The 230686-nt window shown below is 43.6% G+C and carries 209 protein-coding genes, 15 tRNA genes, 7 rRNA genes, 1 pseudogene, 1 riboswitch and 2 other annotated features (2 of these 235 cut by a window edge); of the genes and pseudogenes, 213 read left to right on the top strand and 19 right to left on the bottom strand.

What is annotated here, in order from left to right:
* On the bottom strand, window positions 1–532 hold the 5' portion of the coding sequence (locus tag NST25_RS28480; RefSeq protein WP_339188666.1) for a flagellar motor protein. It extends 251 nt beyond the left edge of the window; the window shows 532 of its 783 coding nt (coding positions 1–532); the start codon lies at window positions 530–532; its stop codon lies beyond the left edge, outside the window.
* 179 nt (window positions 533–711) lie between these two features.
* Between NST25_RS28480 and uvrB the strand changes: the two genes are divergently transcribed.
* The 8 genes from uvrB (at window position 712) to galU (ending at window position 14719) form a co-directional block, all read left to right on the top strand.
* The gene (uvrB, locus tag NST25_RS28475; RefSeq protein WP_036678623.1) at window positions 712–2703 is read left to right on the top strand and encodes an excinuclease ABC subunit UvrB; all 1992 of its coding nucleotides are present in this window, start codon (window positions 712–714) and stop codon (window positions 2701–2703) included.
* A 593-nt stretch (window positions 2704–3296) separates the two neighbouring features.
* Window positions 3297–6170, top strand: a complete 2874-nt coding sequence (gene uvrA, locus NST25_RS28470) for an excinuclease ABC subunit UvrA (protein ID WP_340392960.1) — start codon at window positions 3297–3299, stop codon at window positions 6168–6170.
* Window positions 6171–6915: 745 nt separating this feature from the next.
* Window positions 6916–7125 carry a DUF2759 family protein gene (locus tag NST25_RS28465; RefSeq protein WP_036678627.1) on the top strand — a complete coding sequence of 70 codons (210 nt, stop codon included), beginning with the start codon at window positions 6916–6918 and terminating at the stop codon, window positions 7123–7125.
* Window positions 7126–7277: 152 nt separating this feature from the next.
* Entirely contained in the window at window positions 7278–8351 is a 1074-nt protein-coding gene (locus NST25_RS28460) for a trypsin-like peptidase domain-containing protein (protein WP_340392958.1), read from the top strand.
* Between the two features lie 27 nt (window positions 8352–8378).
* Window positions 8379–10292, top strand: a complete 1914-nt coding sequence (locus NST25_RS28455) for a stalk domain-containing protein (RefSeq protein WP_340392957.1) — start codon at window positions 8379–8381, stop codon at window positions 10290–10292.
* Between the two features lie 102 nt (window positions 10293–10394).
* Entirely contained in the window at window positions 10395–10577 is a 183-nt protein-coding gene (locus tag NST25_RS28450; RefSeq protein WP_076182184.1) for a hypothetical protein, read from the top strand.
* Window positions 10578–10986: 409 nt separating this feature from the next.
* Window positions 10987–13509 (top strand): U32 family peptidase, encoded by a 2523-nt coding sequence (locus NST25_RS28445; RefSeq protein ID WP_076282455.1) that lies wholly within the window; start codon window positions 10987–10989, stop codon window positions 13507–13509.
* Between the two features lie 322 nt (window positions 13510–13831).
* Window positions 13832–14719, top strand: a complete 888-nt coding sequence (gene galU, locus NST25_RS28440) for a UTP--glucose-1-phosphate uridylyltransferase GalU (RefSeq protein WP_076099650.1) — start codon at window positions 13832–13834, stop codon at window positions 14717–14719.
* 73 nt (window positions 14720–14792) lie between these two features.
* Here galU and NST25_RS28435 read toward each other — a convergent pair whose 3' ends face one another.
* A complete protein-coding gene (locus NST25_RS28435) occupies window positions 14793–17546 on the bottom strand; it encodes an O-antigen ligase family protein (protein WP_340392956.1) in 2754 nt (917 codons plus the stop codon).
* A gap of 150 nt (window positions 17547–17696) precedes the next feature.
* On the opposite strand from NST25_RS28435, the gene rfbA reads away from it, so the two are divergent.
* The 23 genes from rfbA (at window position 17697) to NST25_RS28320 (ending at window position 45255) form a co-directional block, all read left to right on the top strand.
* Window positions 17697–18569, top strand: coding sequence for a glucose-1-phosphate thymidylyltransferase RfbA (gene rfbA, locus NST25_RS28430; protein WP_076307500.1), 873 nt, complete (start codon window positions 17697–17699; stop codon window positions 18567–18569).
* Window positions 18570–18613: 44 nt separating this feature from the next.
* Window positions 18614–19165, top strand: a complete 552-nt coding sequence (gene rfbC, locus NST25_RS28425; RefSeq protein WP_076307499.1) for a dTDP-4-dehydrorhamnose 3,5-epimerase — start codon at window positions 18614–18616, stop codon at window positions 19163–19165.
* Between the two features lie 52 nt (window positions 19166–19217).
* The gene (gene rfbB, locus NST25_RS28420; protein ID WP_256715998.1) at window positions 19218–20285 is read left to right on the top strand and encodes a dTDP-glucose 4,6-dehydratase; all 1068 of its coding nucleotides are present in this window, start codon (window positions 19218–19220) and stop codon (window positions 20283–20285) included.
* 56 nt (window positions 20286–20341) lie between these two features.
* Window positions 20342–21196: a dTDP-4-dehydrorhamnose reductase gene (gene rfbD / locus NST25_RS28415; RefSeq protein ID WP_076307498.1), complete on the top strand. Its 855-nt coding sequence runs from the start codon at window positions 20342–20344 to the stop codon at window positions 21194–21196.
* Between the two features lie 35 nt (window positions 21197–21231).
* Window positions 21232–22011 (top strand): ABC transporter permease, encoded by a 780-nt coding sequence (locus NST25_RS28410; protein WP_076307497.1) that lies wholly within the window; start codon window positions 21232–21234, stop codon window positions 22009–22011.
* Between the two features lie 24 nt (window positions 22012–22035).
* Window positions 22036–22764 (top strand): ABC transporter ATP-binding protein, encoded by a 729-nt coding sequence (locus tag NST25_RS28405; protein WP_076307610.1) that lies wholly within the window; start codon window positions 22036–22038, stop codon window positions 22762–22764.
* A gap of 39 nt (window positions 22765–22803) precedes the next feature.
* Window positions 22804–23649 carry an NAD(P)-dependent oxidoreductase gene (locus NST25_RS28400; RefSeq protein WP_076307496.1) on the top strand — a complete coding sequence of 282 codons (846 nt, stop codon included), beginning with the start codon at window positions 22804–22806 and terminating at the stop codon, window positions 23647–23649.
* 38 nt (window positions 23650–23687) lie between these two features.
* On the top strand, window positions 23688–25586 hold the full coding sequence (locus NST25_RS28395; RefSeq protein ID WP_076307495.1) for a rhamnan synthesis F family protein: 1899 nt from the start codon (window positions 23688–23690) through the stop codon (window positions 25584–25586).
* 49 nt (window positions 25587–25635) lie between these two features.
* Window positions 25636–27054 carry an MBOAT family protein gene (locus NST25_RS28390; protein ID WP_076307494.1) on the top strand — a complete coding sequence of 473 codons (1419 nt, stop codon included), beginning with the start codon at window positions 25636–25638 and terminating at the stop codon, window positions 27052–27054.
* Window positions 27055–27067: 13 nt separating this feature from the next.
* On the top strand, window positions 27068–28606 hold the full coding sequence (locus NST25_RS28385; RefSeq protein ID WP_076307493.1) for a hypothetical protein: 1539 nt from the start codon (window positions 27068–27070) through the stop codon (window positions 28604–28606).
* A 220-nt stretch (window positions 28607–28826) separates the two neighbouring features.
* Window positions 28827–29852, top strand: a complete 1026-nt coding sequence (gene rfbB, locus NST25_RS28380; RefSeq protein WP_076307492.1) for a dTDP-glucose 4,6-dehydratase — start codon at window positions 28827–28829, stop codon at window positions 29850–29852.
* Window positions 29853–29857: 5 nt separating this feature from the next.
* Window positions 29858–30721, top strand: coding sequence for a dTDP-4-dehydrorhamnose reductase (gene rfbD / locus NST25_RS28375; RefSeq protein WP_076307609.1), 864 nt, complete (start codon window positions 29858–29860; stop codon window positions 30719–30721).
* A gap of 114 nt (window positions 30722–30835) precedes the next feature.
* On the top strand, window positions 30836–31855 hold the full coding sequence (locus NST25_RS28370) for a glycosyltransferase family 2 protein (protein ID WP_340392951.1): 1020 nt from the start codon (window positions 30836–30838) through the stop codon (window positions 31853–31855).
* Window positions 31856–31963: 108 nt separating this feature from the next.
* Window positions 31964–32917, top strand: a complete 954-nt coding sequence (locus NST25_RS28365) for a glycosyltransferase family 2 protein (RefSeq protein ID WP_339188644.1) — start codon at window positions 31964–31966, stop codon at window positions 32915–32917.
* Window positions 32914–34320, top strand: coding sequence for an undecaprenyl-phosphate glucose phosphotransferase (locus tag NST25_RS28360; protein WP_076307489.1), 1407 nt, complete (start codon window positions 32914–32916; stop codon window positions 34318–34320). The genes NST25_RS28365 and NST25_RS28360 overlap by 4 nt, the downstream gene beginning before the upstream one ends.
* 108 nt (window positions 34321–34428) lie before the next feature.
* Window positions 34429–35295, top strand: a complete 867-nt coding sequence (locus NST25_RS28355; RefSeq protein ID WP_076179707.1) for a phosphatidylinositol-specific phospholipase C/glycerophosphodiester phosphodiesterase family protein — start codon at window positions 34429–34431, stop codon at window positions 35293–35295.
* A 226-nt stretch (window positions 35296–35521) separates the two neighbouring features.
* The gene (locus NST25_RS28350) at window positions 35522–36241 is read left to right on the top strand and encodes a heptaprenylglyceryl phosphate synthase (RefSeq protein ID WP_139330100.1); all 720 of its coding nucleotides are present in this window, start codon (window positions 35522–35524) and stop codon (window positions 36239–36241) included.
* A gap of 61 nt (window positions 36242–36302) precedes the next feature.
* Window positions 36303–38642, top strand: a complete 2340-nt coding sequence (gene pcrA / locus NST25_RS28345; protein WP_340392950.1) for a DNA helicase PcrA — start codon at window positions 36303–36305, stop codon at window positions 38640–38642.
* A gap of 77 nt (window positions 38643–38719) precedes the next feature.
* On the top strand, window positions 38720–40732 hold the full coding sequence (gene ligA, locus NST25_RS28340; RefSeq protein WP_076099629.1) for an NAD-dependent DNA ligase LigA: 2013 nt from the start codon (window positions 38720–38722) through the stop codon (window positions 40730–40732).
* Window positions 40733–40912: 180 nt separating this feature from the next.
* Window positions 40913–41620, top strand: a complete 708-nt coding sequence (locus tag NST25_RS28335; RefSeq protein WP_036678667.1) for a response regulator transcription factor — start codon at window positions 40913–40915, stop codon at window positions 41618–41620.
* Between the two features lie 19 nt (window positions 41621–41639).
* Window positions 41640–42752, top strand: coding sequence for a HAMP domain-containing sensor histidine kinase (locus NST25_RS28330; RefSeq protein WP_340392949.1), 1113 nt, complete (start codon window positions 41640–41642; stop codon window positions 42750–42752).
* Between the two features lie 62 nt (window positions 42753–42814).
* Window positions 42815–43399, top strand: coding sequence for a HAMP domain-containing protein (locus tag NST25_RS28325; RefSeq protein ID WP_076220674.1), 585 nt, complete (start codon window positions 42815–42817; stop codon window positions 43397–43399).
* A gap of 53 nt (window positions 43400–43452) precedes the next feature.
* Window positions 43453–45255, top strand: a complete 1803-nt coding sequence (locus NST25_RS28320) for a PBP1A family penicillin-binding protein (protein ID WP_340392948.1) — start codon at window positions 43453–43455, stop codon at window positions 45253–45255.
* Between the two features lie 4 nt (window positions 45256–45259).
* On the opposite strand, the gene NST25_RS28315 is transcribed toward NST25_RS28320, so the two are convergent.
* Window positions 45260–46516, bottom strand: a complete 1257-nt coding sequence (locus NST25_RS28315; protein WP_340392947.1) for an MFS transporter — start codon at window positions 46514–46516, stop codon at window positions 45260–45262.
* A gap of 404 nt (window positions 46517–46920) precedes the next feature.
* Here NST25_RS28315 and NST25_RS28310 point away from each other — a divergent pair.
* From NST25_RS28310 to NST25_RS27935, 76 genes are all read left to right on the top strand, one after another.
* A 16S ribosomal RNA gene (locus tag NST25_RS28310) occupies window positions 46921–48478 on the top strand.
* Between the two features lie 101 nt (window positions 48479–48579).
* Window positions 48580–48655, top strand: a tRNA-Ala gene (locus NST25_RS28305).
* Window positions 48656–48797: 142 nt separating this feature from the next.
* Window positions 48798–51722: ribosomal RNA gene (locus NST25_RS28300) — 23S ribosomal RNA — on the top strand.
* A gap of 128 nt (window positions 51723–51850) precedes the next feature.
* Window positions 51851–51967: ribosomal RNA gene (rrf, locus tag NST25_RS28295) — 5S ribosomal RNA — on the top strand.
* The 16S, 23S and 5S rRNA genes sit together here with 1 tRNA gene alongside, the layout of an rRNA operon.
* A 421-nt stretch (window positions 51968–52388) precedes the next feature.
* Window positions 52389–53561 carry a GNAT family N-acetyltransferase gene (locus tag NST25_RS28290; protein ID WP_340392946.1) on the top strand — a complete coding sequence of 391 codons (1173 nt, stop codon included), beginning with the start codon at window positions 52389–52391 and terminating at the stop codon, window positions 53559–53561.
* Between the two features lie 294 nt (window positions 53562–53855).
* On the top strand, window positions 53856–54317 hold the full coding sequence (locus tag NST25_RS28285; protein ID WP_036680465.1) for a CtsR family transcriptional regulator: 462 nt from the start codon (window positions 53856–53858) through the stop codon (window positions 54315–54317).
* A 30-nt stretch (window positions 54318–54347) separates the two neighbouring features.
* Window positions 54348–54872, top strand: a complete 525-nt coding sequence (locus NST25_RS28280) for a UvrB/UvrC motif-containing protein (RefSeq protein ID WP_036680467.1) — start codon at window positions 54348–54350, stop codon at window positions 54870–54872.
* A 28-nt stretch (window positions 54873–54900) separates the two neighbouring features.
* Window positions 54901–55965, top strand: coding sequence for a protein arginine kinase (locus NST25_RS28275; protein WP_076218760.1), 1065 nt, complete (start codon window positions 54901–54903; stop codon window positions 55963–55965).
* Between the two features lie 35 nt (window positions 55966–56000).
* Window positions 56001–58469, top strand: coding sequence for an ATP-dependent protease ATP-binding subunit ClpC (gene clpC, locus NST25_RS28270; RefSeq protein WP_036680471.1), 2469 nt, complete (start codon window positions 56001–56003; stop codon window positions 58467–58469).
* Window positions 58470–58655: 186 nt separating this feature from the next.
* Entirely contained in the window at window positions 58656–60023 is a 1368-nt protein-coding gene (gene radA / locus NST25_RS28265) for a DNA repair protein RadA (protein WP_036680472.1), read from the top strand.
* 13 nt (window positions 60024–60036) lie between these two features.
* Window positions 60037–61113: a DNA integrity scanning diadenylate cyclase DisA gene (disA, locus tag NST25_RS28260; protein ID WP_036680475.1), complete on the top strand. Its 1077-nt coding sequence runs from the start codon at window positions 60037–60039 to the stop codon at window positions 61111–61113.
* A 64-nt stretch (window positions 61114–61177) separates the two neighbouring features.
* Window positions 61178–61915, top strand: coding sequence for a CDP-diacylglycerol--serine O-phosphatidyltransferase (gene pssA / locus NST25_RS28255; RefSeq protein ID WP_036680477.1), 738 nt, complete (start codon window positions 61178–61180; stop codon window positions 61913–61915).
* A gap of 177 nt (window positions 61916–62092) precedes the next feature.
* Window positions 62093–63181 carry a PIN/TRAM domain-containing protein gene (locus NST25_RS28250; protein ID WP_036680481.1) on the top strand — a complete coding sequence of 363 codons (1089 nt, stop codon included), beginning with the start codon at window positions 62093–62095 and terminating at the stop codon, window positions 63179–63181.
* A gap of 95 nt (window positions 63182–63276) precedes the next feature.
* Window positions 63277–63975, top strand: a complete 699-nt coding sequence (gene ispD, locus NST25_RS28245) for a 2-C-methyl-D-erythritol 4-phosphate cytidylyltransferase (protein ID WP_339170003.1) — start codon at window positions 63277–63279, stop codon at window positions 63973–63975.
* Window positions 63972–64460, top strand: a complete 489-nt coding sequence (ispF, locus tag NST25_RS28240; RefSeq protein WP_036680486.1) for a 2-C-methyl-D-erythritol 2,4-cyclodiphosphate synthase — start codon at window positions 63972–63974, stop codon at window positions 64458–64460. The genes ispD and ispF overlap by 4 nt, the downstream gene beginning before the upstream one ends.
* A gap of 51 nt (window positions 64461–64511) precedes the next feature.
* The gene (gene gltX / locus NST25_RS28235) at window positions 64512–65975 is read left to right on the top strand and encodes a glutamate--tRNA ligase (protein WP_036680487.1); all 1464 of its coding nucleotides are present in this window, start codon (window positions 64512–64514) and stop codon (window positions 65973–65975) included.
* A 553-nt stretch (window positions 65976–66528) separates the two neighbouring features.
* Window positions 66529–67221 (top strand): serine O-acetyltransferase, encoded by a 693-nt coding sequence (cysE, locus tag NST25_RS28230; protein ID WP_036680489.1) that lies wholly within the window; start codon window positions 66529–66531, stop codon window positions 67219–67221.
* 49 nt (window positions 67222–67270) lie between these two features.
* Window positions 67271–68677: a cysteine--tRNA ligase gene (cysS, locus tag NST25_RS28225; protein WP_076099625.1), complete on the top strand. Its 1407-nt coding sequence runs from the start codon at window positions 67271–67273 to the stop codon at window positions 68675–68677.
* Window positions 68674–69108, top strand: coding sequence for a ribonuclease III domain-containing protein (locus NST25_RS28220; protein WP_076186628.1), 435 nt, complete (start codon window positions 68674–68676; stop codon window positions 69106–69108). Before cysS ends, NST25_RS28220 begins: the two co-directional genes overlap by 4 nt.
* A 36-nt stretch (window positions 69109–69144) precedes the next feature.
* Window positions 69145–69909: a 23S rRNA (guanosine(2251)-2'-O)-methyltransferase RlmB gene (rlmB, locus tag NST25_RS28215; protein WP_076105935.1), complete on the top strand. Its 765-nt coding sequence runs from the start codon at window positions 69145–69147 to the stop codon at window positions 69907–69909.
* 2 nt (window positions 69910–69911) lie between these two features.
* Complete coding sequence (locus tag NST25_RS28210) at window positions 69912–70433, top strand: NYN domain-containing protein (protein ID WP_036680494.1); 522 nt, start codon at window positions 69912–69914, stop codon at window positions 70431–70433.
* A gap of 158 nt (window positions 70434–70591) precedes the next feature.
* Window positions 70592–71236 carry an RNA polymerase sporulation sigma factor SigH gene (gene sigH / locus NST25_RS28205; protein WP_036680496.1) on the top strand — a complete coding sequence of 215 codons (645 nt, stop codon included), beginning with the start codon at window positions 70592–70594 and terminating at the stop codon, window positions 71234–71236.
* 391 nt (window positions 71237–71627) lie between these two features.
* Window positions 71628–71777, top strand: coding sequence for a 50S ribosomal protein L33 (gene rpmG, locus NST25_RS28200; protein ID WP_076099620.1), 150 nt, complete (start codon window positions 71628–71630; stop codon window positions 71775–71777).
* 20 nt (window positions 71778–71797) lie between these two features.
* Complete coding sequence (gene secE / locus NST25_RS28195; protein ID WP_036680497.1) at window positions 71798–71989, top strand: preprotein translocase subunit SecE; 192 nt, start codon at window positions 71798–71800, stop codon at window positions 71987–71989.
* Window positions 71990–72010: 21 nt separating this feature from the next.
* Window positions 72011–72544: a transcription termination/antitermination protein NusG gene (gene nusG / locus NST25_RS28190; RefSeq protein ID WP_036680499.1), complete on the top strand. Its 534-nt coding sequence runs from the start codon at window positions 72011–72013 to the stop codon at window positions 72542–72544.
* 74 nt (window positions 72545–72618) lie between these two features.
* Window positions 72619–73044, top strand: a complete 426-nt coding sequence (gene rplK, locus NST25_RS28185; RefSeq protein WP_036680502.1) for a 50S ribosomal protein L11 — start codon at window positions 72619–72621, stop codon at window positions 73042–73044.
* Window positions 73045–73126: 82 nt separating this feature from the next.
* Window positions 73127–73819 (top strand): 50S ribosomal protein L1, encoded by a 693-nt coding sequence (gene rplA / locus NST25_RS28180; RefSeq protein WP_036680504.1) that lies wholly within the window; start codon window positions 73127–73129, stop codon window positions 73817–73819.
* A gap of 67 nt (window positions 73820–73886) precedes the next feature.
* Window positions 73887–74039, top strand: a sequence feature (ribosomal protein L10 leader region).
* Window positions 74040–74103: 64 nt separating this feature from the next.
* Window positions 74104–74607, top strand: coding sequence for a 50S ribosomal protein L10 (gene rplJ, locus NST25_RS28175; protein WP_076099619.1), 504 nt, complete (start codon window positions 74104–74106; stop codon window positions 74605–74607).
* A gap of 65 nt (window positions 74608–74672) precedes the next feature.
* On the top strand, window positions 74673–75032 hold the full coding sequence (gene rplL, locus NST25_RS28170; protein WP_036680508.1) for a 50S ribosomal protein L7/L12: 360 nt from the start codon (window positions 74673–74675) through the stop codon (window positions 75030–75032).
* Window positions 75033–75143: 111 nt separating this feature from the next.
* Window positions 75144–75743, top strand: a complete 600-nt coding sequence (locus NST25_RS28165) for a class I SAM-dependent methyltransferase (RefSeq protein WP_076186625.1) — start codon at window positions 75144–75146, stop codon at window positions 75741–75743.
* Between the two features lie 422 nt (window positions 75744–76165).
* Window positions 76166–79711 (top strand): DNA-directed RNA polymerase subunit beta, encoded by a 3546-nt coding sequence (rpoB, locus tag NST25_RS28160; protein ID WP_038573461.1) that lies wholly within the window; start codon window positions 76166–76168, stop codon window positions 79709–79711.
* Between the two features lie 116 nt (window positions 79712–79827).
* A complete protein-coding gene (gene rpoC / locus NST25_RS28155) occupies window positions 79828–83439 on the top strand; it encodes a DNA-directed RNA polymerase subunit beta' (RefSeq protein WP_076130019.1) in 3612 nt (1203 codons plus the stop codon).
* A 180-nt stretch (window positions 83440–83619) separates the two neighbouring features.
* Complete coding sequence (locus NST25_RS28150; RefSeq protein ID WP_340392939.1) at window positions 83620–83871, top strand: ribosomal L7Ae/L30e/S12e/Gadd45 family protein; 252 nt, start codon at window positions 83620–83622, stop codon at window positions 83869–83871.
* A gap of 133 nt (window positions 83872–84004) precedes the next feature.
* Window positions 84005–84424 carry a 30S ribosomal protein S12 gene (gene rpsL / locus NST25_RS28145; RefSeq protein WP_036680518.1) on the top strand — a complete coding sequence of 140 codons (420 nt, stop codon included), beginning with the start codon at window positions 84005–84007 and terminating at the stop codon, window positions 84422–84424.
* A gap of 45 nt (window positions 84425–84469) precedes the next feature.
* Complete coding sequence (gene rpsG, locus NST25_RS28140; RefSeq protein ID WP_036680520.1) at window positions 84470–84940, top strand: 30S ribosomal protein S7; 471 nt, start codon at window positions 84470–84472, stop codon at window positions 84938–84940.
* 47 nt (window positions 84941–84987) lie between these two features.
* Window positions 84988–87066, top strand: coding sequence for an elongation factor G (gene fusA, locus NST25_RS28135; protein ID WP_036680521.1), 2079 nt, complete (start codon window positions 84988–84990; stop codon window positions 87064–87066).
* Window positions 87067–87175: 109 nt separating this feature from the next.
* Window positions 87176–88366: an elongation factor Tu gene (gene tuf / locus NST25_RS28130; RefSeq protein WP_036680523.1), complete on the top strand. Its 1191-nt coding sequence runs from the start codon at window positions 87176–87178 to the stop codon at window positions 88364–88366.
* 262 nt (window positions 88367–88628) lie between these two features.
* Window positions 88629–89978 (top strand): globin-coupled sensor protein, encoded by a 1350-nt coding sequence (locus tag NST25_RS28125; protein ID WP_076130018.1) that lies wholly within the window; start codon window positions 88629–88631, stop codon window positions 89976–89978.
* 225 nt (window positions 89979–90203) lie between these two features.
* Window positions 90204–90512, top strand: coding sequence for a 30S ribosomal protein S10 (rpsJ, locus tag NST25_RS28120; RefSeq protein ID WP_017692074.1), 309 nt, complete (start codon window positions 90204–90206; stop codon window positions 90510–90512).
* A gap of 42 nt (window positions 90513–90554) precedes the next feature.
* On the top strand, window positions 90555–91178 hold the full coding sequence (rplC, locus tag NST25_RS28115) for a 50S ribosomal protein L3 (RefSeq protein WP_036680532.1): 624 nt from the start codon (window positions 90555–90557) through the stop codon (window positions 91176–91178).
* Between the two features lie 25 nt (window positions 91179–91203).
* A complete protein-coding gene (rplD, locus tag NST25_RS28110; RefSeq protein WP_036680536.1) occupies window positions 91204–91827 on the top strand; it encodes a 50S ribosomal protein L4 in 624 nt (207 codons plus the stop codon).
* Window positions 91827–92120 carry a 50S ribosomal protein L23 gene (gene rplW, locus NST25_RS28105; protein WP_036680537.1) on the top strand — a complete coding sequence of 98 codons (294 nt, stop codon included), beginning with the start codon at window positions 91827–91829 and terminating at the stop codon, window positions 92118–92120. The genes rplD and rplW overlap by 1 nt, the downstream gene beginning before the upstream one ends.
* Before the next feature lie 29 nt (window positions 92121–92149).
* On the top strand, window positions 92150–92980 hold the full coding sequence (gene rplB, locus NST25_RS28100; RefSeq protein ID WP_036680541.1) for a 50S ribosomal protein L2: 831 nt from the start codon (window positions 92150–92152) through the stop codon (window positions 92978–92980).
* A gap of 76 nt (window positions 92981–93056) precedes the next feature.
* Window positions 93057–93335 carry a 30S ribosomal protein S19 gene (rpsS, locus tag NST25_RS28095; RefSeq protein ID WP_036652940.1) on the top strand — a complete coding sequence of 93 codons (279 nt, stop codon included), beginning with the start codon at window positions 93057–93059 and terminating at the stop codon, window positions 93333–93335.
* Between the two features lie 33 nt (window positions 93336–93368).
* Window positions 93369–93701 (top strand): 50S ribosomal protein L22, encoded by a 333-nt coding sequence (gene rplV / locus NST25_RS28090; protein ID WP_036680546.1) that lies wholly within the window; start codon window positions 93369–93371, stop codon window positions 93699–93701.
* Window positions 93702–93714: 13 nt separating this feature from the next.
* Complete coding sequence (rpsC, locus tag NST25_RS28085; protein WP_038573452.1) at window positions 93715–94380, top strand: 30S ribosomal protein S3; 666 nt, start codon at window positions 93715–93717, stop codon at window positions 94378–94380.
* A 2-nt stretch (window positions 94381–94382) separates the two neighbouring features.
* Window positions 94383–94817: a 50S ribosomal protein L16 gene (gene rplP, locus NST25_RS28080; protein WP_036680552.1), complete on the top strand. Its 435-nt coding sequence runs from the start codon at window positions 94383–94385 to the stop codon at window positions 94815–94817.
* Window positions 94807–95004, top strand: a complete 198-nt coding sequence (gene rpmC / locus NST25_RS28075) for a 50S ribosomal protein L29 (protein WP_019908232.1) — start codon at window positions 94807–94809, stop codon at window positions 95002–95004. The genes rplP and rpmC overlap by 11 nt, the downstream gene beginning before the upstream one ends.
* A 43-nt stretch (window positions 95005–95047) precedes the next feature.
* Window positions 95048–95314 carry a 30S ribosomal protein S17 gene (gene rpsQ / locus NST25_RS28070; RefSeq protein WP_036680554.1) on the top strand — a complete coding sequence of 89 codons (267 nt, stop codon included), beginning with the start codon at window positions 95048–95050 and terminating at the stop codon, window positions 95312–95314.
* Window positions 95315–95352: 38 nt separating this feature from the next.
* Entirely contained in the window at window positions 95353–95721 is a 369-nt protein-coding gene (gene rplN / locus NST25_RS28065; protein WP_036680556.1) for a 50S ribosomal protein L14, read from the top strand.
* A gap of 48 nt (window positions 95722–95769) precedes the next feature.
* Window positions 95770–96123, top strand: coding sequence for a 50S ribosomal protein L24 (rplX, locus tag NST25_RS28060; protein WP_076099615.1), 354 nt, complete (start codon window positions 95770–95772; stop codon window positions 96121–96123).
* Window positions 96124–96154: 31 nt separating this feature from the next.
* The gene (rplE, locus tag NST25_RS28055) at window positions 96155–96697 is read left to right on the top strand and encodes a 50S ribosomal protein L5 (RefSeq protein ID WP_036680558.1); all 543 of its coding nucleotides are present in this window, start codon (window positions 96155–96157) and stop codon (window positions 96695–96697) included.
* Window positions 96698–96746: 49 nt separating this feature from the next.
* The gene (locus NST25_RS28050) at window positions 96747–96932 is read left to right on the top strand and encodes a type Z 30S ribosomal protein S14 (RefSeq protein ID WP_013312154.1); all 186 of its coding nucleotides are present in this window, start codon (window positions 96747–96749) and stop codon (window positions 96930–96932) included.
* Between the two features lie 32 nt (window positions 96933–96964).
* Window positions 96965–97363: a 30S ribosomal protein S8 gene (gene rpsH / locus NST25_RS28045; RefSeq protein ID WP_036680560.1), complete on the top strand. Its 399-nt coding sequence runs from the start codon at window positions 96965–96967 to the stop codon at window positions 97361–97363.
* A gap of 30 nt (window positions 97364–97393) precedes the next feature.
* Window positions 97394–97936 (top strand): 50S ribosomal protein L6, encoded by a 543-nt coding sequence (gene rplF, locus NST25_RS28040; protein ID WP_036680562.1) that lies wholly within the window; start codon window positions 97394–97396, stop codon window positions 97934–97936.
* Window positions 97937–98020: 84 nt separating this feature from the next.
* Entirely contained in the window at window positions 98021–98389 is a 369-nt protein-coding gene (gene rplR, locus NST25_RS28035) for a 50S ribosomal protein L18 (RefSeq protein ID WP_036680564.1), read from the top strand.
* A 27-nt stretch (window positions 98390–98416) separates the two neighbouring features.
* Window positions 98417–98914 carry a 30S ribosomal protein S5 gene (rpsE, locus tag NST25_RS28030; protein ID WP_036652980.1) on the top strand — a complete coding sequence of 166 codons (498 nt, stop codon included), beginning with the start codon at window positions 98417–98419 and terminating at the stop codon, window positions 98912–98914.
* Window positions 98915–98928: 14 nt separating this feature from the next.
* The gene (gene rpmD / locus NST25_RS28025; protein ID WP_036680567.1) at window positions 98929–99114 is read left to right on the top strand and encodes a 50S ribosomal protein L30; all 186 of its coding nucleotides are present in this window, start codon (window positions 98929–98931) and stop codon (window positions 99112–99114) included.
* A gap of 40 nt (window positions 99115–99154) precedes the next feature.
* The gene (rplO, locus tag NST25_RS28020) at window positions 99155–99595 is read left to right on the top strand and encodes a 50S ribosomal protein L15 (protein ID WP_036680569.1); all 441 of its coding nucleotides are present in this window, start codon (window positions 99155–99157) and stop codon (window positions 99593–99595) included.
* Entirely contained in the window at window positions 99595–100893 is a 1299-nt protein-coding gene (gene secY, locus NST25_RS28015) for a preprotein translocase subunit SecY (RefSeq protein WP_076194816.1), read from the top strand. Before rplO ends, secY begins: the two co-directional genes overlap by 1 nt.
* A 96-nt stretch (window positions 100894–100989) precedes the next feature.
* The gene (locus NST25_RS28010) at window positions 100990–101634 is read left to right on the top strand and encodes an adenylate kinase (protein ID WP_038573451.1); all 645 of its coding nucleotides are present in this window, start codon (window positions 100990–100992) and stop codon (window positions 101632–101634) included.
* Window positions 101635–101638: 4 nt separating this feature from the next.
* Window positions 101639–102391, top strand: a complete 753-nt coding sequence (map, locus tag NST25_RS28005) for a type I methionyl aminopeptidase (RefSeq protein ID WP_038573450.1) — start codon at window positions 101639–101641, stop codon at window positions 102389–102391.
* 11 nt (window positions 102392–102402) lie between these two features.
* Complete coding sequence (locus tag NST25_RS28000) at window positions 102403–102711, top strand: KOW domain-containing RNA-binding protein (RefSeq protein WP_036680581.1); 309 nt, start codon at window positions 102403–102405, stop codon at window positions 102709–102711.
* A 2-nt stretch (window positions 102712–102713) separates the two neighbouring features.
* Entirely contained in the window at window positions 102714–102929 is a 216-nt protein-coding gene (infA, locus tag NST25_RS27995) for a translation initiation factor IF-1 (RefSeq protein ID WP_036652996.1), read from the top strand.
* A 53-nt stretch (window positions 102930–102982) separates the two neighbouring features.
* Entirely contained in the window at window positions 102983–103096 is a 114-nt protein-coding gene (gene rpmJ, locus NST25_RS27990) for a 50S ribosomal protein L36 (RefSeq protein WP_003322638.1), read from the top strand.
* A gap of 19 nt (window positions 103097–103115) precedes the next feature.
* Window positions 103116–103484, top strand: coding sequence for a 30S ribosomal protein S13 (rpsM, locus tag NST25_RS27985; protein ID WP_036680583.1), 369 nt, complete (start codon window positions 103116–103118; stop codon window positions 103482–103484).
* 19 nt (window positions 103485–103503) lie between these two features.
* Window positions 103504–103899 carry a 30S ribosomal protein S11 gene (gene rpsK / locus NST25_RS27980; protein ID WP_019908251.1) on the top strand — a complete coding sequence of 132 codons (396 nt, stop codon included), beginning with the start codon at window positions 103504–103506 and terminating at the stop codon, window positions 103897–103899.
* Window positions 103900–104029: 130 nt separating this feature from the next.
* Complete coding sequence (locus NST25_RS27975) at window positions 104030–104974, top strand: DNA-directed RNA polymerase subunit alpha (protein ID WP_036680585.1); 945 nt, start codon at window positions 104030–104032, stop codon at window positions 104972–104974.
* 34 nt (window positions 104975–105008) lie between these two features.
* A complete protein-coding gene (gene rplQ, locus NST25_RS27970; RefSeq protein WP_019908254.1) occupies window positions 105009–105374 on the top strand; it encodes a 50S ribosomal protein L17 in 366 nt (121 codons plus the stop codon).
* Window positions 105375–105691: 317 nt separating this feature from the next.
* Window positions 105692–106474, top strand: a complete 783-nt coding sequence (gene truA, locus NST25_RS27965; RefSeq protein ID WP_036680587.1) for a tRNA pseudouridine(38-40) synthase TruA — start codon at window positions 105692–105694, stop codon at window positions 106472–106474.
* Window positions 106475–106703: 229 nt separating this feature from the next.
* The gene (rplM, locus tag NST25_RS27960) at window positions 106704–107141 is read left to right on the top strand and encodes a 50S ribosomal protein L13 (protein ID WP_036680589.1); all 438 of its coding nucleotides are present in this window, start codon (window positions 106704–106706) and stop codon (window positions 107139–107141) included.
* Window positions 107142–107161: 20 nt separating this feature from the next.
* Entirely contained in the window at window positions 107162–107554 is a 393-nt protein-coding gene (gene rpsI / locus NST25_RS27955; RefSeq protein ID WP_025706574.1) for a 30S ribosomal protein S9, read from the top strand.
* A 227-nt stretch (window positions 107555–107781) separates the two neighbouring features.
* Entirely contained in the window at window positions 107782–108474 is a 693-nt protein-coding gene (locus NST25_RS27950) for a phosphoadenylyl-sulfate reductase (RefSeq protein ID WP_036680616.1), read from the top strand.
* A gap of 37 nt (window positions 108475–108511) precedes the next feature.
* On the top strand, window positions 108512–109681 hold the full coding sequence (sat, locus tag NST25_RS27945) for a sulfate adenylyltransferase (protein ID WP_076186611.1): 1170 nt from the start codon (window positions 108512–108514) through the stop codon (window positions 109679–109681).
* Window positions 109682–109759: 78 nt separating this feature from the next.
* Window positions 109760–110500, top strand: coding sequence for an N-acetylmuramoyl-L-alanine amidase CwlD (cwlD, locus tag NST25_RS27940; protein ID WP_076186609.1), 741 nt, complete (start codon window positions 109760–109762; stop codon window positions 110498–110500).
* Window positions 110501–110590: 90 nt separating this feature from the next.
* Window positions 110591–111700: an Mrp/NBP35 family ATP-binding protein gene (locus tag NST25_RS27935; RefSeq protein ID WP_076186606.1), complete on the top strand. Its 1110-nt coding sequence runs from the start codon at window positions 110591–110593 to the stop codon at window positions 111698–111700.
* 59 nt (window positions 111701–111759) lie between these two features.
* Here the strand turns inward: NST25_RS27935 and gerD are convergent, their stop codons facing one another.
* Window positions 111760–112446 carry a spore germination lipoprotein GerD gene (gerD, locus tag NST25_RS27930; RefSeq protein WP_036680627.1) on the bottom strand — a complete coding sequence of 229 codons (687 nt, stop codon included), beginning with the start codon at window positions 112444–112446 and terminating at the stop codon, window positions 111760–111762.
* A gap of 132 nt (window positions 112447–112578) precedes the next feature.
* On the opposite strand from gerD, the gene NST25_RS27925 reads away from it, so the two are divergent.
* Window positions 112579–113169, top strand: a complete 591-nt coding sequence (locus tag NST25_RS27925; RefSeq protein WP_038574906.1) for a KinB-signaling pathway activation protein — start codon at window positions 112579–112581, stop codon at window positions 113167–113169.
* Between the two features lie 434 nt (window positions 113170–113603).
* Window positions 113604–114425, top strand: coding sequence for a PPK2 family polyphosphate kinase (locus tag NST25_RS27920; protein WP_076186604.1), 822 nt, complete (start codon window positions 113604–113606; stop codon window positions 114423–114425).
* Window positions 114426–114475: 50 nt separating this feature from the next.
* Here NST25_RS27920 and pdaB read toward each other — a convergent pair whose 3' ends face one another.
* Window positions 114476–115279 (bottom strand): polysaccharide deacetylase family sporulation protein PdaB, encoded by an 804-nt coding sequence (gene pdaB, locus NST25_RS27915; RefSeq protein WP_036680629.1) that lies wholly within the window; start codon window positions 115277–115279, stop codon window positions 114476–114478.
* A gap of 108 nt (window positions 115280–115387) precedes the next feature.
* Between pdaB and NST25_RS27910 the strand changes: the two genes are divergently transcribed.
* From NST25_RS27910 to NST25_RS27815, 20 genes are all read left to right on the top strand, one after another.
* Complete coding sequence (locus NST25_RS27910) at window positions 115388–115999, top strand: stage II sporulation protein M (RefSeq protein ID WP_076186601.1); 612 nt, start codon at window positions 115388–115390, stop codon at window positions 115997–115999.
* Window positions 116000–116253: 254 nt separating this feature from the next.
* Window positions 116254–116484 carry a hypothetical protein gene (locus NST25_RS27905; RefSeq protein ID WP_036680631.1) on the top strand — a complete coding sequence of 77 codons (231 nt, stop codon included), beginning with the start codon at window positions 116254–116256 and terminating at the stop codon, window positions 116482–116484.
* 360 nt (window positions 116485–116844) lie between these two features.
* Window positions 116845–118402: ribosomal RNA gene (locus NST25_RS27900) — 16S ribosomal RNA — on the top strand.
* A 124-nt stretch (window positions 118403–118526) separates the two neighbouring features.
* Window positions 118527–118643 (top strand): 5S ribosomal RNA (rrf, locus tag NST25_RS27895).
* Window positions 118644–118689: 46 nt separating this feature from the next.
* Window positions 118690–118766 (top strand) — tRNA-Ile (locus NST25_RS27890).
* Between the two features lie 24 nt (window positions 118767–118790).
* A tRNA-Ala gene (locus NST25_RS27885) sits at window positions 118791–118866 on the top strand.
* Between the two features lie 169 nt (window positions 118867–119035).
* Window positions 119036–121961: ribosomal RNA gene (locus NST25_RS27880) — 23S ribosomal RNA — on the top strand.
* A 74-nt stretch (window positions 121962–122035) separates the two neighbouring features.
* A 5S ribosomal RNA gene (rrf, locus tag NST25_RS27875) occupies window positions 122036–122152 on the top strand.
* A gap of 6 nt (window positions 122153–122158) precedes the next feature.
* Window positions 122159–122234: transfer RNA gene (locus NST25_RS27870), tRNA-Asn, on the top strand.
* 1 nt (window position 122235) lies between these two features.
* Window positions 122236–122311, top strand: a tRNA-Thr gene (locus tag NST25_RS27865).
* 11 nt (window positions 122312–122322) lie between these two features.
* Window positions 122323–122397, top strand: a tRNA-Glu gene (locus tag NST25_RS27860).
* Between the two features lie 40 nt (window positions 122398–122437).
* Window positions 122438–122513 (top strand) — tRNA-Val (locus tag NST25_RS27855).
* 43 nt (window positions 122514–122556) lie between these two features.
* Window positions 122557–122631, top strand: a tRNA-Gln gene (locus NST25_RS27850).
* Between the two features lie 5 nt (window positions 122632–122636).
* Window positions 122637–122709 (top strand) — tRNA-Lys (locus NST25_RS27845).
* 16 nt (window positions 122710–122725) lie between these two features.
* A tRNA-Leu gene (locus NST25_RS27840) sits at window positions 122726–122809 on the top strand.
* Window positions 122810–122815: 6 nt separating this feature from the next.
* Window positions 122816–122890, top strand: a tRNA-Gly gene (locus NST25_RS27835).
* Window positions 122891–122897: 7 nt separating this feature from the next.
* A tRNA-Arg gene (locus tag NST25_RS27830) sits at window positions 122898–122974 on the top strand.
* Window positions 122975–123005: 31 nt separating this feature from the next.
* Window positions 123006–123079: transfer RNA gene (locus tag NST25_RS27825), tRNA-Pro, on the top strand.
* Between the two features lie 11 nt (window positions 123080–123090).
* Window positions 123091–123164 (top strand) — tRNA-Gly (locus tag NST25_RS27820).
* A 14-nt stretch (window positions 123165–123178) separates the two neighbouring features.
* A tRNA-Pro gene (locus NST25_RS27815) sits at window positions 123179–123252 on the top strand.
* A 100-nt stretch (window positions 123253–123352) separates the two neighbouring features.
* On the opposite strand, the gene NST25_RS27810 is transcribed toward NST25_RS27815, so the two are convergent.
* On the bottom strand, window positions 123353–123766 hold the full coding sequence (locus NST25_RS27810; RefSeq protein ID WP_036681396.1) for an ImmA/IrrE family metallo-endopeptidase: 414 nt from the start codon (window positions 123764–123766) through the stop codon (window positions 123353–123355).
* Window positions 123767–123794: 28 nt separating this feature from the next.
* The gene (locus NST25_RS27805) at window positions 123795–124226 is read right to left on the bottom strand and encodes a transcriptional regulator (protein WP_076129758.1); all 432 of its coding nucleotides are present in this window, start codon (window positions 124224–124226) and stop codon (window positions 123795–123797) included.
* A 285-nt stretch (window positions 124227–124511) separates the two neighbouring features.
* Here NST25_RS27805 and NST25_RS27800 point away from each other — a divergent pair, with 285 nt between their 5' ends.
* The 24 genes from NST25_RS27800 to NST25_RS27685 all read left to right on the top strand — a co-directional run bounded on the left by NST25_RS27800 (window position 124512) and on the right by NST25_RS27685 (window position 140682).
* The gene (locus NST25_RS27800) at window positions 124512–125012 is read left to right on the top strand and encodes an ArpU family phage packaging/lysis transcriptional regulator (protein ID WP_094902361.1); all 501 of its coding nucleotides are present in this window, start codon (window positions 124512–124514) and stop codon (window positions 125010–125012) included.
* Window positions 125013–125544: 532 nt separating this feature from the next.
* Window positions 125545–125958 (top strand): DUF6838 family protein, encoded by a 414-nt coding sequence (locus NST25_RS27795; protein ID WP_076303124.1) that lies wholly within the window; start codon window positions 125545–125547, stop codon window positions 125956–125958.
* Complete coding sequence (locus NST25_RS27790; protein ID WP_076220512.1) at window positions 125955–126134, top strand: hypothetical protein; 180 nt, start codon at window positions 125955–125957, stop codon at window positions 126132–126134. Before NST25_RS27795 ends, NST25_RS27790 begins: the two co-directional genes overlap by 4 nt.
* Complete coding sequence (locus NST25_RS27785; RefSeq protein WP_076303125.1) at window positions 126134–127456, top strand: phage tail sheath family protein; 1323 nt, start codon at window positions 126134–126136, stop codon at window positions 127454–127456. Before NST25_RS27790 ends, NST25_RS27785 begins: the two co-directional genes overlap by 1 nt.
* 1 nt (window position 127457) lies before the next feature.
* Window positions 127458–127928 (top strand): phage tail tube protein, encoded by a 471-nt coding sequence (locus NST25_RS27780; protein ID WP_036681245.1) that lies wholly within the window; start codon window positions 127458–127460, stop codon window positions 127926–127928.
* Window positions 127929–128053: 125 nt separating this feature from the next.
* The gene (locus NST25_RS27775; protein WP_076129761.1) at window positions 128054–128476 is read left to right on the top strand and encodes a phage portal protein; all 423 of its coding nucleotides are present in this window, start codon (window positions 128054–128056) and stop codon (window positions 128474–128476) included.
* A gap of 194 nt (window positions 128477–128670) precedes the next feature.
* Complete coding sequence (locus NST25_RS27770; RefSeq protein WP_076186591.1) at window positions 128671–130614, top strand: hypothetical protein; 1944 nt, start codon at window positions 128671–128673, stop codon at window positions 130612–130614.
* Window position 130615: 1 nt separating this feature from the next.
* A complete protein-coding gene (locus tag NST25_RS27765) occupies window positions 130616–131368 on the top strand; it encodes a LysM peptidoglycan-binding domain-containing protein (protein ID WP_076186589.1) in 753 nt (250 codons plus the stop codon).
* A gap of 9 nt (window positions 131369–131377) precedes the next feature.
* Window positions 131378–132340 (top strand): hypothetical protein, encoded by a 963-nt coding sequence (locus tag NST25_RS27760; protein WP_076129764.1) that lies wholly within the window; start codon window positions 131378–131380, stop codon window positions 132338–132340.
* 5 nt (window positions 132341–132345) lie between these two features.
* Entirely contained in the window at window positions 132346–132642 is a 297-nt protein-coding gene (locus NST25_RS27755; protein ID WP_076099903.1) for a DUF2577 domain-containing protein, read from the top strand.
* On the top strand, window positions 132639–133070 hold the full coding sequence (locus tag NST25_RS27750; RefSeq protein ID WP_076186586.1) for a DUF2634 domain-containing protein: 432 nt from the start codon (window positions 132639–132641) through the stop codon (window positions 133068–133070). The genes NST25_RS27755 and NST25_RS27750 overlap by 4 nt, the downstream gene beginning before the upstream one ends.
* Window positions 133063–134121, top strand: a complete 1059-nt coding sequence (locus NST25_RS27745; RefSeq protein WP_036681258.1) for a baseplate J/gp47 family protein — start codon at window positions 133063–133065, stop codon at window positions 134119–134121. Before NST25_RS27750 ends, NST25_RS27745 begins: the two co-directional genes overlap by 8 nt.
* 1 nt (window position 134122) lies before the next feature.
* Window positions 134123–134536, top strand: a complete 414-nt coding sequence (locus NST25_RS27740; protein WP_036681259.1) for a hypothetical protein — start codon at window positions 134123–134125, stop codon at window positions 134534–134536.
* A 1-nt stretch (window position 134537) separates the two neighbouring features.
* The gene (locus tag NST25_RS27735; protein WP_340392929.1) at window positions 134538–135560 is read left to right on the top strand and encodes a DUF2793 domain-containing protein; all 1023 of its coding nucleotides are present in this window, start codon (window positions 134538–134540) and stop codon (window positions 135558–135560) included.
* Between the two features lie 11 nt (window positions 135561–135571).
* Complete coding sequence (locus tag NST25_RS27730) at window positions 135572–135907, top strand: phage tail protein (RefSeq protein ID WP_340392927.1); 336 nt, start codon at window positions 135572–135574, stop codon at window positions 135905–135907.
* 3 nt (window positions 135908–135910) lie between these two features.
* Window positions 135911–136522: a putative phage tail protein gene (locus tag NST25_RS27725; protein ID WP_076280154.1), complete on the top strand. Its 612-nt coding sequence runs from the start codon at window positions 135911–135913 to the stop codon at window positions 136520–136522.
* 11 nt (window positions 136523–136533) lie between these two features.
* Window positions 136534–138057 (top strand): hypothetical protein, encoded by a 1524-nt coding sequence (locus NST25_RS27720; RefSeq protein ID WP_076186579.1) that lies wholly within the window; start codon window positions 136534–136536, stop codon window positions 138055–138057.
* 18 nt (window positions 138058–138075) lie between these two features.
* Window positions 138076–138519: an XkdW family protein gene (locus NST25_RS27715; RefSeq protein WP_340392925.1), complete on the top strand. Its 444-nt coding sequence runs from the start codon at window positions 138076–138078 to the stop codon at window positions 138517–138519.
* A 25-nt stretch (window positions 138520–138544) separates the two neighbouring features.
* Window positions 138545–138763: a hypothetical protein gene (locus NST25_RS27710; protein WP_339281461.1), complete on the top strand. Its 219-nt coding sequence runs from the start codon at window positions 138545–138547 to the stop codon at window positions 138761–138763.
* A 94-nt stretch (window positions 138764–138857) separates the two neighbouring features.
* Entirely contained in the window at window positions 138858–139139 is a 282-nt protein-coding gene (locus tag NST25_RS27705; protein WP_036681272.1) for a hypothetical protein, read from the top strand.
* 2 nt (window positions 139140–139141) lie between these two features.
* The gene (locus NST25_RS27700) at window positions 139142–139342 is read left to right on the top strand and encodes a hypothetical protein (protein WP_036681274.1); all 201 of its coding nucleotides are present in this window, start codon (window positions 139142–139144) and stop codon (window positions 139340–139342) included.
* Window positions 139335–139724, top strand: coding sequence for a hypothetical protein (locus NST25_RS27695; protein WP_076304943.1), 390 nt, complete (start codon window positions 139335–139337; stop codon window positions 139722–139724). The genes NST25_RS27700 and NST25_RS27695 overlap by 8 nt, the downstream gene beginning before the upstream one ends.
* Window positions 139696–140388 carry a M15 family metallopeptidase gene (locus tag NST25_RS27690; RefSeq protein WP_076280159.1) on the top strand — a complete coding sequence of 231 codons (693 nt, stop codon included), beginning with the start codon at window positions 139696–139698 and terminating at the stop codon, window positions 140386–140388. Before NST25_RS27695 ends, NST25_RS27690 begins: the two co-directional genes overlap by 29 nt.
* A 12-nt stretch (window positions 140389–140400) precedes the next feature.
* Window positions 140401–140682, top strand: coding sequence for a holin (locus tag NST25_RS27685; protein ID WP_076280160.1), 282 nt, complete (start codon window positions 140401–140403; stop codon window positions 140680–140682).
* A gap of 103 nt (window positions 140683–140785) precedes the next feature.
* Here the strand turns inward: NST25_RS27685 and NST25_RS27680 are convergent, their stop codons facing one another.
* From NST25_RS27680 to NST25_RS27665, 4 genes are all read right to left on the bottom strand, one after another.
* Window positions 140786–142096, bottom strand: a complete 1311-nt coding sequence (locus NST25_RS27680) for an MBL fold metallo-hydrolase (protein WP_076307203.1) — start codon at window positions 142094–142096, stop codon at window positions 140786–140788.
* A complete protein-coding gene (locus NST25_RS27675) occupies window positions 142093–143772 on the bottom strand; it encodes an iron ABC transporter permease (protein ID WP_076193939.1) in 1680 nt (559 codons plus the stop codon). Before NST25_RS27675 ends, NST25_RS27680 begins: the two co-directional genes overlap by 4 nt.
* Window positions 143773–143777: 5 nt before the next feature.
* Window positions 143778–144857 carry an ABC transporter substrate-binding protein gene (locus NST25_RS27670; protein ID WP_076307214.1) on the bottom strand — a complete coding sequence of 360 codons (1080 nt, stop codon included), beginning with the start codon at window positions 144855–144857 and terminating at the stop codon, window positions 143778–143780.
* Between the two features lie 90 nt (window positions 144858–144947).
* Window positions 144948–145916 (bottom strand): ABC transporter ATP-binding protein, encoded by a 969-nt coding sequence (locus NST25_RS27665; protein WP_076282707.1) that lies wholly within the window; start codon window positions 145914–145916, stop codon window positions 144948–144950.
* Window positions 145917–146081: 165 nt separating this feature from the next.
* Here NST25_RS27665 and NST25_RS27660 point away from each other — a divergent pair, with 165 nt between their 5' ends.
* The 12 genes and pseudogenes from NST25_RS27660 to NST25_RS27605 form a co-directional block, all read left to right on the top strand.
* The gene (locus tag NST25_RS27660; protein WP_076129777.1) at window positions 146082–146975 is read left to right on the top strand and encodes a LysR family transcriptional regulator; all 894 of its coding nucleotides are present in this window, start codon (window positions 146082–146084) and stop codon (window positions 146973–146975) included.
* Window positions 146976–147209: 234 nt separating this feature from the next.
* Window positions 147210–150002 carry a phosphoenolpyruvate carboxylase gene (gene ppc, locus NST25_RS27655; protein WP_038573414.1) on the top strand — a complete coding sequence of 931 codons (2793 nt, stop codon included), beginning with the start codon at window positions 147210–147212 and terminating at the stop codon, window positions 150000–150002.
* Between the two features lie 513 nt (window positions 150003–150515).
* The gene (gene sigW / locus NST25_RS27650) at window positions 150516–151082 is read left to right on the top strand and encodes an RNA polymerase sigma factor SigW (RefSeq protein ID WP_036681288.1); all 567 of its coding nucleotides are present in this window, start codon (window positions 150516–150518) and stop codon (window positions 151080–151082) included.
* Between the two features lie 121 nt (window positions 151083–151203).
* Complete coding sequence (locus tag NST25_RS27645) at window positions 151204–151818, top strand: zf-HC2 domain-containing protein (protein ID WP_036681404.1); 615 nt, start codon at window positions 151204–151206, stop codon at window positions 151816–151818.
* Between the two features lie 214 nt (window positions 151819–152032).
* Window positions 152033–152863: a diadenylate cyclase CdaA gene (cdaA, locus tag NST25_RS27640; protein WP_036681290.1), complete on the top strand. Its 831-nt coding sequence runs from the start codon at window positions 152033–152035 to the stop codon at window positions 152861–152863.
* The gene (locus NST25_RS27635; protein WP_081388384.1) at window positions 152856–154316 is read left to right on the top strand and encodes a CdaR family protein; all 1461 of its coding nucleotides are present in this window, start codon (window positions 152856–152858) and stop codon (window positions 154314–154316) included. The genes cdaA and NST25_RS27635 overlap by 8 nt, the downstream gene beginning before the upstream one ends.
* An 88-nt stretch (window positions 154317–154404) precedes the next feature.
* A complete protein-coding gene (glmM, locus tag NST25_RS27630; RefSeq protein ID WP_076208470.1) occupies window positions 154405–155745 on the top strand; it encodes a phosphoglucosamine mutase in 1341 nt (446 codons plus the stop codon).
* A gap of 640 nt (window positions 155746–156385) precedes the next feature.
* Window positions 156386–158218, top strand: coding sequence for a glutamine--fructose-6-phosphate transaminase (isomerizing) (gene glmS, locus NST25_RS27625; protein WP_076309009.1), 1833 nt, complete (start codon window positions 156386–156388; stop codon window positions 158216–158218).
* Between the two features lie 524 nt (window positions 158219–158742).
* On the top strand, window positions 158743–159438 hold the full coding sequence (locus tag NST25_RS27620; protein ID WP_076303161.1) for a hypothetical protein: 696 nt from the start codon (window positions 158743–158745) through the stop codon (window positions 159436–159438).
* A 249-nt stretch (window positions 159439–159687) separates the two neighbouring features.
* Window positions 159688–161175 (top strand): hypothetical protein, encoded by a 1488-nt coding sequence (locus NST25_RS27615; RefSeq protein ID WP_218642822.1) that lies wholly within the window; start codon window positions 159688–159690, stop codon window positions 161173–161175.
* Between the two features lie 1897 nt (window positions 161176–163072).
* A complete protein-coding gene (locus NST25_RS27610) occupies window positions 163073–163537 on the top strand; it encodes a hypothetical protein (RefSeq protein WP_076309008.1) in 465 nt (154 codons plus the stop codon).
* Between the two features lie 225 nt (window positions 163538–163762).
* A pseudogene (locus NST25_RS27605) lies at window positions 163763–163890 on the top strand (glutathione-dependent formaldehyde dehydrogenase); the annotation flags it as partial.
* Between the two features lie 54 nt (window positions 163891–163944).
* Here NST25_RS27605 and NST25_RS27600 read toward each other — a convergent pair.
* Window positions 163945–164619 (bottom strand): DUF4097 family beta strand repeat-containing protein, encoded by a 675-nt coding sequence (locus tag NST25_RS27600; protein WP_076309007.1) that lies wholly within the window; start codon window positions 164617–164619, stop codon window positions 163945–163947.
* A 230-nt stretch (window positions 164620–164849) separates the two neighbouring features.
* Here NST25_RS27600 and NST25_RS27595 point away from each other — a divergent pair, with 230 nt between their 5' ends.
* The 11 genes from NST25_RS27595 to NST25_RS27545 all read left to right on the top strand — a co-directional run bounded on the left by NST25_RS27595 (window position 164850) and on the right by NST25_RS27545 (window position 172506).
* On the top strand, window positions 164850–165644 hold the full coding sequence (locus NST25_RS27595; protein ID WP_076309006.1) for a MerR family transcriptional regulator: 795 nt from the start codon (window positions 164850–164852) through the stop codon (window positions 165642–165644).
* A 462-nt stretch (window positions 165645–166106) separates the two neighbouring features.
* A complete protein-coding gene (locus NST25_RS27590) occupies window positions 166107–166511 on the top strand; it encodes a GNAT family N-acetyltransferase (RefSeq protein WP_038573410.1) in 405 nt (134 codons plus the stop codon).
* Between the two features lie 192 nt (window positions 166512–166703).
* A complete protein-coding gene (locus NST25_RS27585; RefSeq protein ID WP_076309005.1) occupies window positions 166704–167192 on the top strand; it encodes a DUF2199 domain-containing protein in 489 nt (162 codons plus the stop codon).
* A 500-nt stretch (window positions 167193–167692) separates the two neighbouring features.
* The gene (locus NST25_RS27580; protein WP_036681352.1) at window positions 167693–167911 is read left to right on the top strand and encodes a helix-turn-helix transcriptional regulator; all 219 of its coding nucleotides are present in this window, start codon (window positions 167693–167695) and stop codon (window positions 167909–167911) included.
* On the top strand, window positions 167895–168329 hold the full coding sequence (locus NST25_RS27575) for a hypothetical protein (RefSeq protein WP_076129794.1): 435 nt from the start codon (window positions 167895–167897) through the stop codon (window positions 168327–168329). Before NST25_RS27580 ends, NST25_RS27575 begins: the two co-directional genes overlap by 17 nt.
* A 58-nt stretch (window positions 168330–168387) precedes the next feature.
* On the top strand, window positions 168388–168759 hold the full coding sequence (locus NST25_RS27570; protein WP_036681355.1) for an iron chaperone: 372 nt from the start codon (window positions 168388–168390) through the stop codon (window positions 168757–168759).
* A 249-nt stretch (window positions 168760–169008) separates the two neighbouring features.
* Window positions 169009–169983, top strand: a complete 975-nt coding sequence (locus NST25_RS27565; protein ID WP_076186544.1) for an aminoglycoside phosphotransferase family protein — start codon at window positions 169009–169011, stop codon at window positions 169981–169983.
* A gap of 16 nt (window positions 169984–169999) precedes the next feature.
* A complete protein-coding gene (locus NST25_RS27560; protein WP_076186542.1) occupies window positions 170000–170521 on the top strand; it encodes an AAA family ATPase in 522 nt (173 codons plus the stop codon).
* A gap of 24 nt (window positions 170522–170545) precedes the next feature.
* Complete coding sequence (locus tag NST25_RS27555) at window positions 170546–171409, top strand: hypothetical protein (protein WP_076186540.1); 864 nt, start codon at window positions 170546–170548, stop codon at window positions 171407–171409.
* A gap of 41 nt (window positions 171410–171450) precedes the next feature.
* Window positions 171451–171951, top strand: a complete 501-nt coding sequence (locus NST25_RS27550; RefSeq protein WP_076186537.1) for a hypothetical protein — start codon at window positions 171451–171453, stop codon at window positions 171949–171951.
* A gap of 30 nt (window positions 171952–171981) precedes the next feature.
* Window positions 171982–172506 carry a hypothetical protein gene (locus NST25_RS27545; protein ID WP_076186535.1) on the top strand — a complete coding sequence of 175 codons (525 nt, stop codon included), beginning with the start codon at window positions 171982–171984 and terminating at the stop codon, window positions 172504–172506.
* A 55-nt stretch (window positions 172507–172561) separates the two neighbouring features.
* Here NST25_RS27545 and NST25_RS27540 read toward each other — a convergent pair whose 3' ends face one another.
* Entirely contained in the window at window positions 172562–173395 is an 834-nt protein-coding gene (locus NST25_RS27540; RefSeq protein ID WP_076129799.1) for an AraC family transcriptional regulator, read from the bottom strand.
* A gap of 170 nt (window positions 173396–173565) precedes the next feature.
* Here NST25_RS27540 and NST25_RS27535 point away from each other — a divergent pair, with 170 nt between their 5' ends.
* The 4 genes from NST25_RS27535 to NST25_RS27520 all read left to right on the top strand — a co-directional run bounded on the left by NST25_RS27535 (window position 173566) and on the right by NST25_RS27520 (window position 182514).
* Complete coding sequence (locus NST25_RS27535; RefSeq protein WP_076129800.1) at window positions 173566–175617, top strand: beta-galactosidase; 2052 nt, start codon at window positions 173566–173568, stop codon at window positions 175615–175617.
* Between the two features lie 71 nt (window positions 175618–175688).
* A riboswitch (TPP riboswitch) is annotated at window positions 175689–175797 on the top strand.
* Between the two features lie 103 nt (window positions 175798–175900).
* Window positions 175901–177643 (top strand): phosphomethylpyrimidine synthase ThiC, encoded by a 1743-nt coding sequence (gene thiC / locus NST25_RS27530; RefSeq protein WP_340392915.1) that lies wholly within the window; start codon window positions 175901–175903, stop codon window positions 177641–177643.
* 85 nt (window positions 177644–177728) lie between these two features.
* The gene (locus NST25_RS27525; protein ID WP_340392914.1) at window positions 177729–178715 is read left to right on the top strand and encodes a phosphotransferase; all 987 of its coding nucleotides are present in this window, start codon (window positions 177729–177731) and stop codon (window positions 178713–178715) included.
* A 253-nt stretch (window positions 178716–178968) separates the two neighbouring features.
* A complete protein-coding gene (locus tag NST25_RS27520; RefSeq protein WP_340392913.1) occupies window positions 178969–182514 on the top strand; it encodes an alpha-amylase family glycosyl hydrolase in 3546 nt (1181 codons plus the stop codon).
* 91 nt (window positions 182515–182605) lie between these two features.
* On the opposite strand, the gene NST25_RS27515 is transcribed toward NST25_RS27520, so the two are convergent.
* On the bottom strand, window positions 182606–183529 hold the full coding sequence (locus NST25_RS27515; protein WP_076282689.1) for a phosphotransferase: 924 nt from the start codon (window positions 183527–183529) through the stop codon (window positions 182606–182608).
* A 155-nt stretch (window positions 183530–183684) separates the two neighbouring features.
* On the opposite strand from NST25_RS27515, the gene NST25_RS27510 reads away from it, so the two are divergent.
* The 10 genes from NST25_RS27510 (at window position 183685) to NST25_RS27465 (ending at window position 199291) form a co-directional block, all read left to right on the top strand.
* Window positions 183685–184566, top strand: a complete 882-nt coding sequence (locus NST25_RS27510; RefSeq protein ID WP_076282688.1) for an aminoglycoside phosphotransferase family protein — start codon at window positions 183685–183687, stop codon at window positions 184564–184566.
* 249 nt (window positions 184567–184815) lie between these two features.
* Window positions 184816–185379 carry an alkyl hydroperoxide reductase subunit C gene (ahpC, locus tag NST25_RS27505; RefSeq protein ID WP_036681373.1) on the top strand — a complete coding sequence of 188 codons (564 nt, stop codon included), beginning with the start codon at window positions 184816–184818 and terminating at the stop codon, window positions 185377–185379.
* Between the two features lie 14 nt (window positions 185380–185393).
* Window positions 185394–186923: an alkyl hydroperoxide reductase subunit F gene (gene ahpF, locus NST25_RS27500; RefSeq protein WP_076277814.1), complete on the top strand. Its 1530-nt coding sequence runs from the start codon at window positions 185394–185396 to the stop codon at window positions 186921–186923.
* Between the two features lie 257 nt (window positions 186924–187180).
* The gene (locus tag NST25_RS27495; RefSeq protein WP_076129804.1) at window positions 187181–188002 is read left to right on the top strand and encodes a methyl-accepting chemotaxis protein; all 822 of its coding nucleotides are present in this window, start codon (window positions 187181–187183) and stop codon (window positions 188000–188002) included.
* 116 nt (window positions 188003–188118) lie between these two features.
* Window positions 188119–188835, top strand: a complete 717-nt coding sequence (gene deoD, locus NST25_RS27490; protein WP_036681380.1) for a purine-nucleoside phosphorylase — start codon at window positions 188119–188121, stop codon at window positions 188833–188835.
* Between the two features lie 301 nt (window positions 188836–189136).
* Window positions 189137–195979 (top strand): S-layer homology domain-containing protein, encoded by a 6843-nt coding sequence (locus tag NST25_RS27485; RefSeq protein WP_340392912.1) that lies wholly within the window; start codon window positions 189137–189139, stop codon window positions 195977–195979.
* 233 nt (window positions 195980–196212) lie between these two features.
* On the top strand, window positions 196213–197241 hold the full coding sequence (locus NST25_RS27480; RefSeq protein ID WP_076185482.1) for a cation diffusion facilitator family transporter: 1029 nt from the start codon (window positions 196213–196215) through the stop codon (window positions 197239–197241).
* A gap of 74 nt (window positions 197242–197315) precedes the next feature.
* Window positions 197316–197636, top strand: a complete 321-nt coding sequence (locus NST25_RS27475; RefSeq protein WP_076128794.1) for a metal-sensitive transcriptional regulator — start codon at window positions 197316–197318, stop codon at window positions 197634–197636.
* Window positions 197637–197741: 105 nt separating this feature from the next.
* Entirely contained in the window at window positions 197742–198071 is a 330-nt protein-coding gene (locus NST25_RS27470; protein WP_076310323.1) for a four-helix bundle copper-binding protein, read from the top strand.
* Window positions 198072–198292: 221 nt separating this feature from the next.
* Entirely contained in the window at window positions 198293–199291 is a 999-nt protein-coding gene (locus tag NST25_RS27465) for a globin-coupled sensor protein (RefSeq protein ID WP_076280266.1), read from the top strand.
* A 78-nt stretch (window positions 199292–199369) separates the two neighbouring features.
* Here NST25_RS27465 and NST25_RS27460 read toward each other — a convergent pair whose 3' ends face one another.
* A complete protein-coding gene (locus NST25_RS27460) occupies window positions 199370–199540 on the bottom strand; it encodes a hypothetical protein (RefSeq protein ID WP_155288200.1) in 171 nt (56 codons plus the stop codon).
* A 137-nt stretch (window positions 199541–199677) separates the two neighbouring features.
* On the opposite strand from NST25_RS27460, the gene NST25_RS27455 reads away from it, so the two are divergent.
* The 14 genes from NST25_RS27455 to arsC all read left to right on the top strand — a co-directional run bounded on the left by NST25_RS27455 (window position 199678) and on the right by arsC (window position 214267).
* On the top strand, window positions 199678–200001 hold the full coding sequence (locus NST25_RS27455) for a PadR family transcriptional regulator (protein ID WP_036681391.1): 324 nt from the start codon (window positions 199678–199680) through the stop codon (window positions 199999–200001).
* A gap of 16 nt (window positions 200002–200017) precedes the next feature.
* Window positions 200018–200554 carry a DUF2812 domain-containing protein gene (locus NST25_RS27450; RefSeq protein ID WP_076219252.1) on the top strand — a complete coding sequence of 179 codons (537 nt, stop codon included), beginning with the start codon at window positions 200018–200020 and terminating at the stop codon, window positions 200552–200554.
* Window positions 200555–200792: 238 nt separating this feature from the next.
* A complete protein-coding gene (locus tag NST25_RS27445; protein WP_254847763.1) occupies window positions 200793–202025 on the top strand; it encodes a glycosyl hydrolase family 8 in 1233 nt (410 codons plus the stop codon).
* A gap of 706 nt (window positions 202026–202731) precedes the next feature.
* Entirely contained in the window at window positions 202732–203532 is an 801-nt protein-coding gene (locus NST25_RS27440) for a CPBP family intramembrane glutamic endopeptidase (protein ID WP_282580020.1), read from the top strand.
* Window positions 203533–203669: 137 nt separating this feature from the next.
* Window positions 203670–206051, top strand: a complete 2382-nt coding sequence (locus NST25_RS27435) for an ATP-binding protein (RefSeq protein ID WP_340392909.1) — start codon at window positions 203670–203672, stop codon at window positions 206049–206051.
* The gene (locus tag NST25_RS27430; RefSeq protein ID WP_248549609.1) at window positions 206029–206685 is read left to right on the top strand and encodes a response regulator transcription factor; all 657 of its coding nucleotides are present in this window, start codon (window positions 206029–206031) and stop codon (window positions 206683–206685) included. The genes NST25_RS27435 and NST25_RS27430 overlap by 23 nt, the downstream gene beginning before the upstream one ends.
* Window positions 206686–206853: 168 nt before the next feature.
* Window positions 206854–207372, top strand: a complete 519-nt coding sequence (locus NST25_RS27425; protein ID WP_076128815.1) for a DinB family protein — start codon at window positions 206854–206856, stop codon at window positions 207370–207372.
* Between the two features lie 18 nt (window positions 207373–207390).
* The gene (locus NST25_RS27420) at window positions 207391–207534 is read left to right on the top strand and encodes a hypothetical protein (protein ID WP_340392908.1); all 144 of its coding nucleotides are present in this window, start codon (window positions 207391–207393) and stop codon (window positions 207532–207534) included.
* Window positions 207535–207740: 206 nt separating this feature from the next.
* Window positions 207741–209702 carry an ABC transporter ATP-binding protein/permease gene (locus NST25_RS27415; RefSeq protein ID WP_076128781.1) on the top strand — a complete coding sequence of 654 codons (1962 nt, stop codon included), beginning with the start codon at window positions 207741–207743 and terminating at the stop codon, window positions 209700–209702.
* Between the two features lie 28 nt (window positions 209703–209730).
* Complete coding sequence (locus tag NST25_RS27410; protein WP_076128780.1) at window positions 209731–210399, top strand: response regulator transcription factor; 669 nt, start codon at window positions 209731–209733, stop codon at window positions 210397–210399.
* Entirely contained in the window at window positions 210400–211743 is a 1344-nt protein-coding gene (locus tag NST25_RS27405) for a HAMP domain-containing sensor histidine kinase (protein ID WP_340392906.1), read from the top strand.
* Between the two features lie 338 nt (window positions 211744–212081).
* Window positions 212082–212408, top strand: a complete 327-nt coding sequence (locus tag NST25_RS27400; RefSeq protein WP_076128778.1) for a metalloregulator ArsR/SmtB family transcription factor — start codon at window positions 212082–212084, stop codon at window positions 212406–212408.
* Between the two features lie 128 nt (window positions 212409–212536).
* On the top strand, window positions 212537–213826 hold the full coding sequence (locus NST25_RS27395; protein ID WP_076277127.1) for an arsenic transporter: 1290 nt from the start codon (window positions 212537–212539) through the stop codon (window positions 213824–213826).
* Window positions 213827–213847: 21 nt separating this feature from the next.
* Window positions 213848–214267, top strand: a complete 420-nt coding sequence (gene arsC, locus NST25_RS27390; protein ID WP_076304789.1) for an arsenate reductase (thioredoxin) — start codon at window positions 213848–213850, stop codon at window positions 214265–214267.
* A gap of 19 nt (window positions 214268–214286) precedes the next feature.
* Here arsC and NST25_RS27385 read toward each other — a convergent pair whose 3' ends face one another.
* Window positions 214287–215471 carry an oxalate decarboxylase family bicupin gene (locus NST25_RS27385; RefSeq protein ID WP_340392905.1) on the bottom strand — a complete coding sequence of 395 codons (1185 nt, stop codon included), beginning with the start codon at window positions 215469–215471 and terminating at the stop codon, window positions 214287–214289.
* A 164-nt stretch (window positions 215472–215635) separates the two neighbouring features.
* Between NST25_RS27385 and NST25_RS27380 the strand changes: the two genes are divergently transcribed.
* From NST25_RS27380 to NST25_RS27365, 4 genes are all read left to right on the top strand, one after another.
* On the top strand, window positions 215636–216490 hold the full coding sequence (locus NST25_RS27380; protein WP_340392903.1) for a copper amine oxidase N-terminal domain-containing protein: 855 nt from the start codon (window positions 215636–215638) through the stop codon (window positions 216488–216490).
* 55 nt (window positions 216491–216545) lie between these two features.
* Window positions 216546–218102 carry an SAM-dependent methyltransferase gene (locus tag NST25_RS27375; RefSeq protein WP_076185463.1) on the top strand — a complete coding sequence of 519 codons (1557 nt, stop codon included), beginning with the start codon at window positions 216546–216548 and terminating at the stop codon, window positions 218100–218102.
* 45 nt (window positions 218103–218147) lie between these two features.
* Window positions 218148–218408: a binding site (T-box leader), on the top strand.
* A gap of 81 nt (window positions 218409–218489) precedes the next feature.
* A complete protein-coding gene (locus NST25_RS27370; protein ID WP_340392901.1) occupies window positions 218490–220169 on the top strand; it encodes a glutamine--tRNA ligase/YqeY domain fusion protein in 1680 nt (559 codons plus the stop codon).
* 205 nt (window positions 220170–220374) lie between these two features.
* The gene (locus NST25_RS27365) at window positions 220375–221667 is read left to right on the top strand and encodes an Nramp family divalent metal transporter (RefSeq protein ID WP_076303107.1); all 1293 of its coding nucleotides are present in this window, start codon (window positions 220375–220377) and stop codon (window positions 221665–221667) included.
* Between the two features lie 94 nt (window positions 221668–221761).
* Here NST25_RS27365 and NST25_RS27360 read toward each other — a convergent pair whose 3' ends face one another.
* On the bottom strand, window positions 221762–222910 hold the full coding sequence (locus NST25_RS27360; RefSeq protein WP_076303106.1) for an N-acetylmuramoyl-L-alanine amidase: 1149 nt from the start codon (window positions 222908–222910) through the stop codon (window positions 221762–221764).
* 149 nt (window positions 222911–223059) lie between these two features.
* On the opposite strand from NST25_RS27360, the gene NST25_RS27355 reads away from it, so the two are divergent.
* Window positions 223060–224067, top strand: a complete 1008-nt coding sequence (locus NST25_RS27355; protein ID WP_179086322.1) for a TIR domain-containing protein — start codon at window positions 223060–223062, stop codon at window positions 224065–224067.
* Window positions 224064–224303 carry a hypothetical protein gene (locus tag NST25_RS27350; RefSeq protein WP_036680302.1) on the top strand — a complete coding sequence of 80 codons (240 nt, stop codon included), beginning with the start codon at window positions 224064–224066 and terminating at the stop codon, window positions 224301–224303. The genes NST25_RS27355 and NST25_RS27350 overlap by 4 nt, the downstream gene beginning before the upstream one ends.
* 61 nt (window positions 224304–224364) lie before the next feature.
* Here NST25_RS27350 and NST25_RS27345 read toward each other — a convergent pair whose 3' ends face one another.
* Window positions 224365–225450 carry an LLM class flavin-dependent oxidoreductase gene (locus NST25_RS27345; RefSeq protein WP_340392899.1) on the bottom strand — a complete coding sequence of 362 codons (1086 nt, stop codon included), beginning with the start codon at window positions 225448–225450 and terminating at the stop codon, window positions 224365–224367.
* Between the two features lie 246 nt (window positions 225451–225696).
* On the opposite strand from NST25_RS27345, the gene NST25_RS27340 reads away from it, so the two are divergent.
* The 3 genes from NST25_RS27340 to NST25_RS27330 all read left to right on the top strand — a co-directional run bounded on the left by NST25_RS27340 (window position 225697) and on the right by NST25_RS27330 (window position 228791).
* Entirely contained in the window at window positions 225697–227049 is a 1353-nt protein-coding gene (locus tag NST25_RS27340) for a PQQ-binding-like beta-propeller repeat protein (RefSeq protein WP_340392898.1), read from the top strand.
* 164 nt (window positions 227050–227213) lie between these two features.
* Window positions 227214–228497, top strand: coding sequence for an ArsB/NhaD family transporter (locus NST25_RS27335; RefSeq protein WP_036680299.1), 1284 nt, complete (start codon window positions 227214–227216; stop codon window positions 228495–228497).
* A gap of 90 nt (window positions 228498–228587) precedes the next feature.
* Window positions 228588–228791, top strand: coding sequence for a hypothetical protein (locus NST25_RS27330; RefSeq protein WP_340392896.1), 204 nt, complete (start codon window positions 228588–228590; stop codon window positions 228789–228791).
* A gap of 432 nt (window positions 228792–229223) precedes the next feature.
* Here NST25_RS27330 and NST25_RS27325 read toward each other — a convergent pair whose 3' ends face one another.
* On the bottom strand, window positions 229224–230686 hold the 3' portion of the coding sequence (locus tag NST25_RS27325) for an S-layer homology domain-containing protein (protein WP_340392895.1). It continues 1705 nt past the right edge of the window; the window shows 1463 of its 3168 coding nt (coding positions 1706–3168); its start codon lies off the right edge, out of view — the gene reads right to left on this strand; its stop codon occupies window positions 229224–229226.

The raw sequence follows: 230686 nt of genomic DNA, 5'->3' as shown, positions 1-230686 counted from the left end.
GATTTGATGGGTCCGTAAGGTTGCCCAGTACCCTAATAAGTCCCATAACTGTACCGATGATCCCCATCGTTGGAGCATATCCGCCAGCGGCTTCAAAAATCTTGGCGTAGCTTTCATACTTCAATTCTTTCGCATCCATTTCCAATTCCAAAATCTGTCTTACCTGCTCAGGGTCAGTGCCATCGACGATAAGCAACAGTCCTTCGCGTGTAAAAGGATCAGGATGCAGTTCCGCTTGTTTTTCGAGCATTAAAACGCCGCCGCGGCGGGCCACTGTGGCCATTGCGATAAGCTCTTCTGCTTTCTCTTCATCACGTTCAGGATTGCGGCCAAAAGCCATGCGCAGAGCGGCGGGAATGGAGCGTAGCTTAGCTGCCGGGAAGCTGATCATTACGGCAGCAATCGTACCTCCAAATACAATCAAAGCTGCATTAAGCTGCAGCAGTCCGGAAAGGCTTCCGCCTTCCCAGAGGTAGCCGCCGATTAGCGCAGCCAGTCCGGCCACTAGGCCGATTATTGCGGTAATATCCATGCTTCAAGCTCCTAACATTTCTGTGTATTATGGTTTGCATCGATCTAAGCAACACTGTATAATGAACGGGAACACATATTCTTATCTTCCATATTTTTTACTATCGTATGGAGAGAGAAGATTCAGACAACAATTATAATATATTAATCTAGTTTAGACGATAGAGGGGAGACGGGCAAATGAGTGATATTGTCGTCAGTACGAAGACTTTTGAATTGGAGTCCGAGTATACACCCCAGGGCGATCAGCCTCATGCCATAGATGAATTACTACAAGGCATCCGGCAGGGTAAGAAGCACCAGACGCTGCTGGGAGCGACAGGTACAGGGAAGACCTTTACTGTCGCGCAAGTTATTTCCAAATTAAATCGCCCCACGCTGGTTATTGCGCATAACAAGACACTCGCTGCCCAGCTGGCAAGTGAGTTTAAGGAGTTTTTCCCGAATAATTCGGTAGACTATTTCGTCAGCTACTACGACTATTACCAACCAGAGGCGTATATTCCCTCCTCCGATACTTATATTGAGAAAGATTCCAGTATTAACGAAGAGATTGATAAACTTCGCCACTCCGCGACAAGCTCCTTGTTCGAACGGCGTGACGTTATTATTGTAGCGAGTGTGTCTTGTATTTACGGTCTCGGTTCACCAATGGAATACGGAAGCTTGCTGTTGTCCTTGCGGGTTGGGATGGAGAAACCGCGCAATGAGATTCTGAGCAGACTGGTGGATATTCAATACCAGCGCAATGATATCAATTTTGTACGCGGAACATTCCGTGTACGTGGTGATGTGGTTGAGATCTTCCCGGCCTCTCAGGGTGAACATGCGATTCGTGTTGAATTGTTTGGGGATGAGATTGAGCGGATCACTGAAATAGATGTTTTAACGGGCGAATTGATCGGTGAACGCGATCATGTCGCCATTTTTCCGGCTTCTCACTTTGTTACCAAGGAAGAAACGATGCGTGTAGCAATAGTCAATATTGAACGGGAGCTGGAAGAGCGGCTGACCGTGCTTCGTGACGCAGGCAAGCTTCTGGAAGCGCAACGTTTGGAACAACGGACACGTTACGACATTGAAATGATGAAGGAAGTGGGTTTCTGTTCGGGGATCGAGAACTATTCCGGGCCGCTAACCTTCAGGGAACCGGGAGCAACTCCATATACGTTAATGGATTATTTTCCTGATGATATGTTAATCGTCGTAGATGAATCCCATGTTACCCTTCCGCAAATTCGGGCGATGTATAACGGTGACCGGGCGCGTAAAACAGTGTTGGTAGAGCATGGTTTCCGTCTGCCTTCTGCACTGGATAACCGTCCGCTTCAGTTCGAAGAGTTCGAAGATAAAGTAAACCAGATCATTTACGTTTCCGCGACACCTGGACCTTATGAAATGGAACACTGCGAAACTATGGTGCAGCAGATTATCCGTCCGACTGGTCTATTGGATCCAATCATCGAGGTCCGTCCTACAGAAGGTCAGATTGATGATCTGATTAGCGAAATCCGTGACCGGGTTGAACGCGATGAACGTGTACTCGTTACCACTTTGACGAAGAAGATGTCGGAGGATCTGACAGACTACTTTAAGGAAATCGGGATTAAGGTTCGTTATATGCACTCTGACATCAAGACGCTGGAACGGATGGCGATCTTGCGGGATCTTCGTCTCGGTACGTTCCATGTGCTGGTAGGGATTAACCTCCTGAGAGAGGGTCTCGACTTACCGGAGGTATCTTTAGTTGCAATTCTCGATGCCGACAAAGAAGGGTTCCTTCGTTCCGAACGTTCACTAATTCAGACGATTGGCCGTGCGGCTCGTAACTCTGAGGGTCGTGTAATCATGTATGGTGATCGGATCACTGATTCGATGGAGAAGGCGATGAGCGAAACATCGCGCCGTCGCGCCATTCAGATTGCCCATAATGAGAAACATGGCATCACCCCAACCACTATTAATAAAAAAGTGCGTGACATCATCGAGGCAACGAAGGTTGCTGAGTCTAAAGCTGATTATCTCACAGGTGTTGGTGGCAAGATGAATAAGAAAGAAAAACAAAGTCTGATCCAGCGTCTGGAAGCTGAAATGAAGGACGCTGCCAAGAACCTGCAATTCGAACGCGCGGCAGAACTACGCGACGCATTGCTGGAGCTTCGGGCTGAGTAACAAACCATTAATGCATCACCGATATTTAAAATAGGTATTGAACGGTGCTGTCCTAGACCGTTCTTTTTGAATCAATAGAGGGTCGCGTATCCCGCGATGTTTATCGCACTTATGCGTATCCGCAGGGACAGTGCCCGAAATGAACTTGGCACTTATGCGTATCCCACAGGGACAGCACCATGCAATGAACTTGGCACTTATGCGTATCCCACAGGGACAGCACCATGCAATGAACTTGGACTTATGCGTATCCCGCAGGGACAGCACCATGCAATGAACTTGGCACTTATGCGTATCCCGCAGGGACAGCACCATGCAACGTCTATGACAGTTGCTTGTACCTGCTTTTAGGTAGTGCGAGAATGTCCAAGCGGTCCCGCAGGGATAAGCGCTCCGAGCGTCGTAGTCACTAAGTTACCTCCCACCATACTCCTTCTCCAGAAAATGCGGGTGTCCAGAGGGTGCAACCCTTGGGGCCCTCCCTTGGAAGGGAGGGTTTGGGAGGGATCGAAAGGCTTTGAAAGGGCTTTGAAGAGGCTTTGAGAATATTTTGAAATAAAGTTGAAATATTTTTTTTTAAAGGAGAGGTTCCGTTGGCGAACGAAAATATTGTAATTAAAGGCGCGAGGGCGCACAATCTCAAAAACATCGATGTGACGATTCCACGTGACCGTTTCGTCGTGCTGACGGGACTTAGCGGCTCAGGTAAATCATCGCTTGCATTTGATACGATTTATGCTGAAGGACAACGGCGTTATGTTGAATCTTTGTCGGCTTATGCACGTCAGTTTTTGGGACAAATGGAGAAACCAGATGTGGATTCGATTGATGGTTTGTCCCCGGCGATATCTATAGATCAGAAGACAACAAGCCGGAACCCACGCTCCACGGTAGGTACAGTTACGGAGATTTATGACTATTTGCGGCTGCTCTTTGCACGTATTGGTCATCCCCATTGCCCAGAGCATGGCATTGAGATTACCTCCCAGACCGTTGAACAGATGGTAGACCGGATTATGCAGTATCCAGAGAAAACTCGGTTACAGATCCTGGCGCCAATCATTTCAGGACGTAAAGGTGAGCATAAAGGACTTTTCACAGATATCTCTAAGCAAGGCTTCGTACGTGTGCGTGTGGACGGGGAGCTAAGAGATCTGTCAGAGGATATTGAACTAGAAAAGAATAAAAAACATACAATAGAAGTTGTGGTAGACCGGATCGTTGTTAAAGACGATGTGGAGACCCGGCTGACGGATTCACTGGAGACGGCGCTTAAGCTTTCGGGCGGTAAAATCCTTGTTGATATCATCGGCCAGGAAGAGCTGCTTTTCAGCTCTAACTTTGCTTGTCCAATTTGTGGTTTTAGTATTGAAGAGTTGGCACCACGGATGTTCTCTTTCAACAGTCCGTTTGGAGCTTGTACAGAGTGCGATGGACTTGGCATGAAGATGGTGGTCGATCCAGACCTGCTTATTCCTGATGCTGAGAAATCCATTGAAGAAGGTGCTTTTTTAGCTTGGACTGGAAGTACTTCTAATTACTATCCGCAATTTCTGAAGTCGGTTTGTGAACACTTTAAAATTCCTCAGAACGTTCCGGTAAGCAGTCTGACACCTGATCATATGAATAAATTACTGAATGGTACAGGCAGTGAGAAGGTTCGCTTCCGTTATGAAAATGATTTCGGTCAAAAGAAAGATGCGATGGTTGCTTTTGAAGGGATTATACCTAACCTCGAGCGGCGTTACCGTGAAACTGCTTCGGATGGTATTCGTGAATTTATCGAAGGATTTATGAGTGCTAAGCCATGTCATGTATGTAAAGGTAAACGTCTGAAAAAAGAAATATTAGCTGTGACTATCAATGATCATAATATTTCTGATGTTACGGACCTTTCAATAGGAGACTGTCAGCATTGGTTTGAAGAGATAAAATTGAGCGAAAAAGAAACAGCCATCGCCAATCTCATTTTAAAAGAGATCTGCAATCGGCTTGGATTCCTTGTGAATGTAGGCTTGGATTATTTGACGCTTAGCCGTGCAGCGGGTTCGCTTTCCGGTGGTGAGGCGCAGCGTATTCGGTTGGCTACTCAGATCGGTTCAAGTCTCATGGGTGTATTGTACATTCTGGATGAGCCAAGTATTGGTTTGCATCAACGAGATAATGATCGCCTGATCTCTACGCTTGCGCATATGCGTGATTTAGGCAATACGCTGATTGTTGTAGAGCATGACGAAGACACGATGATGGCAGCGGATTACATTATTGATATTGGTCCGGGCGCAGGTATTCATGGTGGACAAGTTATGGCTCAAGGGACGCCAGAAGAGATTATGAAAGATCCGAATTCATTAACGGGTGAATATTTAAGCGGACGTAAATTTATTCCGGTTACTGCTAAACGCCGTCCTACCGATGATCGCTGGGTAGAAATACGTGGTGCTAAAGAGAATAACTTGAAAAATGTGAATGTGAAGATTCCATTAGGTGTATTTACAGCGGTGACAGGTGTATCGGGTTCCGGTAAATCCTCGCTTATCAACGAGATTCTTTACAAGAGTTTGGCACGGCAGTTGAATAAGGCTGTGAAGGTGCGTCCTGGTCAGCATAAAGAAATTCGTGGACTAGAAAATCTCGATAAGGTTATTGAAATCGATCAGTCGCCAATCGGGCGGACACCGCGTTCCAACCCAGCAACCTATACAGGTGTATTTGATGACATCCGTGACCTGTTCTCCAAGACAAATGAGGCTAAGGTACGTGGTTTCCAAAAGGGACGCTTCAGCTTTAACGTAAAAGGCGGACGTTGTGAAGCTTGCCGTGGAGACGGGATCATTAAGATTGAGATGCACTTCTTGCCGGATGTGTATGTCCCTTGCGAAGTATGTAAGGGCAAACGGTATAACCGGGAAACACTAGAAGTGAAATATAAAGGCAAAAACATTTCAGATGTGTTAGAGATGACGGTAGAGGACGCAACAGAGTTTTTTGTGAATATCCCGCGTATCCTTCGTAAAATGCAAACATTGATGGATGTAGGACTTGGGTATATTAAGATTGGTCAACCGGGAACCACTTTATCCGGTGGTGAAGCACAGCGGGTAAAATTGGCTTCTGAGCTCTACCGTCGCAGCACGGGTAAAACACTTTATATTTTGGATGAGCCTACAACAGGCCTGCATGTAGATGACATTGGTCGTCTGCTTGAGGTATTGCATCGTTTGGTGGATTCCGGAGAATCGGTTCTTGTTATTGAACATAATCTGGATGTAATCAAGACAGCGGATTATATCATCGATATGGGACCGGAAGGTGGTAGCGGCGGTGGTACCGTCCTGGCAACAGGGACACCGGAGAAGATCATTACAGTCACAGAGTCTTACACAGGTAAGTATCTGAAGCCGGTTCTGATTCGTGATACAGAGCGGACCGAAGCGCTTATGCTTGAGACGGCGGAAACCCTCTAAATAAACAGTAAGTAATATAACCTATGTATATAAGGCCTCGGTATCTTGCCGGGGCTTTTGTTGTAGGATTATCCGGTAATTATACGAAAGATGGCTCATAGATATATGATGTGATTTTTCTAGCAAAAGTTATACGAATTCTATAGAAAAAATGGATTTAATAATAGGCAAGGTAGGCATATGTAGGACATGTTCGTAGTAAGATTCAATGAGGAGTATTCTGTTGATAGGGTTAACGGGTAATTGACTACGTTAGGGTCAAAAGTTCCTTGAAAACCGAATAATTAATCATTCATATCACTCTATCAAATAACTGTTTATTAGATTAGGGAAAACCTCCCTGATAATCACAAAATGAGCTGATAATCGGTCAATTTTAGGGAAATTTTCCCTAATTCATTAAAACCCTAAATTTCGAGCCCAGAGTTCTAAGTTCTAAGTTCTGAATTCCAATTCCAATTCACTGCTCAATTTATCTCATCTCTAAAGCAGTTAACGGACTTTCTATTGTAACCTTCACGACGAAAGAGTTGATTGGGCTCACAACGTTTCCCTAAGCACACCCAATTGTCAGTGATCAATCTCATCGTTATTACGGATTTTGCAGGGATAAAATATATTTTTTACGACAAATACATAATTTTTCTACAAAACCTATTGCATCGCCCAAATGGTAGCGATAACATAGAAGGTGATATGGGGATTACTGGATCTTGCTTGACAACATTTTTGAGGAGGTAAGGTTATGCTGCTTGCAGAAGTTGCCGCGCAAGGACCGTCTAAATTTCATACCTTTGATGTGTTTATGATTTTATTTACCATCTTGATTTTGGTCGGGGTTGTTCGACTATTGAAAGCTCCCCAGAAGAACAAATTTGCCATTGGTTTTGGAGCCGTCAGCTTGCTGGTTTTTGTGATCTCTGACTATGCCATGGTGATGCATTGGTTAAGTTAATGAAAGAACTAAATTGAACAGCTTTGCACCAAAAGACTCCTTTAACGCCATGGGCGCATTGAAGGCGTCTTTTTTCAAATAATATAATGTAAAATTTATCCACGAGCAAAGAGAGGGTCTGGTGAGGAATGAGGAGTGTTGGGGAGAAGCTGGTGAAGAAAGGATTAGGTCTATTACTGTGCGGCGTAGTGCTGTCGGGAGTATGGAGTCAGTCGGTGTTTGCTTTTGATAGTACTAGTAAGGTAGTTAGTAAAGCAGGGGCAGAAGATCCGATACCTGGAATTATTAAAAGTATCACTCCTTCTGTTGTGGGCATTATCGGTAAAGACGAGAGTGGCGGTAATAGTGGCCCGGATGATCGGTACAATCTGACGCATGGCTCCGGCATCATTGTGAAATCGAACGGATGGATTGTAACCAATGCTCATGTAATCAAGGATCTGCAAAATGCCATAGTGGTCACTTCGGACTCCAAAACCTACAGCGTTAAAGAAACCTATCTGGATGAAGTTAGTGATCTGGCGCTGATCAAAATTAATGCCACCCATTTAAAGCCCGCCAAGTTTATTCCAGCGAATAGCAAAACAGTGGTTGGGGAGAAGGTTATTGCTATCGGAACACCGATTAGCTTTTCTCTACGAAACTCAGCGACTGTAGGCGTTATAAGTGGTCTTAACCGTGAGGTAGATGCGGCTTATCGTCTTATCCAGAGTGACACTGCGATTAATCCCGGAAACAGCGGAGGGCCTCTTGTAAATATGAAAGGTGAGGTGCTGGGAATCAACAGCCTGAAATACTCAGCGGTGGGTGTGGAAAATATGGGGTTTTCGATTCCAGCGAATACTGTGCAGTATATTATGAACCAGCTTTTAAAATATGGTGAGGTACAGCATCCGAGTCTAGGGCTAGAGCTGGAGGCGAGCTGGTCTACGATTGTGGGATTGCCAACGCTGGACCCGCTGTCCGTCACTAAGGTGGTATCTTCAGAAGCGCTCAAGTCAGGGGTTGCTGAAGGGGACGTCTTGTATAGCATCGACGGGCATCGTGTGGTCTCACTAGTTGATATTAATGAATTGTTCAAAAGCTACCTGCCGGGAGCAACTGTGCGGCTGGTTATGCAAAGCGATGGGGATATCGTCGTCCGTAAACTCGTGCTCACTCAAGGTGATCCGTTGTTAAGCGGAGATGATTATGAAACGGATGGGGACGAGCACGCGGAAGAGTGATTAGCAAACTGGAGAGGGGGACGGTAAATGGGCTTTAAAATTTTAAAACAAGGATTTTGTGCGATGCTGGCCTTATTACTGCTATTTTCTATATTACCCATACAAACAGCATTAGCTTCACAAGGAGATAAGCTACAGCTGAGTCTAAAAGTTGGTAGTACTTCAGCTACGGTGAATGGTAAGAAGGTGGCTATCGAGCGGCCTTATACGGAGAATGGAACGGTTATGGTCCCGCTTGGGGTTTTTAAAAAGACGTTTGGCAGCACTGTTTCCTTAGAGCAGAACAATGTTGTAAAAGTAACCTACGGTACTCATTCAGGGGTGATGACGATTGGGAGTGATATCGCTTGGAAGGATGGGATCAAAGTTAAACTGGGCTCAGCGCCCCGGATGGTTTCAGACGTGCTGATGGTACCGCTACGTTTTGTAGCTGATGTGTTAGGTGCGACTCTCTCTCAAGGGAGTGGGGGTGAGCTAATGGTTACCCTAGTTCCTATAGACAACGAAGAAGAAACGCCAGAGGAGACTGGGATTGACAGCGATGTTGGTAAGACTCAAATTGGGAACAGCTATTTTCAATGGACACTGAATTATCCCTCTGGGCTGATTGCTGGAAATAGCGGTGGAGATGAAAGTGTGGCTACCTTTTCAAGTGCGGACAATCTATATTATGTGGAGATTCATGTAAGTGACCAGGCGGTTGCGGTGGATGCGGATGGGCTGCTGGAACAGATGGTTCGGGAGGTCGAGGCAGGTGGGGAGTTGATATTGGATCGGGAGTCGTTCCCCAAAGCCGCGGTACCTTATGCTAGATTGATCAGTAAAGATTCCAGTGGAGCGCTCTGGGAAAGCAGACTGTTATATGCTGAAGGTCGACTCTACGAGATTTATTTGACGGATAACAAAGCAGTTAATTATAAAGATTTTGCTAAATATACAGGATTACTTAACTCTTTCCAGCCTTCTTTTGATACTAAAAGCAAAAAAATCCGTGATCTTTCTACGGTGAAAAGTGGATTGCGAGACGCGTACAATGAGGACTATGGGATTTCACTACAGGTTCCCGCAGATTGGAGTAAGGACGACCAGCATCTCTATTACGAGAGTAAGCAGGGAAGTCATCTGAGTGTGGCAGTTACCTCGGCACCTGCTGGTTCTACACTAGAGAGCTGGGCTGAAGATCTGAAAATGAAAACTAAAGAAAACTTTGTAGCGGATGCTTATATTCTGAAAGACAGCAACAAGTCGGAGATCTCGGGCGTATCCGCACAAATTAATGAGCTACAGCTAAATTACGGCAACGGTGTTACTACAGAATATCAAGCTCTCATACTCAAAAATGGGTATCGTTATTATTTTGAATATGTAACAGCTGCTGGGCAAGATGACGATAAGGCAAAATTCAAACCCATCATATCCTCTATTGATATTGATTTTGCTCTGCTGAAGGAGAACTTCGGGCGACTCGCTAGTGATGATTATAAGACGCTCAAAAATAAGACACTAACCAAAGTATCCAAAACCTACGGTTATGCCATTGATATTCCAAGTTTATGGACACCTTATCAGGATATTTTTGAGACGCAGTCGATTGAATATCGGTTCAGCGGAGGACGTCTACAGATCAACTCAAAACCCGAGGGTTCAGTGGATTATACAGTTAATGTGCTCAAAGATGCTTATCAAAATAAAAATAATGATCCCAAAGGCCCTCGTATAGAAAGTGTAGTGGAGTCTACCATTGCGGATGTCCCTGCTACGATCATAACTGCACATCAAATCAAAAATGGCATCCCTCTTCGCAGTAAGCAGGTTGTGTTTGGTAAAAATGATGTGGTCTACACGATTACCGTTACGCTGAATGATGCCAATGCCACTGCAGAACAGCAGGCTCTGTTAGACAAGACACTACAATCGTTTCGGTTTACAAACAGTAAGTAGTTAAAAAAGTACGAAAATCGTAGCTGACACACGAATAGAGGCGTATAATTTAATCAGACGAAGAACGTCCCAGTTGCCGATTTGGCTTGGGGCGTTCTTTTTTTGGATAAAGGGGGAAAAGGGATTCGACCTAAGGATGTTATGAACGATTATGGCGTTAACTTTCGTTTTGCTCGTAAATGGTTGCAAAGTTTAGTGGATAAGGGATACCTGCGGCCTATTATTAAAAATACATATATTTGTTACTATAAACCGATAGAAGGGTTGTCGGAAGGGTTGTTTTAGAGGTTCGGAGCCAATGTTATCCAAGTTGGGCATAATGTGAATAGCTAAAGGGTGGATTGATGTATTTGATACAACATTCTATCGTATGTCCCGTATGTCACGGAATTCCTAGTGAATTGTTGTAAATGTTGCAACTTTTTGTGCCGGTTGTCGATACTAGAGTGTGAGAATGATGCTTTATGTACAACATTTAGTTGTCGAAGCGCTGGATTAGGCAATAAAGTTGCATGTTCTACAACATTCATGGAGTAAAGTGCAATAGGCAAGAAGTCAGCTTCCTGACAGCATTATGACTTTTATTCTATATAAATGTTGGTAAACGCATAGCGCTCAAGTGTGATATTTGATACAATTATCAAGTTAATCAACTAGAAATGACCCGTCAAATTGGCGGTTTGGGAGGATATAAATGAAAGAGCAACAAATACGCAGAGAAGACGTGGAGCTATTGGCACCCGCAGGTGATTGGGACTGCATGCGTGCAGCGGTAGCAAACGGAGCGGATGCTATCTTTTTTGGCGTAGAGAAGTTTAATGCACGGGCCAGAGCGAACAACTTTCGCATGGACGAGCTGTCGGAAATTATGGCGTTTTTGCATAGCTATGGTGTGAAGGGCTTTTTGACCTTTAATATACTGGTTTTTGAAAATGAATTGTCTGATGCAAAAGAACTGATTGATGCGTGCGTGGATGCTGGCGTGGACGCAGTAATTGTACAAGATTTAGGTTTGGTCAAAATGATCCGCGAAATCTCACCGGATTTCCCGATTCACGGATCGACACAGATGACCATTACTTCGCCGGAAGCGGTCGAGTTTACTAAACCTTTCAGTTTGGAACGTGTGGTATTAGGTCGTGAGAACAATCTGAAACAAATTCGTACGATCGGAGAGCAAGCCCGCTTACCGATGGAAGTATTCGTACACGGTGCTTTGTGTGTTTCCTACTCAGGTCAATGTCTGACTTCTGAAATGTGGGGCGGACGTTCTGCCAACCGCGGTGAATGTGCTCAGGCTTGCCGCCTGCCTTATGATCTGATGGTGGATGGTGAGGTAAAACCTATGGGAGACGTAACTTATTTGCTTTCTCCTAAGGACCTGGCAGCAATTGATCTAATGCCTGAGCTGATCGAGGCGGGTGTGACTTCTTTTAAAATCGAAGGTCGCCTCAAAAGCCCGGAATATGTAGCGAATGTAGTTAGTAAGTATCGTAAAGCGATTGATCGGTATTTTGAAGGCGATCTGTCCAAACCTTCGAAGGAGGAGGTGCGCGAGCTGCAACAAAGCTTCTCCCGCGGGTTTACACATGGTTTCCTGGATGGAACGAACAATAAGAAACTGGTAGACGGGACTTTTCCAAAAAGCCGTGGCGTATATTTGGGGACGGTTGAGCAAATTCTGCGTGACGGAGTGGTCTGCCGTATTCATGCACCGCTTAAGCGTGGGGACGGAATTGTTTTTGACGCTGGGGATCCGACGAAAAAAGAAGAAGGCGGTCGTGTCTACGACCTTCGTCGTAAAGGTGTGAAGCTGGAAGGCGAAGCCGGAGAAGGCTGGATCATTGACATCGTAGCCGGTCGTAATGATGTGGATCTTCGTCGTCTAAATGTCGGTGACCGCATTTGGAAGACAAATGACCCTGCGTTAGATAAGGCGCTGCGCCAGACTTATGAAACTGAAAAGCCGTACCGGGTATTTCCGGTACATGTTAGAGTGCAGGGCTGCGTCGGCGAGAAGCTGACGACTTGGTGGACGGACGTTCAGAAGAACGTTACCGTCCGTGTGGATTCGGAGCTCGCGCTGGAAGCCGCACAAAAGCGTCCGATGGATACCGCGCTGCTGGAAGAACAATTCGGCCGCCTGGGCGGGACCGTGTTCCAGCTTGACGCGTTGGAGTCGCATCTGCAAGGCGACGTCATCGTCCCTATGCGCGAGCTGAACAGCATCCGCCGCCAAGCGGTGGAGCTGCTTGCGGGCGAGCGCCCGAAACCGCCCGTCTACGTGAAACGGGCGATCGAGGTTTACGGCGACGCCACCCGTAGGGGCGTCGCTCCGCAGCGCGCTGGTGAAGCGGAGCTCACCGCGCTGTGCCGCAGCCTGCCGCAGGTACAGGCTGCGCTCGAGGCCGGCGTGAGAAACATCTACGCCGACTTCGAGTTTATCAAGCAGTTCCCGGCAGCGGTAGATGCGGTACGGGCTGCAGGGGCCAGCATAGCGCTGGCCACGCCGCGCATTCATATGCCGGGCGAGAACGGCTACCACGCGAATATTCTTCGCTTGCAGCCGGATGCTGTGCTCGTGCGTAATACAGGCGCGTTATATTATTATCTGCGCCGCCGCCAGGAGCAGCCGGATGCTGTGCATCCACGCCTGATCGGTGATTTCTCACTGAATATCGCCAATCATAAAGCAGTGGATTTGTTCCTTGAGGCTGGCTGTGACATAGTAACGCCATCCTATGACTTGAACATTCAACAGATGGTTGATCTGCTTGAACACAGTGATACGTCCCGGATGGAGGTTGTTATTCATCAGCATTTGCCGATGTTCCATACTGAACACTGCGTGTACTGTACCTTTATGAGTGAAGGCACAGACTATACGAACTGTGGTCGTCCTTGTGAAGAGCACCGTGCTTCTTTGCAAGACCGTATTGGAATGTCACATCCAGTTCGTGTGGATGAAGGCTGCCGTAATACCGTCTATAACGCTGTTGAGCAGTCTGGTGCGGAGTATCTGAATAATTTCCGTGACCTAGGAGTATCTTCATACCGTGTGGAGTTCTTGGAAGAGACACCAGAGCAAGTGGCTGAGGTAATTAGCCTCTACAGCCGCGCTCTGCGTGGTGAAATCTCTGGTACACAGGTATGGAAGAGCCTAAAGGCTACTAACCAACTTGGTGTAACGCGTGGGCAATTGGTGAACGCGAAGTAATAAGAGTTAAGAGTTAAAGATAAGGGCTAAGTAACTACCAGGTAGATGCTGGTATTGCTTAGCCCTTTTTTCGGAATTGATCTCGTCCTCACCCTAATTTGCATATACTAAATAGTAGTATATTATAGGGTCAGCAAAGTATTTAAAATAGCAATAATTGATTATAATTCCTGCCCTCTTATTTCATTGGAATAGATATACAAATATAACAAACACTCTGACATAAATGTGCTGTAACTGCTATAATTGAAAGAAATATGCCATTTTAGGGTACTTACAGATATGTAATTGAAAAGAGTATACGATAGAAGGAGTTAATGTGATGAAGATCCGTAAAGCGATTATTCCCGCCGCAGGTCTCGGCACTCGTTTTTTACCTGCAACTAAAGCAATGCCTAAAGAAATGCTACCGATTGTAGATAAACCAACGATCCAATATATTGTTGAAGAAGCAGTCGCTTCCGGGATCGAGGATATTATTATTGTAACGGGGAAAGGAAAACGTGCGATTGAGGACCACTTTGATAACTCATTTGAACTGGAATTTAACTTGGCTGAGAAGCAGAAGTGGGAGCTGCTTGAATCCGTTCGCAAATCTTCTGAAATGGCTGATATCCATTATATCCGCCAAAAAGAGCCAAGAGGTCTCGGACATGCGATTTGGTGTGCACGTAAATTCATAGGAAACGAACCGTTTGCTGTCCTACTCGGCGATGATATTGTTGAAGCGGACAAACCGTGCCTCAAACAGATGATTGACATATATGACGAGTATAAATCTTCTATTGTAGGTGTTCAGCCTGTTCCGTGGGAGGAAGTATCACGGTATGGTGTGGTAGATGGTTCGCCTTTGGCGGAACGTGTCTACAAGGCAAATCGTCTAGTGGAAAAGCCGAAGAGAGAAGAGGCTCCTTCGAACTTAGCTATTCTTGGACGATATATTTTAACTCCACGTATCTTCGATATGCTTGGAGAACAGCAGGTGGGTGTAGGCGGAGAGATCCAACTTACTGACGCGATAGCACGTCTAAGCGAGGTTGAACGAATTATTGCCTATGACTTTGAAGGTAAACGTCATGATGTGGGTGAGAAAATGGGCTTTATCCAGACTACCATTCATTATGCACTTCAACACGAGGAGCTTAAAGATGACTTGCTTCGTTATATGAAAGAGCTTGTCGAGAGCGAAGCAGCTAAGGTCGGGCTATAAGTAAATCTCATATATCGAAAAAAGGCGCGCCACTGTAATTACAGTGGCGCGCCTTTATGGTTTCTTTCTTTTTTTAAAATTGTGAATTTGTAATGGCCTCAACTTGTGCTGCTTCCGCAGGATCAGCTGCGATCAGCGAATCGTATAGTACCTGATCTTCACCACCAGTTTTCGCCAGTGCAGCAAGGTACCAACGAGCAATCTCACGATTGGTTGCATCAGCGAAATCTTGGCTTAAGGCTGTTTTTAAGATGGAGGCTGCAATTTGTATCTTTCCAGACATATACTGCATCTTTCCTACCTTCAGTGTTACATCCGGATTAAACGTCTTCGAAGGATCATTATCCGCAAGTACATGATCGTAGGCCAAAAGCCCAATGACAAAACCAGCTTTCATGTTGTCTATTCTATCTGGATTATCTTGTTGTGCATAAGCTGCCTGCCCCAAATCAAATGAACGGCTGATGAGTGAACTGTACCAATTTATATCCCACGGAGCTTCACTGTTCATAATATCCGTGTAATTAGCATCTGAATTAAGCTTGAGGGTGGACTTCGCTGCATCCTCTTGTCCGGATAAAAGTTGCATTTTGCCAACGTTCAAAGCGATAGTTGGCGTTACTGAGAAAGGACGCCCTTGCAGTTGTTCTGGTGGAAGAGTCTTCAGATGTTCTATTCCAGCAAGAACATGATTATATGCTTCTTGCGCTTCATTGAAATACTCTTGTTTCTTTGTCTCATCTTTTTGATTAAGTGCCTGCTGACCTAAGGCAAAGGAACGGCTGATTATTGCATCATACCAATCGATATCCCAGTTGAACTTATCTGCGTTGTCACGGTAAATACCCAAGGCGACGTCGCTTTGACCTTTCAGATCGTAGTAGCTCACTAATTGGAGCAGAAGATTTTTGTTGTATGGCTCATCTTTGAGTGAGCGAGTTAATACACTGTATGCCTCGTCAAGGAACTGTTCCTGTTGTGTTTGACTAAATACCTGCTGATCCAAGGCCGATAGATAAATTGTCGATTCTGGATGACTTGGACGTTTGTTCAAAGTCTCAATCAATGGGGCTCTAAGCTCTTCGTAGGAAGTGCTATAACTTCTCAATTGTTTAGCTTTCAAAGCAGAGTTACTGGAGCCAATATAGCTGATTGACAAGAACACTAGGAACAAGGTTCCTAAAGAAAGCACAGCGAGGTATCCGAAACGGATGCCCGCTTTATTCCAATTTTTCCGCAGTGGCTTGCTATCCATAACTACTGCCATTCCGGCAAGGCCAATAAAAACTAGTATTCCCATAAAGGCATAACTCATGTTGAAATCAAGTAGACTGTGCACAAGAATAGATAGAGCAATAATTAAATAGAAGAAACCATTCTCGAATTCATTCTTATCCCTTTTTACATACCCACGAATATATTTATAGAAGATATACAGAATGAAACTCATAAATATGAGAAATCCAACAATACCTACTTCAATGAGAAATTGTAAGAAGAAGTTATGCACCTGCCGGCTTGTATAAGGGTTGTTCTGATAATGCTCATACAGCGAGGCCCAGCCTCCTCCACCAGCACCGAGGATCGGATAATCCTTAACTACCTTCAAGGCATCCTTATAAAAAGTAATCCGTTCGAGTACACTATGTTGTTGGAAATTGATGTTCTCGAGGCGAGTCTCCATATTGTCGGGTAAGATGCTTTTTGCACTTGTACCAATGAGCAAGAATGCTACAATGGCTACCAGCACAACTGATCCGAGTGGTATCCATAAACCTGTCAGTTTACGGGACGACACTTTCTCCAATTTCATATGTAACCATGGAGATACGAAACGTTGGATCATCCAGCCGATAATGGCAACAACTATTGAAGCACCCAGCAGGTATCCCCAACCCTTTAAGGCAGCGGATGAAGTGAAATTTGTATTTAACTCTAAGCCCAGATTGGTCACTGGAGTTGTAATTAGTAGCGAAGCAATACCAGCAACTCCTAGATGCAGAATCCAAAGGATTTGCTGTGCAGGTTTTAGGAATAGAAGTAGGAGTATGAATACTACAGGTAGCAGGACTAAGCCGCCACGAGATAACGTCAGTAAGATAGAAACAATGATAGGTACCAACATAAAGCTGTGTGTTAACGTTCCATACCAATTTTTAGAGCGAATAAGCGCGAATATTGCTACAAATAGAAAGGCCATCAAGAAGGCAGCGTACGTATTTGCGTACTGAAAGATCGAAGTCAGACGAAGTCCGTTAGAGTCAGTCATAACAGCATCTAAATAGACATCATTTCGGACGGTGTTTGAGAACCAACCTATAAGATCTCCTGCTAATTTACCACTGCCTAGCCAATTTAAAAGTCCAAAACCCACTATAAAATACGCAATCGCTAATATAGCATTTTGAATGACAACATTTACTTGCTTTTGCTTCATGAGATAAAAGGCTATAATGAAAACTGCGGCATATGTACACTGAATGAACAGCATATTCATCGCCGTATAATGCGAAACTGCGACAAACAGTGACAGAGCATAGGTCACAGGGAGCAATAATGCTGCCCAAGCTACTAAATCACTCTGCTCTTCAAGCTTGAATTGTTTGTAGTTCAAGCCAACACAGACTAGCAGCATCAGTGCGCTTAATAGTGCGGATACATATATTGGCTTCTCGTAATCTACTAGCGATCCATTAAACAATCCCACTTGAAATGGGGTCCAACACAAAAATAGAATAAAACCAACAACTAATGCCCAAATCGGACTTGCTATCTTTTCAACATTTCTCGACTGAGCGGCGTTTTTACCGTATACTGGTTTCGACACGTTATAATCTCCTTTTCCTGTAGGTACGACAATATTTTAGCATATTCTTATGCTGAGAGTCAGTATTAATTGGATTCATATTATGAGCCAAACAAAAGGTACATAAAAATTTATTTATACTTATTAAGTAGAGAGGGGTTTCTATTTATTATGAAGGGTATTATATTAGCCGGAGGATCGGGTACAAGATTGTATCCTCTAACAATTGCAATATCTAAGCAGATTATTCCTGTGTATGATAAACCAATGATTTATTATCCGATGTCAGTACTAATGTTAGCTGGAATACAAGAAATATTGATTATTTCAACCCCTAGAGATATCAAAGGTTTCAAAGAACTATTTGGTGACGGTTCAAATCTAGGATTGAACATTTCATATGCAGTACAAGATGAGCCGAGAGGATTGGCTGAAGCTTTTATTATAGGTGAAGATTTTATAGGCGAAGATAATGTATCCTTAATACTAGGAGATAATATTTTCTATGGACAAAGCTTTGGGCGGTTTTTGAAAGAAGCATCTGAAATTAAAACGGGTGGTACTATCTTCGGGTATTTTGTAAAGAATCCGGAAGCTTATGGTGTAATTGAATCGGATGATAATGGGAAGGTTATATCGATCGAGGAAAAACCTAAAAATCCGAAATCTAACTATGCAGTACCAGGACTTTATTTTTATGATAATCAAGTAATTGAAATTGCGAAAAGTATTAAACCATCTGCTAGAGGAGAACTTGAGATTACTGAAATAAATAACGAATATCTGCGGAGAGGCATGTTGAACGTTAAGCTTCTTGGAAGAGGTATGGCTTGGATGGATACTGGAACCCATGATGCTATGTTGGAAGCAAGTAACTTTGTTGAGGCTATTCAAAAGCGGCAAGGATTATATGTTGCCTGTCTAGAAGAAATTGCTTTTAAAAAGAAATACATCACAAAAGAACAACTTCTAATCCTAGCTAAGCCGCTTTTGAAAACAGAATACGGTAAATATTTGGTGAATGTTGCCGAAGACTTTATTTAAACATAAGATAACTATAATAAAAGACGATTTTTGAGGAGGAACATATGGGACAGTTTATTTTTCACGATACTAATATTAAAGATCTGGTAATCATCGAACCCAAAGTTTTTGGTGACGATCGTGGGTATTTCATGGAAACATACAATTTAAATGATTATAAAAATGCAGGACTCGATATTGTTTTTGTGCAAGATAATCAATCAAAGTCTAAAAAAGGCGTACTTAGAGGTCTTCATTTTCAAACTAAGTATCCCCAAGGAAAGCTAGTTCGTGTTCTTTCAGGAGAGGTGTTTGATGTTGCTGTCGATTTACGAAAAAATTCTCCAACATATAAACAATGGCACGGAGTTTTACTTTCAGGAGAAAATAAAAAACAGTTTTATGTACCAGAAGGCTTTGCTCATGGTTTTGTAGTGTTGTCTGATGAAGCGGAGTTTGTATATAAATGTACTGACTACTACCATCCTGAGTATGAGAGCGGTATACTTTGGAATGATCCTGAGCTAAACATTGATTGGCATCTTGAAGGAATTGAAAATGTTTTGTTATCTGATAAGGATAAAAAACTTAAAACTTTGGTAGAGTTGGGATTGTAATAACTTAGAATAGATGATTGTTTACCAAATAACTAATAAGGGGAAGAATATATTGTCTACGACTAACGAAATTAAAAAAGCGGCTACACATAAACCTTCAGTGATACTGGTGACTGGTGGAGCAGGTTTTATTGGGAGTAATTTTGTTCTTCACATGGTTGCAAAGTATCCTCACTATAAAATTATTAATCTTGATGTTTTAACTTATGCAGGGAATTTAGATAATCTAAAGAGTATAGAAGGAAATAAAAATCATGTATTTATTAAGGGCGATATATGTGATAGTGAGTTGCTAAATAAAATATTTGAGGATTATCAGCCTGATTCTGTTGTGAATTTTGCAGCTGAGTCTCATGTGGATCGTAGTATCCTTGACCCACAAGTTTTCCTGAAAACGAATATTTTAGGTACACAGACATTGTTGGATGTGTGTAAAAAATTCTGGTCTTCTAAATCTGGCACCAAATATGTTCAAGTTTCTACTGATGAGGTATATGGTTCGCTGGGTGAAACTGGATATTTTGAAGAGACAACTCCTTTGGCTCCTAATAGTCCGTATTCAGCAAGTAAGGCATCGGCTGATATGTTTGTCAGAGCTTATCATGAAACTTTTGGTTTAAATACATCCATTACAAGATGTTCTAATAATTATGGACCGTTCCAATTTCCTGAAAAACTGATACCTTTAATGATTTCTAACGCGCTGGAAGACAAAGAATTACCTGTTTATGGAGATGGATTGAATGTAAGAGATTGGTTGTATGTGGAAGATCATTGTATTGCAATTGATAGCGTGCTTCATTCAGGCTTGCCGGGAGAAGTATATAACGTAGGTGGGCATAATGAAAAAGCTAATATTGATATAGTTAAGCTGATTCTTGAGGAGATTGGAAAACCTGAATCTCTAATTAAACATGTTGAGGATAGACTAGGGCATGATAAAAGATATGCGATCGATCCTACGAAAATGAAGGATGATTTAGGATGGGAACCAACAATTATGTTTGAAAAAGGAATACGAATGACTATTCGTTGGTATTTAGATAACAAGGATTGGTTAGATAGAGTTAATAATGGCGAATATCAGGAACAAAACTTTTACAATTCACAGGAAGAATAGGATTGAGTTTATTAAAGGATATAGAATCTGCCGATGTGCTATAGGAGTACGACCAAATGAGAGTTATAGTAACTGGAGCAAAAGGACAACTGGGTTTTGATGTTGTAGAATGTTTAAATAGTCATGGAGTTAGTAATGTAGGATTAGATGTGAATTCATTGGACTTGACTGATTTCAAGGCCACAGAACGTTTATTTTTAGAGTATATGCCTGATGTAGTAATCCATTCCGCAGCCTTCACTGATGTAGAGAAGGCTGAAATACAAATTGATCAATGTAAACTTGTGAATGTTGATGTTACAGAGAATATTGCAATACTATGTAATCAAATTAATGCAAAACTTGTTTATATTAGTACTGACTATGTTTTCTCAGGTGATAATCCTAATGCATATGATGTTGATTCACCAACAGGACCTTTATCAGTATATGGTCAATCAAAGTTGGAGGGTGAAAGAAGGGTTATTAATGAGACTGATAAATACTTTATTATCAGAACCTCATGGGCCTTTGGAATCAATGGACATAATTTTGTGGATACAATGTTGAAAATTGGTAAGAGGCAAAATGTTGTGAATGTGGTTTCTGACCAAATCGGTTCACCAACACACACGGAAGATCTGGCGAATTTGATATTTGAAATGATAAAAACCAATAATTATGGTATTTATCATGCTACAAACGAGGGTCAATGTAGCTGGGCAGAATTTGCAGTTGAAATTTTCCGTTTGGCTGATTATTCAACTGAAGTTAATTTTATAACCTCAGATTTATATCCGGTAAAAGCTATACGACCAAAAAATTCTACTATGTCTAAGGATAAACTTGATCAACAGGGATTCAGCCGTCTACCTCATTGGAAACTAGCTTTAAAAAGATATCTTAATAAAATTCGTGTTTTGCCCCATTAGGTGAAGTCTTATAACAGATAAAAATAAGGAATGATATGAAATTGAGATACTTTAAGAATTTCTGGAAATACAAGGGCTTATTGCGCGAGTTTGTTATCCGAGATCTAAAGGTGAAATATAGACGCTCCTTTCTAGGATATCTTTGGAGTCTTCTTAGTCCTTTGTTAATGATGATTGTTTTGACAGCTGTTTTTTCAAGCGTCTTCAGATTTGATATCCCAAATTTTCCAGTATATTTATTATCAGGTCAGATAATTTTCAGCTTTTTTTCTGAGTCTACCACTATGTCTATGACATCAATTTTAAGTGGTGGTTCCCTTATAAAAAAGGTATATGTTCCCAAATATATTTTTCCTATCTCAAGAGTCTTATCTTCATTTGTTACTCTTGTATTCTCTCTGCTTGCAATTTTTATAGTTATTTTGTTTACAGGTGTGAAGATAACTCCAGCAATTCTCTTTTTCCCTATCCCACTAATATATATATTGTGTTTTTCAATAGGTATGGGACTTATTATGTCAGTTCTAGCTGTTTACTTTCGTGATATGCTACATCTATATACTATATTATTATCAGCTTGGACGTATCTTACCCCTATATTCTACCCGGTAAGTATAGTCCCTGATTATGTAAGATCCATTATCTTTAGTAATCCGTTATATTATTATGTAGAAGCATTTCGTGATGTGGTGTTATATGGTAGGGTTCCAGATGCTCAAACTAATCTAATGTGTGTAATGTTCTCAGTCATTTCTTTATTATTAGGTCTTGTGATTTTTTATAAAAATCAGAAGAATTTTGTTCTTCATATATAGATGGATGGAAGGGTTTGGAATATCATGGAGTATGCAATTGAAGTTCTAGATGTATCTATGAGATTCAATTTAGAAAAAGAAAAAATAAATAGTTTGAAGGAATATATTATAAAATTACTCAAACGTGACATTGATCGTGATGAGTTCTTTGCTCTGAGGAATATCTCTTTTAAAGTTGAAAAAGGTGATTCTTTTGCCATAGTTGGAGGCAATGGTTCTGGAAAAAGTACAATGTTAAAGATTATTTCAGGAATATTTAGCCCCACTACTGGAAAAACGATAATAAATGGATCTGTGGCGCCTTTAATAGAGTTAGGCGCGGGCTTTGATATGGAACTGACTGCAAGAGAAAATGTGTATCTTAATGGTGCTCTACTAGGGTACTCCAAAAAATTCTTACATGAACGGTATGACGATATTATTGATTTTTCTGAATTACATGAGTTTGTAGATGTCCCACTTAAAAATTACTCATCTGGTATGATTGCTAGATTGGGTTTCTCTATCGCAACTATCGTTAATCCAGATGTGTTAATTGTGGATGAGATATTAGCAGTTGGAGATGCTGCCTTTCAGGCAAAATGTGAACAAAGAATGAGCGATATGACATCAGCTGGAGCGACTCTTATTTTAGTATCTCATTCTATTGATCAAGTTAAAAAAGTTTGTAAAAATGCAATCTGGATTAATAAAGGAGAAGTTAAAGCTATAGGTACAGTTGATGAAGTTTGTGATGCTTATGAACGTGGCTAATGAATTTCAAGATTAATAATAGATATGGGAGTGTGTTAGATGTCAAAGATTAGTACTGTTTTGGTAACCGGAGCAGGGGGATATATTGGTCGTTTTGTAGTAAAGACATTGTTGGATCTTGGAATACAGGTTTCTGCCGTTGATTTTAACACCGAGTTTATTGATGATCGAGCGAAAAAACTTGAGTTTAATATATTTGCTGAATATGACAATATCTATGAAGAATTAGGAAGTCCAGATGTTTGCTTACACATGGCATGGAGGGATGGATTTGTTCATAATGCTGAATCACATATGTTACATTTATATTCTCACTATAAATTTATAAGATCTATGGTTGAAGGTGGTTTAAAGCATGTTGCAGTAATGGGAACAATGCATGAAGTTGGTTATTTCGAAGGTGAAATTAATGAAAGTACACCTACAAATCCCCATTCCTTATATGGCATTGCTAAAAACAGTTTGCGACAATCCCTTAGTATTCTTCTTCAAAATAAGGATGATGTTGTATTTCAATGGTTAAGAGCCTTTTATATTTATGGAGATGACGCTAAAAGTAAGTCAGTGTTTTCAAAGATAATTCAAGCAGAAAAAGAGGGTAAAGAGATTTTTCCATTTACTACGGGAGAAAATAAATATGATTTCATTACTGTCGATGAATTGGCGAAACAAATTTCATTAAGTGTTATGCAAACAAAAGTTACTGGTATTATAAATTGTTGCTCTGGTAACCCAATTAGTTTGAAGGAAAAGGTAGAAGATTTTTTAGAAACTAATAACTTTTCCATAAAGCTTGACTATGGAGCTTTCCCTGAACGTCCTTATGATTCACCAGGTATTTGGGGGAATAGCGACAAGATTAAAGAAATAAAGGGCTTGTTTTGATAAATTTCATATTAAAGTAGAAGGTAGGAATAGGTAGCATGAGATTGGATCAGCTTCAGAGGCCAAAGAGACTTGGAATATTCTTTTTTTATGATAAGGATGGAATTGTAGATGATTACGTTAGTTATTTTTTAAATGACCTTAAGCTATCTTTAGATGACTTGTTAGTAGTTTGTAATGGAGTTTTAACCCCTGAGGGTAGGGAGAAATTTAAAAAGATTACCGATAAAATTTTAGTGCGTGAAAATAAGGGATTCGATGTATGGGCTTATAAGGAAGGAATGGAGTACTTTGGATGGGACGCTCTTTCCAATTATGATGAAGTAGTCCTTTTAAACTTTACTATGTATGGGCCATTGTATCCTTTTAAAAATATGTTTGAAGATATGAATAAAAAGGACTTGGATTTTTGGGGAATCACGGTGCACCACGGATATGATTTTGATCCATTTGGAACTATTAAGTATGGATATATCCCTGAACATGTTCAGTCAAGCTTTATTTGTGTAAGAAAAGAAATGCTAAATAGTATAGAGTTCAAACGATATTGGGATAATATGCCCCCAGTTACTTCTTATGGTGAGGCAGTTGGATTCCATGAAGCGATATTTACCAAAGAGTTTAGTGAACGCGGATTTAAATGGGCTGTTTATGTAGATACCGAAGATTTGAGAAAACACACTTACTATCCATTAATGTTAATGCCACTTGAACTTGTGAAAAATAGAAAATGCCCAGTAATAAAGAGAAAAGGTTTTTATAACGAATACAATGAGTTCTTAGGTAGTACTACGGGAGAACCAGCTGTTGAAGTTTATAACTACATAAAAGAACACTTGGATTATGATGTTAATTTAATATGGGATAATTTGCTGCGGTCCGAAAATATGGCGGATATTAAAAATAGAATGCATTTTAATTACATTTTATCAGATGATAATTATCCCACTGAAACGGTTAAATACAGAGACGATAAGATTGCTTTGATTATTCATATTTATTATGAAGATTTAATTGACTATTGTTTTGAATATGCGAAGTCTATGCCGGATACCGCCGATATATATGTAACAACTAGTTCACCAAAAATGAAAGAATTAATTCAAATTCAATTTTCAAAGCTTAATTGTAATAAACTTGAGGTTATATTGATTGAGAATAGAGGAAGAGATGTCAGCTCTTTACTTGTAGGGGCTAAAGATTTTCTTTTAGATTATGATTTTGTTTGCTTTGCTCATGACAAAAAAACAAAACAATTTGAACCTTACAGTATAGGAGAGTCCTTCTCTTATAAGTGTTTTGAAAATGTTCTATCTAATAAAATATTTGTTGAGAATGTAATAGATACATTTCATAAAAATCCTCGTTTAGGCCTTCTAACACCTCCACCTCCAAATCATGCTGCATTTTACGGTGTATTAGGAACTGAATGGGGGGCTAACTATGAAATAACGAAAAAATTAGCTGAAGATATGAAGCTTAAAGTGAATATGGACAATTTTAAAGAACCTATTTCACCTTTAGGCACAATGTTTTGGTTTAGACCAAAAGCTTTGAAAACACTAATTGACTATGATTGGAAATATGAGGATTTCCCTAAAGAACCAAATGCTAATGATGGTACGATCTTACACGGTATTGAAAGAATTTATAGCTTTGTTGTTCAACATGAAGGATATTATCCAGCTTGGGTGATGACTAATTCTTTTGCTAAAATTGAAGTTACTAACCTTCATTATATGTTGAGAGAACTGAATACCGCATTATTTGGACAATTAGGACATCATTATGGTCATGTACATCTTGTTAATAGCATATGGGGAAATATATCACTTAAAAGTTTAGTGAAAAAGAAAATTAAGGCAAAGGCTAAAAAATACACACCTACTTTTTTGTGGAATATATTAAGGAAAACAAAACAGAAAATACGAATGTAACAAGAGGATAGCTTTTGTATTCTCATCTCTTGAAATGAGGTTAACAAGAATGGTATTTAGTTCTTCTGTTTTTTTATTTTGCTTTTTACCTTTATTATTATTAGTTTATTACTTAGTAAAAATAGAATATCGAAATTTTCTATTGTTGTTGGCTAGTTTGTTTTTTTATGCTTGGGGAGAGCCTAAATTTGTATTTGTAATTATATTATCAATAATTATTAATTATGTGTTTGGTTTTCTTATTGATATTTCTCAGAACAAATTCAATGCTTCAATTAGCAAAGTTATTATGCTATTAGGAGTAGTAGTAAACTGTGCTTTGCTATTTTATTATAAATACTTTGATTTTTTTATCTCGAGCACTAATAATATACTAGGATTAGATTTGCCACTTAAGCATATTGTTTTGCCTATTGGCATTTCATTTTTCACATTTCAAGGCCTTTCATACGTAATAGATGTTTATTGGAATAAAGTTGATGTTCAAAGGAATTTTCTGAAATTTGCTTTGTTTAAAGCATTTTTCCCTCAATTGATTGCTGGACCTATAGTTAGATATGTAGATGTGCACGATCAAATCGATAATAGGGTTACTACAGTCGATGACTTCGCATATGGTATCAGACGCTTTGTTATGGGGCTTGGGAAAAAGGTGATCATTGCAAACACATTGGGACAAGTGGCAGATGATATATTCGCTTTGTCTCCTCACCAAAATACATTGGCTACTGCTTGGATAGGGGCCATTTGTTATGCTTTCCAAATTTATTTTGACTTTTCAGGCTATTCAGATATGGCAATTGGTCTAGCGAGGATGTTTGGCTTTAAATTCAAAGAGAATTTTAATTTCCCCTATATCTCTAAGTCTGTAACAGAATTCTGGAGAAGATGGCATATATCCCTTTCATCATGGTTTAAAGACTATCTTTACATTCCACTTGGTGGAAATCGAAGAGGAAACGTATATATTAATTTACTCGTTGTCTTTATGGTGACCGGATTATGGCACGGAGCAGCCTGGAATTTTATAATTTGGGGATTATGGCATGGATTATTCTTGATTATAGAGCGGGTTATTAAGAAAAGAAATTATAAAATAACCATCCCTAAAATCATTTCTTGGTTTTATACTTCATTAGTAGTTCTTATCGGTTGGGTTTTATTTAGAGCTACTAATTTAACAGAGGCTCTGGATTATTTGAAGGTAATGTTTGGGATTGGACGATCTTTTGATGTGGGTTTTAGTGTAGGTTATTATTTGAATCCTTTGGTTATTACAGTCTTATTCCTTGCATGCATTGCTTCAATACCTGTCTCAAAATATATTAGGGAAAATATAGGGGAGTATGAGGAACATACTGTCTTTAGCATGTTGATCCAGAACATTTATATTGTGATACTTCTAATTCTTTGTATGATGTTTTTGGCAACATCGACATATAATCCATTTATCTATTTCCGATTCTGAAGGGGTTCTTTGCATGAAAGCATCCAAGCTCTTTAATGTTTCTTTAGGGGTAATCTTTATTACTATGATTTCTATACCTTTGATAACTGTTAATAGAACAGCAGGGCAAATATCAGTTGCTGAAAATAGAGCACTTGCCAGTTTCCCTTCACTTAAAACAGTCGAAGGTACTTTTAATACTCAAATAATTAAAGAGTATGAAGCGTGGTTTAATGATAATTTAGGATTCAGGGATGAGTTTTTAAAACTTAATACTTCTCTTCAATATAAATTATTTGGGAATCTAACTAGGACTGATACAATTGTTGGGAAAAATGATTGGCTGTACTATGTGACACCAGAAATCATTAAAGATTATCAGCATTTAAATCTCCCTACTAGTCAGCAGTTAGAACTTTGGGGGGATTCTTTCAAACTGATAAATGAGTACTTAGATGAGAAGGATATTCCATTTATCACCATGATAAATCTAGATAAAAAAACTATTTATCCAGAAAATTATCCTAGCTCTATTTACAAAATTGGAGAAGTATCAAGAACAGATATCCTAGTGGACTATTTATCTAGCAAGGAAAAGTTAGATATATTTACACCTAAAAAGGCCCTTTTTGAGGCGAAAAAACTACAAACTTTATATTCTCCTAGATACGATAATGCACATTGGAATAATTATGGAGCCTTTATTGGGTATTTAGAATTGATGGAGAGGGTTAAAAAATATTATCCAAATATAAAAATATTATCATGGGATGATTTTGAAATAACACCATATGAGCGGGAATTTAATTTATATGATGTAGTTCGTTTCAAGGAAACAGATTATGCCTTTAAACTTAAAAAGGAAAGTAATGCAGTACAGATTAAAGATAAGTTTAAAGATTTAAACTTGATTCATAGTGATTTAAGTGTGTCTTATACTAATAAGGATCCGAACCTGCCTAAAGTGTTAATCTTAGGTGATAGTTATTTGTATAATTTTTTAACTCCATATATTTCTGAGAGTTTTTCAGAAATGAACTTTATATACACTGATAACATTAATCGATTAAAAAGTTTTATAGAACTATATAAGCCAGATATTGTTATTTATGAAAATGTCGAGCGAATGCTGGATGGTACTTTGCCTTCAATCGTAGAATCATCCGAAAGTTTCAAAAGTTATAACTCTTATGTGAATTTACCGGTAAGTAGCAATCCATCTTTTTGGCTAGACTACTCAAATGGAGAATTCGTTAAGTCTCAAAATGAAGTTGAAGTGGACACTTCAAAGAAATTAACCAATTTTGTTGGATGGGCTCTAGATTCTCAAGAAATGAGTACAGCGACTAACGTTTTCTTAAAAGTCGGAAATAAATACTATTCCGGAGAGTATGGTTTGCCTAGACCAAGTGTATCGGAATATTTTAAGAATTCCAATCTGTATAACTCTGGATTCTCGATTAATATCAATACAGAAGAATTAATTGATGCTGGCGAAATAGAATTCATAATAATATCTAAAGATAAAGAACACCAGTATAAACCAATAAAGATAAAAATTGTTGAAAAGTGAACTGATTTTGATAAATCAGACATTTGCATATCGACTTGAGTTTATCAATTTGCAAGTTTAATTGTGAGGTGTCTCCAAAATTTAAAAGAGCGCATTAACAGGAATCCTATACCTGTTAATGTGCTCTTTTTGATTTAGAGGGAAACAACTTTCACTAATAATTAAGATTAACATACAATAAATGGATTGCTATGATACTGGATCTAGGAGATGACCGTGTATGAAAATCCTTGTCACTGGCGGAGCTGGATTTATTGGTAGTAATTTTTTGAAAAGTATGATTCAGAAATATCCTGATTATAACTTTTTAAATGCAGACTTATTGACTTATTCCGGTAATCTGGATAACTTAAAATCATTAGAAGGAAATCAAAAATATTCATTTTTTAAGTCGGATATTAGAGAAGTAGATGAAATAAATAGCTTGTTTAGCAAAGGCATAGATATTGTGGTGAATTTTGCAGCTGAGTCGCATGTTGATCGGAGTATTTTAGAGCCAGAAGTATTTGTGAAAACGAATGTATTTGGAACTCAAGTGCTTTTGGAAGCAGCAAAAAAATACGGGGTAACTAAATTTGTTCAAGTATCTACGGATGAGGTGTACGGATCCCTCGGAGCAACCAGTTTCTTCACGGAAGAGACCCCTTTAAATCCTAATAGTCCTTATTCAGCTAGTAAGGCAGGTGCAGATTTCCTTGTTCGTGCTTATCATGAAACCTATGGGCTTCCAATAAATATCACACGTTGCTCCAATAATTATGGTCCCTACCAATTCCCTGAAAAGCTTATTCCGTTGATGATCTCCCGCGCACTTGCTGATCAAGCGTTGCCTGTTTATGGCGATGGAATGAATATTCGCGATTGGTTGTATGTTGAGGATCACTGTAGTGCTATTGATTTGGTTATTCATGAGGGTGTGAATGGTGAGGTGTACAATATCGGTGGTAATAATGAGCGTACGAATATGCAGATTGTAAACACGGTATTGCAAGAACTAGGCAAACCAGATTCTCTGATTAATTACGTTAAAGACCGTCCAGGTCATGATCGCCGGTATGGTATTGATCCGACTAAGATTATGAATGAGCTAGGCTGGAAGCCAAAATATTCATTTGAGACAGGAATCAAAGAAACCATTCAATGGTATATAAAGAATCGGGAGTGGTGGACCCGTATTCAATCAGGAGAATATCAAAAGTATGCTGCGTTACAGTATGGTAATCGTTTAGGAGACTCTCTATTATGATCCCTATGAAGATACTTGTTACAGGCGCGGCGGGACAACTAGGTCAAGATGTAGTTTTACTGCTCCAGCATCAAGGTCACGAAGTAATGGGCTGCGATCGGCATGAAATGGATATTACTGATATTGATCAATGTAACGAAGTGATAGGTGGTTTTGGCCCGGACGTTGTTATACATTGTGCTGCACACACTGCTGTTGATGTAGCAGAAAAAGACATCGACGGAGCATATACTATTAATGCTACTGGAAGCCGAAACGTAGCGCTAGCTTCTGAAAAATCTAGAGCTAAACTGGTATATATCAGTACCGATTATGTTTTTGATGGTCTTGGAATACAGCCTTACCATGAATACGATAATACAGATCCTAAGAGTATTTATGGCAAATCGAAACGTGCGGGCGAAGTTCTCATTCAATCCCTTTCCTCTAAATTCTTCATCGTACGCACATCATGGGTGTACGGTAAATATGGGAATAACTTTGTCAAAACAATGCTAAAGCTTGGTCAAGAAAAGCCGTTGCTTCAGGTTGTGGACGACCAAAAGGGTTCACCTACCTACACAGTTGATTTAGCTCGATTTTTGCTTGAGCTTATTCAAACTGAGAAGTATGGCGTGTATCATGCGTCAAATAGCGATTCTTGTACTTGGTTTGAATTTACAGAGGCTATTTTTGTAGAGGCGGAGGACGTATTAGGTTTGCAATTTACTGCCAAGGTTGAACCATGTGCTACGGAACAGTTTCCACGGCCTGCACCACGTCCTCGTAATTCGGTGATGGAGCATTTGTCAATTCGTACGAATGGTTTTCAGGATATACGTCATTGGCGCGAAGGCCTCAGAGCTTTCCTCTTGGAGTTAAAAGAATAACTATTTCACCGAACTCCTAAATCGTATAAAACGATGCGGGAGTTTTTTGTGTTCTTTCGTTATAATAAGAAGGAAGCAGGTAGTTAATTAGAAATTACAAAGTCGAGGATACTCATGAATAACAAAACAGTTAGTGTACATATCGTCACCTACAACAGTGCGGATGACATTATAGATTGCTTAGAGGCAGTAATGGCACAGGATTATCCTATTGAGAAAATTGTTGTTGTGGACAATGCGTCTTCGGACGATTGTGCAGAGAAAGTGAATATATTCTTTAACGCGGTCGATAAAGGGGCTTTTTCTAGTAATTCACTAGAGGAATTAGATCTGTTCAATTCACAAGCTAACAAGGAAGCGCCCACGAGCCTTCTACTTATCCAAAATCAAAAAAACACAGGCTTCGCCCCAGCTCATAACCAAGCTATAGCTGCTACAGAAACAGATTACATACTAGTCCTTAATCCGGATTTGACGCTGGCTCCAGACTATATCTCCAGACTAATCACACAGATGGAGAATAATCCACAGATCGGCAGCGCCACAGGTATGCTTTTGCTAAAGGCTGATCACGGATCAGTGGATAGCACTGGTCTTCAGATGAACAAGGCACGTCGTGCGTTTGACCGTGGTGCGGGGGAGCCAGCAGAACTATGGAAACAGTCGGGTACAGTATTTGGTGTATCTGGGGCGGCGGCGATGTATTCTCGACGGATGATTGAAGACGTTAGTGTTGATGGGGAGTTTTTTGATGCAGATTTTTTTGCATATAAGGAAGATGTGGATGTGGCTTGGAGAGCCCAGCTATTTGGCTGGCAGGGGTATTATGATGCTGAGGCAATTGGGTATCATGAACGTGGGTGGAAAACGTCTGGCCGTAGTACCAAACCAATGTTCATCCGGCGAATATCTTACATTAATCGCTACAAAATGATCTACAAGAATGAATCGGCTCGAACTATGCTGAAGACAATCTTGATTTCCCTTCCCTATGAAATTGCCGCTCATGGTTATATGCTTCTGAGAGAGCCGAAGTTAATCGTAGCGTGGAAATCCTTTTTTACTCAGCTCCCAGCGTTAAAAAAGAAACGAAAATATATACAGACCATCGTAAAAGAGCGAAAGAGCACGTAAATCAAACAGTATCTGGAAAAACCTCCCTGAAAGGTCACCTCCTCTCAGGGAGGTTTTATGTTATAATAATTGTCGGTAGATTACTATATTTGTCAGGAGCGTTACGCAGTGAATGTAGATGTAAGCATACTTATTGTCAATTACAACACGTGTCGCCTGACGATGGACTGTATCAGGTCGGTATATGACTCAGAAACGAACTATTCCTATGAGATTATTTTGATAGACAACAATTCCCATGATGATTCGGTAGAGATGATTGGTAGAGAGTTTCCAAGTGTCATGTTGATCGCAAATAACGACAATGTCGGTTTTGCCCGTGCAAATAATCAGGGGATGGAAGCTTCGTCCGGACGGTATGTACTATTGCTCAATTCAGATACGGTGGTGCGCAGGGATACGCTGGAGACGATGATCTCCTTTATGGATGGTCGTCCCGATGTTGGGGCGTCAGGATGTAAGATTATATTGCCAGATGGGTCGCTGGATAAAGCGTGTAAGCGAGGATTTCCTACACCGTCAGCTTCCTTCTATTATGCTTTTGGTTTCAGTAAGTTGTTTCCGGATCGACCGAAGTTTAACGGTTACCAGTTAGGTTATCTGGACCCTGATCTTGATTACCCGATAGATTGTCTGGTGGGTGCGTTTATGCTGCTGCGGCGGGAGACGATTGATCAGGTCGGCGGATTAGATGAAGAGTTTTTTATGTACGGTGAGGATTTAGACTGGTGCTATCGTATTAAAGAGGCTGGTTGGGAGATTTATTATTATCCGAAGACCTCCATCGTCCATCTCAAAGGCGGCAGTGCCAGACGTAGACCGTTCAAGATCGTCTATGAATTTCACAGGGCAATGATTTTATTTCATCGTAAGCATTATAGTAGGAAGTACAACAGTATTATAAATGGAACAGTATATGCTGGTGTTGGTATGAAGTTTGCTCTGTCCCTTTTGCGGAATGTCCTAATCTTTCCTAAAGCAGTTCCATCACCTGCACAGAGTCTTAGCTCTGCTACGGAAACAGGCGCTCGTAACGATAAGAATACTGAGGTGAGATTATGATTCGGCGGAATCAGAAATTTTTGACACAGCTCTATATGGTTGCTGACTTTCTTGTCATCCAACTGTCCTTTTTAGCGGCTTGGTGGATCAAGTTCAAGAGCGGATGGATGGAATCCTATAACACGCTGCCTGTAGAGTCTTACGCTTATTGGAGTATGATTTATGGCGTAGTAGCTGTCTTAATTGGTATCCTTTTATCGCTTTATTTGCCTAAGCGTAAGAAACGTTTCGTCGATGAATTTCTGAAGATTTTTCAAGTGCATATAATTGGTATTTTTATTCTGCTGGGTTTGATGTTTTTTGTGAAAGAAATTGATATCTCCCGTGTCTACCTTGCTATTTATATGGGATTTAACGTTCTTTCCATTATGCTTTACCGTTATGTGTTGAAGAAGATGCTTAAATCTTTGCGCGAAAAAGGATTGAACCGCCAGTTCGTACTTATCATCGGCGCTGGTACACTCGGCAAAAGATTCTACAACAATTTGGAGCAATATCCAGAGCTCGGATATGAAGCTATTGGTTTCTTAGACGACTATCATACTTGGGATGGAATTGAAGAACAGCGCTATAAACCGATTCTAGGTACGGTTGATCAGTTATCCGGAATGCTGGAGATGCTGCCTGTGGACGAGGTTATTCTTGCTTTGCCGCTCGATGCGCATTCTAAATATCCTTCGATTATTGCGGCCTGTGAAAAAGCAGGGGTACGCACATTGATTATTCCGGATTTCTTTGATTATTTACCGGCGCGTCCTTACTTTGATAACTTTGCAGGTATGCCAATGATTAATGTTCGTGATATTCCACTGGATATGACGGGGAATAAGATGGCAAAACGTTTGTTTGATATCGTGTTCTCTCTATTCGCTATTATTATGATATCTCCCGTGATGCTGATCGTAGCTCTCGGCGTACGTCTTACCTCACCGGGACCGATCATATTCCGGCAGGAACGGGTGGGACTTAATCGGCGTAATTTTATGATGTATAAGTTTCGTTCAATGAAGCTGCAGCAGGACGGGGAAGAGGATACAGGTTGGAGTACGCGGGAAGATCCTCGTAGAACTCGATTTGGAACCTTTATCCGTAAGACAAGTCTGGATGAGCTTCCGCAATTTTTTAATGTATTACTCGGTCATATGAGTGTAGTTGGCCCACGGCCAGAACGACCATTTTATGTAGAACAATTCCGTGATGAAATTCCGAAGTATATGGTGAAGCACCATGTGCGTCCAGGAATTACGGGCTGGGCACAGAGCAATGGGCTGCGCGGGGACACTTCAATTGAGGAACGGATTAAGCACGATATTTTCTATATCGAAAACTGGTCCTTACTGTTCGATATTCGAATTATTTTCAAAACGATTCGCAACGGCTTCGTTAACAAAAACGCATATTGAGACCTGCACTTATTTAGATTTGTGAAATTTTAATAATACCCCGTTTTGCCACTGGCAGAGCGGGGTATTAATTTTCTAATCTAAACTTTGCAAAGGAAACTCACAACTATGAATAAGAAAAAGATTATTGCAACCGTAGTAATGATTGTCGCACTAATAATGATTCTTGTAATAACGTTGAACAAAGAGGAAGAGCAACCCACGAGCGGTTTTGAAGCGCACAGAATCGTTGCACATGCCATGGGGGGAATTAACGGATATACGTATACCAATGCTTGGGAGGCCTTTGTCGCTAACTATGAACGGGGAACTCGCGTATTTGAAGTTGATTTTTTGTTATCGAAGGATGATCAGTTGGTTGCTCGGCATGAATGGACAGGCAATATGAGCAAGCTTTTAGGTCAGTTGGAGGTTCTCCCTGCTAATAAACAGGGTGTGGCACTAGATTACGAGGAATTTATGGACAGCCCCATCCTGAATATATACTCTCCGCTTGATATTGAGAAGGTGCTTGATCTAATGCAGAATTATCCAGATGCTTATATCGTTACGGATACCAAAGAAATCCAACCGGAACTTATAGAGAAGCAATTTACATTGCTGACCGAAGCGGCGCAGCGTCGGGATCCAGCGTTGTTGGAGCGGATAGTTCCACAGATCTACAATCAGCCGATGCTTGATGAGATCAATAAGGTGTATTCTTTTCCAGAAGTGCTTTACACCCTGTACCAATCTAAGGATACGGATGAACAAGTTATTGAGTTTGTTAAAAAAACAGGTGTGGATATTACGATGCCAGTTAGCCGGGCCACCAAGAGTTTTGTCAAACAGTTAAAAAATATCGGAGCTCGTGTATACGTTCATACAGTGGATGAAGAGGATGAGATTAGAGAGCTATCTCGTATGGGAGTAGACGGATTTTATAGTGATTTTGTGCCTGAAAATGATTTGAATAACCTCAGAGGTATACGTTGAAATCTATATCCACTCATTACAACTAATATATCCCTGCAAAGTGCTGCTTTCCTCAGATGCGTATTCAGGTACTTTGCGGGGACCCCAAATTTATATGCGAAAAAATGTTCGTATTTTTGTTCGCTTTAAATTGACACACCTCCTGTGCTGGCATAGACTAGATCTATATCTTTTGCGGCGGCAGGAGTGTTTTGTCTTGCCCAAATGACAATTAAGGATGATTCCCATGAAATCAGTACAGCAAATGATCAAACCTTGGCGGCATGTGTTTAAGTTGGACCCAGATCGTATGATTTCAGATGAGGATTTGGAGGCCGTTTGCTTGTCCGGCACGGATGCCATATTGATAGGAGGCTCTACAGGAGTTACTTATGAGAATACAGTAGATCTCTTATCAAGAGTAAGACGTTTTGAGCTGCCCTGTGCACTCGAGGTATCCGAACTTGAAGCTGCTGTACCCGGATTTGATCTTTATATGATTCCTATGGTGCTAAATACACCTGATCCAGCTTGGATTGTAGGCCATCATCGTCGAGCTATAGAGCGTTATGGATTTATGATCCCATGGGATCAGCTGCTAACGGAAGGTTACGTCGTTTTGAACAGTGATTCTTCAGTTGCGCGGATTACAGGGGCCGAGACAACCATTAATGCTGAAGAGGCGGCTGCGTATGCCCAGGTTGCGGACAAGCTGATGTCTCTGCCAATAGTATATCTTGAATATAGCGGTAGATTTGGGGATATGGAGACAGTACGTATAGTGCGTGAGATGGTGGAGCAAGCCCAACTATTTTATGGAGGCGGCATTACTTGTGAGGCAGAGGCCGAGCAGGCAGCAGCTCTATGTGATACAGTAGTTGTCGGCAATATTATTTATCGGGATGTAGAGCAGGCAATTCGTACGGTATTTGCTGTTAAAAAGACGGTGCAAGAGCAGTTCGACTAGCGGTTAGCTTATGGACTACTTATGATTTGTAATTTCATTTTTAGAAAGGAGCATGTTACACATGCAACTTATTAACATACAAGACGCGGTCAGCCGATTGAATCCTCCACAAAGGCAGGCTGTCGAAACTACTGAAGGACCCCTTTTGATTATGGCTGGTGCGGGCAGTGGGAAGACGAGAGTGCTGACTCACAGAATTGCCTGGCTGATTGCTAATCGAAAGGCGCCGCCTTGGGCGATTTTGGCGATTACATTTACGAATAAAGCTGCGAGGGAAATGCAGGAACGTGTATCTAAGCTCGTTGGACCTGAGGGAAGAGATATTTGGGTATCCACCTTTCACTCCATGTGTGTTCGGATCTTGCGGAAGGATATTGAGCGCATTGGATTTACTTCCAACTTCTCGATTCTGGACTCTACAGACCAGTTATCAGTAATTCGTAATTGCATGAAGGAACTGAATATTGATACGAAAAAATTCGAACCGAAAGCTGTACAAGCCATAATTAGCGCATCTAAGAATGAACTGATTACTCCGGCGCAGTATGAGCAAAAAGTCGGTGATTATTTCGAAGGTTTAGTTGCCAAGGTTTATAAAATGTACCAACGGCGTTTGAGAAGCAATAACTCGCTTGATTTTGATGATTTGATTATGAAGACTATCGAATTATTTAAGGAAGTTCCCGAGGTTCTGGATTTTTACCAAAAGAAGTTCAAATACATCCATGTGGATGAGTATCAGGATACGAACAGAGCACAATACATGTTGTGCCGCATGCTGGCAGACAGCCACCACCGCATTTGCGTGGTAGGGGATAGTGACCAGTCGATCTATCGCTGGCGTGGTGCGGATATTACGAATATTCTTAATTTTGAAGAGGATTATCCGGAAGCGAAGACGATTCTGCTAGAACAGAATTACCGTTCAACCGCTAATATCCTGAATGCAGCCAATGGGGTAATCGCGCTTAATAGTGGCCGTAAACCGAAAAAGCTGTGGACCGATTCCGAGGAAGGCGCCAAGATTAAGGTGTACCGGGCGGATTCTGAGCATGACGAAGGGTATTTTGTAACCGGAGAAATCAGCAAAAATGTGAAGCAAGGTCAAGCTTACCAGAATCACGCGATTCTGTATCGGACGAATGCTCAGTCACGGGTAATAGAGGAAATTTTGATCAAATCAGATATTCCATATCAAATCGTTGGCGGGATCAAGTTCTATGATCGTAAAGAAATCAAGGATCTGCTGGCGTATCTACGTTTACTGTCTAACCCTGATGATGATATCAGCCTGACGCGTATTATTAATGTTCCTAAGCGTGGATTAGGAGATACAACGGTTGGCAAGCTGGCAGCTGCTGCTGGTGAACGTGGTGTTTCTATTTTCCGAGTACTGCAAACGGTCGATGATTTGGGCTTTGCTGGACGGACGCGGAATATGCTAGTAGAGTTCTACGATATGATTGAAGCTCTACACCGTATGGTGGAGTTCTTGTCTGTAACCGAATTGACGGAAAAAATACTGGAGATGTCCCAGTACCGTTTGGAGCTGCAAAATGAAAACACACTCGAATCACGCTCGCGGCTAGAGAATATCGATGAGTTCTTATCGGTGACGATGGAGTTTGAAAAGAACAACGAAGACAAGTCGCTGGTCTCCTTCCTCACGGATCTTGCACTTATCGCAGATATCGATAGTGTGAACGATGATGAAGAGGATCGTAGTGATGCGGTTGTGTTAATGACGATGCACAGCGCCAAAGGTCTGGAGTTCCCGACGGTATTTATCGTCGGAATGGAAGAAGGCGTGTTCCCACACAGCCGTGCCTTCCAGGACAACGACGAGCTGGAAGAGGAACGCCGGCTTGCGTATGTGGGGATCACCCGCGCGGAGAAACAACTGTTTCTCTCTTGTGCGCGGATGCGTACGCTCTTTGGCCGGACGACGGCGAACCAACCGTCCCGCTTCTTAGAGGAGATTCCGGAGGAACTGAAGGAAGATACCGTTAAGACTCAAGACCGCTTCCAGCGCGGAGGCGCGGAGGCAGGCGGTGCTTACGGCGGACGCGGCTTCGGCAGCGGTGGCCGTGGGAACTTTGGCGGCCGGGGTGGCGCCATCGGAGCTACGCCGGCAGGCGGCGGAAGCACGGCGTCAGCGGCGGCAAGCAAGAGCAGCGTGACCGTGACCTCCGGAGGCGCACAGCGTGCTACCGGAGCAGGGGCTGCTGCAGCTGGCGATTACAAAGCCGGTGACAAGGTCTCCCACGGCAAATGGGGCACGGGCACCGTTGTATCTGTTAAAGGCAGCGGGAATGACACGGAGCTACAGATTGCTTTTCCGGCTCCCGTGGGTGTGAAACGCCTGCTTGCGGGGTTTGCGCCGATTACCAAAGTGGAATAATAACAGACAACGATTAACGAACGGATATTTAGACCACGCTAACTTTAGGAAACTTATTGACGGAGGGATGTACCTGCATGGATGCTATGCATGTGATGGAAGAGCTTGTTGCGGAATTAAATAACTATAATTACCACTACTACACGCTGGATGCACCGCTAGTCAGCGATAAGGAATACGATGTTTTATACGACAAGCTTGTAGCACTGGAGGCTGAGAGTGGCTTCGTACTACCGGATTCGCCTACACAACGTGTAGGTGGAGAGCTGCTTAAGGGCTTCACGCCGCATCGGCATCTGGCACCGCTTTGGAGTCTGGATAAAGCACAGAATATTGAACAGCTGCGCAGCTGGAATACCCGGGTGCTCCGGTTAGTGAATGAATACAATCTTAAGAATCCAGATACCCCTCTTCCTGATCCTTGTTATGCAGTAGAACTGAAGTTCGATGGCTTGACGCTGAATTTAACCTATCGTAATGGTGTTCTCGAACAGGCATCAACGCGTGGCAATGGTGTAGTTGGCGAAGGAATACTTGCACAGGTGAAGACCATCAAATCCGTTCCATTGACGATTCCCTTCAAGGATGGGGTCATTGAGGTTCAGGGTGAAGGGATTATGAATCTGTCTGTGCTGGCTGATTATAATACAAGGGCTGCAGAGCCGCTGAAGAATGCGCGTAATGCAGCAGCAGGTGCACTGCGTAATCTTAATCCGAAGACTACTGCGGACCGCCGTTTGAACGCTTTTTTCTATAATGTAGGCTTTGCAGAAGGCGCGGAGTTCGCTGACCATCAGGAAATGATGGATTTTCTGCGGAATAACAAATTTAAAGTGAACCCATACCTGACCTACTGCAATGATTTTGATGATGTAACTGAGCAGCTCGCTGGAATCGAGGAGAGTCGTTCGAGTCTTGATTACCTCATTGATGGGGCTGTAATTAAGGTCACGGATTTCCGGATCCGTGAGGTGCTTGGCTACACTGACAAGTTCCCGCGTTGGGCAGTAGCTTATAAATTTGAAGCCGAAGAAACGACGACCGTGCTGGAGTCTGTTAGCTGGAATGTAGGTCGTACAGGTAAAGTGACTCCGCTGGCTCGGGTTGAGGCTGTAGAGCTTGCCGGAGTTACCGTTCAGAACTGCACCCTGAATAATGTGGGTGATATTGAGCGCAAAAACTTGAAATTTGCCTTAGGTTCGCGGGTCTTTATTCGCCGTTCCAATGATGTTATCCCAGAAATTCTCGGCAAGGTAACAGAGGAGAATGACGGTGGAGAGATTATTTTCCCTGAGGATTGTCCAGCTTGTGGATATCCGTTAGAAATGCGCGGAGCACATCTTTTCTGTAACAATAAACTGAATTGTAGGCCGCAGATTATCAGTCGGATCACCCACTTTGCTTCGCGTGATGCGATGGATATCGAGACGTTCAGTGAGAAGACGGCGGGTCAGCTCTATGATGAGCTTAATGTACATGACTCTGCGGATCTGTATGAACTGAACTTTGAGCAGCTTGTACAGCTGAACCGTTTTGGTGAGAAAAAAGCACAGAATTTGCTGCAAGCTTTAGAAGATAGCAAAGGTAGAGATCTTGCTTCATTTCTCTTCGCGTTAGGGATCCCTAACACAGGTAAAGCAACGACGAAGATGTTGGCTGATCATTTCCGCGATCTGGATGCTGTGATGCAGGCCAAAGCCGAGGAGCTCGCTGAGTTACCAGACATTGGTGGGATTGTCGCCGAGAGCATTGTCAGCTTCTTCGCAGACCCAGTTGTAGTAGCTAATGTTTCCCGCTTGCGGACGTTGGGTGTGGAAGCAAAGGCTCCTGAGGCGCCACGTCCTGTTAGTACCGATTCCTTCTTTAGTGGCAAAACGGTCGTATTGACCGGTTCCTTGCAAAAGCTTACCCGAGATGAAGCAGCTGAACGTCTGGAAGCACTCGGAGCAAAGGTGTCGGGAAGTGTGTCGAAGAAGACGGATTTAGTTATTGCTGGTGAAAAAGCTGGCAGTAAGCTGGCTAAAGCGCAGCAGTTAGGCATTCAGGTCATTGAGGATGAAGATGAGCTAATTCGCTTGTTGGATATGTAAGTAACAAACTATATTCGATTCCAAAAGGTTCCCGGTTCCATTTCGTTTAAGTACGAGAGGAGCAGGGGCCTTTTTTGCGTGGATTACAACTAAACGTTTCATTTTTAGAAAAAAATTCGGATGATCTGCTAATATATAGCTATAGATATTTATTACTATATTTGAAAGGAAACCCTTCCTGTGAAGAGAGAAACGATATTGTTAGTAGACGATGAGAAGGAAATTGTAGAACTGTTAACGATTTATCTCTGTAATGAAGGCTATAGACTGCTAAAGGCTTATGATGGAATGGAAGCGCTGGAATGTCTGCAGAAAGAGGAAGTTGATCTAATTATTCTTGATGTCATGATGCCTAAAATGGACGGGCTAGCTGCATGTATGAAGATCCGTGAAGAGCGGAAAATGCCAATTATCATACTATCAGCCAAAAATACAGATATGGACAAGATCTCCGGCCTGAGCCTCGGGGCAGATGACTACGTGGGCAAGCCGTTTAATCCTTTGGAGATTGTGGCACGAGTAAAATCACAGTTGCGCCGTTATCACGGATTCAATAAGGATAGTAATACCTTGGGAAACGACAGCAAACTAAGCTTTGAGGATCTGACTATAGATACGTCTAAGCATGAGGTGTATGTAGACCAGCAGAAGATTAAACTGACTCCGCGGGAATTCTCTATTCTAGAGCTTTTGGCGAGACACCAAGGTCAAGTGCTTAGCTTGGAGCAAATTTACAATAAGGTATGGAATGAACCTTTTCTAGATGGCGGTAACACAGTGATGGTACATATTCGTAATCTCCGAGACAAAATCGAAATCGATTCGAAACGCCCACGTTACATACAAACCGTCTGGGGAGTTGGCTATAAATTGGACGGACCTTCCTGAAAGGATTAGGTGAGGCTTCTTGAATTCTAAATATATAACGACGATTCGCTGGAAGTTTATGTTTGCTTTTTTGCTGAGTGTGCTTTCGGGCGCTTTGCTGCTCATGGCAGGGTACCAACTCGTCAACTTTATGATCTATCTAAATCCGGCTTCAGAGTCGGCTCCCTATTCACGCATACTGCGCTGGATTATTAATCATATTGGCTCTATGCCACTAATGACAGCAGCGGGTATTATCAGCTTTTTATTATTCTTTTTTATCTACACTCGTAAAGTTGTGCTGTATCTGGAAGAGATCACAAAAGGGATTCGAGAAATTACAAGCTCCGGGATGTCCCATAGAATTGAAGTCAGAACCACGGATGAGCTGGGCGTGCTGGCTGAGAATATTAATGAAATGGCTGAGCGTTTGCAGCACTCCATAGAGGAGGAACGTAAAGCTGTAAATGCGAAAAATGACTTGATCACAGGTGTTTCCCATGATTTACGCACCCCGCTTACCTCTGTCTTGGGCTTTCTGGAATACATCGAACAAGATCGATGTCAGGAAGAAGCGGAAATCCGGTATTACGTGGATATAGCCTACAACAAATCCCTGGTGCTGCGTAAACTGATCGATGATCTTTTTGAATACACACGTGTAAATAGTGGAGAGTACCCTTTGGTTATGCAGAGATTGGATTTGAAGGCCTTCATACGGCAGCTGGCGGAGGAGTCAGTTCCTGAACTAACAAAGGCGGATATGATCTATGAAATCGAGGACGTTGCTGATGAGTTATGGATAGAGGCTTCGCCTAAAGAATTAGTACGTGCTTATGAAAATTTGATTACTAACGCGATCCGTTACGGCAGAAGCGGCGGGAAATTGGAGATAGGTTTCAGTAAAAAGGAAAATGATGCTGTGGTCCGTATTAGCAACTTCGGAGAGAGGATTGCGGAAAGTGATATCCCTTTTATTTTTGAGCGATTCTATCGGGCAGAAAAGTCGCGTTCACAGCATACAGGCGGCTCAGGGCTTGGACTTGCGATTGCCAAAAGTATCATCGAACGCCACAATGGCGTTATTTATGTAGAAAGTACATCTCTTCACACGGATTTTATTACCCGTTTCCCATTCTTCATAGAATCTTAAGAAAACTATGGCGGGTTCTTAAGATTTGGAAGTTATCCTTGTGGCACAAGGAGGGAACTACCATGCCAAAACTTCGGACGGTTCGTATCAGCTATTTATATATTTTTATGGGTTGTGCTCTTTTGAGTGCTGCCTTTCTTTTTGTTGTCCAGCGGGCTGTCGCTTTGCTGTATTCTCATTATTCGGGTCAACCAGGAGCCTTTTTTGTCCGGCTTATTCATTGGGTTATTAATCATATGGGTCAAACCCCTAGTGCCATCCTTCTATTTATTCTAGTCTTCGGTGGGCTGTATGTTCTTCGTTCACAGAAAATGGCTGATGATTTGCGCTCGCTAGTGGTGGGAACCACGGAGCTGGCAGATAAAGGAGTCGCCCAGAACATCAAGGTTCTCTCTGGAGGAGAAATAGGTGAAATTGCTGCTAACCTCAATCGAATGCAAAGAATAGAAGTTCCAGATAGAGGTGCAAGCTCAAAGCGGATAGAGGACACACCAGCAGTAGCTTTATTAATAAGAACTAGGGCGATACTTCGCACTCTCCGTGAGGTTGAAGAGGATGGGGCGGAAGTACATACACTTCTTGCAGCAGCGAATGATGAAGTACGCAGTATGGAGCGGTTCCTGGAGAACCTGATTATCGAATCATGAGCAGATGGAATGCACGCACCCGGATATTGCGAGTAGGGTACCTATTATTTGATGTGAGTGTTATTAGTACGGTATTGGTGCTTTTGATTTTGTTTTATGTATACCAGTATGGGGGTATTGTACTTAACCGGCATGAGGATAGGCTGCAATTGCCAGAATCAAGCCTCATCACAGCTTCAGATGGAACAGTTATACGAATGACTCCGCTACCGAGCTCGGGTTATAGGCTTACAGCAGAGCTTGAGGAGATGCCGGCTTTATTAATAGATACCTTTTTAACAGTAGAAGACCGCCGTTTTTATAGCCATCAAGGGGTCGATTATAAAGGGATATCACGCGCGTTCTTAAAAAATATCTTGGACATGAGTTTATCAGAAGGTGGCAGTAGTATTACTCAACAGCTTGCTCGCAATCTTTATTTGAACAGAGATAAGAATATGCTGCGTAAGTTAAATGAAACCTCTATTGCTTTTGCCTTGGAGCAGCGACTGACGAAACGTGAGATTTTGCAGCTGTACCTCAATCAGATTTATATGGGGCGGGGACAATATGGAGTAAAAGCAGCAGCGAAGCGTTACTTCGGCGTGTCTGATCTGAAAAAATTGGAGATCTGGCAAATAGCCACTCTGGCGGGAATCCCTAAAGGACCCTCTATTTATAACCCAGTAGACAATAGTGCATTATCCAAAACGAGAAGAAATCTAGTGCTAAAGATGATGTTCAATCAGCGACTAATCACGTATGAGCAAATGCAGGAAGCTATGAATAAACAATATCAGCCTCCAGCTGCGGTCGAAAATGGGGTTGCCGGAGTGTATTATGTGGATGCCGCCCTTAAGGAAGCGGCTCAGATCACAGGGAAATCCGTAGAGGAGCTTCGTACAGGCGGCTACACTATAGTTACAGGTTTGAACATCAAAGCACAGCAGGCACTTGAGCAGGCCGTTCTCAAAGAGGCTTCATTTCCACCTGACGGAAAAGATCAGCAGGTAGAAGCAGCTATGACCATAATGGATCATCGTACAGGAGAAGTAGTGGCATTGATTGGTGGGCGAGATCAAAACGAGGGCAATTTGAACAGAGCTATTATTGATGCACGTCAGCCGGGTTCCAGCTTTAAGCCGATCATTGATTATGGACCTGCACTGGAGAGCGGGAAATTCAACCCGAATAGTATGCTGTCCGACCGTAAAGTTGCTTATGGCAGCTACAAGCCTGAGAACTTGAACGGTATATACCAAGGTCAGGTCACAATGAACACAGCTTTGCAAAAATCCATCAATGCACCAGCCGTATGGGTATTGAAGCAGGTTGGAATCTCTTCTGCGCGGCAATTTGCCGCCAAATTAGGAATTGTACTGACGGAGGAGGACAATCATTTATCAATAGCTTTGGGGGGGCTTCATAATGGGGTTTCTCCACTAAAAATGGCCCAGGCCTACAGTGTCTTTGCTAGTGGAGGGAAATTTAATGCGGCTCATATGGTGCGCTCCATAACGGATTCAAAAGGGAAGGTCTTGTATACTCATCCCTCTGAATCACGTCAGGTAATCTCGCCGCGTACCGCAGAAGCGATGACGGCTATGTTACGCAATGTTGTTAATGAAGGAACAGGGAAAAAAGCGCAGATGAACAGACCAGTAGCGGGAAAGACCGGTACGACCCAATTGGACTTGGCTGGCGTGAGCAAGAAAGCTAATCGGGATCTTTGGTTTGTAGGCTATACTTCGGAGTGGACAGCTGCGGTATGGATGGGATTTGATCGTACGAATCAGGATAATTACATGACTGAAGGCAGCGGGAAGGCTGCCGCTCTATTTTCTACAGTAATGAGTAAAGCCTTAAGTGATCATTGAGAAGTTATTGCGCCGCCCATTCTTCTAATTTCTCATCTCTAGGAAGCAGCAAGGCAAGAAACCCAAGCAGCGGGAGGAAGCCGCAAGCGATGAACACTTTAGCAATCCCGATACTATCAATGAGGTTGCCGAGGACTAATGAGCCGATCCCGCCGAGTCCAAAAGCAAGTCCCGTGATCAGACCTGAAACTGTGCCAATGTTGCCCGGATATAGCATTTGAGCATAAATGACGGTAACAGAGAAGCTGGACAGAAGGATGAAACCGCCAATCAGCAGCAATACAGCCGCCCATAATGGACCTACAAAGGGTAGAGCAAGTGCAAAGGGAACGGTTCCTACCATTGATAGTAAGATGAGATTACGCCGTCCAAAACGGTCAGCCAGCGGACCTCCAAAAAATGTACCCACTGCGCCAGCAGCCAAATACATAAAAATATAGATTTGGGCTTTATCCAGCGTCATTTGATATTTGTCCATTAGATAGAAGGCGTAGTAACTGCCGATAGAAGCGCCATACCAAGACCTAACAAAGACTAGGAATACAAGAATAATCGTTGCTGTTCGTATACTTTTTCGGCGGGCGGGGTCGATTGCCCGTGCTGTTGATTTTTTATGAAAGGTATAACCGGCATCTAGCATTTCTCTATACCAGCGAGCTACATAGGTCTGAACAGCGATTCCGGCAGCCGCGACGATCGTGAAGCCTAGGGCACCAATCTGGCCAAAGGGGATGAATACCCATTTCGTAAGCATTGGACCCAGGGACTGGCCAGCATTGCCGCCCACTTGAAAAATAGATTGCGACAATCCCTTTCGCTGACCTGCGGCCATATGAGCAACACGCATACCTTCTGGGTGGAAGGTGGCTGAACCGAATCCGATCAGGATAACCGAGAATAAGACCAGAAAATAGCTATTGGCATAAGCCAATAGAAGTACACCTAAAAATGTGCTGCACATACCCAGTGGTAATAATATAGGACGGGGTTTACGGTCTGCAGCATATCCAATGACGGGTTGGATTACTGATGACGTCATATTTAAAGCGAATGAGATCCATCCAATCTGGGCGAAAGAGAGCAGTAGATTATCTTTGAGAATAGGGAAGATTGCTGGAATGACTGCCTGTATAGAATCATTAAATAAATGAACAAAACTGACAGCTAACAAAATTTTATAAATCGTTGCCTGCTGCAGATTACGCTGCTCCTTGTCCTTGCTGTCTACCTTGGATGCAGCGTCTGTAGGTTTGGTCTCCATTTTGACTCCTCTCTGTACTGATAGTTAAAAGGTAAGATTGGCGAATACGATAAATTCTATTTAGCCACAAATAATGGATGAATGGTATCAATTTGTGTTGTATCGAAGTTATTTATACGAATGATTTTTTTATTTCAAAAAAAGCTTGCAAACTCAATGACAGCATGGTATATTATCTCTTGTGCTTACGACGCATCGCACATACGAAACACAAGCGATGAAGAAATAAGTTGACAAGATAGAAACAAACATGATATAATCTAATTCCTGTGCAAGAGACATTGAATGTCGAAATGCTAGGAGCAAGTTCTTTGAAAACTGAACAAATGGAACACGTTAATTTTTAAAAAGATTCAATTAATGAATCGTCAGTTTCAAAATGAGCATATCGCTCTTTTCAATACTAATTGGAGAGTTTGATCCTGGCTCAGGACGAACGCTGGCGGCGTGCCTAATACATGCAAGTCGAGCGGAGTTATTTTGAAAGCTTGCTTTCAAAATAACTTAGCGGCGGACGGGTGAGTAACACGTAGGCAACCTGCCCTTCAGACTGGGATAACTACCGGAAACGGTAGCTAATACCGGATAATTTCTTTTTTCTCCTGAGAGAAGAATGAAAGACGGAGCAATCTGTCACTGAGGGATGGGCCTGCGGCGCATTAGCTAGTTGGTGGGGTAACGGCCCACCAAGGCGACGATGCGTAGCCGACCTGAGAGGGTGAACGGCCACACTGGGACTGAGACACGGCCCAGACTCCTACGGGAGGCAGCAGTAGGGAATCTTCCGCAATGGGCGAAAGCCTGACGGAGCAACGCCGCGTGAGTGATGAAGGTTTTCGGATCGTAAAGCTCTGTTGCCAGGGAAGAACGTCCGGTAGAGTAACTGCTACCGGAGTGACGGTACCTGAGAAGAAAGCCCCGGCTAACTACGTGCCAGCAGCCGCGGTAATACGTAGGGGGCAAGCGTTGTCCGGAATTATTGGGCGTAAAGCGCGCGCAGGCGGCTATTTAAGTCTGGTGTTTAAACCTTGGGCTCAACCTGAGGTCGCACTGGAAACTGGGTGGCTTGAGTACAGAAGAGGAAAGTGGAATTCCACGTGTAGCGGTGAAATGCGTAGATATGTGGAGGAACACCAGTGGCGAAGGCGACTTTCTGGGCTGTAACTGACGCTGAGGCGCGAAAGCGTGGGGAGCAAACAGGATTAGATACCCTGGTAGTCCACGCCGTAAACGATGAGTGCTAGGTGTTAGGGGTTTCGATACCCTTGGTGCCGAAGTTAACACAGTAAGCACTCCGCCTGGGGAGTACGGTCGCAAGACTGAAACTCAAAGGAATTGACGGGGACCCGCACAAGCAGTGGAGTATGTGGTTTAATTCGAAGCAACGCGAAGAACCTTACCAGGTCTTGACATCCCTCTGAATCTGCTAGAGATAGCAGCGGCCTTCGGGACAGAGGAGACAGGTGGTGCATGGTTGTCGTCAGCTCGTGTCGTGAGATGTTGGGTTAAGTCCCGCAACGAGCGCAACCCTTAACTTTAGTTGCCAGCAGGTAATGCTGGGCACTCTAGAGTGACTGCCGGTGACAAACCGGAGGAAGGTGGGGATGACGTCAAATCATCATGCCCCTTATGACCTGGGCTACACACGTACTACAATGGCCGGTACAACGGGAAGCGAAGCCGCGAGGTGGAGCCAATCCCATCAAAGCCGGTCTCAGTTCGGATTGCAGGCTGCAACTCGCCTGCATGAAGTCGGAATTGCTAGTAATCGCGGATCAGCATGCCGCGGTGAATACGTTCCCGGGTCTTGTACACACCGCCCGTCACACCACGAGAGTTTACAACACCCGAAGTCGGTGGGGTAACCCGCAAGGGAGCCAGCCGCCGAAGGTGGGGTAGATGATTGGGGTGAAGTCGTAACAAGGTAGCCGTATCGGAAGGTGCGGCTGGATCACCTCCTTTCTATGGAGAATCGTTCTCTGCAATGAGGACATTCAAATCGGAAGTTTAACTTCCATAACCAATTAACGTGTATCCATTTGTTCGGTTTTGATGGAATTTGCGGGGCCATAGCTCAGCTGGGAGAGCGCCTGCCTTGCAAGCAGGAGGTCAGCGGTTCGATCCCGCTTGGCTCCACCAACAAACTTCATCTATTTGTTATGTCTATACACTTGATCCTTGAAAACTGGATACCGAAACGAATTTGCGTTTTAGAACATCTTTTAGCAACTTGTGCAAACAAGTAAATGTTATTAGTGAGATTTTTCTTCGGAAAAATCAAGGTTAAGCTAATAAGAGCACACGGAGGATGCCTAGGCGCCAGGAGCCGACGAAGGACGTGGCGAACAACGAAACTGCCTCGGGGAGCTGTAAGCAAGCTTTGATCCGGGGGTGTCCGAATGGGGAAACCCAGCTGTGGTAATTCGCAGTTACTCATTTCTGAATACATAGGAAATGTAGAGGCAGACCAGGGGAACTGAAACATCTAAGTACCCTGAGGAAGAGAAAACAATAGTGATTCCGTCAGTAGCGGCGAGCGAACGCGGAACAGCCTAAACCTAAGAGCTTGCTCTTAGGGGTTGTGGGACGTCTCACATGGAGTTACAAAGGAATATGGTAGGTGAAGAGGTCTGGAAAGGCCCGCGATAGAGGTAAAAGCCCTGTAACCTAAACTGTGTTCTCTCCGAGACGGATCCCGAGTAGTGCGGGGCACGTGAAACCCCGTATGAATCCAGCAGGACCATCTGCTAAGGCTAAATACTACCTGGCGACCGATAGTGAAACAGTACCGTGAGGGAAAGGTGAAAAGCACCCCGGAAGGGGAGTGAAATAGAACCTGAAACCGTGTGCTTACAAAAAGTCAGAGCCCTATTAATGGGTGATGGCGTGCCTTTTGTAGAATGAACCGGCGAGTTACGTTTAACATGCAAGGTTAAGCCGAGAAGGTGGAGCCGCAGCGAAAGCGAGTCTGAATAGGGCGGATTAGTATGTGGACGTAGACCCGAAACCGTGTGATCTACCCCTGTCAGGGTGAAGGTGCGGTAACACGCACTGGAGGCCCGAACCCACGTACGTTGAAAAGTGCGGGGATGAGGTGGGGGTAGCGGAGAAATTCCAATCGAACTCGGAGATAGCTGGTTCTCCCCGAAATAGCTTTAGGGCTAGCCTCGGTATAAGAGTAGTGGAGGTAGAGCACTGATTGGGTGCGGGGTCCGCAAGGATTACCAAGCTCAGTCAAACTCCGAATGCCATATACTTATTGCCGGGAGTCAGACAGTGAGTGCTAAGATCCATTGTCAAAAGGGAAACAGCCCAGACCATCAGCTAAGGTCCCCAAGTGTGTGTTAAGTGGGAAAGGATGTGGAGTTGCACAGACAACCAGGATGTTGGCTTAGAAGCAGCCACCATTGAAAGAGTGCGTAATAGCTCACTGGTCGAGTGACTCTGCGCCGAAAATGTAACGGGGCTAAACACACCACCGAAGCTATGGCTAGATACTATGTATCTGGGGTAGGGGAGCGTTGTGTAGGGGTTGAAGGTGTACTGAAAAGAGCGCTGGACACTACACAAGTGAGAATGCCGGTATGAGTAACGAAAAGATCAGTGAGAATCTGATCCGCCGAAAGCCCAAGGTTTCCTGAGGAAGGCTCGTCCGCTCAGGGTAAGTCGGGACCTAAGGCGAGGCCGAAAGGCGTAGTCGAAGGACAACAGTTTGAAATTACTGTACCACCGTAATCCGCTATGAGCGATGGGGTGACGCAGGAGGGTAGTGACGCGGACTGATGGATGTCCGTCTAAGCAGTGAGGCTGATGTGTAGGCAAATCCGCACATCATTAAGGCTGGGCTGTGATGGGGAGCGAAAATTATAGTAGCGAAGGTCATGATCTCACACTGCCAAGAAAAGCCTCTAGCCAGGAGAAGGTGCCCGTACCGCAAACCGACACAGGTAGGCGAGAAGAGAATTCTAAGGCGCGCGGAAGAACTCTCGTTAAGGAACTCGGCAAAATGACCCCGTAACTTCGGGAGAAGGGGTGCCCCGGTAGTGTGAATAGCACGAGGGGGCCGCAGTGAAAAGGCCCAAGCGACTGTTTAGCAAAAACACAGGTCTGTGCGAAGCCGCAAGGCGAAGTATACGGGCTGACGCCTGCCCGGTGCTGGAAGGTTAAGGGGAGTGGTTAGGGGTAACCCGAAGCTATGAACCGAAGCCCCAGTAAACGGCGGCCGTAACTATAACGGTCCTAAGGTAGCGAAATTCCTTGTCAGGTAAATTCTGACCCGCACGAATGGCGTAACGACTTGGGCGCTGTCTCAACGAGAGATCCGGTGAAATTTTAATACCTGTGAAGATGCAGGTTACCCGCGACAAGACGGAAAGACCCCATGGAGCTTTACTGCAGCTTGATATTGAATTTGGGTACGATCTGTACAGGATAGGTGGGAGCCGTAGAAATCGGAGCGCAAGCTTCGGTGGAGGCGCCGTTGGGATACCACCCTGATCGTATCTAGGTTCTAACCTAGTGCCCTAATCGGGTACGGGGACCGTGTCAGGCGGGCAGTTTGACTGGGGCGGTCGCCTCCTAAAGAGTAACGGAGGCGTTCCAAGGTTCCCTCAGAATGGTTGGAAATCATTCGCAGAGTGCAAAGGCATAAGGGAGCTTGACTGCGAGACCTACAAGTCGAGCAGGGACGAAAGTCGGACTTAGTGATCCGGTGGTACCGCATGGAAGGGCCATCGCTCAACGGATAAAAGCTACCCTGGGGATAACAGGCTTATCTCCCCCAAGAGTCCACATCGACGGGGAGGTTTGGCACCTCGATGTCGGCTCATCGCATCCTGGGGCTGAAGTAGGTCCCAAGGGTTGGGCTGTTCGCCCATTAAAGCGGTACGCGAGCTGGGTTCAGAACGTCGTGAGACAGTTCGGTCCCTATCTGTCGTGGGCGCAGGAAATTTGAGAGGAGCTGTCCTTAGTACGAGAGGACCGGGATGGACGTACCGCTGGTGCACCAGTTGTTCCGCCAGGAGCATGGCTGGGTAGCTACGTACGGACGGGATAAGCGCTGAAAGCATCTAAGCGTGAAGCCCCCCTCAAGATGAGATTTCCCAATTAGTAAGACCCCTTGAAGACGACGAGGTAGATAGGTTGGAGGTGGAAGTGCAGCAATGCATGGAGCTGACCAATACTAATCGGTCGAGGGCTTATCCTATACTTAGAATGCAGATTCGTTTCGGATTCAGTTTTCAGGCATCAAGCCTGTAACACGCTTAGAAATTCATTCTCACTTCTGGTGAAGAACCGAATTTCACGCGGCAGCGTCTGTTTCACAGACGCATGTTTGGTGGCGATAGCGGAGGGGTTCCACGCGTACCCATCCCGAACACGACCGTTAAGCCCTCCAGCGCCGATGGTACTTGGACCGAAGGGTCCTGGGAGAGTAGGACGTTGCCAAGCACAAATAGACCACTGTTGATAACTCGACAGTGGCTTTTTTGCGTCTATTATAGATTGTGGAAAACTTGTGGATAATTCATTGGAATTTGCAGAAAACTTACGCACATGTGGATAGATGATTAAAAGGCAAAAAATCACCGGATGGTGTGGATTAAGTACATATTTATGTAGATCTGTCAACAGAAAACCTAAGTAATACACGGGTTGCTGTGGATATAGTCATATTTATGTGGATAGAGGGATTGATAAGTGGATAATTATTTTAACTTGAATAGGACAAGATTACAAGACTATTTTTAAAACTGCCTAAGGCTGTGGATAACTAAAAAAAGTTCGAAAAATATCCTTATAATTCGCACACAATACGCTCTCTTGTTATACTAACCATAAAAGTAAATTCATAAATGATGAGGTGAGTTTTGTGGATATCAGACAGTTGCACTCAGAAGAGTTTGATCTAAGCATGGATTTATCTGAATATGCTTTTCAATACAAGCTGCCCAGTGAGAAAAGGGCGAATGCTAAGGAAAGATTTAAAGCAGAACGCGTATGGGGTGCTTTTGAAGAAGGTACTTTGGAAGCCAAACTTACTCTTCTTCCATTCGAAGTGTACATACAAGGTAGATTAGTACCTATGGGAGGGCTCGCAGGGGTAGCGACATGGCCAGAGAATCGCAGACAGGGACATGTGGCAAAGCTCCTAGCGCATACGCTACAAACGATGAATGAGGCGGGGCAGACATTATCTTTTCTGCATCCGTTCCTGATCCCCTTTTATCGCAAATTTGGTTGGGAAGTTTATTGTGAATATAAGAAATACTCCATTCCTGTTGCCAGGTTTCCCAAGAAGGTTGAAGTTGAGGGCAAGGTAAGACGTGGTGTTAAAGATATCGAAGTATTGGACAACTTATACAATCGTTTTGCAGTTAGATATAACGGAACACTTAAGCGTGATTTGGACTGGTGGGAGAGCTCTGTTCTGGATGATGAAGGTCAGACTGCGGTATTTTATTCACAACTTGGGGAACCTGAAGGATACGTACTATATAAGATAGAAAATAGAGAGCTGGTCATTGATGAATTTGTGTTTTTGAACGAACAGGCCCGGCAGGGGCTGTGGACATTTCTTGCGAATCACGATTCGATGGTGACCGGTGCATCGCTAAAACTGGTGCCATCCGATGATATGTTACCTTTTTTGCTGCCTGATCCGCGTATAGAGCAGGAGAATTATCCTTATTTTATGGCGCGTATTGTTAATGCTAAAGCATTCGTGGAGAGTTATTCTTTTAAGCGTTACAACAGTCAGAAGAAACAGGTTATCTATATTGAAGATAAATATGCCCCATGGAATGACGGGTTGTGGGAATGGACTGTCTCCGAAAAGGGAGCAGCAGCTTTCTTGCGTATAGAGGGTGAACGGGATGCAGCTGACTTAAGCTGTGAGATTGGTACGCTGACGATTCTAATGTTTGGATATAAACGCCCAGCAGAGCTGGCTCGTTATGGACGTGTGACTGGTAATCCGACGGCTCTGGAATGGCTCGAAGAAATCATACCGCAAGCTGAAACGGCACTTTTTGATCATTTTTAGAAAATAATTAGGCTCTCCCCTTCGAAAGATGCTGGGAGAGTTCTTTATTTCCGAATACATTCGCTGAAAAAAGTGAAAAATAAGAGAATCCTCTTGGAATTAGCACAGAATATGTTATAATATTAAAAAGTCAAAGAAAGTCAAAGTCAACGCACCTGATGACATACAGTGCGATCCTCTGAATTCGTGAAGTTTTCTTCAGACTTATATGAATGAAGTTCACTAATGAATGTCATTAAGGATGCGGGCCGTAAGCGATATTATGAAGCTTTAAAGAGCACTGGAGGATGAGTGATGCGCAATATCTCTGATATTATTGAACAATATCTGAAGAATATTTTGCATGAAAGTCCCGAAGGTACGGTGGAAATCCAGCGAAATGACCTGGCGGACCAGTTCTCATGCGTACCGTCACAGATCAATTATGTTATTAGTACACGCTTTACACTGGAAAAAGGCTATGTGGTGGAAAGTAAGCGTGGTGGCGGGGGATATATTCGTATTCAACGTTTTGAATTGCCGCCAAACGTGGCACTGCATGCCCATTTAAACCATACTATAGGTGGCGGGATAGATCAGAACGCTGCCGAAGGGTTGATTTATCAACTGGAGGAAGCTGGTTTTCTAAGCAAGCGTGAGGCGTGTCTTATGCGCGCTGCTGTTTCTCGGGATTGCCTAACGGTTAAGATTCCATATCGGGATGAGATTCGGGCCAAGATTATGAAGGCGATGTTAATCTCTTTGTTAGGCAAATAATTGTCAATCATAAGGGAGGGGCTTTCGCTTATGCAATGTCAGGAATGTGGCGTCAAGCCAGCAACACTCCATTTCACCAAGATCGTGAATGGAGAGAAGACAGAATTTCATATCTGCGAGAGCTGTGCGCGGGAGAAGGGTGAACTGATCCCGGGAACTGCTGGAGGATTCTCCATTCACAGCTTGCTGTCCGGTCTGCTTGATCTTGAAGGGGCCGGTAAGGAAAAGACGGCTGCTACGAAGACTACGCAGAGTCTGCAATGTGAGAATTGTGGAATGACGTACTCGCAGTTTAGCAAATTGGGTCGTTTTGGCTGCAGCTCCTGTTATAAATATTTTAACAGTGCACTGGACCCGCTCTTTAAACGGGTGCATGGCAGCACTTCGCATGTAGGCAAGATTCCCAAACGTGCTGGAGCACAGATTGTGTTCAAACGGCAAATTGATGAATTGAAGCTGGAATTACAGCAAAGTATCGCACAGGAGGAATTCGAAACTGCGGCAGAGCTGCGGGATCAAATTCGACAACTTGAAAAAGAAATGGCACAAGAGTAAAGTCTTTGATATATAGGGGGGATATGACATGTCAAGTCTCCGATTTACTGAACAAGCGCTTAGTGATTGGATGCGCTCGGGAGGCAGTCACTCCGAGATTGTAATTAGCAGCCGTATGCGTATTGCACGTAATTTAGAGCATCTTCCATTCCCTATGCTTGCTTCCTTAGAGCAATCGGAAGAAGTATTAGAGCTGCTGGCCCCTGTGTTTCATGGGGAAACTGCTGCCGTATTCGGATCTTTTCAACTGATAAAGCTTGCTGAAGTGAATGAACTGGATAAAAAGGTATTGGTCGAGAAACATCTCATCAGTCCTAATCTGGCTAATGATTCACGTGGCGCAGCTGTGATATTAAATGAAGATGAGTCGGTCAGCATCATGATTAACGAAGAAGACCATCTGCGGATCCAATGTCTGTTCCCGGGTCTTCAGGTAAGAGAAGCATGGGAACGTGCGACAGCCATCGATGATATCTTCGAATCGGCTGTGAATTACGCTTTTGATGATAAAAGAGGATACTTGACCAGTTGTCCCACCAATGTGGGTACAGGGCTGCGTGCCTCAGTAATGCTGCATTTGCCAGCACTAGTAATGACCCAACAGATCAATCGCATATTGTCAGCAGTGAACCAAGTGGGATTGACTGTAAGAGGAATTTATGGTGAGGGCAGCGAAGCAGTAGGGAACATCTTTCAAATTTCCAATCAGATTACTCTCGGTCAAACAGAAAGTGAAATCATCGAGAACCTTCACAGTGTAGTCACCCAGATTATAGAGCATGAACGAAATGCCCGTGAAAGGCTGCTTGTAGATTCCGCTTTAAGAATTACAGACCGAGTGAAAAGATCTTATGGGATTTTGTGTTACGCTGCTCTAATGGAGCTTAAAGAATCCGCACAACGGCTGTCTGATGTGAGACTTGGGGTTGACCTTGGTATACTGGAAGGCCCTTCGATTTCCGTGCTTAATGAGCTTAACGTTAAGACACAGCCAGGATTTCTGCAAAAAATGTTCGGTGACGAGATGAACGCCACTGAACGGGATATGTATCGGGCGAAACTGCTCCGAGAAACACTGGGAACACAACATTAATATAGATATTTATTATTCATGGAGGTGCAGGAGATATGATGTTTGGAAGATTTACGGAACGCGCACAAAAAGTGCTAGCGCTAGCGCAGGAAGAAGCTGTTCGTTTAGGACACAACAATATTGGCACAGAACATATTTTGCTAGGACTTATTCGTGAAGGAGACGGCATTGCTGCTAAAGCATTAATCGCTTTGGGTCTGGGTCTTGAGAAAATCCAGGACGAAGTGGAGACACTGATTGGCAGAGGCCAAGAACAACCTACGAACATTGCTTATACTCCTCGCGCCAAAAAAGTAATCGAGTTGTCGATGGACGAAGCCCGCAAGCTGGGACATACGTATGTCGGCACTGAGCATATTCTGCTAGGACTTATTCGTGAAGGAGAAGGTGTCGCGGCTCGTGTGCTTAATAACCTAGGCATCAGCTTGAACAAAGCTCGTCAGCAAGTGCTTCAGCTTCTGGGAAGCAGCGAGGCTGCATCCAGTCATAGCGGAACACCTGCTAATGTCAGCACACCTACTCTAGACGGCCTAGCACGCGATTTGACGGCTTATGCCAAGGATGGCAACCTGGATCCAGTTATCGGTCGTAGCAAGGAAATTGAACGTGTTATTCAGGTACTGAGCCGCCGGACGAAGAACAACCCGGTGTTGATAGGTGAACCTGGGGTTGGTAAAACAGCTATTGCTGAAGGCTTGGCCCAAAAAATCATTAATAATGAAATTCCAGAAACACTGCGCGACAAACGCGTAATGACGCTCGATATGGGCTCTGTAGTGGCTGGTACTAAATATCGCGGTGAGTTTGAAGACCGCCTCAAGAAAATCATGGATGAGATTCGCCAAGCGGGGAATATCGTACTCTTTATCGATGAGCTTCATACGCTGATCGGTGCTGGTGGCGCAGAAGGTGCTATTGATGCTTCCAACATTCTTAAGCCGGCTTTAGCCCGCGGAGAACTTCAGTGCATCGGTGCGACTACGCTGGATGAATATCGTAAATATATTGAAAAAGATGCAGCTTTGGAGCGCCGTTTCCAACCGATTACGGTGGATCAGCCATCTCCAGAAGAAGCGGTACAAATTTTATTTGGACTTCGCGATCGTTATGAAGCACATCACCGTGTGAAAATTACGGATGAAGCTATCGTGGAAGCTGTAAAGCTGTCTGATCGTTACATTCCGGATCGTTTCCTGCCGGATAAAGCCATTGACCTTATCGATGAAGCAGGGTCTAAAGTAAGGCTTCACTCTTACACTATCCCGCCAAATCTGAAGGAACTAGAAATGCGCTTGGATGATATCCGCAAGGAGAAGGATTCTGCTGTTCAGAGCCAAGAGTTTGAGAAAGCGGCTGCCCTGCGTGATACGGAGCAAAAAATCCGTGAAGAGCTTGATACGACTAAGAACCAGTGGAAAGAAAAACAAGGACGCACCGATTCTGAAGTTACACCTGAAGATATCGCACAGGTTGTTGCAAGCTGGACGGGAATCCCTGTAAGCAAGCTGAAGGAAGAAGAGACCGACCGTCTGCTTAACATGGAAGCTCTGCTGCATGAACGAGTGATTGGTCAGGACGAAGCTGTTAAGGCTGTCAGCCGGGCATTGCGCCGGGCGCGTGCGGGTCTTAAAGATCCGAAACGTCCAATGGGCTCCTTTATCTTCCTCGGTCCTACGGGTGTAGGTAAAACTGAGTTGGCACGTGCGCTTGCTGAAGCCATGTTCGGCGATGAGAATGCGGTCATCCGTATTGATATGTCGGAATACATGGAGAAGCACTCCACGTCCCGTTTAGTTGGTGCCCCTCCTGGATATGTCGGCTATGAAGAAGGCGGCCAATTAACAGAGAAGGTACGTCGTAAACCATACTCTGTAGTACTGCTTGATGAAATTGAAAAAGCACATCCGGAAGTATTCAACATTTTACTGCAAGTGCTTGAAGATGGTCGCCTTACCGACTCCAAAGGCCGGGTAGTTGACTTCCGCAATACACTTATCATTCTGACCTCTAACGTAGGCGCACAGGCAATCAAGAAGAATTCAACGCTTGGATTCACGGCTGTGCAAGATGCAGGAGCAGAATACGGCAATATGAAGGGCAAGGTTATGGAAGAGCTCAAGAAGAGCTTCCGTCCAGAGTTCTTGAACCGGATCGACGAAATCATCGTCTTCCACTCACTCGATGAGAAACATATCGCTGAGATCGTTACGTTGATGTCTGATGAGCTGCGCAAGCGCCTGCGTGAATATGATGTTGATTTCGTACTCACGGATGCAGCGAAGGCCTTCTTGGCTAAAGAAGGTTATGACCCAGCCTTTGGTGCACGTCCATTGCGCCGGGCAATTCAGAAGCATATTGAGGACCGTCTTTCTGAGGAATTGTTGAGAGGAAATATCCAAAAGGGTGATTCCCTCAATATTGATGAGGTCGGCGGAGAACTTGTGGTGACTAAAGTGGACGCTCCAGTAGCGCCAGCGCTTGAAAAAGAAGTAGAATCCGAATAAAATAAACAAGGCTTTCGCTCCTTATTTATAGAGGAGCGGAAGCTTTTTTTATTGGAAATAGATCAATTTAAAATATACATTTAATGCAAATACCGAATGACCTTTCGTTAAAGGGGTAGAAATGGTAAACTTTCATTAGAAGAAAATGATCCGAATTGTAAACAGTTCGGACCGTAAGGAGAACAAATGGCTAAAGCAAAAACAAAATTTTTTTGCACCGACTGTGGATACGAATCGCCAAAATGGTTCGGGAAATGCCCAGGGTGCCAGGCTTGGAACTCCATGGTGGAGGAAACGGAAAGCGTAGTCAAAACACAGGGAATGAATGCCCCTATTTTTCATAGTAAAGAAAAGGCACAGTCGATCATAAGTATAGAAAGTGACAAGGAACCGCGCATACTGACAGGTATAGGTGAGCTTAACCGTGTTCTCGGTGGGGGGATCGTACCAGGATCGCTGGTACTAGTAGGGGGAGACCCAGGAATCGGTAAATCTACGCTCTTATTACAGACCTCGCACGCCCTTACAACACAGGGATTGCGAGTACTGTATATCTCGGGCGAAGAATCGGTAAGGCAAACTAAACTGCGCGCGGATCGCCTCGATGCGTTGTCAACGGAGCTTTATGTACTTTGTGAGACAAATATGGAAAGCATAGAAGAAGCGATCGAACAAATCCAGCCACAATTTCTTGTCATCGATTCTATTCAGACCGTATTTATGCCAGAAGTAACGAGTGCGCCAGGCAGCGTGACCCAGGTTCGGGAGTGTACGACAAGATTTATGCGTATCGCTAAGATTCGTGGAATTGCAACAGTTCTCGTTGGTCATGTTACCAAGGAAGGGGCTATTGCTGGACCACGGATGCTTGAACATATGGTGGACTGCGTGCTGTATTTTGAGGGTGAGCGGCATCATACGTATAGACTTTTGCGGGCTGTAAAAAACCGCTTTGGCTCTACGAATGAAATCGGCATTTTCGAAATGGGTGAAGCGGGGCTTACCGAAGTAGAGAATCCATCGGAGCTCTTTTTATCGGAACGTCCGCTTGGCGTGGCTGGTTCTACTGTGGTGGCTAGTATGGAGGGAACTAGACCTGTGCTTGTAGAACTTCAGGCACTTGTTGCTGCCACCCACTTCCCTTCCCCACGGCGAATGTGCACAGGCATGGATCACCAGCGGATGGCACTTATTATCGCTGTACTCGAGAAACGGATGGGCATGTTCCTGCAGAATCAGGATGCATACCTTAATGTTGCCGGGGGAGTAAAGCTGGATGAACCGGCGATTGATCTAGCTGTAGCAATTAGTATCGCCTCCAGTTTTCGTGATATTTCAACAAAACCTTACGACGTTTTCTTCGGAGAAGTAGGACTTACCGGTGAGGTAAGAGGCGTTTCGCGCGCGGAAATGCGCGTTAAGGAGGCCGCAAAACTTGGCTTCCGGCGGGTGATTATGCCTGAAAAGAGCATGAAGGGATGGAAGCACCCGCAAGATATCCAGATTATTGGCGTCAGTACCGTAGCAGATGCACTATCGGTCGCGTTAGATTAGGGGGCACAGGGATATGAAAGAATATAACCAATTAGAGAATATGAATGATCTGCTCAGACTGGCGGCACCGGGTACACCTTTTCGGGAAGGTTTGGAGAATGTGCTGCGCGCTAAGACAGGGGCACTTATTGTCGTAGGGTACAGTCCTGAGGTGATGGACGTAGTGGATGGCGGATTCTCCATTAACTGCGATTTTTCGCCCAATTATTTATATGAGCTAGCTAAAATGGACGGAGCTATTATTCTAAGTGAGGATTTAAAGCGTATATTGTATGCTAATACACAACTTATACCGGATTCTTCTATCTCATCCATCGAGACGGGGATCCGTCACCGGACCGCGGAGCGGGTAGCGAAGCAAACGGGTAAGCTGGTGGTTTCCATTTCACAACGCCGCAATATCATCACGCTTTATCAAGGCTCGATACGTTATGCACTCAAAGAGATCGGGGCTATTTTGGCAAAGGCTAACCAAGCGATTCAGACACTCGAGAAGTATAAAGCAGTGCTCACGCAAGGACTGACGAATTTGTCAGCTTCAGAATATGAGGGCATTGTTACCGTTGCTGAAGTAGTGGGTGTTATCCAGCGTGTAGAGATGGTTTTGCGCATAAAAATGGAGATCAAACGCTATATCAACGAATTGGGCAACGAAGGACGCCTGATCAGCATGCAGATGGAAGAACTGGTTGGAAATACAGAGGAAGAAGCATGGCTTCTATACAGAGACTATGCTAAGGAAGAGCAGGAAGATAAAATCCGTGAAATTATCGCCGGTCTCAAACGGATAAGCGATGATGATCTGATGGATGACAACCATATTGCCCGTATACTGGGTTATTCTTCTACGGCAATTACCTCTGAAGAAGTGGTGACTCCACGTGGTTATCGCCTGCTTAACAAAATTCCGCGGCTTCCGAATGTGATCATTCACAATCTGGTGGAGCGGTTTGAAATGCTGCCTAATTTGATGTCCGCAAGCATAGCTGAATTGGATGAAGTGGACGGAATTGGGGAGGTGCGGGCCCGTAATATTCAGGATGGGCTCAAACGTTTACAGAAGCAAGTTCTTATTGACAGGCAAATGTAAATAACATACAATCACGTAATATTGGGGACGTTAAAGGCCAAAGTTAGAAAATTGAGGTGAAGAAATGATACAAAAATCAATTCCGAGTCTTTTTACGATAGGTAATTTGATGCTCGGAATGTTTGGTATCATGATGGCGTTTGACGGTAAGATTAGCATGGCCGCTATCATGGTTATTATTGCTATGCTGTTAGACGGCTTAGATGGTCGAGTAGCTCGCGCTCTAAAATGCGAAAGCGAATTTGGCAAGGAGTTGGACTCCTTATCTGATGTCGTTTCTTTCGGAGTCGCACCGGCCGTTATTTTGTACGTCTCAAGCCTGCAGGATTTGAACTCTGCATTAGGCTGGACAGTAACTGCGATTTTTCCGGTGTTTGGTGCTTTGCGCTTAGCCCGTTTTAATGTTCGTCCGGGGGTTCCGGGTTATTTTATCGGTTTGCCAATTCCTGCTGCAGGTGGTGTACTGGCCACATTAGCTCTTTTTAATAAAGATGTTTCGGCTCCGTTTATGATCGTTGCTACACTGCTCTTATCCTATTTGATGGTCAGCACTGTTAAATATCCTAATTTTAAAAAGATTGGATTGCCGAAAAAAGCGGTGGTTGGAGCGCCAGTGGTTATTGTTGTTGCAGTGGCTGTAGCTGTTGTGTTCCCAGAGCAAATCGCTAAGCTGATCTTTGTCTTACTTGGAATTTATGCATTATACGGCTTTAAGCAAAATATTGATCGGTTGACAGCCAGACGCCGTCATCGTCGTCGTAGTCGTTCAGAGGATAAAGTGTACCATTCCAAGAACGGTTAATCGGTCCAAAAGGTAAGGTAACTGAATAAATTATGACCAAAGGTTTTGTCTTCCCTGGGGGATGGCAAAGCCTTTTTGCATTTCCAGCGCTACCCTAAGTTTATCGTCTTGAAAATTGGAACATACTGGTGAGGAATAGATCCATTTAGGATGAATAAAAAGGAGGTGCGTTAGGTTATGTGGAAAAAAGTGATTTTGTCTTTTGCCTTAATATGTGGTGCTTGGTCAGGTTTTTCGCTATACCATGCGCTCGAAAGAGGATTCCCCAAGGGGATGGAAAAGCTGGGTGAAAGCTTACCTGTAGAAGGAAGCATTTTATTTACAGTGCTGGGTGCCATTATTTTTTTGTTTGCGGGGTCTTTATGCGCGGAATGGGGAGGTTCAAAACTGCGGGAGGCGGTTCACTACTGTTCGCGTATTCCAATGAATGAATTAGCTGCAAGTGCAGCTGGGTTAACAGGGGGGCTTCTGTTATCTCTCCTGTTATACCCTGCAATGATCTGGCTTGGGAAAGCTGGGCAGCTGCTGCAAGTGCCAGCTACGTTAGCTTTTGGATATCTGGGGCTGCGGATCGGTTTGGAGAAAAAAGAGGAGCTAGCTGCACTGTGGACATCTGGACGCTGGGGTCAAGCGGCTGAGCCGGAAGGCCGCGGGCTTGAGGAACATAAAATTCTCGACACAAGTGTTATTATCGATGGAAGAATCGCTGACATTTGTAAGACGGGATTTATTGAGGGAACCATTGTCATACCTGAATTCGTGCTTGAAGAGCTCCAGCATATTGCTGATTCTTCGGATCTGTTGAAGCGGAACCGGGGACGGCGTGGGCTTGATATTCTCAATAAAATTCAAAAAGAGCTTGATGTGAAGGTATTGATCTATGAGGGAGATTTTGAAGAAATCTCTGAGGTTGACAGTAAGTTAGTGAAGTTAGCGAAGGTACTCCAAGGTAAAGTAGTCACTAATGATTTCAACTTAAATAAGGTTTGCGAATTGCAGGGTGTTTCCGTTCTGAATATTAACGATCTGGCGAATGCTGTGAAGCCTGTAGTGCTGCCTGGTGAGGAAATCGTAGTTCAGGTCATTAAGGATGGCAAAGAACATGGGCAAGGGGTAGCCTACTTAGACGATGGAACGATGATTGTTGTAGAAGGCGGACGTGAATATATCGGGACTACGATGGAGGTTCTGGTCACTAGCGTGCTGCAAACTTCGGCTGGCCGAATGATATTTGCTAAGCCAAAACTTTTGGAAAAAGCGCAATAAGTGAAGATAAAGTGTATGGGGACTGTCCTATGGGTTGGAAATGCCCGCCAAACACGTTATGATGGGATTATACGTGAAAGACAGGAGCCAGATTAATGTCAAACAGTGTGGGCGTCGTCATTGTGGCGGCAGGCAGAGGAACGCGAATGGGAACTCCGGAGAGCAAGCAATATTTGTTACTGCAGGGGAAGCCGATTATCGTTCATACGCTGGAGGTATTCCAGCAGCACGAATTGATCTCTGAAATCGTGCTCGTAACCGGTGAAGAGGATATTGAACGCTGCCGGGAATGGATACAGCTCTATAAGCTGGACAAGGTTAAGGCTATAGTAACTGGTGGATCTGAGCGTCAGCATTCCGTACATAAAGGGTTGTTGAAACTTACGACACAGTGGGTAATGGTACATGATGGTGTTCGTCCGTTTGTACAGCCGAATGAAATTGAGGCTTGCTACGAACGAGCGAAGCAGATGGGTGCTTCGGTTCTTGCTGTACCCGTTAAGGATACGATCAAACAGGTGGATAATGAAGGACAAGTACTGTCTACGCCGGATCGGCGAAGTCTGTGGGCGATTCAAACCCCGCAGACTTTTCGTCTTTCTGATTTGCTGGAGGCTTATGCAGCGGCAGAGCGGGATGGCTTTCTGGGCACCGATGACTCCAGCTTGGCGGAGCGTGCGGGGATTCCGGTTTCTGTGGTAGAGGGAAGCTACAGAAATATTAAGATTACGACACCTGATGATTTGGATTATGCAGAATTCACAGAAAGAAACAGGGGAGAGGGACAATCATGATCGCTGTAGGACAAGGATTTGATGTGCATCAGCTGGTAGAGGGCAGGCCTTGTATTATTGGGGGAGTTACGATTCCTTACGAAAAAGGATTGCTTGGGCATTCCGATGCAGATGTGCTGCTGCATGCAGTTAGTGACGCGATTCTAGGCGCACTTGGACTTGGTGATATTGGCAGACATTTTCCGGATACAGATCCAGCCTTTAAGGACGCAGATAGCTTGAAGTTATTAGAAGAGGTATGGGCACTTGCTCGTGAGCGAGGATATAAGCTGGGAAATATCGATTCAACGATTATCGCCCAAAAGCCTAAGATGGCTCCGTACATTCCACAAATGACCGAGATTATTGCACGTGCACTTAATGCCGACCCGTCCAAGGTGAATGTTAAAGCTACTACAACTGAGCAGCTTGGTTTTGCCGGACGCGGCGAAGGAATTGCCGCACAATCTATTGTCTGTCTACTCCAAGATGTGATATCATCTTGAGATGGTCTAAGTAGTAAATTAAGTTCAACCATATGAAGCGGAGGGAATACAATGACGGATGAAGTCCGGGTGCGTTACGCACCGAGCCCTACGGGACATTTACATATAGGTAACGCCAGAACGGCGCTGTTTAACTATCTGTTCGCCCGTAATAAAGGCGGTAAATTCATTATCAGAATTGAAGATACAGACGTAAAGCGCAATGTCGCTGGTGGTGAAGAGAGCCAGCTTAAGTATTTGAAATGGCTGGGTATGGATTGGGATGAGAGCGTTGATGTTGGCGGAGAGTACGGACCCTACCGTCAGACAGAACGTCTTGACTTATATCGTGTACATTGGCAGGATTTGCTGGACAGAGGTTTGGCTTACCGCTGCTATTGCACAGAGGAAGAGCTGGAAGCGGAACGTGAAGAACAGACTGCCCGCGGAGAAACGCCTCGTTATTCTGGCAAACACCGTGATCTGACTGAAGAGCAACGTTTAGCTTTTGAAGCTGAGGGACGAGTGGCTAGCATTCGCTTCCGTGTGCCAGAAGATCGTACGTATGCGTTTGATGATCTCGTAAAAGGCAGTATTTCTTTTGACACAAAAGAAATGGGTGACTTTGTTATTGTGAAGAAGGACGGAATTCCGACCTATAACTTCGCGGTAGCTGTTGACGATCATCTGATGGCTATTACTCACGTATTGCGTGGAGAAGACCATATTTCCAACACACCCCGCCAGCTTATGATCTATGAAGCGCTTGGCTGGGAGCCACCTTTATTTGGTCACATGACGCTTATTGTTGGCGACAACCACAAGAAGCTCAGCAAACGGGATGAATCCGTTATTCAGTTTATCGAGCAATATGATGAATTGGGTTACTTACCTGAGGCTCTGGTTAACTTCATTTCTCTGCTTGGCTGGTCTCCAGAGGGAGAAGAAGAGATCTTCAGTAAAGAAGAACTTATTTCTATTTTTGATGCGGACCGTTTGTCCAAAAGCCCGGCTGTATTCGATAAAAACAAGCTGGCGCATCTGAATAATCATTATATTAAGCATGCTGATCCTAAACGGATCTCTGCGCTAGCTATTCCACATCTGCAAAAAGCGGGTAAAATACCTGCTGAGCTGAACGAAGAGCAACAAGCATGGGCGGAAAGCCTTGTCGCGTTGTATCAAGAGCAGATGACTGCAGCTTCTGACATCGTGGCGCTATCGGAACTGTTCTTCCGCAGTCACCTAGAGTTAGAGACGGAAGCAGCGCAGGTTCTGGCTGAAAGCCAAGTTCCTGAGGTATTGTCTGCTTTTCTGGCTAAGGTTGAAGCCTGTCAGGATTTCAGTGCAAGCAACATGGCTGTTCTGATTAAGGAAGTACAGAAAGAAACAGGTCATAAGGGCAAAGCACTCTTTATGCCAATTCGTGTGGCTCTGACCGGACAAACGCACGGACGTGATCTTAATATAACCATTGCTTTGCTCGGCAAAAACCGGGTCATCGAACGTTTGAAATCACAAATTAAGGGCGCTTAAGGTCGTATTTCATACGACTAAACCCCCTTGTCAGTATCTTGTCTTTTGCGCTAAGATAGAATTATATGATAATAGCTGTGATCAGGAGAAGTACGTCCATTGAAGACAATTGCCAGAGAGAATAACCGAGAAAGGGACACCCTTTCGGGCTGGGAGTTATTCATTTGTCCGGGGCAGAACATGCGCCTGTGAGCTGCACGGTTGAATGACCTTTTTAAGGCTCATTAGATCGCGCCGGGAACGTCGCCGTTAATGATGCCAAGTGGAACGAAGAAATTCTGCCGTTTGTTACAATAGCGGCTCATTTGATTCGTTCAAGCAGAGTGGAACCGCGGTTAAACGTCTCTGCAGCATTATGCTGCAGGGGCGTTTTTTGTCTAAATATAAGCAAAAATAATTTTCATACAATACTCTTTGTCTTATATTTCTACGAGATAACAAACCAAGCGAACACTCACCGCATATGTATGATAAGGATGATGGGCCTGGAGACAATACCTTTCTTATGTACCTGTAAACAGGAGATAAGGAAGTTAAGAAGAGAGGAACCGTGATGTTTAAGCATATTAAGTCGGACATTCGGGCGGTATTTGATAACGATCCTGCTGCCCGCAGCTGGTTCGAGGTTGTCTTCACATATGCCGGCTTGCACGCCATTTGGGGTCACCGGATCGCCCACTCTTTTTTCAAACGCCGCTGGTATACAATGGCTCGTATGGTTTCGCAGTTTAGCAGATTTATGACTGGTGTTGAGATCCATCCTGGAGCTGTCATCGGAAATAGGCTGTTTATCGACCATGGTATGGGGATTGTTATTGGAGAAACCTGCGAAATCGGTGATGATGTTATAATCTATCAAGGGGTTACGCTTGGAGGAACAGGAAAAGAAAAAGGTAAGCGACATCCCACGGTCGGCAACAATGTAGTTATTGGTTCCGGTGCGAAGGTTTTAGGATCTTTTCGTATTGGTGACAATTCAAATATAGGTTCGAATGCAGTTGTGTTGCGTGAAGTGCCTAACAACAGTACAGTAGTAGGGAATCCAGGTCGTGTGGTAAAACGTAATGGAGAACGGGTATCCGATCGGCTCGATCATACGAAGATGCCTGACCCGCTTGTCGATTCATTGCGGTTTTTGCAGAAAGAAATCGAAGAAATTAGGGAAAAGCTTGGCGCAGAAGATAAACAAAAAACCGCACAGCGGATAGCAGAAGCTCAGCAGTATATTGGTGACTACGAAATTTAAGCATCCCGGTATGAAGGAATCCGGAAGAACAGAAAGGGCTGGAATAAGGATGGCTTTACAAATATATAACACAATGACACGCAGCAAGGAGCAGTTTGTGCCCCAGGAGCCGGGCAAAGTTAAGATGTATGTGTGTGGTCCAACCGTTTATGGATATATGCATATCGGAAATGCTAGACCTATAATTGTTTTTGATATGGTCCGGAATTACTTGGAGCAGTTAGGTAATGAGGTGCGTTATGTTACGAATTTCACGGATGTTGATGATAAACTGATTCGCAAAGCCGAAGAAATGAACACTACTGTAGCAGAGGTAGCGGAAACTTTCATTGCTGCTTACCGTGAGGATCTGGAAGGGCTTGGTGTTAAACCGGCAACCTTGAATCCCCGTGTAACGGAAAGCATGGAGCTGATCATTGGATTTATTAAAGAGCTTGAGGAAAAAGGATACGCATACGAAAGCGGCGGCGATGTATATTACCGCACTTCAAAATTTGAAGACTACGGTAAATTATCTCGTCAGAATCTGGATGAGCTGCAGTTTGGTATCCGTGTTGAGGTAGACTCACGTAAGGAAAAACCGGAGGATTTTGTGCTTTGGAAAGCAGCCAAACCTGGTGAAGTGCACTGGAGTAGCCCTTGGGGAGACGGACGTCCCGGCTGGCATATTGAATGCTCGGCTATGGCGCGAGAGTTCTTGGGAGATACGATTGATATCCATGGTGGTGGACAAGATTTGCAGTTCCCGCATCATGAATGTGAATGCGCTCAGACCGAAGCTCTGACTGGTAAACCACTCTCTAATTACTGGATGCATAATGGATTCATCAACATCGGAGACGAGAAAATGTCGAAATCGCTCGGTAATGGCTGGCTTGTAAAAGACATCCGTGAGCGTTTTAAAGCAGGAGCTATCCGCTATTTCATGCTATCGACCCATTACCGTAACCCGCTGAATTTCTCAGAGGAATCTATGACTTCCGCCGAAAAGAGCGTTGAACGGATCACGCTTGCAGAGAGTAACGTTAAACATCGGCTTGAACTCGCTGCTGATGGTGCTCAAGGTGAGGTCAACTCAGAGATTAATGATAAGCTGTCGGCTATAGTGGCCAATTTCCATGCTAGAATGCAGGATGACTTTAATACGCCTGATGCGATCACGGCTATGTTCGATTGGGTGAGCCTGGCAAACCATACGCTTGCGAATAACGAGGCTGCTCCTGCTGATTTTGCTGCATTACTGCAAGCTTTTGGCGAAATGAATGCTGTGCTGCGTTTGACGCCTGAACTGGAAGAGGAAATTGCAAGTGAAGAAGTTGAACGGTTGATCGCCGAGCGGGTTGAAGCTCGTAAGAATAAGAATTGGAGCCGGTCTGACGAGATCCGTGATGAATTAGGCCGCTTGGGCATATTGCTTGAGGATACTCCACAAGGAATGCGGTGGCGTCGTAAATGAGTGAGGAACGCAAGTTTAATAACGGATGGTTTCCTTATGAGCCTTCCAAACCTGCGCGACTACTTTCGCCTATTGTTCTAGCTTATGTAGGAGATGCTATCTATGAGGTGGCTGTTCGCCAGTATTTAGTATCTCTTCCTAATTTGCGTCCGAACCATTTGCATCGTTCTGCTACAGGGCTGGTATCCGCTAAAGCACAGTGTGCAATTCTGAACTTTTTGGAGCCTAGTCTCACGGAAGAAGAGAAGGATGTCGCCCGTCAGGGAAGAAATGCGAAATCGGGAAGTGTTCCTAAGAATGCGGATGTGCTTGAATACCGTCATGCTACAGCTTTTGAGTGCTTGATTGGTCACTTGTACTACACAGGACAACAGGAGAGAATAGAAGAAATTGTGCACAAGGGTATACAGTTTATGTTGAAACAGCCGTGATAGGCTTTGGCGAAATAGAAAATAGGAGAAGTGAACATGGAAGAAGAATTGAAGACTGAAGAGGAAATATTGGCAGGGAAGCATTCTGTGCTTGAAGCGCTTCGTGCTGGTCGTACATTAAATAAAATTTGGATTGCAGAGACAGCCCAGAAGCATCTGACAGCACCCATCGTTGCCGAAGCCCGGAAAGCGGGAATTGTCATTCAGCATGTGGACAAGCGTAAGCTGGATCAATTGGCACCAGGCGTGCAGCATCAAGGGGTGGTTGCACAAGCAGCACCATTTGCCTATGTTGAAGTGGATGATCTGTTAGCTATAGCAGAAGCCAAAGGAGAACCGGCATTCCTTATTTTGCTTGATGAAATTGAAGATCCTCATAACCTGGGCTCGATTCTGCGGACGGCGGATTGTACTGGAGTACATGGGGTAATCGTACCTAAACGCCGTTCGGCTCAGATAACTGCGACCGTGTCCAAAACATCCGCGGGTGCTGTGGAGTATGTTCCGGTTGCCCGGGTTACAAACCTGGGTCAGACCATTGACCGTCTAAAAGAGCAGGGAGTCTGGGTAGTAGGAACAGACGTGGATACCGATCAGAATCTATACCAATCCGATATTTTCACGGGTCCGGTAGCTGTTGTAATTGGCAATGAGAATAAAGGAATGGGACGCCTGATTCGTGAAAAATGTGATGTACTTCTTAAGCTGCCGATGGCCGGAAAGATCAATTCATTAAATGCCTCTGTCGCCGCAGGAGTCATTATGTATGAAGTGATACGCCGCCGGCAACAGCAGGGATAGCTATGGCCGACTGGCGCGATGTGCTGCTTGTGGATGGATATAACATGATCGGTGGCTGGCCGGAACTTGTGGCACTGTCCCAGATTGGTATGCAGGAAGCACGCGACCGCTTGATGGATTTGCTGGCAGATTACCAGGCTTTCTCTGGACGAAGAGTTATTGCTGTTTTTGATGCATACCGTGTTCCGGGGTTGGGAAGGTCTTTTGTCCAGGGTAAGGTCCAGGTATACTTCACCAAGGAAAAAGAAACCGCAGATGAATGCATTGAGCGACTGGTTGGGGAATATAGCAATCGGCGCCGGCAGATCTATGTGGCTACGAGTGATTTTATAGAGCAGCATATTATTTTTGCACAAGGTGCATTGCGAATTTCGGCAAGGGAATTGCATCTGGAAATTGAAGAGAATCAGAAACAAGTAAAAAAAGCTATTGAACCTGGCGGTGTCAGTTCTACTCGTCATTCTTTGGAAGACAAACTGCCTCCCGATGTGCGCAGTAAGTTGGAAAAATGGCGCAGACAGTGAGATCGAGGAAGAATCAGGAAATATTTTATTCCAATTTATGCTATTCTAGATTGATTTTGGACAAACTTCGGTTGACGGTGGAAGGTAACATAATATATACTGATCCTATATTTCGCGAAGTAACGATGTGTCTTGCGTTGCAGCCGGGGGGATTCTTGGTGAGTGTCGACCTCAAGGAAATAATGCTGTCTGAGTATGATTTCATAAGTGATGAAGATATTGTCGAGGCTTTCCGTGGTGGCGACAGTGGCGCATTAGAACACTTGATTAATAAATACCGTAACTTTGTACGTGCTAAAGCCCGCTCTTATTTCTTGATCGGGGCAGACCGTGAAGATATTGTACAAGAAGGAATGATTGGTCTATACAAGGCTATTCGTGACTTTAAAGGTGACAAGCTCTCTTCATTCAAGGCTTTTGCTGAGCTCTGCATTACACGACAGATTATAACGGCTATTAAGACGGCCACTCGTCAGAAACATATTCCGCTGAACTCTTATGTTTCCTTGGACAAGCCCATTTATGACGAAGATTCTGATAGAACACTTATGGATGTCATTTGTGGAACACAGGTTCTAGATCCAGAAGAGCTAATTATTAATCAAGAAGAATTCATTGGTCTTGAAGATAAGATGGCGGAGATTCTAAGTGACTTGGAGCGCAAGGTTCTGATGTTGTATTTAGACGGAAGATCCTATCAAGAGATTGCTGAAGATCTTAAGCGGCATGTAAAGTCTATTGATAACGCTCTACAACGAGTAAAAAGGAAATTAGAAAGATATCTAGAAGTACGTGACAATTGATGATATAATGAACAAGAGAGGGCTCGGACATCGAGTTCTTTTTTTTAGTCTTTTTGAAATCACTCGGATAGAATTAGGTGCTTGCACCATAAATTACTATTTGAGCCGATTTTAGTCGTTGCCGTTGAAGGTAGGTTTATACACAGACGGAATACCCCATAATGGTAAGGAAGACAGCGAAGTGTGAGGAAGAGATAGACCCAAAGACAGGGTACGGCCATATGACTACTAAACCCGGAATTACCCAGTGCAGAACGGAATTCTTTCGTTGACACAGACCTTGACATTATGCTAAAGTGTTTTAGGTAGGCCTAAATTCGCGGCTTTTTTTTAGGATCAATATTTGCGTCTTCTAATGTGAATTAGAAGGACGTCTCGGGAGGTGCACATCATGCGGGTAATTATCACTTTGGCTTGTACAAGTTGCAAACAAAGAAACTATGCGACTACCAAAAACAAGCGAAATCACCCCGACCGCATGGAGATGAAGAAATTTTGCAAGTATTGTAACTCGCAAACTCCTCATCGCGAAACCAGATAGTCTGTGGAGGTGTAGTCGGCATGAAACGTAGTTTCAAGTCTATGTTTTCCTTTTTCACTGAGAGCTGGAGTGAACTCAAAAAGGTTCGCTGGCCAAGTCGTAAAGAATTGACCAACTATACATTGATCGTTCTCGGTACGATTGTAGTTGTCGCTATTTACTTCTGGGTTCTGGACATCGGTATTTCCGCTGTGATTGAAGCGATTATTTAGAGAGGTCCCAGGTGGCTTGATATGGAAAAAAGATGGTATGTCGTTCATACCTATTCTGGGTATGAGAATAAGGTCAAAGCCAATTTGGAAAAGCGCGTTGAGTCCATGGGCATGGAAGACAAAATATTCCGCGTTCTTGTTCCTATGGAAGAAGAAATCGTAAACAAAGACGGTAAGAAAAAAACCGTTATGCGTAAAGTTTACCCCGGATATGTTTTGGTGGAAATGGTTCAGACTGATGATTCCTGGTATGTTGTCCGCAATACTCCGGGCGTTACTGGATTTGTTGGTTCGACAGGCTCAGGGTCTAAACCAACAGCTTTGCTTCCGGAAGAGGTAGAACAAATTCTGAAGCATATGGGCATGGTTGAACCTAAAGCGAAGATTGATTTCGAAATCAAGGAATCCGTACGTATTATGGTTGGTCCGTTTGCGAATTTTGTGGGCTCCGTGGAAGAAATTTTGGCTGACAAGAGCAAGATCAAAGTGCATGTTAACATGTTTGGACGGGAAACCCCGCTAGAGTTGGATTTCACTCAAGTGGAGAAAATATAACATAAGCTAGGGTTTCTTGTGGGAGAGCGCTATTGGCGTTCGAAGACCACTATTTTTGCAAGGAGGTGTCACTCATGGCTAAAAAAGTTATTAAAATGGTGAAACTGCAGATTCCTGCAGGGAAAGCGAATCCAGCGCCTCCAGTAGGTCCGGCGTTAGGTCAAGCAGGTGTCAACATCATGGCATTCTGTAAGGAATTTAATGCTCGTACTGCCGACCAGGCTGGCTTGATCATTCCGGTTGAAATTACAGTATTTGAAGACCGTTCCTTTACTTTCATCACTAAAACTCCTCCGGCTGCTGTTCTGCTTCGCATCGCTGCTAAAGTAGAAAAAGGATCCGGCGAACCAAACAAGAAAAAAGTAGCAAAAATCGGCCGCGCTGCGGTACGTGAAATTGCTGAAACAAAAATGCCTGACCTTAACGCTGCAACTGTTGAAGCTGCAATGCGTATGGTTGAAGGTACTGCCCGCAGTATGGGTATCACAATCGAAGACTAGTAGTTTTCGAAGAATCGGTCATTCGTGACCCGCAAGTATGTGGGAGGAATTTCCGCTAACACCACAAAGGAGGAACATTTTCATGGCTAAACATGGTAAGAAATACCAAGAAGCTGCTAAGCTGATCAACAGCGAAGCAACTTACGAGCCTTCAGAAGCTGTAGAGCTTGTGAAAAAGGCAGCGACTGCTAAGTTCGACGAAACCGTTGAAGCAGCAGTTCGTCTGGGTGTAGACCCGCGTAAACAAGACCAAGCAGTTCGTGGTGTTGTTGTCCTGCCTCACGGCACTGGTAAAACACAACGCGTGCTTGTATTTGCAAAAGGTGAAAAAGCGAAAGAGGCTGAAGCTGCTGGCGCTGATTTTGTTGGTGATCAAGACATGATCAACAAAATTCAACAAGGCTGGTTTGAATTTGATGTCTGCGTAGCTACACCTGATATGATGAGTGAAGTCGGTAAACTGGGTCGTCTGCTTGGTGGTAAAGGTCTTATGCCTAACCCTAAAGCTGGCACAGTTACATTCGATGTTTCCAAGGCTGTGCAAGAAATCAAAGCCGGTAAAATCGAATACCGTCTCGACAAAGCAGGTCAAATTCACGCGCCAATCGGCAAAGTGTCCTTTGATGCTGCACAATTGAACGATAACCTTAAAGCTCTTATCGACGCTTTGAACCGTGCGAAACCAGCTGCTGCTAAAGGTGTATACCTTAAAGGCATCTCGATTTCTTCCACAATGGGACCTAGCGCTCGTGTGAACACAACCGTCTTCAGATAATTAAGGGTTGACTCTTTGAGTCAATTTTGATAATCTATAACAGTTGTGAAACTTAAGGTATCAATCTTAACCTTGAATATGCTTACCGTAGACAGTAGGTGCCTTAGTGCTTAATTTCCTACCGAGGTGTTGTGATAGAAACAAGAAGTAACGAGCTCGCTCGTATAACTTTCGTTTTATCAAGCCTTCGTGATTCTGCGGAGGCTTTTCTACTGCCTGCGTAGGAGCGGTGAAGCTTTCCTTGGAAAGAACGCCGACACATAAATTTTCAGGAGGTGTATACATTGGCAAATGCAAAAGTAATTCAAGCAAAACAAGACGCGGTTGACGTCGTTACTGCAAAACTGCAAAACAGTCTTTCGACTGTTGTAGCTGACTACCGTGGATTGAACGTTTCCCAAGTGACTGAACTGCGTAAGCAACTTCGTGAAGCTGGCGTTGAGTTTCAAGTCCTGAAGAACACATTGCTGCGTCGCGCAACTGCTGCGGCTGAGTTGAGTGAATTGGATGAAGTTTTGACTGGTCCAACAGCTATCGCATTCAGCACAACTGATGCAGTAGCACCAGCTAAAATTTTGAACGATTTCGCCAAGAAAAACGACGCTTTGAAATTGAAAGGCGGCGTAGTTGAAGGTCGTGTCATTGACGCGGAACAACTGAAAGCACTGGCTGAGCTTCCATCCCGCGATGGTTTGCTGTCCATGCTGCTTAGCGTACTTCAAGCTCCAATGCGCAACTTCGCGCTTGCAGTTAAAGCTGTTGCTGAAAAAGAAGAACAAAGCGCGTAAGCCTTTGACTCTTGCAGCATAATCAATACCACAAATAAATTTAAATATAAAATGGAGGTTCAATCATGAGTAAAGAAGCAATCTTGGAAGCAATTAAAGGCATGAGCGTATTGGAACTGAACGACCTGGTTAAAGCAATTGAAGAAGAATTCGGCGTAACTGCAGCAGCTCCAGTAGCAGCTGGCGGTGCAGTAGCAGCAGTAGCTGAAGAGCAATCCGAATTTGACGTAATTTTGACAGGCGCTGGCGCTTCCAAAATCAACGTTATCAAAATCGTTCGCGAAATCACTGGTCTTGGCTTGAAAGAAGCTAAAGATCTTGTAGACAACGCACCAAAAGCAATCAAAGAAAAAGTAAGCAAAGACGAAGCCGAAGCTACTAAAGCAAAATTGGAAGAAGCAGGCGCAGCTGTAGAAGTGAAGTAATTCCTTCTATTACTGAAAACCCCTTGAACTTGTTCAAGGGGTTTGTTTTATAAATAGAGTTAGTAGGGCGTATATACCAACTGCTAACATAATAGGAAAGGGAGGAAAGAGATGTCGCAACATTATTATTCGCAGCAGCCGGAAGTACGTCATGACAGGCGTAGCATTGATACCGTACTAAGAGGCAAAAGCTTTCGTTTTACGAGCGATGCCGGTGTATTCTCTAAAGGGGACATCGATTACGGTAGCCGAGTTCTTATTGAAGCTATGATAATTCCGGACGGTTCAGCGGTGCTTGATGTAGGTTGTGGTTATGGGCCGATTGGATTAAGTGCAGCATACCTAGCTCCCAAAGGACATGTAACCATGATTGATATTAACAGTCGTGCGGTAGAACTGGCGCGTGAGAATGCTCAGCACAATGGAATCCGGAATGTTACGATAATGGAAAGCGATGTGCTCGGCGCATTGAATGAGCAGCAGAAGTTCGATGTGATTCTAACTAATCCTCCGATTCGTGCAGGAAAAGCTGTAGTGCATAAGATTTTTGAAGATGCGTATGAACATTTAAATGAGGGTGGCTATCTGTGGATTGTAATTCAGAAGAAGCAGGGCGCTCCATCCGCAGTGGCAAAACTAGAAAGCTTGTTCTCAATGGTGGAAGAAGTGGGGAAAGACAAAGGCTATCGTATTATTAAAGCACAAAAATAAAATACAATAGGTTATTGACATGTGATAGTGATAATGGTATTATTATAAAATGTCAGTATTAAGATAGGCTCCATGTCTTTAGTTTGCTGAAATGTCAAGCAATATATTGTCGCCCGGCTAGCGCATGCCGCACGGCAAGTTTTTGCGAGTTGGTTGTCTATGCTCTAACGCAGCGAATGCTACGTGGTAATAGATAATAGCGCATAAACTATTGCTTGGTGACGTATAATATGTACGTTTTGGGCAAATCTACTTGATAAGGAGTATTTTGGTCATGGATAAATGCGCTCTTTTTTCGAAGATTTCGATAAGGGCTTTTCTTTTATTTATGACTGAATCCTTGTAGCATGGTTCCATTATACGGTTCCAAACAAGGGTTCGCAATCAATTTTTAAGTGAGTAGACATGAGGGGTGAGTAAAGTTGGCAGGACATCTTGTTCAGTATGGTCGACGCACTCGGCGGAGCTATGCGAGAATTAACGAGGTACTCGAGGTCCCGAACCTGATCGAGATCCAACAAAAATCGTATGATTGGTTTTTGGAGGAAGGATTGCGGGAAATGTTTCAGGACATCTCGCCGATCCAGGATTTCACAGGTAATTTGGTACTAGAGTTCATTGATTACAGCCTGGGTGAACCGAAATATACGGTTGACGACGCTAAAGAGCGGGACGTAACGTATGCGGCTCCTCTGCGTGTAAAGGTGCGGCTCATTAATAAAGAGACCGGTGAGGTTAAAGAGCAGGAAGTGTTCATGGGAGATTTCCCGCTGATGACGGAGACCGGCACTTTTATTATTAATGGTGCGGAACGGGTTATTGTCAGCCAGTTGGTTCGCTCTCCAAGCGTCTATTTCAGCACAAAAGTGGATAAGAACGGCAAAAAAACCTACACCGCCACAGTAATCCCGAACCGCGGAGCCTGGTTGGAACTTGAAACCGATGCTAAGGACATTATGTATGTTCGTATCGATCGGACTCGTAAAATTCCTGTTACCGTACTTTTGCGTGCTCTCGGTTTCGGTAGTGATGCCGAAATTCTGGAATTGCTTGGCAATGATGAATATATTCGCAATACGCTGGATAAAGACAACACGGACTCCACGGAGAAGGCGCTTATTGAAATTTATGAGCGTTTGCGTCCGGGCGAACCGCCGACACTAGACAATGCCAAAAGTTTGCTGGTTGCGCGTTTCTTTGATCCAAAACGCTACGACCTAGCTAATGTAGGCCGTTACAAAATTAATAAAAAGCTACACATTAAGAACCGTCTTTTCAATCAACGTCTTGCTCAGCCTTTGGTTGACGACTCTACTGGAGAAATCCTGGCAGAATCCGGCCAAATGGTCGATCGTAGACTGCTTGATGAATTGATTCCATATTTCGAAAAGAATGTTGCCTTTAAAAACTACCGTGTTACTGGTGGAGTTATGGACAGCGAAGATATTCCTCTTCAAACAATTGACGTATTCTCGCCAATTGAAGAAGGCCGGGTTATTAAGCTGATCGCTAACGGCAATATCGACAAATCTGTTAAGCATATTACTCAAGCTGATATTATATCCTCAATCAGCTACTTTATTAATTTGCTTCACGGAATTGGCAATACCGATGATATTGACCACTTGGGTAACCGTCGTCTGCGTTCTGTAGGTGAACTCTTGCAGAATCAGTTCCGTATCGGTTTGTCCCGGATGGAACGTGTTGTACGTGAAAGAATGTCGATTCAGGATGCTAATGCGATTACGCCTCAGGCTCTGATCAATATTCGTCCGGTCATCGCGTCTATTAAAGAGTTCTTCGGTAGCTCCCAGCTATCTCAATTTATGGATCAGACGAACCCGCTTGCGGAACTTACGCATAAACGTCGTCTGTCCGCCCTCGGACCTGGTGGTTTGACACGTGAACGCGCGGGCTTTGAAGTTCGTGACGTCCATCACAGTCACTACGGTCGGATGTGTCCAATTGAAACGCCGGAAGGTCCAAACATCGGGTTGATCAACTCCTTGTCTACCTTTGCCCGCATCAATGAATACGGCTTTATTGAAGCTCCGTATCGTTGGGTGGATCCGAAGACTGGCAAGGTGACTGAGCAAATTGACTATCTGACTGCTGATGAGGAAGATAATTATGTAGTTGCTCAGGCTAACGTGTTGATCGAAGAAGATGGCACCTTTAAAGAAGACATGGTAATCGTTCGTTACAACAAAGACTCAGACAACATTACAACGATGCCAAGTAATCGTGTCGATTACATGGACGTTTCGCCTAAACAGGTTGTATCTGTCGCTACGGCGCTCATTCCGTTCCTTGAGAACGATGACTCCAACCGCGCACTGATGGGATCTAACATGCAACGTCAAGCTGTTCCGCTTCTAATTCCAAAAGCTCCGCTGGTCGGAACAGGGATGGAACATAAATCCGCTAAGGATTCTGGCGTATGTATCGTTTCCAAGTATGACGGTATTATCGAACGTTCTTCAGCTAATGAAATTTGGCTGCGTCGCGTTGAGACTGTCGAAGGCAAGGAAGTTAAAGGCGATATCGTTAAATATAAATTACACAAATTTATGCGTTCTAACCAAGGTACCTGTATTAACCAACGTCCTCTAGCTAAAAGAGGGGACATTGTTAAGAAGGGTGATATCCTGGCAGACGGTCCTTCCACAGAAATGGGCGAACTTGCTCTTGGCCGTAACGTAGTCGTTGCGTTCATGACTTGGGAAGGTTACAACTACGAGGATGCGATCCTGTTAAGTGAAAAGCTGGTTAAGGAAGATGTATATACTTCGATTCATATCGAAGAATACGAATCTGAAGCTCGCGACACTAAATTGGGACCTGAAGAAATTACGCGCGATATTCCGAACGTCGGCGAAGAAGCTTTGCGCAATCTTGATGAGCGCGGAATCATCCGCATCGGTGCGGAAATCAGCGCTGGTGACATTCTGGTGGGTAAGGTTACTCCTAAGGGTGTAACTGAACTGACAGCAGAAGAACGTCTCCTGCACGCTATCTTTGGTGAGAAAGCTCGTGAAGTACGGGATACCTCTTTACGCGTTCCTCATGGTAGTGATGGTATTATCGTGGACGTTAAAGTCTTTACACGTGAGAACGGCGATGAGCTGCCTCCTGGTGTAAATCAATTGGTTCGTGTCTACATCGCTCAGAAACGTAAGATCTCTGAGGGAGACAAGATGGCCGGACGTCACGGTAACAAGGGTGTCGTTGCCCGTATCCTGCCAGAAGAAGATATGCCGTTCCTTCCGGACGGTACGCCAGTACAGGTTGTTCTTAACCCTCTGGGCGTTCCTTCTCGTATGAACATCGGACAGGTGCTTGAGGTCCATATTGGTATGGCCGCATTGCGTCTGGGAATTCACATTGCAACGCCGGTATTTGACGGAGCGCGTGAGTACGACGTGTTTGATACGATGGAAGAAGCAGGTATGCAGCGTAATGGTAAAACTGTACTGTATGATGGCCGTACAGGTGAACGCTTCGAACGTGAAGTTACTGTTGGTGTCATGCACATGATCAAACTGGCGCACATGGTTGATGATAAGATTCACGCCCGTTCAACAGGACCTTACTCGCTAGTTACGCAACAACCATTGGGTGGTAAAGCTCAATTTGGTGGACAGCGTTTCGGGGAGATGGAAGTGTGGGCGCTTGAAGCTTACGGTGCTGCATATACATTGCAAGAAATTTTGACCGTGAAATCCGATGACGTGGTTGGTCGCGTGAAGACGTACGAATCCATTGTCAAAGGTGAAAATGTACCGGAACCAGGTGTTCCTGAGTCGTTCAAGGTATTGATCAAAGAACTGCAGTCCCTGGGTATGGATGTTAAGATTCTTAGCGGTGACGAGCAGGAAATTGAAATGAGAGAATTGGACGATGAGGACGAGACGTCAGGTGACAAACTAAGCCTCAATTTAGAAGGTTCAGAAGTCGGAGTAGAATAATCAAGCTGGAGCTTAAAAGTTCCATTTTATAAAGGACCGCACGCCCTCTTTTGATGTAACAGTCAGAAGAGGGCAAAGCGGTACTAAATCAGGATTAGGTTAAGGAGGGTTGCTCCTTGTTGGACGTTAACAATTTTGAATTTATGAAAATCGGACTCGCTTCTCCGGAGAAGATTCGTTCATGGTCCCGCGGAGAAGTTAAGAAACCGGAAACCATTAACTATCGTACATTGAAACCGGAAAAAGAGGGTCTTTTCTGTGAGCGTATCTTTGGACCCCAAAAAGACTGGGAATGTCATTGCGGTAAATACAAACGTGTCCGTTATAAGGGCGTAGTCTGCGACCGTTGTGGTGTTGAGGTTACCCGTGCTAAAGTTCGTCGTGAACGTATGGGTCACATTGAATTGGCCGCTCCGGTATCTCATATCTGGTATTTCAAAGGTATCCCAAGCCGCATGGGGCTTGCACTAGATATGTCTCCAAGATCACTTGAAGAAATTATCTATTTCGCATCTTATGTTGTAACGGATCCAGGTGAAACTCCACTGGAAAAGAAACAACTTCTGTCCGAGAAAGAATATCGTAGCTACCGTGAAAAATACGGTTACGGTTTCCAAGCCGGCATGGGTGCTGAAGCTGTTAAAAAGCTTCTTCAAGATATCGACATCGATAAAGAGCTGGAATTCCTCAAAGAAGAACTGCGTACGGCCCAAGGCCAACGCCGTAACCGGGCGATCAAACGTCTGGAAGTCATTGAAGCATTCCGTAACTCCGGCAACAAGCCTGATTGGATGATCATGGATGTTCTTCCGGTTATTCCTCCGGAGCTTCGTCCGATGGTTCAGTTGGATGGTGGCCGTTTTGCTACGTCTGATTTGAATGATCTCTATCGCCGTGTTATTAACCGGAACAACCGTCTGAAAAGACTGCTTGATCTCGGTGCTCCTGACATTATCGTGCAGAACGAAAAACGGATGCTCCAGGAAGCTGTCGATGCTCTCATCGATAACGGCCGTCGGGGACGTCCGGTAACCGGTCCTGGTAACCGTCCGCTTAAATCGCTCAGTCATATGCTGAAAGGTAAACAAGGACGTTTCCGCCAGAACTTGCTCGGTAAACGGGTTGACTACTCTGGACGTTCCGTTATCGTTGTAGGACCGTACCTCAAGATGTATCAGTGCGGACTTCCTAAGAAAATGGCGTTAGAATTGTTCAAGCCTTTTGTTATGAAAGAATTGGTCAATAAGGGCCTTGCCCACAACATAAAGAGCGCGAAACGTAAAGTTGAACGTGTAAGTCCTGAAGTTTGGGATGTACTCGAAGAAGTAATTAGAGAACACCCAGTACTTCTAAACCGCGCACCAACACTTCACCGTCTCGGTATTCAAGCATTTGAACCGATTTTGGTGGAAGGTCACGCTATTCGTCTTCACCCACTCGTATGTACGGCGTACAATGCCGACTTTGACGGTGACCAAATGGCGGTGCACGTTCCTCTGTCTGCAGAAGCTCAAGCGGAAGCACGCATTCTCATGCTTGCATCTGGTAATATCTTGAACCCTAAAGACGGTAAGCCAGTTGTAACACCTTCCCAGGATATGGTCCTTGGTACTTTCTACTTGACCATGGATAACAAGGAAGAAAAGGGTAGTGGTATGATTCTGCGTACCGTTAACGAAGCTGTATCAGCTTATCAACGCGGAACTGCAGGGCTTCATGCTCGTGTTGCTATTCCGGCTAAAGCACTTGGCAAAACATGCTTTACGGAAGAACAACAAAATGCAATGTTGATTACTACGGTTGGTAAGATCATTTTTAATGAAATCTACCCAAGTAGTTTCCCTTATATCAACGAAGCAACCAAAACTAACTTGCTGCACGGCACACCAGAGAAATACTTTATCTACGAAAAAGGCGCGAACATTCGCGAGCTGATTGAATCCGCTCCAGAAGCCAGTGCTGTAGGTAAAGAATATCTGGGTCTGATTATTGCTCGTTGTTTTGAAACTTATCACACAACCAAAACTTCTATGATTTTGGATAAAATTAAACAACTCGGATTCACTTACTCCACACGTTCTGGTGTTACAGTTGCCGTGTCGGACGTTATTGTCCCTGAGGAGAAAGTTACCATCCTGAAAGAATCTGAAGCTAAGGTTGATGTGGTTGCTAACCAATATCGCCGTGGTTTGATCACCAATGACGAACGGTATGACCGTGTTATTGAGATCTGGTCGAAGACTAAGGATGATCTTACGAACATCCTGCTTAAGTCGATGGACCGTTTCAACTCTATCATGCTCATGGTTGACTCTAAAGCGCGTGGTAACAAATCGCAGATCACTCAGCTGGGTGGTATGCGTGGTCTGATGGCAACACCTTCAGGTCGGATTTTCGAATTGCCAATCAAGGCGAACTTCCGTGAAGGTCTTACCGTCTTGGAGTACTTTATCTCCACTCACGGAGCGCGTAAAGGTCTTGCTGATACCGCACTTCGTACCGCTGACTCAGGGTATCTGACTCGTCGTCTTGTTGACGTTGCCCAGGACGTTATTGTCCGTGAAGAAGATTGTGGAACCGATAAAGGCTTCACAGTTAGTCGTATTCAGGATGGTAAAGAAGTTATCGAAGATCTGTATGACCGTATTGAAGGTCGTTACTGCTTCGAAACTGTTCGTCACCCAGAAACAGGCGAAATCATTGTTCACCGCAATGATTTGATTGACTCCGATAAAGCGGAGGCAATTGTAAACGCAGGTGTAACTAAGCTGCAAATTCGTTCTGTACTGAGCTGCCGTGCCCGTCATGGTGTTTGTAAGAAATGTTACGGACGTAACTTGGCAACTGGTAAACACGTTGAGATTGGTGAAGCAGTTGGTATTATTGCCGCACAATCTATCGGTGAACCAGGAACCCAGCTTACAATGCGTACGTTCCATACCGGCGGTGTTGCCGGTGATGACATCACTCAAGGTTTGCCGCGTATTCAGGAGTTGTTTGAAGCTCGTAACCCTAAAGGTCAAGCTACAATCAGTGAGATCGATGGCGTAATCAAGGAAATCCGTGAAACCAAAGACCGTCGCGAAATCGAGGTTCAAGGTGAAGCGGAATCCAAGACTTATTCCATTACTTATGGTTCACGTCTACGTGTTAGCGAAGGCCAAGAAATCGAAGCCGGCGATGAGCTGACAGACGGTTCGATTGACCCTAAAGAAATGCTGCGTATCAAAGGGATCCGTGGGGTACAAAACTACATTCTGCAAGAAGTACAGCGTGTATACCGTAACCAAGGCGTTGAGATCAATGATAAGCACATTGAAGTTATGATCAAGCAAATGCTTCGGAAGATCCGTATCATTGACGCAGGTGACACAAGTCTGTTGCCAGGTGCATTTGCGGATATTCATGAGTACGAAGGTGCTAACAAGGAAGCTATCTTGTCTGGTAAAGAGCCTGCTGTTGCTAAACCAGTCTTGCTCGGTATTACCAAGGCGTCTCTTGAAACGGATTCCTTCTTGTCAGCTGCATCATTCCAAGAAACTACTCGTGTCCTAACAGACGCCGCTATCAAAGGTAAAGTAGATAAGTTGCTTGGACTTAAAGAAAATGTTATTATCGGTAAGTTGATTCCTGCAGGTACTGGGATGAACCGTTACCGTAACGTTAAGCTAAGTGATCCAAATGCAGAAAGCGAACTTGAATCTTTAGAGACGGTTCCTGCTGAATAAATTAGCAATCATGGTAGTGTGCTCATGTCATACCTACTCATAGGTGTGGCATGAGTGTTCTGCTGTGTATAATTTCTATAAAAATTGTTGCTGAATTTCTTGACACCATCTATTGATAATGCTAAAATGTCTAAGGTGCGTGAGTAGCCATGTTATCCTTGTTCATTGGAGGTAAAGAGAATGTCTGATGATAGAGGACTACAGGATGCTCAGGTCAAGATCGGTACCAAACAAACCGTCAAGGCGGTAGAGTTGGGCCTAGCCGCAGAAGTCTATGTGGCAGAGGACGGAGATCAAAGGCTTACTTCCAGGATAGTTTTGCTTTGTAACAAACAAGGTGTTAAGATCACATATGTGGATACGATGCTGAATTTGGGCAAGGCCTGCGGAATAGAAGTTGGCGCTGCGATGGCAGCCGTCTTAAAACAATAGCTACAGAAATGTTTTTGTACTGGGGTGAACACCAGCGGCAAGAACTTTTCATTTGTCTTTTTATGAACCGCCTGGGTCTGTGGGCTTAGAGTTCTTAAATCGACTATCATTTCAGGAAGGGGGTGGCAACAACATGCCAACAATTAACCAATTGGTTCGTAAAGGCCGTCAAGCCAAAATCGAAAAATCTAAATCTCCCGCTCTTCAAAAAGGGTATAACGCCCTCAAGCGTGAGGCTACAAATTTGAGCGCTCCGCAAAAACGCGGTGTGTGCACTCGTGTAGGCACAATGACTCCACGTAAACCAAACTCAGCGCTTCGTAAATATGCCCGTGTTCGTTTGACGAACCGTCTCGAGGTAACAGCTTATATCCCGGGTATCGGACATAACTTACAAGAGCACAGTGTTGTATTACTTCGCGGAGGTAAAGTAAAGGACCTTGCAGGGGTTCGTTACCATATCGTTCGTGGTGCTTTGGATACAGCAGGTGTAGCTAACCGGATGCAAGCTCGTTCTAAATACGGTGCAAAACGTCCTAAAGCTAAGAAGTAAGATAACAATATCTGAATAATAAACATTTAAGAAAGGGGGATATCCATGCCACGCAAAGGTCCAGTTACAAAGAGAGACGTATTGCCAGATCCGTTGTATAATAGCAAGTTGGTTACTCGTTTGATTAACCGCATTATGCTGGGTGGTAAAAGAGGTGTCGCTCAAAGCATTCTGTACAATTCATTCAAATTGATTGAAGAACGTACGGGTAAAGATCCGATGGAAGTTTTCGAAGCTGCCATCAAGAATATCATGCCGGTTTTGGAAGTCAAAGCTCGTCGTGTCGGTGGTGCTAACTATCAAGTACCTATCGAGGTTAAACCAGAGAGACGTACTGCTCTGGGATTACGTTGGCTCGTAAACTACTCTCGCAACCGCGGTGAGAAGACTATGGAAGAGCGCTTGGCGGCTGAGATCATCGACGCTTCCAACAACACAGGCGCTTCTGTTAAGAAACGTGAAGATACACACAAAATGGCTGAAGCAAACAAAGCGTTCGCTCACTACCGTTGGTAGGATAAAGGTCATTCAAATAACTTATATTTTGAAGGGAGATCCATTTCATGGCTAGAGAGTTCTCCTTAAAAAATACACGTAACATCGGGATCATGGCGCATATTGATGCTGGTAAAACAACTACCACAGAGCGGATTCTTTTCTATACAGGCCGTACGCACAAAATCGGTGAAGTTCACGAGGGTGCTGCTACAATGGACTGGATGGAGCAAGAACAAGAGCGCGGAATCACGATTACGTCCGCTGCTACGACTGCTGCGTGGAAAGGTCACCGCATCAATATCATTGATACCCCAGGACACGTTGACTTCACTGTTGAAGTTGAACGTTCCCTGCGTGTATTGGATGGGGCAGTTGGTGTATTTAGTGCAAAAGAGGGCGTTGAGCCTCAGTCTGAAACCGTATGGAGACAGGCTGACCGTTATAACGTTCCCCGGATTGCATATGTAAACAAAATGGACATTATCGGTGCGGATTTCCTTAACGTAATCGAAACTATGCGTGATCGCCTTCAAGCCAATGCAGTTGCTATTCAATTGCCAATTGGTGCAGAAAGTGATTTCACTGGTATTATCGACTTAGTTGAGCAAAAAGCACACATGTTCAGAGATGATCTGGGCCAAAACATCGAAGTAACGGATATTCCGGAAGAATATTTGGCCAAAGTTGAGGAGCTGCGTCTCGAGTTGATCGAGAAAGTTGCTGAACTTGATGAGGATCTGACTATGAAGTATTTGGAAGGCGAAGAAATTACAATTCCGGAAATTAAAGCTGCAATTCGCAAAGGCGTAGTTGAAGTTAAATTGTTCCCTGTAATTGCTGGATCTTCCTACCGAAACAAAGGGATTCAGCTTATGCTGGATGCTGTTGTTGATTACTTGCCATCTCCTCTTGACGTTCCAGCTATCACTGGACATCTTGATGACGGTACAGAAGCTGTTCGTCACTCTTCGGATGAAGAGCCGTTTGCAGCTTTGGCATTTAAAATCATGACAGACCCTTATGTTGGTAAACTTACGTTCTTCCGTGTTTACTCAGGCGTACTTGAGTCCGGATCATACGTAGTTAATGCAACTAAGAACAAGCGTGAACGTATTGGTCGTATCCTTCAAATGCATGCGAACAGCCGTCAAGAAATTTCCATCGTGTATTCTGGCGACATCGCAGCTGCTGTTGGTTTGAAAGATACCAGTACAGGTGATACACTGTGTGATGAGAAGAATCCAGTAATTCTGGAATCAATGAACTTCCCTGATCCAGTTATCGAGATCGCTGTTGAACCAAAAACTAAAGCTGACCAAGATAAAATGGGCGTTGCTCTCGGAAAGTTGACTGAAGAGGATCCAACTCTTCGTGCTCACACTGATGAAGAAACAGGCCAAACAATCCTGGCTGGTATGGGTGAACTTCACTTGGACATCATCATCGACCGTATGCGTCGTGAGTTCAAAGTAGAAACTAATGTGGGTAAACCACAGGTAGCTTACCGCGAAACGTTCAAGGCACCTGCTCGCGTCGAAGGTAAATTTGTACGCCAATCTGGTGGTCGTGGTCAATACGGTCACGTATGGGTTGAATTTGAACCCCTCGAACCAGGTACTGGTAGCAAATTCGAAAGTAAAGTTGTTGGTGGCTCGGTTCCTAGAGAGTACATCGCTCCTGCACTTGCGGGTATTGAAGAACAAATGAAAAACGGCGTACTTGCTGGCTTCCCGCTAGTAGACGTTAAAGCTACCATCGTAGATGGTTCTTATCATGATGTCGATTCCAACGAAATGGCATTTAAAATTGCCGGTTCGATGGCACTCAAAGCAGCTAAAGACAAGTGTAAGCCTGTCCTGCTTGAGCCAATCATGAAAGTAGAAGTAACTGTTCCTGAGGAATATATGGGTGATGTAATGGGTATGCTGAACTCCCGCCGTGGCCGTATCGAAGGTATGGATTCCCGTGGTGGAGCGCAAATTATCCGTGCTAAGGTGCCTCTTTCCGAAATGTTCGGATACTCTACAACACTTCGTTCTGGTACACAAGGACGTGGCGTATTCTCAATGGAGCTTTCTCACTATGAAGAAGTTCCTAAATCCATTGCGGAAGAGATCGCTGCAAAGAACAAAGGCGCTGAATAATTACCAGTTTTAACTTGCCGTCCCGGGTATAAACACTCAGTCATCTAAGATTACAGGTATGCGGGCGGCTCAAATATAAGGAACCCCACATTAAGGAGGAACTGTTCAAATGGCAAAGGCAAAGTTTGAACGTAACAAACCGCACGTTAACATCGGTACTATTGGTCACGTCGACCATGGTAAAACGACTCTGACTGCTGCAATCACTACTGTATTGTCCAAAACTTACGGTGGCGCAGCTATCGCATTCGATCAAATCGACAAAGCTCCTGAAGAGCGCGAACGTGGTATCACAATCTCCACTTCCCACGTTGAATATGAAACTCCTAACCGTCACTACGCTCACGTAGACTGCCCTGGTCACGCCGACTATGTTAAAAACATGATCACTGGCGCAGCGCAAATGGACGGAGCTATCCTGGTTGTATCCGCAGCTGATGGCCCAATGCCACAAACTCGCGAGCACATCCTGTTGTCCCGTCAAGTAGGCGTTCCTTACATCGTTGTCTTCTTGAACAAATGCGACATGGTTGAAGACGAAGAGTTGTTGGAATTGGTTGAAATGGAAGTTCGCGACTTGCTTAGCGAGTATGACTTCCCAGGCGACGATACTCCAATCATCCGTGGTTCTGCTCGTGAAGCTCTGCAAAACCCAGATGGCGATTACGCTAAAAAAATCATCGAAATGTTTGAAACAATCGATGAGTACATTCCACTTCCTGAGCGTCAAACTGACAAGCCTTTCTTGATGCCTGTCGAAGACGTATTCTCCATCACTGGCCGTGGTACTGTGGCAACTGGTCGCGTAGAACGCGGAACAGTTAAAGTCGGAGAAGAAATCGAAATCGTTGGTATTCACGAAGATACTAAGAAATCCGTAGTTACGGGCGTAGAAATGTTCCGTAAATTGCTGGATTCCGCTCAAGCTGGGGACAACATCGGAGCATTGCTTCGTGGTGTTGACCGTAACATGATCGAGCGTGGTCAAGTATTGGCTAAGCCGAACTCCGTTAAACCACACACTGAGTTCACTGCTCAAATTTACGTTCTGACAAAAGAAGAAGGTGGCCGTCACAAGCCTTTCTTCACTGGATACCGTCCACAGTTCTACTTCCGTACAACTGACGTAACTGGTATCATCAACTTGCCAGAAGGTACTGAAATGGTTATGCCTGGTGATAACATCTCCGTAACCGTACAACTGATCTCCCCAATCGCTATTGAAGAAGGTACTAAATTCTCCATTCGCGAAGGTGGCCGTACAGTTGGTGCTGGTAGCGTAGCTTCTATCCAAAAATAATAATTCGACTTCTATCTGCGGGTAGATTCCGAATTACAAACACCCCTGATTCTTCTTGCGGAGAATCAGGGGCTTTTTTGTTTTTTTTTCTGAGAATAATGTATTATTCGACACCAATTGATAATAAAGCATAACAATATGATCTTTTTCTACATAATTCGTCAAATTACAACAATCAATTGTTTACAATTATACTAATGATAGAGTAAAATGAAGGAGGAATAATAATGTAAAATAATAGGAATTGTGGGAGAGTGGTAATATGGGGAAATGTCCTTTTTCCTTCATGCATGCGTTAACTGCACGTAATAATAATGTGGATTCTCCTGCCTCTCATTCCTTAGACTTCAAGGATCAGAATCATTCTGTGGCAGAGTCTTTTCATAAGCTGGATGGACATGGTGAGCTTAACGAGCAGATGAGAATGATTGATCTAACTGAAGCAGATTTGAACTTACTACGCAGGGTGAAACCTGTTGTTGAGCAAAATATAGACTATATCATTGATCAATTTTACAATTCGGTATTAGGCGTAAATAAACTTGAAGCTATTATTTTAGAGCATAGCAGTATAGACAGGTTAAAAACTACTCTTCGTGGGCATATTCTAGAGATTTTTAATGGAAAGGTTGATGATGAGTACATAGCAAAGCGTCTAATGATCGCTAATATTCATAAAAAAGTAGGGCTTGAGCCCAAATGGTACTTATCTGCTTTTCAGAATCTTCAGAACGTATTTATACGCGTTATATATAATGAAACAAACGATGATAATACACGCCTTCGAGTGGTTCAGACCGTGACCAAACTCCTTAACCTTGAGCAGCAGCTGGTTCTAGAAGAATATGAGAAGGAGAACATAAAAGAGAAGGAAGAGCAATATCTATTGGTGAAAAATGAATTAAAACAAAAAATTTCAGAGTTTAGCGTTGAATTGATAGATTATAGCATCGATACTAATGCTGCTGTAAAGCAGCTAGTGGCAAGCAGCAATGAAGTAAGTAGAACATTCCAACGTACGGCTGCATCCGCCCTGGAGTCACAGGGATTAGCTACAGATGGGCATGAACACTTGGGTGATTTGACTGAGCAAATTAATCTTATATATCAGACCACCAGTGAGATGGAAGACTCGATCATTGAGTTAAGCGATTCCTCAAAGCAAATTCAAAAAATTGTGAACTCAGTAAGGGAAATTGCCGATCAGACTAAAATCCTCTCACTTAATGCAACGATTGAAGCCGCTAGAGCCGGTGAGCATGGTAGAGGTTTTAGTGTGGTTGCTCAAGAAGTTAGCCGGCTTGCAGAGGATACTAAGAGTACTGTAATTCAGATCGTAGAGCTAACAAATAAATCAGGTCTACTCACTCAGCAGGTTGTAGAAGAGATTCGTAAGGTGCAGGAGTTAACTAAGAATGGGAAGCACCAATCGGTCGAGACTAGTCTTTTGTTCTCTGATATTGTAGACGCTATGCGTAGCAGTACACAGGAGATTGTAATAGTGGAAGAAGAAATAAGAACCTTAATCCAAACCATTGAGGGGATCGGAACAGCAACGGCTCAGACTGCTTCCTCCGCAGAGTTTTTTAAGTCTGCCACAGAGAATCTTTAACATATATATAGTAGAAGAACAGCGCATGAAAAAAATATGCGTTGTTTTTCTATTTTCGCTTGCAATACTGCTGCCTATTATATATAATAATAAATGTTGTTCTGAGACGTTGCGATGATGTGAGAGGTTACTGACACACCCGGCCCCTTTGCCATGGGGACGAGGTCAGAAAATTTTCACGGAGTATGTCCGATACCAAATTGGGCGATAGAAGGAGGGACTAAAATGGCAAAGCAAAAAATTCGTATTCGCTTGAAAGCATACGACCACAGAATTCTTGATCAATCCGCTGAGAAGATTGTTGAAACAGCAAAACGTTCGGGTGCAGGTGTGTCCGGGCCGATTCCGTTACCAACTGAGAAGCAAATCATTACTATTCTCCGTGCGGTACACAAGTACAAGGATTCCCGTGAACAGTTTGAACAACGGACTCACAAACGTTTGATCGATATTGTGAACCCAACACCACAAACTGTGGATGCCTTGATGCGCTTGGATCTACCGTCCGGTGTAGATATCGAAATCAAATTGTAATTCTATTTTAAGTAATTTAGGAAAAGAAAAGAGGTGTCAACATTGAAAGGTATCTTAGGAAAAAAACTCGGTATGACTCAAGTGTTTACTCCAGAAGGTAACGTAATTCCTGTTACTGTTATCGAAGCAGGCCCTTGTGTAGTACTGCAAAAGAAAGACCTGAATATCGACGGATATGAAGCAGTGCAATTGGGCTTTTCTGATAAAAAAGAAAAACGCTCCAATAAGCCTGAACAGGGTCACGCCAAAAAGGCAAATGCAACACCTAAGCGCTACGTTCGTGAAATTCGCGGTGTTGATCTCGGGTCTCTCGAGGTTGGACAAGAGCTGAAGGCTGATATCTTTGCTGAGGGCGAATTTGTTGACGTAACTGGTACATCTAAAGGTAAAGGTTTCCAAGGTAACATCAAACGTTGGGGACAAAGTCGCGGACCAATGGCACACGGATCGCGTTACCACAGAAGACCGGGTTCCATGGGTTCTATCCAAGCTAACCGTGTTCCTAAGGGCAAACGCCTTCCAGGACATATGGGTCACACGACTATTACGGTTCAAAAGCTTGAAATTATCAAGGTTGATGTTGAACGTAACGTATTGCTGGTTAAAGGCGCTATCCCAGGTCCTAAAAACAGCTTCGTGAAAGTTAAACAAACCGTTAAGAAATAATTATTGAAGAAAGGAGGAACATGAAATGCCAAAAGTAACACTTTTTAATATTAGTGGCAACGAAGTTGGTGAAGTGGAACTGAGCGATACAGTATTCGGTATTGAACCGAATGAGCACGTTCTACATGAAGCTGCGCTTATGCAAAGAGCTTCCCTACGTCGTGGTACGCACAAAGTAAAAGGACGTTCTGAAGTTCGTGGCGGTGGACGTAAACCTTGGAAACAAAAAGGTACAGGTCGCGCTCGTCAAGGCTCCATTCGTTCTCCACAATGGAAAGGCGGCGGCGTTGTCTTCGGACCAACACCACGTAGCTATTCCTGGAAACTGCCTAAGAAGGTTCGTCGTTTGGCGATCAAATCCGCTTTGTCCTCGAAAGTACTCGAGAATGACATTATCGTATTGGATAGCTTGACAATGAATGCTCCGAAGACGAAAGAATTCGCAGCAATCTTGAACAACCTGAAAGTAGATCGTAAAGCGTTGATCGTAGCTACTAGCTATGATGATAACGTAGCACTTTCCGCTCGTAACATCCCTGGGGTGAAATTCGTAGCGGCTGACGGCATTAATGTTCTTGACGTACTGACGTACGACAAACTGATCATCACTAAAGAAGCAGTTCTGAAGGTAGAGGAGGTGTTCGCGTAATGAAAGATCCTCGTGATATTATCAAACGTCCGGTGATTACGGAACGTACTTCCGACTACATGAGCGAAATGAAATACGCTTTTGAAGTGGATATCCGTGCTAACAAAACCGAAATCAAAAAAGCTGTCGAGGCTATTTTCAAAGTAAAAGTAACTAATGTGAACACAATGCGCGTACCTGGTAAACTGAAACGTTATGGTAAATATTCTGGTTACACTCCAGAGTGGAAAAAAGCCATCGTTAAGCTTAGCCCGGACAGCAAACCGCTTGAATTTTTTGAAGCGGTAGAATAATACTCTGTTGAAGTAAGGAGGGAACTACAGTGCCAATCAAAAAGTACAAACCGACCTCTCCGGCAAGACGCGCTATGTCCGTGTCTACGTTTGAAGAAATTACAACAAACCAGCCAGAGAAATCGTTGCTTTCTCCGCTGTTCAAACATGCGGGACGCAACAACCAAGGTAAAATTACGGTTCGTCACCATGGCGGCGGACATAAACGTAAATACCGTATTATCGACTTCAAGCGGACTAAAGACGGCATACCAGGTAGCGTTGCTACAATCGAGTATGACCCGAACCGCACATCTAATATTGCTTTGATCCACTATGCTGATGGAGAGAAACGTTATATCATCGCTCCTAAAGGACTAAGAGTTGGGGATAAAGTAGAGTCCGGTCCTGCGGCCGACATCAAAATTGGTAACAGTCTTCCACTGGAGAACATTCCAGTAGGTACAGTTATCCACAACATTGAGTTGAAACCAGGTAAAGGCGGACAATTGGTTCGTGCAGCTGGTACAGAAGCTCAATTGCTTGGTAAAGAAGAAAAATACTGTTCCGTTCGTTTGTCATCCGGTGAGGTTCGTAAGATCCTTAGCGTATGCCGTGCTACTATCGGTTCCGTAGGTAACGAAGATCACGAATTGATCAAAATCGGTAAAGCTGGACGTAGTCGCTGGCTCGGCCGTCGTCCTGAAGTTCGCGGGGTAGTAATGAACCCTAACGATCACCCACACGGTGGTGGTGAAGGTCGCGCTCCAATCGGACGTAAATCGCCAATGTCTCCATGGGGCAAACCAACCCTTGGTTACAAAACGCGTAAGAAAAACAAGGCATCTGATAAATATATCGTTCGCCGCCGCACTAAATAAGACGCTTCTGGCAAGTTAATAAAGCGCGAAGCGTCGATTCGCGGTTTGAAGAACCGGATGAAGGGAGGATTCACACATGGGTCGCAGTTTAAAGAAGGGGCCGTTTATCGATGGCTACCTGCTTAAAAAAGTTGAGGAACTGAACGAGGCTGAGAAAAAGGTTGTAGTTAAAACTTGGTCCCGTCGCTCAACCATTTTCCCTCAGTTTATCGGACATACGTTTGGTGTATATGACGGCCGTAAACACGTGCCTGTATACGTAACAGAAGATATGGTAGGTCACAAGTTGGGCGAGTTCGCGCCAACACGTACTTACAAAGGCCACGCGGGTGACGATAAGAAAACAAGAAGATAATAATAAGGTCTCTGTTTGAAAGGAGGTTAAACAATGGAAGCAAAAGCACATGCAAGATCGGTGCGAATTTCCGCTCGTAAAGCGAAACTGGTTGTTGACTTGATTCGCGGTAAGCAAGTGGGGGAAGCAATTGCTATTCTTCGCCACACTCCGAAATCCGCTTCTCCGGTCGTTGAAAAGTTGCTTAATTCGGCAATTGCGAATGCTGAGCATAACTATTCTTTGGACGTGAACAGTTTGTTCGTTAGCGAGGTTTTCGTTAACCAAGGACCTACTATGAAACGTTTCCGTCCGCGCGCCATGGGCCGCGCAAGTCGGATCAATAAACGCACGAGCCACATTACACTGGTGGTATCTGAGAAATAAGGAGGGATAACACGTGGGTCAAAAGGTAAATCCAATCGGACTCCGAATCGGTATTATTCGCGATTGGGAATCTAAATGGTATGCAGGAAAAGATTTCGGTACTCTTCTGATGGAAGACGTCAAAATCCGGGAATACCTTAAAGGCAAATTGAAGGATTCCGCTGTTTCCCATATCGAGATCGAAAGAGCGGCTAGCCGCGTGAACGTTACAATTCATACAGCTAAACCAGGTATGGTTATTGGTAAAGGCGGAGCAGAAGTAGAAGTACTTCGCAGCGCAGTTACAGCAATCGCTGGTGGCAAAAAAGTACACATCAACATCAATGAAATCAAGCACCCTGAATTGGATGCAATTCTTGTAGCTGAGAGCATTGCTCAACAATTGGAACGTCGTGTATCGTTCCGTCGTGCCCTCAAACAAGCGATTCAAAGAACTATGCGTTCTGGCGCAAAAGGGATTAAAACTCAAGTGGGCGGACGTCTTGGCGGAGCTGAGATTGCTCGTTCAGAAGGTTATAGCGAAGGAACAGTTCCACTTCATACGCTTCGTGCCGATATCGATTACGGAACGGCTGAAGCACATACAACTTACGGTCTTATCGGCGTAAAAGTATGGATTTACCGTGGAGAAGTTCTTCCCCCAGCTAAGAAACAAGCTGCTCAGGAAGGAGGCAACTAATCATGTTGGTACCAAAACGCGTAAAACACCGCAAGCAACAACGCGGACACATGAAGGGTATGGCAAAAGGCGGTACTGAATTGAACTTCGGCGAATTCGGCCTGGTTGCACTTGAACCGTCTTGGATCACTAACCGTCAGATCGAAGCTGCTCGTATCGCGATGACACGTTATATCAAACGTGGCGGTCAAGTTTGGATCAAGATTTTCCCAGATAAACCTATTACTCAAAAGCCTCTCGAGGTTCGTATGGGTAGTGGTAAAGGTAACGTTGAGAAATGGGTAGCCGTAGTTAAACCGGGCAAGATTATGTTCGAACTCGGAGGCGTGTCGGAAGAAATCGCTCGTGAAGCGATGCGTCTTGCCGCTCACAAGCTGCCTGTAAAGACTAAGTTTGTGAAACGTGAAGAATTGGGTGGTGAAGCAAATGAAAGCTAATGAACTTCGCAACTTAACCACTGCTGAGATTGAACAAAAGATCGCTGGATTCAAAGAGGAACTTTTTAATCTCCGTTTTCAATTGGCAACTGGCCAATTGGATAACCCAACTCGGATTCGTGACGTGCGTAAGGAAATAGCTCGTGCTAAAACCGTGATCCATCAAAGAGTGCTTGGGATTAGTTAAGTGAGACGGATCGCAGATCCGTATTCAGGAAGGAGGCTAACTAATGAGTGAAGAACGTAATGCACGTAAAGTGCTAATCGGTAAAGTGGTCAGTGATAAAATGGATAAAACCATCGTAGTTGCTGTTGAAACCTATAAGAAACACAATTTGTACCACAAACGCATCAAGTCTACGAAGAAATTCAAAGCACATGATGAGGGAAATGTTGCAAAGATTGGCGATACCGTAAAACTCATGGAAACTCGTCCGTTGTCTAAGGACAAACGTTGGAGACTAGTTGAAGTGGTAGAAGCAGCGGTTATCATCTAAGATAATCAAGAGAGTTTTTCCGGAAGGAGGAAATTATAATGATTCAACCATTTACACGTTTGCATGTGGCTGACAACTCTGGTGCGAAGGAACTGATGTGTATCCGCGTACTGGGTGGTACTGGACGCCGTACAGCAGCAATCGGTGATTTGATCGTTTGTTCCGTTAAACAAGCAACACCAGGCGGCGTTGTCAAAAAAGGTGATGTTGTTAGAGCGGTAGTTGTTCGTACGAAACGTTCCGTTCGTCGTAAAGATGGATCTTACATCGCATTCGACGAAAATGCAGCTGTTGTTGTTAAAGACGACAGAAGCCCTCGTGGAACACGTATCTTTGGACCAGTTGCTCGCGAACTTCGCGATAAAGACTACATGAAGATCGTTTCCTTGGCACCGGAAGTTATCTAATAAACACGGCACCAATAAGTTGAAGGTTAGTTATAGGAGGTGTAATAAATGCCTAGAGTGAAAAAAGTTCTGGAATCCCATAACAATAAACTGCACGTGAAGAAAGATGACGTGGTGCTTGTGATCAGTGGTAAAGACAAAGGCAAAAAAGGCCGTGTCATCGCTGCTTATCCTCGTGAAAACCGCGTTCTGGTAGAAGGCGTCAATATGGTGAAAAAACACCAAAAGCCGAACCAGCTGAATCCACAGGGTGGAATTATTGAGCAGGAAGCTTCGATTCATGTGTCCAACGTAATGCACATCGATCCGAAGACCGGCAAAGTAACCCGTATCGGTTACAAAGTTTTGGACAATGGTAAAAAAGTTCGGATTGCTAAAAGATCCGGAGAGATTATCGACTAATCTAGCCCTTAAGAAAGGAGGTTAAATCTTCATGGCAGCAAGAATGAAAGAACGTTTTCTTAACGAAATTACACCTGCTTTGATGCAGAAGTTTAACTATACAACTGTTATGCAAGTGCCTAAGATCGAGAAGGTTGTCATCAACATGGGTGTGGGTGACGCTGTTCAAAACTCCAAAGTACTTGATGCTGCAGTTAATGACATGCAGTTGATCGCTGGTCAAAAACCAGTAATCACTAAAGCTAAAAAATCCATCGCTGGTTTCAAACTACGCGAAAATATGCCGATTGGGGTTAAAGTAACACTGCGCGGAGAGCGTATGTATTACTTCTTGGACAAATTGTTCAACGTAACACTTCCACGTGTACGTGACTTCCGTGGTGTTTCCACTAAAGCCTTTGACGGCCGTGGTAACTACACACTTGGTCTTAAAGAACAATTGATCTTCCCCGAGATCGAATATGACAAAGTGGATAAAGTCCGCGGTATGGACATCGTTATTGTAACGACTGCTAAGACGGACGAGGAATCCCGCGAGCTGCTGGGTCAGCTGGGAATGCCTTTCGCAAAATAAAGTCGGTTAATCCATTTTCTCCGAAAATGTTTAGGAGGTGTCAGGCTAAGTGGCAAAAACTTCGATGAAAGTTAAACAACAACGTACGCCTAAGTTTAAAGTACGTGCATATACACGTTGCGAACGTTGTGGTCGTCCACATTCGGTACTGCAAAAGTTCAAAATTTGCAGAATTTGTTTCCGTGAATTAGCTTATAAAGGCCAGATCCCTGGCGTGAAAAAAGCAAGTTGGTAAGAAGTTTATAAACGGGAAGGAGGTTTACACACATGACTATGTCTGATCCTATTGCAGATATGCTTACTCGTATTCGTAACGCTAACATTGTGCGTCACGAGACGGTAGAAATGCCTGCTTCTACTATGAAGAAACAAATCGCTGACATTTTGAAGCGTGAAGGTTTCATCCGCGATGCGGAATTCGTTGAAGATAGCAAACAAGGGATTATCCGTATCTTCTTGAAATACGGCCCTAACCAAGAGCGTGTTATTTCTGGTTTGAAAAGAATCAGTAAACCAGGCCTTCGCGTATACACGAAGAGCAATGAAGTGCCTCGTGTACTCGGTGGTCTAGGAATCGCGATTATCTCCACATCTAAGGGAGTTATGACCGACAAAGAAGCTCGTCAATCAAAATCTGGCGGAGAAGTTGTCTGCTACATTTGGTAATAAACGTCACAAGATAAGGAGGTGCAACACATGTCTCGTATTGGTCGCAAACCAATCGCAGTACCTAGCGGTGTAGATGTCACTTTGGACAACGCCGTTATTACAGTAAAAGGTCCAAAAGGTTCTTTGACTCGTGAGCTTCATAAAGACATGAAGGTTACAGTTGAAAATAACGAAATTACCGTTGTTCGCCCGTCGGATAACAAATTGCATCGTTCACTTCACGGCACAACCCGCTCCGTTGTCAACAACATGGTAGCAGGTGTGACTGAAGGTTTCTCGAAATCTCTGGAACTGGTTGGGGTCGGATATCGTGCAAGCAAATCCGGAGATAAAATCGTTCTGAACGTTGGTTATTCCCACCCGGTTGAAATTACACCGGAAGCTGGTATCGAGTTCGAAGTTCCTGCGAACACGAAGATCATCGTTAAAGGTATCGATAAAGAACGCGTTGGCGCATACGCTGCTAAAATCCGTTCCGTTCGTGAACCAGAACCGTATAAAGGTAAAGGTATCAAATATGAAGGCGAGCGTATCATCCGCAAAGAAGGTAAAGCTGGTAAGAAGAAATAACCAGTTTAAACTTAATTGTAAGATACCCCGTGCATCTTAAAGTGAAGCTGTTTACGGCAAACTGAAGGGAGTGAAAGGGAAGTCATGATTACAAAAGAAGATAAAAACAAGGCTCGTCTCAAAAGACACCTGCGTGTTCGTAAGAAGATCCAGGGAACTACTGAGCGTCCACGTTTGAACGTATTCCGTTCTTCGAAACACATCTACGCTCAACTGATCGATGATGTTAAAGGGGTTACTATCGTATCCGCTTCTACACTTGATAAAGATCTGAGCGCTAATATCGGTAATGGCGGTAGCGTTGAAGCTGCAGCGAAAGTTGGCCAATTGGTCGCTGAGCGTGCCAAAGAAAAAGGATATGCAGTGGTCGTATTCGACCGCGGAGGTTACTTGTACCATGGACGGATTCAAGCATTGGCTGATGCAGCTCGTGAAGCTGGTCTTGAATTCTAGAATAATTCTTAAAAGGAGGTTAACGACTTGCGTGTAGATCCGAACAGTTTAGAACTGACAGAAAGAGTTGTACACATTAACCGTGTTGCAAAAGTTGTAAAAGGCGGACGCCGTTTCAGCTTTAGTGCACTTGTTGTTGTGGGCGACGGCAACGGCTACGTCGGTGCTGGTATCGGTAAAGCCGGCGAAGTTCCGGATGCCATCCGTAAAGGCATTGAAGACGCCAAGAAAAACCTGATTCACATCCCAATCGTAGGAACTTCGATTCCCCATCTCGTTACTGGACACTTCGGCGCAGGACGCGTGTTGCTGAAACCAGCATCAGAGGGTACTGGCGTTATCGCTGGCGGTCCAGTTCGTGCGGTATTGGAATTGGCAGGCGTTGGCGACATTTTGACAAAATCACTGGGTTCTTCGAATTCCATGAACATGGTCAATGCAACTTTGGAGGGACTTTCCCGTCTGAAACGCATTGAAGAGGTCGCGAAACTTCGCGGCAAATCTGTCGAAGAATTGCGCGGTTAAGGAGGGGAACGTCAATGGCAAAATTGCAAATTACCCTCGTACGTAGTGTAATCGGACGTCCAGAAACACAACGTGTTACTGTTAAGACGCTCGGCCTGCGTAAACTCAACACGACAGTGGTTCACAATGACAGTCCTGCAATTCGCGGAATGATCAATAAAGTGAGTCACTTGCTATCTGTAACTGAAATTGAAGGCTAAACGCCTCGCATAAATTAACAAACATAAGGAGGTGCAAACGATGAAGTTACATGAACTTGCTCCAGCTCCTGGTTCCCGCAAAGAACGCAATCGCGTTGGTCGTGGTCCTAGTAGCGGAAATGGTAAAACTTCCGGTCGCGGTCACAAAGGTCAAAACTCACGTTCTGGCGGTGGTGTTCGTCCGGGCTTCGAGGGTGGACAAAATCCGCTCTATCGTCGTCTGCCTAAACGTGGTTTCGTCAATCCTACCCGTAAAGAGTATGCGATTGTGAACCTGGAAGATCTGAATAGCTTTGCAGAAGGAACTGAAGTGACTCCGCAGTTGTTGCTTGAAACTGGTGTTGTCAAGAATTCCAAAAGCGGCATCAAGATTCTCGGCAACGGTGAGTTGACCGTAAAATTGACTGTACAAGCAAATAAGTTCTCTCAATCTGCGGTAGAGAAAATCGAGGCTGCCGGCGGTAAAACCGAGGTGATCTAATGTTCAAGACGCTTAAGAATATCTGGCATGTTGAAGATTTGCGCAAAAAGATCCTGTTTACCTTGTTCATTCTGTTTATCTACCGTATCGGTTCGTTTGTTCCGGTTCCTGGTGTAAACAAAGATGTACTGGCAACAGCAAATCAGAGCGGTGACGCTTTGATGGGACTATTGAACACCTTCTCGGGCGGAGCGCTCAAAAACTTCTCGATATTTGCGATCAGTATTTATCCGTACATTACAGCATCCATCATCGTGCAATTGCTGTCGATGGATGTTGTTCCTAAGTTTGCTGAATGGGCTAAACAAGGGGAGCACGGAAAAAAACAATTGGCGCAAATCACTCGTTACGGTACAGTGATATTAGCCCTGATCCAAGGTTTTGCTACGTCGATAGGGTTTAACCGGATATACAATACTCAAATGATGCCGAATGCGACATTTGCTGATTACTTGCTGGTTGCCATTATCTTGACGGCAGGTACTTCTTTCTTGATGTGGCTTGGTGAACAGATTACCGAAAAGGGAATCGGGAACGGGATTTCGATCCTGATTTTTGCGGGAATCGTCGCCGCCATACCGGGATATATCACAAGTACGGCTAACTCAAGTTTTATTCAGCCGGATCAGGTGTTCCTGAATATTCTTAAAGTCGTTATTGTGCTGATTGTGATTGTAGCGATTATTACAGCAGTTATCTTCGTGCAGCAAGGTATTCGGAAGATTCCTGTTCAATATGCTAAACGCGTAGTTGGCAACAAAATGTACGGTGGACAGAATACACATATTCCGCTGAAAATTAATGCGGCTGGTGTAATTCCGGTAATTTTCGCCGTATCATTGCTTCAGTTCCCAGTTGTTCTCTCCAGTTTCTGGTCAACACATGCCTGGGCACAATGGATTACCAAATATTTGGCAACCGATGCTCCGCTTGGTATGCTTCTGTATGTAGTGATGATCATCGGGTTTACGTTCTTCTATACGTTCGTGCAGATGAATCCTCAGCAGATGGCCGATAACATGAAGAAGAATGGTGGTTACATCCCAGGTATCCGTCCTGGTAAAGCTACAGAGAAATATCTGACTAGAGTAATGTCTCGTTTGACTATGTCAGGCGCGTTGTTCCTAGCTTTGATCTCTGTACTACCGATGTTCTTCGGTGCTTTATCCGGATTGCCCAAAGAAGTTCGAATTGGTGGTACTGCGCTCCTTATCGTAATCGGCGTGGCATTGGATACTATGAAGCAGATCGAGAGCCATTTGATCAAACGCCATTACAAAGGCTTCATCAATAAATAGGTGATAGGTTCCGGTGAAGCTTAAGTTTTTATTCTTCCCGGCACCTATTATGCTGTTTCTTGCTTGGTGGCGAACTTTTGGGGGGAGAGAGAAATCGTGAACATTTTATTCATGGGCCCTCCTGGGGCAGGCAAGGGAACACAAGCGGCAGAAATCGTTAAAGAATTTGGTATTCCTCATATTTCGACAGGAGATGCTTTCCGTTTGGCAATCAAACAGGAAACTCCGGTTGGATTGAAGGCCAAATCATTTATAGATCAAGGTTTGCTTGTACCAGATGATGTGACCATTGGGATAGTCGAAGAACGGCTGCAGCAGTCCGATTGCGAAAAAGGATTTCTATTGGATGGTTTTCCAAGAACTCTTTCGCAAGCGGAAGCGCTGGATGATATTCTTAGCCGTTTGAACACTTCTTTGGATCATGTCATCAACTTGAATGTTGACCGTGGATTGCTAATGGCGCGTCTTACTGGACGTCGTATCTGCAGCGTTTGCGGAGCATCCTACCATTTAATCTTCAACCCGCCGAAGCAAGATGGCATTTGCGACATTGATGGCGGTGAATTATATCAACGTCCGGATGACAACGAAGAAAGTGTAGGCAAGCGCCTGGATGAGTATGATAATAAAACAGCGCCGCTGCTTGCGTTTTATGATAATAAAGGTCTTTTGCGTCAGGTAAACGGGGAAAACGAAATTAATGTCGTTACTTCTGAAATCGTGTCTTTAATGCGGGGTTAATGTAATGATCATTTGTAAATCCGAACAGGAACTTGCCTTTATGAGGGAAGCTGGTCGAATTGTTGCCGAGAGTCACCGTCTTATTGCTCAGGCCATTGAGCCTGGCATTACTACGGGCGAGCTCGACAGAATCGCCGATCAATACATTCGCAGTCAAGATGCTGTGCCGTCTTTCAAAGGCTACAACGGTTTTCCTGCCAGCATTTGCGCTTCAGTCAACGAACAATTGGTGCATGGATTTCCAGGTAAACGTAAACTGATCGAAGGCGATATTGTTACGCTGGATATCGGTGCAGAGTACCGCGGTTATCACGGTGATTCCGCCTGGACCTACGGTGTGGGCAGCATTTCCGAAGAGGCTCAGCGTTTGCTGGACGTTACGGAAGGCTCCTTGTACGCGGGACTGGCGTTAGTTAAGCCGGATGTGCGCTTGTTTACAATCTCCCATGCTATTCAGCAATACATCGAAGAGGCTGGTTTCTCAGTCGTACGTGAGTATGTTGGTCATGGTATTGGGGCAAAACTGCATGAAGAACCGCAAATTCCGAATTATGGCATAGCGGACCGCGGACCACGTCTGAAACCGGGTATGGTGCTCGCGATTGAGCCGATGGTAAACGCAGGAAAGAGACATGTCAGAACACTGGAAGATAACTGGACTGTCGTTACGGTTGATGGCTCACTATGTGCTCACTTCGAGCATACAGTAGCAGTTACTCCGGACGGCATGGAAATTTTCACAAAACTGAATGCGTAGGTGATCTCCACTTGAATACTGTGAGCAGCCCGCAGGTTGGTCAATTAGTGAGAATTCTCAAAGGCAAAGATGCCGGAGAGGCAGCCGTTGTTATCGCAGTTGTTGATAGCAGATTTGTATACATTGCAGATGGAGACAAACGTAAGTTTGATGGGCCAAAGAAGAAGAATATTCTTCATCTTGAGCTCATACCCTTCATCAGCAGTGAGGTTGTGGACAGTTTGAAGGAAACTGGGCGGGTAACAAACGGAAAGCTGCGATTCGCAGTCATGAAGTATGCTGGACCCACCGGAATAAGTGCTGATGAGAAAGGAGACTAACTGTGGCTAAGGAAGATGTCATTGAAGTAGAAGGTACTGTCCTTGAACCGTTGCCAAATGCAACGTTTAAGGTTGAGCTTGAGAACGGTCATCAAATACTTGCCCATGTATCCGGTAAATTGCGGATGCACTTTATCCGTATTTTGACCGGAGACAAAGTGGTCGTGCAGTTATCGCCTTATGATTTATCAAAAGGTCGTATAACTTACCGTAAATAGATGGGAACTACGAAAAAAGTTTTGCTTCGCAAAACTTTGAGGAGGTAATTAACATGAAGGTAAGACCTTCTGTAAAGCCCATTTGCGAGAAATGTAAAGTAATCCGCCGCAAAGGGACTGTTATGGTGATTTGCGAAAATCCGAAACACAAACAAAAACAAGGTTAAGAAGGGGGTGTAGCGTAAAATGGCTCGTATAGCTGGAGTGGATTTGCCACGTGACAAACGCGTTGAGATCGCCTTGACTTATATTTTCGGAATCGGTAAAACGACTTCTCAGAAAATTCTTAATGAAACAGGCATTAGCGCTAATACACGTGTCCGTGATTTGACGGAAGATGAAGTCAGCAAACTGCGTGAAACGATCGACAAAACGGTTAAGGTTGAAGGTGACCTGCGTCGTGAAATTTCCTTAAATATTAAACGTCTTACTGAGATCGGCTGTTACCGCGGTGTTCGCCACCGTCGTGGATTGCCTGTTCGCGGTCAACGTACTAAAACGAATGCCCGTACCCGGAAAGGCCCGCGTCGTACGGTAGCAAACAAAAAGAAATAATAAGGGGGGATAAGAGACAATGGCTAAACCGAAAAAAGTCGTACGTACCAAACGTCGCGACCGTAAAAATATCGAATCCGGCGTGGCACATATTCGTTCCACGTTCAACAACACCATCGTTACCATCACGGATCCTCACGGAAATGCAATTTCCTGGGCAAGCTCCGGCGGCCAAGGATTTAAAGGTTCCCGTAAGTCCACTCCATTCGCAGCGCAAATGGCAGCTGAATCAGCAGCTAAAGCAGCTATGGAGCACGGCATGAAGTCGGTTGAGGTTATGGTTAAAGGACCGGGCGCGGGCCGCGAAGCAGCCATCCGTTCCCTTCAAGCTGCAGGGCTTGAAGTTAACCTTATTAAAGACGTAACTCCGGTTCCTCACAATGGATGCCGTCCGCCTAAGCGTCGTCGCGTATAGTGAAATCAGTATTGTGAATGTGGTATAATTCTGACGCATCTGCTAATAATAGGTGTTTAGGCATACTACATGATGCACCTGATGGGGTGACAGTTTCATATAGGAGCGACGTTGAAGGAGGGGTAAACTCGTGATAGAAATCGAAAAGCCGAAGATTGAGACCGTAGAAGCTAATGATGAAGGTACCTATGGGAAATTCGTAGTTGAACCGCTGGAACGTGGGTATGGCACGACTCTGGGGAACTCGCTTCGCCGGATATTGCTTTCTTCGCTTCCAGGAGCCGCAGTGACTTCGGTCCAAATTGACGGCGTTCTGCATGAGTTCTCGACCGTTCCAGGCGTAATGGAAGATGTGACGGAAATCATTCTGAACCTTAAAGCCTTGTCTCTGAAGATTCATTCAGACGAGGAAAAAGTGTTCGAGATTGATGCTGAAGGGGAAGGCATCGTTACCGCAGGTGATATCCGTGCGGACAGCGATGTTGAGATCCTCAATCCGGATCTTCACATTGCAACGCTGGGACCTGGTGCGAGACTTCATATGCGTATTTTTGCAGGCCGTGGTCGCGGCTATGTCCAAGCGGACCGGAACAAACGTGACGATCAGCCAATTGGTGTTATTCCAGTTGACTCCATCTACACTCCAATTTCACGCGTTAACTACGGCATAGACAATACACGTGTTGGTCAAGTGACTAACTATGACAAATTGACGCTTGAAATTTGGACGGATGGAAGTATCAGACCGGAAGAGGCTGTAAGCCTCGGAGCCAAAATTTTGAACGAGCACCTCGTTCTGTTCGTAGGTCTTACGGACGAAGCAAAAGACGCCGAAATTATGGTTGAAAAAGAAGAAGACAAAAAAGAAAAAGTACTTGAGATGACAATCGAAGAGCTTGATCTTTCTGTTCGTTCCTACAACTGCCTCAAACGTGCTGGTATTAATACCGTACAAGAGCTTACCACGAAGACTGAAGAAGATATGATGAAGGTGCGTAACCTTGGTCGCAAATCTTTGGAAGAAGTTCAGGAAAAGCTTGAGGAACTTGGTTTGGGTCTCCGCACAGAAGAATAGCTGCAGATTGCTTTAGTAAAGGAGGGAAAACACAATGGCATACCAAAAATTGGGCCGTGATTCCAGTGCGCGTAAAGCGTTATTTCGCGACATGGTAACGGATCTGTTTTTATACGAGCGCATCCAAACAACGGAAGCTAAAGCGAAAGAAGTTCGTTCTATCGCTGAAAAGCTGATCACTAAAGCTAAAAAAGGTGATCTTCATGCTCGTCGTCAAGTAGCTGCATTTGTTCGCCGCGAGACTGTTGATGGTGAACAAGATGCAATTCAAAAATTGTTCTCTGACATCGCTCCTCGTTACACTGAGCGTCCAGGTGGATACACTCGTATCCTTAAACTAGGACCTCGTCGTGGCGACGCTGCGCCTATGGTTTATCTTGAATTGGTAGACCGCGCGTAGTATCACAAGTATTGATTTCCGATGCTTCCCTTTCATCCAGCCCTCTTTGGAGTAAAGATGGGGGAAATATCAGCGTTATTGTGCTGCAGAGGCGCAAGACTCTGCTGTACTAATAACCGTGGGAATCACCTTGGTTCAATTGAAGGAGCTCCCGCAGGGGCTCTTTTTTTTGAAATTAAGGATCCTATAGGACTTGTAGTTCTATATATGAAAAATGGATGCCGTCCTTCTAGGGACGGCGAAGCCATTTCTTCAAATAGAAGATCAGACAGTGCTTCGATCGACGTTCTGCTGACCGGTTTAAAAAGGAGAACGGAATGCGTAATCTATTGATGAAGGTCAATTATGACGGAACGAATTATGATGGCTTTCAGACCCAGCCTCAGGGCAATACGATTCAGGATCGGCTGGAGCAAGCCATACTCCATCTGACAGGTGAGAAGCTTAAGATTACTGCTTCAGGCCGCACAGATGCCGGAGTACATGCCTATGGCCAGCCTTTTAACTTTACAACCTCCTCTCGAATCCCAACTGAACGTTGGTGTCTAGCGCTTAATGCCCGGCTGCCACAAGACATCGTGGTTACAGAGGCTAGGGAAGTTCCGCTAACGTTTCACTCTCGTAGAGGGGCTAAGCGTAAAACTTACCGATACACGATCAATGGCAACAGGTTTCCAGATCCGTTTCAGCGGCGCTGGCAGCTTCACCATCCAGTGAAGTTGGATATTCCTGCGATGCAGCAAGGCTTAACGCAAATTATAGGGACACATGACTTCACTTCGTTTGCATCACGACGGTCTACGAAGACTTCTCATGTACGAACGATCTTTGAAGCTCATATGGAAGTAGACCGCAGTATGTGCCGACCCTCTTCATCAGATCAAGGAGTTATCCATACTTATATAACGGGTAGTGGATTTCTTCAGCACATGGTTCGCATTATTATGGGGACTTTGATCCATGTGGGGGAAGGTAAAATACCTGCTGATAAGGTTGCTGAAATATTGGCAGCATGTGATCGATCACATGCTGGTCCAACAGCTGTGGCCATGGGGTTAGCTTTGTGGAGTGTTGAATATGACGAGATTGAAAGTGAATAGTTTTTTCTATAAATTTCTTCCTGATTAATAGGCTAAATGTTTAAAAATCACTTGCACTTGTTATGTTTATACTGTAATATAAAAGTTGTGTTTTCTTGATGGCTATCCCACAGCCCCGATCGAGAAAATGCCAAAAAAATGCTTTGCTTAACTCACATAATCGTAATTCAATGAGAAACAAGATATACGAAACAGAAGATTTTCGTACGAGAACAAGGAGGAAACATTCATGCGTACCACCTATATGGCGAAGCCGAACGAAGTTGAACGCAATTGGCACATTATTGATGCCGAAGGCAAAACACTCGGTCGTTTGGCCAGCGAAGCCGCTGCTTTGATCCGTGGCAAACACAAACCGCAATTCACTCCACACGTTGATACAGGAGATTTCGTTATCGTTATCAACGCTGAGAAAATTCACTTGACCGGTAAGAAATTGCAAAACAAAAAATACTACCGTCACTCGATGCACCCAGGTGGTTTGAAAGTTACTAATGCTGAAACTCTGCTGAATACTAAACCAGAACGCGTAATTGAATTCGCGGTTCATGGTATGATTCCTAAGACTCGTCAAGGGGACCACATGAAGCTGAGATTGAAAGTATATGCAGGCGCCGAGCATCCACATGCAGCACAAAAACCTGAAGTTTACGAACTTCGCGGATAAGAATAGAGGAGGACAGTTTCATGGCACAAGTACAATACTATGGGACAGGTCGTCGTAAACATTCGGTAGCACGTGTTCGCCTTGTACCGGGTGAAGGACGCATTGTCATTAACAAACGTGAGATGGACGAATATTTCGGTGTGGAAACACTGAAAATGATCGTAAAACAACCTTTGAACCTGACTGAAACACTGGGCAACTACGATGTAATCGTTCTTGCACATGGTGGCGGCATTTCCGGTCAAGCTGGAGCAATTCGTCACGGTATCTCCCGTGCATTGCTTAAAGTTGACCCTGAATATCGCGGTGCATTGAAGAAAGCCGGCTTCCTGACTCGTGACCCACGTATGAAGGAACGTAAGAAATACGGCTTGAAGGCTGCACGTCGTGCGCCTCAGTTCTCGAAACGTTAATATCTACAGAATTCAACCCTTGGCCATATGGCCAAGGGTTTTATTTTTGTTGCCCCTTTCCACAAGAAATGGGCTTTTTTTGCATCTATTTACTAATTCTAACGGATGAAACGCATTGACTTCCTCAGTAAAAGTTATATACTATTTCATATAGAATTAGTTGGTTTTATTACTTCTTTTACCTCATTTATTCATACGATTAATATTTTGGATGGAGGAATACCTTAATGAACCTGCTCGAGAAAGAGGATTTAATCAAAGTTAAGGCCGAAGAATTAGAAACTGCTTCACCCGAGGAAATTATCCGCTGGGCTGTAGAAACATTTCCTAACATTACTTTTGCCTGCAGTTTTGGTGCCGAAGATGTAGTGCTAGTTGATATGCTTCACAAAGTTAGTCCGTCTACAGACGTCTTTTATCTCGATACAGATTATCATTTTAAGGAAACCTATGAAACCAGAGATTTGATGGCAGATAAATACGGGCTGGAGTTCGTACGAGTGTCTCCACAAATCACTCCGCAGGAGCAAGCACTTCAACACGGTGATGCGTTATGGACAGTAGATCCTAACCAATGCTGTGGGATTCGTAAAGTAGAGCCGCTGACTCGCATCCTATCTCAATATGAAGCTTGGATTACAGGCATTCGTCGTGACCAAGCGCCTACCCGTGCTAATGCCAAAAAGGTTGAGTATGATTATAAATTTGGTTTGGTTAAGTTTAATCCAATTGCGGATTGGACAACCGAAGATGTATGGAACTATATTCGTGAAAATGATGTAATTTATAACCCTCTACATGACCGTAACTATCCAAGTATCGGCTGTGAGCAATGTACACGTCAGGTTATGCCTGGTGAAGATCCGCGTGCTGGACGTTGGGCTGGATCAGAGAAGACTGAGTGCGGATTACACAAGTAGGACCTATCCCCGTGAGAACACAGAAGGAGAGACGATAATGACTTCAATACGTCCGCATGGCGGAACATTAGTTAACTGTGTAGTAGAGGGTACAGAAAGAGAAGAATTACTGCAGCTTGCACGTGATTATAAGGCGATTGCCGTGAACACCTGGACTTTATCTGATTTGGATCTAATTGCGGTAGGTGCATTTTCTCCACTGACTGGATTTTTGAATGAACAAGATTATCACTCCGTAGTCAAAAACATGCGTTTAGCAGATGGCACAGTGTGGAGCATTCCAATAACACTTGCTGTAGAAGAGGATGTGGCCTCTGGTTTAGCTATTGGAGACAAGGTATCTCTAATCGGTGAAGAGGATGGCGAGATCTACGGTTTATTGGATATTGAGAGTATTTATACGGTTGATCAAAACCTTGAAGCGCAAAATGTATTCAAAACAACAGACCCTGAACATCCAGGAGTAAGTAAGCTGTTGGCCCGCCCGGCTATCTATGTAGGAGGACCAATTACAGTGCTGAATAGACCACAGCCAGAAAAGTTCGGAGAATTTTATTTTGACCCTTCAGCTACACGTAAGATATTTGCAGACAAGGGCTGGAGAACAGTTGTAGGCTTCCAGACGCGTAACCCTGTTCATCGTGCACATGAATATATTCAGAAGTGCGCTATGGAGGTTGTAGACGCTCTGTTCTTAAACCCGCTAGTGGGTGAGACGAAGTCTGATGATGTACCGGCAAATGTACGAATGAAGAGCTACCTGGCGCTTTTGGAGAATTATTATCCTGAGGATCGTACCTTTCTAGGTGTTTTCCCGGCGGCCATGCGTTATGCTGGTCCGAGAGAAGCGATTTTTCATGCTATGGTTCGCAAAAATTATGGCTGCACCCATTTTATTGTCGGACGTGACCATGCGGGCGTAGGTGATTACTACGGAACTTATGAAGCGCAAGAAATTTTCGCGAATTTCACCGCTGAGGAACTTGATATTACTCCATTATTTTTTGAACACAGCTTCTTCTGTAAAAAATGCGGAAATATGGCTTCCAGTAAAACCTGCCCACATCCTGGCGATGATCATATGACTTTGTCGGGTACAAAGGTACGGGCTTTGCTTCGGGAGGGTCAATGTCCGCCTCCTGAATTTACGCGACCTGAGGTTGCGCAGATTCTAATTGAAGGCATGACTCAAGAAGTAACAGCTTAATCATCGTTAGCTAGTACTATTTGGCCTTCTTGTCCCATATAGATGAGTATTATCTATCGGGACGAGGGGGTCTTTGTTATGTCTGGCCGAAAACACAGTAAAGTCTCGGTCTGGATCTCATGGAGCAGTATCAAAAAATGTATGCTGGGCGCGGCACTGCTGGCTATAATGATCGGTATTATAGCGTATGACATGCCTACTGCCAAAACGTTAAATTATTGGAGTCTGCCTTTGTCTGGTAAAGTGATCGCTATCGACGCTGGACATGGGGGAGCAGATGGAGGGGCAGTTAGCCGGGAAGGGCTAATTGAGAAAGACATTAATCTTGCAGTCTCTCTTTATTTACGTGATTACCTGCAACAGGCAGGGGCTATTGTTGTAATGACCCGTGAAGGGGATTATGATTTGGCTCAGGAGGGCACTAAGGGCTATTCTAAGCGCAAGACTGAAGATCTTAAGCAAAGAGTAAGAAGTATTGAAGAGAAGGGCGCAGATCTTTTTATAAGCGTTCACATGAACAGCGTGCCTTCAAACCGATGGAGCGGGGCGCAGACCTTTTACTATCCCAATCACAAGGATAATAAAGCTATCGCAGAGTTTGTACAGAGTGAGCTGAAGACTACACTGGAGAATACTGATCGTGTAGCTAAGACTGTAAATACTGTTTATCTACTAAAAGCATTAAAAATACCTGCGATCCTTGTAGAGGTCGGTTTTTTGTCGCACCCTCAGGAATCAGTTCTACTCGGAGATGATGTTTATCAACGCAAGGTAGCGACTAGCATATATCGTGGCATTCTTCGTTATGCTTCCGAGTAGCCGGGACTACTCATCAGGAGATGGGTAATGCTATAATAGACAAAAACTCCGGAAGAATTCTCCTCCGGAAGGGAAACAGAGGTGCTTTCCATGCTGACTAGGGAACATATCCAGGAAATACTGCAGTCAATAATAGACCCGGAAACCGGAAAAAGCCTTGTGGAACTACAGCTGATCCGTGACATTATGATTAAAGAAGATCGTATATCTTTATCAATCGTGTGTCTGGATCCTGAAGAGCAAAGTCGCATGGATCTAGAACAACGGGTTCGTGAGTTGCTTGAAGCAGGTGGAGTCACTAATGTGCATATCCGGCTGCGTGATGCAACCGATTATGAACGTGCTCTGCTTCGAGGAGAGAGTGCCGGGGAAGAGCCGTTGGTTGATGAACCGGGGAAACTTAAGGGACATGCAGCAGGCCTTGACGATCATGAATTAATCAATGAGAACTCTGGTGTTAACTTTATCGCCATTGCCAGTGGTAAAGGCGGTGTTGGAAAGTCTACGGTTACTGTGAATTTGGCAGTAGCTTTGGCTAGAAAAGGTAAAAAGGTTGGATTGATTGATGCGGACATTTATGGGTTTAGCATCCCTGATATGATGGGAATCGAAGAGGGACCCGTTGTAGAAGAGGGAATCATTATTCCTGTGGAACGTTTCGGAGTGAAGGTCATGTCTATGGGCTTCTTTATCCGTGAGAATAGTCCGGTAATTTGGCGGGGACCTATGCTTGGCAAAATGCTGCGCCAATTCTTCGGTGATGTGGGCTGGGGAGAACTTGATTATATGCTGCTTGATCTTCCTCCAGGTACAGGTGATGTGGCGCTTGACGTACATCAGATGCTTCCTCACAGCAAAGAGATTATTGTTACTACCCCTCATGCTACCGCAGCGTTTGTGGCGGCTAGAGCGGGCTCTATGGCTCTGCAGACAGAACATGAGATTATTGGGGTCATTGAGAACATGGCTTATTATGAGTGTAAAGACTGCGGTAAAAAAGATTATATTTTTGGCAGAGGCGGAGGCGCTCGGCTTGCGGAGACACTCCATACGGAGCTGCTTGCACAAGTTCCATTGGGCGCACCGGACAACCATATTTCTGAACCGGATTTCTCACCTTCCGTATACAAGGAAGACACAGCAACTGCGTTGTTGTTTGCTGATATCGCCGATAAGCTGATTGCGAAATATGAGCACTAATTATTATGCATAAAAAGAGGCCGTCCCACTTTGTTAGGTGGGATAAGGCCTCTTTTTGGTTATGTGCTTGAATCATCGCCGCTACCGCTGCCACTTTCACCACCGCTGCCGCTGCCTTCCTGTTTATCGCCGCTTTCGCCGCCCTTTTTCTGTTCCTTCGGTTCGAGCTCGTCCTGAACGACCTTTTTAAGTAAATTCAATACCTCCATCCGGAATAATGGAGTCTGCATAGATTCCTGGATGGTCTTCATGGATTGCTTTCGGTAGTCAGGTGTTTTGGTGAGATTAAGAAACATGGTCATCATTTCTGGAGACTTCATGATTTCCTCGACGGATTTTTGATAGGTGGGATCTTTAATTAGTTGCAGGTGCAATTCTTTGCTTTGTGATTGAATGGCTTTAGCAAAATCGCCTGCGAACTTGGGATCAGTCATAATTTTCTCGATTTCCTTTTGATATTCCGGTGCAGTGAGGGTATCTTTAACAGCGGTTTTTATATCCTCTGTTGTTTGAAGTGGCATCATTTTCATACTCATTCCGCTGGTGCCTCCAGAACTGGAATTTGATAATGATTCCTCAACTGCTTTTTTTCCATCTTCACTTTTTAATATATCAATAACCATGGTCTTCATTTCTTTATAACTGCCCTGACCAGAAGAAGAACTGCTCTGCTCACTTCCGCAAGCCGTTAAGGCCATAACAAAGCTTAAAGCCAAACCCACAGATCCGATAAATCTCCATTTCATTGGCGCTGCCCTCCTTTATTAGGATTCTCCAGTTGTATTATGCCGCATTAACACACATTTATGTTGCTGATGTAATGGTGTTTTGTCGGTATCCTTGGTAAAATAAATCTGACATAGGGGGAGGTGAAGTGGCTGAGTATAAAAAAATGGTTTTATTTATTTTGGACAACCCTTCTAATAGGAGCGGGCGGAGCAGTAATCGCAGGTCTGGCACTGCAATTCGTGAACGGTCGAATTGATTTCAAAAGTGTCGCTGATTTCTTTTTATACCCGCTGATACTATTCGGCTACGGTATGCTTGTCAGTGTTTATGCGCAACTTGGTTTTTTTGCTTATCTAATTTTAAATTACATGGGCAATGGTGTTTTCCCGCCAAAAATTTGGAAATACATACAACTGGTGCTTTCTGTGCTCGCATTGCTTGAACTGATTTTTTTGCGTACCGTCGTTGGCGGGGAAAGAAGTGTCTTGTCTGATCTAATATTAGGAATCTTTATTTTGTTAGCTGCCATTATTGTGTCTTATTTCAAAGTGAAAAGTACAAACATCTCAGCTTGGATTCCAACCCTCTTTTTTATGACAGCTATTTCAATTGTGGAAATTATCGGCGTGCTCCGTATAGGTGTTGATAGTGCGACAGTGTTTATTGTTGTTCCGCTCATCGCCTGTAATGCATTCCAAATTTTGATGCTTCACCGTATTCTCAAGCCGGCAGCCGGATAAAGGCTGGGGCGAATTCAGCAAATCATGAACCCCGTGCTCTGGCCTTCAGAAAACGGGGTTTTTTGCTCTAGAATGTATCCTAACGATTAAAATCCGCTGGAGGAGGTTAATCTTAAAGAACAATAGAGCGGATTCTTTGTGTGTAGCAACGCTCACAAAACTAAGCAGATGCTTCCTAAGTGAGTTTTGTACGAAGTTTTTCAATGATGCATATGCTTCACAAAACTAAGCGTATGCTTCCGAAGCAGTTTTGTACGTAGTAATACAAGCGTAGCACCGCTCACAAAACTAAGTAGATGCTTCCGAAGTGAGTTTTGTACGAAGTAATACAAGCGTAGCACCGCTCACAAAACTAAGTAGATGCTTCCGAAGTGAGTTTTGTACGAAGTAATACAAGCGTAGCAACGCTCACAAAACTTTTAGGAGGGGAATATATGGACATCAAGCGTTATATGATAAAAGACACAAATGAAATCCAGCTTAACAAGCTGGACCCGGACGATACAGGTAACTTTAAATCAAAAAAAGAAGCAGAAGCCAAAACAGAGCAGTTAAAGGAACGGTTGGCAGAGCTTCAAGATATTCTTTTTGCACAGAAAAAGCATTCACTGCTCGTAATTCTGCAAGGGATGGATTCCAGCGGTAAAGATGGAACAGTTAAACATATTTTTTCAGGGATTAATCCACAAGGCTTTATAGTGACCAGCTTCAAGAAACCTTCTCTGGAGGAAGAGGCTCACGATTTCTTATGGAGAGTGCATCAAAAGACACCCCCTAAAGGCTACATCTCTGCATTTAACCGCTCACACTACGAAGATGTATTGGTACCGCGGGTACATGGGGGACTGAAAAAGGATGACTTGAAGCGCCGCTTTCGTTACATACGGCAGTTTGAGGAGATGCTGGTGGAAGAGGGAACGACAATTATCAAGTTTTTTCTGCATATTTCAAAAGAAAAGCAGCTTAAGAAAATAAAAGAACGGCTTGAAGATCCCGAAAAACACTGGAAATTCGACGCAAGTGATCTACAGGAGCGGGAATTTTGGGATGATTACCAAGAGGCATATGTAGATGTTTTTAAGGAGTCAAGTATTGATAAAGCACCCTGGTACTGGATACCAGCCAATCATCAATGGTACCGCAACTATTTGGCCTTATCCATCGTTGTAAAGACACTGGAGAGTCTGGATCTGAGCTATCCGAAGCTGAATACCCCCACACCCGACATATCGGAGCTCATTTCCCCGCGTCATTAATATTTGGATAAGACCAACATCTATTGCGGTACCTAAGATTGGGAGGAGCGTTACAGCCCGGCAGCATCCTCTAAGGCACTATTTAGTGAGGCCGAGTCGCGAACCTCTTTACCCTCTGCATTGCTTTGGCTGATCAGCTCAGAGACAGTAACGAATTCATAACCTTGTCTGCGGAGCTCATCGATAATTTGCGGAAGAGCTTCGTGAGTTTGTTTGCAGGAATCACTGGCATGTAGTAGAACGATATCACCAGGATGTGCTTTAGTCGTTACACGCTTCACGATATTGTCTACACCTATGTTCTTCCAGTCTAGAGAGTCTGTGTCCCACTGGATGACTTTGTAACCAAGATCATTGGCCACTTGCAGAACTCTTTTGTCAAAATCACCATTAGGCATACGAATTAAATTTGGTTCTTTACCGGTTAATTCTGTAAGCACAGTGTGAGCCGTTGTGATCTGAGTGCGAATCTCTTCGTTACTTAGAGTGCTGTAATTGACGTGTTTATGGCCATGACTGCCAATTTCGAATCCTGCGTTTTTAATGCTTGTTACAATATCCGGGTGAGTCTTACTCCATGGTGACGATAGGAAGAAGGTGGCTTTGTCCACTTTCTTGTCTTCAAGTACCTTCAAAATTGGTTCGGGTCTCTTTTCCCCCCAGCTAATATCGAAGGTTAGGGCAATCAGCTTCTTCTCTGTTGGCACACTGTAAATGGCAGAAGGTCCAGCCTCAGAAAAAACGGTGATATTACCCCTCTCGACATAGACAACTCCAGCAGCAAGAAGCACAGCGGCGAAGATATAGATGAACCTTTTGATCTTTTTGCCGCTGAATACATAAAAAGAATTCATTAATGACAGCGCTCCTCTCCCATGCGAAATGCTTGTTTGTTCTAAATGTATGCTCGTACCGCACGGTTATGACCTAAGAAACAGAGATCACAATTTCAGGAGGTATTTATGTTGTCGTTCTTCACGTTTGTTAAAGATATTAAATCGATCCGCAAGGCTTTGCTGCTGTCCTGTCTGCTCTTCGTAATAGGAGCGGTTGTTGGCTGGGTAGCGACAAGTAGTCTGGAAAAACTATTGGTTCAGCAATTGGAAGGGCTTAGTGAGATCAGTGGGAACTTAAGAGATACCTCTAATCCGCAATGGAACTTCTTTGTATTTATATTTCTGAATAACGCCATCAAGGGCGTGGTTATTATTTTCCTGGGAGCGTTGTTCGGCATATTGCCAGCTATATTCTTATTTATAAACGGAGCGGTAATTGGCTACTTGATACATTTATCCGCACTGCAAGGGCAGGATTTGTTCGATTTAATCGTAAAAGGATTGCTGCCACACGGGATTATAGAGATTCCGGCAATCATTATCGCTTGTGCCTTTGGACTGCATTTTGGCGGGAAAGTGATTTCAAGTTTATTTCGATCTACAGATAGAAAAGAGGAGAAAAGCGCAGACTGGTCTGCATTCATGCGTCAAACACTTACGGCTTCCATATGGACTGTAATCCTGTTATTTGTTGCAGCCATTATTGAAAGTACAATTACTTTTTCACTTTTATCATAAAACTTCCGGGAATAGAGCATAACATTAAGGGCGTTCATCCAAGGATTGCCTAAAGGTAAGGAGTATATAATCGAGACGAAACCATAAAGGGAATTTTTAATAATTATGGTTATAAAAAGAGGACTCCGGTTAATCTAGTGTAAGAGGATCTTAAGGCAGCTTTCTCCATGAGATGTACTTACTGATTATGCAAAAAAAGGTTTTGGGGGTTTAGAGAAGGTGTTAATTGCAACTTCATGAAGGAGGCCAAGCATATGTTGGGAATGTTGTTTAATGAAAAGGAATGCAAGGAACTGGATTATGTTTTGAGAAAAGAACTAGATGAGATGCTGTTAGATTTGAGTGATCAGCGCTTGGACCAAAATATCAGGCACGCCATCGCTAATAGATATAAGACTGTATTCCGGATGTATGCTCGCTTCGCTCCTCAGAAAGAGCTTTCCAAGTATGCATGGGGTGGACGTTCTTCTCAGTATAAACACTGAAGATATACGAGAATTGCTACAGTTTTATAAAGTTTTCAGATTATTTAATAAAATAGCTTGACTAAAAAGGAGTGCTCATGATAAATTATATCTCGCGCTCCTTTTGCTTGTGTAAAAGGGAAGCGGAAGGCAAGAAAAATTGAAAAAAAGATTTTTCAAAAAAAAAGACTTGCCAAACAGCTTAACACTGTGATATATTATAAAGGTCGCCGCTGATAAACAACGACGACGAAATGAGAGACATTGATCTTTGAAAACTGAACAACGAGTGAGTGGGAAATCACGCAAGTGAAATCCAAAATTAGAGAATTAATTTTCTCGTCAGATGTTTCAAAATGAGCATATCGCTCTTTTCAATACTAATTGGAGAGTTTGATCCTGGCTCAGGACGAACGCTGGCGGCGTGCCTAATACATGCAAGTCGAGCGGAGTTATTTTGAAAGCTTGCTTTCAAAATAACTTAGCGGCGGACGGGTGAGTAACACGTAGGCAACCTGCCCTTCAGACTGGGATAACTACCGGAAACGGTAGCTAATACCGGATAATTTCTTTTTTCTCCTGAGAGAAGAATGAAAGACGGAGCAATCTGTCACTGAGGGATGGGCCTGCGGCGCATTAGCTAGTTGGTGGGGTAACGGCCCACCAAGGCGACGATGCGTAGCCGACCTGAGAGGGTGAACGGCCACACTGGGACTGAGACACGGCCCAGACTCCTACGGGAGGCAGCAGTAGGGAATCTTCCGCAATGGGCGAAAGCCTGACGGAGCAACGCCGCGTGAGTGATGAAGGTTTTCGGATCGTAAAGCTCTGTTGCCAGGGAAGAACGTCCGGTAGAGTAACTGCTACCGGAGTGACGGTACCTGAGAAGAAAGCCCCGGCTAACTACGTGCCAGCAGCCGCGGTAATACGTAGGGGGCAAGCGTTGTCCGGAATTATTGGGCGTAAAGCGCGCGCAGGCGGCTATTTAAGTCTGGTGTTTAAACCTTGGGCTCAACCTGAGGTCGCACTGGAAACTGGGTGGCTTGAGTACAGAAGAGGAAAGTGGAATTCCACGTGTAGCGGTGAAATGCGTAGATATGTGGAGGAACACCAGTGGCGAAGGCGACTTTCTGGGCTGTAACTGACGCTGAGGCGCGAAAGCGTGGGGAGCAAACAGGATTAGATACCCTGGTAGTCCACGCCGTAAACGATGAGTGCTAGGTGTTAGGGGTTTCGATACCCTTGGTGCCGAAGTTAACACAGTAAGCACTCCGCCTGGGGAGTACGGTCGCAAGACTGAAACTCAAAGGAATTGACGGGGACCCGCACAAGCAGTGGAGTATGTGGTTTAATTCGAAGCAACGCGAAGAACCTTACCAGGTCTTGACATCCCTCTGAATCTGCTAGAGATAGCAGCGGCCTTCGGGACAGAGGAGACAGGTGGTGCATGGTTGTCGTCAGCTCGTGTCGTGAGATGTTGGGTTAAGTCCCGCAACGAGCGCAACCCTTAACTTTAGTTGCCAGCAGGTAATGCTGGGCACTCTAGAGTGACTGCCGGTGACAAACCGGAGGAAGGTGGGGATGACGTCAAATCATCATGCCCCTTATGACCTGGGCTACACACGTACTACAATGGCCGGTACAACGGGAAGCGAAGCCGCGAGGTGGAGCCAATCCCATCAAAGCCGGTCTCAGTTCGGATTGCAGGCTGCAACTCGCCTGCATGAAGTCGGAATTGCTAGTAATCGCGGATCAGCATGCCGCGGTGAATACGTTCCCGGGTCTTGTACACACCGCCCGTCACACCACGAGAGTTTACAACACCCGAAGTCGGTGGGGTAACCCGCAAGGGAGCCAGCCGCCGAAGGTGGGGTAGATGATTGGGGTGAAGTCGTAACAAGGTAGCCGTATCGGAAGGTGCGGCTGGATCACCTCCTTTCTATGGAGAATCGTTCTCTGCAATGAGAACATTCAAATCGGAAGCTTAGCTTCCACAATAGAACCTTCGGGTTCGAACACTCACTCGTGTTCAGTTTTGAAAGAGCAAGTCTCTTTCGTATGCGTTTGGTGGCGATAGCGGAGGGGTTCCACACGTACCCATCCCGAACACGACCGTTAAGCCCTCCAGCGCCGATGGTACTTGGACCGAAGGGTCCTGGGAGAGTAGGACGTTGCCAAGCGGACAACCAATTCATTGGTTGATTCACAATGTTATATATGTTATATGGGCTTTTAGCTCAGTTGGTTAGAGCGCACCTCTGATAAGGGTGAGGTCGGTGGTTCGAGTCCACCAAGGCCCACCATATAACATTATAGAGTAATTTTATGGGGCCATAGCTCAGCTGGGAGAGCGCCTGCCTTGCAAGCAGGAGGTCAGCGGTTCGATCCCGCTTGGCTCCACCATAAATTTTTAAATGAATAACTTTTTTAACTTGATCCTTGAAAACTGGATACCGAAACGAATTTGCGTTTTAGAACATCTTTTAGCAACTTGTGTAAACAAGTAAATGTTATTAGTGAGATGATTCCAAAGAGAATGTCATCGTATGATATTTTCCTGCGGAAAAATCAAGGTTAAGCTAATAAGAGCACACGGAGGATGCCTAGGCGCCAGGAGCCGACGAAGGACGTGGCGAACAACGAAACTGCCTCGGGGAGCTGTAAGCAAGCTTTGATCCGGGGGTGTCCGAATGGGGAAACCCAGCTGTGGTAATTCGCAGTTACTCATTTCTGAATACATAGGAAATGTAGAGGCAGACCAGGGGAACTGAAACATCTAAGTACCCTGAGGAAGAGAAAACAATAGTGATTCCGTCAGTAGCGGCGAGCGAACGCGGAACAGCCTAAACCTAAGAGCTTGCTCTTAGGGGTTGTGGGACGTCTCACATGGAGTTACAAAGGAATATGGTAGGTGAAGAGGTCTGGAAAGGCCCGCGATAGAGGTAAAAGCCCTGTAACCTAAACTGTGTTCTCTCCGAGACGGATCCCGAGTAGTGCGGGGCACGTGAAACCCCGTATGAATCCAGCAGGACCATCTGCTAAGGCTAAATACTACCTGGCGACCGATAGTGAAACAGTACCGTGAGGGAAAGGTGAAAAGCACCCCGGAAGGGGAGTGAAATAGAACCTGAAACCGTGTGCTTACAAAAAGTCAGAGCCCTATTAATGGGTGATGGCGTGCCTTTTGTAGAATGAACCGGCGAGTTACGTTTAACATGCAAGGTTAAGCCGAGAAGGTGGAGCCGCAGCGAAAGCGAGTCTGAATAGGGCGAATTAGTATGTGGACGTAGACCCGAAACCGTGTGATCTACCCCTGTCCAGGGTGAAGGTGCGGTAACACGCACTGGAGGCCCGAACCCACGTACGTTGAAAAGTGCGGGGATGAGGTGGGGGTAGCGGAGAAATTCCAATCGAACTCGGAGATAGCTGGTTCTCCCCGAAATAGCTTTAGGGCTAGCCTCGGTATAAGAGTAGTGGAGGTAGAGCACTGATTGGGTGCGGGGTCCGCAAGGATTACCAAGCTCAGTCAAACTCCGAATGCCATATACTTATTGCCGGGAGTCAGACAGTGAGTGCTAAGATCCATTGTCAAAAGGGAAACAGCCCAGACCATCAGCTAAGGTCCCCAAGTGTGTGTTAAGTGGGAAAGGATGTGGAGTTGCACAGACAACCAGGATGTTGGCTTAGAAGCAGCCACCATTGAAAGAGTGCGTAATAGCTCACTGGTCGAGTGACTCTGCGCCGAAAATGTAACGGGGCTAAACACACCACCGAAGCTATGGCTAGATACTATGTATCTGGGGTAGGGGAGCGTTGTGTAGGGGTTGAAGGTGTACTGAAAAGAGCGCTGGACACTACACAAGTGAGAATGCCGGTATGAGTAACGAAAAGATCAGTGAGAATCTGATCCGCCGAAAGCCCAAGGTTTCCTGAGGAAGGCTCGTCCGCTCAGGGTAAGTCGGGACCTAAGGCGAGGCCGAAAGGCGTAGTCGAAGGACAACAGTTTGAAATTACTGTACCACCGTAATCCGCTATGAGCGATGGGGTGACGCAGGAGGGTAGTGACGCGGACTGATGGATGTCCGTCTAAGCAGTGAGGCTGATGTGTAGGCAAATCCGCACATCATTAAGGCTGGGCTGTGATGGGGAGCGAAAATTGTAGTAGCGAAGGTCATGATCTCACACTGCCAAGAAAAGCCTCTAGCCAGGAGAAGGTGCCCGTACCGCAAACCGACACAGGTAGGCGAGAAGAGAATTCTAAGGCGCGCGGAAGAACTCTCGTTAAGGAACTCGGCAAAATGACCCCGTAACTTCGGGAGAAGGGGTGCCCCGGTAGTGTGAATAGCACGAGGGGGCCGCAGTGAAAAGGCCCAAGCGACTGTTTAGCAAAAACACAGGTCTGTGCGAAGCCGCAAGGCGAAGTATACGGGCTGACGCCTGCCCGGTGCTGGAAGGTTAAGGGGAGTGGTTAGGGGTAACCCGAAGCTATGAACCGAAGCCCCAGTAAACGGCGGCCGTAACTATAACGGTCCTAAGGTAGCGAAATTCCTTGTCAGGTAAATTCTGACCCGCACGAATGGCGTAACGACTTGGGCGCTGTCTCAACGAGAGATCCGGTGAAATTTTAATACCTGTGAAGATGCAGGTTACCCGCGACAAGACGGAAAGACCCCATGGAGCTTTACTGCAGCTTGATATTGAATTTGGGTACGATCTGTACAGGATAGGTGGGAGCCGTAGAAATCGGAGCGCAAGCTTCGGTGGAGGCGCCGTTGGGATACCACCCTGATCGTATCTAGGTTCTAACCTAGTACCCTTACCGGGTACGGGGACCGTGTCAGGCGGGCAGTTTGACTGGGGCGGTCGCCTCCTAAAGAGTAACGGAGGCGTTCCAAGGTTCCCTCAGAATGGTTGGAAATCATTCGCAGAGTGCAAAGGCATAAGGGAGCTTGACTGCGAGACCTACAAGTCGAGCAGGGACGAAAGTCGGACTTAGTGATCCGGTGGTACCGCATGGAAGGGCCATCGCTCAACGGATAAAAGCTACCCTGGGGATAACAGGCTTATCTCCCCCAAGAGTCCACATCGACGGGGAGGTTTGGCACCTCGATGTCGGCTCATCGCATCCTGGGGCTGAAGTAGGTCCCAAGGGTTGGGCTGTTCGCCCATTAAAGCGGTACGCGAGCTGGGTTCAGAACGTCGTGAGACAGTTCGGTCCCTATCTGTCGTGGGCGCAGGAAATTTGAGAGGAGCTGTCCTTAGTACGAGAGGACCGGGATGGACGTACCGCTGGTGCACCAGTTGTTCCGCCAGGAGCATGGCTGGGTAGCTACGTACGGACGGGATAAGCGCTGAAAGCATCTAAGCGTGAAGCCCCCCTCAAGATGAGATTTCCCAATTAGTAAGACCCCTTGAAGACGACGAGGTAGATAGGTTGGAGGTGGAAGTGCAGCAATGCATGGAGCTGACCAATACTAATCGGTCGAGGGCTTATCCTATAGTTAGAATGCAGATTCGTTTCGGATTCAGTTTTCAGGCGATTAAGCCTGAGCATTTACGCTGTAAATGCCCGTTTGGTGGCGATAGCGGAGGGGTTCCACACGTACCCATCCCGAACACGACCGTTAAGCCCTCCAGCGCCGATGGTACTTGGACCGAAGGGTCCTGGGAGAGTAGGACGTTGCCAAGCGGATATTCCCTGATAGCTCAGTTGGTAGAGCACTCGACTGTTAATCGAGTTGTCACAGGTTCGAGTCCTGTTCGGGGAGCCATGCTCTCATAGCTCAGCAGGTAGAGTGCTTCCATGGTAAGGAAGAGGTCACCGGTTCGAATCCGGTTGAGAGCTCCACAGATTTGCAAGGCCCGTTGGTCAAGGGGTTAAGACACCTCCCTTTCACGGAGGTAACATGGGTTCGAATCCCATACGGGTCACCAACTTTTACTTGTTCTTACCCTTAGAGGGTCCCATAGATATGGAGGCTTAGCTCAGCTGGGAGAGCATCTGCCTTACAAGCAGAGGGTCGGGGGTTCGATCCCCTCAGCCTCCACCATAATCTTCCTAAGAGATTATGGGCAACATAGAGGTACCATCAATGGGGATTAGCCAAGCGGTAAGGCAACGGACTTTGACTCCGTCACTCATAGGTTCGAATCCTATATCCCCAGCCAAGTGCGAGCCATTAGCTCAGTTGGTAGAGCACCTGACTTTTAATCAGGGTGTCGAAGGTTCGAGTCCTTCATGGCTCACTTTTATTATTATCATGCGCGTGTGGCGGAATGGCAGACGCACCAGACTTAGGATCTGGCGTTTCACGACGTGGGGGTTCAAGTCCCTTCACGCGCACCACTTATTGCGGACGTGGCTCAGCGGTAGAGCATCGCCTTGCCAAGGCGAGGGTCGCGGGTTCGATTCCCGTCGTCCGCTCCATAATTTTGCGCCCTTAGCTCAGCTGGATAGAGCGTTTGACTACGAATCAAAAGGCCGGGAGTTCGAATCTCTCAGGGCGCGCCATTTTATTATTAAGCAATTATAGTATTTATAACGGGATGTAGCTCAGCTTGGTAGAGCACCTGGTTTGGGACCAGGGGGTCGCATGTTCAAATCGTGTCATCCCGATTTTCACCTTTGCGGGTGTAGTTCAATGGTAGAACTTCAGCCTTCCAAGCTGATAGCGTGGGTTCGATTCCCATCACCCGCTCCATAATTTTATAGTAACGGGATGTAGCTCAGCTTGGTAGAGCACCTGGTTTGGGACCAGGGGGTCGCATGTTCAAATCGTGTCATCCCGATACTCAGCTTAATCGCTGCTCAAATGCTCTTACTTCGGTAAGGGCTTTTTTGTTATGAATTGAATATACATATAAATACATTCTAAGAACGTATGTTCTATTATTCCTCCAAAAAAAATCGGACTTCCGGTGGAATTCCAATCCGTAGATAATAGTTTCTCCATGATTCCTCTTGTTCGGGGCTTCTGCCTGAAGATAATAATTTTACAGCAAATACATTAGCTTGACGTTCAAGCTTCCCAGGAGAGAAATAGGAGCTTTCCTCCAGAAAAAAGCGATTGATCCCCTTGTGAAGCCGATCATGTCCTAATTCATGCGCACAAACGAAGCGCTGCCATTCTACAGGCAACTCATTATGAATGACGATAAACCTTCTTCTTAATTTTCGATAATATAATCCCTTTGTGCCAGTCCCCAGATTCATGAAACGAATTTGAATGCCTAGTGCTGCGGCAAGCTCGAACGGGCAGTTGGTTTTATATTTTTTAATCAGACTATTGATCAGTTCATCCATGTTCTTCACCTGCAGCATGTTAGTATAGTTATTTAGTGTCTTTGGATTTTTTTCTCTTATTCATCTGTTTGGCTTCCCAGAACAATCCGGTTAGTACATCTTTTATCCTCTGTTTATCTTCTTTGTCTAATGGAATTCCGTCAAACATCAGCTCTCCATCATCCTCTAGCATTTTTCGAAAGTCTCTTTTATCTTTGCTTGTGGCCCAATCTGGGACAGCCTCATCGCTTGAAAGAGTCTGGTCCTGCAAATACCCTGCTTGATCCATTAGCTCCTCGTAGGGGACGCCAGTGGCCTCAGCAATTTTGCGTAACGTGGTTGGTTTAGGAACCCCTCTTAATCCATTCTCAATCCGGGAAATTTGCGAACCGCTGATTCCGGCAGCTACTGCTAATTGATTAATGGTGAGTCCCTTTGTTTCCCGAAGATGCTTCATATAATCCCCGAATTCCTGTTTCATCTCAACTCACTCCTTATTGGCTGTAACCTTATGATAATAATATAAGCCATTTTTGCCAATAGGTAAACAACAAAGCGTATATAATTGCCAAAAGGCAAGATAATGGAGGGATATACGCTCTTTTTCGATAAAAACAGCCTAAAACGGGGTTTTACGAGATTGGTAAAGAAGTGGTATATTATAGAAAAATACGAACAGAATACGAACAAGATTTATTTTATCACATTGGGCTGGAAAATTCCGCAAATTAAATCTCATTCAGTTAAACCCAAAAGGAGTGCATAAATGATGAACATATCAACTTTACCAGAGTTGGACCGTCGCCGAACCCAGGTCGCTATAGAGAGCATGTTGGAGAAATACCGTATTTTTAAGACCGTTACATTTGAAGCTAAGGAAGCAAGCACAACTTATTCATACACAGAAAGATTTCATGGTCCTACTAACACTGTAACTGATCAGACTGCTGCGATAGCTTCTTATAATGTGGACATCCCCGCCGCAAGGAGAGCTTATTGTTCCGCAATAGACTCTGTGGTAGAGAGACTCGATACGAGAGAACAGCAGCTGGTACGGGAAAGGTATATGAGAAGAGACGAGATGTACGATTATACGATTTACAATCATGTGTTTGATCCACCGGTAAGTAAGGACACTTACGTGAAGATACGCTCGAAGGCTTTTTACAAGATGGCATTAGCGTTAACGGATCTCGGCTTACTGTCTCTGCAAACTTTAGTAACAACAGCGCCTAGGGTAAAGAAAGAGAAAATGAGTATTACTTAATAGAAGTAGAATAGTTTGATTAGTAAAGAAGACTGTATCGTCCGAGCGGATGATGCGGTCTTTTTTTGAATTATAAGAAAGTATAAGTTTCAGGGTGTACTTTATCCTTATAATCCTCGCACAAATGCTTGCCGTCCATAAAAGGAGGGTCGAAAGCTCTTTAGCTTGTCTTCAATTGTGTACCTCCAAAAAAACGCTCTATACCATCCCAAAGCTAGCCAAAACCTCGTCCGTTTACCCTCTCCGCAAGGATAATATGGGGGTATGATTATAACATGGCAAATGAAGCAAAAGAACACCGCAAGAGCATGAATGCTCTGCTAATAGTTCCGCCCTAAGGGTCATGAGAACAAACCTAGCGGTGAAAGATTCTTCTCGCATTTACCTAATGAAGAAGGGATATTATCCAACCTCGGATAGTATCCTTTTTTCTTAAATCTAGTTGAGGGGGTGTCTGCTTAATGTTCATGCAGTTGAAGGTTAACACCATCAAGGATCGACGAACGGTCGCAGATCAGAAAGGAATGGAGTGATGTCGGTACAACAATTGCGAGAACATATTACAAGTACACTTGAACGGTATTTTCCTGATGTGCCTGTATATGTAGAAGGAGAAAAACCTCAAACCGCTTATTTTCATCCCGGATTGATCTCAGCAACACTGGATCGGCAGCGGGAGGGCAGGTATTTAGCGGTCTACCGTTTTGGCATCCGTTATGAGCAAGGCAATATGCTGGAGGCTGAGAGAATGGCAGATAAGCTAAGTGAGGTGATGGCAGGAATGGAGCAGGATGGTGGAGCTTTTCGTGTAGTTAGGCAAGCTTGGGAAGCTGGAACTGAAGGGCATGGGCCGCTGTTTACAGTTGACTATATGTTGTATTTGCAAAACGACAAGCCTGACAGCATTAAGATGGGACAAATGATTGGAGGAGAACGATTAAAATGAGTACTAAAGGGAGTAACGGGAATGGGTTCAGTAAGGAACAGATTGTGAATTCCCCACTTTTTACGCCGAGGGAAAAGGATATATTGAACGTTATTTTGCAGGATGGCAAGAACTATACGCTCGAAGAAGCAAAGCAATCTATGGGATTGTTCAAAAATAAGGAGGTAATGAACTAATGGCAGGCGGAACATGGACAACGCAAAATAAGGTGCGCCCTGGGGTGTACGTAAATGTAGCATCAAATCAAGGTGCCATCGGCAAAATGGGAGAACGCGGGATTACGGCATTGGCGCTTGCCCTATCTTGGGGAGAGCCGGGAGTAATCATGAGGATTACCCCGCAGGATGATGTGAATAAGCTGCTAGGAGTGGATTTGGAACATCCAACTCTACTGCCAGTGCGTGAAGCGCTGAAACGGGCGGGAACCTTGCTGCTCTATCGATTGAATGAAGGTGTTAAAGCGGCAGTCACAAATAACGGCCTTCAGGTAACAGCTAAATATGGCGGTGTACGCGGAAATGATCTTTTGATTGTGATTGAGAAAAATATAGAGAATGCTGCTCTTTTTGATGTAAAGACGTTGCTTAATGGAACCGAACTGAACAAGCAAACGGTCGGAACGGCTGAAGAGTTGGTCGCGAACGATTATGTTCAATTCCAGAAAAATGGTGCAGAAGGCTTGAAGCTAATTGCAGGCATGCCGCTTACAGGGGGGGCTAACGGAACCGTGACGAATGGAGCACATAGTGACTTCCTGTCTGCTCTTGAGGTGCAGGAATTCCAAACAGTGGGTCTAGTATCGCAGGATAGTGCTCTGAAGGCACTCTACAGTTCTTTTGTGAGACGGCTTCGGGATACAGAAGGGAAAAAGGTACAGGCTGTACTATCCGATTATGCGGCTGCAGGTCATGAAGGTGTGATTAGCGTGAATAATGGGGTAGTACTGAGCGACGGAACTACGATTGATAACGTCAATGCCGTTGCTTGGGTAGCTGGTGCTACAGCAGCAGCTGCTGTTAATGAATCGCTGACTTATCAGGGTTATGATGATTCGGTGGATGCTGATGTAAGACTTAGCCATTCTGAGACTACAGCTGCGTTGCTAAAAGGAGAGCTTATCTTTACTTACAGTGGCGGACGGGCTGTGGTGGAACAGGATATCAATACATTTACCGCGTTTTCACCGGACAAAGGCAAAGCATTCTCCAAAAATCGTGTACTGCGCGTGCTGGATGGAATTGCAAATGATATGAAGCGTATTTTTGAGAACTACTATATCGGTAAGGTCGCGAATAATGAAGATGGCCGTGCTCTTTTCTGGTCACAGTGTGCGACTTATATGAATGATTTGCAGGATATGGGTGCGATTGAGGGCTTTAACGCGCAGACAGATGTTGTAGTTGTGGCTGGTGCAGATAGTGATAGTATCGTGCTGGATGTGGCTGTGAAACCGGTAGATTCCGTAGAAAAAGTATATATGAAAGTGAAGGTGGTTTAAGATGGCATTTTTAAAAGCTAGTGATACGATTTCCGGCCAGGAGGGCCGTGCTTATGCTGTGATTGGTACGCAAACCGAAGAGATGTTCTATGTGAAAACTCTTGAAGCTACAGTAGAAAAAACAAAGGCAGAGGTGAAAACACTGGGCCGCCGGGGTGTTCAGCATAAAGCGACTGGATGGTCGGGCAGCGGTTCGATGACGATTTTTTATATGACTAGTCGTTTCCGCCAGATGATGCTCGATTATATGAATACGGGTGTTGATCAGTACTTCGATATTGAGGTTACGAACGAAGATCCATCGTCCAGCGTGGGAGCACAACGTATTATTTTAAAAGGCGTGAACCTTGATAGTGTCATCATGGCCTCACTTGATACAGAGTCAGATGCTCTGGAAGAAGAAGTTAGCTTTACCTTTGAAGATGTGCAGATTGTGCAAGCTTTTGGTGCTCCGGCAGGTTCCGGGCTTTAATTAAGACAACTAGATAGATTGGAGCAAGCAAGACCCGAACGTAGAATGAGCGGCGGGTCTCTTCTCTGTCTATTGGCAGCTAGTAGCAGGAGAAGTATCTAATAAATAATTCTAGGAGGAAGACAATGAGCGAATTAAGTTTGTTTTTTGCCCAAAATGTAGCATGTGACACGACCGAGGAGTTTGTAGTATCCCAGCGTTTTAAGGATAAGGAAGGAAATGCGGTAGCTTGGAAGCTGCGCAGTATGACTGAGGATGAGAATCAGGAATGCCGCAAGGCCGCAACCCGTAAAGTCAAAGGTAAAAACGGAGTGTATACCTCCGAAATTGAGCCTAACGATTATATGGCGAAGCTGATGACCTCAAGTGTAGTGCATCCGGATCTGAAAAATGCTGAATTGCAGCGTTCTTATGGCGTACTTGGCGCTGAGACACTGCTGCGTAAAATGCTGCTACCAGGTGAATTCGCGGCGTTGGGTGAGCGGGTGCAGGCCTTAAATGGTTTTGGCACGGACATGAACGAGCTGGTGGATGAAGTAAAAAACTAATCAACGAGGGCGATAGTGAAGCCAATTTTGCTTATTACGCCCTCCATGAGCTGCACATTTTACCCCATGAGCTGATGAAGCTGTCTTCACGCGAACGCGCCGCAATATATGCGATGATTGCTGTTCGTGTGGAGAAGGAGAAGCGGGATCAGGCACGGAGTAAGGCGAGGAAGAGATAGTTAGGGGGTGAGAGAATGAAGATAGACGCATCTAAAGCCGTAATGTTACCGATGAAATCTCTGGGAATTTGGAAGAGTGTTAATAAACAATGTGTTCGTGTGAACAGCAATCTGGATATCGTTAATCGATTGGTCAAGGGAGTGCAGGTAGTTGTTAAGCGGTCAAGCGATGAGATGAGCCGTTCTCTGAATCTAGTGAACCAATCTTTGCAGGATATCAATGATACGCTGCTTGAAGGCTTTAAGAGACTTCCTCCTAAGGTCATAGTTTCTAGAGATATAGTTATCGAGCAAAGCCAACAAGCAGGGCAATCACAACAGTTAGCGCTTCGAACATTAAATAGCTCCCCAAGTGTGCAAAAAGGTAAGGCTGAAGAAGAAGAGGCGAAAAAGGTAGAGTGGTGGAAAGGGCTAAAAGCGAAGGAGAAAAAGAAAGAAGAGGAGAAAAAGCCGGAGGTTAAGGCTGATCCGGTCCCCAAGCCCAAAATTAATCTGAAAAAGGAACCTCCGGTTCCACCATCCCCACCAACTCCTGACTCGAGAATTATGAAGTTTCTCAAGACAGTTGATGTGGTAAAGCCATTTAATGCCGTGAAGTCTTTTGGGGAGAAAGCTGTAAAAGCTGCGGCACAACCAGGAGATATCGCTGACTGGAATAAGCTGAATGACAATACAGATGCTGCACTTGGGAAAATCGGTGAGAAAGCAATGGGAGCCTTGAGGCCAGTGATGGATACTTTGAACGAGGCGCTGACTTCAAACCAATTTATGCCGATTATAGATGCTATGGCTAACGGCTTTCTGATCATTGCTAATGTGATTGGCATGGTAGTGGATGGCTTATTATGGTTGGTTGGAGTGGTGCAGGAGAACTGGTCTTGGATTAAACCGATTCTTGAAGCGATAGCCATTGTCTATCTCGTAGCTATGATCGTACAAGTGGCTCTACTTGTAGCAGCCGCTTATCAGCTTGCAGCAGCATGGTTGGTAGTAAACTGGCCTATTTTAGTGGTTATCGCTGTTATAGCTGTTCTTATTTATATTTTTCAAATGTTAGGTATTTCTGCGGGGGATGTCGTTGGAGCTATAGTGGGAGCATTTGGATGGTTAAGCGCAGTGATGGATAACATTTGGATTTTTATACAGAATGCAGCTATCTCTGCATGGGATTATATAGTGAATAAATTTCATGAAGCGGTCAATTTTATGAAGCAGCTGCTATATGATTTGGGTATGGGTGCCCTTAATGTTCTTTACAATATGACAGTTGGAGCAGAGGGCTTTGCCGGGGGATTCATGAAGGTAATGGCAAAAGCAATCAATTGGGTACTAGACAAATTCAATTCCATGATTGAGGCTTTAAGTCATATTCCATTCTTCGACGAATTGGGGATAAGTGAACTAAAAGTTGAGAGGAAGGAGCCGGAAATTCCTCATGCAGCAAGCGATATGATCGATAAATACCGGCAAAATTTTAAGGCGTTTGCTCCTACCGCTGATAATTTTCCAGAGCAAAAGACTGCTAAGATCGAGTACGTTAATCTTGAAGATAGTTTTAATAGCGCCAGTCAAAAAGGAAAGAATGCCACGAACAAGTTGATGGACAAAGGGCGCGATGCTACTGAAAAAGTGAAGGATATGTTGAATCCGATCAGCAGTACAAAAGCACTGGATTCAACAGGTCTACTAGCTACTCAGGGCAATAATCTGAACACCGTCAACCGTGTGAACGAGCTCGGCTCCATCAACGACACCGTAGACATCTCCAGTGATGATCTGAAAATGCTGCGCGAGCTGGCCGAGATTCAGGCGATCCAGAATTTTGTGGAGCTTACGCCGACGGTGCAGGTGACGACCGGGAATATTAACAATGCCGGAGACATTGATACGATTATCAACAAGATCGGGCAAAAGCTGAACGAGGAGTTTGTCTCTACGGCGCAGGGGGTGTATACGTAACGTGGAAGAGTACGGGATTTTTTTGGGTTTTAATAATCAGGAGGATGCAATTCGGCTGCCAGTCAATCCAGAGACCTTGGAAATCAAGGAGAGTGGAGATGGAAAAAGTTATACCATTATCGATCTGGGTGAGATTAATACGATTGCTTATCCGAAGCTTACGGAGATCACAATTGAAAGTATTTTCCCGGCACAAAGGTATCCGTTCGTATTGGTGCAAGAGGATGGATTGAAAAGGCCTTTTGAATATGTGGAGCTTATTAAGAAATGGATGAAGAGTCGTCGGCCTATTCGGTTTGTGTTCTCCGGTGTGAGGTATCCCGATGATACAAAAAAAGATGAAAAGAAGTTAAACAAACCGCAGAAATGGCTAGAGGAATCTTCAATTAGTGAGGATAGATCTTTAGAAATTGATTTTGCTGTGAATATGGCTATGAGCATTGAAGGTTTCACTTGGAAGCTTAGTGCGGGTACGTCAGGGGATATTGAATATTCGTTATCTCTCAAAAAATACGTATTCTATCAGGCGGTAGCTGTGAAGGTTGTCAAAGGTGAAGTGAAGGCGGAACAGAAGCGGGCTAATGAAAAAGCAAAGCCTACTACCTATACCTTAAAAGCTGGAGACAGTCTATGGAGCATCGCTCAAAAAAACCTAGGAGATGGCTCGAAGTACAAAGTCATTCAGAAGCTTAATGGCATTCCGGATAGTGAGCTGAAAAAGCTGCCCATCGGTAAAGTCATCAAGCTGCCGTAGGAGGATGTTATGGAACTGCTAGTGAAGAATAAGGAAGGGAACCTATGGGATATTTCTGGCATCGTCTCAGATATTTCTTGGAAAACCGCACGGTCAGGTAAACCGTCAACGCTAGAGTTAACGCTTGTGGATAGCGGAATCTATCAGCTCCCCAAGTTCGGGATCAGCAATGGTGATATTATTCAGTTCAGTAAAGATAATGTGGATGTATTTTACGGATTTGTGTTCAGCATTGATACGGGCTCGGATCAGGAGATTAAGCTGACTGCCTATGATCAGATTCGTTATTTGCTGGGCAATGGTAGTTATGTTTTGCAGGATGTTACGGCTAGTGATGTGATCAAGAAAATAACAACGGACTACGGATTAAAGACAGGTGTGCTGGAGGAGACAGAGTACCGGATTCCTTCTTTAATTGAAGATGACAAAAAGCTGTTGGACATCATTATGGGAGCCATCGGCAGTGAGCTTCAGTATAAGGGGCGGTTGATGGCTTTTTACGATGATTTTGGGAAGCTGACGCTGCGTAAACCGGGTTCTATGCTGCTTAACCTGGTGCTCGGAGCGGGTCATTATCTGTACGATTATTCGCTCAAAAAAAGTATTGATGACGATACGTACAACACGATTTTTCTGTACAAGGATAACGAGGCATCGGGCAAACGCGATTTCTATCCGGTTAGTGACAAGGACAATGTGAAACGCTGGGGTATCCTGCACTTGTATCAGAAGGCTGATGACAAAGCGAATGCTGCCCAAATTCAGGAGAAGGCAAACAATTTACTGAAAATGCACAACCGTGAAAAGCTCAGTCTCTCCGTACAGGCGATTGGTGATATGCGCGTAAGAGCAGGCAATTTCATTTATGTCCTATTGGATGAATTCGAGACTCAATTGTTTCTGGTGGACCAATGCAGCCATAAGATTTCTGGAGGGGAGCATACCATGTCCCTCGATATTAAGGTGGTGTAGAAATGATGTTAGATATTATTAAAAAAGCAAGTCTAGGAGCCGTGGGAAGTACAAATCCCGTGGCTTTTTCTTATGGAACGGTAACGGAGGCAGCTCCTTTGCAGATCCAGGTGGATCAGCGGTTTATTTTATCGGGGAATGCGTTAGTGCTGCCTGAATCGGTAATGGAAAGCAAGATCGACATCGAGGGCAAAGAAGTAATACTTCGGCGAGGACTAGCGAGTGGGGACCGCGTATTAATGGTTCGAATGCAGGGCGGACAAAGCTACATTGTTCTGGATCGGCTGGTGAGCCCGATATGATCCCTGCGATTGGAAAAGCTGGACCGATAACGGCCCTGCTTGAGGGGGAAGTCAACCTTGAGCGTGGGGAAAGTCCTAGTCTTACGTACCGGATGGATTGGGAGAGAAAAAGGATTACAGGCCAAACGGATGGACTAGAAGCTGTTCAACAGGCGGCGGCTAAAATATTGCGAACCGATCGGTTTGAACATCTGATTTACAGTTCTGATTACGGAACAGAGTGGCGGTTGGTGCTTGGTAGGGACCGGCTGCTGGTTAGAGCTGAAATCAGACGTATCGTTAGTGAGGCACTACTTCAGGATGAACGAATCCTTAGTTTAGAGAATATTGTTGTTTCGTTTACCGGAGATAATCTAACTTTTGACTGTAAGGTCGTCACACGTTACGGAAATTTTCAGCTGAGAAAGGAGTGGAATGAGGATGTATGAGGATCAGACGTATGAGGCTCTTTTGGAGCGGATGCTGGACCGGATTCCATCAGGATTGGATAAACGCGAGGGCAGCATCATTTATGACGCGTTGGCTCCAGCAGCCGCTGAGTTGGCACAGATGTATATTGAGCTGGATGTGAATAATAATCTGTATTTTGCAGATACGGCTACCGGAGAGTACTTAGAGCGAAGTATCTCCTGGTCAGGCATTGTAAGGCGTGAAGCCAGCAAGGCGCAGCTGAAAGGGATTTTTTATAAGGCGGATGGAGGATTGTTAGATGTTCCACTCGGCAGCCGCTTCTCACTCGAAATGCTGAATTATACGGCTGTGGAGAAGTTATCTCCTGGAGTGTATCGCTTGGAAAGTGAAACCGCTGGAGAAGAAGGAAATCGATATTTTGGCTCTTTACTGCCAGTGGATTATATCTCAGACCTAGCGCGCGGAGAAATAGCTTCTCTTCTGATCCCTGGGGAGGACATTGAAACGGATGATGCACTACGCCAGCGTTATTTGGATTCAGCCAGACGCCCAGCTACTAGCGGAAATAAATATCACTATATGGAGTGGGCACTGCAAGTTCCGGGTGTGGGAGGCGCACGTGTTTTTCCATTATGGAAAGGTCCTAAAACTGTGAAGGTGATTATTGTGGACGCCGAAAAAAAACCAGCATCCGAGCTGTTGGCGGCTCAGGTGCAGCAATACATTGATCCGGTCTCAGGAGCGGGTGAGGGACAAGCACCGGTAGGGGCTGTTGTGACCGTGGCACCGGCTGCGGGCAAAAACATCAGTATAAGCGCCAAGGTAACCCTTGCTTCTGGCTATGCTCTGCAAGCTGTAAACCAAGGCTTTCAGGTGATGCTTGAGAAATATCGCAAGGAGAAGGCTTTTTCAGCAACCTATATCAGTCAGTCTGTCATCGGGGCATTATTGCTTGCTACTGAAGGAGTTGCGGATTACACAGAGCTGAAGTTGAACAGTGGAGCGGGCAATGTGATGTTGAACGAAGAAGAAGTACCGTTGTTCGGCAACGTTCTACTGGAGGTGTAGCATGGGTTATCCAGAGCAAATTGATATTTTTCAAGAAAAACTTAATAAAAAAGCAAACGGTAGCAGCTATGTTATCGAAGAGAGATTACCGCTTGTAAATGGCGTTTACAGTGGTCTTCTAGCGCATGACAATATTAATAATCAGACCATTGCGGTGTACACAGGGTCACAGTATTCCGGGATCGAGCTACGCAATTTCACTGTGTCTTTTCCGGATGAGGCGCCCTGGCGGCGGTTGATTAAGATTTTTGCCGATGTGCCTGAGGTATATGTGACTTACGAAACTCCCGGCGATACGGTTGAAGCAGAGGATATTAACGGTTTGCAGGTGAGTCTTACTGCTGTCCAGACTGAAATAGAGCGTTATAAGAACAAGGGCCAGATTGACGGAGGATCATTTAGAAGAGAGGTGTAAAATGGCACAGACCATACAAATAAAGCGAGGTACAAAGGCTGAGCTAACGAGTTATGGCGTGTTGAAGGCAGGCGAGCTTGGTTTTTGCAGTGATACTAAGGAAGTTTATATTGGTGACGGCACGTCCAATTCCATGGTCGGCAGGGCGCTGTCAGGGCCAGAAGCTTCGCGTCCGGTTGCAGGATCCGTTGGTCGTTTGTATTACGTGACTACGGGTTCGAATAGCGGATATTTATATTTTGATGATGGGGCAGCTTGGCGGCGGGTGAATGTGCAGAAGCTTACCGATCTGACAGGTACAATTGACGATATCGCTGATGGAGCTACCTATGCGAAGGTGCTTAAAGCGGATATTAGTGCGGGACATATCAATAAAGTATCGGATGGCACAAACGTAAAGACTGCCGCTGAGATCAAGACTCACATTGATGATGTGGCCAAGCACCGGACAATCAATGATACAGGGACTACGATTACAGACTTGTGGTCTGCACAAAAGATTAAAAATGAAATTGAGCTGGCTAAGCATAACATCGAACCGCAAGCGTCGGTAAAAGACCAGAACCTGCTGGCTCCACCTGCCAGTCCGGTTGAGGGGGATCGATATATTATTCCAGCAGGGGCAACCGGGGCATGGGCGGGCAAAACGAATCAAATTGTTGAATACCAATCTGCCACTTGGGTATTTTATGTTCCTGCCGTCGGTTGGACCGCTTACGTCGATGATGAGCAGAAGATCTATAGCTGGAATGGCAGCGCATGGGTACGCACGGGTGGTGCACTACAGACCATTACAGCTGGGAACGGGTTAATTGGTGGGGGGCAGGCCGATGCTGTGACACTCAATATTGGTGCAGGCAATGGAATCACGGTTACTGCAGACGCGATTGCGGTTACGGCAGGAAAAGGGATCACCGTAGATGGATCCGGTGTAGTTGTAAGTGTGGATGGAAGCAGCATCATTTATGATGCAGCGAATGGCAATAGACTTACCGTAGCCAGTATTGATGGCGGAACATTCTAGGGGGCGGGACAATGGCTCTAAAAACATTGATTCAAATACGCCGCGGCTTGGAAAGCACCATTGGAGCGCTGGCTATTGGTGAGCTTGGGTATTGTACAGACAGTGGCAAGCTGTACATTGGTTCTGCCGCTGGTAATGTCTTGCTGGTAGCCGCGCAGAGTACCGGGGATATGCTGAAAAGCATTTACGATACGAATAACAATGGCAAGGTGGATTTTGCGCAACAAGCGGATAGTGTAGCTTGGGCGGGGGTAGCAGGTAAACCAGTGGTATTTCCTCCGGCGGCGCATACACATGATTATTTGCCCAAAGGCCCCCTAACCTGGAATCAACTGAAGGGGGTGTAGAGGATGAGTTACGGCAGCTCTTTATACAGCGAATTGCAATATTCCGCAGATAAAGATTCGAGCCATCCGGGTGAAGTCGAGGCGCCTGATCTAATGCAGTATTTGCCGGACTATTATAAGGATGTCCGCGAAATGGAGAAGCTTCAGGAGACCATCGGGCTAGAAATTGGTGGACTGAAGCTGGGCACTATAGACGTACTGGATCAGGCTTTTGTTGAAACGGCAACGGTGAGCCTTGGACGATGGGAAGCTGAGCTTGGACTAAATATTGATTCATCCAAGTCATATGCCACACGCCGAGAGATGATTAAGGCAAAGCTGCGTGGAAATGGGACGACCACACCGGAGATGATTCAGCGGACGGCGTCAGCTTTTTCAGGTGGAGTGGTTGAAGTAAAGGAAGTGCCTGAGGAGTACCGTTTTGAGATTCATTTTGTGAGTACACTGGGGATTCCTCCAAATATGGCAGGGTTGATTCAAATCATCGAAGAGATTAAACCTGCGCATTTAGCTTATGAATTTGTGTTCAGCTATACCTGGTGGGAATCTGTTAAGGCTTTGACTTGGGAGAGTGCTCACAGTAAAACATGGAACGAATTAAGAACTTATAGATAGGAGAGTGACATATGCAAACCACAGGAAATTTGGGCTTAAAGAAGCCAGAGGGAACAGATATCGTTGATATTGCCGATTTGAACGGGAATATGGACATTTTGGACAATGCAGTGAATGGCAAGGTCGATAAAGTAACAGGCAAACAGCTATCTTCGAATGACTACACCGCAGCTGAGAAAACAAAGCTGGCGGGGATTGCGACGGGAGCGAATAATTATGTGCATCCTAATCACACGGGGGATGTTATAAGTACTGGTGACGGGGGGACCGCAATTGCGGCTGGGGTGATTGTAAACGCCGATGTTAATGCTTCAGCCGGAATTGAGGCTTCGAAGATTGGAACGGGAGTGGTCTCTAATGCAGAGTTTGGGTACTTGGATGGGGTGACTAGTGGGATTCAGGGGCAGCTGAATGGTAAGGCGCCGTTGGTTACTACGCCTCAGCAGACGACAGCGGATATTACTTACTATGTGCGGACGGATGGGAATGATAATAATACGGGATTGGTGAATACGGCGGGTGGGGCGTTTAGGACTATACAAAAGGCGATTAACAGTATTCCTAAACATATTCTTCATATTGCTACTATCAATGTCGCTGCCGGTACGTACGCCGAAGATATCTCTTTCGCAGATGTGAGTGGTGGCACCGAAGTATGGCTTAACGGCGGGACAAGCTACGAGACGGCCGCAAACTTCAAGGTTAAAAGTATGACCTTTTATGGTGTTAGTAATCAAGTAGTTGTAACTGGATTCACAGCAACTTCTACAACGAGAGTCGGATTTTTTATTAATAACTCGATATTTATTCAAATGTTATTTTGCCGTATATCTGCAGATGGTAAGGCAAATTCCGTTGGAGGATTCGAGGCCAGTAACCATTCTGGATTGCGACTTTACGGCTGTGAAGCTGCTAATCGTAATGAAGGCATTGTCAGTAACCAAGGGTCAACGGTAATATCCAGAAATAGTTTTGGGACCTCAAATACTATTGGGCTTTCAGCATACGACGGTGGCACAATAACAAAAAAAGACGGTCAGCCCGCGGGCGCAATAAATGAACAGATTGACGCAGGTATCATAACTTGGGGTGTACTTAATCCATGGGGAGATAACACAATGAGTTCTAGAAGTTTTATATCTGCATGGGGGAATGTTAACGATACAATAGTAGCTAATACATGGACAAAGATAACGTTTGGGAATGAAGTTTTCGATCACTTGAACGAGTTTTCAACTAGTACTCACAGGTTCACAGCCTTAAAAGCTGGGGTGTATTTAGTATCAGCCGCAATCAGTTTGATTACTCCCGGTGCTAACTCAACATGTACTATGTGCGCATATGTTAATGGTGCAAGAGGCAAGGATTTTGGATATTCTCAAACCGCAGGCACTAACAACACATCTTACCAAGGAAGTGTTATGTTGAAATTGGATGCAGGAATGTTTGTTGAAATATACGCTCACACTAATATGAATGTGACAGCGGCGGCCGGGAGCTCATGGAAGTATGTTGATATTGTACAGGTAGCATAAAATTAAGAAAGGGGATAAATGATGAATATCGCACAAGCAATTATGTATCTGTACCCAAATGCTAATCCAATGAAGGACTTTATGGTGCAAGATAACGGACCCGAGCCAGTATTACGCGAGGGCATAGATGGACGGACACGGCACGAGATCCGCCCATTAGACGAAGATGAGACCGAATATAGAGAGGGAGTACACTATTACTATGCCGTGGATTTTAACCGATTGAAAAAGGGCGTAGACTACGACATTATTGAACGTGGCCCATACATCGCAGCTTGGAACCTAGATGTCCCACAACCAACGGAAGAAGAACTCGAAGCCGCGTGGGAAGCATATCTAGAAGCAGAAGCTAACAAACCACCAGAATTAAGCGAAGTTGAGCAACTCCGTGCTGAAAATACTGCTTTGCAAGACAGGCTTCAAGATGTCGAAGTCATTATGGCTGAATTACTCAGCATATAAACCCAAAAGGAGGTGAGTTGTAATCATGACAATGAATTCATTAACAGCCGCCAAAATTCGGTTGATGGCTAATGCCTGCATCACTCGTTTTGATCGTGAGGAGGGTCCGATAGAGAATATCATTTCTTCCTATAACATGCAGCCGGATAATGAGACTTTGGTTAAGGATCAGATTATCGAGAAACGATCAGATATTCATTTTGCTGAAAACGATTCGACTGAGCAAGCTTCATCAGCCAAATAATTAGCACGCATCCACACAGGAGCGTGTTTTTTTGTGCCCTCGGTGGTGCCGGGGGCTATTACGCATCAACATCATTATAGAAAGGAGCGGACGAATGGGCGAAGGGGATATTGCGCAATTGGAGAAGCTGCTGCCGCTGGCAGATAAGTATGGGCTGGCTTATATTGTTGCTTTCATTTTGATGATCGTGCTGATGGTGTTATTGCGTGCGATTGTCAAAGGGAACCTTGTACCGCGAGAAATGCTGGATCGGGCAGAGGAGGATCGGGATCGTCTGCAAGCGATTTTGGATAAGGAGCGCTCGGAGTTTATGCAGCCCACACTGGACGTCTTAAAGAAACTGAAGATTGACCATACGGAAGACAGGGGGAGTTAGGAATGCTGTCACAATGGATTCGGCGGCTGCTTCTCCCCCGGCATGTTGATAAAGAGATGGAGCTCCGCAGAGCCTCTACCAGCGTCACACTGACCATAAGTCATTATAAAAATGTCTCGCAGGAAATTCAGGAGGAGATTGATCGCAACCGGTTCGCCAAATATTTAGTTTATGATCGAGGGGATCATGATGCACATGATTGATTTTTTATTATTGGTGCTATATGGCACTACTACGGCCTGCGGAATATACATTATTCATTGCCACAGGCAATATTTTTACGAAAGATTTCATAAAGGTGTGGTCAGCGTGTTTATGCTGGCTATGCTTTTTTTCTTATTGGCTTATACATTCAATATGCTTATCGTTCTACTATTCCGTTTGGCAGAATTACTAGGAGTGGACATGACAACATGGCTGACTTGGCTTCATTATAGCTGGGCTATTGCCCAATTCGGTACAACTGGTGGAATTATCATATTAGCGATACTGACACGTTCCGGGAAATACGACCAATTTATTTATCTGAAAAAGATAGACAGAAAAGAGGAACATCATGCTGACATTAACTCAGGTGAAAAATAAATCAGCCCAACGCCTAACAGGCCTACATCCCGTAGTTCGTTCCGCTGCTACTGCGCTTATCGAGCGGTGTTACAAACTCAACATCCCCATTCTCATTACGCAGGGACTTCGCACAATTGCCGAGCAGGATGCTCTTTATGCACAAGGCCGCACCAAGCCCGGAGCGATTGTAACCAATGCGCGAGGCGGGTATAGCTATCACAATTTTGGATTGGCCGTAGATTTTGCTCTTTTGCTGCCGAATGGATCGAGTGTGTCATGGGATATGTGCCGGGACGGCAATAACAACCAGATCGCAGATTGGCAGGAGGTTGTGAAGGAGGCAAAAGGGCTGGGCTTCGAGTGGGGTGGCGACTGGACAAGCTTCAAGGATTACCCCCATTTTCAAATGGCGTTTGGGTTAACACTCACACAGTTACGAGCAGGGACAAAGCCCTCAACATCTGCGGTGGAGTCAGCGTATAAGGTCATCAATCGGAAGGAGGAGGAAGAATTGAAGAGTGATGTTATTGCTGTCGTAAAGGTTAACGGGGTTAAGGTTGCAGATGGAGTGCTTGAAAAAGGCATCACCTACGTCCCTGTACGTGTTATTGCAGAAGCGCTGGGTGCTCAGGTAGGTTATGATTCTGCGACTCGAACGGTTGAGATTATAAGTACCCGCTAAGGAGGGAAAAGGATGGAAACTGGAACAATTTTAGATAATGTTGTGGCATTCGCCTCTATATTAGCAGTATTCGTACTGGCACTGGTTCAGTTGGTCAAAAATAGTATCAACATCCCGCGTAATGCAGTACCGATTATCGGACTATTGATAGGTTTGTTCATCGGCGTAGTAGCGTATCCTTTTACCGAACTAGATTTAGTGCTTCGCCTTTGGGCTGGGGGCCTTGCAGGTTTATCTGCGACGGGGTTGTTTGAGCTAGCTTTTAAGGATCGCCCGGGCACGACGAAAGGGTAAGTGGATAATAGGTACGAATTATAAAAAGGGCTGTTCCAAAAAGTCTGAAAAAGACCTAAGGAAGAGCCCCATTGTTTTTCTCATGATATTACATAAATAAGTTTCAGAACGAAAGCGTGCTGCCGGGTTGTAAAGAATATAGTCCTGTGAAACCTTCTCCTTTTAATATAGAAGCTACTTGGTCGATATGTGGTTTGGGAGCATGGACAAGCACTGTCCGGTGGCTGGGAATCGTTTGGAGCATTTTGCGAATGTCCGGCAAGCCTTGATGGACTTTATAGCGGATAAGTGAGACTGTACAGCGTACGCTGCTAGATTCTCCGATCATAGCTTGCTCAACAAGACGATGTCCAAAGCTTCCCGCCGCTAAATGTCCCGTAAAAATCACATGGTTGTCAGGAGAAACAGAGAGTTGCTGAAAGTATTCTTGTGCTTTTGCTGACTGCATCATCCCGTCATTGGTAAATACGATAGCGCCCTTAAGATTCAGCATTGCCTTCGCGCGTTCGTCCGAATTAGATACAACACACAAGTTTTTTCTGTTAAAAAGTGCATTTACGCGCTGAATAGCGTCCTCTTTCAGCCATTCCACCTTGTCGCTTAATGCTCGTAAAGGAGCGACGAGTGCTTCTTCAACGATCAATTGATGATCTGGAAAACATTCATTTGCCCATACGATCAATTCCTGGCTTCTGCCATGGATAGGCACGGGAAGGAGAACAGAACCCCCTTTTTGCAAGGTGTTGTGGATGGCTATCTCTAATTGCTGTAATTTTACAAGCTGCTCATCAGGATCTGCCCCATAAGCGGCATCGATAATGGACAGATCAGCCACATTTTTAGCTTCGGCTTCCATAATTGCTGGTGTGTCTGCCGTGAGCAGCTGCGATTCCTCCGAATAATCCCCCGAGAAAAATACAGTCTTGCCCTCCCATTCTAGGGCCAACCAAACCGAACCTGCTAAATGCCCGCTACGTCCCCATTGAACTCGAAGGTTAGGCGCAAGCGTCAGCCAAGTGTGAGGGGAGACATACTCCTCTAAATACATGAATTGAATAGCTTTTTTATCCGTTTCCTCATAGGGGAGCGGGGCGGATTGAGCCGCCACATATTTATCCCAGGCCTCGAAATAATCAGGAAGCTGTAATGAGGTAGATCTAGTAGTCCATACCTTCCCTCTGTATCCGTGTTTATAAAGTAAGGGCAGCGCTATGGAATGATCCTCATGCGCATGAGACAGAAATACTGCCTGCAAATGTGGAATAATATCCGTATCAAGTAGGGGGTATTCACCGGGGCCTTCTTTTTTTACGCCACAATCGAGCAGGATGCCATTTCGTGAATCCTTGCCCTGCAAAAGATAGGAGGAACGGCCATGCTCTCCGGCCCCTCCCCAAATCGTTAGTGTGCTCATTGTTGTCTCCGCTTTCTATCTGGGCTTAAATATTCTAAGACTAATAGTAATAAGGTAGTGATGCCTACAGAGATTACAGCCATGGCCATCCCCATGGCTACCGCACCTTGTTCAAACTGGGCAAAAATATAGGTTGCCGAGGTCTGCATTGAAGGTGGCAGAATGAGTAATGAGGCTACCAGTTCCCGATTAGAAATGGTGAAAGTCATCATCCAGCCAGCCACCATCCCCGGAAGGATGAGGGGAAGCAGGATACGGCGGAACACATACAGCTTACTACCTCCGAATACTTGTCCCGCTTGCATCAGAGAGGAATCGATTTGCCCATAGCTTGCTTTTACATACTGAACAGTATAAGGAAGGAAAAGTACGACATAAGTCAGTACAACCATCCAGTAGGTATTATAGAGCGGGATAGGCATCCAGCGGGCATTCCACAGCAGAATTAGCCCTACTACAATTACAATTCCAGGGACTGTATTTGGAAGCAAGCTGAATAAATCTGTAATTTTCTGCTTGAATGTAGCCCCTTTTCCTACCGTTAAGGCAAACCAAGTCCCGAGAATAACAGCGATACTGGAAGCAACGATAGCTAATGTAAAGCTATTTAATAAGGCCTCTAGTCCTTGCGAACCCGGGGATAACAGCTCTGCATAATGTTTTAAGGTTAGATTGCTCCAGGATACACCTTCTCCCCGAAGCTTCAATAATGAGGCTGTTATGATAGAGAAATAAGGAATGCCGATGGATGCCAGAAGCAATAGAAGAACATAACCCCAGCTAAGAAACCCTACGATTCCTGTACTCTTATAACGTTTAGTACGAGTTCCTTTTCCACCGATCAGACGGTAAGAGTAGCGGCTGCTAATTATAGTTTGGATGTACCACATGACAAGACAAACTCCGAGCAGCAAGGAGGCTAGTGAAGTAGCCTTACCAAAATCAATCGGCCAACTGGAGATATATTTATGGATCTCAGAGGTCAGCACGTAAAAGCCGATCCTGCGGCCAAAGGTCGCAGGGGTACCGAATTCAGCAATGGTTTTGACGAAGATGAGCAGTGCTCCAAGCCCATAGCTAGAGAGCAGTAAAGGAATAATCACTCTTTTAAATCTGTAAAAGAAGGGGGCGCCGTGAACAGAGGCTGCTTCCTCCAGATTGCCCCCGATCTGCAAAAGCGCATTGCGCAGCAGCAGGTACAGGAAGGGAAACAGGTGAAGGCTCATGATCAGCACCATACCCCCATAGCTAAAGAAATATGGTGTCAACACGGAGGAGGAGGGCAGAAACTGCTCCATATACCCACCCGTCTGCATAAACAACATCCAGCCCATAGAACCAATGTAAGGCGGCGTCATAAATGGAATTAACAGCACGACATCCAGCCAGTTGTGGCGCCCTAAGTCGGTTTTTGCCATAATCCAGGCTAGAGGTAGCGCAAACAAAGTAGTTAGCAGAATGACGCTTACCCCAAGCCCGATAGAATTCAGCAGCACCTCTACTAGGTCATTGCTCCCCATAATGGTTCGTAGTGGTGCGGCTATGTCGAGATGCTCCTCTGGATAAATACTGGTCCAGAAAATGAGCAGGAGTGGCAGCAGCACGATCACGGTTAGTATAAATAAAGCCAGTCCACCGCTCACCCATTTAAATGAGCGCAAAGAGTTAGTATTCATTACGCTTATTTAAAAATTTGTGTGAAGGTCGAGGAAACTTCATCGCTGTGCTCATTCATCCATTCCCAATTCACATCAAATGTTTTGATTTCTTCAAGATTGGCACGATTTTCTGCCTTCACGTCAGTTCTGCCTGGCAGCAAATAGGCTTTGGCAACAAGGGCTTGTGCTTCATCGGAGAGCAGGTAGTCGATAAAAGCCTTAGCGTTATCTACATTTGGGCTTGTCTTAATGATCGCAGCCGGACGAGGGCTGATTACAGTTCCTTCAGCAGGATAGACGATATCCACAGGTTCTCCGTCAGCTTTTGCTTTATAAGCCATGTAATCTACGCCAGCAGCAACGACGGATTTAGCACCGGTAATCACCGGATCAAGTGCCTCTTGATTGGCGCCTGCCATAGCTACTTCATTGCTTTTATATTGTTTAAAAAGTTCCCAGCCACTGTCCCCCTTAGCACTTAAATACCCAGTCATGAAATCAAGAGCCGAGCCGGAAAGTGAAGGATCAGGGATATTGACTGCACCCTTCCATTCCGCTTTGCTGAGGTCATCCCAGGAGGTCGGCGGTGAGCTTACTTTTTTAGTATTGTAGACAATACCGAGTGCGGATGCACTGTAACTGAAATAGTTACCTTCATCTATATCTGACCAATCGCTAACCAGCTTGTCTGCGTTAATCGCTTCTTTATATGGAAGTAATAATCCGTCGTTTTTCATTCCTTGCATGGACGGAAGAGAGGCGAGGACAACAACATCAACGACCGGATTGGATTTTTCTGCTTCCATGCGGGCAAGTATTTTTCCTGTAGTGCCTTGGAACATTTCAACCTTAACGCCAGTTTTGGCTTCAAAGCCGTCTTTGATTTTATTAGCTAAGCCTTCAGGGCCTGCACTGTAAACGACAAGATTGCCGCTTAGTGTCTTTTCTGTTGGTTGTGGGGCTTCAGTTTGCGTCGCCGCCGCAGTATCGGTTTGGTTGTTGCTTGCGTTAGCCGCAGGGGTGTTCGAGGAGCCGCAGCCCACTAAAGTAATACCAAGTGCAGTTGTTAGAAGAAGTGAACTTAACCCTTTTGTCTTTTTCATTTGATTCAATGTTATTGCCTCCCTAATATTGTTGTGTGCATCTTGCTGCATGGAACAGCATCATATAGAGCCATTCCATGCAGTGGACGCTTAATTCAGATGATGGATTTGGTGCTCTGAAGCGTACAGCTGAATCTTTTCCCCTACAGGTAGGCGCCGCTCATGATAAGCGGTCCAAGTCCCATTGTGCTCCATGTCCAGAATGATCTCATAGCGATCCCCCATATAACTCACATGCTGAATAGTCCCTGTAAAAAGAAGAGAGGAAGCATTCTCCTGAGACCAGCGTAAATGTTCTGGACGCAGCATCTGTTTATCCGGAACGATCCAGTTGGATTTACCAATAAAGTGGGCTACAAAAGGATGACTCGGTTTACGATAAATGTCCTCAGGAGATCCACTTTGTAAAATAGTACCACCTTGCATTACAACTACTTCATCTGACATAGACATCGCTTCGGTTTGATCATGCGTCACATACAGGGCTGTAATGCCCATGTTTTTTACCAAGGAGATTAACTCCAGCCTCATTTCATCTCGCAAGACCGCATCCAGCGCACTTAAGGGCTCATCGAATAATACAAGCTGAGGGCGCATGACTACGGCTCTGGCAAAAGCAACCCGCTGCTGTTGTCCACCAGACAACTGATGTGGAAAACGCAGCTCCAGCCCCTCCAGCTTGACCGATCGAAGCGCCTCCTGCACCCGAACCCGTAAATTCTTTTTTTGTTTGGAAGCTCGAAGGCCGAAGGCTACATTCTCGAACACAGTCAGATGCGGCCAGAGGGCGAAATCTTGAAAAACCATGCCAAAGTTACGGCGATGAATGGGGTGGCTAATTCTTTTGTTGCCTGAAAAAATAAACTCATCATCGATCAGAATTTCTCCTGCATCCGGTGTTTCCAGCCCAGCAATCAGACGGAGTAGTGTCGTCTTTCCACAACCTGAAGGACCGAGTAATGTCGTAAAGCTTCCAGCGGGAATCTTCAGATCTGCAGCCTTCAAGGCATGCACATCTCCGAATTTCTTTTCCAATCTGTGGATTGTAATTTCCTTCATTCTATCTACCTGCCTGTTCTTAAGCTTGTTCTTAGTGTAAAGGTAAAGAATTCCCGCTATATTTGCTGAATGTAACTGTGATATTAACTTTTTTGCCGATTTATTTTAACATTCATAGAATTCTTCTATGTTACCGTTTAGGAAAAGGCGAGGGAGTGGAAGAGAATGAACCTTAATCTAATGAAGCTGGAAATTGTAGAACTGCTGAATAAACATAAAAAAATTACCACGGTAGCAGATAAACTCGGACTAAAGCAGCCCACCGTTACGTATCATTTGAAGAATTTAGAGCAGCAATTGGGGGAGAAGTTATTTGAATCCAGAATGGATAAAATGATTCTTACGGAGAGTGGCAAAGCTTTTCTTCATTATGCGATCAAAATCAATGCGCTTGCTGCGGAAGCGGAGCGGGTGGTAAAAGAGTTCAGTCAGGCAGGTCGGGGGACGCTGAAAATTGGCGCCAGTTATGTTCCAGCTACTTATATTCTTCCACAAATATTGGGGCAGTTTGGCGAACAGCATCCGGGGATTACCATTTCTTTATCGGTTAAGCCTTCACCGGTGATCAAAGAAATGCTTGCCAGCCATGAGATTGATCTTGGTATCTTGTCTACGGAATCTTTTTATCTGCCTGATCTGCATACTCAAGCCTTATGTGAGGATGAGCTTGTCCTTGTTTTTGCACCTACACATGATTTTGCCGGATTTTCTAATTTAAACTCGGCGATGATTGCTTCAGCCAGCTTTATTTTACATGACAAGGAATCAAGCACACGCCAGTTGACGGATAAATGGTTTGAACGAGAGGGAAAAGAATCAAAACCGCATATTTTACTCGATTCACTGGAGGCAATTAAGCAATCGCTCATGAGTGGACAACATGTTTCATTTATTTCACGACTTGCTGTGGAGGACGAGGTAGCCAGAGGAAGATTGCTAATGCGAGCCATTCCGGATTATAATTTTGAAAGACATATTTATTATTCGTATAACCGTGATCGCCATTATTCTCCTTTAATTGGACTGTTCATAGATCAGCTCCGTACAATCCGAATATAAGCATACATAGAGAATATACGATAGAGCCATTATATATATGAAAGAATACATAAAATATAAGGACTGTATAAATTCAGAAATTGGTGTATAATCTTAGGTGCTGTGTCGCTTTACAGCACAAAAAAGTTGCAGATTTTCAAACGGTTTTATTGTATGATATGAGGAAGCTTTAATAGACGATATTTAGACAGACAAACTTAACACATTGATCCGGAAGAGAATGGGGGGAGCAGCATGACCGAACTTACGACTACCGTCAGCAAAAGCAACTCTAACAATCTGCTGCGACGGGACGTACGGTTCTTGGGGAACATTTTAGGAGAGGTCTTGGTTCACCAAGGCGGTAACGAACTGCTAGAGATCGTGGAGAAGATCCGCGAGACCAGTAAATCGCTACGCTCACTATTTTTACCTGAACTGCATAGTGAATTTAAGGAGTTAATCAATTCTTTGGATCCGGAGAACCGTCATCAGGTAATAAGAGCGTTCGCCATTTATTTTCAATTGGTGAATATTGCCGAACAGAACCACCGGATTCGCCGTAAACGTGACTATGAACGTTCAGCTGGGGAGACAGTACAACCCGGTTCTATAGAAAGCGCTATTCAAGAGCTTCGTGAACGTGATTTCTCTCATGAGGAAGTCAACGAGATTATTGAAGGATTGTCTCTGGAACTTGTAATGACGGCACATCCAACGGAAGCTATGCGCCGTGCGATTCTCGATATTCATAAACGGATATCCGATGATGTTATGGGTCTTGATAACCCTACCTTAACTTTCCGTGAACGTGAACAGCTTCGCGAGAAGTTATTGAATGAAGTGATTACGCTTTGGCAAACGGATGAGCTGCGTGACCGCAAGCCTACAGTACTCGATGAAGTGCGTAATGGAATGTATTATTTCCATGAGACGATTTTCCATGTATTGCCCGACGTGTATCAAGAGCTTGAACGCTGTCTGAGCAAATATTATCCAGGACAGAATTGGCATGTGCCAACCTACTTGCGTTTTGGATCATGGATTGGCGGAGACCGTGATGGTAATCCATCGGTAACCTCAACAGTCACTGCGCAGACTTTACGCATGCAGCGCAAGCTGGCCATTCGTGAATATCAGCGTATTATGCGTGAACTCATGAAATATCTAAGCTTTAGCACAAGTATTGTTAAAGTGACGCCTGAGCTCGTAGAATCCATCGAAGCTGATCGTCAGATCATTAACCTAGGCAAGATGGAAGAATGGCGCAATGACAATGAACCTTACCGTATTAAACTTAGCTACATGATCTCTAAGACACAAAATGTTTTGGATGATGAGAAAAAAGATACTCCTGAGCGTTATGCTACACCTGAGGAGTTCATAGATGATTTGAATGTCATTGACCGCAGTCTACGGCATCACTACGCCGACTATGTGGCCGATACTTATATTAAAAAGCTAATCCGCCAAGTGGAGCTGTTCGGATTCCATACGGCAACTCTTGACGTGCGTCAACACAGTCAAGAACATGAGAATGCCATGACAGAAATTTTGGCGAAGATGAACATTTCGCCGGATTACTCTAAATTGACGGAGATTGAGAAGATTGATCTGCTGGAGAAATTGCTGAATGATCCACGTCCGTTGACCTCTTCTTACCAGACGTATACTGAAAGTACAGAGGAGTGTCTGGCTGTTTACCGGACGATCTTCGCATCGCAGGAAGAGTACGGCAAACAATGTATCACCAGTTATCTGATCAGTATGGCTGAAGCTGCGAGTGACATTCTGGAGGTTATGGTCTTCGCCAAAGAGGTAGGACTATTCCGCAAGGATAACGACGGTACAGTTGTATGTACCCTGCAAGCTGTGCCACTTTTTGAAACGATTGATGACTTGCATGAAGCACCGCAAATTATGAACACACTGCTCAATATGCCGATCTACCGTGATGCGGTAAGAGCAATGAATGATTTGCAGGAAATCATGCTTGGATATTCAGATAGTAATAAAGATGGCGGCGTGGTTACTGCTAACTGGGAACTGCGTGTTGCCCTAAAAGAAATTACAGCGACAGCGGATAAGTTCGGAATCAAGCTGAAGTTCTTCCATGGTCGTGGTGGAGCGCTCGGCCGCGGGGGTATGCCACTTAACCGCAGTATTCTTGCTCAGCCTGCTTCGACAATTGGCGGCGGGATTAAGATTACCGAGCAGGGAGAAGTAATCTCCTCCCGTTACTCCATGCAAGGAATTGCTTACCGCAGTCTGGAGCAAGCGACATCTGCGCTTGTAACAGCAGCAATTAGTGCGAGAGTGCCACAAGCCGATCTTTATGAAGAGAAATGGGAAGAGATTGTTGCCCGTATTTCTGAGGTCTCGCTGAACAAATATCAGGATTTGATCTTCCGTGATCCGGATTTCCTGACTTATTTCAAAGAATCAACACCTCTGCCTGAGGTAGGAGAGCTTAATATCGGTTCCCGTCCTTCCAAACGGAAGAACAGCGATCGTTTTGAAGATCTGCGCGCAATTCCTTGGGTATTTGCATGGACACAAAGCCGTTATTTGCTCCCAGCCTGGTACGCTGCTGGAACCGGACTGCAGAGTTTCTATGAGGGTAAGGAAGAGAATCTGAAGATAATGCAACATATGTATGAGAACTTCTCATTCTTTACTACACTGATAGATACGCTGCAAATGGCTATTTCAAAAGCGGACTTGATCATTGCTAAGGAATACGCCAGCATGGGCAAGAACGAGGAAGCACGTCAACGGATCTTTGGCCAGATTGAAGATGAGTTTAATTTGACCTCTGAGCTAATCCTGAAGATTACAGGCCAGCAGGATATTCTGGATAACGTTCCTGTGATTCAAGAGTCGATCAGACTCCGCAATCCATACGTTGATCCGCTTAGCTACCTGCAGGTTCAATTGCTATCTGAGCTTAGAGCGCTCCGTGAAATTGATGGAGATGATAGCGAGCTGCTTCGCGAAGTATTGCTTACCATCAACGGCATTGCCGCCGGTCTTCGGAATACCGGCTGATATAGTCTTAACAACAAAAAGTCCGCCCTATTTGGGGCGGACTTTTTTTGCCTAATACAAGTTGTTGTGATCATAAACTGTATATTGCTGCTGTGAACTTTATTTGTTCCTAAATATTGGAGAGTCATACCCGATATTTCTTTATTACCCTACCCAAGTAACCGAGATGTAATCGGAGGTAATTAACGTGGCACTTATTACTTCGGTGATGGAGCAGCGTAGAGGATATTTGGAACTGTAGGAGCGCCAGCGTTCGCCTTTATCCTCAGATTTCGACCGCTATATGCGGTTTATAATCAGGAAATGTGAGGATAACAGCGACCGGAAGTCCAAATATTTCTCGGAGCTGCACTTAATCGCCTATACCAACTTGTCCAGTTTTTAACTCAGTTTACATAGAAGGTTACAATACAATCCTTGATTTTTACACAAACTTGAATTACGATTTAATTGCTTGTACCGTGGATATTTGCGAAGAAATACCAAGGGCGGCAAGTCTGGGGGAGTTAACAGGTGGAGAATTTGGAAGGCAGATTGACAAAGCTCGCCTTGAAGGGCGACCAAAGGGCATTTGCCGAGCTTGTGGAACTATATAAAGACAAAATATATCATTTAGCTTACAGGATGTTGAACAATCGCCATGAGGCGGAGGATATTGTTCAGGAGACCTTTTTGCGTGTGTATAGGAATTTGGATCGTTATGATGATAAACAGAAGTTCTCCACATGGATTTACCGGATTGGAACGAACCTCTGTATTGATAGATTGCGTAAACGAAAACCAACCTATTCGCTGGATGCTGAAATGAACGATCAGGAGGGCCTTGATGGCTATTCGTTGATTCCGAGCGACAATGTGACACCTGAGACCGAACTATTGCTCTCTGAGACGCAGGGGCTAATCTATGAAGCGATTGACAGTTTGCCTGTGAAATACAGGTCGGTGATGATTCTGAGATACCTGCAGGATCTGTCCCTTCAGGAGATTAGTGATGTCCTGGATATGCCCGTGACCACGATTAAGACGCGTGTACACCGAGGCCGTGAATTTTTGCGTAAAAAATTAGGCCCAAAAATGTAAAAATAGATTTTATTTATGAAACATCTTTTCGAGAGCGACGTATGTAAGTTAAGCAAGTCTTATGTGTCCTGACCCTTTGTCTTAGGATAATTAAATAGCACTCATGAAAGGATTGGCTCCTATGGAATGCAAACTGGCCGTCTCTATGATGCATGACTACTTGGATGACGACTTGCCCGAACAGCAGCAGAGGGAATTGAAGGAGCATCTTCTATCCTGTCCAGATTGCCGTGCAAAGTTTAAAGAATTGGAACAGACAGATATGTTGATGTTCTCCCTAATGCATCAGAATCCTGTAGCTTCAGATGATCTTGTGAGCCGGATAATGAGTTCATTGCCAAAGACTAAGAAAGAAAAAGCCTTTATTACCTGGATCAAGAGGCACCCTGCACTTACAGCGGCATCTCTATTCCTTGTCGTTATGCTGATGAGCACCGTAACTTTTTGGAGTCCAGACAGACAACTTGTAGTTAGAGGTGTTGATTTGGATCAAGTGGTCATCAAAGGGGATACTGTAATTGTACCTTCCGGCAAAATAATTACCGGGGACCTTACCATAGAGAACGGTAAAGCACAGGTATATGGAGAAGTGAACGGCAACGTGACAGTCATTGACGGATCTCTATATCAGGCTTCAACAGCTCATATTTCTGGGCAAGTCAAAAGCATAGACCAGGCAGTAAGCTGGTTCTGGTATAAAGTGACGAACATGTTCTCTGAAGTTGCCTACCGTTAATGCGGGCAGTGGTTACCTTGAGCAGGAATATTAATTAGCGCCTCTTTTTCCGGAAAGATGGCGCTTTTTTGTTTCCTTAAATTGGGTGGTTTCGGAAAGGATTGAGGGACTAAACTTGCAACTGAAGCCCGAACGTTATAACCTAGATATGATACAGAGCTAACAGACATTTTACATAAACCCAGCTAATTTGAAATGACGGGGGTTTTAGGCAATGAGTTATTTTACTGAGCTAACATGGAAAGATTCCATTAAAGATATAATTGATATCCTAATCGTCAGTTACATTATTTATAAAGTGCTTAATATGGTACGCGGGACGCGGGCGATTCAGCTTTTAAAAGGGATACTGGTTCTGGTCTTGATTTGGGCGGTAAGCACAATCTTGGACTTGTATACACTTAAATGGCTAATGAATCAAATGTTTACTTTCGGGGTCCTAGCTGTCTTTATCATTTTTCAGCCGGAACTACGAAGGGGACTGGAGCAGCTTGGACGGGGCAGATTTTTCGGACGAGCTGGAGAAAGTGACGAAGAGATCAGTAAGTTAATCGGCGAAGTGATTAAAGCCGTGAATTATTTATCTCGCAGAAAAATAGGGGCGTTAATCGTTTTTGAGCGGGAGACGGGGCTAAACGAATATACAGAGTCAGGTATACCCATGCGTTCCCTGGTCAGCTCCGAATTGCTTATTAACATCTTCATTCCCAATACACCTTTGCATGACGGAGCCCTTATTATGCAGGGAAATCAGATTGCTGCGGCTGCTTGTTACTTGCCTTTGTCCGAGAATCCTTTTATCAGCAAAGAACTGGGAACCCGGCATCGGGCTGCTATAGGAATAAGTGAGGTTGCAGACTCGGTGTCTGTCATTGTCTCGGAGGAGACAGGGCAGATTTCCCTTGCCATCAATGGCCAGATCGTTAGAGACATTAAGGAAGAATCCATGATATCGAAGCTCCATCAAGAGCTTAGTGTAAGTTCATCGCTGAAGGAGAAGGGTTCAACTTTCTGGAAACGGAAGGGGGACAAGAATCATGGATAAGTGGATGAATAATAACAATTTCAATAAGATTCTGGCCCTTGTGTTTGGGATCATTTTGTTTACGATGGTTCATGTCGATACTGCGCCTTCTGGACAGACAACAGTGGATATTAAAACAAAAACTATTGAGAATGTGAAGATTGAAGTGACCGGCCTTGACGAGGACAAATATGTCCTTGAACCCTTGGCTGTCGATAGTGTCAGTCTGGAGGTAGCGGGTAAAAATTCCGATATCTCCTTTCAGTTCTCGGATGACTATAAAGTGATGCTTGATCTGAGTAAGGTTGAACCTGGGGATACCACGTTGCCACTTTACTATAAATTACCCAAAGGTGTATCTCTGGTAAGAATGAATCCTAAAGAGGTTACTGTACATGTAGAACCGCGAAACACGAAGTCTTTTCCCATAACATTGGTTACAAAGGGAAAACCTGCAGCGGGCTATCAAATAGGCACGCCTGTCTTGCAGCCTACAGATACTGTAAAAGTGACACTTGCGGATAATGAACTAAGCAAGGTAGCCAAGATACAAGGGACTATTGAGCTTAACGGTGAGAACGAAACCTTTGTAGAAAAAAAGCTGAAGCTACACGCTTATGATAATAATGGAAATGAAATTAAAAATGCTGTAATTGAGCCTTCTACTGTATCTGTGGAATTGCCGATTACTTTACCTTTTAAGAGTGTGCCGCTGGAGATTGGCTTTACTGGGCAACTTCCAGATTCACTCGTATTATCCAAAGTGACCCCTGAGCAAGAAACGGTCGTAGTGTATGGACAAGCAGAGGCTTTAAAAGCTTTATCTGCTTATGAAGCTACAGTCGACCTTAGTGCAATAGATTCTGCGGGGACGAAACAAGTAAAGGTGGATCTGAAGGCACCGGCTGGAACGGAGAAAGTTATGCCAGAAGCTGTGAATGTTTCATTAACCATCTCAGAAATTGCTGAGCGGACCATTGAGGCGGTACCCATCAAGCTCCAAGGCGTGGGGGATGATTTGGAAGGAAGTATTGTTGATCCTTCAAGCAAGGAAATTGCGCTTACCTTAAAGGGTGCACCTGCTTTACTTGATCAACTAGATAAGAAAAATATAGGGGTTGTGGCTGATGTTAGCGGACTTTCAGCTGGAACTCACGAGGTTTCTTTGCGGGTATCATTACCCAAGTTCATCGCACTAGCCAATGCAGGGGTGCCACTTACTGTGACCGTGCAGCTGCTATCGCCTGCAGCACCAGTCCCTACGCCTCATCCAGATACGGGGGGTGTGACTACTCCTGAGCCGAGTTCTGAACCTGTTATAGGCGATGTGGAACCTACGGAGAAGCCCACGCATAGTGGAGAGGCTGGTGGAGCAACACCAACGCCTGTCCCGACGGATAGCAATCCGGAGAATAACGGCACAGCTAACACAAGTACGAATTCCGAGAATCCTGTAGGTACAGGCGGGACGTAATCTTTTGAGCCCAGAGGTACACCAAAATAGTATGCAATTCATATGATAGTACATTAAGCTAACGTAGCGTATTCAAAGGAGAAAAATAATGGGGAAGTATTTTGGAACTGACGGTGTGCGGGGAGTAGCAAACCGTGAATTGACTGCAGAAATGGCTTATAGTATTGGCCGTTGTGGAGGATATGTACTAGCGGGTAACTTGGATAAACCGAAGGTTGTTATCGGAATGGATACACGTATTTCCGGTCCTTTATTGGAATCCGCGCTGATAGCGGGCTTATTGTCTATTGGAGCCGATGTAATCCGTATAGGCGTAGTGAGTACCCCTGCTGTTGCTTATATTACGAGATTGTTAAAAGCAGACGCAGGCGTCATGATTTCAGCTTCTCACAATCCTGTAGAGGATAACGGCATTAAGTTCTTTGGTGGGGATGGCTTCAAGCTTACAGATGAAACTGAACTGCGCATTGAAGAGCTTATGGATGCTGAGGTAGATGAATTGCCACGTCCTATCGGTTCGGGTTTAGGTATGGTTACCGTAGATAATGATGCTAAGTATCTTTATCTGGAGTATTTGAAAACTACCATTTCTCAGGACTTTAAGGGAATCAAGGTTGTACTGGACTGTGCGCATGGCGCAGCGTATGAGCTTGCTCCAAGACTGTTCAGAGAGCTTGGCGCTGAGGTTATTTCTATCGGGGCTGAGCCAGATGGATTGAATATTAATGATGGATTTGGTTCGACACATCCAGAGACTTTGCGTGAAGAAGTCTTGCGTCATGGAGCCGATTTGGGACTTGCTTTTGACGGAGATGCTGACCGCCTGATCGCTATTGATAATAACGGTGATGAAGTCGATGGCGACTTTATCCTTTGTATTTGTGGTGATGCCATGAACCGTGCAGGTAAGCTGAAGGATAGCACGATTGTATCAACTGTTATGAGTAACATCGGATTCTATAAAGCTACCGAGAAATTATCCCTGAATACTGCTAAGACAGCTGTAGGGGATCGTTATGTTATGGAAGAAATGCGTCGTGGGGGCTTTAATCTAGGCGGAGAACAGTCTGGACATGTTATTTTCCTGGATTACAATACAACTGGTGATGGTATTCTTACAGCTATTCAGCTGGTAGATACGCTTAAGGCTACAGGCAAACAGCTTAGCGAAGTTAAGAGTATGATGACTAAATACCCGCAGGTGCTGGTTAATGTTCGTGTACAGGATAAGACTAATTACCCTAATAACCCGGCTATAGAAGCGGCTATCGCTGAAGTTGAAGGTAAGCTAGGTGACAATGGCCGTGTGCTTGTACGTCCGTCAGGTACGGAATCTCTAATCCGCGTTATGGCAGAGGGACCGGATAAGGCAGATTTAGATCTTTATGTGAATCAAATTGTGGAAGTAGTTCAACGCGAATTGGTATAATCCATTACCTTAACTATAAGGCTGGTGCAGTGAGCGAGAGCGATTCGGACTCGTTGCACCAGTGTTATTTTATTTTAGGATTGGATCGTTTGAACTGCTTTTGTAAAATTTAGGTTGATGCGCCATTGCCAAAGTACAACAAGGTGCATATAATAGATTAAGTGTCATTCTAGAAGGAAAGCGGGGATTGTGAGGTTAGCAATAGCAAGCGCCAGAGCTTGGTCTAGCGCGGGGGAGAAGGGAAAGCTGCTTACTTGTTATGTAGGCTATGGCTTGAACGGATCACGGCAGACGTAAGCTGACGAGGTGGAGGTGTTCGAAATGTTCGGCGGGGACCTCCCGGTGATGCACCAGAGCCGTAAATGGATACGGAAAATGAAAGGGCGACCTTTCACACAACGTTTTCATGGGTGCAACAAATTATATTATTCATGTGTGCGCGCATCAGAAGGAAACACGTTATTTCTGCCACGGCAGAGGAGAAGGCTGTGCATTTCATGAACATTAGAATGTAAGTGACAGTTTATTTTGTTGATCCTAAAATACAACAGAATATTTGCTTTTTCTCAAAAACATGCCGCACGGCACGTTTCTTTCCTTATGCCGCCACATTACGATAACTCGGACGGGGGAAATTATAATGTGTGGTATTGTAGGATATATTGGTAATCAGAATTCGCAGGGGATCTTGGTTGAGGGTTTGAAGAAATTGGAATATCGTGGATATGATTCCGCTGGTATTGCTGTATTCACCCAAGAAGGACTGCAAGTAGTGAAAGCTCAAGGCCGTTTGGCGAATCTGCAGTCGAAGCTCGAAGACAGCCCGCTGGCAGGTAGCGCAGGTATCGGACACACACGCTGGGCGACTCACGGTAAACCATCCGATGAGAATTCACATCCACATACGGATAACAGCATGAAGTTCTCGGTAGTTCACAACGGTATTGTCGAAAACTATCTGGATCTGAAAGAAGAGCTGATCGCTGGCGGATGCCACTTTGTCTCTGAAACCGATACAGAAGTTATTTCACATCTGATTGCTCGCGAATATGACGGAGATATCGTGAAGGCTGTACAAAAAGCGATTACGTTCATGCGCGGTGCGTTTGCATTAGGCGTCCTGACTGAATATGAACCAGATAAACTGGTGGCTGTGCGTCAAGCTAGCCCGCTCATTATCGGTCTTGGCGAAGGAGAAAACTTTATCGGGTCAGATATTCCGGCACTGCTTGAATATACCCGTAACGTATATATTTTGAACGACGGCGAAATGGCTGTGCTGACAAGAGATGCTGTCGAATTGATGACGATTGAAGGCAATTTTATTTCTCGGGAAATGATTACTGTCGATTGGGATGCAGTTACCGCAGAAAAAGGCGGCTACGAGCATTTCATGCTGAAAGAAATACACGAGCAACCTAAGGCTTACCGCGACACCATGCGTGGTCGTATCAATGCCGAAGGTAACAAGGTTGTATTGCCTGAACTGAACATGACTGAAGAACAAATCAAGAACATTCGTAACATTCAAGTCGTTGCTTGCGGAACGGCATACAACGCTGGTGTGGTAGGACGTACTATGATCGAATCTTTGGTTCGTATTCCGGTTGAGAATGATATCGCTTCGGAATATCGTTACCGTTCACCAATCGTGACTCCAGAAACTTTGGTTATCGTAGTCAGCCAATCCGGTGAGACTGCAGATACTTTGGCAGCTCTGCGTGAAGCACAAGCTAACGGGGCACATGTATTGGCGATCACTAACGTTGTGGGCAGTTCTATCGCTCGCGAAGCAAATGATGTGTTTGTAACCTTGGCAGGTCCAGAAATTGCAGTAGCTTCGACCAAAGCTTACACTTCACAATTGATCGCATTTGGATTGTTTGCTCTTTACTTGGCTGAAGTTCGTGGTACACAAACCGAAGCACAAGTTACTAAGATTCTTGCAGCTATGCAATCTCTACCAGAGCAAGTAGAAGAGATCCTAGCTCAAAAAGAAGCGATCAAAGGTTATGCTGAACAAATTTCTGAGCACAAAAACTTGTTCTTCATCGGCCGTGGCGTAGACTACGCTGTTGCTCAAGAAGGATCCTTGAAGCTGAAAGAAATTTCTTATATTCACTCCGAAGCTTATGCTGCAGGTGAATTGAAACACGGTACATTGGCTCTGATCGAAGAAGGCGTTCCAGTTATTGCCCTGGCAACTCAGGAAGCTGTACTTGAGAAGACCGTCAGCAACATCAAAGAAGTGAAAGCTCGGGGCGCAGATGTGCTGGCAATCACGCACCAAGAGCATTTAACTGACCTGCTTAGATCAGTTGATCAAGTGTTCGTGATTCCTAAAACACTTCCAATGCTGACAGCAGCTTTGTCCGTAGTGCCTCTGCAATTATTGTCCTATTATGCTTCTCTTGCGCTGGGTCATGATGTGGATAAACCACGTAACTTGGCGAAGAGTGTTACTGTGGAGTAGGTTTGGTGATGTAAAAGTACAGTTGTTTGTCTGGTGACATTAAAGTTGGTGAACAGACATTAATGAAAGTGTTCAGACAATAATGTCAGTACCTTTACAAAATAGTTGGTCTTAGAAGTTGAATAGGCCCATTAAATATCATAAAAAAGTCCCGATGATGTCTTACATCATCGGGCTTTTTTATGATAGGTTAATTAATGAAACTTTATCCTATTTCAAAATTCACTTATGTATAAACCGTCAAATGAAAATAAAGTTCTATGTTGAAGCAGCAAACAAAGTTGTAGACTGAGAAAATAAAGTATTGGACTGACGACACTTCATTAAGCTAACGGGCAGGATAGTTCAATCACTTCGCGAATAATTTAATTGTAGAATATTCACGAAATTCGTAAATAATACGTTATGCGGGGAACCTCGGAATACCTGTGAAAATTAATTAGGGGTCTAACTGTTCGTATAATTATTAGTTCTTTGAAATACGCTGAACATAAATACACACAATAAATTTGGAGTTGAAAATTATGTCAGAAATTAATGTTGCTTATACAAATGAATATCAGGAGCATAAGAAAAAGTTCGAATATATTTTTAATAAAAAGTTTATGTCCAAAGATATCAATGAAAGACTGTTGCCGGATGGGAAGCATATACTTAAGACATATTATTACTATGATGATAGCCACCAAGTATCAGAATACAATGTAAGAGCTTCAAAAACTGACGTGTTGGACCTAAGGGGAAATATAATAACAGAGTTAAAGAATATAGACTACCATGTTGATTTTTTTTCAATGGTTGAACATTCCAACGGTAAGAATTATCTGTTGTTTTCGACTGAGCTATATGGCTATAGTGTTTTAGATTTGTCTGATTTAAGTACACATCATTTCATCCCAGCCGAGAGTTTTAAGGAACATAAAGAAACATTTATTTGGACGAGTGTTTTATACTGTGCTCAAAATAATATTCTGGCAGTTGATGGATGCTATTGGGCTTGCCCTTCAAGTACATTCTTTTTCGACTTTTCCCAACCGACAAAAATTCCACTTAAAGAAATATATAATTCCTATGATATGGACGGCGAGGTAAATATAGATACCGATGTAATACCTTTACGTTGGAATAATGATGGAACGATAGTCTTAAAATGTTGTATGGATGAAGAAGGCGTGAAAGAAGTTGAAAAAACAATAGATGTATTATCACGCAAAAAATAAGCAGTTCATGTTTTATTTTGATAGTAACCAGGAAACAAAATATGCGTGAAACACGTGCAACTGATAGTAAAGTTTGGGGATTAATATCTGCAATAACCCACGCTAGTATGTAGCGTTGTGCTTGCAAATCCTGATAAGTTTTATGATGTCGCTTTAATTTTATTCAAAACAATAGAATTCTTTCATTTGGACACTTTCAGGTGCACAAATGAATTTCAAGCAAAATCGCTATATTCAATAGGATATGGAATGGATAAAATTAAAGATATTTTATACACAGATGAAAGATTGAAAACTTGCGAGGATAAACATAGAAACTCAAATTTAGAATCACTGTTTTTAAATTATCAGCTTTTTGGCGTAAAAGGTTTTACAGAGGAACAAAATACTGAATTCATCAAAAAATTGTATGGGATAATTGACCAACACAAATCAAACACCTTAGCAAGTAAATCTTACGGAATTTTGATGGCAAGAATGGACAGACGAAATTTAGAACCAAAAGTATCACAACATGACGACGACCATTTACAAATAGAATTTAGTCCCATAGAGCTTTCTGATGAACTTAAAAAGGAAAGTGAAGAAGCCTTAAATCAATACCAAGATGTTTTTAAATATTCTTCGCTAAGAGTGTGGGCAGATTTTTTGGCTGGTGCAAGAAATCAAACTAAAACCACAAAACAAGAGGAATATGACAACAATCCTCTTTTAGCATTATCCGAGACAAAACAACTTGTTGAAGAATTGAAAGAGGGACGAGACGGAATGGGTATGTTTGAATATTCCATACCTGCGTTTTCGTGTTCTAAATTATTACGTGAGCACAGTGACAAACTATCAAAAGAAGATAAGGCTTTTTGCAAAGAAATAGTTCTTGCAACAATATCTAATCTTTTTGCAGATGATTACGGTTATCAAATAAGTGACGGAGTTGAAGCAGCTGTCCATGCAATTCCAGCATTAGTAATTGAAAATCCAGAAGAAACAGAAGATTATGTTTCGATAATGGTTTTGGCACTTTTAGATGAAACACCAATTGGGCATTACAAGAGAATATGTGACTACGTTATTGAATCAATTCACAAATCAAATTTATGGGAACGGGATTCAAAAGTTGCACAATCAATTTTGTTTGGTTATATAAAATTCAAACCTATTTATAAAAATATCATTGCTGAAATAAGGAAAGAAAAAGGTTGGGGACAAATTTCTAAAAGTTCAATTTTTGAAAGGTTAGGCAAGATAGATGACGATTTCACTTTTGAAAATATATCATTTGATATAAATGATATTGCCTCACTTGATATTCATGACTTGGAAATAGTTCTTCAATTAATTCCTTCGGAGACGAAAGATAAAATACACTTAGACATTTATACGAAATCGTTGCCTTCATTAGCTTCACAGTTATTAAAAGACAGAAGAAGTTACAAAGATGATTCGGGGGACAACTCTAACATATACTTGTTACGCAATCATATTTTCAAAAAATTTGCTTATTTCATTTTACAAAGAGAAAAAAGTGAAATTGATGTGTTTCTAAAACCATTTGTTGATTCGTTTTCTTCAACAGAAGAAACGGCTTCAATTATTGAAGAATTAGTATTGGCGGAAGATAACCTAAACCGTCATGAACAATTTTGGCATATTTGGGATAACCTGTATCCTAAAATAAAAGAACTATGTTCAAATCCACGTGGCTATCATTTAACAGAAATCATAATAAATTACTAATTCGCATGGCGTTGGTGGCGTGAAGGAATTGAAGAGTGGCATAGCTTAAAGAAGGAAAATTTGACTCTCTATACTAGCGCTTCTAAAGAAATTGGAAATATTCCATCTGTATTGTATTCTATTGTCAAAATTTCGAATTCAATCGGAAGCAATTTTAAAGATGAAGGTATTGAGTGGCTTCATACAATTGTATCGAATAACAAGTTTTTAAACCTTGATGATTTAGAATCAAATACCTTATACTATTTGGAAATGTTTTTGAGAAAATATATTTTCATTAATAGACAAAAAATTAAAGAAGAAATAAGATTGAAAAACAAGATTATTCCGATTCTTGATTTCATGATTGAACGAGGTTCTATACATGGATATTTATTAAGAGAAAGTATCTTATGATGTAAAAAGGAAACACCTACTGCCAACAAGAGTTTGCAATATTTCAAAACATTATGCAACCACGGAAAAGTAAAATTGGTAGTTGCAAATAAGTATTAGGAACCAACTCTAATGTAAAAATCAGACACAAACTTTAATGTCATCAAGTATTTTATGTGTTTTTCTTAGACACTAACTATATTGTGAAATTAATTAGAGGTAAAATAAGAAAATCACTTAATTTTACTGGTTTTTTCAGACACCAACTATAATGTCACTGAACATTGACTAATTACATTAATGTGTCGTTCTGAACATTAAAGTATTGTTTTGAGTAACAAAATTGCAATAAAGTTGTGTTTTGAAAAGCTTAAGAAAAAAATGAGTGTGGAACAGCAACACTGACATCTAGAGCCGTCCTGAAAATACAGGGCGGCTTTATCTTTTTTTTATATGGGGGAAGATGATCTCACAAGGCCGACTTAGTGAAATTGAGCAGGGAAAGACTAAACCCTCTGCCGAAACTCTAAAAGAATTAAGGAAAGAAATTAATGTTGATTTAAACTGGTTATTCGACGAGGATATTTAATTTTGTTAATATGTTGATGGTGTGCTACCCGCGTACGTTCTTTAATAGGTAATTGGAAATGGAATATAATGAGGAGGACGCAGCCCAAGCGAAGGCGCGGGAGCGTTCTTTTTATTAAACTAACGGGAGGATATCCCTCAATTCAATGTTTTAAGTACGGCAGCATAACGAAATAGTAGTTCATTAGCGTTCGAACCAAAACAGTGAGATACAGACAACTGAAGCACGGATGAGTCGGAACGAAACTATCATACGGACGAAGATCCTGTCGGGCAGCATATCTGACCTCCACCTCATGGACAGGTTGAATGAAGGAATGTGAGAGCGTGGACTGTGAGACTTGGGAGGGTTGACCTCCATGAGGAATGTGGAGATACATAAGTGCAACCATACTTTTCCTAGGTAACCACTTTCTTCAGACTGTGGTTAAGGAGATGTTCTTTTGCGCTTTTCCTCGTCCCAACATTTTCTTCGATTTCAACTTGATTCCACCATGAAGTCGTCTGCACTGAACGAATAAAATCAGAAACCTAAGATATTACGAGCATTCAAGAGAAAAGTGATTCCTCATAGAGGGAGAATAGTTTAACAAAGGACAGGATACCGAAGCACCTGCTCTTCAATAATTTCACCATACTTCGGCTACTCTTTGTAAGTGGATTGATCTGTGTCCATGTAGACTACACATTAAAAGACTTATTAGAACATAATATTACATAGAGGAGAATTGGAGATTATTGCGTAAGGAAATTAATATTATAGTAAACTGATGTTCACATGCACTTTAAAAGGTAGTATAATAAAATAAGGAAAATAATACATTTTTTAGTTTGATCTTTTCCTTTACGGACCTTATCCATTCGTTCAACATTTAAGTGAATATAATGTTTTGAAGTAGGAAATAATTTATTGGTATAGAAAGGGCGGGATAATATGTTTAAAAAAATATATTTAATAGCCTTTGCAGTGACTATTATTTCAGGAGTGGCATTAATATCAAATTCAAAAGCAGACACCTATCCAGAAATGGAAACCGTAAATAAGGCAGTTGAAAATCCTGTTAACACTAATTTTTCAACAAATAACGTAAAATCCGTAGAATCAGTAAAAAACGTAGAATCCGTAGAATCAAAAATCGCAAAAGGGTATTATAGTCAACTATATACACCTCATGGCATGTTCTTGCGAGCAGATAAACAAAGTATCTTTAAGGAATCGGAGATAGCAAGAAATTTAGATCAAATCGGGCCTAATACGAATCAACTAATTTTTGAAGGCGAGTTTTTTTTAAAAGTAGATGAATCAACATTTCTTAAATCGTATCCCAATTCGTTGATCTTAAATGAAACCTTAAATGAAACAGATGAAAACCCGATTAGACTGACGATGCTTCATTAAGCTAACTGGCAGGATAGTTTGAATATCCAATATACGGTATTATATTAATTATATCGATAGTAGTACTTTTTATATGCATCGGATACATTGAGTTCCAAAGGATGGTTCAAAACAGTCAAACAAAATCATGAAGGTATAAGCCGCTGTAATGCGGCTTATACCTTATTTTGATGGAATTCACTATCAAGCTTATATATTTTGGCCTTCGGGTACATCATAAGATAATCGATTTACGGGTCGGATCAACAACTTTATCAAGGTGATTTTCCATTACAAGACGGATATTTTATCGGTTATAGGCCGGTGGAATAGTCGAAGAGGTAGGACCAGAAGTTTCAAAAGTGAAACAGGGGTTATCCCTTTCAATATTGTATCTGACTTCATACGAGCTAATATTTAACTACTGGCTACTCAGAAAATTGTAAGGTAATATCGCCGTTATTTGTATAAGCAGATAATTTTTTTGAACCATTCTCTTTATTGGCAGGCAAATTGCTATCTCCTTTCTTTACCTTGCTTAAGATCGCGAAATCATCATATGGCCCTAGAATAGAACCGCTAATATTTCCGTTTTTTGTTTCAAGGGTTATAGCCGTCCCTACATTCAATTTGTCCAGTTGGATATTTCCGTTATTTATGTTTACTTCCACTGTCCCTAAAAACGCGATTGTTGGTAATACAATATTTTCATTTGATGTTTTTAATGTCAAATTTTTTAAAGTTGCATCAGGTATCCATACCTGAATAGTTCTGGTTACTTGCGAGTCTTTTCCTCCGATATAGTCGTTCCATTCCTTATTACTGTCACTTACCATTGACAGTTCTTTATCGTCAGATAGATCAATCTTGTAAAAATCTTTCTCACTTTCATAGTAAACAATATGAATTTGTTCATCTTTAGATTGGAGGATAGTTATTTTTTTGTCCTTTGCATCAATTGTTAAGGTATCAATCTTTTGGGCAGGGATGATGTAATTTTTTTTCTCCATGGAAGTGGAGTGGGAGGAGCATCCTGCCAATGCTATCAATAGTGTCACCAATATGCCTATAGTAGTTAGTAATTTTTTTGCAGTACTTTTCATTATAAAATGCTCCTTCGTTAAATCATTTTTCTTTTTAATATAGCCAGTCCTACGAATACCAAACCTAAGCTGCTCTGCAAAAAAATTGCGATATGCAACAAAGTATTAGAGTTGAACATAATCATCTTGAAAAAGTAATAAATCCATTTTTGTATTTCGTTGCGTTTATCAGTCGCATATGTTTTAATCATCATAAACTTTTGTGTTACAAAAAGGTCAAGAGGGTAGATATGAACAACTATTTTACAATTAAGCAAGCAGCAGAAATCGTAGAGACGACCAGTGAGACCTTGCGGCACTATGATCGTATTGGATTAGTCAAGCCATGCCATAAAGATGAATTGTCGGGATATCGATACTATTCCGAGCAGGAGCTCGTAAAGCTGCAAACCATTGAACTGCTCAAAGCAATGGATCTTACTTTAATGGATATTAAAGATATATTGCAGCAGAATGATCTCTCTAAAGTAATTGAATTTCTAAAACAGGCAGAAAAAAGAGCAGACGATAAAATTGCTCGTCTGCAGTATGCAAAATCGAAAATTAAACGTGCCTATCTACATTATGAAAATAAGTTCCACAACGGTTATAGTCAAAGTGAAAATTACTTTGTCAGAAACATAGAGGAAAGGGTAATTATGCTTTCGAATAAAATGGAAAGCCCCACACTTAAGAATTTATGGGACTATCACAGACATTTCTATCAACAAATTGAGACTTCTGTGCATTCACAATTTCTGTTTGAAGATATGGCGGGAATGTTCACGACTGAAGGAATAACACGGTTATTTGCTGTTTGCTTGAAATATCCGTCTTTAGAGGGGTTAACTGTGCTACCAGAAGGGGACTATCTGTGTGCAAACTGTACCGAAGAGAATAAGAATGCTGTATTACAAAATTTACTTGAAAGGGCAAAGACGGAATACGATGTGTGTCCAGATTTTGTTCTTCATAACATTATTGTGACTGGAATATTGCAGTGGGATTATCAGATACAACTGTTCATTAAAAAACGCACATGTTAGATTAAATACAAAGGAAAGGGTTTAGGAAAAGAAAATTGTTTGATTAAAAGTCGCTAATTTAGCGGCTTTTTTTGATTAAGGAAGCACGTTTCTTGCCCCAGGCTGAGGACAAGAATGTTATACTTCGCCGATTAGCTAAATATTTAACTATAGTTCAATGTTATCTATTTAGCTAACTGGCAGATTAACGCTATAAGTCTTAGGAATAGTATGCTTAAGTGAAAAAAGTATTCTCATGAATTCTCTAATGTGAATAAATACAAATTCCACTGCAGTTAATCCATTTTCTATACATATTTTTATAGTATATTGAGGTAAATAAAGTGATTATTCACTTTGATAAATCCGAAATTGCTTTGTCGGTATTATTTTATGGCTTCGTAAGGATTGCAAAACCATCGAAATATGGGAGTTTAAAACAGATGTGTGCCGTAGTTAGTTTTATGAAAGGAAGGTGTAGGGGTGAGTATTTATTACGCTTCAAGCAAAGAGGATATCACTAAGGATGCACTCCAAGAGTTATTTCTTTCGGTAGAATGGGAGTCTGGCAAGTATCCAAACGAGCTTTTACAAGCAATCGGAGGGTCTCATTCAATTGTTACCGCTTGGGAAGGAGGAAAGCTTGTCGGTTTAATAAATGCTTTGTCAGATGGTGTTTTAACGGTATATTTTCATTATATGCTTATTAATCCGAGTTATCAGAGTATAGGTATAGGTAAGGAAATGATGAATATAATGCTTGATAGATATAAAGGGTGTAAAACAAAGGTATTAATTTCTTATCCGCATGCAGTGGATTTTTATAATAAGTTTGGCTTTAATACAGAGGATGGAGCTACACCAATGTTTATCTCAGAGTTGATATGATTAAAATAACGGATCACGATAGTTTAATCGCAACAAGAAGGCAGCCGATCCGAGGATCAGCTGCCGTTTTTATTGAAGTAAAGGGGCAGGATAACTCAGTAATTTCGCGAATACTCAAAAGATGGAATTATCACAAAGCTCCCGAATAAGACGTTATAAGAAATCGGCGAGAAACTATAAGGAGCAGAAAACATGAAATGCCCTCACTGTAACAACGAATTAAGTGAACTTCCTTTATGTTACGGAAGTGAAGCACCATATTATTTTTACACTGTACCAGAAGAGAAAAGAACAGAATTAATTAGAGATTTTTGTGTAATTGATGAACAGCATTTCTTTATTAGAGGCCATATTGAAATACCAATAATCGATAGCAAAGAGAAATTTATATGGAGTGTGTGGGTTTCTCTTAGTGAAGAAAACTTTCTGAAGTCTAATGAATTATTGCACGTAGAAGGAAGGGAGACGGAAGAACCTTATTTTGGTTGGTTATCGACTGAACTTTCAATATATCCAATAACTACATTATCGTTAAAGACAATGGTGCATACACAAGAGGTTGGTGCTGTTCCGTTAATAGAATTAGAACAAACGAATCATCCACTTGCAGTTGAACAAAGAGAAGGAATTACAATGGAGAGAGTTAAAGAAATTGCTCATTTAATAAACCATAGTAAGTAAGAGAAAAATTTGAATCTATAGTCGAAGAAGCTGCCGACAGCTTATTAAATCATATCTACGCCAACAGACACCCCTGCAAGGCTAAACTCGGTGCGTAATGTCGTTTAAGCTAACAGGAGACTTTTGTTCAATGAAACAGAGACAGTCTTAATATTTTATTTTCTGCTGACAATGACACTTTTTTATCCAAAAGGCAAACTTTCGGAGGGTATATTCTTGAGGCAGACTAAGCTAACTGAAGTGTTTTTTTATAAGTTGTCGCCCGTGAAACACTCAACGTCACCCGTACTCCTATTAGGGAGTTAACGAGTGGCGTTTTTTCATGCCCGATTCTACAGATGTAGTATCAACAAGGCGTGCCCTAAATCATTACACCTATAAAGATCACGGGTTAAATTGCAATCAACTTCAGCTGATGGAAAGTTAGCTTTACATGTATAATCCAATATGTTATTCTTACGGAAAGTTAACTTTCCATAATTGCTTCAGGAGGTAAGATATTGAAAAACAGGCTTGAAGAGATTAGAAAAGAAAAGGGCATTAAACAAGAAGAACTAGCGGATAAATTGGAAGTATCCAGGCAAACGATTGGTTCACTTGAAAATGGCCGGTATAACCCATCCATCATTCTTGCATTTAAGATTGCGCGATTTTTTGAAATGAGTATTGAAGATATTTTCATTTACGAGGAGGAGCTGGGTAATGAAAACGGCAAGTAAATGGGTGCTCTTAACAATTGCAGGTGCTATTATGGTTTATATGGGTGGATTTATTTTAACTGACGAGAAGCTAAAAGGAATTTCCGGTTTGCTCATTGGTGTGGGTTCAGTCCTTGCAGTGCTTGGAGTAGGAAATATGGTGTATTCGTTATGGCTTAATAAGCCCCAGAACAAAATAAAGAATGATGAGAAAGTTAGAATGAGTAAAATTGAGGCTAATGATGAACGGAAAATAAGAATAAGAGAAAAAGCGGGTTGGAAAACTAATATTGTTAACTTTTACATCCTAATGGCTCTAACTGTTGTATTTAGTTTAATGGGAGTAGATCAAACTGTAGTCACTGTGTTATGTGGTGTTTTTGTTTTTCAAATCTCCTTAGGAATCTTCCTGTTTAATTATTATGCTAAGAGAATGTAATTGGAATGACGTAACATCAATTAGAATATTCGAAAATATTTTGTTAGGAGAGAATGACATGGAAGTATTTGCAGAATATTTAGCGCAGATTGATAACCCGCAACATAGGGAAAGAATGGAAGAGGTTTTAGCTTGGGTAGCTGGAAAATTTACTGATTTAAAGCCAAAAGTTGCGTGGAATCAGCCTATGTTTACCGATCACGAGACTTTTATTATTGGTTTTAGTGTATCCAAACATCATTTGGCGGTTGCCCCTGAAATTGCAGGAATTAATCGTTTTTCTGATGAAATTGTGCAGGCAGGTTATGATCACACCAAGCAGTTGTTACGCATCCGGTGGGAAAGTCCAGTTGATTTCTCATTACTTGAAAAAATGATCGAGTTTAATATTTTGGATAAGGCAGACTGTTCAACTTTTTGGCGGAAATAAAACGTATTATTTAGCGTTTAATTCATTTTAAGCAAATTTATATGTGGAAGCACCGGAAGACAAGTCACTTTTTATATGTGATTTGTCTTTTTATTTGAATTCTCAGCACGAAATATTCAATATTTTGGAAGGTGGATGGAATGTTGGAAGCGAATTTATACACGTTAGTTCAACCTGATGAATGATGAAAAATGGAAGTGAGACAAATGGCTGCTGTAGGCGAGAGCTAATTCAGATTGGAGGATGAAAATGCCACTAAACGATGATCAACTATTAGAGCTATTAAGAGGTCAGGGTATTCCTGAGATTCTTGAGATTAAAAGAACAAAACAAGAAATACGCAATCGAGCAGCACTCAATAAAATAGAAGTGTATACGAAAGACAATAAGGTTTTGTCGTTATTAGAGAAAATTACGAAGTCAGATCATATCCCATTTGAAAATACTATTTACAATCATTACTCTACCAAGGATGTATCCGTTCCGAGAGTCTTTTTTAATAAATATGATACAGTTGGACAAGAAGGGATATTGTTGATGGAAGATCTGACCCCGACACATAACAATTTAGCTGACTGGGAAGTACCTATTGAATCTGATAAATTAGCAAACATTATTGATGTGATCGCACAGTTTCATTCTGCTTCTTGGGAGACAAGCGAGTTAGCTCATCCCGAGCATTTGAAAAGTATAGAGCATTATTTAAAGCATATTTCGTATTTGGAGAGAGATTATCTGGCTTTTAGAAAGCACCAGACTTATAACCTTGGGGAAGAACAGTTTAGTATTTACGAGAAGTGTTTACTTAGCTTGCGTGAAAATGCCCAGAAACATATTAGTCGTATCTCCAGATATCAAAATACAACATGCATCCATGGTGATCTAAATGTTGGCAATTTATTATATCCGATGTTCAGCAGTTCAAGGCCGTGCATCATTGATCTTGAAGCAGTGAAGGTTGGGCTTTGTACCGAGGATCTCGTTATGTTATTTATCCACGATTTGTTTCATGGCAGTGAGGAGACTACACGTATTTTTGATCTGTATTTTCATTCAATTAACAATAAAATCAGGAGCGCATACACGTACACACAATTTGTGGAGGACGTTAGATTATCGATTATGGAAGGAATCTTTTTTCCAATAAAGTTATTTGTCCATGAAGGAATTAAGGATGAGGAGCTTATATGGAAATCGATATATGCTTATAAGAATCTATTCTGAAAGGAAGTGGCCCTCGTTGTTTTTTCTTCAGATGTCTGGATACCCCGGATCAGGGAAGTCTTCATTAGCCAGAGTAATAGCGCAGCATACTTCTGCTGTTATTCTTGATCACGACATTGTAAAGTCTTCTCTTATGGAATCACTTGGAGCAAACATTGGGTTCAAGGAAGTTGGAAAAATTTCGTATGACATTGAATGGGCTTTGATAGATTTCCACTTATCTCAAGGTCATAATGTTATACTCGATAGCCCTTGTTTATACTCTGAAATGATAGAGAGAGGATTGAATCTGACCCGGAAATATAATGTGGAATATAAATATGTAGAATGTCTATTAAATGACTATGATGAGCTCAATAATAGACTGCGAAATAGAAAAAGAATGATTAGCCAGATTGAAAGAGTGCCTTCTGAAGAGACATTGCTAAAAACTATTGAAAATGCTAAAAAGCCATCTAATGTCAGAATACATATTGTTAATACAAAGGAACCGATTGAATCCTATATTAAAAGTGTCATTGAATACTTAAATACTTAGCCTAAATTTTGAGGAGGGGAACAGATGGATTTTGAGAAAGCAGCCCATTTCATTTGGACACATGGCAGATTATTAGAAAGAAGGGTTTTTGAATATATTTTCCACGGTGGATCAATGAGCAATATTATGACTTCACTAACAGCCTACCAAAACGAAGATGGTGGGTTTGGAAATGCAATAGAGCCGGATTTACGGGTACCCGGTAGTCAGCCACTTTTCATGGAATTTGCACTACGTTTTTTATATGACTGTAACATAAAAGACGAAGAACTTTCTCAAAAAGCATGTGATTATATTTCAAAGCATGCTGATTTAAAAAAAGGTATTCCAACAATATTTCCTTCATCAGCAAACTATCCAAGAGCAGAACATTGGAGTAACCCTCTTTCTACAGAGCCATCATTTAGCAGACTTACTGGTCTTGTCGGGCTTCTTAAGTGGCAAGGGATAGAACATTCCTGGCTTGATAAAGCGACAGAAATTTGTTTGGAAGATATTCACGCACAAGCATATGACGATGCGCATACAATTTTGACTGCATTTTATTTATTGGAAAGCCTACCTCAATCGGATTATATCAAAGGATTATTTCAAAAATTATCTAAGGAGCTTATTACTGCCAACTTCTTTTGTATGGATGCCGCATCCCACAGTTATGGACTCTCTCCTCTAGAATTTTCGCCATCACCCACTTCTTACTGTAGCAGCATATTTTCTGATGAAACCATTCTTGATCACTTAAAAGTATTAGAACACCAACAGGAGGATGATGGAGGATGGCAGATAACATGGGAGCCTCCCGGTGAAACAGCGAGGTTGGAATGGAGAGCCTATAAGACGCTAAAGAGTTTGATGATACTAAATTCATACAATAAGATTAATCTATGAGACTATTAAGGAGGTAATAAACACTCCAAGGAGAGGAACCTATGAACAAATTAAGGGCAATCATAGTTCCGTTATTCTTAATCTTTTTATTGGGATGTAGTAAGGAGCAAATTAGCGATAATTCAAAAAAAGAATATAGCAAAGCTGAACAATTTATTACCGATATGGGCTATCTGATCATTAGTAATGAAGGAATTGTTTCTGAATATTTATTAGATAAAAAACTGCTGACGGAAATGCCATACATACAATATTGGAGTGTTCAAAGTGTTGATCCAATCAATTATATAGGCAAGGAAATAACTACAAGTAAGTTCATCGTTAAAAACCACCCCTTAGATAATGAGAAGGATAATACAAAAAAACAAACCCTGATTTTTCTGCTAGAAGCAGACGATGAAGTGATAGGAGGCTATAGTTTTCCTGATTTCGCTGAATTACATATGGGCTGGGTTTATACCATTGATGGGAATACACTCGAAGAATTGACCGGAGAAGCTTTCCCGAAATGGTCTAAGGAGTGGAATTTAAGATATAAATAATGGCTGGGGAGTATTTATAAAGGAGCAGATATGAAAAAACTAATCCTAGTACTTGTAGCTGTGGTTATTATTTCGAATGCGATATGGAGTTATTTATATTTCAATAAAGAGGTCGAAACAAATTTAAACACTGGTGTTCAAGTATATACGCTTAAGGGTACAGGGGATACATGGGATGTTTTAGATTACAAAGTAATAATTTCATCTAACAAAATTTTACGAGGACACGGGAAGTTAGTGTTCAAGGGAGACCCAAGCGCTTTAGTGAATAGTAGCTATTATAAGTATGAAGTCAATGAAAAAAACAATAATAATAAGGATGAAACAGTTCTTGTAAATGAAGCTAGGTCAACGGATGGACCCGTTTCAATATTAAGTAACACTGATATCGGGTCTATAACTGGTCCATATTTATATGACGAATTAAATAAAAATAGACAAAATTATGAAAATACCACTTTATCTATTACATGGAATGATAATGAAGGGGAGCTTCATTCCGAAACAATAAGTCTAGATATTGAGAGTGAAATTTCTCTTAAGGATGATCTTTAAGGGTGATAAATCCAAGAGACTAAGATTGAATCTCTACGGACTGAAGGAAGATCCTCTACGCCCCAAAAGCCTGCCGGTACTTCACAGGAGACATGCCTTCAAACCTTCTGAACACTTTAATGAAATAGCTGGACTGGGCAAAACCGGACTGAGTAGCAACCTGAGCAATGGAGAGTCCTGTGGAAACTAGTAAAAGCTTGGCTTTAGCCAGCCGACAATCGGTTAAATAACGGTTAGGTGTTTTACCCATAACCACCCGGAACAGCCTTAGAAAATGATAGCTGCTGTACCCGGTCAATCTTGCCATCGATTCCAGAGACCAAGGGCTGGCACATTCGACATGAATGATATCTGCAGCACTGCGGATGGACTGCCTAACCTCGTGCGGTACTGAGCCGTGAAGCGGCTCGGAGTTCTGCAGCAATTTTACTAGAAGCTCATACAGCAGAGCAGATAGTCTTGGCTCGCTACGGGTCACGTAGGAAGCGCTTAGTATATACATTTCCTCGAATAGTTCGTCCAGCTTAGCATCCAAATCAAAAGTGAACAGGTATGCACGAGACTGGTCCACTTCTTCTAATAAGGGAAGGACAATTTCAGTGTTAAAATGAACCCAGCGGACATCCCAAGGCTCGCCTGGGTCAGAGCCGTATTGCTGATAAGCCCCTTTAGGGTACAGAAAACCTCGTCCTCTACTCATCGGAATACGTTCGCCCTCATGGAATACATAACCCTCCCCACCAAAGATCAAATGCAGGTTATAGCTCCCCAGAAACCCTTCGCTTCTTCTCTCTGTATGTTGTGGAAAGTGAGTGTAATGTCCCAAAAATTCAGGATAACAGACATATTTCGAAAAAGCCGGTGTCGGCAAATACCATTGTTTCTTCATGTTTGGCAGCACCCATTTCTGTAGCGCAACAGAGCGCAAGTTGGATTAAGGCAATGAACGCAAGATTATTATATGATAGCAATATTTTGTTATATAAGACCTCTTATTATTGATACTACAATAGAATTATAAAATATTGAAAGCATATTTTTAATACTTTGGAGGTAATGATGAAGAAACCTGTCGCAACTGAAAAATTCGAGCTTGGCGTTTGTTATTATCCGGAGCACTGGCCAGAAAACATGTGGGAGGACGATTATCGCCGGATGCGTGAACTCGGCTTTACGATCATTCGGATGGGGGAGTTTGCTTGGTCTATTTTTGAACCGGCAGAAGGGCAGTTTCAGTTCGGGCTCTTTGATCGGGCGATTGATCTAGCACATAAATATGGTCTTCAGGTTGTACTTGGTACTCCGACGGCGACGCCTCCAGCTTGGTTGACTGATAAGTATCCCGAAGTTTTAAATGTAACCTACGAAGGTGTTACACTTCAGCATGGCATGCGCCGTCATTATAATTACAGCAGTCCTAAATACCGGGAACTGTGTGCACGTATTGCAGAACAAATGGCTGAACATTACGGCAATCATCCGGGTGTAGTTGGCTGGCAAATTGATAATGAGCTCAACTGTGAGATCAGTGAATTTTATTCGGAGAGTGACCATAAGGCTTTCCGGGAATGGCTACAGCAGAAATATGTTACACTTGAGCATTTGAACGAGGCCTGGGGAGCTGTTTTTTGGAATCAAAGCTATAGTGACTGGTCTCAGGTCTATCTTCCACGTCCGACTCCAGTACCTAAGCAACCCAATCCTCATCAGGCATTGGATGAAAAACGGTTTATTTCGGACAATACAATTTCTTTTGCCAAAAACCAAGCGGATATCATCCGTAAACTTGCCCCTAAGCAGTGGGTAACCACGAACGGTCTGTTCGGGCATCTCGATAGCCATGAAATGACGGATGAACTGTTGGATTTCTTCAGCTATGATTCCTATCCTCAGTTCTCTACTATTTTTTATGACCCGAATGAGCGGAATCCGCTGAATGATAGAGGCTGGGGACTGTCGTTATCTGTTGTTCGTTCGATATCCCCGAATTTCTGCATTATGGAGCAGCAGTCAGGCCCGGGTGGCTGGGTGAACCGGATGGATATGCCTTCTCCAAAGCCCGGGCAGATGCGGTTATGGACTTATCAGTCGATCGCTCATGGAGCAGATATGGTGTTATATTTCCGCTGGCGGACAGCTACGATGGGCAATGAAATTTATTGGCATGGAATCAATGACTATCATAATCAGCCTAACCGGAGAGTGCGGGAAGCGGGGCAGATCGGTCAGGAGCTGGCAGCAGCAGGTCATGCGTTTGTCGGTACTCGTAATCAGGCTAACATTGCTATTGTACGTGATTATGACAATGAGTGGGATGGAGAATACGATGTTTGGCATGGCCCGTTTATGTGGAAGAGCAATAAGGAGTGGTACAAGGCGCTTCAGCGGAAGCATATCCCGAATGACGTACTCTATTTACGCAAAAAAACAACGCTGGAGGAGCTTGCAAGGTACGACGTGCTTATCTATCCTCACCCAGCGATTATGACAGATGAGACAGCAGCACTGCTGGATGAATATGTTCAGCAAGGCGGCAAACTGATCTTCGGCTGTAGAACTGGCTATAAGGATGAGCGCGGTCAATGTTATATGCGTCCTTTCCCAGGTGCTGCTAAGGATCTATGCGGGATCACAGTTGAAGAATTCACAATGGTTAAGGGCAGTCGTCAGCCAACAACAATTAGCTGGTCGGGCGTGACCGAAGTCGTTACAGGAGCAGATGACTTTAATGATATTCTCAAAATAGAGGAAGCTTCGGTTGAAGTGATGGCGGTTTACGCCTCTGATTATTATGCGGGAAAACCGGCGGTAACTAAAAATCGTCGCGGCAAGGGTGAGGTTTGGTATTACGGAGCCGTATTTAATGAACAGGCAGCGGCTGAGATCATAAATTTAATTGATCTACAATCGCCAGCAGATTGGCTGGAGCTCCCAGAAGAGGTAGAGCTGCAAGTCCGTACCGGAGCTTCTTCCAGTTATGCTTTTTTGCTTAATTATAGTGAGACTCCTGTCACGATCCATCTTCGTGAGACCAAAACAGATTTACTGAGCGGCACAACATTGTCGGGCGAGGTGCTTCTGGAAGGATTTGGGGTATTGGTGTTAAACTAACGTATACATTGATCTCACATTTGAGTAGATTTGGATAATTCTCTCTTTTCGGTTATACTTTGAAGTAGCAATTATATAGTCACGGGAGCTTGGTGGGACCAGGCTGAGAGGATAGTTATAACTATCGACCGTCAAACCTGATCTGGATAATGCCAGCGGAGGAAATGGAGCTCTATTTCTATTTGTCTACTCTAAGGCCGCATCTTATACAGATGTGGCCTTTTCTATGTGTGGGGAGTAGACCGTCTCCGCTTGATCAAATCACCTTATAGGAGGAATTGAGATGACAAGCGAATTGAACAACGATCCAATCAATCTATCAGCTTTTCCAGCAAGTCAAAAAGTGTATGTAAAGGGTTCACGGTCTGATATTCAGGTGCCTATGCGGGAGATCTCACTTAGTCCAACTGCGGGCATAGACGGCGAAGAGGAGAATGCCCCAATTCATGTTTATGACACAAGCGGGGCTTACACGGATGCTAATATTCATACTGATATTCGTCAGGGGTTAGAGCCCAATCGTCTAAGCTGGATTGAGGAACGAGGGGATGCAGAAGCGTACGAAGGAAGAACCGTGAAGCCTGAAGATAACGGGAATGCAACAGGAAAAGCTGTGGCGGAAGTGTTTCCAGCGCTCCATAGAAAACCTTTGCGAGCGAAAAAGGGGCGTAATGTCTCTCAAATGCATTATGCACGCAAAGGGATTATTACTTCGGAAATGGAATACGTTGCGATTCGTGAGAATGTGGCACCGGAATTTGTAAGAGATGAAGTAGCCCGCGGCCGCGCCATCATCCCAGCGAATATCAATCATCCAGAGAGTGAACCAATGATTATTGGACGCAATTTTTTAGTGAAGATCAATGCCAATATAGGAAATTCCGCAGTATCCTCATCCATAGAGGAAGAGGTAGAGAAGATGAGATGGGCCACCCGCTGGGGTGCAGATAATATAATGGATCTCTCAACAGGTAAAAACATTCATACGACACGCGAGTGGATCATCCGTAATTCTCCTGTTCCTATTGGAACGGTGCCTATCTATCAAGCGTTGGAAAAAGTGAATGGGAAAGCGGAAGATTTAACGTGGGAAGTATACCGTGATACGCTCATTGAGCAAGCGGAGCAAGGGGTTGATTATTTTACCATTCATGCGGGGGTTCTGCTTCGTTATATCCCGTTGACTGCACAACGTATGACAGGCATTGTTTCAAGAGGTGGCTCCATCATGGCGGCATGGTGTCTTGCGCATCATCAAGAGAACTTTTTATATACACATTTTGAAGAGATATGTGAAATCATGAAGCTGTACGATGTTTCTTTTTCCCTAGGCGATGGATTACGTCCGGGTTCGATTGCTGATGCGAATGATGAAGCACAATTTGCCGAGTTAGAGACGTTAGGTGAATTAACAGCTATAGCTTGGAGTCATGATGTACAGGTGATGGTAGAGGGTCCAGGACATGTGCCGATGCACTTGATTAAAGAGAATATGGATAAGCAACTTGAAACTTGTAACGAAGCCCCTTTTTATACATTAGGTCCACTGACTACAGATATTGCGCCTGGTTATGATCATATTACCTCTGCTATAGGTGCAGCGATGATTGGTTGGTTCGGTACAGCAATGTTGTGTTACGTAACTCCGAAGGAGCATCTTGGCCTGCCTAATAAGGAAGATGTACGTGTAGGGGTCATTACTTATAAAATAGCGGCTCATGCCGCAGATTTGGCGAAAGGGCATAAAGGAGCACAAGATCGGGATAATGCTCTTTCGAAAGCCCGTTTTGAATTTCGTTGGCGTGATCAATTTCATTTATCGTTAGATCCTGAGCGAGCGCTAGAATATCATGATGAGACATTGCCTGCGGAAGGCGCTAAAACAGCTCATTTTTGTTCCATGTGCGGGCCGAAATTTTGCAGTATGAAGATCTCTCATAATATCCGGAATACGACGAGAATTGAATCAGGAATGCAAGAGAAGGCGCAAGAGTTTCTCCAAGGCGGGAGCCTCATTTATAGATAACTTTTTCTGCTAAAAAGAAATATCTAAAAGAAGTCGTCATTGGCGGCTTCTTCTTTTATACTTTGAATAGATAGGAGTTGATGAAATGGAAGCGATTCGTTCAGAGGAAGCCATTTTAGAGGATTTAAGTAATAGTTTCTATCATTTTTTTGGATTGAAAGTCCTTCATGCTACCCCAATAAAACGTGGCTGGTTAAATCTTAAGTGGAAAATCACAACGGAATCAGGACCATTTCTACTTAAACAATACAACAAAAAAAGATATAAATTGTATAACCCAGAAGAACTGAGCTTCGCCTTTTCTCAACAGAAAAGATTGTATCTACAGGGACTCCCATGTCCCGAATTGTTGGCTTATAACCATAAAGTTTTACTGGAATCAGATATGGGAGAGACGTTTATGGTTATGGAATATTGTGAAGGGCGTGTCATAGAGCCGGGCAAAATTAACATCCTTCAAATGTTTGATTTGGGTCGTGCCACAGGTAAAATGCATCGTTTATTAAATGATGGGACCCTTAGTTTGAAAAGAACCCCACAATTTATTCCCCAAAGCCCTGAGGAACGTTTAGAACATTGGAATGTACTCCTACAACAATCAAAGGAAATGGGCAAAACTTCACTCATCACTGACCTAGAGATACAACTGAGAGCGACTGAAGAAATAGATCCGGAAATATTCGAAGGACTTGTAGCTGGATGGGCACATCGTGATTTATGGGTTGATAATCTTTTATTTCAAGATAGCCAATTGTCTGCAATTCTAGATTTTGATCGGTTCAAATATGATTATCCGCAGCTTGATGTAGCGCGAGCAGTGATGTCATGTGCTTTAGATGAAGATTTAGATGGAGCACTAGCTTCAGCATTTATTGACGGATATCGTGAGGAACGAACGGTGGAGCAGGGGTATTTAACAAAATCATTGCAGTTGTTGTGGTATATGGAAAGCCCGTGGTGGATTAATGCCGCGATGGACAAACATAGTGTACCTCCAAAACGTTTTGCAAAAGAAATGAATTGGCTGGCTAAGAACCTGAACAATTTACCTGCTATCTTAGGGAACTTATAGTGAAAACGATTGAATTATAGCCTAAAAGATGCATTGACCAGCAAAAGTTTGGCGCCTATAATCTTAACAAGGAAAATTCATCAGATATTGAACCGTTTGTAAACGCATACAATGAGTTTTTTCCTTATTATTCATTGAAGGAGGAGATTAAAACTATTAAGTATTTCTTTTTTTCTCATTTTTGCAAACGTTTGCACATCACGATGGGCTTAAAATCGTAAGCTGCACTTAAAATTATGAGGAGGTTATTTACTTGGTATCCAAACAATCCAGGCGTTATATTTCGTGGTTAATTATTTTTTCACTCATTTTTAGTTTATTTGGTTTATCGGGTGGAGCATCGGCCAGCAATACGGATCATACAGTCACCTATACCAATCCTACAGCGGCAGCTGTGACCTTACATTGGACTACGAATAACTGGGCTAATACTACGGACACGGTGATGACCAAAAATGGAACCACGTTCATCGCCAACCTCAATGTTCAGGAAGGCGCCACCCTAATTTATTGTTATCACATCACGGCTCCAACGGATAGTTGGGACAATAACGGCGGGAAGAACTGGACGGTTGTTATTCCGGTCGCCGGGAAATACGAAGCAGAGAGTGCATCCCTGTCTGGTGGTGCAAAAGTAAATACGAATCACACCGGATATTCGGGCACTGGTTTTGTTGATGGATATACAACTACAGGAGCAGCCACCACTTTTAACGTCCAGGCTTCCGCAGCAGGGTCCTATAATGCCACGCTTCACTATGCTAATGCATCCGGCAGTGCTAAAAAAGTGTCCATTTATGTCAATGGAATAAAGGTTACACAGACAACATTAGCCAACCTGACCAACTGGGATACATGGGCAGACCAAACAGAAACACTCTCTTTACAGGCAGGAAATAACACGCTTGCTTATAAATATGACTCGGATGATAGCGGGAATATTAATATCGACTATGTGACCCTTTCGGCCGGAGCTACACCAACACCAACGATAACTCCTACCTCAACAGTGACACCAACACCTACGGTAACTCCTACCCCAACAGTGACGCCAACACCTACGGTAACTCCTACACCTACGGTAACTCCTACACCAACAGTGACGCCAACACCTACCATAACACCCACACCAACGCCAACAGTGACGCCAACACCTACACCTACTTCAGCGGGGCTAACCGTTCACTTTAAGAAACCAGCAAGCTGGAATGCAGCGATCCGCATCCATTACTGGAATCTGAATCCGGCAACCGTTCCGACTAGTGGAGCATGGCCGGGGATACTGATGAAATCGGACGGGAACGATTGGTATAGCTATACTGTTCCAAATGCTACAGGGGCAAGCCTGATCTTTAATGACGGCAATGGCAAACAGACGGCTGACTTATCTCGCAGCGTAAAAGAGGGCTGGTATAACTCAGATAACGTATGGTATGACGCCAATCCAGACGTTCCTAAGGTTCCGGTGATAACCGTCTCTCCTGTGCCCAAAACCTATGATTCTGCCCAAACGGTGACCCTATCCAGTACAAATAGCGGCGATAAAATTTATTATACGACCGACGGATCAACACCTACGACAACCTCAACGTTGTATACGACTCCAATCCAAGTACCTTCTTCTTTGACTATCAAAGCATTCGGCGTTAACTCTATAGGGCAAGCGGGTAATGTAGGCTCTTTTGCTTATGTGATTGATCTGAATGCCGATTTGCAAGCTCCGATTATCACTGCGAATCTGCCTGTTGGGAATTCGAGCTCAGCGGTTTCCGTATCTTTTAATATAAAAGACAACAAGGCGGCAACAACCACAGCATATTACACAGATAATGGTACGGAACCAACAACGAGTTCAAAAGTCTATATTTCAGGCAATGCACTGACATCTCTTACCGGACCGTCTATCTTGATTAATAAGACGACAACCTTAAAATTCCTTGTGATCGATGGTGCCGGAAATGAAACTAAACAGAGTTTTGTTTATAACATTGGTAATAAGGGCGATTTTCGTGAAGATACGATTTATTTTGTAATCACTTCCCGGTTTTATGATGGTGATTCGAGTAACAATGAGCATGCATGGGAGGATGCCAAGGCAGGAAATCCGGACTCTGATCCAGCTTGGCGAGGGGATTTTAAAGGACTGATTCAAAAGCTCGATTACATTAAAGCACTAGGCTTCAGTGCCATCTGGATTACACCTGTGGTGCAGAATGCCAGCGGTTATGATTATCATGGCTACCATGCAATAAATTTTGCAAAAGTAGATCCAAGATATGAATCCGCAGGGGCATCTTATCAGGATTTGATCAATGCAGCACACGCTAGAGGGATAAAGGTTATTCAAGATATTGTCGTCAATCATACCGGTAATTTTGGAGAAGAAAATCTGTTCCCGATGTTCAAAAAAGATCCAACGGCGGCGGACACCGTGAGTAACATGCTCAAAATTACGGATAAGCTGCCAGCTAACTATGATTCCATGACCCCGGATCAGCAATATCAGGCAAGACTTGCCTTAATGAAGACTGCGGAGACTAACAATAATATTTACCATACGGAAAAAAGTCTTTCTTGGGAGTCTTACACCGTCCAGACAGGACAGATTGCGGGAGACTGTGTGGACTTAAACACAGAGAATCCTCTAGTGAATCAGTATCTAATCGACAGCTATAATCAATATATTGATATGGGTGTGGATGCTTTCCGGGTCGATACTGTAAAGCATGTAAGCCGGTATATTTTTAACAAATATTTTGTGCCGGCATGGAAAACAAGAGGGGGCTCAGACTTCTTTGTCTTTGGGGAAGTGGCTACTCGGTACAGAGATGTGTGGAACAGTGGAATTCCGGCGATATCAACACCATTTTATACTTGGAAAAGCTCAAAACCCTATCCAGGTGACGGTCAAAATGACTACGCTTCCAATAAGCTATCGGTGGAACAAGAGTGGGCAGATAACTCTACTACAGCAGGACAACCTACCTCGAACAATGCTTTTTTAACAGGAAATACTTATCATACGCCTGATTATTCGAAGAAATCGGGTATGGATGTTATTGATTTTCCAATGCACTGGGCCTTCAAGACTGCTCAGGAAGCATTTAGTATGAGAAGCGGTGATCAATTCTATAATGATGCTACCTGGAATGTAACTTATATTGACTCTCATGACTATGCACCTGACCAAGCACCAGAAAATCAAAGATTTGCCGGCACACAGGACACTTGGGCTGAGAATCTCGCGCTGATGTTCACCTTCCGAGGAATACCTGCGATCTATTATGGTTCTGAAATTGAGTTCAAAAAAGGATCAGTCATTGATGTAGGTCCAAATGCGCCGTTAAGTACAACAGGCCGTGCTTACTTTGGCGATCATATTGAGGGTAGTGTTACTGTTCAAGATTACGGTAAATATACCAATGCTACTGGCACACTTGCAGACTCGTTAAATTATCCTCTGGCGAAACATATCAGACAACTTAATTTAATTAGAAGAGCTGTTCCTGCTTTGCAAAAAGGCCAATATTCTACAGAAAATGTATCAGGTGATTTGGCATTTAAAAGAAGATACACTGATAGTAGCCAAGGAATCGATAGCTTTGCTTTGGTTACAATCTCAGGAAATGCAACATTCACTGGAATTCCTAACGGAACTTATGTGGATGCAGTGACTGGTGATACCAAAACCGTTACCAACGGTGTGATCACAATCAACTGCTCCGGTAAAGGAAATGCACGGGTGTATGTATTGAACGGTAGTGGTGGAATCGGAGAGTCAGGAACCTATTTGAAGTAGGACCTATATAAGTTAACAGAAATAGCCTCAGTTCGGGATGAACCCGTACTGAGGTTGTTTTTATATAGTACAGATTGAAACGTCAGTATTTTTACCCGTGTTTAATGCAAAGTTCTTGCCATTTCATAAGCCAACTATATTGTTCATCGCAGAATTCTTTGGATATACTTTGCAATCCTTGACACTGCACTATTCTTGAGATGATTTGAAAATGTCTGATCGCAATAAAATCGAAAAGAGCCTTAAACTCATTACTACTTATTGTACGTGTTGTACTATAACCCGAATAGAAACGTTCGTACAAACGCATGGTTTGATCATACATCGATTCATTTGAGTGATTAAAATCGGTAGCATCACACATGTATGCAACATCCATACTCGGATAATCACCCGAAGCATCATCGAAGTCCAAAAGAATATATTCACCGCACTCATTTCTGAGCATATTTCCTGTGTGAAGGTCACCGTGACAAAAGCTTTTGGGAAGCCTTGTGATACGTTCCCATAATTCATTGCCGTAATGATTTAGTTCAAGGATTTTTCCTGGGTCAAATTGGAGATCTTGCATATTGGAGATATAACCATCGATGTAATCGAATTTTGTTCTACGGATAAGCTTCTCGGGGTATCGCTCCATTAAGTTATGGAGTTTCCCGATCTGTGTCCCGATGCTCTTCGCCTCGATTTTACCATCGGGTGTTGCTCCCTCGACATAATCGTATAGTATTCCAACGCAGCTGCTAGCCTGACTACTGAGTATAATGTGGCTATCATTCTGTACAGTTCTAATCACAGAAACTGCTGGATATGAGTTAGCTTTTAAATAATCGAGGATGCGAACCGTCTGCAGAGCATCATCCGTTTTAAAGCTACGAAATATTTTGAACATATACTTTTTCTCTTGGTTCTGCAAAAAATACACCCTACCGATCATCTCACGATGAAGGCTGATATTCTCTATATTTATTTGATAGGAGTGTTTAATTTCATTGATAAGGCTATCATATTCCATATACAAAGATCTCCTTCTGATATATATCGAGCTATAAAAAAAGTATATTCTCTTTGTACTTTATAACTAATATATAAAGCTTACACATACCATATGTCACTAGAAAATATTTAAGACAACCAAATAATGCTTGTAAATCATGATTGGAGATATTTATGAATACTATAGACGTCGATTTAGTAGCAAGATTAATAAATGAACAATTTCCTGAATGGTCCGATTTAGAGATCAGACCTGTGAAATTCAGTGGGCATGATAATCGGACTTTTCATTTAGGTGAACAGATGAGTGTGCGATTACCAAGTGCAGTCGCTTATGTTCCTCAAGTGGAGAAAGAACAACAATGGTTACCTTTTTTAAAGAAAGGACTGACGTTACCTATTTCAACACCATTAGCGAAAGGGACACCTACCAAAGAATATCCCTGGCCTTGGTCTATTAATAATTGGCTAAAGGGAGAGACTTTATCCCATGAGAACATTAATGATCTCAATCAATTTGCGAGAGACTTGGGAAGCTTTTTAATTGAATTACAGTCTATTGATGCTAGTGGGGGACCTTTAGCCGGAGAGCATAATTTTTATAGAGGTGGGTCCTTAGCTGTATATGATGAGGAATCTAGAAATGCGATTGAGCATAATAAAGATATTTTTAATGAAGGTCTATTGAAAAAGATCTGGGAACTGGCATTAGACTCTGAATGGGAGTCAGAACCAGTTTGGGTTCATGGTGATGTCGCACCTGGAAATATATTAGTCAAAGACGGACAGCTTTGTGCAGTCATTGATTTTGGCATATTAGGGGTGGGTGATCCTGCTTGTGATGCTGCAATGGCGTGGACTTTTTTTGATCAGGCTAGTAGAAGGATCTTTAAAAAGGTATTAAACATGGATGCACAAACGTGGAATAGAGCAAGAGGGTGGGCTTTATGGAAAGCACTGATCACCTATAATGGAAATCGATATTATTCTAACCCAACAGTAGCGGAAGAATCCTTGAATATTATCAATCTAATAGTAGAAGACATCGAATTGTAGAAATTGAACTACATAAAACATGTAAACTAAACCATAATAGTCAATAAGCACGAATGAGCATCAGTCAGATGATAAAGTGTTGTATTTAAATCCGAAAGAAAGGAATTTGTATGAACATTTAGCGACTGACAACGATTATCATATTAGAATTATTATAAATAACTTGACAGGCCTTAATTTGGTTAATTATAATAATTATAAATAGTATCCACTCTATTCATAAATTAAACCCAAAGGAGATTAAACAATATGTCATTAATCGGAACAGAAGTACTACCATTCAAAGCAAGCGCATTTCAAGATGGGAAATTTATCGATGTTACAGAAGAAAACTTCAAAGGTAAATGGAGTGTAGTTTGCTTTTACCCAGCTGACTTCACATTCGTATGCCCAACTGAACTAGAAGATTTGCAGAACCAATATGAAACCCTCAAACAACTAGGTGTTGAAGTATATTCCGTTTCTACTGACACACACTTTACACATAAAGCATGGCATGAAAGCTCCGCAGCAATTGGCAAGGTGAAATACATTATGATCGGCGATCCTTCCCATGTGGTTTCCCGCAACTTTGATGTATTGATCGAAGCTGACGGTCTTGCTGATCGTGGTACATTCATCATTGATCCAGACGGTGTTATTCAAACTGTTGAGATTAATGCTGGTGGTATCGGCCGTGATGCTAGCGCTCTTGTTAACAAAATTAAAGCAGCGCAATATGTACGCAATCATCCAGGTGAAGTTTGCCCAGCGAAATGGTCGGAAGGTGCAGAAACTCTTAAACCAAGTCTCGATCTTGTAGGTAAGATTTAAGGAGCGAAAGCTAAATGAAACTAGATCAAGAAATAAAAGCTCAACTAGCGCAATACCTAGAACTCTTGGAAGGCGATGTAGTACTGAAACTCAGTGCAGGCGCTGACGAGGCATCACAAGAGATGACCGAACTAGTTGATGAAATTGCCAAAATGTCACCTAGGATTACGGTGGAAAGAACCGAACTGTCTAGAACCCCAAGCTTTAGTGTAAATCGTGTGGGTGAAGATACAGGCGTAACCTTTGCCGGAACTCCGCTTGGACACGAATTTACTTCATTAGTATTGGCTCTGTTGCAGGTTAGCGGAAGAGCTCCTAAGGTTGAGCAAAGTGTAATTGATCAGATCAAAGGCATTAGTGGTGAATATAAGTTTGAAACTTATGTTAGCCTGAGCTGTCATAATTGCCCTGATGTTGTACAAGCACTGAATCTTATGAGTATCTTTAATCCGGGCATTACCCATACGATGATTGACGGTGGAGTATTCAAAGAAGAGGTAGAAAGCAAAGAAATTATGTCTGTTCCAAGCGTCTACCTTAATGGTGAATTTTTCGAAAGTGGTCGTATGACGGTTGAAGAAATTTTAGCTAAAATGGGCAGCAGTGTGGACGCATCTGAGTTTGACAATAAAGCTCCATATGATGTGCTTGTTGTCGGCAGCGGCCCAGCTGGTGCAAGTGCAGCCATTTATGCGGCACGTAAAGGTATTCGTACAGGTATTGTTGCTGAACGCTTTGGCGGACAGGTTAACGACACGCTTGGTATCGAGAACTTTATTAGTGTGAAGTACACTGAAGGTCCTCAACTCGTAGCTAAACTTGAAGAGCAAGTAAAAGAGTATGGCATTGATGTGATGAAATTGCAGCGTGTCAGACGTCTAGACAAAAATGACTTAATTGAAGTTGAACTTGAGAACGGTGCTGTTCTAAAGAGTAAGACGGTCATTCTGTCTACAGGTGCTCGTTGGCGGAATATGGGCGTGCCTGGTGAAGCTGAATTCAAGAACAAAGGTGTAGCCTACTGCCCACACTGTGATGGTCCTTTGTTTGCAGGCAAAGATGTTGCAGTTGTTGGCGGCGGTAACTCAGGTATTGAGGCAGCTATTGACCTTGCAGGTATAGTGAAGCATGTAACGGTTCTGGAATTTGCTCCAGAGCTCAAAGCTGATGCTGTACTGCAAGATCGTCTCTATAGCCTTCCTAACGTTACTGTTCTTAAAAACGTGCAAACTAAAGAGATTACCGGAACTGATAAGGTAAATGGTATTTCTTATGTTGATCGTGCGACAGAAGAAACTCACCATGTTGAATTGCAGGGTGTATTTGTACAGATTGGTCTGGTTCCAAATACAGAATGGCTAGGTGACACAGTTGAACGTACTCGCGTAGGTGAGATTGTTGTAGATAGCCATGGTGCTACTAGCTTACCAGGAGTATTTGCTGCTGGTGACTGCACTAATAGTGCTTATAAACAAATCATTATCTCGATGGGATCCGGTGCAACTGCAGCGCTAGGAGCATTTGATTATCTGATCCGTAACTAATCGATATTGTTAGTAACAGCAAGAGAACGAAAGCCCTCACTTTTCACAAAGTGGGGGCTTTTTTTATCTTTTGTGAGAGAGAAATGGGTGTTTGTAAACTTTTTTGGAGGATTTTATGAAGATTTTCGCGAATACATATCTAAAATATGAATTAAGCAAAATTAAGGGTTTAGATTAAATGCATGTATGTAAGGCATGATCTGGTTAGACTTGGTGCGCTATAAATAACGTTTTGCTGGAATGGAGACTATATTTCTGTGATTAACAACATTGAATCGTTAGACAAATTTATCTCACTTATACCAATTATAAAATTATCTATCCCCGCTGATTTATCAATAGCGATATGTGATTTGGAACGGTTCGTTGCTTATTTTCCTGGCGACACCATAAATTTAAACATTAACGAAGGACAACCTTTACACAAAGAAGAACCACTTTACTTAGCGATACAAGAGAATCGTACCTTGAAGTCCGATGTTCCAGCCCACTTTTATGGATTTGAGTTTACAGGTACAGCAACACCTCTTCACGATCAAACGGGACAAGTCATTGGCGGGATTGCAGTTCAGATTCGAAGACAAAGTGAATTAAAAGCCATTGTAGAACAAATCTCGGAATCATTATCCCAAGCCAATGAGCAAATTAATAATATTTCCTATGGCGTAAGTTCACTTTCCGATCACTCTCAGGAACTACTCATTCAATCTCAGCAGGCTGGAAAAGATGTGGAGAATACAACAGAAGTCCTATCCATTATAAACAGGGTTGCTGATCAAACGAATTTACTTGGGCTGAATGCTGCAATAGAAGCAGCGCATGCAGGTGAGAAAGGTAGAAGTTTTGAAGTCGTAGCCAAGGAAATCCGGAAATTTTCAAGGGAAACCGTCGCCTCGACGCAAAACATAAATAAAACCATGTTACAGATTAAGGGAATTACGAATCAAATGGCTAATTCGATAGAGAAGATAGCAGCTATCGGCCAAGAACAGGCGGCATCTGTTCAGCATACTTCTACATTTATTGAGGAAATAAAGATAATGTCCCAAAAACTTAACGAGTTTGCTAATAAATTATAAAAAGAGATTCAGTAGCAGTATTTTTGTCGCAATAAAAGAAAATTTTAAACGTATATTTAAAATCATGAATGGTATAGTAAGATAGTAATGAGTAATCAACATAGGAGGAATAAATTATGTCAACGCCGCACAATGCAGCACAAAATGGTGAAATCGCCAAAACAGTATTAATGCCAGGAGATCCTTTGAGAGCGAAGTATATTGCAGAAACCTATTTGGAGAACCCAACCCAATTTAATACGGTACGTAATATGTTTGGATATACAGGAACTTATAAAGGCAAAGAGGTTTCGGTAATGGGTTCGGGAATGGGAATGCCAAGTATCGGTATTTATTCTTATGAACTATACAAAAACTATGGTGTGGAAAACATCATTCGTATCGGTAGTGCTGGAGCATATACTGATAAATTGAATTTATTTGACGTGGTGTTGGCGGATAGCGCGTGGAGTGAATCTACATATGCCTATGTGCAAAGCGGTGTAGAAGGAGATATCCAGCTGCCAAGTAAAGAATTGAACGAAGTCATTGAAGCAGCGGCTACACGTATTAACAAGCCAGTTCTGACGGCGAGAATTCATTCCAGCGATGTATTCTATCATGAAGACAATGTGCCTGGAGTTAATGAATTTTACAATGAACATGGCTGTGTTTGTGTAGAAATGGAGAGTTATGCGTTGTTCCATAATGCGAAAGTGTTAGGTAAACAAGCTGCATGTATTCTTACCATTTCCGATTCGTTAGTTACTCATGCTGTAACCACGGCAGAAGAAAGACAAAATTCTTTCAACGGCATGATGGAAGTAGCTTTAGAAGCAGCGATTTCTATTTAATAAAAAAGATTAAGCAGCTTAAAAAGTTCTACGAGAAAAAGCTTGAAAGCCTATTAAATTCAGGATTAAGTCCTGATATTTAATAGGTTTTTTTCTCATTTGTAAGGTTGTGGAAATGGATAGGTGAAGCGTGTAAATTATTGTTGTTTTTAATCAAAATTTAATGTTAAATTCGTAATAATTCTCTCGGATTATACCGATATAAAAATCAAACCAAATGGCTACAAATCTTAGAAAAGACATCTAATCTCCATATGGTGGAAGTATTTATATTTTGGTGTAATGCCAAAGGGGGAAAATTGTGATTAAGCGGAGTGGCAATCTTTTATTAGCAATAAGTTTAGTATTCTCTATCGTCAGTTCTCTGTTTATGCCTGCAGTAATTTATGCAGCACCCAGCAATAGCAATAGCAATATCATAGATCAAAGCTCCACATCAGCTGGAAATTTGAGCAGTGTTGCTTTTGGTAACAATGTTTTTGTAGCGGTGGGCCAAGGAGGGATATCTACATCATCAAATGGCGTAGATTGGTCTATCTCAAAAAAGGCGGGGAACCCCAAACTAACTTCTATTGTGTTCGCTAATGGGCTGTTCTTAGCTATTGATGGTAGCGAAAAGGCAGTTTACAATTCACTCGATGGTGAAAATTGGACAAAAAAAACGTTAGCTATCACACCGGAAAGGTTGAAAGCGGTCAATGAAAAGTTCTTTGTATGGCAGTCAGTATATAAACCTGGCACCAATCCACCTTCTTATGATGTAACTCTACTACAATCCTCGGATGGCATTAACTGGACAGACACAGGAATCACTTCTACCAATGCAATATTCGGAATGCAAAGCTTAACGGATATTGCTTATGGCAACAACAAATATGTGGTCTCTGCTAACAATGCTGTCTATTATACCTCAACGAATCTGATCAATTGGACAACGGTCACCTTAACCGATCTTGTGATCAACCACTATAACTCTAGTTGGCCTTATGTTACGAATGTAATCTATTTAAATAATCGTTTCTTTAGTTATATCGTGACTCCGTATGCTAAAAAAGTATTCACCTCTACAGACGGTGCTAATTGGACCGTTGATGCCTCATGGGATAACAAGCAATTTTATGGGGGAGGTTCTTTAAATGGGAGCTATTTGTTGTTTGGGCAGGGTGTAATTTATAAATCTTCTGCGGCTCCGCTGGACAGCACCCAGTGGACATCTTCGGATACCCATACAACAATGATGATGAACAATATGGTTTACGGAAATGGAAAATATGTTGCTTCAGGGGGCAACGGCTTACTGGTTTCTTCTGACCTATCGGCGTGGAGTAATGTCAGCGGTAATCTGAAAAGTATTGCTAAGGATGGTAATGGCAATTATGTTGCCGTCTCATCCGGGGAATATGGCTCTATTTACAAATCTAATAGCTCCGCAGTATGGAACGATGTCACACCCTCCAAGCTGCCGGGAATGAATGCGGTCACTTATGGAGCAGGGAAGTTTATTGCGGTTACAGATAAAGAAAACTACAATCTTAACGCCAAAGTGGTGACCTCGACCAACGGTGATACTTGGACTATGACAGATACCGGAGTGCAGGACAATCTGACTGGCGTTGCTTTTGGCACAAATCAGTACGTTGCTGTTTCCGATTATGGCGGAATTTATTCTTCAGTTAACGGAACCTCATGGACAGAGAGATTTAAAAATGGGGATTTTGCATTTAATACAGTAGCTTACTTGAATAATCAATTTGTAGCTCTTGGGATGAAATACAATAGTACTACTTATGAGCAAGAGAGCGTTGTTATCGCAAAATCATCAGATGGAATACAGTGGAATGTGCCCTTAGAGATTGGGTTCCCCAATACTTCTTTAAAGGGAATTGCCTATGATGGTAGAGCTTATATTCTGGTTGGAGAAGATACACTTAGCCAGCAGGCAGTAATTCTAACCACAGAAGATTTGGTAACTTTTACGAAGGTTACAATGTCAGCTAGCGCACTAAATAATATCAGCTTTGGTAATGGGAGTTTTCTGGCTGTTGGATTGAAGGGGGAGTTATTCTCTTCGGCAGACGGATCCACGTGGACTCAGGAAACATCTGATCTTACCTCTAATCTTAATGGCATTATTTACGATGGTACTAATTTTAAGGTCGTGGGGGATTATTTCACTAAAATGACCCTGAACCTAGGACCTACTCTTGCATATAGCATCACCGCCTCAGCGGCGACTTTAACACCTGTCGTAGGTGTAGATAATGGGATTACGCTGACCGTGAAAAATTCGCTGGGCGATACGGATACAACGTTCACCGGAACGAAAGAAGTGACGGTAACCGGTTATGATGTTGCGCCGGACGGAACGTACGGAAGCTTAGGAAGCACCGCTTTAGCGGCTTCACCGAGCAAGATCAACGTTAATTTCGTTGAGGGTGTAGCACAGGTGAACCTGAAGCTGAACAAAGCTGGCGCGCAAGCGGTTGTGTTCAGCCAAGCAGGCGTAGCCACGCCAGCAGCAACAGCGCTGAACATTGCACCTGTCGCAGGTAGCACAGCGATAATGAAGCTGACCACGGGCGTAAGTGCGCCGCAGGCTAACGGCGGCAGCTTCGCGCAGCAACCAGTAATTACTTTGCTGGATCAGTTTGGGAATGTGAATATTGGCGACAACAGTACGATTGTTACTGTTTCGAAGAAGGATGCAGGAAGCTGGATGTTGACGGGGAATACGACGTTGAGGGCAGTAGCGGGTGTCATTTCCTTTACGGATCTGGGAGCTACGAATGCCACTGGAATCACCGGAGCCCAACTGGCATTTGATGCGACAGGACTTCCACAGATCACTAGTGTAGCGTTGAATCTTCCAGAGCCACAGGGAGCGCAAAGCATCACTGCCTCAGCGGCGACGTTAACGCCTGTCGTAGGTGTAGATAATGGCATTACGCTGACTGTGAAGAACTCGCTGGGCAATATGGATACAACGTTTACCGGAACAAAAGAAGTGACGGTAGCGGGTTATGATGTTGCGCCGGACGGAACGTACGGAAGCTTAGGAATCAACGCTTTGGCAGCTTCACCGAGCAAGATCAACGTTGATTTCGTTGAGGGTGTAGCACAGGTGAACCTGAAGCTGAACACAGCTGGCGCGCAAGCGGTTGTGTTCAGCCAAGCAGGCGTAGCCACGCCAGCGGCAACAGCGCTGAACATTGCACCTGTCGCAGGTAGCACAGCGATAATGAAGCTGACCACGGGCGTAAGTGCCCCGCAAGCCAATGGCGGTAGCTTCGCGCAGCAGCCAGTGATAACGCTGCTGGATCAGTTTGGGAATGTAAACATTGGCGACAACAGTACGATTGTTACTGTTTCGAAGAAGGATGCAGGAAGCTGGATGTTGACGGGGAATACGACGTTGACGGCAGTAGCGGGTGTCATTTCCTTTACGGATCTGGGAGCTACGAATGCAGCTGGAATCACCGGAGCCCAACTGGCATTTGATGCGACAGGACTTCCACAGATCACTAGTGTAGCGTTGAATCTTCCAGAGCCACAGGGAGCGCAAAGCATCACCGCCTCAGCGGCGACGTTGACACCTGTCGTAGGTGTAGATAATGGCATTACGCTGACCGTGAAAAATTCGCTGGGCGATACGGATGCAACGTTCACCGGAACGAAAGAAGTGACGGTAGCGGGTTATGATGTTGCGCCGGACGGAACGTACGGAAGCTTAGGAAGTACCGCTTTGGTAGCTTCACCGAGCAAGATCAACGTTGATTTCGTTGCGGGTGTAGCACAGGTGGATCTGAAGCTGAACAAAGCTGGCGCGCAAGCGGTTGTGTTCAGCCAAGCAGGCGTAGCCACGCCAGCAGCAACAGCGCTGAACATTACACCTGTCGCAGGTAGCACAGCGACAATGAAGCTGACCACAGGCGTAAGTGCGCCGCAAGCCAATGGCGGTAGCTTCGCGCAGCAGCCAGTGATAACGCTGCTGGATCAGTTTGGGAATGTAAACCTTGGCGACAACAGTACGGTTGTTACTGTGTCGAAGAAGGACACAGGAAGCTGGACGTTGACGGGGAATACGACGTTGACGGCAGTAGCAGGTGTCATTTCCTTTACGGATCTAGGAGCTACGAATGCAGCTGGAATCACCGGAGCGCAACTGGCATTTGATGCGACAGGACTTCCACAGATCACTAGTGTAGCGTTGAATCTTCCAGAGCCACAGGGAGCGCAAAGCATCACTGCCTCAGCGGCGACGTTAACGCCTGTCGTAGGTGTAGATAATGGCATTACGCTGACTGTGAAGAACTCGCTGGGCAATACGGATACAACGTTTACCGGAACAAAAGAAGTGACGGTAACGGGTTATGATGTTGCGCCGGACGGAACGTACGGAAGCTTAGGAAGTACCGCTTTGGCAGCTTCACCGAGCAAGATCAACGTTGATTTCGTTGAGGGTGTAGCTCAGGTGAACCTGAAGCTGAATAAAGCGGGAGCACAGGCTGTTGTGTTCAGCCAAGCAGGCGTAGCCACGCCAGCGGCAACAGCGCTGAACATTACACCTGTCGCAGGTAGCACGGCGACAATGAAGCTGACCACAGGCGTAAGTGCCCCGCAGACCAATGGCGGTAGCTTCGCGCAGCAGCCAGTGATAACGCTGCTGGATCAGTTTGGGAATGTAAACCTTGGCGACAACAGTACGGTTGTTACTGTGTCGAAGAAGGACACTGGAAGCTGGACGTTGACGGGGAATACGACATTGACAGCAGTAGCGGGCCTCATTTCCTTTACGGATCTGGGAGCTACGAATGCAGCTGGAGTTACCGGAGCGCAACTGGCATTTGATGCGACAGGACTTACAGAGATCACTAGTGCAGTTATTGACCTTACCTGGCCTGAACTTGCTGCGCCAAGTATTGAGTCTGTAACAGCAGGAAACGGACATATTCGTATTACTTGGAGTCCCGTATATGGTACCGATAGTTACGCTGTATATCAGTCTACAGCTTCAGGTGTTTATGGAGCTGAGGTAGCTACTATAAGTGGCTCTGAGAACAGTTACGATGCTGTAGGATTAATTAATGGAACTGCTTATTATTTTATTGTTAAAGCTGTTAATCCTGATGGTATCAGTGCGGCTTCCAATGAAGTAACTAGAACGCCTCAGGTTCCAGCGCCGGGCGCGCCAATACTTCATTCACCTGTGGCAAGTAATGGCCTCATCGGCTTAACATGGGATCCGGTGAAGGGTGCGATTGGATACACTATATATCAAGGTATCACTTCTGGAATCTATGAGACCCAAGTGGCTACAGTAAGCGAATCTGTCTACAACTATGATGTGACAGGGTTAACTAATGGCCAATCTTATTATTTCGTAGTTAAGGCATCTAATCCGGGCGGGGAGAGTGCAGCTTCTAACGAAGTCAGCACGAAACCAAGAACATCACCATCTGCACCTACGGACTTAATAGCGGTGGCGGGAGATGGCGAGGCGACTGTGACATTTGCAGTTCCTGATTCGAACGGGGGAACTCCAATTACGAATTATGAGGTTACTGCTTCTCCGGGTAATATCGTAACAGTTGGGGCAACAAGTCCAATAACGGTAACAGGTCTAGCGAATGGAATCACTTATTCGTTTACAGTTAAAGCGATTAATAGCGCTGGTAGTAGTGTAGCTTCTGAAGTTTCGAACTCCGTGACACCGAAGTCATCAACGGAGGTTGAGGTTACACCTACACCGCCAACACCAACACCAACGCCAACGCCAACAGAATCACCGACATCAACACCGACATCAACACCGACTGCACCACCTTCAACAACTGCACCAACTGCAACAGCAGGATCCACTGCTACAGCTACAGCTACAGCTAGACCATCTAGCAGCTTGGTTGAGGTATTGGTGAACGGTAAGGTTGAAAATGCCGGAACAGCAACGATATCTGAGTATAACGGGCAGACGGTTACCACGATTGTTGTAGATCAGGCAAAAATAGAGCAACGTATCGAAAAGGAAGACCAGAATGCAATTATAACTATCCCTGTGACTGCGACTTCAGATGTGATTATTGGCGAGCTTAATGGCCAAATCATCAAAGATATGGAGCAGAAGCAGGCGCTGCTAATCATTCGTACTCCAAAAGGTACTTATACAATATCAGCAGCACAGATTGATATCAGTGCAATTTCAAAACAGTTTGGCACAGACATTGCTCTACAAGATGTGAAGGTGCAAATTTCAATTTCTGTTCCGACTGCGGATGCACTGAAAAGAATAGAAATGTTGGCAGCCAATGAAAAGCTAACGTTGGTAGCTCAGCCATTAGATTTCACGGTGAAGGTTACTTACGCTGGGAAAACTGTTGAACTCACTAAGTTTAATACCTATGTGGAAAGAACTATTCCTCTAGCGGATGGTGTAGACCTTAAGAAGATCACGACTGGGCTAGTGCTTGAAGCGGGGGGGACGTTCCGCCATGTACCCACACAGATTGTTGCCATTGATGGCAAACACTTTGCGAAAATACACAGTTTAACGAACAGTACGTATTTTGTAGTTCAAGATCCACAGAACTTCAAGGATGTCGCTACCCACTGGGCTAAGGACATTGTCAATGAGATGGCTTCCCGTAAGGTTATTAATGGAGTCGGCGACGATTTGTTTAACCCTAATCTGGAGATTACACGTGCAGAATTTGCGGCGATTATCGTACGTGGATTGGGATTGAAGTTGGAAAGCGGGACAACATCCTTTACGGATGTAAAGGTCTCAGATTGGTATAATGATGCTGTGCAGACAGCTTACTCCTATAAGCTAATCAACGGTTTTGAAGATGGAACGTTCCATCCAACAGACAAGATTACTCGGGAACAGGCGATGAGTATTATTGCTAAAGCTATGGTGATTACCGATTTGAAGACAAATCTTCCGGCCAAAGAAGCAAGCGAGCTGCTGAGCATTTACACGGATGCGAATGAAGCATCAGACTGGGCGAAGAGTGGCATCGCAGACAGCCTGCAAGCAGGAATCATCACGGGCAGAAGCGGAAATGTACTTGCCCCACAAGCCTTCATTACGAGAGCAGAAGTTGCGGCTATCATCCAAAGATTGCTGCAACAATCAGATTTGATTTAATACACGGTTCTGATTCGAGAGGATCCTTCATGCAGGAAGAGCTGCGGAGGGTCCTCTTTATTTTATTAGGTCAGAGACAATCATTTGTTGCTTTTTTATTGACAAGAAGAAAAATCCAGTTAATAATAACACATGAACACATGCTCATATGTTATTATTAACTGGAGCTTTTGAATGTAACTGCGCAGGGCTACGAATACTATCTAGCTGAAGGTAATAGGAGGTTAAGCATGATGAACAAGAAGAACAAACGCAATCATCAGGTCGAGAATGTACACGGGCAACAGTCCAATCACGATCACAGTAACCACGACCACGCTCATGAAGGACACAGTCACGCTCATGAAGGACACAGTCACTCCCATGGTTCTCACGGGCATCAACATTTTGATCCTAGTGGAAATAAAAAAGGGCTTTTGATTGCGTTGATCATTACGGTTGGAATTATGTTTTTGGAGTTTTTTGGTGGGTTGATTACTAACAGCTTAGCCCTGTTATCGGACAGTGGGCATATGCTAAACGATGCAAGCTCTCTAGCATTAAGCCTAGTAGCGGTCTGGTTTGCAACTAAACCTGCTTCTCCGAACAAAACGTATGGTTTTCATCGATTTGAAATTTTGGCGGCACTCTTAAACGGAGTTACTTTATTTGTAGTTGCTGGATTTATCATTGTAGAAGCTTATGGGCGGTTTTTTGAGCCGCCGACAGTTGCCAGCGGATCTATGATGCTGATCGCAAGTATTGGTCTTTTAGCCAATGTGGCTAGTGCATGGTCGCTTATGAGAAAAGGGGATGTGAAAAATAACATTAATCTCCGTAGTGCTTATCTCCATGTGCTTGGTGATGCTTTAGGTTCAGTAGGGGCAATTATTGCCGGTTTAATCATGATGATTTTTGGCTGGTATGTTGCTGATCCAATCATAAGCGTACTGGTTGCTCTATTGATTCTTAGAGGGGCATGGGGAATTATCAAACATACCGTTCACGTCCTTATGGAAGGCACCCCGATTACAATTAATCCAGCTGAAGTAAAGGAAATCCTCGAAAGCATTGAGGGGGTTAAAAATGTCCATGACCTGCATATATGGACCATAACTTCGGGATTAGATTCACTCAGCTGTCATATCTTAATTGAAGAGGAAGCAGATGACCAACGCATTTTGCAGCAAGCGATTCGGTTAATTGCCGATCATTTCAAAATTCAACATACAACCATTCAGGTTGAAACTTCAGCTATAGTTCATGAAGAATTGAAAATCTAATCAATGATTTATTTTTTGAATAGAATAGGGGGGCTATAGTATAATAAAAATACGAGGAAAGGGGTGATCGGTGCATGGATAATCTGACTCACGAGCATGAATCATGCAGTACGGATGAGCGGAAAAGTCATCACTCAGATAAAACTAAAAAGAATTTGATTAGCCGGCTCAATAGAATTGAAGGTCAGGTTAGAGGGCTAAAAGGGTTAATTGAAAAAGACACCTATTGTGATGATGTGCTGCATCAAATCTCCTCGGTCCAATCTGCATTGAACGGCGTGGGCAAGCTTTTGCTGGAGCATCATATGAAAAGTTGTGTAGTGGAACGTATCCAGGAAGGTGAGAACGAGGTACTGGATGAACTATTAGTTACCATCAATAAATTAATTAGATAATTGATCAATCGGAAGGATTCCCCGGAATCCTTTTTTATTTGCTCAAATTGGGTATATATAGAGTAGGGGACTATCCTAATTAATGAATTGAGAGGAGAATGTGTTATGGCACATCAAAACTACAAAGAGTGTATCGATGAGTGTTTAAAATGTATGATAGCTTGCAATCACTGTTACTCAGCTTGTTTGGATGAGGATCATGTGGGGATGATGAAGGTGTGCATTCGCCTGGATCGTGAATGTGCGGATATATGCGAGTTTGCAGCTCATGCCATGTCGATGAACAGTAAATATGCAAAAGAGATTTGTTTAGCTTGTGCAGAAGCTTGTGAAGCCTGCGGCAACGAATGCCAAAAGCATGATCATGAACATTGCCAGCAATGTGCAGAAGCTTGCTTAGCTTGTGCAAAAGTTTGCCGTGAAATGGCGGCGTAATTTAAAGCTTGAAACTGAAAGGGCTGCTGCGGCAGCCCTTTATTCATGAATAGGAAGCCAAATCTAAGGGCAACTAGTGAGGTTTTGTAAAATTATTAAGCAATATAGGTAAATATAGTGTTAAAATTTATTGAAATAATACCTTTATAATCAAGAGATATAGATGCCATAGGGGATGGCTGAGAAAAATAAACAGTTATGAGAGGGATGTTAACGACGGTATGATCAATCTTAGTCCAGAACGACTCCAGCAAGTTAGCTATATAGGGATTACTGAGGCTGATTTAGAATTATTAAAAAGCAAGGAGAAAGAATTCAACTTAATCGTTAGCTCATTGGTTGAGGAGCTGTATAAACAGATGACGATGGAGCCAGAGCTGCTCCTCATCATTGAGCAACACAGTACACTGGATCGATTGAAAGAGACACAGCAGTGGTATTTTTTATCCATGGCCGCTGGTGTGATCGATGAAGCATTTATTGAAAGACGTTTGCTTATCGGGAAAATCCATTCCCGTATTGGATTAACAACGAATTGGTATTTGGGGACGTACATATTATATCTGGATCTGGCTACTGCTTATTTTGAACGGATATTACCAAACGAATGGAAGCCTGTTATTCATGCCTTAACCAAGATGTTTAATCTCGATTCACAGCTCGTTCTTGAAGCCTATGAAGTGGATGAAAAAGCAAAAATAGAAAACTTGCTGGAGAAGCAAAATCACCTGCTTACAGGAGTGAGTTCAGCCGTTCAGGAGCTGGTATCTTTGATGGTTCAATTAAAGGATAGCAGTGAATCGATAGAAAGTTTAGCTAGTAAAAATGCTGATTATCAAGAGAAAACGCATCAAACGGTATTATATTTGGACAAAGAGGTGGAGTCTATTCATCAAGTGGGTACGATGATTAGAGAAGTGGCTGATCATACGCATCTTTTAGGCCTAAATGCGGCTATTGAAGCAGCCAGAGCTGGGGAGTTTGGAAGAGGTTTTGAAGTTGTGGCTAATGAAGTTCGTAAGCTAGCCCGTCGCTCAAAGGATTCACTGGTAACCATTGACCAGAAACTCGACAATATCAATGCCACCCTTTCCAAGGTGAAAAAAGAATCGGAACACAACTCCATGTATTCCAAGGATCAGGTCAAAAGCTCTCAAGAGCTGGCTTCCTTCGTGAACTTAATTGAAAAAGTGACTGCTGAGTTAGAGAACTTGAAATGAAGCTGCCACGGATTGAAACACTCCTTCAGAAAATTCTGAGGAGTGTTTTTTGTTTGAAGAAGTTATTAGCGGTATAGCTTAAACATCAGTTTTGGAGACACCGTTTAAGCTGGGCACATAATCAGCAGCCTTATCGATGTTCACCATCTGAGCGGCTTCATTGAAATTGTTGTTATTCTCCGCATTGTTTTTCTTACTTGGTTGATGTTTTCCTGGAGCTTCTTTGGGATTGGCACTATTTTTGGGCATGACATTCACCTCCATATTCTTCACCTAGTATGAGAAGGTAGTTTGAATTTTATGCCAGCAGTTGACAAGTGTATCATTAAAAGATATAGTTCATTTAATGATATATCTTTTAATGATACATATGAGGAGGTGATTAAGTGTCAAGAACGGACTCATTGGAAATGGGAGAGCTCACAGACACTGCATTTTATATTCTCTTGTCTTTAGTCGAAGCCAAACACGGATATCTGATTATGAAATCAATCGAAACGATGACGAACAATCAATTTTCAATTGGGCCTGCTTCCATGTATACAACCATTAAGAAGCTGTTAGCGGCTGAATTTATTGAGCTGTATAAAGAAGAAGAGGACGACAAACGAAAAACGTATATTGCAACGGAAAAAGGGATTGGATTGCTAAGAAAAGAAGTAGAGCGCCGAAAAGAAATGATTAGACATGCAGAACAAATTCTCAAATAAAAGGTGGGGAATAGGCATGAAGAATACAAAATATGTGACCAGCGGGGGCTTAGCTTTTACTGAAAAAGGAGATATGCAGAAATTGAGTAAGTATGCCAAAAGGGGCTGGCTCCTGGAGAGCTTTGCACCTTTTGGTTATAAGTTAAGAAAGGGAGATCCCCAGAATCTTGAGTACAGTGTAGATTATCACACGAATGTCGATGAGGAGTATTATTTGATTTTTGAAGATGCCGGATGGACTTATGTCTGTTCTGCCGGAAATGGGTTTCATATCTTTCGGGCAGCTGCAGGTACGGCGCCTATCTACTCGGACACAGGGACCCTCATTGACAAATATGAACGTGAAAAGAAAACGATGGGCAAAGTAGCCTTGCCATTGCTTATAGCTTTGATTGCTTTTATCTTCCTAGCGATCTTGGGCGTTAATGGATGGTTACCTGAGATCGTGAGGAATATCAGCCTGGTGTTAGTAGTGGTCACACTTTGTATGTTGGTCTTTCCGGGTCTTCCATACATTGCGTATCGATTCAAATTGAATAAATTACGAGAATAGCGAATGGATTTTTATCTAAAGGATGTTTGCACAGCCATGAATGAAGTTGGTTGTGGAACCATCCTTTTTTTAGTTGAGGAGTGAGAACAAATCTAAGTCACAGATATATAGTACTAATGATCTATTAATGGAATTGCTTATATATTAATTCCATATTCTGTATTACAATGATAGCGAATACGAATTAGCTTGCTGTTTTCTTTCAAATTTATTACCACAATTGAAGAGGAGGCAATGAATGATGAAGAAGGATGCAAAGCTTAGGTTGAGTTGGAAAAGCCTTATTGTCGTATGCTTGGTAATTAGTATTCTTCCTGCCGGTTCCGCGTTTGCAGCAGTGAACAAACCTTTTCCGCAACATACCACCTACACGAGTGGATCTATCAAGCCAAACAATGTAACCCAGACCAGTATGGATAATTCAGTGAAGACCAAATGGGATGCGTGGAAAACGGCCTATCTCAAACCAGCTGGCACTGGCAAATATTACGTTAAGTATAATTCAGATGGAGAAACGGTATCTGAAGCACATGGTTACGGGATGTTGTTCACAGTTTTGATGGCTGGTTATGACAGCAATGCTCAGACTTATTTTGACGGCTTATATAATTATTACAAGGCTCACCCAAGTGCAATTAACCCTTATTTGATGTCCTGGAAGCAAAACAGCAGCTTTCAAAATATTGAAGGCGAGGACTCTGCTACAGATGGAGATATGGATATAGCGTTCTCATTGCTGCTTGCGGACAAGCAGTGGGGAAGTAGTGGTACGATCAATTATTTACAAGCTGCAAAAGATATCATTAATGCGATTATGGACAATGAGATTAACCAGACACAGTGGACGATCCGTCTAGGTGACTGGGCGAATAGCGGCTCGTATAATACGGCAACTAGACCTTCTGATTTCATGCTAAATCATTTAAAAGCATTCCAACAGGCTACAGGAGATACCCGCTGGACGAATGTTATCGATAAAACGTACACGATTATAAATAGCCTTTATACGGGTTATAGCTCTAGCACTGGGCTCTTGCCTGATTTCGTAGTTTACTCTGGGGGTGTGTATAAACCTGCTGCGGCGAATTTCCTTGAGGATGCCAATGACGGGAATTACAATTACAATTCTTGTCGTACCCCATGGCGGATCGCAACAGATTATTTGATTACTGGAGACAGCAGGGCGCTTACGCAGCTCAATAAGATGAATAGCTGGATTAAGACTAAAGTAAGCAGTACACCTGGTAGTATAAAAGATGGGTATAAGCTAAACGGAACCGTATTTGGAAGTTACAATAGCGGTGCCTTCTATGCTCCATTTGGAGTCAGTGCGATGACCTCATCAACTTACCAAAGCTGGTTGAATTCTCTCTGGAGCCACACAGCAAGCAGTGCTGCAGAAGATTACTATGAAGACAGCATCAAGCTGTTTTCGATGATCGTTATGTCTGGTAACTGGTGGACCTATTAAGATAACGTATAGTTAGAAAAAGGCTGTCCCCAAAACGTTCATGCCCAAAACCATAAAAGTCAAACAGAACAGCGATTCTCCTAATATCGGGGAATCGCTGTTCTGCATTTTTGGTCAACTACTGTTTGCTTCAGTAGATTAGGGGCAAAAGTAAAGCCACCTGATCTCTAATGTTACGGCGGAGCATCCTTTATTTGATAACCAATTGAATCATGGAGCGTACCTAATGATGCTCCAAATGATGCAATAAGTGAAGCATTTATACAGCAATTTGGGAATTTCTCCCTAAAATTCAGAGATTTCTGTTCATCAGACTTATAATTAGGGAAAACTTCCCTGAATTTTGGCCGATTCAGTAACTAATAAAGAAATCCCCCTGATTATTAGGGAGGAATTCCCTGATTCCGTCCTTTTAGAGCCAAAATCGGCTATTTTCAGGGAGTATTTCCCTAATTAGTTTACACTTACGCTGCACATCGCACATCGCACATCGCACATCGCACATCGCACATCGCACATCGCTCACCATTTCACTATTTTTAGGACAACCTTACTGAAGACTTTGCGGCATACAGATAAGTAGTACCGCAAAAGAATTGTGGTTTTAACGAACGTTGTTTTCGGTGAAACGTCCTGCCTGGTTATATACAATTGGATTAAATAGGAAGATATAGTTCCTTATATCTAAAAAGGGTAGGTGATAATATTGCTCTCAGACAAGAAACAATCTCTTATATTTATTATTATCGTATGGGCAATGGCGTTAGGGATGTTGCTGCTTCCGGAATCGGCGCAAGGTCTGTATGGATTTACTCCTTTTTTCACAGTATGTATCATGATGTTTCTGATTGTGAGAGATGGATACAGTGCTGAGGGATGGAGAAGGTTGGGCTTCAAATTTAGGGGAGGCAAAGAATACATATTGGCTTTAGTTATTCCCTTAGGTTCACTGGGAGCGGGATATGCTGTCTATTGGATGGGATGGAACTCAAGCTTAATTTCTCCAGATTCATGGATCAAGACTGCTATATATTTGCTCGTTTACATTGTTCTTGGTTCATTATCTGCTTTGGGGGAAGAGATCGGTTGGAGGGGTTGGCTGCTCCCGCGTTTTCAATGGATGGGAAGAGTAAGTTCTAGTGTAACAATGGGCTTAATCTGGGCTATATGGCATTATCCGGCGATTCTTGGGCCGCGTGCTTATCATTCCTCTGGAAGCCGCTGGCTCGTGGTGGTGCTCTTTACCTTATCTGTTATGTTTGCGGGCATCATTATAAATGAACTGCGTCTGACCTCCGGTAGTATTTGGCCGGCAGTGCTTTTACACGGAACTAATAATGCTGTAGATAGTGTTTTGCACAATATTACTGTCAGTTCTTCACCTATGTTGGAGTATGTAGCCGGGGAGAGTGGTTGGGTTCCGGTGATTTTATATGGTTGCGCAGCTATATGGATTCTGAATCGAAACCACAGAGTGAAGCAGCAAAAAGCCAGGATAGAGCTATAATTCAATGCGGATATTTAGAGGATAAGGAATATCATGCATAAAAGTATATAATTTCCTGTGTGATTCATATAAAATGGTAGGGGAATACCAAATAAGAATAGAGATATGTATAATTTTGTTCGTTCGGGGGATTTGAAATGACAGTAAAACTCCGCCAGTTATTCATATCAGGGTTACTTTGCATTTTTGTTTTTCTTATTATTCATTTTGTGTGGGTCATTCACTCTAACATCTTGCTTGGCGTTGGTCTGGAGCAGAATGAAGAAGGGCAATATTATATTGCTGAGGCAGACGTTTCAAGCGAAGGGTATAAACAGAATTTAAGGGAAGGGGATATCTTATTACGGGTTAATGGGAAACCGATTGATAAAGTGGATGAAGCTGTGAGATATGGAAGCTTAACTCAGGTTCAATCCGTTGACCTTCTTCGTAATTCCAAAGGGGGGGCTCCACTTGCTTTGCATTATGATATTGAGAATAAGTCCTCCATCTATCATACGTTTACCCAGCTTGTAGTCCCTGGAGCGACATTTGTTTTTTTGGCAGTGTTAAGCCTTCTATTATACCGCAGGAGAAGCGGGGATCGCTCAGCAGAGCTGCTGATTTTATTCTTTTTATTAGTCGGAATAACTTACTTTGCGGGATATGCCTCAAGTAGATCTGATCTTATAGGTAGAATCGCGATGGGTTGCGTGTTGCCTTTAATTCCACTGGTTTTTATTCACTTTCTCCAAGTATATCTGAAACGATTTGATGTATTAGTTCTATCTACTACTGTAATCAAAATATACTATGGCCTGGTCATTTTACTAAGCCTATTTTCCACCTCCAGTCTAATGGTTTACTCCTGGGATAGATCCTTGTATTCCTTTGTAAGGTTAATTATTATTGGGTTCTTTGTTTTTGGGATTTTTTACAGCATATTTAAGCTGCTATATTTATACAGTACTTATCGAAGCACAGCGCTTAAATCGATGTTTAAAATTATGCTTACCGGACAAATCCTTGCGTTTACACCGTTTGTTCTCTTCTCAGCTGCACCCATTGCTGTTGGGGTCAACCTGATTCCTTACGAAATTACTACGATCTTTTTGTTTTTGATGCCAGTTACTTATTTTTATCTGCTGACGGCTAGGCAACTATTTGATATTGATTTCGCTTTTAATCGGTTTAAATATTATTTATTAATTGCTTTTTTTCCGGCGTTAATGATTGTAGCCGTACTTGCGATCATTCAGAGCAGGCAAGAGTATGATTGGATCAAATGGATTCAGATGTTTTTGGTTGTATATTTTTCTATTACAATCTTTTTATTCTTTAAGGAGAAAATAGATTATTATTTCCGGCCTAAACTGTTCCGTGAGCTTTATCATTATCAAGGTAGTCTGGAGCGATTCTCGAAGCAAATCTCCAAGGTTATGAAGCGGGCTGATTTGGAGGCTGCAATTCACAAGGAAATCAATGAGATTTTACCGGTTAGTCGGTCTGCTTTTTTTGAGAGAGATGAGGATATGAGTAACCTCGAACAAATAGTCGACAATTCGGGCCAAGAGATCAACATAGAATTTGTATCGAAATCTCCAGTTTTTAAGGTAGGAGAAGTAGTTCAACTCAAACAGGGGATCTTACTCGTAATCGGACGTCACCAAAAAAAATTTCATCTCCTCTGGATTGATCATAAGAAGAACCATACAAAGCTTAATTCGGATGAGCTTAACTGGTTAAATACCCTCGCAAATTATGCGAGTATTGTCTATGAGAATTTATATCTTATTGAAGGCTTGATTGAAGACCTTGAAGCAGAGATGAAAAAAGAGCTACATGCAGCACCATGGGTTCTACGCCTGATCTTTAACTTATCAGAGAAAGAACGCAGAAAGCTGGCGGCGGATTTACATGATTCTGCTCTTCAGGATCAGCTTATTTGGCTTCGCAGGCTGGAAACACTGATCTCCGATCATGATATTGAGGCGGATATTTTGCCAGAGCTGCTTCAGATTAAAGAGGGACTTCTGGATGTGATATATCAGATTAGGGAGACCTGCAATGAACTGCGTCCACCGCTGCTAAGAGAGACCGGAATTGTGAAGGCACTGGAACTATTGTTTGAGTATGCCCAGCTGCAGTCCAACTACATTATCACTTTTACATCCAGTCCGATTGGTGAGCTAAGTGATGACCTGGTGATTGCGTTGTATCGAATAGTACAGGAGCTCCTGCGGAATGCCGGGAAACATGCCAAGGCGAATCAGATTGAAATTGAGCTGGACCAGCAAGAGCATCTCTATTTTCGATATAAGGATGATGGGATTGGCATGAATATAGTTGATATCAGGGAATCTTTTCAGCATATGGGCCTGTCTGGAATCAAAGAACGTGTTGCTAGCTTAGAGGGGGAGTGCACTTTTACCTCGGAGAAAGGGAAGGGACTGGAGGTTATTATTTATTTACCGACAATGGCTTTTGTAGAAGAAAAGCACAGAGGAGGCGATGACGATGATACGTATCTTGTTGGTTGATGATCATCCTTCAGTCGGAGAAGGAACCAAAACTATGATTGAGCAGGACGCAGATATGGAGGTTACTTTTGTTTTGTCAGCGATGGAAGCTTTGGATAGGCTGGAGCAACAAGAATTTGATGTGATCTTATGCGACCTCAACATGCCTACGATCAGCGGACTTGAATTCGCCAAAAGAGCCGTTCAACGTGATCCTGAATCTAAAGTGGTGATTTATACCGGATATGAGATCAGTGCTCATTATAATCTTTTGATGGAGTCAGGGGTCATAGGATTTATCTCTAAAACAGCTTCCCGGGAACAGTTGTTAAATACTATTCGTTGTGCACTGAGGAATGAGGCGGTCATTCCGGTGTCTTTACTTAAACAGCTACGAAGAAATGATATCAAGATTTCTAATCACCGGGATAATCGGCTGCTTGAAGAAGTGTCCATTAATCAAAGAGAACAGGAAATACTCCAAGAAGTAGCAAGTGGAAAAAGCAATAAAGACATAGCCAGCAAGCTTTTAATGTCACAAAGGACTGTAGAGTATAACCTGACGAGAATCTTTGAGAAGCTTAGTGTACATTCCAGATCCGAAGCTATAGTGGAAGGGAAGCGACTAGGTCTTGTTAGGATGGAGACTTTCTAAGTTGAAGCCCATACAACCCAATACATAGTTTTGTTAGTTTTATTCATGGTGTTAAGTACCTCACTTTTGCATCTTGATCGTCATTACCTGTAATTCATAATTCTGAACCATTCAGGTATTTAGAGTATTATTCTGAAGAAATCAAGGAGGAACATCCATATGATTGACATGAACCAAATATTTTTGATTACAGATATCCCAGGTTACTCCCCGCAAATCAGCCGACTTTTATCCATGATGAACTATGCAAGATATACAACATTAGAAGCCGTTAAGGGTCTAACTGTGGAACAACTGGATTATTTATTGGATGCTCAGAGTAACTCTATTGGAGCGTTATTATTGCACTACGCTGCTGTAGAATATGCATATCAAGTGGCAACGTTTGAGCAAAGAGATTTGTCTGAAGAAGAGCTAACGAGATGGGGGCCAGCATTAAATTTAGGAGACGAAGGACGAGCCAATATTAAGGGGAATGACCTGAGCTATTATTTAGATCGCCTAAATGAAGTTAGACAAAAGACTTATGAATTATTCGCAACCGTCGATGATAATTGGTTATATACTGAAGAGGAATTCTGGCATAACAAACCTGCGAACTACTATTTTATGTGGTTTCACGTTTTTGAGGATGAAATCAATCATAGAGGCCAGATTAGGCTGATCCGAAAAAGAGCACTAGCTTAAGAAAGGAGGCGCGCGCGAATGGAGTACATAGAGAAAAATATAATGCCTTTATTTAAGAAATATCCGCTGCTCTCGAAATTTGTATTAACAGTGGTGATTATAGACATCGTTTATTACGCCGGAAAACAAGTTGGAGGATTAGCTTATTATCTCATGCACTAATTTCTTTGAAAATAAGCCGAATAGAAAAGGCGAGTTCCACTCATTTTGAGTGTGAATTCGCCTTTTTATATTGCTTAACCTAAATATCTGCTGTAGCTCTGACTCTTCCATGTGGCTATCCAGTTCATTATCAGTTCACACAAATTTGTTAGGATATGAAACATCAAAAGAGATATAGAGCATGACCAGGAGAGGAAGAGAAACAAATGAAAATATTAGAAGTTAAACATGTAAAGAAATCATATACTTTGTACGGTAAAGAAAAGGTGCCAGTACTCCATGATGTGAATCTAAGCTTTGAGACAGGTGAATTCGTCTCTATTCTAGGTGAGTCTGGCTGCGGAAAGTCCACACTGATGAACATCATTGGGGGAATGGACTCCGATTATGAAGGCGAGGTCCTTGTCCGCGGAAAGAATTTAAGCACGATGACCGAAAAGGAAATGGATGATTATCGTAAGAACAATATTGGTTTCGTTTTTCAAAATTTCAATCTGATCCCGCATCTGTCAGTTTTGGAGAATGTTACAGTGGCGATGCAGATGACGGATACCAGTGAGAAGGACCGTAATAAACGTGCTATAGATATTTTGACTGAGGTAGGCTTGAAAGAGCACCTGAAAAAACGTCCCAATCAGCTGTCCGGTGGACAGAAGCAAAGAGTGTCCATCGCCCGCGCGCTAGCGAATAATCCTGATATTATTTTGGCAGATGAACCTACAGGGGCCTTGGACAAGGATACCGGCGATCAAATTTTAGCCTTATTGGACAGTATAGCCAAAAGAGGGATATTGGTCATTACCGTGACCCACTCACAGAAAGTAGCCGACTCTGGTACCCGTATCGTAAAGGTGGAAGAAGGACGGATTAAAGATGATATTCAGTTAAAGGACCGCTCTTTGATTAGTTACGATGGAGGAGAGGGGTCATCCCGGAATCTCAGTTTATTTGCATCTTTTAAAATGGCTCTGCAGAACATGAAACTCAACGCCAAACGTAATGTATTGGTAGCTTTGGGTGGGTCTATTGGTATTTTAAGCGTACTGTTGATGCTTTCCTTAGGGAATGGAATTACGAACTATATGAATGACGAAATTAATTCAAGTATGGATCCTTTACTCGTGGATATAACTAAACCCAGTGAAGAAGCTAAAGGCATGCAAGGTCCAGAGGCAATGATGTTGCCCGGCGAAACGTTTACGGCTGCCGATATTGAAACCATCCGAAATATTCCAAATGTTGATTATGTAGAAACCATCACTTCCATTTCGGGCAAATCTACTATGGTTTATGCAGATCAGACGGTTAGTCTTACACAATTAACAACCTTAACGGATGCTTTTGCTAAAGAGACGATCACCGCAGGGGCTTTTCCAGAGGGCAAAGAGATATTATTACCCGTGAAAACGGCAAGTAAATTAAGCGGAAATGACAGTCCAGAGTCTTTAGTAGGGAAATCGATTTATCTATATATTAATGAAATGGATGCTAAGCATAAACCGATCACATTGGAACAAGAAGTCACTATCTCTGGTATTTATGAAAGCACTGATCCAAGAGCGCAAATGCAACCCACGGGTTATCTTCCAGCGCAGACTTTGGAGCAAATGTATGTTGACAAGGGGATTACAATAGGTCCAATTCAAGTTAATGCTTTTGCAACCGATATGAAATATGTGAATGATATTAATGCAGCCGCTGTTGATGCTGGATTCTCAGGTTCTCAATCGGCAAAAATCATGGAGCGAATCACAACTTATGTGAATATGGCTACTATAGTTCTCTCTGGTATTGCCGGGATTTCACTTCTCGTATCAGGGATCATGATATTGGTTGTGCTATATATCAGTGTAGTGGAACGGACTAAGGAAATTGGGATTCTTCGGGCAATTGGCGCAAGGAAAAAAGATATCAAACGTATATTCTTTTCTGAATCAGCTTTATTAGGTGTATTCAGCGGTATCTTTGCGGTACTCTTTGCCATTGTCATTAGTTATGTGTTAAATATTCTCTTGGACAATGCTTTTGGAGTGAAACTTATTAATCTATCCGGTTATTATGTGTTATTTGGGATCGTTGTGAGTACCCTGATTAGTATTATCGCCGGTTTGATGCCATCCTCTAAGGCTGCCAAACTGGATCCAATGGAATCTCTACGATATGAATAAATAGGTTAGCGGAGAGGAAAATTGAGAGATGAACACGATTCTAGTGGCGGATGATGATTCTCATATCCGTAGATTAATACGATTATATCTTGAAAAAAACCAATTTTCCGTAGTGGAAGCAGCAGACGGTCAAGAGGCATTAGACATTCTAGCGCATACAAAGATCGATTTGGTGATTGTAGATGTGATGATGCCAAATGTAGATGGTATTGAATTGACCGAAGATATCCGATCTTATATCGATATTCCAATTCTGATGGTTACAGCTAGAGGAGAATCTAAGGACAAAGTCAGAGGATTTAATGCCGGATCAGATGATTATTTAGTCAAACCGTTTGATCCCATTGAATTGGTCCTGAGGGTAAAATCACTATTAAAAAGATATCATTTAACCTCCTCGAGTGTGATTCAACTAGGCGCAGTGATGATTGATCTGGGGAATTTGAACGTTGTTACGGCTCAGAGAACGGTGGAGTTGAAGAAAAAGGAATGTGAGTTGTTATTTGCTCTGGCGGGTTCGCCAGGGCAAATATTCACGCGTTCTCAGCTCATAGAAAATATTTGGGGTGTCGATTATGAAGGCGACGAGCGTACGGTAGATGTGCATATCAAACGTCTGAGAGAAAGACTTGAATCGATTCCCGAGCTAATTATTTCTACGGTAAGAGGACTTGGATACCGTCTGGAGTTGGCCTAAATGTTGAAAAAAAGCCTGCGTCTGCGTATTGTCATTACGTTCATTGGGATTGTGATCGTCAGCTTAATGATCTCTTTTTTGCTAAATGTACGGTTTTCCGAAAATAATGTGACCCCAAACCATATCTTCATTAGAGTAGCTGGAGACGTAGCCAAAGTGCTTACCCTAATCGATGATCCGGAAAAAGCACAGGCATTTACTAAACTGCTCAATAAATATGGTGTCGATATTGCGAAAGTGAGAGTGAATGAGTGGAGTGATGCTGTTTTTTCAGTGGATAAGGAGAAGGTTGCCGCTCTATTTAAGCCAGTTTCCACAGACGCAGTGATGCTTAATGATAAGTCTGGTGTTGCTATTGTTGGCATTCCCATCGTAGATAAGGAGAAAGCTGCGCTCATCATTAAGATTGATTTTTCGTCGAGCTTGATCACATTCAGACGCAACGTGTTTTTTACACTTCTAACGGTTTTAGTCATTGGAAGTTTACTGATTCTCTTGATGTCTGGATTCATTGTTAGGCCAATCAAACGTCTGACGGAAGCAGCTAAAAAAATGGCATCAGGCGATTTATCTGTGCGCTTGACGCATAAAAATCAAGATGAGTTTGGGGAACTGATGGAAAGCTTTAATCATATGGCTAGTGAGCTGCAAAAGATAGACTCTGTTCGTGATGATTTTGTCAGCAATGTCTCTCATGAAATGCAGTCTCCGCTTACGTCCATTAGAGGGTTTACTAGAGCGCTGCAAGATGGTGTGGTTCCAGTAGAAGAGCAAAAAGAGCATCTGGATATTATTTATCAGGAAACGCTGCGCTTATCCCGCCTAAGTGACAATCTGCTTAGATTAGCGTCGCTTGATTCAGAACATCATCCGGTTAATCTCACCACTTTTCAGCTGGATGAACAGTTAAGAAGAGCGATCGTTCTGGCGGAGCCACAATGGGCACAGAAAAACATTCAGATAGAATTAGATTTATTGCCCTGCGAAATTACGGTGGATAAAGATTTGTTTGATCAAGTCTGGCAAAACCTTATCAATAATGCTATAAAATATACAAGCCAAGAGGGTATCATTCATGTCGAAATCGAGCGTTCTATAGCGTTTGTGAAGGTTTCTATTAAAGATTCTGGTCAAGGCATACCAGAGGCAGCATTGCCCCGCATTTTTGATCGTTTTTATATGGTGGATAAAGCGCGGAGCAGCGTTCATAAAGGGAATGGACTTGGATTATCCATTGTTTTAAAAATTCTAAAAATGCATGATTGTAAAATAGAAGTGGAGAGCAAGGTTGGGGAAGGAACTCAGTTTATTGTCTCGATCCCTGTCTCTCAACCCTATGAATAGTTAACGGGCTGAAGCTTAAGGCAAACGCAGACCCTTTCATTTGTGAACCAAGCAATAGAAGACTCTCAAAAAGTTCCCAGAACTCGGTTCGCGCAAGCCATAGTTGCAGTAGGAACTGAACATTTGATCGGCATGATTGAATTAAATATTAGAAGCCATACGGACAGAAGCGGCGAAATCGGCTATATTGTCCATCCTGATGCCTGGATTCTTTGATGTTCAGTATGTTGGAGCATGAGTGGACGATAGCCCGCTAAAAATCAACTCTTGCTTCCGACTGGTAGATTCACTAGAATATAAGTATTAGCTTATATACTTTCAAGAGGAGGAGAGAAGGAATGCAGACACTAACGGAAATTGCTGAAGACTTGAAGCTGTTCGGAGATAAGACACGATTGGCAATGCTTTCTCTTCTGAAAGAGCGGGAATGGTGCGTGTGTGAATTCGTTGATATCTTTGACATTTCCCAGCCGGCGATTAGCCAGCATTTACGGAAATTGAAAAGTAGAGGAATCGTTCGGGAAAGCAAGCGGGGACAGTGGGTACATTATTCGTTAAATGTCGAGGATAAACCACATCTTAAAGCTGTTCTTCAACAGATGCCTAGTTCCAAATCGATATTGGCTGAACTGAATAAAGAGGCTAAAGAGCCATGCTGCGACTAAATTTCAGGTAAGAATTTTTATGACTTATATATAACTATATAGTTATATAATGATGTTGGATTGAAGTCACATGCTTATATAGGAGTGTTGAAAAAGATGTGGATTGGCAGTAAAAGGGGGATGGCACTTTGGCTATTGTAGCTATCCTTATATTTTTAGTAACTTTAATCCTTGTAATCTGGCAGCCCCGTAATTTATCGATTGGATGGTCAGCCTGCGGTGGCGCGATTATAGCTTTGCTAGCTGGGGTAGTCAGCTTTAATGATGTTCTGGATGTAACGCAGATCGTGTGGAATGCTACTTTAGCGTTTGTGGCTATTATTCTGATTTCTTTAATTCTGGATCGAATCGGATTTTTTGAATGGGCTGCTTTACATATGGCGCGGGCTGCTCGCGGGAATGGCAGACGAATGTTTGTGTATGTCATCGTTCTTGGTGCGTTAGTGTCTGCATTTTTTGCGAATGATGGAGCGGCTCTGATTCTTACGCCTATTGTGCTTGCGATGGTAAGGGCGCTGCATTTTGATGAGAAAAAAGTATTTCCGTTTATTATCGCCAGCGGTTTTATTGCCGATACCACCTCATTGCCGCTCGTGGTCAGCAATCTGGTCAATATCGTATCAGCGGATTTTTTCGGGATTACGTTTATGGAGTATGCAGGCAAGATGATCATACCTACGCTGTTCTCACTTGTGGCGAGCATCGTGGTGCTCTATTTCTTTTTTCGCAAAAGTATTCCCAAGCACTTTAACGATTCACAGCTAAAAGATCCGCATGAGGCGATTAAAGACAAAAAAATGTTCCGGCTGTCATGGATTGTATTGGCTGTTCTTTTGGTAGGATATTTTGTCAGCGAATTTTTGGGTATTCCGGTATCTGTGGTTGCGGGGATCATAGCTATTTTGTTCCTTCTTCTCGCGAGAAGAAGCCCTTACGTCAAGGTGAAAGAAGTGATTACCGGAGCGCCTTGGGCGATTGTGTTCTTTTCTATCGGAATGTATGTCGTAGTATATGGACTTCGAAATGTTGGGCTGACGGATTTACTTGCTAAGATGATTGGGTCTATTGCTGATCAGGGCTTATTTGCCGCAACGATGGGTATGGGCTTCATAGCTGCATTGATCTCATCGCTGATGAATAATCTGCCTACCGTTCTGATTGACGCGCTTGCCATTGATGCGACGCATACCACTGGAATCATTAGAGAGGCTTTAATATATGCGAATGTTATAGGTTCGGACTTAGGACCGAAGATCACTCCAATTGGCTCACTCGCCACACTGCTGTGGCTACATGTACTTTCGGCTAAAGGCGTGAAGATTTCTTGGGGAACGTATTTTAAGACAGGTATTATTTTAACCATTCCAACGTTATTTATTACGCTTTTAGGTCTTTATATGTGGTTGTTGATTAACTAATTTGGACAGGGGAAGATCAAGATGAACAAGAGAACGATTTATTTTTTATGTACAGGGAATTCCTGCAGAAGTCAGATGGCTGAAGGCTGGGCTAAGCAATATCTAGGAAAAGAATGGAGCGTGTACAGTGCAGGTATTGAAGCTCACGGTCTAAATCCAAAAGCTGTACAAGCGATGAGCGAAGTAGGCATAGATATTTCCGGCCAGACTTCGGATATTATTGATGCTAATCTGCTGAATAATGCCGATCTGGTCATTACCTTATGCGGAGATGCTGCGGATAAATGTCCAATGACCCCTCCGAAGGTCAAACGGGAACACTGGGGCTTCGATGATCCGGCAAAAGCGCAAGGGAGTGATGAAGAGAAGTGGGCAGTGTTCCAGCATGTGCGTGACCAGATTGGTGAAAGAATCAAACAATTTGCGGAGACGGGTGAATAAGCAAAAGGGAGGAAGTAACCTATTCTTTTAACTTAGGGTATTTCACCACTGGCCATTTCACTTTCCGTAAGGCATTGATCACTTCGGGCCCAACGTTCAAATTACTTTGAACTAATTCATGGGGAGTGAGAGCCATCCATTGGTTCAGAGAGACGTCGGCAAAACGGTCACTTTTGAACAACTCGAGGAACCACAACGATTCTTCTCCTGTATTCTGAATATAATGTCCAAATGCAAAAGGAACATACCCAACATCGCCAGCCCTGTAATTAAAGGTACGTGCTGCACCGTTTCCGGCAAACACAGTCATCCGTCCTTTTCCGGTAAGATAATATTGCCACTCATCGTTGTTGGGGTGCCAGTGGAGCTCTCTCATTCCTCCAGGTTCAATCTCTACCAGTGCAGCAGCCACGGTCTTGGAGACCGGAAAGTTGCTGGAGTCAACGATTCTGACGCTCCCGCCAGGAGTCTTTAATGGAGGCTGTGCCAACAGCGAATGTTTGAAGCTCTGTGGAATTTCTCCATATGGCGATTGCACCTTTTGGCTTTGTAATGAGCCGGGAACTTGATCCTGATAAATATAGACTTGTTCAGTGGGGATGGAGTCAAAGGCCTCGGCAGGTATTCCAAAGTTAGCTGAAAGTACCTCTTTAGGCGTATGGGCGAACCAATCGGAAATAGACAAGGTATTCAGATCAGAGAAGCTTCCGTCGTCGAAGACAAGGAGAAATTCACAGCCTTCTTCAAGACCTTGTATAGAGTGAGGAATACCCGGCGGAAAATACCATAGATCACCAGGTCCTACATCTGCTATAAAGTTCCGTCCATTCTGATCCACAGCAGTAATCCGGGCGCGGCCTAACAGCATATAAGACCATTCCGCTTGCTGATGCCAGTGAAGCTCTCGTACTCCACCGGGGGTCAGGCTCATATTCACACCTGCCAGTGTAGTTGCGATAGGGAGTTCTCTGACGGTTACTTCTCTGGACCAGCCACCATGATTAAGCTGCATATGCGCATCAGAGAAAGAAAATTTCAAATTGGGAACCAGGCCCGCATCAGTCACCGGAGGAACGAACATATCCGGATTCTCAAGATCCCGCATAACATCGCGGGGTCCTTTATCTAATCCCCCTGTGCCATCGCTTCGGATGGGCTGGGGGATGTTTGTTTTGTTTGCCGAATCCTGTCCAGCAGAAGTCATAAGATGTTCTCCTTTCTTGTTCCTTAAGAGTTCAATGAAAATATATGCGGAATGCTGTCTTTTATGATGGATAGCAGAAGTGGTACAAGTTGACATGTGTAGGGTCATCATTGATTATTACTAATAGAGGCTAAGGTTCTAGATGAACTGGAGAGGGGTTTGTGATGATTCACATCAAGGAGTCCTTACAACGATTAGGGAAAATAAAAGCTTACGTAATAGGTCTATTAGTGATTATGTTCGCCGCGGGATCTGCGGTTACACCTACATCGGTGTCGGCAGCTGTCCAGTTAGGGACACAGGTAATGCCACTGTCATACGGGGGATATTACGTGCTTTTTCCAGGTAAACTCGCCCCTTATTTCAAAGCAGGTAAATTAATGGTGCCGATTCGAGCCTTCTCCAATGCGATTGGCGCAGATTTGCTCTATGACGCTCTGAGCAAGAGTATTACTGTTTCACTGCTGGACCGATCGGTAGGAAATATTAAAGCAGGGCAGCTAGAGGCAGATTTTAATGGGGAGACCGTAGATTCATTAGGCGTTGCTCCAGAGATAAAGGATGGCACTCTGTTTGTTCCGGCGTCCCCCATTTTAGAAGGGCTTAAGTCTTTTCGCTGGGAAGTGCAATTTAATAATGTGAATAAATTAACCCTTGGTATTGGAGCCAGAAAAGGGGAGGAATGGGTGAAGCCTGAGGCAGATCGTGCGCTTGCTCCTTATCCACTCGAAACGACAACACATCCGTATCCGTTATATCCTACTATGCTAACGCAGGCTCAATCCGGGAAAGAATATAGATTGACCTTAGGCGTGCAAAATACCTCCGGATTCATCATCCCTAAAGGAAACGCGGAATTAGAGCTGGTGAGTGTGGACAGTAAAGGGAATTCTTTTTATCAAACGTTGAAAGGACCTGATTCCTCAACCTCCAAGGCGGCATTATTATCATTTTCCGTTACCATTCCAACAGAGGCTGAATACGTCATTTTCAGGTCACGCACCTTGAGAGCGCAATAAGGCAATTGCTATAGATTATTCCAACAAGCTAGACAGAGAGCGGGTAAAGAAACAGATGACAGGTAACAAAGAACAGCAATATCGCTTCAGCGAAGCACCGATTTGGGAATTGCAACGAACATATTATGAAGAGCAGGGATTAAAGGCTTGGAATAATGATCAGGTCCCGCAGTACATCACGAGTAACCCTATGATTGCGACAGCATACGCAGAGATGATCTTTGGATTTCTGCAAGACCGGGCTGGACAAGGGAATCTCTCAGAGACCGTTACGATTCTAGAACTTGGAGCGGGAGCAGGCCGGTTAGCCTTCCATGTGCTTAAAAAGTTATGTGAAATCGTAGACTACGCAGATATTCCTCTTCCTCCTTTTCGTTATGTGATGAGTGATTTGCCTTCCAAAAATATATCCAGCTGGCAGCAGCACCCGAGCCTACTTCCTTACGTAGAGCAGGGTATTTTGGACTTCGCTCGTTTTGATGCTGTGCAGGATGTAGAACTACATTTAGTACACGCTAAGCTCAGCATTCGGCCGGGTGATTTACAGCAGCCATTGGTGATTGTGGCAAATTACTTTTTTGACAGCATTCCGCAAGAATTAATTTATGTGGATGAAGGAAAAATATATGAATGTGAGGTTTCGATCCAGTATTCGGCGGAAGTTGATCCGGATAACCCCTCCGATGCGCTCGGCAAAATCATCCCGCAGTACCATTATCGGCGTGCGGCTAGTTATGAAGAGGAGACTTATCCCTATCATGACGTTATAACGCTTTATCAGCAGAAGCTGGAGGATTCACATATACTCTTTCCGGTGGTGGGGCTTACTTGTCTGGAGCGGCTTGCGCGGCTCTCTACAGAGGGATTCGTGCTGCTTACAGCGGATAAGGGAGACCATCGCTTAGAGAACTGGGAATTTGCAGAACCTCCATTGCTGATTCATCACGGAAGCTTCTCTTTGACCGCGAATTATCATGCGATAGAGCATGTGCTGAAACAAAAAGGGGCGCATTCAATATTCACCAGTCATCACTATAAAAACCTGAACATCGGCTGTATTCTTATGCTACCAACACCGCTGAGCTATACAAACACTCGGCTGGGTTACAAGCGGTTTATAGAACGTTTTGGCCCGGATGATTTCTTTAGTATGAAGGAATGGATGGATCAGCAATTAGGTACGATGGGGCTGCAGCAAATTTTGGCCTTTTGGCGTTTGGGTGGGTATGATGCTGAATGGTTTATCCATAGCGCTGAACAAATTTCGGAGCTGCTGCCGGGTGCCAGTGATGAAGAAATGCTGGATCTACAGCGAGGTATACAGTTGATGTGGACGGGCTATTATCCGATGGAACAGAGTTATGATCTGTCGCTAGATGCGGGGTTGCTGCTGTATGAAATGGATAAATTTGCGGAAGCATTGGGTTACTTAGAACGCTCCATGCATGCGAGCACGGAAGAACCATTGGCATCAGTGCTGTATAGCATGGCAATTTGTAACTACGAGCTAGGAGCTGAAGCTGCTGCATTGGAATACGCGCGGAGAGCTTTGGCTGCAGAGCCTGACAATGAAGTAGTATTGGAGCTCCTAACGGCGCTTAGCGGGGAATAAGCACATTTACATAGGGTTATCTTTTTGGTATCCTATACAAAATAATCAAACGCGATGACGAGAAGAGTACATGAAATCATTCCTTCACAGAGAGCCCTGGATGATGAGAACAGGGTAAGGGGGATTTTATCGAAACAAGCCTCTGAGCGGCATATCGGAACCGGACTAAGGGGATGGTATGACGGGAGCTCCTGTTATAGAGCTAGAGTATAAGCACTGCGCAAGATGTTTTGCCGTACTTGATGAGATTAATATGGCGACATATTAATGAACCTGGGGTGGTACCGCGAGAATTTCGTCCCCAAGACCATAAGTCTTGGAGGTGAGGTTCTTTTTATTTTGCAGATTAAGCAGGCGGATATCACTTATAAACAGGAGGTAACACCAATGAACGAGGAACCGGAAGTATTATCAGTGAGTTACATCGACAGATGGATTCAAGAAGAGCTGGAAGCAGGGACTTACAGTAGAGATATATGCACGAGATTTCCACCGGAGCCTAACGGGTATCTGCATATTGGCAGTGCGTATGCTATTCATACGAACTATACGACTGCGAAAAAGTATGGCGGGAAGTTCCATTTGCGCTTTGATGACACCAATCCTTTAAAAGAGGATCTGGAGTATGTAAATGCCATCATCGAAGATATTCAATGGATGGGCTATCCACCGGACCATATTTTTTATGGATCAGACTATTCTGAGAAAATATACAATAGCGCAGTTACGTTAATCCGAAAAGGAAAGGCGTATGTCTGTGATTTATCACCTGAAGAGGTGACAGCCTATAGAGGGACGCTTACGGAGCCGGGAAAAAACAGCCCGTTCCGGGAGCGTTCTGTGGAAGAGAATTTGCGGTTATTTACGGAGATGAAAGCTGGAGATTATCCAACGGGAGCCAGAGTGTTGCGGGCTAAAATAGATATGAGCTCACCTAATATCAACTTACGTGATCCGGTGCTTTACAGAATCATTCATGCGGAGCATTATAGAACGGGTAACGAATGGTGTATCTATCCGATGTATGATTTTGCCCATCCTATACAAGATGCTATCGAAGGGATTACGTATTCCTTATGCTCGATTGAATTTAAGGATCATCGGCCGCTCTATGAGTGGGTATTGAATGAGCTGGATATCCCTGAGGCTCCTAAGCAAAGAGAGTTTGGACGGGTGAACATCACCGGAGTTGTGACGAGTAAACGGTATATCAGACAACTGGTTACAGGCCATTATGTGGATGGCTGGGATGACCCGAGACTTCCTACGCTTCGCGGTTTACGCAGAAGAGGTTTTACGCCGGAGAGTATCCGGAATTTTGTGAAGGAAATTGGCTTTGTCAGAAATAGCACCATCGTGGATATTGCCATGTTAGAGCATGCGCTTAGACAAGATTTGAAGGCAAAGGTTCCAAGTGTGATGGCTGTTCTTAAGCCTTTAAAAGTGGTCATTACTAATTATCCTGAAGATCATAATGAATGGCTGACGATTGAGAATAACAGTGAAGATAAGTCACTTGGAGAAAGAGAGGTTCCTTTTTCACGGATCCTTTATATTGAACAAGAAGATTTCATGGAGGAGCCGCCAAAAGGTTACCACAGGCTGACTATGGGGAACGAAGTAAGGCTAAAGGGTGCTTATTTCATAAAGTGCAATGAAGTAATCAAGGATGAAGTTACAGGAGAAATCCTAGAACTTCGCTGCACCTATGATCCGAGAACGAAGAGCGGAAGCGGGTTTAATGAACGGAAGGTTAAGGCAACCATTCACTGGGTATCGGCAGACCATGCTATCAAGGCTGATGTTCATCTATATGAGCGTCTGCTGAAAGATAACGACGGTCCTAAAGAAGACGGTGAGCGCTGGGACGAGTATCTTAATCCGGATTCCTTAACGGTCCTGAAGGATTGTTTGCTGGAGCCATCAATGGGCAACGCAAGGCCAGAAGATAAATTTCAATTGATCCGGCACGGATTTTTCTGTGTGGATAAGAAGTATACCACGGCAGATAAGCTGGTGCTGAACCGGATAGTACCGCTCAAGGACACATGGAAGAAAAATTCATAAGCAGCTTAAGCTGGGCGAAGATCGGGTAATTCCTGATCATCGTCCAGCTTTTTTTGTGCCTAGTCGTTGGTGAACAAGCAAATGAAAATTCCATATGAAACATGTTTACATTTTTCAGAAATAAGCATATACTTTAAATATAAGTTGCACAGGGGAAACTTTCGTGTATATAGACAACTTTTTCAGGGCAAGAGGAGGAATTGAAATGCTCGAACAAACTTTAGTAGAACAACCACATATAAAACAACATAAGAACTCGGTTTCAGCACAAGCCGTACTTAACGGGGAGATCAAAGGGATTAAACGATTACTTCCTTTTCTAGGCCCAGCTTTTATCGCTGCTGTTGCTTATCTGGATCCAGGTAATTTTGCCACCAATATTACGGCGGGCTCCAAATATGGATATCTCTTATTGTGGGTGATCGTGGCCTCTAATCTAATGGCTGTGCTAATCCAAGCGTTATCCGCCAAGCTGGGGATTGCGACAGGCAAGAACTTGCCTGAGATCGCTCATGATCGTTTTCCGAAGAGTGTATCTATCTTCTTATGGATTCAAAGTGAGCTAGTGATTATAGCTACGGATCTGGCAGAGTTTATCGGGGCGGCATTAGGACTATATCTCTTATTTGATATTCCCATGCTGCCAGCAGCACTGATTACTGCGGTGGGCTCATTTGCTATCTTAGAGCTGCAACGCCGGGGATACCGCTCCCTAGAGGCAGGGATTGCTGCGATGATCCTTATAGTCGTATTAGCCTTCGCTTTTCAAGTTATTGTAGCTAAACCGGATATGGGAGCAGTTGCCGTAGGCATGTTTACACCTAAGTTTGAAGGGGTGGACAGCATCCTATTGGCCGCAGGAATTCTAGGTGCAACCGTGATGCCACATGCGATTTACCTGCATTCATCACTTACACAGAACCGTATCGTCGGGGTGAATGAATCGGAGAAAAAACAGATTTTCAAATTGGAATTTATAGATATTATTATTGCGATGATTATCGCAGGTGCAGTAAATCTGGCTATGGTTATTGTCTCCGCGGCATTGTTTTTCAAAAATGGTCTCGTGGTTGAGGATCTGGATGTCGCGTTTCAACAATTTGGTCACTTAGCTGGGCCAGTAACGGCGATCTCGTTTGGGTTGGGACTACTCATTGCGGGACTGTCGAGTTCCTCCGTAGGGACTATGGCTGGCGATGTGGTTATGCAAGGCTTCATCAACAAAAGAATTAACCTGTACTTGCGCCGTGCGATTACCATCATTCCGCCACTAGCGATCATTGGTTTTGGTGTGAATCCAACCAAAGCACTCGTGATCAGTCAGGTGATCCTGTCCTTTGGGATTGCGTTCGCGTTGATTCCGCTGGTTGTGTTTACAAGCAATCGCCAGATTATGGGCGGGTTAGTGAATCGCAAAGTGACAGCCACTCTGGGCTGGATTATCTCCGGTCTGGTTGTATCGTTGAACTTGTTCTTGGTCTATCAAATGCTCGTATAAGGAAGCAGTCAAAAGAGCCCAACCCACAGATCTCCTCAGATCATACCTGAGAGATACATGGGTCGGGCTTTTTTTGGAGTGTTGTTCCAGCCAGTTATTTAAAATAATCCGCAACGCCTTCAGCGATGGCTTTAGCCGCTTTTTTCTGATAGGAGGCCTTGCGGACAATGGACTCGTCTGTAGGATTGGTAAGGAATCCAAGCTCAACCAAGGTAGCTGGAATCCGATTCTCCCTTAGGATGTGATAATCGCCAAAGGACAACCCGTTGCTTTTCAGACCGATGCCTTGCCCCAGTCGGGTTTCAATCGCCCGCGCCAGCTTCAAATCATCCGCTTCTGAATAAAAGAAGGTCAACGTTCCGGACACATTTTTAGGTGAAGAATTATAATGAACGCTTACAAAAGCATCAGCACGCAGGGCTTGGCTCATCTGAACACGACGAGCTAACGTCGGCTTCTGATCGTCTCGGGTGCGCGTCATCTCTACCCGTGCTCCTTTAGCAACAAGAGCATCGCGGACATAAAGTGCAGTATGCAGATTCAAATCTTTTTCCATGGTGTTATATGTAGTGCCAAGCATGCCCGGATCACTGCCGCCATGACCAGGATCGATGACGATCAGCTTTCCTCGTAGTCCGCCTTTATGCTGGACGGTGCTTATGCTGCTTGTACTGCTTGATGTGCTTCCACTTCGGATATACTGCTCTGCCACCCAACCGGTTTCACCGCTGACTGTGCGAATTCGAGCCCAGCCGTTCTGATGAAGAAGGAGAGTGACTGTATCCTTGGCTTTTAAAGAACCGAGCACCTTATAGTGAGTTCCTGGGCCACTTCGGATGCGCAGAGAATCAGCCGTGACTGTAGCCTTTGAAGTTCTACTAGAAGTATTGGCTGATGTTGACGAGGCAGTATTGGTTTTAGTAGCAATAGACGTTCCAGAAGCGCTGGATTGCAGGGAGTTGCTGTTCACCTTTTTTAGGTAATAACCCGCTACCCAGCCAGAGGTGCTCCCCGCTTTAACCTCTAACCATCCATGCTGCTCATCAGTCACAGTAACCCGAGCCCCATTCTTAATTGATCCTACAACAGTTGCATTCTTAGCCGGTTCATCGCGTACATTTAAAGAACTCGCATATACCTGTGCGGTATAACTTCCCGCTGCTGTCTTTGCTTCAGCAGACTGTGGCGCTGCTATACCCAAAAGGCAAGCTGTGAGCAGGGTGACACCTATCATTTTGTTCATAGTATCCTCGCTTTTTGAGAGTAGTCGTAATTCCTTACCCAATTTACGAGGTTTAGAATAATATTTTTTGAGAATATGGCCTCTTTTCTGGTGGTCTAAAGACTTGTATAATTATTACATATCGGGAAAGAGGATGAAGGAGCATTGCCGTGACTAAACCAAAGCTATTCATTGGATCTTCCAGGGAGTCTATACGTTATGCAAGAGCGATTCATGAGCAGCTGAAGAGGGATGCTGAAGTGCATCCTTGGTATGCCAACGCTTTTCGGGCGAATGAATACACTATGGAGGCGTTGGAGCGAAATTTGGATGAGAGCGATTTTGCCGTATTTGTGTTCTCGCCAGATGATGTCGCCAAAATCCGTGGTAAATATTATTATGTGACCCGCGATAATACGGGGTTTGAAATGGGTTTGTTTTGGGCTAGATTACGGCGCAGCCGTGTTTTTTGTCTAGTGCCTGATCAGGTAACTGCGCGTGATGATCTCATCCCTGGAGAAAATGTAGAAGAATATCATCTGCTATCTGATTTAGCGGGAATTACATCTTTAGAGTATGAAGTACATCACGATAATCCTACGGCTGCTGTGGATGTGAGCTGTGGTAAGATTATTGATAGTATTCAAGAGCGTGGAAGATTCCGTGACCCGCTTAAAGATTTAGAGCAGCTAAGGATGGATTTAAGGCGCAAGGAAAGTATCCTTCATTTTTTTTGGCAATATAATAGTAATGTGACCATCTCCGAGAATGGAGAGAAGTATCACGCACTTAGTGAGGCGATACGCAATTCCTTTTTACCTCCGAAGCATTGTCGTGTAATCGGTGCAGCCATCTGGCAGGCACAAGAGAAGGAACAACTTGTTCAGGTGGGGGGGAATGTCGGACGCGGTCACTCCTATCCCTTGTCTGTAACGAAAGGGAATGAGAAGCAGCCTAGTGTGGTAGATGCATTTTTATCGAGTAAATGGACTTTTTTTCAACGCACGGAAGTTGCAGAGGTATATATCCTATGCTATCCTCTAGGTAAGAAGTATGTTCTTTCCGTTCATTTCTCAGGAAGTGATGGATTATCTGCAGATGATCTTAAGGCGGTAGTTGGGAATAATCAGGATTTATTCCGTACCATCAATCATTTAGTAGGAGAGGATTCAGCATGAAGAGAATAAAAGGTATTAACAGCTTATCCGATGCTGTTCTCCGATCTGCGAGTGGTGGGAGCAGGAGTGCAGGCGGCGATGACAAAAGCACCAAAAGAAAAGCAGGCTCGAGTCATTCTGCTCAGCAGCCAGCTTCAGCTCAGATTTATACTGCACCTTCTTTGGACGGCGGAGACGACGAATATAAGAAGCTTATCAGCGGAAAAGTAGATAATAATAAACCATCCTTTGCGTGATTTTTTTTATAAAAAGGGGGCCTCAGCCGTTGGCTTGAGGGCCCCTTTTTGGTATTCCATTCTAACGGCTGTTCTTCTTGGCGATCTCACGCCGTACGACAGGTGCAACCTCTGTTGCCAAAAGTTCAATGGCTTTGGCTACCTTAGCGTAAGGAAGGCCGCCGATATCGAGCTGAGTCATAAAGCGGCTATGACCGAACAGCTCATGCTGATAGAGAATTTTTTCGATAATTTGCTGCGGGCTGCCCACAGCCATCGTGTTATCAGCAGATACATATTGCCCAAAGTCCTCACGAGACACCTTGTACTCTTGACCCGGTTTTGGACTGATAGAGTTACGGTAACTATAGTAGTAAGAGTAATATTCATCCAAAGCCTGCTGTGAGGTTTCAGCAATGTAGCCGTGGCTAGTGATCGCAATCTTTAGATCCTCAGGTGGATGTCCTGCTTGAATTCCGGCACGCCGATAGGTTGCGGCAAGCTCTTGAAAAGGCTCTGGACTGCCGCTTAGGATGGCGATAGCCATTCCGGTCCCGAGCATCCCGGCCTTCTCCGCGCTTTCTGGAGAACCGCCTACACCAATCCAGAGCGGAAGATTCTCTTGCAATGGACGTGGAGCAATCTCCGAATCCTTCAGAGATGAACGGAAGGAGCCCTCCCAGTTCATAACTTCATGTTTGTTAAGCTCCAAGAGTAAATTGATGTTCTCGGAGAATAGACGGTGATAATCTTCAAGCTCATACCCGAAGAGCGGAAAAGACTCCACAAAAGCACCACGCCCCGCAATAATCTCTGCACGTCCATTCGACAGCAAATCAAGTGTGGCGAAATCCTCGAACACCCGTACAGGATCAATGGTACTTAATACGGTTGTTGCGCTCGTTAGTTTAATTCTGTTAGTAACCTGAGAAATGGCAGCCAGCACCACTGGCACCGAAGAAATTACAAAATCAAGACGGTGATGCTCACCTACACCAAATACATCAAGTCCCGCCTCATCTGCCAGCTTAGCTGCAGCTACAACTTCGTCGAGACGTTGTTTTGGACTGATCTTTTTCCCTGTATGACAATCCGCTACGATGTCTCCTAAGGTATAGATACCAAATTCAAAATCGGATGCTGGTGCTGCGGTTGCTTCGTTACTCATGCTCACAAACCCCTTGTTATTCATATATTTGCTAAAGCCTGTCCGTGTATGGAGGAATGTGATTATTATAACACAATGACTTACAAAATGTAAGTTTGTGAGTAAATGTTTTGATTTCTTCTATTGTTTTTGACAAAATGGAATAATAATCCATAAGGATTATGTCCTGCTCGTCCAATATTATTATATTTGATTTTAAGAAGCTATCCAAATGAGGCAGTTACTTATACGAGGAGGAGTTTGGTGGTGAGAGGAACAATATTGAAATCTTATCTTCGTACTGCAGTTATTGGTTTAGGGGTATTGCTTATGGTAAATCCGGTACAAGCAGCTGCGGTTGATCCACACACCTCTTTTATAGGCTCGAATGGTGATGATTACTATGCAAACCTGCCTGCTGCGAAGGTTGAATGGTCAACAACAATGGATTTGCCAGCTTTGAAAGATGTACCGTCGGATTATATCATGGGTAAGGGTGTTGTTGCAGTTGGCGCGGGCAAAGCTTTTATCCTTCAAAAGGGTCAGCTTTTAGCGATTAACGTCCAGACTGGAAAAGTAATGTGGAAATACGGCTCCAAATTAAAAACGCCGCTGCTCTATCAGGATGGCGTGGCTTACGTCACTTCGGAGGCAGGTACGATCTATGCAGTTAACGCGGCTACGGGCAAAAATAAATGGAGCTCATCGGCGACCAGTAAAGGTGTTAGTAAATTGGTAATTGATAAAGAGCAGCTATTTGCTGCTAATGGCGATATTCAAGCCTACAATCTGAAAGATGGCAAGTTGCAGTGGCGCGATAATTTCAGCGAAATGCTGTTTGAACCATTTATGGTTGAGGGGAATCTGGTGCTAGCTCAAAACTCAGAATCCGGAGCATATACGTATGACATTTTACATGCGTTTGATCGAACAACAGGTAAAGAGCTTTGGAGTAGTGATAATCATAGTCTTCCGATTGCAGCAGATGGGACTACGCTTATCTCACAACGGGAAGCTACATTGGTAGACCCTCTTCCTTTGACGACACTCGATCATTTGGATATGAAGACAGGTAAGCTTGTAAAGGCTGTAGAGTATAACCCCGCTCATATAGATCCTAATCATCCGAAACCAGAAGAAGAATATATGACTAGCGGAGGCAGAGCCTGGATCATTGGGGACAGGATATATATTGGGGGACAAAAAGGAGTCTATGGCTACCCAGTAAATGTTGATCCAGCTGCCGTAACACGAGATAATTATTCGTATGAATCCATCGGAGCTAAGTTATCCTACGCGGCGGGTCCTTATGATGGAAGAATTCTTTTTAGTAACGAACAGAGCATCTATGGTGTTAAAATGTCTAATAAATCTGTGTTCCAGTACGGAGGAATCAGCAATCCGATTGCCCGCTTCGATCTGCTCGGACATGGCATGTATGTTGCCCAGACCGATGGGAAATTGGTTGCTATTGATCTAATTACCGCCAAACCGATCGTGCAGCTCAAAACATCTGGTAGAGTATTCGGCCCAACCTTGCTGGAGGATGGGATGATTATTGTGCAGAGTAAAGGGAAGTTAACTGCTTTCAAGGAGCCTCAGGCTCTGAAAATGAAATAATCGAATCCACAACGGCTCTCCGATAAACATCCGGCAGAGTCGTTTTTTAGTGGAATGATTCCACAATCCCAGTGCGAAAAATACAAATCTATTTTATGATAATAAGGTTATAGGATGAGTAGACTGTAAGTTAACGAAATTACATAGAAGGACCGAGGGATATTATGGAACAGCAAGCGGTTTGGGCGATAGGTATTTTTCTGCTGATTTATGGACTTATTATTTCCGAAAAGATTCACCGTACCATTCTGGCGATGTTAGGAGCTATCGTCATGATAGCGATGGGCATTGTGGATCAGGAGACGGCACTACAGCACATCGATTTTAATACTATAGGATTGCTTGTAGGGATGATGATGATTGTAGGGATTACCGCTGAGACGGGTCTCTTTAAATACGCAGCTGTGAAATCAGCTAAGTTGGCGAAGGGGAAGCCGAAGAGAATACTGATTGCTTTGTTTGTGATTACCGCAGTGGCTTCGGCCTTTTTGGATAATGTGACGACAGTGCTGCTTATGGTGCCAGTCACCTTCAGTATTACAAGACAACTGCGCATACACCCGCTGCCTTTTTTGATGTCACAAATTATCGCATCTAATGTAGGGGGAACGGCAACCTTGATCGGAGACCCGCCTAATATCATGATTGGCAGTGCGGTTAAGGAGCTGACCTTCATGGCTTTTATTAGCAATCTGACACCCGTGATTATCATCATTGTTTTGGCGTATATCCCGCTGCTGTTATTGATGTTCGGTAAACAAATTAAAACTACACCTGAACTGCAGCAGAGCATCATGGACATGGATGAGAAGGTTATGATTACGGATCATAAGCTGCTGCGAAAATGTTTGATCGTACTGGCAATTACGATTGCCGGGTTCTTTTTACATCAGGCGTTACATTTGGAGTCCGCTACGGTTGCGCTGGCTGGTGCATTTTTACTGCTGCTGCTGACCGGAGGGGAACATATGCTGGAAAAAGCTTTTCACAGCGTGGAATGGATTACGATCTTCTTTTTTATCGGACTGTTCGTGTTGGTGTCAGGGCTTGTAGAGACAGGTGTGATTGCAGAGCTGGCAGCAAAAGCGATTGAAATAACGAATGGTGATGTGCTGATGAGCTCAATGATGATTTTATGGGTCAGCGCCATTACCTCGGCATTTCTGGATAACATCCCTTTTGTAGCAACTATGATCCCGCTGATTCAGGAGATGGGCAATATGGGGATCAGCAATTTGGAGCCGTTATGGTGGAGTTTGGCTTTAGGCGCTTGTCTGGGTGGGAATGGCACATTGATTGGTGCGAGTGCTAATTTGATCGTGGCGGGTTTGGCAGGAAAAGAGGGGTACCCGATTACATTCATGAAGTATTTGAAGGTCGGATTTCCTTTAATGCTGTTGTCCATTGTGATCTCCAGCGTGTATTTATATTTAAGATATCTGATGTAAGCAGCGTTACTAAGAGCCGGGGGAGCGATATGCTTGAAGTGATATTTTGAAACGGTAGAAGTTGTGGAGGAAGTAGAAGGAGTAGGAGTAGTGGAAGTAGTGGAAGTAGTGGAAGTAGTGGAAGTAGAGGAAGTAGAGGAAGTAGAGGAAGTAGAGGAAGTAGAGGAAGTAGAGGGAGTAGTGGGAGTAGTGGAAGTAGAGGAAGTAGTGGGAGTAGAGGGGGTAGAGGAAGTAGTGGGAGTAGAGGAAGTAGCGGAAGTTGAGGAAGTAGTGGAAGTAGATGCAGAAGTATAAGTAACAAGTGGAGGCAAAATGCAGATTTTGAAGCGGTAGACATAGGTTGGAGTGACGGTGGGAGCATATAAGTGTATTTTGTACAGTTATAACTCATCGAATAAATTGTCCCCAAAAAATAGCTGTATTCAGTACACTTATTTTCATGATTTCCTCAGCTAAAGGTGATTTTTCTGGATTTTAATTGTATAGAATACAGTTATATTCAGGACAACCCCTTTTTTATACGAAATAAGTGTACAGAATGCAACTAAATCAAAGATTGGGTTTAGATTCGGTAATTAAAATATACGGGAGGGGATGCGGAGGAGTTATTCCGAGGTTTACCCAAAGTCGACTTAACCCTACGCAATGCAGATAAACAAGCAGGCAGTGTTTCTCCAATATCTGGAGGCTCACTGCCTGCTTGTTTTTTACATTAGAAAGGGCTGTTTAAGGAGTATGGCTTCCAAAATACTGGTAAGTTCCTTTGGGATATTGATTCCACTCGCCCTCAAGTGAATACTGCTGTGATCCAGTGTATATACCAGATTTACGGACAATAGTTCCACCTGTGGAGAGGAATTGCTGAGTAGAGGTAGGGTCACCGAGAACATCCACGATTTGGCCGTTTTTCTTCAGTACTAATGCTGTAATATTATATGTTTTTGGATTATATAGACTCAGTTCATCATTGTAATAGGAGATATTCATTAAATCAAATGCGTCCCCAAAAGTAGAATCTATAAACATATACGGCATTGCTACAGGTACAGGAAATAATGGCCGGGAATAAACCTGTTTGGTTTGGGTGGCTTTCATAAATTGGTGAACTTCAAGGGTGTAACCTTCTGCTTTTCCTGCGGGATTACCATTTCCTTTATAGTACAGCTCAACTGCGATTCTGCCGTCACCGCCGTCCAGATACTCTGAGAAGAATAGCTCAGAGGTACCCTGTGAAGCCACGCTTATAGATAATACAACCGCTTTGCCATCAGAACCTACTATCCATACCGTTCCTGGACTTGTAGGACCATTCCATATAGCTCCATTCAGAGTTGCAGGTCCGCTCAATGAACCTGTGCTGCTTTCTGTATACACTTTAAATTGACTCTGATTAGGAATCAGCTTGGAAATATCGAAGGAAATATTGGATACACCTTGCTTGGTGGTTATTGGCACAAAGCCGTTGTTTACAAGCTGGGCTGTAATCAAGGTGAAAGTTGAGGTAGCTGAACCTCCTTTATCATCCGTTGCTGTGAGGGTCACTAAACCACTAGCTGAACTATTAGCTGCCGGAGTTATCGTCAGAGTGTTGCCATTAAGGCTAAGTGTACCAGCATTTACGTTATCTATAGAAGCTGAATAAGTAAGCATGTCATTGTCGGGATCTTGAAAAAGCTGGGCCAGATCAAATGTACGTGGTGCAGTGATACCTGGTGTTAAGAGTTGAGTAGTGATTCCAGATATCGCAATTGGTGGCTGATTAGACGTTACAGTGAATGCAAAAGTAGCAGTGTTAACGCCACCTTGGCCGTCCATTGCTGTTATTGTAATCATGGCTGTGCCTGAATCGACCGGCACAAGGTTGAGATGATTCCCATTTACAGATACAGTGGCAACGCTAGCGTCAGAGGATGCAGCTGCGAATGTAAGCGGGTCGCCGTCCGGATCAATGAACACATTACTGATGTCGACGTTTTGGACACCACTTGTGATCAGAGCAGATATTGGATCAATATTATTTTGCACGACTGGTGCATGGTTCACCGGAGTAGGACTAGGAGTCGCTACGGGAGTAGGCTCAGGAGTCAGCACCGGAGTAGGGCTAGGAGTCGCTACGGGAGTAGGTTCAGGAGTAGGCGCCGGAGTAGGCTCAGGAGTCGCCACCGGAGTAGGACTAGGAGTCGCGACTG

The organism is Paenibacillus sp. FSL E2-0190 (assembly GCF_037992965.1).
GTDB classification, from domain to species: domain Bacteria; phylum Bacillota; class Bacilli; order Paenibacillales; family Paenibacillaceae; genus Paenibacillus_AQ; species Paenibacillus_AQ odorifer.
Note: the sequence above shows the minus strand (reverse complement) of the source record. Positions and strands in the feature narration are given on the sequence as shown.

Coding starts and splice junctions, on each gene's coding strand:
- uvrB (WP_036678623.1), top strand. CDS start 712: ATGAGTGATATTGTCGTCAGTACGAAGACTTTTGAATTGGAGTCCGAG.
- NST25_RS28465 (WP_036678627.1), top strand. CDS start 6,916: ATGCTGCTTGCAGAAGTTGCCGCGCAAGGACCGTCTAAATTTCATACC.
- NST25_RS28455 (WP_340392957.1), top strand. CDS start 8,379: ATGGGCTTTAAAATTTTAAAACAAGGATTTTGTGCGATGCTGGCCTTA.
- NST25_RS28445 (WP_076282455.1), top strand. CDS start 10,987: ATGAAAGAGCAACAAATACGCAGAGAAGACGTGGAGCTATTGGCACCC.
- galU (WP_076099650.1), top strand. CDS start 13,832: ATGAAGATCCGTAAAGCGATTATTCCCGCCGCAGGTCTCGGCACTCGT.
- rfbA (WP_076307500.1), top strand. CDS start 17,697: ATGAAGGGTATTATATTAGCCGGAGGATCGGGTACAAGATTGTATCCT.
- rfbC (WP_076307499.1), top strand. CDS start 18,614: ATGGGACAGTTTATTTTTCACGATACTAATATTAAAGATCTGGTAATC.
- rfbD (WP_076307498.1), top strand. CDS start 20,342: ATGAGAGTTATAGTAACTGGAGCAAAAGGACAACTGGGTTTTGATGTT.
- NST25_RS28410 (WP_076307497.1), top strand. CDS start 21,232: ATGAAATTGAGATACTTTAAGAATTTCTGGAAATACAAGGGCTTATTG.
- NST25_RS28405 (WP_076307610.1), top strand. CDS start 22,036: ATGGAGTATGCAATTGAAGTTCTAGATGTATCTATGAGATTCAATTTA.
- NST25_RS28400 (WP_076307496.1), top strand. CDS start 22,804: ATGTCAAAGATTAGTACTGTTTTGGTAACCGGAGCAGGGGGATATATT.
- NST25_RS28395 (WP_076307495.1), top strand. CDS start 23,688: ATGAGATTGGATCAGCTTCAGAGGCCAAAGAGACTTGGAATATTCTTT.
- NST25_RS28390 (WP_076307494.1), top strand. CDS start 25,636: ATGGTATTTAGTTCTTCTGTTTTTTTATTTTGCTTTTTACCTTTATTA.
- NST25_RS28385 (WP_076307493.1), top strand. CDS start 27,068: ATGAAAGCATCCAAGCTCTTTAATGTTTCTTTAGGGGTAATCTTTATT.
- rfbB (WP_076307492.1), top strand. CDS start 28,827: ATGAAAATCCTTGTCACTGGCGGAGCTGGATTTATTGGTAGTAATTTT.
- rfbD (WP_076307609.1), top strand. CDS start 29,858: ATGAAGATACTTGTTACAGGCGCGGCGGGACAACTAGGTCAAGATGTA.
- NST25_RS28370 (WP_340392951.1), top strand. CDS start 30,836: ATGAATAACAAAACAGTTAGTGTACATATCGTCACCTACAACAGTGCG.
- NST25_RS28360 (WP_076307489.1), top strand. CDS start 32,914: ATGATTCGGCGGAATCAGAAATTTTTGACACAGCTCTATATGGTTGCT.
- NST25_RS28355 (WP_076179707.1), top strand. CDS start 34,429: ATGAATAAGAAAAAGATTATTGCAACCGTAGTAATGATTGTCGCACTA.
- NST25_RS28350 (WP_139330100.1), top strand. CDS start 35,522: ATGAAATCAGTACAGCAAATGATCAAACCTTGGCGGCATGTGTTTAAG.
- pcrA (WP_340392950.1), top strand. CDS start 36,303: ATGCAACTTATTAACATACAAGACGCGGTCAGCCGATTGAATCCTCCA.
- ligA (WP_076099629.1), top strand. CDS start 38,720: ATGGATGCTATGCATGTGATGGAAGAGCTTGTTGCGGAATTAAATAAC.
- NST25_RS28325 (WP_076220674.1), top strand. CDS start 42,815: ATGCCAAAACTTCGGACGGTTCGTATCAGCTATTTATATATTTTTATG.
- NST25_RS28315 (WP_340392947.1), bottom strand. CDS start 46,516: ATGGAGACCAAACCTACAGACGCTGCATCCAAGGTAGACAGCAAGGAC.
- NST25_RS28285 (WP_036680465.1), top strand. CDS start 53,856: ATGCGCAATATCTCTGATATTATTGAACAATATCTGAAGAATATTTTG.
- NST25_RS28280 (WP_036680467.1), top strand. CDS start 54,348: ATGCAATGTCAGGAATGTGGCGTCAAGCCAGCAACACTCCATTTCACC.
- NST25_RS28275 (WP_076218760.1), top strand. CDS start 54,901: ATGTCAAGTCTCCGATTTACTGAACAAGCGCTTAGTGATTGGATGCGC.
- clpC (WP_036680471.1), top strand. CDS start 56,001: ATGATGTTTGGAAGATTTACGGAACGCGCACAAAAAGTGCTAGCGCTA.
- radA (WP_036680472.1), top strand. CDS start 58,656: ATGGCTAAAGCAAAAACAAAATTTTTTTGCACCGACTGTGGATACGAA.
- disA (WP_036680475.1), top strand. CDS start 60,037: ATGAAAGAATATAACCAATTAGAGAATATGAATGATCTGCTCAGACTG.
- pssA (WP_036680477.1), top strand. CDS start 61,178: ATGATACAAAAATCAATTCCGAGTCTTTTTACGATAGGTAATTTGATG.
- NST25_RS28250 (WP_036680481.1), top strand. CDS start 62,093: ATGTGGAAAAAAGTGATTTTGTCTTTTGCCTTAATATGTGGTGCTTGG.
- ispD (WP_339170003.1), top strand. CDS start 63,277: ATGTCAAACAGTGTGGGCGTCGTCATTGTGGCGGCAGGCAGAGGAACG.
- ispF (WP_036680486.1), top strand. CDS start 63,972: ATGATCGCTGTAGGACAAGGATTTGATGTGCATCAGCTGGTAGAGGGC.
- gltX (WP_036680487.1), top strand. CDS start 64,512: ATGACGGATGAAGTCCGGGTGCGTTACGCACCGAGCCCTACGGGACAT.
- cysE (WP_036680489.1), top strand. CDS start 66,529: ATGTTTAAGCATATTAAGTCGGACATTCGGGCGGTATTTGATAACGAT.
- cysS (WP_076099625.1), top strand. CDS start 67,271: ATGGCTTTACAAATATATAACACAATGACACGCAGCAAGGAGCAGTTT.
- NST25_RS28220 (WP_076186628.1), top strand. CDS start 68,674: ATGAGTGAGGAACGCAAGTTTAATAACGGATGGTTTCCTTATGAGCCT.
- rlmB (WP_076105935.1), top strand. CDS start 69,145: ATGGAAGAAGAATTGAAGACTGAAGAGGAAATATTGGCAGGGAAGCAT.
- NST25_RS28210 (WP_036680494.1), top strand. CDS start 69,912: ATGGCCGACTGGCGCGATGTGCTGCTTGTGGATGGATATAACATGATC.
- rpmG (WP_076099620.1), top strand. CDS start 71,628: ATGCGGGTAATTATCACTTTGGCTTGTACAAGTTGCAAACAAAGAAAC.
- secE (WP_036680497.1), top strand. CDS start 71,798: ATGAAACGTAGTTTCAAGTCTATGTTTTCCTTTTTCACTGAGAGCTGG.
- nusG (WP_036680499.1), top strand. CDS start 72,011: ATGGAAAAAAGATGGTATGTCGTTCATACCTATTCTGGGTATGAGAAT.
- rplK (WP_036680502.1), top strand. CDS start 72,619: ATGGCTAAAAAAGTTATTAAAATGGTGAAACTGCAGATTCCTGCAGGG.
- rplA (WP_036680504.1), top strand. CDS start 73,127: ATGGCTAAACATGGTAAGAAATACCAAGAAGCTGCTAAGCTGATCAAC.
- rplL (WP_036680508.1), top strand. CDS start 74,673: ATGAGTAAAGAAGCAATCTTGGAAGCAATTAAAGGCATGAGCGTATTG.
- NST25_RS28165 (WP_076186625.1), top strand. CDS start 75,144: ATGTCGCAACATTATTATTCGCAGCAGCCGGAAGTACGTCATGACAGG.
- NST25_RS28150 (WP_340392939.1), top strand. CDS start 83,620: ATGTCTGATGATAGAGGACTACAGGATGCTCAGGTCAAGATCGGTACC.
- rpsL (WP_036680518.1), top strand. CDS start 84,005: ATGCCAACAATTAACCAATTGGTTCGTAAAGGCCGTCAAGCCAAAATC.
- rpsG (WP_036680520.1), top strand. CDS start 84,470: ATGCCACGCAAAGGTCCAGTTACAAAGAGAGACGTATTGCCAGATCCG.
- fusA (WP_036680521.1), top strand. CDS start 84,988: ATGGCTAGAGAGTTCTCCTTAAAAAATACACGTAACATCGGGATCATG.
- tuf (WP_036680523.1), top strand. CDS start 87,176: ATGGCAAAGGCAAAGTTTGAACGTAACAAACCGCACGTTAACATCGGT.
- NST25_RS28125 (WP_076130018.1), top strand. CDS start 88,629: ATGGGGAAATGTCCTTTTTCCTTCATGCATGCGTTAACTGCACGTAAT.
- rpsJ (WP_017692074.1), top strand. CDS start 90,204: ATGGCAAAGCAAAAAATTCGTATTCGCTTGAAAGCATACGACCACAGA.
- rplD (WP_036680536.1), top strand. CDS start 91,204: ATGCCAAAAGTAACACTTTTTAATATTAGTGGCAACGAAGTTGGTGAA.
- rplW (WP_036680537.1), top strand. CDS start 91,827: ATGAAAGATCCTCGTGATATTATCAAACGTCCGGTGATTACGGAACGT.
- rpsS (WP_036652940.1), top strand. CDS start 93,057: ATGGGTCGCAGTTTAAAGAAGGGGCCGTTTATCGATGGCTACCTGCTT.
- rplV (WP_036680546.1), top strand. CDS start 93,369: ATGGAAGCAAAAGCACATGCAAGATCGGTGCGAATTTCCGCTCGTAAA.
- rplP (WP_036680552.1), top strand. CDS start 94,383: ATGTTGGTACCAAAACGCGTAAAACACCGCAAGCAACAACGCGGACAC.
- rpmC (WP_019908232.1), top strand. CDS start 94,807: ATGAAAGCTAATGAACTTCGCAACTTAACCACTGCTGAGATTGAACAA.
- rpsQ (WP_036680554.1), top strand. CDS start 95,048: ATGAGTGAAGAACGTAATGCACGTAAAGTGCTAATCGGTAAAGTGGTC.
- rplN (WP_036680556.1), top strand. CDS start 95,353: ATGATTCAACCATTTACACGTTTGCATGTGGCTGACAACTCTGGTGCG.
- rplX (WP_076099615.1), top strand. CDS start 95,770: ATGCCTAGAGTGAAAAAAGTTCTGGAATCCCATAACAATAAACTGCAC.
- rplE (WP_036680558.1), top strand. CDS start 96,155: ATGGCAGCAAGAATGAAAGAACGTTTTCTTAACGAAATTACACCTGCT.
- rpsH (WP_036680560.1), top strand. CDS start 96,965: ATGACTATGTCTGATCCTATTGCAGATATGCTTACTCGTATTCGTAAC.
- rplF (WP_036680562.1), top strand. CDS start 97,394: ATGTCTCGTATTGGTCGCAAACCAATCGCAGTACCTAGCGGTGTAGAT.
- rplR (WP_036680564.1), top strand. CDS start 98,021: ATGATTACAAAAGAAGATAAAAACAAGGCTCGTCTCAAAAGACACCTG.
- rpmD (WP_036680567.1), top strand. CDS start 98,929: ATGGCAAAATTGCAAATTACCCTCGTACGTAGTGTAATCGGACGTCCA.
- rplO (WP_036680569.1), top strand. CDS start 99,155: ATGAAGTTACATGAACTTGCTCCAGCTCCTGGTTCCCGCAAAGAACGC.
- secY (WP_076194816.1), top strand. CDS start 99,595: ATGTTCAAGACGCTTAAGAATATCTGGCATGTTGAAGATTTGCGCAAA.
- map (WP_038573450.1), top strand. CDS start 101,639: ATGATCATTTGTAAATCCGAACAGGAACTTGCCTTTATGAGGGAAGCT.
- rpmJ (WP_003322638.1), top strand. CDS start 102,983: ATGAAGGTAAGACCTTCTGTAAAGCCCATTTGCGAGAAATGTAAAGTA.
- rpsM (WP_036680583.1), top strand. CDS start 103,116: ATGGCTCGTATAGCTGGAGTGGATTTGCCACGTGACAAACGCGTTGAG.
- rpsK (WP_019908251.1), top strand. CDS start 103,504: ATGGCTAAACCGAAAAAAGTCGTACGTACCAAACGTCGCGACCGTAAA.
- rplQ (WP_019908254.1), top strand. CDS start 105,009: ATGGCATACCAAAAATTGGGCCGTGATTCCAGTGCGCGTAAAGCGTTA.
- truA (WP_036680587.1), top strand. CDS start 105,692: ATGCGTAATCTATTGATGAAGGTCAATTATGACGGAACGAATTATGAT.
- rplM (WP_036680589.1), top strand. CDS start 106,704: ATGCGTACCACCTATATGGCGAAGCCGAACGAAGTTGAACGCAATTGG.
- rpsI (WP_025706574.1), top strand. CDS start 107,162: ATGGCACAAGTACAATACTATGGGACAGGTCGTCGTAAACATTCGGTA.
- NST25_RS27950 (WP_036680616.1), top strand. CDS start 107,782: ATGAACCTGCTCGAGAAAGAGGATTTAATCAAAGTTAAGGCCGAAGAA.
- sat (WP_076186611.1), top strand. CDS start 108,512: ATGACTTCAATACGTCCGCATGGCGGAACATTAGTTAACTGTGTAGTA.
- cwlD (WP_076186609.1), top strand. CDS start 109,760: ATGTCTGGCCGAAAACACAGTAAAGTCTCGGTCTGGATCTCATGGAGC.
- NST25_RS27935 (WP_076186606.1), top strand. CDS start 110,591: ATGCTGACTAGGGAACATATCCAGGAAATACTGCAGTCAATAATAGAC.
- gerD (WP_036680627.1), bottom strand. CDS start 112,446: ATGAAATGGAGATTTATCGGATCTGTGGGTTTGGCTTTAAGCTTTGTT.
- NST25_RS27920 (WP_076186604.1), top strand. CDS start 113,604: ATGGACATCAAGCGTTATATGATAAAAGACACAAATGAAATCCAGCTT.
- pdaB (WP_036680629.1), bottom strand. CDS start 115,279: ATGAATTCTTTTTATGTATTCAGCGGCAAAAAGATCAAAAGGTTCATC.
- NST25_RS27910 (WP_076186601.1), top strand. CDS start 115,388: ATGTTGTCGTTCTTCACGTTTGTTAAAGATATTAAATCGATCCGCAAG.
- NST25_RS27905 (WP_036680631.1), top strand. CDS start 116,254: ATGTTGGGAATGTTGTTTAATGAAAAGGAATGCAAGGAACTGGATTAT.
- NST25_RS27810 (WP_036681396.1), bottom strand. CDS start 123,766: ATGGATGAACTGATCAATAGTCTGATTAAAAAATATAAAACCAACTGC.
- NST25_RS27805 (WP_076129758.1), bottom strand. CDS start 124,226: ATGAAACAGGAATTCGGGGATTATATGAAGCATCTTCGGGAAACAAAG.
- NST25_RS27800 (WP_094902361.1), top strand. CDS start 124,512: ATGATGAACATATCAACTTTACCAGAGTTGGACCGTCGCCGAACCCAG.
- NST25_RS27795 (WP_076303124.1), top strand. CDS start 125,545: ATGTCGGTACAACAATTGCGAGAACATATTACAAGTACACTTGAACGG.
- NST25_RS27790 (WP_076220512.1), top strand. CDS start 125,955: ATGAGTACTAAAGGGAGTAACGGGAATGGGTTCAGTAAGGAACAGATT.
- NST25_RS27785 (WP_076303125.1), top strand. CDS start 126,134: ATGGCAGGCGGAACATGGACAACGCAAAATAAGGTGCGCCCTGGGGTG.
- NST25_RS27780 (WP_036681245.1), top strand. CDS start 127,458: ATGGCATTTTTAAAAGCTAGTGATACGATTTCCGGCCAGGAGGGCCGT.
- NST25_RS27775 (WP_076129761.1), top strand. CDS start 128,054: ATGAGCGAATTAAGTTTGTTTTTTGCCCAAAATGTAGCATGTGACACG.
- NST25_RS27770 (WP_076186591.1), top strand. CDS start 128,671: ATGAAGATAGACGCATCTAAAGCCGTAATGTTACCGATGAAATCTCTG.
- NST25_RS27760 (WP_076129764.1), top strand. CDS start 131,378: ATGGAACTGCTAGTGAAGAATAAGGAAGGGAACCTATGGGATATTTCT.
- NST25_RS27755 (WP_076099903.1), top strand. CDS start 132,346: ATGTTAGATATTATTAAAAAAGCAAGTCTAGGAGCCGTGGGAAGTACA.
- NST25_RS27750 (WP_076186586.1), top strand. CDS start 132,639: ATGATCCCTGCGATTGGAAAAGCTGGACCGATAACGGCCCTGCTTGAG.
- NST25_RS27745 (WP_036681258.1), top strand. CDS start 133,063: ATGTATGAGGATCAGACGTATGAGGCTCTTTTGGAGCGGATGCTGGAC.
- NST25_RS27740 (WP_036681259.1), top strand. CDS start 134,123: ATGGGTTATCCAGAGCAAATTGATATTTTTCAAGAAAAACTTAATAAA.
- NST25_RS27735 (WP_340392929.1), top strand. CDS start 134,538: ATGGCACAGACCATACAAATAAAGCGAGGTACAAAGGCTGAGCTAACG.
- NST25_RS27730 (WP_340392927.1), top strand. CDS start 135,572: ATGGCTCTAAAAACATTGATTCAAATACGCCGCGGCTTGGAAAGCACC.
- NST25_RS27725 (WP_076280154.1), top strand. CDS start 135,911: ATGAGTTACGGCAGCTCTTTATACAGCGAATTGCAATATTCCGCAGAT.
- NST25_RS27720 (WP_076186579.1), top strand. CDS start 136,534: ATGCAAACCACAGGAAATTTGGGCTTAAAGAAGCCAGAGGGAACAGAT.
- NST25_RS27715 (WP_340392925.1), top strand. CDS start 138,076: ATGATGAATATCGCACAAGCAATTATGTATCTGTACCCAAATGCTAAT.
- NST25_RS27710 (WP_339281461.1), top strand. CDS start 138,545: ATGACAATGAATTCATTAACAGCCGCCAAAATTCGGTTGATGGCTAAT.
- NST25_RS27705 (WP_036681272.1), top strand. CDS start 138,858: ATGGGCGAAGGGGATATTGCGCAATTGGAGAAGCTGCTGCCGCTGGCA.
- NST25_RS27700 (WP_036681274.1), top strand. CDS start 139,142: ATGCTGTCACAATGGATTCGGCGGCTGCTTCTCCCCCGGCATGTTGAT.
- NST25_RS27695 (WP_076304943.1), top strand. CDS start 139,335: ATGATTGATTTTTTATTATTGGTGCTATATGGCACTACTACGGCCTGC.
- NST25_RS27690 (WP_076280159.1), top strand. CDS start 139,696: ATGCTGACATTAACTCAGGTGAAAAATAAATCAGCCCAACGCCTAACA.
- NST25_RS27685 (WP_076280160.1), top strand. CDS start 140,401: ATGGAAACTGGAACAATTTTAGATAATGTTGTGGCATTCGCCTCTATA.
- NST25_RS27680 (WP_076307203.1), bottom strand. CDS start 142,096: ATGAGCACACTAACGATTTGGGGAGGGGCCGGAGAGCATGGCCGTTCC.
- NST25_RS27675 (WP_076193939.1), bottom strand. CDS start 143,772: ATGAATACTAACTCTTTGCGCTCATTTAAATGGGTGAGCGGTGGACTG.
- NST25_RS27670 (WP_076307214.1), bottom strand. CDS start 144,857: ATGAAAAAGACAAAAGGGTTAAGTTCACTTCTTCTAACAACTGCACTT.
- NST25_RS27665 (WP_076282707.1), bottom strand. CDS start 145,916: ATGAAGGAAATTACAATCCACAGATTGGAAAAGAAATTCGGAGATGTG.
- NST25_RS27660 (WP_076129777.1), top strand. CDS start 146,082: ATGAACCTTAATCTAATGAAGCTGGAAATTGTAGAACTGCTGAATAAA.
- ppc (WP_038573414.1), top strand. CDS start 147,210: ATGACCGAACTTACGACTACCGTCAGCAAAAGCAACTCTAACAATCTG.
- NST25_RS27645 (WP_036681404.1), top strand. CDS start 151,204: ATGGAATGCAAACTGGCCGTCTCTATGATGCATGACTACTTGGATGAC.
- cdaA (WP_036681290.1), top strand. CDS start 152,033: ATGAGTTATTTTACTGAGCTAACATGGAAAGATTCCATTAAAGATATA.
- NST25_RS27635 (WP_081388384.1), top strand. CDS start 152,856: ATGGATAAGTGGATGAATAATAACAATTTCAATAAGATTCTGGCCCTT.
- glmM (WP_076208470.1), top strand. CDS start 154,405: ATGGGGAAGTATTTTGGAACTGACGGTGTGCGGGGAGTAGCAAACCGT.
- glmS (WP_076309009.1), top strand. CDS start 156,386: ATGTGTGGTATTGTAGGATATATTGGTAATCAGAATTCGCAGGGGATC.
- NST25_RS27620 (WP_076303161.1), top strand. CDS start 158,743: ATGTCAGAAATTAATGTTGCTTATACAAATGAATATCAGGAGCATAAG.
- NST25_RS27615 (WP_218642822.1), top strand. CDS start 159,688: ATGGATAAAATTAAAGATATTTTATACACAGATGAAAGATTGAAAACT.
- NST25_RS27610 (WP_076309008.1), top strand. CDS start 163,073: ATGTTTAAAAAAATATATTTAATAGCCTTTGCAGTGACTATTATTTCA.
- NST25_RS27600 (WP_076309007.1), bottom strand. CDS start 164,619: ATGAAAAGTACTGCAAAAAAATTACTAACTACTATAGGCATATTGGTG.
- NST25_RS27595 (WP_076309006.1), top strand. CDS start 164,850: ATGAACAACTATTTTACAATTAAGCAAGCAGCAGAAATCGTAGAGACG.
- NST25_RS27585 (WP_076309005.1), top strand. CDS start 166,704: ATGAAATGCCCTCACTGTAACAACGAATTAAGTGAACTTCCTTTATGT.
- NST25_RS27575 (WP_076129794.1), top strand. CDS start 167,895: ATGAAAACGGCAAGTAAATGGGTGCTCTTAACAATTGCAGGTGCTATT.
- NST25_RS27570 (WP_036681355.1), top strand. CDS start 168,388: ATGGAAGTATTTGCAGAATATTTAGCGCAGATTGATAACCCGCAACAT.
- NST25_RS27565 (WP_076186544.1), top strand. CDS start 169,009: ATGCCACTAAACGATGATCAACTATTAGAGCTATTAAGAGGTCAGGGT.
- NST25_RS27555 (WP_076186540.1), top strand. CDS start 170,546: ATGGATTTTGAGAAAGCAGCCCATTTCATTTGGACACATGGCAGATTA.
- NST25_RS27550 (WP_076186537.1), top strand. CDS start 171,451: ATGAACAAATTAAGGGCAATCATAGTTCCGTTATTCTTAATCTTTTTA.
- NST25_RS27545 (WP_076186535.1), top strand. CDS start 171,982: ATGAAAAAACTAATCCTAGTACTTGTAGCTGTGGTTATTATTTCGAAT.
- NST25_RS27540 (WP_076129799.1), bottom strand. CDS start 173,395: ATGAAGAAACAATGGTATTTGCCGACACCGGCTTTTTCGAAATATGTC.
- NST25_RS27535 (WP_076129800.1), top strand. CDS start 173,566: ATGAAGAAACCTGTCGCAACTGAAAAATTCGAGCTTGGCGTTTGTTAT.
- thiC (WP_340392915.1), top strand. CDS start 175,901: ATGACAAGCGAATTGAACAACGATCCAATCAATCTATCAGCTTTTCCA.
- NST25_RS27525 (WP_340392914.1), top strand. CDS start 177,729: ATGGAAGCGATTCGTTCAGAGGAAGCCATTTTAGAGGATTTAAGTAAT.
- NST25_RS27515 (WP_076282689.1), bottom strand. CDS start 183,529: ATGGAATATGATAGCCTTATCAATGAAATTAAACACTCCTATCAAATA.
- NST25_RS27510 (WP_076282688.1), top strand. CDS start 183,685: ATGAATACTATAGACGTCGATTTAGTAGCAAGATTAATAAATGAACAA.
- ahpC (WP_036681373.1), top strand. CDS start 184,816: ATGTCATTAATCGGAACAGAAGTACTACCATTCAAAGCAAGCGCATTT.
- ahpF (WP_076277814.1), top strand. CDS start 185,394: ATGAAACTAGATCAAGAAATAAAAGCTCAACTAGCGCAATACCTAGAA.
- deoD (WP_036681380.1), top strand. CDS start 188,119: ATGTCAACGCCGCACAATGCAGCACAAAATGGTGAAATCGCCAAAACA.
- NST25_RS27480 (WP_076185482.1), top strand. CDS start 196,213: ATGAACAAGAAGAACAAACGCAATCATCAGGTCGAGAATGTACACGGG.
- NST25_RS27475 (WP_076128794.1), top strand. CDS start 197,316: ATGGATAATCTGACTCACGAGCATGAATCATGCAGTACGGATGAGCGG.
- NST25_RS27470 (WP_076310323.1), top strand. CDS start 197,742: ATGGCACATCAAAACTACAAAGAGTGTATCGATGAGTGTTTAAAATGT.
- NST25_RS27465 (WP_076280266.1), top strand. CDS start 198,293: ATGATCAATCTTAGTCCAGAACGACTCCAGCAAGTTAGCTATATAGGG.
- NST25_RS27460 (WP_155288200.1), bottom strand. CDS start 199,540: ATGCCCAAAAATAGTGCCAATCCCAAAGAAGCTCCAGGAAAACATCAA.
- NST25_RS27450 (WP_076219252.1), top strand. CDS start 200,018: ATGAAGAATACAAAATATGTGACCAGCGGGGGCTTAGCTTTTACTGAA.
- NST25_RS27445 (WP_254847763.1), top strand. CDS start 200,793: ATGATGAAGAAGGATGCAAAGCTTAGGTTGAGTTGGAAAAGCCTTATT.
- NST25_RS27435 (WP_340392909.1), top strand. CDS start 203,670: ATGACAGTAAAACTCCGCCAGTTATTCATATCAGGGTTACTTTGCATT.
- NST25_RS27430 (WP_248549609.1), top strand. CDS start 206,029: ATGATACGTATCTTGTTGGTTGATGATCATCCTTCAGTCGGAGAAGGA.
- NST25_RS27425 (WP_076128815.1), top strand. CDS start 206,854: ATGAACCAAATATTTTTGATTACAGATATCCCAGGTTACTCCCCGCAA.
- NST25_RS27420 (WP_340392908.1), top strand. CDS start 207,391: ATGGAGTACATAGAGAAAAATATAATGCCTTTATTTAAGAAATATCCG.
- NST25_RS27415 (WP_076128781.1), top strand. CDS start 207,741: ATGAAAATATTAGAAGTTAAACATGTAAAGAAATCATATACTTTGTAC.
- NST25_RS27410 (WP_076128780.1), top strand. CDS start 209,731: ATGAACACGATTCTAGTGGCGGATGATGATTCTCATATCCGTAGATTA.
- NST25_RS27405 (WP_340392906.1), top strand. CDS start 210,400: ATGTTGAAAAAAAGCCTGCGTCTGCGTATTGTCATTACGTTCATTGGG.
- NST25_RS27400 (WP_076128778.1), top strand. CDS start 212,082: ATGCAGACACTAACGGAAATTGCTGAAGACTTGAAGCTGTTCGGAGAT.
- arsC (WP_076304789.1), top strand. CDS start 213,848: ATGAACAAGAGAACGATTTATTTTTTATGTACAGGGAATTCCTGCAGA.
- NST25_RS27385 (WP_340392905.1), bottom strand. CDS start 215,471: ATGACTTCTGCTGGACAGGATTCGGCAAACAAAACAAACATCCCCCAG.
- NST25_RS27380 (WP_340392903.1), top strand. CDS start 215,636: ATGATTCACATCAAGGAGTCCTTACAACGATTAGGGAAAATAAAAGCT.
- NST25_RS27375 (WP_076185463.1), top strand. CDS start 216,546: ATGACAGGTAACAAAGAACAGCAATATCGCTTCAGCGAAGCACCGATT.
- NST25_RS27370 (WP_340392901.1), top strand. CDS start 218,490: ATGAACGAGGAACCGGAAGTATTATCAGTGAGTTACATCGACAGATGG.
- NST25_RS27365 (WP_076303107.1), top strand. CDS start 220,375: ATGCTCGAACAAACTTTAGTAGAACAACCACATATAAAACAACATAAG.
- NST25_RS27360 (WP_076303106.1), bottom strand. CDS start 222,910: ATGAACAAAATGATAGGTGTCACCCTGCTCACAGCTTGCCTTTTGGGT.
- NST25_RS27350 (WP_036680302.1), top strand. CDS start 224,064: ATGAAGAGAATAAAAGGTATTAACAGCTTATCCGATGCTGTTCTCCGA.
- NST25_RS27345 (WP_340392899.1), bottom strand. CDS start 225,450: ATGAGTAACGAAGCAACCGCAGCACCAGCATCCGATTTTGAATTTGGT.
- NST25_RS27335 (WP_036680299.1), top strand. CDS start 227,214: ATGGAACAGCAAGCGGTTTGGGCGATAGGTATTTTTCTGCTGATTTAT.